Source organism: Microbacterium sp. Leaf288, from assembly GCF_001422925.1.
GTDB lineage: Bacteria > Actinomycetota > Actinomycetes > Actinomycetales > Microbacteriaceae > Microbacterium.
The window spans coordinates 340,746-571,431 of sequence record NZ_LMNI01000012.1 but is presented as its reverse complement, the minus strand read 5'-3'; the positions used below and the strand labels follow the sequence as shown (position 1 = coordinate 571,431).

205 protein-coding genes, 1 pseudogene and 2 riboswitches (2 of these 208 only partly in view) are annotated in these 230,686 nt (G+C 70.1%); of the genes and pseudogenes, 106 read left to right on the top strand and 100 right to left on the bottom strand.

Translation table 11 applies throughout. From position 1 onward, the window contains the following. The 4 genes in view from ASF40_RS16170 to ASF40_RS16155 are tightly spaced (at most 43 nt apart) and all read left to right on the top strand, a layout consistent with a single transcriptional unit that may run on beyond the window. Window positions 1–510, top strand: partial view of a hypothetical protein gene (locus tag ASF40_RS16170; RefSeq protein WP_056370864.1) — the 3' portion only. Its footprint begins 429 nt before the window's first position; only the last 510 of its 939 coding nucleotides appear in the window; its start codon lies off the left edge, out of view; the stop codon is at window positions 508–510. Next, entirely contained in the window at window positions 507–2,249 is a 1,743-nt protein-coding gene (locus ASF40_RS16165; RefSeq protein WP_056370862.1) for a Dyp-type peroxidase, read from the top strand. Before ASF40_RS16170 ends, ASF40_RS16165 begins: the two co-directional genes overlap by 4 nt. Window positions 2,250–2,256: 7 nt before the next feature. Continuing rightward, entirely contained in the window at window positions 2,257–2,664 is a 408-nt protein-coding gene (locus tag ASF40_RS16160) for an ester cyclase (RefSeq protein ID WP_056370860.1), read from the top strand. Between the two features lie 43 nt (window positions 2,665–2,707). Next, on the top strand, window positions 2,708–3,130 hold the full coding sequence (locus tag ASF40_RS16155; protein ID WP_056370859.1) for a DUF1801 domain-containing protein: 423 nt from the start codon (window positions 2,708–2,710) through the stop codon (window positions 3,128–3,130). Here the strand turns inward: ASF40_RS16155 and ASF40_RS16150 are convergent. From ASF40_RS16150 to ASF40_RS16135, 4 genes are all read right to left on the bottom strand, one after another. After that, window positions 3,127–3,516, bottom strand: a complete 390-nt coding sequence (locus tag ASF40_RS16150; protein WP_056370857.1) for an MmcQ/YjbR family DNA-binding protein — start codon at window positions 3,514–3,516, stop codon at window positions 3,127–3,129. The genes ASF40_RS16155 and ASF40_RS16150 overlap by 4 nt on opposite strands. Before the next feature lie 53 nt (window positions 3,517–3,569). Next, window positions 3,570–4,682, bottom strand: a complete 1,113-nt coding sequence (locus ASF40_RS16145; protein WP_056370855.1) for an alcohol dehydrogenase catalytic domain-containing protein — start codon at window positions 4,680–4,682, stop codon at window positions 3,570–3,572. A gap of 82 nt (window positions 4,683–4,764) precedes the next feature. Continuing rightward, window positions 4,765–7,485 (bottom strand): cation-translocating P-type ATPase, encoded by a 2,721-nt coding sequence (locus tag ASF40_RS16140; RefSeq protein WP_056370852.1) that lies wholly within the window; start codon window positions 7,483–7,485, stop codon window positions 4,765–4,767. 63 nt (window positions 7,486–7,548) lie between these two features. Beyond that, window positions 7,549–8,238, bottom strand: coding sequence for a TetR family transcriptional regulator (locus ASF40_RS16135; protein WP_056370850.1), 690 nt, complete (start codon window positions 8,236–8,238; stop codon window positions 7,549–7,551). Window positions 8,239–8,361: 123 nt separating this feature from the next. Here ASF40_RS16135 and ASF40_RS16130 point away from each other — a divergent pair, with 123 nt between their 5' ends. From ASF40_RS16130 to sucD, 3 genes are all read left to right on the top strand, one after another. Next, window positions 8,362–9,954, top strand: coding sequence for an FAD-dependent oxidoreductase (locus tag ASF40_RS16130; protein ID WP_327037410.1), 1,593 nt, complete (start codon window positions 8,362–8,364; stop codon window positions 9,952–9,954). Window positions 9,955–10,042: 88 nt separating this feature from the next. Then, window positions 10,043–11,206, top strand: coding sequence for an ADP-forming succinate--CoA ligase subunit beta (gene sucC / locus ASF40_RS16125; RefSeq protein ID WP_056370848.1), 1,164 nt, complete (start codon window positions 10,043–10,045; stop codon window positions 11,204–11,206). Between the two features lie 33 nt (window positions 11,207–11,239). Next, window positions 11,240–12,142, top strand: a complete 903-nt coding sequence (gene sucD / locus ASF40_RS16120) for a succinate--CoA ligase subunit alpha (RefSeq protein WP_056370846.1) — start codon at window positions 11,240–11,242, stop codon at window positions 12,140–12,142. A 60-nt stretch (window positions 12,143–12,202) separates the two neighbouring features. On the opposite strand, the gene ASF40_RS16115 is transcribed toward sucD, so the two are convergent. Next, window positions 12,203–12,436 (bottom strand): tautomerase family protein, encoded by a 234-nt coding sequence (locus ASF40_RS16115; protein ID WP_056370844.1) that lies wholly within the window; start codon window positions 12,434–12,436, stop codon window positions 12,203–12,205. Window positions 12,437–12,495: 59 nt separating this feature from the next. Here ASF40_RS16115 and ASF40_RS16110 point away from each other — a divergent pair, with 59 nt between their 5' ends. The 4 genes from ASF40_RS16110 to ASF40_RS16095 all read left to right on the top strand — a co-directional run bounded on the left by ASF40_RS16110 (window position 12,496) and on the right by ASF40_RS16095 (window position 15,886). Beyond that, window positions 12,496–12,936, top strand: a complete 441-nt coding sequence (locus ASF40_RS16110) for a nitroreductase family deazaflavin-dependent oxidoreductase (RefSeq protein ID WP_056370842.1) — start codon at window positions 12,496–12,498, stop codon at window positions 12,934–12,936. Window positions 12,937–13,012: 76 nt separating this feature from the next. After that, window positions 13,013–13,540 (top strand): hypothetical protein, encoded by a 528-nt coding sequence (locus ASF40_RS16105; RefSeq protein WP_157549728.1) that lies wholly within the window; start codon window positions 13,013–13,015, stop codon window positions 13,538–13,540. Further along, the gene (locus ASF40_RS16100; RefSeq protein WP_157549726.1) at window positions 13,537–15,105 is read left to right on the top strand and encodes a polysaccharide deacetylase family protein; all 1,569 of its coding nucleotides are present in this window, start codon (window positions 13,537–13,539) and stop codon (window positions 15,103–15,105) included. Before ASF40_RS16105 ends, ASF40_RS16100 begins: the two co-directional genes overlap by 4 nt. A 37-nt stretch (window positions 15,106–15,142) precedes the next feature. Beyond that, window positions 15,143–15,886, top strand: coding sequence for a formylglycine-generating enzyme family protein (locus ASF40_RS16095; RefSeq protein ID WP_056370837.1), 744 nt, complete (start codon window positions 15,143–15,145; stop codon window positions 15,884–15,886). Between the two features lie 236 nt (window positions 15,887–16,122). On the opposite strand, the gene ASF40_RS16090 is transcribed toward ASF40_RS16095, so the two are convergent. After that, a complete protein-coding gene (locus tag ASF40_RS16090; protein ID WP_056370835.1) occupies window positions 16,123–17,607 on the bottom strand; it encodes an NCS2 family permease in 1,485 nt (494 codons plus the stop codon). A gap of 128 nt (window positions 17,608–17,735) precedes the next feature. Here ASF40_RS16090 and ASF40_RS16085 point away from each other — a divergent pair, with 128 nt between their 5' ends. The 17 genes from ASF40_RS16085 (at window position 17,736) to ASF40_RS16000 (ending at window position 39,620) form a co-directional block, all read left to right on the top strand. Continuing rightward, window positions 17,736–19,466 (top strand): cell division protein PerM, encoded by a 1,731-nt coding sequence (locus ASF40_RS16085; protein WP_056370833.1) that lies wholly within the window; start codon window positions 17,736–17,738, stop codon window positions 19,464–19,466. A gap of 9 nt (window positions 19,467–19,475) precedes the next feature. After that, a complete protein-coding gene (gene purN / locus ASF40_RS16080) occupies window positions 19,476–20,078 on the top strand; it encodes a phosphoribosylglycinamide formyltransferase (protein WP_056370832.1) in 603 nt (200 codons plus the stop codon). A gap of 26 nt (window positions 20,079–20,104) precedes the next feature. After that, window positions 20,105–21,709: a bifunctional phosphoribosylaminoimidazolecarboxamide formyltransferase/IMP cyclohydrolase gene (gene purH / locus ASF40_RS16075; protein WP_056370830.1), complete on the top strand. Its 1,605-nt coding sequence runs from the start codon at window positions 20,105–20,107 to the stop codon at window positions 21,707–21,709. Between the two features lie 131 nt (window positions 21,710–21,840). After that, window positions 21,841–23,193 (top strand): RDD family protein, encoded by a 1,353-nt coding sequence (locus ASF40_RS16070; protein WP_056370828.1) that lies wholly within the window; start codon window positions 21,841–21,843, stop codon window positions 23,191–23,193. A gap of 20 nt (window positions 23,194–23,213) precedes the next feature. Continuing rightward, complete coding sequence (locus ASF40_RS16065; protein WP_056370826.1) at window positions 23,214–27,743, top strand: FtsK/SpoIIIE domain-containing protein; 4,530 nt, start codon at window positions 23,214–23,216, stop codon at window positions 27,741–27,743. A gap of 117 nt (window positions 27,744–27,860) precedes the next feature. Beyond that, complete coding sequence (locus tag ASF40_RS16060; protein ID WP_056370824.1) at window positions 27,861–28,148, top strand: WXG100 family type VII secretion target; 288 nt, start codon at window positions 27,861–27,863, stop codon at window positions 28,146–28,148. A 90-nt stretch (window positions 28,149–28,238) separates the two neighbouring features. Further along, on the top strand, window positions 28,239–28,532 hold the full coding sequence (locus ASF40_RS16055) for a hypothetical protein (protein WP_056370822.1): 294 nt from the start codon (window positions 28,239–28,241) through the stop codon (window positions 28,530–28,532). 7 nt (window positions 28,533–28,539) lie between these two features. Further along, a complete protein-coding gene (locus ASF40_RS16050; protein ID WP_056370820.1) occupies window positions 28,540–29,763 on the top strand; it encodes a hypothetical protein in 1,224 nt (407 codons plus the stop codon). 43 nt (window positions 29,764–29,806) lie between these two features. Further along, window positions 29,807–30,424 (top strand): hypothetical protein, encoded by a 618-nt coding sequence (locus ASF40_RS16045; protein ID WP_157549723.1) that lies wholly within the window; start codon window positions 29,807–29,809, stop codon window positions 30,422–30,424. Window position 30,425: 1 nt separating this feature from the next. Next, on the top strand, window positions 30,426–31,043 hold the full coding sequence (locus tag ASF40_RS16040) for a hypothetical protein (protein ID WP_056370817.1): 618 nt from the start codon (window positions 30,426–30,428) through the stop codon (window positions 31,041–31,043). Continuing rightward, window positions 31,040–31,807 (top strand): hypothetical protein, encoded by a 768-nt coding sequence (locus tag ASF40_RS16035; RefSeq protein WP_056370815.1) that lies wholly within the window; start codon window positions 31,040–31,042, stop codon window positions 31,805–31,807. Before ASF40_RS16040 ends, ASF40_RS16035 begins: the two co-directional genes overlap by 4 nt. Window positions 31,808–31,994: 187 nt before the next feature. Beyond that, window positions 31,995–32,777 (top strand): hypothetical protein, encoded by a 783-nt coding sequence (locus ASF40_RS16025; protein ID WP_056370811.1) that lies wholly within the window; start codon window positions 31,995–31,997, stop codon window positions 32,775–32,777. 150 nt (window positions 32,778–32,927) lie between these two features. After that, window positions 32,928–33,215, top strand: a complete 288-nt coding sequence (locus tag ASF40_RS16020) for a WXG100 family type VII secretion target (RefSeq protein ID WP_056370824.1) — start codon at window positions 32,928–32,930, stop codon at window positions 33,213–33,215. A gap of 251 nt (window positions 33,216–33,466) precedes the next feature. Further along, on the top strand, window positions 33,467–35,044 hold the full coding sequence (locus ASF40_RS16015; RefSeq protein WP_056370809.1) for a DNA-3-methyladenine glycosylase 2 family protein: 1,578 nt from the start codon (window positions 33,467–33,469) through the stop codon (window positions 35,042–35,044). Then, window positions 35,041–35,550, top strand: a complete 510-nt coding sequence (locus ASF40_RS16010) for a methylated-DNA--[protein]-cysteine S-methyltransferase (RefSeq protein WP_056370807.1) — start codon at window positions 35,041–35,043, stop codon at window positions 35,548–35,550. The genes ASF40_RS16015 and ASF40_RS16010 overlap by 4 nt, the downstream gene beginning before the upstream one ends. Before the next feature lie 399 nt (window positions 35,551–35,949). Further along, entirely contained in the window at window positions 35,950–37,809 is a 1,860-nt protein-coding gene (locus ASF40_RS16005) for an ABC transporter ATP-binding protein (RefSeq protein WP_056370805.1), read from the top strand. Further along, window positions 37,791–39,620, top strand: a complete 1,830-nt coding sequence (locus tag ASF40_RS16000) for an ABC transporter ATP-binding protein (protein WP_056370803.1) — start codon at window positions 37,791–37,793, stop codon at window positions 39,618–39,620. The genes ASF40_RS16005 and ASF40_RS16000 overlap by 19 nt, the downstream gene beginning before the upstream one ends. A gap of 212 nt (window positions 39,621–39,832) precedes the next feature. Here ASF40_RS16000 and ASF40_RS15995 read toward each other — a convergent pair whose 3' ends face one another. The 6 genes from ASF40_RS15995 to ASF40_RS15970 form a co-directional block, all read right to left on the bottom strand. Next, the gene (locus tag ASF40_RS15995; RefSeq protein WP_056370801.1) at window positions 39,833–40,744 is read right to left on the bottom strand and encodes an N-acetylglucosamine kinase; all 912 of its coding nucleotides are present in this window, start codon (window positions 40,742–40,744) and stop codon (window positions 39,833–39,835) included. A 92-nt stretch (window positions 40,745–40,836) separates the two neighbouring features. Then, window positions 40,837–41,817 carry a glycoside hydrolase family 113 gene (locus ASF40_RS15990; RefSeq protein WP_442922705.1) on the bottom strand — a complete coding sequence of 327 codons (981 nt, stop codon included), beginning with the start codon at window positions 41,815–41,817 and terminating at the stop codon, window positions 40,837–40,839. Next, entirely contained in the window at window positions 41,814–44,294 is a 2,481-nt protein-coding gene (locus ASF40_RS15985) for a glycoside hydrolase family 2 protein (protein WP_056370798.1), read from the bottom strand. Before ASF40_RS15985 ends, ASF40_RS15990 begins: the two co-directional genes overlap by 4 nt. Further along, on the bottom strand, window positions 44,291–45,199 hold the full coding sequence (locus ASF40_RS15980) for a carbohydrate ABC transporter permease (RefSeq protein ID WP_056370796.1): 909 nt from the start codon (window positions 45,197–45,199) through the stop codon (window positions 44,291–44,293). The genes ASF40_RS15985 and ASF40_RS15980 overlap by 4 nt, the downstream gene beginning before the upstream one ends. After that, window positions 45,196–46,188 (bottom strand): carbohydrate ABC transporter permease, encoded by a 993-nt coding sequence (locus tag ASF40_RS15975; protein ID WP_056370794.1) that lies wholly within the window; start codon window positions 46,186–46,188, stop codon window positions 45,196–45,198. Before ASF40_RS15975 ends, ASF40_RS15980 begins: the two co-directional genes overlap by 4 nt. Window positions 46,189–46,208: 20 nt before the next feature. Continuing rightward, window positions 46,209–47,522: an ABC transporter substrate-binding protein gene (locus ASF40_RS15970; protein WP_056370792.1), complete on the bottom strand. Its 1,314-nt coding sequence runs from the start codon at window positions 47,520–47,522 to the stop codon at window positions 46,209–46,211. Window positions 47,523–47,811: 289 nt separating this feature from the next. On the opposite strand from ASF40_RS15970, the gene ASF40_RS15965 reads away from it, so the two are divergent. Together ASF40_RS15965 and ASF40_RS15960 are read left to right on the top strand one after the other, a co-directional pair. Continuing rightward, entirely contained in the window at window positions 47,812–48,837 is a 1,026-nt protein-coding gene (locus ASF40_RS15965) for a LacI family DNA-binding transcriptional regulator (protein ID WP_056370789.1), read from the top strand. Then, on the top strand, window positions 48,834–50,969 hold the full coding sequence (locus ASF40_RS15960) for an alpha-galactosidase (protein WP_056370788.1): 2,136 nt from the start codon (window positions 48,834–48,836) through the stop codon (window positions 50,967–50,969). Before ASF40_RS15965 ends, ASF40_RS15960 begins: the two co-directional genes overlap by 4 nt. A 13-nt stretch (window positions 50,970–50,982) precedes the next feature. Here the strand turns inward: ASF40_RS15960 and ASF40_RS15955 are convergent, their stop codons facing one another. After that, window positions 50,983–51,951, bottom strand: a complete 969-nt coding sequence (locus ASF40_RS15955; protein WP_056370786.1) for an acetylxylan esterase — start codon at window positions 51,949–51,951, stop codon at window positions 50,983–50,985. A gap of 161 nt (window positions 51,952–52,112) precedes the next feature. Further along, window positions 52,113–52,565 (bottom strand): GNAT family N-acetyltransferase, encoded by a 453-nt coding sequence (locus ASF40_RS15950; protein WP_056370784.1) that lies wholly within the window; start codon window positions 52,563–52,565, stop codon window positions 52,113–52,115. Window positions 52,566–52,711: 146 nt separating this feature from the next. On the opposite strand from ASF40_RS15950, the gene ASF40_RS15945 reads away from it, so the two are divergent. Beyond that, window positions 52,712–54,940 carry an NADP-dependent isocitrate dehydrogenase gene (locus ASF40_RS15945; protein WP_056370782.1) on the top strand — a complete coding sequence of 743 codons (2,229 nt, stop codon included), beginning with the start codon at window positions 52,712–52,714 and terminating at the stop codon, window positions 54,938–54,940. Between the two features lie 206 nt (window positions 54,941–55,146). On the opposite strand, the gene ASF40_RS15940 is transcribed toward ASF40_RS15945, so the two are convergent. Further along, window positions 55,147–57,186 (bottom strand): L,D-transpeptidase family protein, encoded by a 2,040-nt coding sequence (locus tag ASF40_RS15940; protein ID WP_056370780.1) that lies wholly within the window; start codon window positions 57,184–57,186, stop codon window positions 55,147–55,149. Between the two features lie 221 nt (window positions 57,187–57,407). Here ASF40_RS15940 and ASF40_RS15935 point away from each other — a divergent pair, with 221 nt between their 5' ends. The 6 genes from ASF40_RS15935 to ASF40_RS15910 all read left to right on the top strand — a co-directional run bounded on the left by ASF40_RS15935 (window position 57,408) and on the right by ASF40_RS15910 (window position 63,676). Continuing rightward, window positions 57,408–58,607 carry an ROK family transcriptional regulator gene (locus ASF40_RS15935; protein ID WP_082497112.1) on the top strand — a complete coding sequence of 400 codons (1,200 nt, stop codon included), beginning with the start codon at window positions 57,408–57,410 and terminating at the stop codon, window positions 58,605–58,607. A 135-nt stretch (window positions 58,608–58,742) separates the two neighbouring features. Beyond that, window positions 58,743–60,014: an extracellular solute-binding protein gene (locus ASF40_RS15930; protein WP_056370778.1), complete on the top strand. Its 1,272-nt coding sequence runs from the start codon at window positions 58,743–58,745 to the stop codon at window positions 60,012–60,014. 88 nt (window positions 60,015–60,102) lie between these two features. Continuing rightward, complete coding sequence (locus ASF40_RS15925) at window positions 60,103–61,068, top strand: carbohydrate ABC transporter permease (protein ID WP_056370776.1); 966 nt, start codon at window positions 60,103–60,105, stop codon at window positions 61,066–61,068. Continuing rightward, window positions 61,065–61,907, top strand: coding sequence for a carbohydrate ABC transporter permease (locus ASF40_RS15920; protein ID WP_056370774.1), 843 nt, complete (start codon window positions 61,065–61,067; stop codon window positions 61,905–61,907). Before ASF40_RS15925 ends, ASF40_RS15920 begins: the two co-directional genes overlap by 4 nt. Window positions 61,908–61,950: 43 nt before the next feature. After that, window positions 61,951–62,904, top strand: a complete 954-nt coding sequence (locus ASF40_RS15915; RefSeq protein ID WP_056370772.1) for an ROK family protein — start codon at window positions 61,951–61,953, stop codon at window positions 62,902–62,904. Further along, complete coding sequence (locus tag ASF40_RS15910; protein ID WP_056370770.1) at window positions 62,897–63,676, top strand: glucosamine-6-phosphate deaminase; 780 nt, start codon at window positions 62,897–62,899, stop codon at window positions 63,674–63,676. Before ASF40_RS15915 ends, ASF40_RS15910 begins: the two co-directional genes overlap by 8 nt. 15 nt (window positions 63,677–63,691) lie before the next feature. Here ASF40_RS15910 and ASF40_RS15905 read toward each other — a convergent pair whose 3' ends face one another. The 5 genes from ASF40_RS15905 to ASF40_RS15885 form a co-directional block, all read right to left on the bottom strand. Then, window positions 63,692–65,083, bottom strand: coding sequence for an FAD-binding oxidoreductase (locus ASF40_RS15905; protein ID WP_056370768.1), 1,392 nt, complete (start codon window positions 65,081–65,083; stop codon window positions 63,692–63,694). Beyond that, window positions 65,080–65,472, bottom strand: coding sequence for a YrdB family protein (locus ASF40_RS15900; protein ID WP_056370766.1), 393 nt, complete (start codon window positions 65,470–65,472; stop codon window positions 65,080–65,082). Before ASF40_RS15900 ends, ASF40_RS15905 begins: the two co-directional genes overlap by 4 nt. A 23-nt stretch (window positions 65,473–65,495) precedes the next feature. Then, a complete protein-coding gene (locus ASF40_RS15895) occupies window positions 65,496–67,370 on the bottom strand; it encodes an RNA polymerase sigma factor (RefSeq protein ID WP_056370764.1) in 1,875 nt (624 codons plus the stop codon). A 313-nt stretch (window positions 67,371–67,683) separates the two neighbouring features. Further along, window positions 67,684–68,820, bottom strand: coding sequence for an N-acetylglucosamine-6-phosphate deacetylase (gene nagA / locus ASF40_RS15890; protein ID WP_056370761.1), 1,137 nt, complete (start codon window positions 68,818–68,820; stop codon window positions 67,684–67,686). A gap of 27 nt (window positions 68,821–68,847) precedes the next feature. Continuing rightward, window positions 68,848–70,377: a beta-N-acetylhexosaminidase gene (locus ASF40_RS15885; RefSeq protein ID WP_056370759.1), complete on the bottom strand. Its 1,530-nt coding sequence runs from the start codon at window positions 70,375–70,377 to the stop codon at window positions 68,848–68,850. Window positions 70,378–70,528: 151 nt separating this feature from the next. Further along, a riboswitch (ZMP/ZTP riboswitch) is annotated at window positions 70,529–70,613 on the top strand. 52 nt (window positions 70,614–70,665) lie between these two features. Here ASF40_RS15885 and glyA point away from each other — a divergent pair. Next, window positions 70,666–71,940, top strand: coding sequence for a serine hydroxymethyltransferase (gene glyA / locus ASF40_RS15880; RefSeq protein ID WP_056370757.1), 1,275 nt, complete (start codon window positions 70,666–70,668; stop codon window positions 71,938–71,940). 134 nt (window positions 71,941–72,074) lie between these two features. After that, a complete protein-coding gene (locus ASF40_RS15875; RefSeq protein ID WP_056370755.1) occupies window positions 72,075–72,956 on the top strand; it encodes a bifunctional methylenetetrahydrofolate dehydrogenase/methenyltetrahydrofolate cyclohydrolase in 882 nt (293 codons plus the stop codon). A gap of 2 nt (window positions 72,957–72,958) precedes the next feature. Here ASF40_RS15875 and ASF40_RS15870 read toward each other — a convergent pair whose 3' ends face one another. From ASF40_RS15870 to ASF40_RS15800, 15 genes are all read right to left on the bottom strand, one after another. After that, window positions 72,959–73,606, bottom strand: a complete 648-nt coding sequence (locus ASF40_RS15870) for an NAD(P)H-dependent oxidoreductase (RefSeq protein WP_056370752.1) — start codon at window positions 73,604–73,606, stop codon at window positions 72,959–72,961. Further along, window positions 73,603–74,085, bottom strand: a complete 483-nt coding sequence (locus tag ASF40_RS15865; RefSeq protein ID WP_056370750.1) for a MarR family winged helix-turn-helix transcriptional regulator — start codon at window positions 74,083–74,085, stop codon at window positions 73,603–73,605. Before ASF40_RS15865 ends, ASF40_RS15870 begins: the two co-directional genes overlap by 4 nt. Before the next feature lie 156 nt (window positions 74,086–74,241). Then, the gene (locus tag ASF40_RS15860) at window positions 74,242–74,976 is read right to left on the bottom strand and encodes an amino acid ABC transporter ATP-binding protein (protein ID WP_056370748.1); all 735 of its coding nucleotides are present in this window, start codon (window positions 74,974–74,976) and stop codon (window positions 74,242–74,244) included. Continuing rightward, window positions 74,973–75,818: an amino acid ABC transporter permease gene (locus tag ASF40_RS15855; protein WP_056370745.1), complete on the bottom strand. Its 846-nt coding sequence runs from the start codon at window positions 75,816–75,818 to the stop codon at window positions 74,973–74,975. Before ASF40_RS15855 ends, ASF40_RS15860 begins: the two co-directional genes overlap by 4 nt. A gap of 22 nt (window positions 75,819–75,840) precedes the next feature. Then, on the bottom strand, window positions 75,841–76,695 hold the full coding sequence (locus ASF40_RS15850) for an ABC transporter substrate-binding protein (RefSeq protein ID WP_056370743.1): 855 nt from the start codon (window positions 76,693–76,695) through the stop codon (window positions 75,841–75,843). A gap of 138 nt (window positions 76,696–76,833) precedes the next feature. Then, a complete protein-coding gene (locus ASF40_RS15845) occupies window positions 76,834–77,889 on the bottom strand; it encodes an RNA polymerase sigma factor (protein ID WP_056370740.1) in 1,056 nt (351 codons plus the stop codon). Beyond that, the gene (locus ASF40_RS15840) at window positions 77,889–78,269 is read right to left on the bottom strand and encodes a YciI family protein (protein ID WP_056370738.1); all 381 of its coding nucleotides are present in this window, start codon (window positions 78,267–78,269) and stop codon (window positions 77,889–77,891) included. The genes ASF40_RS15845 and ASF40_RS15840 overlap by 1 nt, the downstream gene beginning before the upstream one ends. A gap of 77 nt (window positions 78,270–78,346) precedes the next feature. Continuing rightward, entirely contained in the window at window positions 78,347–78,910 is a 564-nt protein-coding gene (locus ASF40_RS15835) for a hypothetical protein (RefSeq protein ID WP_056370736.1), read from the bottom strand. A 55-nt stretch (window positions 78,911–78,965) separates the two neighbouring features. Then, a complete protein-coding gene (locus ASF40_RS15830) occupies window positions 78,966–79,763 on the bottom strand; it encodes a transglutaminase-like domain-containing protein (protein WP_056370734.1) in 798 nt (265 codons plus the stop codon). Between the two features lie 70 nt (window positions 79,764–79,833). Continuing rightward, on the bottom strand, window positions 79,834–80,637 hold the full coding sequence (locus ASF40_RS15825) for an HpcH/HpaI aldolase family protein (protein WP_056370732.1): 804 nt from the start codon (window positions 80,635–80,637) through the stop codon (window positions 79,834–79,836). Beyond that, window positions 80,622–81,407, bottom strand: a complete 786-nt coding sequence (locus ASF40_RS15820) for a 2-keto-4-pentenoate hydratase (RefSeq protein WP_056370730.1) — start codon at window positions 81,405–81,407, stop codon at window positions 80,622–80,624. The genes ASF40_RS15825 and ASF40_RS15820 overlap by 16 nt, the downstream gene beginning before the upstream one ends. A 10-nt stretch (window positions 81,408–81,417) precedes the next feature. Next, a complete protein-coding gene (gene hpaD, locus ASF40_RS15815; RefSeq protein ID WP_056370728.1) occupies window positions 81,418–82,578 on the bottom strand; it encodes a 3,4-dihydroxyphenylacetate 2,3-dioxygenase in 1,161 nt (386 codons plus the stop codon). A gap of 43 nt (window positions 82,579–82,621) precedes the next feature. Then, entirely contained in the window at window positions 82,622–84,154 is a 1,533-nt protein-coding gene (gene hpaE / locus ASF40_RS15810) for a 5-carboxymethyl-2-hydroxymuconate semialdehyde dehydrogenase (RefSeq protein ID WP_056370726.1), read from the bottom strand. A gap of 58 nt (window positions 84,155–84,212) precedes the next feature. Next, on the bottom strand, window positions 84,213–84,902 hold the full coding sequence (locus tag ASF40_RS15805) for a GntR family transcriptional regulator (protein WP_056370724.1): 690 nt from the start codon (window positions 84,900–84,902) through the stop codon (window positions 84,213–84,215). Continuing rightward, complete coding sequence (locus tag ASF40_RS15800) at window positions 84,899–86,449, bottom strand: fumarylacetoacetate hydrolase family protein (RefSeq protein ID WP_082497110.1); 1,551 nt, start codon at window positions 86,447–86,449, stop codon at window positions 84,899–84,901. Before ASF40_RS15800 ends, ASF40_RS15805 begins: the two co-directional genes overlap by 4 nt. 127 nt (window positions 86,450–86,576) lie before the next feature. Here ASF40_RS15800 and ASF40_RS15795 point away from each other — a divergent pair, with 127 nt between their 5' ends. Next, on the top strand, window positions 86,577–87,962 hold the full coding sequence (locus tag ASF40_RS15795; RefSeq protein ID WP_056370722.1) for an MFS transporter: 1,386 nt from the start codon (window positions 86,577–86,579) through the stop codon (window positions 87,960–87,962). A gap of 67 nt (window positions 87,963–88,029) precedes the next feature. Here the strand turns inward: ASF40_RS15795 and ASF40_RS15790 are convergent, their stop codons facing one another. Continuing rightward, the gene (locus tag ASF40_RS15790) at window positions 88,030–88,638 is read right to left on the bottom strand and encodes a TetR/AcrR family transcriptional regulator (protein ID WP_056370720.1); all 609 of its coding nucleotides are present in this window, start codon (window positions 88,636–88,638) and stop codon (window positions 88,030–88,032) included. A gap of 114 nt (window positions 88,639–88,752) precedes the next feature. On the opposite strand from ASF40_RS15790, the gene ASF40_RS15785 reads away from it, so the two are divergent. The 10 genes from ASF40_RS15785 (at window position 88,753) to ASF40_RS15740 (ending at window position 97,790) form a co-directional block, all read left to right on the top strand. Beyond that, window positions 88,753–89,487 carry an enoyl-CoA hydratase/isomerase family protein gene (locus ASF40_RS15785; protein ID WP_157549721.1) on the top strand — a complete coding sequence of 245 codons (735 nt, stop codon included), beginning with the start codon at window positions 88,753–88,755 and terminating at the stop codon, window positions 89,485–89,487. A gap of 71 nt (window positions 89,488–89,558) precedes the next feature. Continuing rightward, window positions 89,559–90,407, top strand: coding sequence for a 3-hydroxyacyl-CoA dehydrogenase family protein (locus ASF40_RS15780; protein ID WP_268776136.1), 849 nt, complete (start codon window positions 89,559–89,561; stop codon window positions 90,405–90,407). Beyond that, window positions 90,404–92,521 (top strand): phenylacetic acid degradation bifunctional protein PaaZ, encoded by a 2,118-nt coding sequence (gene paaZ, locus ASF40_RS15775; protein WP_056370716.1) that lies wholly within the window; start codon window positions 90,404–90,406, stop codon window positions 92,519–92,521. Before ASF40_RS15780 ends, paaZ begins: the two co-directional genes overlap by 4 nt. A gap of 142 nt (window positions 92,522–92,663) precedes the next feature. Then, the gene (paaI, locus tag ASF40_RS15770) at window positions 92,664–93,125 is read left to right on the top strand and encodes a hydroxyphenylacetyl-CoA thioesterase PaaI (protein WP_082497108.1); all 462 of its coding nucleotides are present in this window, start codon (window positions 92,664–92,666) and stop codon (window positions 93,123–93,125) included. Window positions 93,126–93,161: 36 nt separating this feature from the next. Next, entirely contained in the window at window positions 93,162–94,124 is a 963-nt protein-coding gene (gene paaA / locus ASF40_RS15765) for a 1,2-phenylacetyl-CoA epoxidase subunit PaaA (RefSeq protein ID WP_056370715.1), read from the top strand. Beyond that, on the top strand, window positions 94,121–94,426 hold the full coding sequence (gene paaB, locus ASF40_RS15760) for a 1,2-phenylacetyl-CoA epoxidase subunit PaaB (protein WP_056370714.1): 306 nt from the start codon (window positions 94,121–94,123) through the stop codon (window positions 94,424–94,426). The genes paaA and paaB overlap by 4 nt, the downstream gene beginning before the upstream one ends. Window positions 94,427–94,536: 110 nt before the next feature. Further along, on the top strand, window positions 94,537–95,334 hold the full coding sequence (gene paaC / locus ASF40_RS15755; RefSeq protein WP_056370713.1) for a 1,2-phenylacetyl-CoA epoxidase subunit PaaC: 798 nt from the start codon (window positions 94,537–94,539) through the stop codon (window positions 95,332–95,334). After that, complete coding sequence (gene paaD, locus ASF40_RS15750; RefSeq protein ID WP_056370711.1) at window positions 95,328–95,822, top strand: 1,2-phenylacetyl-CoA epoxidase subunit PaaD; 495 nt, start codon at window positions 95,328–95,330, stop codon at window positions 95,820–95,822. Before paaC ends, paaD begins: the two co-directional genes overlap by 7 nt. Beyond that, entirely contained in the window at window positions 95,822–97,018 is a 1,197-nt protein-coding gene (gene paaE / locus ASF40_RS15745; RefSeq protein ID WP_082497106.1) for a 1,2-phenylacetyl-CoA epoxidase subunit PaaE, read from the top strand. Before paaD ends, paaE begins: the two co-directional genes overlap by 1 nt. Window positions 97,019–97,028: 10 nt before the next feature. Then, entirely contained in the window at window positions 97,029–97,790 is a 762-nt protein-coding gene (locus ASF40_RS15740) for an enoyl-CoA hydratase/isomerase family protein (RefSeq protein ID WP_056370710.1), read from the top strand. 34 nt (window positions 97,791–97,824) lie between these two features. Here the strand turns inward: ASF40_RS15740 and ASF40_RS15735 are convergent, their stop codons facing one another. Beyond that, entirely contained in the window at window positions 97,825–99,477 is a 1,653-nt protein-coding gene (locus tag ASF40_RS15735; RefSeq protein WP_056370708.1) for a thiamine pyrophosphate-binding protein, read from the bottom strand. A 151-nt stretch (window positions 99,478–99,628) separates the two neighbouring features. Here ASF40_RS15735 and ASF40_RS15730 point away from each other — a divergent pair, with 151 nt between their 5' ends. Further along, window positions 99,629–99,937: a hypothetical protein gene (locus ASF40_RS15730; protein ID WP_056370706.1), complete on the top strand. Its 309-nt coding sequence runs from the start codon at window positions 99,629–99,631 to the stop codon at window positions 99,935–99,937. Between the two features lie 14 nt (window positions 99,938–99,951). Here ASF40_RS15730 and ASF40_RS15725 read toward each other — a convergent pair whose 3' ends face one another. Beyond that, window positions 99,952–100,665, bottom strand: a complete 714-nt coding sequence (locus ASF40_RS15725; protein WP_056370705.1) for an IclR family transcriptional regulator — start codon at window positions 100,663–100,665, stop codon at window positions 99,952–99,954. A 123-nt stretch (window positions 100,666–100,788) separates the two neighbouring features. Here ASF40_RS15725 and ASF40_RS15720 point away from each other — a divergent pair, with 123 nt between their 5' ends. The 5 genes from ASF40_RS15720 to ASF40_RS15700 all read left to right on the top strand — a co-directional run bounded on the left by ASF40_RS15720 (window position 100,789) and on the right by ASF40_RS15700 (window position 105,826). Beyond that, window positions 100,789–102,708, top strand: coding sequence for an FAD-binding monooxygenase (locus ASF40_RS15720; RefSeq protein WP_056370703.1), 1,920 nt, complete (start codon window positions 100,789–100,791; stop codon window positions 102,706–102,708). Between the two features lie 241 nt (window positions 102,709–102,949). After that, window positions 102,950–104,419 (top strand): NAD-dependent succinate-semialdehyde dehydrogenase, encoded by a 1,470-nt coding sequence (locus ASF40_RS15715; protein ID WP_056371543.1) that lies wholly within the window; start codon window positions 102,950–102,952, stop codon window positions 104,417–104,419. A 149-nt stretch (window positions 104,420–104,568) separates the two neighbouring features. Beyond that, the gene (locus tag ASF40_RS15710; protein ID WP_056370701.1) at window positions 104,569–104,775 is read left to right on the top strand and encodes a dodecin family protein; all 207 of its coding nucleotides are present in this window, start codon (window positions 104,569–104,571) and stop codon (window positions 104,773–104,775) included. A gap of 85 nt (window positions 104,776–104,860) precedes the next feature. Beyond that, on the top strand, window positions 104,861–105,229 hold the full coding sequence (locus ASF40_RS15705) for a hypothetical protein (RefSeq protein ID WP_045300895.1): 369 nt from the start codon (window positions 104,861–104,863) through the stop codon (window positions 105,227–105,229). Window positions 105,230–105,232: 3 nt separating this feature from the next. Continuing rightward, the gene (locus tag ASF40_RS15700) at window positions 105,233–105,826 is read left to right on the top strand and encodes a GNAT family N-acetyltransferase (protein ID WP_056370699.1); all 594 of its coding nucleotides are present in this window, start codon (window positions 105,233–105,235) and stop codon (window positions 105,824–105,826) included. Window positions 105,827–105,874: 48 nt separating this feature from the next. Here the strand turns inward: ASF40_RS15700 and ASF40_RS15695 are convergent, their stop codons facing one another. From ASF40_RS15695 to ASF40_RS15685, 4 genes are all read right to left on the bottom strand, one after another. Further along, complete coding sequence (locus ASF40_RS15695; protein ID WP_056371541.1) at window positions 105,875–106,081, bottom strand: three-helix bundle dimerization domain-containing protein; 207 nt, start codon at window positions 106,079–106,081, stop codon at window positions 105,875–105,877. 68 nt (window positions 106,082–106,149) lie between these two features. Then, window positions 106,150–106,821: a VOC family protein gene (locus tag ASF40_RS15690; protein WP_056370697.1), complete on the bottom strand. Its 672-nt coding sequence runs from the start codon at window positions 106,819–106,821 to the stop codon at window positions 106,150–106,152. Window positions 106,822–106,830: 9 nt separating this feature from the next. Then, window positions 106,831–106,971 carry a hypothetical protein gene (locus ASF40_RS21365; protein WP_200919503.1) on the bottom strand — a complete coding sequence of 47 codons (141 nt, stop codon included), beginning with the start codon at window positions 106,969–106,971 and terminating at the stop codon, window positions 106,831–106,833. A gap of 95 nt (window positions 106,972–107,066) precedes the next feature. Then, window positions 107,067–107,432: a DoxX family protein gene (locus ASF40_RS15685; RefSeq protein ID WP_056370695.1), complete on the bottom strand. Its 366-nt coding sequence runs from the start codon at window positions 107,430–107,432 to the stop codon at window positions 107,067–107,069. A 113-nt stretch (window positions 107,433–107,545) separates the two neighbouring features. Between ASF40_RS15685 and ASF40_RS15680 the strand changes: the two genes are divergently transcribed. Together ASF40_RS15680 and ASF40_RS15675 are read left to right on the top strand one after the other, a co-directional pair. Further along, a complete protein-coding gene (locus ASF40_RS15680; protein ID WP_082497105.1) occupies window positions 107,546–107,977 on the top strand; it encodes a winged helix-turn-helix transcriptional regulator in 432 nt (143 codons plus the stop codon). Between the two features lie 45 nt (window positions 107,978–108,022). Beyond that, window positions 108,023–109,102, top strand: coding sequence for a winged helix DNA-binding domain-containing protein (locus ASF40_RS15675; protein ID WP_056370693.1), 1,080 nt, complete (start codon window positions 108,023–108,025; stop codon window positions 109,100–109,102). A 155-nt stretch (window positions 109,103–109,257) separates the two neighbouring features. Here the strand turns inward: ASF40_RS15675 and ASF40_RS15670 are convergent, their stop codons facing one another. Then, a complete protein-coding gene (locus tag ASF40_RS15670; RefSeq protein WP_056370691.1) occupies window positions 109,258–110,694 on the bottom strand; it encodes an XRE family transcriptional regulator in 1,437 nt (478 codons plus the stop codon). 116 nt (window positions 110,695–110,810) lie between these two features. Here ASF40_RS15670 and ASF40_RS15665 point away from each other — a divergent pair, with 116 nt between their 5' ends. Continuing rightward, entirely contained in the window at window positions 110,811–112,691 is a 1,881-nt protein-coding gene (locus tag ASF40_RS15665) for a phosphoenolpyruvate carboxykinase (GTP) (RefSeq protein WP_056370689.1), read from the top strand. A 238-nt stretch (window positions 112,692–112,929) separates the two neighbouring features. Here the strand turns inward: ASF40_RS15665 and ASF40_RS15660 are convergent, their stop codons facing one another. Then, entirely contained in the window at window positions 112,930–114,930 is a 2,001-nt protein-coding gene (locus tag ASF40_RS15660; protein ID WP_056370685.1) for an ABC transporter ATP-binding protein, read from the bottom strand. A gap of 26 nt (window positions 114,931–114,956) precedes the next feature. Beyond that, window positions 114,957–115,172 carry a transcriptional regulator gene (locus ASF40_RS15655; RefSeq protein WP_045300911.1) on the bottom strand — a complete coding sequence of 72 codons (216 nt, stop codon included), beginning with the start codon at window positions 115,170–115,172 and terminating at the stop codon, window positions 114,957–114,959. Window positions 115,173–115,325: 153 nt separating this feature from the next. Here ASF40_RS15655 and ASF40_RS15650 point away from each other — a divergent pair, with 153 nt between their 5' ends. The 7 genes from ASF40_RS15650 (at window position 115,326) to ASF40_RS15620 (ending at window position 120,458) form a co-directional block, all read left to right on the top strand. After that, window positions 115,326–116,267, top strand: coding sequence for an ABC transporter ATP-binding protein (locus ASF40_RS15650; protein WP_056370683.1), 942 nt, complete (start codon window positions 115,326–115,328; stop codon window positions 116,265–116,267). Continuing rightward, window positions 116,264–117,136 (top strand): ABC transporter permease, encoded by an 873-nt coding sequence (locus tag ASF40_RS15645; protein ID WP_082497104.1) that lies wholly within the window; start codon window positions 116,264–116,266, stop codon window positions 117,134–117,136. The genes ASF40_RS15650 and ASF40_RS15645 overlap by 4 nt, the downstream gene beginning before the upstream one ends. After that, a complete protein-coding gene (locus ASF40_RS15640; protein WP_056370681.1) occupies window positions 117,133–117,960 on the top strand; it encodes an ABC transporter permease in 828 nt (275 codons plus the stop codon). Before ASF40_RS15645 ends, ASF40_RS15640 begins: the two co-directional genes overlap by 4 nt. A 125-nt stretch (window positions 117,961–118,085) precedes the next feature. Then, window positions 118,086–118,760 (top strand): TetR/AcrR family transcriptional regulator, encoded by a 675-nt coding sequence (locus tag ASF40_RS15635; protein WP_056370680.1) that lies wholly within the window; start codon window positions 118,086–118,088, stop codon window positions 118,758–118,760. Continuing rightward, window positions 118,760–119,167 carry a hypothetical protein gene (locus ASF40_RS15630; RefSeq protein ID WP_056370679.1) on the top strand — a complete coding sequence of 136 codons (408 nt, stop codon included), beginning with the start codon at window positions 118,760–118,762 and terminating at the stop codon, window positions 119,165–119,167. The genes ASF40_RS15635 and ASF40_RS15630 overlap by 1 nt, the downstream gene beginning before the upstream one ends. Continuing rightward, window positions 119,164–119,769, top strand: coding sequence for an SRPBCC family protein (locus ASF40_RS15625; RefSeq protein WP_235560258.1), 606 nt, complete (start codon window positions 119,164–119,166; stop codon window positions 119,767–119,769). The genes ASF40_RS15630 and ASF40_RS15625 overlap by 4 nt, the downstream gene beginning before the upstream one ends. Then, entirely contained in the window at window positions 119,766–120,458 is a 693-nt protein-coding gene (locus tag ASF40_RS15620) for a DUF4166 domain-containing protein (protein ID WP_235560257.1), read from the top strand. The genes ASF40_RS15625 and ASF40_RS15620 overlap by 4 nt, the downstream gene beginning before the upstream one ends. Window positions 120,459–120,662: 204 nt before the next feature. Here ASF40_RS15620 and ASF40_RS15615 read toward each other — a convergent pair whose 3' ends face one another. The 7 genes from ASF40_RS15615 to ASF40_RS15585 all read right to left on the bottom strand — a co-directional run bounded on the left by ASF40_RS15615 (window position 120,663) and on the right by ASF40_RS15585 (window position 127,463). Beyond that, the gene (locus tag ASF40_RS15615; RefSeq protein ID WP_056370677.1) at window positions 120,663–122,144 is read right to left on the bottom strand and encodes an MFS transporter; all 1,482 of its coding nucleotides are present in this window, start codon (window positions 122,142–122,144) and stop codon (window positions 120,663–120,665) included. Between the two features lie 228 nt (window positions 122,145–122,372). Next, on the bottom strand, window positions 122,373–122,726 hold the full coding sequence (locus tag ASF40_RS15610) for a hypothetical protein (protein WP_056370675.1): 354 nt from the start codon (window positions 122,724–122,726) through the stop codon (window positions 122,373–122,375). 62 nt (window positions 122,727–122,788) lie between these two features. Next, the gene (gene ribH, locus ASF40_RS15605; protein ID WP_056370670.1) at window positions 122,789–123,265 is read right to left on the bottom strand and encodes a 6,7-dimethyl-8-ribityllumazine synthase; all 477 of its coding nucleotides are present in this window, start codon (window positions 123,263–123,265) and stop codon (window positions 122,789–122,791) included. Next, entirely contained in the window at window positions 123,262–124,536 is a 1,275-nt protein-coding gene (locus ASF40_RS15600; RefSeq protein WP_056370668.1) for a bifunctional 3,4-dihydroxy-2-butanone-4-phosphate synthase/GTP cyclohydrolase II, read from the bottom strand. The genes ribH and ASF40_RS15600 overlap by 4 nt, the downstream gene beginning before the upstream one ends. Further along, a complete protein-coding gene (locus ASF40_RS15595; RefSeq protein WP_056370666.1) occupies window positions 124,533–125,156 on the bottom strand; it encodes a riboflavin synthase in 624 nt (207 codons plus the stop codon). Before ASF40_RS15595 ends, ASF40_RS15600 begins: the two co-directional genes overlap by 4 nt. Beyond that, on the bottom strand, window positions 125,156–126,193 hold the full coding sequence (gene ribD, locus ASF40_RS15590) for a bifunctional diaminohydroxyphosphoribosylaminopyrimidine deaminase/5-amino-6-(5-phosphoribosylamino)uracil reductase RibD (RefSeq protein ID WP_056370664.1): 1,038 nt from the start codon (window positions 126,191–126,193) through the stop codon (window positions 125,156–125,158). The genes ASF40_RS15595 and ribD overlap by 1 nt, the downstream gene beginning before the upstream one ends. Before the next feature lie 68 nt (window positions 126,194–126,261). Beyond that, a riboswitch (FMN riboswitch) is annotated at window positions 126,262–126,434 on the bottom strand. Window positions 126,435–126,503: 69 nt separating this feature from the next. Beyond that, window positions 126,504–127,463 (bottom strand): sugar-binding transcriptional regulator, encoded by a 960-nt coding sequence (locus ASF40_RS15585; protein ID WP_056370662.1) that lies wholly within the window; start codon window positions 127,461–127,463, stop codon window positions 126,504–126,506. An 87-nt stretch (window positions 127,464–127,550) separates the two neighbouring features. Here ASF40_RS15585 and ASF40_RS15580 point away from each other — a divergent pair, with 87 nt between their 5' ends. Continuing rightward, window positions 127,551–129,278, top strand: a complete 1,728-nt coding sequence (locus tag ASF40_RS15580) for a glycerol-3-phosphate dehydrogenase/oxidase (RefSeq protein ID WP_082497103.1) — start codon at window positions 127,551–127,553, stop codon at window positions 129,276–129,278. A 72-nt stretch (window positions 129,279–129,350) separates the two neighbouring features. Beyond that, entirely contained in the window at window positions 129,351–130,889 is a 1,539-nt protein-coding gene (gene glpK, locus ASF40_RS15575) for a glycerol kinase GlpK (RefSeq protein WP_056370658.1), read from the top strand. A gap of 4 nt (window positions 130,890–130,893) precedes the next feature. Here glpK and ASF40_RS15570 read toward each other — a convergent pair whose 3' ends face one another. Continuing rightward, complete coding sequence (locus ASF40_RS15570; protein WP_056370657.1) at window positions 130,894–131,754, bottom strand: Fpg/Nei family DNA glycosylase; 861 nt, start codon at window positions 131,752–131,754, stop codon at window positions 130,894–130,896. Window positions 131,755–131,841: 87 nt separating this feature from the next. Next, window positions 131,842–132,408: a GNAT family N-acetyltransferase gene (locus tag ASF40_RS15565; protein WP_056370656.1), complete on the bottom strand. Its 567-nt coding sequence runs from the start codon at window positions 132,406–132,408 to the stop codon at window positions 131,842–131,844. A 226-nt stretch (window positions 132,409–132,634) separates the two neighbouring features. Between ASF40_RS15565 and ASF40_RS15560 the strand changes: the two genes are divergently transcribed. Continuing rightward, entirely contained in the window at window positions 132,635–133,480 is an 846-nt protein-coding gene (locus ASF40_RS15560) for an endonuclease domain-containing protein (protein ID WP_056371530.1), read from the top strand. A gap of 321 nt (window positions 133,481–133,801) precedes the next feature. Here the strand turns inward: ASF40_RS15560 and trpS are convergent, their stop codons facing one another. The 7 genes from trpS to sdhC all read right to left on the bottom strand — a co-directional run bounded on the left by trpS (window position 133,802) and on the right by sdhC (window position 140,658). Next, window positions 133,802–134,809 (bottom strand): tryptophan--tRNA ligase, encoded by a 1,008-nt coding sequence (trpS, locus tag ASF40_RS15555; RefSeq protein ID WP_082497102.1) that lies wholly within the window; start codon window positions 134,807–134,809, stop codon window positions 133,802–133,804. Window positions 134,810–134,839: 30 nt separating this feature from the next. Then, window positions 134,840–135,706, bottom strand: coding sequence for an exodeoxyribonuclease III (locus ASF40_RS15550; protein WP_200919502.1), 867 nt, complete (start codon window positions 135,704–135,706; stop codon window positions 134,840–134,842). Between the two features lie 41 nt (window positions 135,707–135,747). Then, window positions 135,748–137,064, bottom strand: a complete 1,317-nt coding sequence (locus tag ASF40_RS15545) for a YihY/virulence factor BrkB family protein (RefSeq protein WP_235560256.1) — start codon at window positions 137,062–137,064, stop codon at window positions 135,748–135,750. Between the two features lie 76 nt (window positions 137,065–137,140). Then, the gene (locus ASF40_RS15540; protein WP_056370652.1) at window positions 137,141–137,911 is read right to left on the bottom strand and encodes a succinate dehydrogenase iron-sulfur subunit; all 771 of its coding nucleotides are present in this window, start codon (window positions 137,909–137,911) and stop codon (window positions 137,141–137,143) included. Continuing rightward, the gene (gene sdhA, locus ASF40_RS15535; RefSeq protein WP_056370649.1) at window positions 137,911–139,734 is read right to left on the bottom strand and encodes a succinate dehydrogenase flavoprotein subunit; all 1,824 of its coding nucleotides are present in this window, start codon (window positions 139,732–139,734) and stop codon (window positions 137,911–137,913) included. Before sdhA ends, ASF40_RS15540 begins: the two co-directional genes overlap by 1 nt. Window positions 139,735–139,777: 43 nt before the next feature. After that, the gene (locus ASF40_RS15530; RefSeq protein ID WP_056370644.1) at window positions 139,778–140,227 is read right to left on the bottom strand and encodes a succinate dehydrogenase hydrophobic membrane anchor subunit; all 450 of its coding nucleotides are present in this window, start codon (window positions 140,225–140,227) and stop codon (window positions 139,778–139,780) included. Then, window positions 140,227–140,658: a succinate dehydrogenase, cytochrome b556 subunit gene (gene sdhC, locus ASF40_RS15525; protein ID WP_082497100.1), complete on the bottom strand. Its 432-nt coding sequence runs from the start codon at window positions 140,656–140,658 to the stop codon at window positions 140,227–140,229. Before sdhC ends, ASF40_RS15530 begins: the two co-directional genes overlap by 1 nt. Before the next feature lie 239 nt (window positions 140,659–140,897). Here sdhC and ASF40_RS15520 point away from each other — a divergent pair, with 239 nt between their 5' ends. The 9 genes from ASF40_RS15520 (at window position 140,898) to ASF40_RS15480 (ending at window position 152,012) form a co-directional block, all read left to right on the top strand. Next, window positions 140,898–142,013 carry a mannose-1-phosphate guanylyltransferase gene (locus ASF40_RS15520; RefSeq protein ID WP_056370643.1) on the top strand — a complete coding sequence of 372 codons (1,116 nt, stop codon included), beginning with the start codon at window positions 140,898–140,900 and terminating at the stop codon, window positions 142,011–142,013. A gap of 239 nt (window positions 142,014–142,252) precedes the next feature. Continuing rightward, window positions 142,253–143,398, top strand: coding sequence for a BMP family lipoprotein (locus ASF40_RS15515; RefSeq protein ID WP_056370642.1), 1,146 nt, complete (start codon window positions 142,253–142,255; stop codon window positions 143,396–143,398). A 112-nt stretch (window positions 143,399–143,510) separates the two neighbouring features. Further along, window positions 143,511–145,025 carry an ABC transporter ATP-binding protein gene (locus tag ASF40_RS15510; protein WP_056370641.1) on the top strand — a complete coding sequence of 505 codons (1,515 nt, stop codon included), beginning with the start codon at window positions 143,511–143,513 and terminating at the stop codon, window positions 145,023–145,025. After that, on the top strand, window positions 145,022–146,389 hold the full coding sequence (locus tag ASF40_RS15505) for an ABC transporter permease (RefSeq protein ID WP_056370639.1): 1,368 nt from the start codon (window positions 145,022–145,024) through the stop codon (window positions 146,387–146,389). Before ASF40_RS15510 ends, ASF40_RS15505 begins: the two co-directional genes overlap by 4 nt. Beyond that, window positions 146,386–147,666: an ABC transporter permease gene (locus ASF40_RS15500; RefSeq protein ID WP_056370638.1), complete on the top strand. Its 1,281-nt coding sequence runs from the start codon at window positions 146,386–146,388 to the stop codon at window positions 147,664–147,666. The genes ASF40_RS15505 and ASF40_RS15500 overlap by 4 nt, the downstream gene beginning before the upstream one ends. A 96-nt stretch (window positions 147,667–147,762) precedes the next feature. Continuing rightward, window positions 147,763–148,164 (top strand): cytidine deaminase, encoded by a 402-nt coding sequence (locus ASF40_RS15495; protein WP_056370636.1) that lies wholly within the window; start codon window positions 147,763–147,765, stop codon window positions 148,162–148,164. Beyond that, on the top strand, window positions 148,161–149,462 hold the full coding sequence (locus tag ASF40_RS15490) for a thymidine phosphorylase (protein ID WP_056370634.1): 1,302 nt from the start codon (window positions 148,161–148,163) through the stop codon (window positions 149,460–149,462). Before ASF40_RS15495 ends, ASF40_RS15490 begins: the two co-directional genes overlap by 4 nt. A gap of 94 nt (window positions 149,463–149,556) precedes the next feature. Continuing rightward, the gene (locus ASF40_RS15485; RefSeq protein WP_056370632.1) at window positions 149,557–150,672 is read left to right on the top strand and encodes an adenosine deaminase; all 1,116 of its coding nucleotides are present in this window, start codon (window positions 149,557–149,559) and stop codon (window positions 150,670–150,672) included. Window positions 150,673–151,079: 407 nt separating this feature from the next. Then, a complete protein-coding gene (locus ASF40_RS15480) occupies window positions 151,080–152,012 on the top strand; it encodes a DUF559 domain-containing protein (protein ID WP_157549717.1) in 933 nt (310 codons plus the stop codon). A 167-nt stretch (window positions 152,013–152,179) separates the two neighbouring features. On the opposite strand, the gene ASF40_RS15475 is transcribed toward ASF40_RS15480, so the two are convergent. The 11 genes and pseudogenes from ASF40_RS15475 to ASF40_RS15425 form a co-directional block, all read right to left on the bottom strand. Further along, window positions 152,180–153,136 (bottom strand): SDR family oxidoreductase, encoded by a 957-nt coding sequence (locus ASF40_RS15475; RefSeq protein WP_056370628.1) that lies wholly within the window; start codon window positions 153,134–153,136, stop codon window positions 152,180–152,182. Continuing rightward, on the bottom strand, window positions 153,133–154,137 hold the full coding sequence (locus ASF40_RS15470) for a bile acid:sodium symporter family protein (protein ID WP_082497099.1): 1,005 nt from the start codon (window positions 154,135–154,137) through the stop codon (window positions 153,133–153,135). The genes ASF40_RS15475 and ASF40_RS15470 overlap by 4 nt, the downstream gene beginning before the upstream one ends. After that, window positions 154,134–155,513: a flavin-containing monooxygenase gene (locus tag ASF40_RS15465; protein ID WP_056370625.1), complete on the bottom strand. Its 1,380-nt coding sequence runs from the start codon at window positions 155,511–155,513 to the stop codon at window positions 154,134–154,136. The genes ASF40_RS15470 and ASF40_RS15465 overlap by 4 nt, the downstream gene beginning before the upstream one ends. 113 nt (window positions 155,514–155,626) lie before the next feature. Beyond that, complete coding sequence (locus tag ASF40_RS15460; RefSeq protein WP_056370623.1) at window positions 155,627–156,355, bottom strand: TSUP family transporter; 729 nt, start codon at window positions 156,353–156,355, stop codon at window positions 155,627–155,629. Between the two features lie 3 nt (window positions 156,356–156,358). Then, window positions 156,359–157,165 (bottom strand): alpha/beta hydrolase, encoded by an 807-nt coding sequence (locus ASF40_RS15455; protein WP_056370621.1) that lies wholly within the window; start codon window positions 157,163–157,165, stop codon window positions 156,359–156,361. A 113-nt stretch (window positions 157,166–157,278) separates the two neighbouring features. Then, entirely contained in the window at window positions 157,279–158,430 is a 1,152-nt protein-coding gene (locus ASF40_RS15450) for a mannitol-1-phosphate 5-dehydrogenase (protein WP_056370618.1), read from the bottom strand. Beyond that, window positions 158,430–158,867 (bottom strand): PTS sugar transporter subunit IIA, encoded by a 438-nt coding sequence (locus ASF40_RS15445; RefSeq protein WP_056370616.1) that lies wholly within the window; start codon window positions 158,865–158,867, stop codon window positions 158,430–158,432. The genes ASF40_RS15450 and ASF40_RS15445 overlap by 1 nt, the downstream gene beginning before the upstream one ends. A gap of 151 nt (window positions 158,868–159,018) precedes the next feature. After that, window positions 159,019–160,575 (bottom strand): PTS mannitol transporter subunit IICB, encoded by a 1,557-nt coding sequence (locus ASF40_RS15440; protein WP_056370614.1) that lies wholly within the window; start codon window positions 160,573–160,575, stop codon window positions 159,019–159,021. 45 nt (window positions 160,576–160,620) lie between these two features. Then, window positions 160,621–162,367: pseudogene (locus ASF40_RS15435) on the bottom strand (phosphoenolpyruvate--protein phosphotransferase). Window positions 162,368–162,370: 3 nt separating this feature from the next. After that, on the bottom strand, window positions 162,371–162,649 hold the full coding sequence (locus ASF40_RS15430) for an HPr family phosphocarrier protein (RefSeq protein ID WP_045300983.1): 279 nt from the start codon (window positions 162,647–162,649) through the stop codon (window positions 162,371–162,373). A 42-nt stretch (window positions 162,650–162,691) separates the two neighbouring features. Next, window positions 162,692–163,045 (bottom strand): PTS sugar transporter subunit IIB, encoded by a 354-nt coding sequence (locus ASF40_RS15425; protein WP_056370611.1) that lies wholly within the window; start codon window positions 163,043–163,045, stop codon window positions 162,692–162,694. Window positions 163,046–163,314: 269 nt separating this feature from the next. On the opposite strand from ASF40_RS15425, the gene ASF40_RS15420 reads away from it, so the two are divergent. Continuing rightward, window positions 163,315–165,249, top strand: coding sequence for a BglG family transcription antiterminator (locus ASF40_RS15420; RefSeq protein ID WP_056371526.1), 1,935 nt, complete (start codon window positions 163,315–163,317; stop codon window positions 165,247–165,249). Between the two features lie 250 nt (window positions 165,250–165,499). On the opposite strand, the gene ASF40_RS15415 is transcribed toward ASF40_RS15420, so the two are convergent. Both ASF40_RS15415 and ASF40_RS15410 read right to left on the bottom strand, forming a co-directional pair. Further along, a complete protein-coding gene (locus ASF40_RS15415) occupies window positions 165,500–166,450 on the bottom strand; it encodes a hypothetical protein (protein ID WP_056370609.1) in 951 nt (316 codons plus the stop codon). Between the two features lie 428 nt (window positions 166,451–166,878). Further along, on the bottom strand, window positions 166,879–167,463 hold the full coding sequence (locus ASF40_RS15410) for a GNAT family N-acetyltransferase (RefSeq protein ID WP_056370607.1): 585 nt from the start codon (window positions 167,461–167,463) through the stop codon (window positions 166,879–166,881). 207 nt (window positions 167,464–167,670) lie between these two features. Here ASF40_RS15410 and ASF40_RS15405 point away from each other — a divergent pair, with 207 nt between their 5' ends. The 5 genes from ASF40_RS15405 (at window position 167,671) to ASF40_RS15385 (ending at window position 172,904) form a co-directional block, all read left to right on the top strand. Then, window positions 167,671–169,236: an ABC transporter substrate-binding protein gene (locus tag ASF40_RS15405; RefSeq protein ID WP_056371524.1), complete on the top strand. Its 1,566-nt coding sequence runs from the start codon at window positions 167,671–167,673 to the stop codon at window positions 169,234–169,236. A 104-nt stretch (window positions 169,237–169,340) separates the two neighbouring features. Then, window positions 169,341–170,300, top strand: coding sequence for an ABC transporter permease (locus ASF40_RS15400; protein WP_056370605.1), 960 nt, complete (start codon window positions 169,341–169,343; stop codon window positions 170,298–170,300). Next, a complete protein-coding gene (locus ASF40_RS15395; RefSeq protein ID WP_200919501.1) occupies window positions 170,297–171,172 on the top strand; it encodes an ABC transporter permease in 876 nt (291 codons plus the stop codon). The genes ASF40_RS15400 and ASF40_RS15395 overlap by 4 nt, the downstream gene beginning before the upstream one ends. Further along, window positions 171,169–171,990, top strand: coding sequence for an ABC transporter ATP-binding protein (locus ASF40_RS15390; RefSeq protein ID WP_056370603.1), 822 nt, complete (start codon window positions 171,169–171,171; stop codon window positions 171,988–171,990). The genes ASF40_RS15395 and ASF40_RS15390 overlap by 4 nt, the downstream gene beginning before the upstream one ends. After that, complete coding sequence (locus ASF40_RS15385) at window positions 171,987–172,904, top strand: ATP-binding cassette domain-containing protein (protein ID WP_056370601.1); 918 nt, start codon at window positions 171,987–171,989, stop codon at window positions 172,902–172,904. Before ASF40_RS15390 ends, ASF40_RS15385 begins: the two co-directional genes overlap by 4 nt. Window positions 172,905–173,068: 164 nt before the next feature. On the opposite strand, the gene ASF40_RS15380 is transcribed toward ASF40_RS15385, so the two are convergent. Both ASF40_RS15380 and ASF40_RS15375 read right to left on the bottom strand, forming a co-directional pair. Then, on the bottom strand, window positions 173,069–175,186 hold the full coding sequence (locus ASF40_RS15380) for a phospho-sugar mutase (protein WP_235560276.1): 2,118 nt from the start codon (window positions 175,184–175,186) through the stop codon (window positions 173,069–173,071). Window positions 175,187–175,221: 35 nt separating this feature from the next. Further along, the gene (locus ASF40_RS15375; protein WP_056370599.1) at window positions 175,222–176,055 is read right to left on the bottom strand and encodes a purine-nucleoside phosphorylase; all 834 of its coding nucleotides are present in this window, start codon (window positions 176,053–176,055) and stop codon (window positions 175,222–175,224) included. Between the two features lie 103 nt (window positions 176,056–176,158). Between ASF40_RS15375 and ASF40_RS15370 the strand changes: the two genes are divergently transcribed. Further along, window positions 176,159–177,616, top strand: coding sequence for an NAD(P)H-quinone dehydrogenase (locus ASF40_RS15370; protein WP_056370597.1), 1,458 nt, complete (start codon window positions 176,159–176,161; stop codon window positions 177,614–177,616). Between the two features lie 368 nt (window positions 177,617–177,984). Here the strand turns inward: ASF40_RS15370 and ASF40_RS15365 are convergent, their stop codons facing one another. From ASF40_RS15365 to ASF40_RS15355, 3 genes are all read right to left on the bottom strand, one after another. Beyond that, a complete protein-coding gene (locus ASF40_RS15365; protein WP_056370594.1) occupies window positions 177,985–178,284 on the bottom strand; it encodes a hypothetical protein in 300 nt (99 codons plus the stop codon). A gap of 178 nt (window positions 178,285–178,462) precedes the next feature. Further along, window positions 178,463–180,229, bottom strand: a complete 1,767-nt coding sequence (locus tag ASF40_RS15360; RefSeq protein ID WP_056370592.1) for an acetyl/propionyl/methylcrotonyl-CoA carboxylase subunit alpha — start codon at window positions 180,227–180,229, stop codon at window positions 178,463–178,465. Between the two features lie 129 nt (window positions 180,230–180,358). After that, a complete protein-coding gene (locus ASF40_RS15355; protein WP_056370590.1) occupies window positions 180,359–181,066 on the bottom strand; it encodes a Maf family protein in 708 nt (235 codons plus the stop codon). Between the two features lie 37 nt (window positions 181,067–181,103). Between ASF40_RS15355 and ASF40_RS15350 the strand changes: the two genes are divergently transcribed. Genes ASF40_RS15350 through ASF40_RS15335 form a run of 4 tightly spaced genes read left to right on the top strand, consistent with a single transcriptional unit; the run spans window position 181,104 to window position 185,505 of the window. Continuing rightward, a complete protein-coding gene (locus ASF40_RS15350) occupies window positions 181,104–182,450 on the top strand; it encodes a class I SAM-dependent RNA methyltransferase (protein WP_056370588.1) in 1,347 nt (448 codons plus the stop codon). A gap of 22 nt (window positions 182,451–182,472) precedes the next feature. After that, window positions 182,473–183,150 (top strand): response regulator transcription factor, encoded by a 678-nt coding sequence (locus ASF40_RS15345; RefSeq protein ID WP_056370586.1) that lies wholly within the window; start codon window positions 182,473–182,475, stop codon window positions 183,148–183,150. After that, window positions 183,140–184,390: a sensor histidine kinase gene (locus ASF40_RS15340; RefSeq protein ID WP_200919500.1), complete on the top strand. Its 1,251-nt coding sequence runs from the start codon at window positions 183,140–183,142 to the stop codon at window positions 184,388–184,390. Before ASF40_RS15345 ends, ASF40_RS15340 begins: the two co-directional genes overlap by 11 nt. Beyond that, complete coding sequence (locus ASF40_RS15335; RefSeq protein WP_056370584.1) at window positions 184,387–185,505, top strand: hypothetical protein; 1,119 nt, start codon at window positions 184,387–184,389, stop codon at window positions 185,503–185,505. The genes ASF40_RS15340 and ASF40_RS15335 overlap by 4 nt, the downstream gene beginning before the upstream one ends. Window positions 185,506–185,874: 369 nt before the next feature. On the opposite strand, the gene ASF40_RS15330 is transcribed toward ASF40_RS15335, so the two are convergent. Together ASF40_RS15330 and ASF40_RS15325 are read right to left on the bottom strand one after the other, a co-directional pair. Continuing rightward, entirely contained in the window at window positions 185,875–186,126 is a 252-nt protein-coding gene (locus tag ASF40_RS15330; protein WP_235560255.1) for an acyl-CoA carboxylase subunit epsilon, read from the bottom strand. Beyond that, window positions 186,123–187,730 (bottom strand): acyl-CoA carboxylase subunit beta, encoded by a 1,608-nt coding sequence (locus tag ASF40_RS15325; protein WP_056370581.1) that lies wholly within the window; start codon window positions 187,728–187,730, stop codon window positions 186,123–186,125. The genes ASF40_RS15330 and ASF40_RS15325 overlap by 4 nt, the downstream gene beginning before the upstream one ends. Window positions 187,731–187,826: 96 nt before the next feature. Between ASF40_RS15325 and ASF40_RS15320 the strand changes: the two genes are divergently transcribed. The 6 genes from ASF40_RS15320 (at window position 187,827) to ASF40_RS15295 (ending at window position 193,807) form a co-directional block, all read left to right on the top strand. Next, window positions 187,827–188,636: a biotin--[acetyl-CoA-carboxylase] ligase gene (locus ASF40_RS15320; protein WP_056371514.1), complete on the top strand. Its 810-nt coding sequence runs from the start codon at window positions 187,827–187,829 to the stop codon at window positions 188,634–188,636. Between the two features lie 200 nt (window positions 188,637–188,836). Beyond that, complete coding sequence (locus tag ASF40_RS15315; protein ID WP_056370579.1) at window positions 188,837–189,421, top strand: PH domain-containing protein; 585 nt, start codon at window positions 188,837–188,839, stop codon at window positions 189,419–189,421. A gap of 64 nt (window positions 189,422–189,485) precedes the next feature. Next, window positions 189,486–190,622, top strand: coding sequence for a 5-(carboxyamino)imidazole ribonucleotide synthase (locus tag ASF40_RS15310; RefSeq protein ID WP_056370578.1), 1,137 nt, complete (start codon window positions 189,486–189,488; stop codon window positions 190,620–190,622). A gap of 106 nt (window positions 190,623–190,728) precedes the next feature. Continuing rightward, window positions 190,729–191,196 (top strand): 5-(carboxyamino)imidazole ribonucleotide mutase, encoded by a 468-nt coding sequence (gene purE / locus ASF40_RS15305; RefSeq protein ID WP_056370576.1) that lies wholly within the window; start codon window positions 190,729–190,731, stop codon window positions 191,194–191,196. Then, complete coding sequence (locus tag ASF40_RS15300) at window positions 191,193–192,674, top strand: LCP family protein (protein WP_056370574.1); 1,482 nt, start codon at window positions 191,193–191,195, stop codon at window positions 192,672–192,674. The genes purE and ASF40_RS15300 overlap by 4 nt, the downstream gene beginning before the upstream one ends. A gap of 2 nt (window positions 192,675–192,676) precedes the next feature. Continuing rightward, window positions 192,677–193,807 carry a glycosyltransferase gene (locus ASF40_RS15295; RefSeq protein WP_056371512.1) on the top strand — a complete coding sequence of 377 codons (1,131 nt, stop codon included), beginning with the start codon at window positions 192,677–192,679 and terminating at the stop codon, window positions 193,805–193,807. A 137-nt stretch (window positions 193,808–193,944) separates the two neighbouring features. Here the strand turns inward: ASF40_RS15295 and ASF40_RS15290 are convergent, their stop codons facing one another. The 3 genes from ASF40_RS15290 to rfbA are packed head-to-tail and all read right to left on the bottom strand — an operon-like array spanning window position 193,945 to window position 197,224. Next, on the bottom strand, window positions 193,945–195,354 hold the full coding sequence (locus ASF40_RS15290) for a sugar nucleotide-binding protein (RefSeq protein WP_056370572.1): 1,410 nt from the start codon (window positions 195,352–195,354) through the stop codon (window positions 193,945–193,947). Continuing rightward, on the bottom strand, window positions 195,354–196,355 hold the full coding sequence (rfbB, locus tag ASF40_RS15285; protein ID WP_056370570.1) for a dTDP-glucose 4,6-dehydratase: 1,002 nt from the start codon (window positions 196,353–196,355) through the stop codon (window positions 195,354–195,356). Before rfbB ends, ASF40_RS15290 begins: the two co-directional genes overlap by 1 nt. Then, window positions 196,352–197,224 (bottom strand): glucose-1-phosphate thymidylyltransferase RfbA, encoded by an 873-nt coding sequence (gene rfbA, locus ASF40_RS15280; protein ID WP_056370568.1) that lies wholly within the window; start codon window positions 197,222–197,224, stop codon window positions 196,352–196,354. Before rfbA ends, rfbB begins: the two co-directional genes overlap by 4 nt. Window positions 197,225–197,331: 107 nt before the next feature. On the opposite strand from rfbA, the gene ASF40_RS15275 reads away from it, so the two are divergent. After that, on the top strand, window positions 197,332–198,258 hold the full coding sequence (locus ASF40_RS15275) for a glycosyltransferase family 2 protein (RefSeq protein WP_056371510.1): 927 nt from the start codon (window positions 197,332–197,334) through the stop codon (window positions 198,256–198,258). A 32-nt stretch (window positions 198,259–198,290) separates the two neighbouring features. On the opposite strand, the gene ASF40_RS15270 is transcribed toward ASF40_RS15275, so the two are convergent. Continuing rightward, entirely contained in the window at window positions 198,291–199,028 is a 738-nt protein-coding gene (locus tag ASF40_RS15270; RefSeq protein WP_056370566.1) for an ABC transporter ATP-binding protein, read from the bottom strand. After that, window positions 199,012–199,881 (bottom strand): ABC transporter permease, encoded by an 870-nt coding sequence (locus ASF40_RS15265; protein ID WP_056370564.1) that lies wholly within the window; start codon window positions 199,879–199,881, stop codon window positions 199,012–199,014. Before ASF40_RS15265 ends, ASF40_RS15270 begins: the two co-directional genes overlap by 17 nt. Before the next feature lie 109 nt (window positions 199,882–199,990). Here ASF40_RS15265 and ASF40_RS15260 point away from each other — a divergent pair, with 109 nt between their 5' ends. Next, window positions 199,991–202,132 (top strand): glycosyltransferase, encoded by a 2,142-nt coding sequence (locus ASF40_RS15260; RefSeq protein WP_157549716.1) that lies wholly within the window; start codon window positions 199,991–199,993, stop codon window positions 202,130–202,132. Window positions 202,133–202,272: 140 nt separating this feature from the next. Here the strand turns inward: ASF40_RS15260 and ASF40_RS15255 are convergent, their stop codons facing one another. Then, window positions 202,273–203,565, bottom strand: a complete 1,293-nt coding sequence (locus ASF40_RS15255) for an acyltransferase family protein (protein ID WP_056370560.1) — start codon at window positions 203,563–203,565, stop codon at window positions 202,273–202,275. Between the two features lie 133 nt (window positions 203,566–203,698). Between ASF40_RS15255 and ASF40_RS15250 the strand changes: the two genes are divergently transcribed. After that, window positions 203,699–205,633 carry a hypothetical protein gene (locus tag ASF40_RS15250; protein ID WP_157549714.1) on the top strand — a complete coding sequence of 645 codons (1,935 nt, stop codon included), beginning with the start codon at window positions 203,699–203,701 and terminating at the stop codon, window positions 205,631–205,633. On the opposite strand, the gene ASF40_RS15245 is transcribed toward ASF40_RS15250, so the two are convergent. The 4 genes from ASF40_RS15245 to ASF40_RS15230 are packed head-to-tail and all read right to left on the bottom strand — an operon-like array spanning window position 205,617 to window position 209,663. Continuing rightward, a complete protein-coding gene (locus ASF40_RS15245; RefSeq protein WP_157549712.1) occupies window positions 205,617–206,669 on the bottom strand; it encodes an acyltransferase family protein in 1,053 nt (350 codons plus the stop codon). The two genes, ASF40_RS15250 and ASF40_RS15245, sit on opposite strands and share 17 nt — an antisense overlap. Beyond that, window positions 206,666–207,790 carry a glycosyltransferase family 4 protein gene (locus ASF40_RS15240; protein ID WP_056370553.1) on the bottom strand — a complete coding sequence of 375 codons (1,125 nt, stop codon included), beginning with the start codon at window positions 207,788–207,790 and terminating at the stop codon, window positions 206,666–206,668. Before ASF40_RS15240 ends, ASF40_RS15245 begins: the two co-directional genes overlap by 4 nt. Further along, window positions 207,787–208,206: a GtrA family protein gene (locus ASF40_RS15235; protein WP_056370550.1), complete on the bottom strand. Its 420-nt coding sequence runs from the start codon at window positions 208,204–208,206 to the stop codon at window positions 207,787–207,789. Before ASF40_RS15235 ends, ASF40_RS15240 begins: the two co-directional genes overlap by 4 nt. Beyond that, window positions 208,203–209,663, bottom strand: a complete 1,461-nt coding sequence (locus ASF40_RS15230) for a UbiA family prenyltransferase (RefSeq protein ID WP_162239867.1) — start codon at window positions 209,661–209,663, stop codon at window positions 208,203–208,205. The genes ASF40_RS15235 and ASF40_RS15230 overlap by 4 nt, the downstream gene beginning before the upstream one ends. Before the next feature lie 198 nt (window positions 209,664–209,861). Here ASF40_RS15230 and ASF40_RS15225 point away from each other — a divergent pair, with 198 nt between their 5' ends. From ASF40_RS15225 to ASF40_RS20915, 5 genes are read left to right on the top strand one after another with little or no spacing between them, the layout of a single operon-like run. Continuing rightward, window positions 209,862–212,051: a glycosyltransferase gene (locus ASF40_RS15225; protein WP_082497097.1), complete on the top strand. Its 2,190-nt coding sequence runs from the start codon at window positions 209,862–209,864 to the stop codon at window positions 212,049–212,051. Next, window positions 212,048–213,448, top strand: a complete 1,401-nt coding sequence (locus ASF40_RS15220) for a polysaccharide biosynthesis protein (protein ID WP_056370544.1) — start codon at window positions 212,048–212,050, stop codon at window positions 213,446–213,448. The genes ASF40_RS15225 and ASF40_RS15220 overlap by 4 nt, the downstream gene beginning before the upstream one ends. Further along, the gene (locus tag ASF40_RS15215; protein WP_056370541.1) at window positions 213,445–214,248 is read left to right on the top strand and encodes an NAD-dependent epimerase/dehydratase family protein; all 804 of its coding nucleotides are present in this window, start codon (window positions 213,445–213,447) and stop codon (window positions 214,246–214,248) included. The genes ASF40_RS15220 and ASF40_RS15215 overlap by 4 nt, the downstream gene beginning before the upstream one ends. After that, complete coding sequence (locus tag ASF40_RS15210; protein WP_157549708.1) at window positions 214,197–216,080, top strand: LGFP repeat-containing protein; 1,884 nt, start codon at window positions 214,197–214,199, stop codon at window positions 216,078–216,080. The genes ASF40_RS15215 and ASF40_RS15210 overlap by 52 nt, the downstream gene beginning before the upstream one ends. Continuing rightward, window positions 216,013–216,324 carry an LGFP repeat-containing protein gene (locus ASF40_RS20915; RefSeq protein ID WP_235560254.1) on the top strand — a complete coding sequence of 104 codons (312 nt, stop codon included), beginning with the start codon at window positions 216,013–216,015 and terminating at the stop codon, window positions 216,322–216,324. Before ASF40_RS15210 ends, ASF40_RS20915 begins: the two co-directional genes overlap by 68 nt. Window positions 216,325–216,343: 19 nt before the next feature. On the opposite strand, the gene ASF40_RS15200 is transcribed toward ASF40_RS20915, so the two are convergent. The 7 genes from ASF40_RS15200 to ASF40_RS15170 all read right to left on the bottom strand — a co-directional run bounded on the left by ASF40_RS15200 (window position 216,344) and on the right by ASF40_RS15170 (window position 225,348). Continuing rightward, a complete protein-coding gene (locus ASF40_RS15200; RefSeq protein WP_056370535.1) occupies window positions 216,344–218,554 on the bottom strand; it encodes a glycosyltransferase in 2,211 nt (736 codons plus the stop codon). Next, window positions 218,551–219,486, bottom strand: coding sequence for an NAD-dependent epimerase/dehydratase family protein (locus ASF40_RS15195; RefSeq protein ID WP_056370533.1), 936 nt, complete (start codon window positions 219,484–219,486; stop codon window positions 218,551–218,553). The genes ASF40_RS15200 and ASF40_RS15195 overlap by 4 nt, the downstream gene beginning before the upstream one ends. Continuing rightward, window positions 219,483–220,487, bottom strand: coding sequence for a GDP-mannose 4,6-dehydratase (locus tag ASF40_RS15190; protein WP_056370531.1), 1,005 nt, complete (start codon window positions 220,485–220,487; stop codon window positions 219,483–219,485). Before ASF40_RS15190 ends, ASF40_RS15195 begins: the two co-directional genes overlap by 4 nt. Window positions 220,488–220,561: 74 nt before the next feature. Beyond that, entirely contained in the window at window positions 220,562–221,806 is a 1,245-nt protein-coding gene (locus tag ASF40_RS15185; protein ID WP_056370529.1) for a lipopolysaccharide biosynthesis protein, read from the bottom strand. Then, window positions 221,803–222,930 (bottom strand): glycosyltransferase family 4 protein, encoded by a 1,128-nt coding sequence (locus tag ASF40_RS15180; protein WP_056370528.1) that lies wholly within the window; start codon window positions 222,928–222,930, stop codon window positions 221,803–221,805. Before ASF40_RS15180 ends, ASF40_RS15185 begins: the two co-directional genes overlap by 4 nt. A 4-nt stretch (window positions 222,931–222,934) precedes the next feature. Beyond that, a complete protein-coding gene (locus tag ASF40_RS15175) occupies window positions 222,935–224,134 on the bottom strand; it encodes a glycosyltransferase family 2 protein (protein WP_235560253.1) in 1,200 nt (399 codons plus the stop codon). Continuing rightward, a complete protein-coding gene (locus ASF40_RS15170) occupies window positions 224,131–225,348 on the bottom strand; it encodes a glycosyltransferase family 4 protein (protein WP_056370526.1) in 1,218 nt (405 codons plus the stop codon). Before ASF40_RS15170 ends, ASF40_RS15175 begins: the two co-directional genes overlap by 4 nt. A gap of 18 nt (window positions 225,349–225,366) precedes the next feature. Here ASF40_RS15170 and ASF40_RS21155 point away from each other — a divergent pair, with 18 nt between their 5' ends. The 3 genes from ASF40_RS21155 to ASF40_RS15155 all read left to right on the top strand — a co-directional run bounded on the left by ASF40_RS21155 (window position 225,367) and on the right by ASF40_RS15155 (window position 228,585). Then, window positions 225,367–226,632: a glycosyltransferase family 4 protein gene (locus tag ASF40_RS21155; protein ID WP_162239865.1), complete on the top strand. Its 1,266-nt coding sequence runs from the start codon at window positions 225,367–225,369 to the stop codon at window positions 226,630–226,632. Between the two features lie 68 nt (window positions 226,633–226,700). Next, window positions 226,701–227,582, top strand: a complete 882-nt coding sequence (locus ASF40_RS15160) for a glycosyltransferase family 2 protein (RefSeq protein ID WP_056370521.1) — start codon at window positions 226,701–226,703, stop codon at window positions 227,580–227,582. Window positions 227,583–227,643: 61 nt separating this feature from the next. Further along, window positions 227,644–228,585 carry a UDP-glucuronic acid decarboxylase family protein gene (locus ASF40_RS15155; protein WP_056370519.1) on the top strand — a complete coding sequence of 314 codons (942 nt, stop codon included), beginning with the start codon at window positions 227,644–227,646 and terminating at the stop codon, window positions 228,583–228,585. 70 nt (window positions 228,586–228,655) lie between these two features. On the opposite strand, the gene ASF40_RS15150 is transcribed toward ASF40_RS15155, so the two are convergent. Then, complete coding sequence (locus ASF40_RS15150) at window positions 228,656–229,966, bottom strand: UDP-glucose dehydrogenase family protein (protein ID WP_056370517.1); 1,311 nt, start codon at window positions 229,964–229,966, stop codon at window positions 228,656–228,658. 26 nt (window positions 229,967–229,992) lie between these two features. Next, window positions 229,993–230,686: the 3' portion of a DUF6541 family protein gene (locus ASF40_RS15145; protein ID WP_056370514.1), read on the bottom strand. Its footprint extends 1,232 nt past the window's final position; 694 of the gene's 1,926 nt are visible here — the last part of the coding sequence; its start codon lies beyond the right edge, outside the window; its stop codon occupies window positions 229,993–229,995.

The following is a 230,686-nucleotide window of genomic DNA, read 5'->3' as shown; positions in this document are numbered from 1 at the left end:
GAGGAAGACCTCTTTCCCGACGGCGGCGAGTACGACCCCCGGAACCGGTGGAACACGACCGACGGCATCGTCCACTACGTCATGCCCATCAACTCGATGGGCGATCTGCTCGGCGTCTCGCAGGAGAGCGAGCCGTCGCAGCACGCCGTCGACGGCTACGACGCGCTGCCGTACTCGCGGGCGACCGGTGCCGACGCCCGCATCAACTTCGACGTCTGGGCGATGTCGCGGCAGGGGCTGTCGGTCGCCACGGCTGATCCGCCCGGGCTCTACATGATCGGCTGGGACGACTCGGGCTGGACGAAGCCCGACGGCACGCCGGTCGGCGATTACTGGACGATCGAGCGCGGGGCGCGGGGCGCGGCCCTCCGGGTGACGTACGAAGTGCCGGCAGGGGAGGGGTTCCTGGTGAGCGACATCCGGATCGGCGGGCGACCGATCGAGTTCGGCGCGCAGATCGCCGAGCACATCACGATGTCGGCGCACGTCGTGAGCGGGGCAGCGGCATGAGCGGCGAGGGAGCACAGGCGCTCGCGGGGCTCATGGCGGGCGGCGTCCCGCGGCTTTCGGGCATCGAACTGCCCGCGCCGGAGCCCGGGCCCGTCGCACGCGCGCTCTCGGCGGACGCGCCTGCGGACGGCGAGCCGCAGTTCGATCCGGCGACGATCGCCGACATCCAGGGCAACGTCATCCCCGGCTTCAACAAGGACCACCAGCGGTTCCTGTTCCTGCGGATCGAAGACGTCGAAGGCGCACGCGCCTGGCTCACGTGGCTCGCACCGCGCCTCAGCAGCATGCAGGAGGTGCTCGACTTCCGTCGCGAGTTCCGGCGGGAGCGGCTGCGGACGGGCGCCACCGAGCCCACGACATCCGCCACCTGGGTCGCCTTCGCACTCTCGGGCCCGGCCGTCGCGAAGCTCCTGGGCGACGAGGCGCTGGACGCGATGAGCGACGAGGCGTTCCGGCAGGGGCTCGCCGCGCGCTCGACGTACCTCGGTGACCCGGCCGACCCCACGAGGACCGGCCATCGGGCCCACTGGCGGGTCGGAGGCGATGAATCGGAGGCCGACTTCCTCGTCACGGTCGCCGCCGACTCCGCCGCGGATGCCGAGTCCGAGGCATCCGTGATCCTCGAAGAGGGGGCCCGGAACGGAGTCTCGGTGCTGTTCGCTCAGGCGGGCGAGAACCTTCCGGGCAACCTCGGCGGCCACGAGCACTTCGGCTTCAAGGACGGCGTCTCGCAGCCCGGTGTGCGGGGCGTGACGGCCGACGGCGAACTGCTCGCCCCGCGCTACCTCGATTCGCGTGACCCGCACGCGCGCCTCTTCGGGAAGGCGGGTCAGCCGCTCGTCTGGCCGGGCCAGTTCGTGCTCGGGATGCCTCGGCAGGACCCCGCCGATCCGCTCGTGCCCGCGGCCGACGATGGGTTGTTCCCCGACTGGGCGCGCCTCGGTTCGTACCTCGTCTGCCGGCGCCTCGCGCAGGACGTGCCCGCGTTCTGGGACTTCGCGGCCGCCGCGAGCGCGGAGTACGGCACCGATCCGGTTCATTTCGCCTCGCTGATGGTCGGCCGCTGGCCCAGCGGTGCGCCGGTCTCCCGCGCCCCGGAGAGAGACGACCTCGACCTCGCCGGTGACGAGTTCGCGCACAACCACTTCCAGTTCGACGACGACACGAAGGCGTGGACGCCGGTTCGCCGTCTCGTCGAGGGCGGCTACCGCGGCGACGAGCACCCGAAGGCGAGGGCCGACGTGTTCGGCGACGTGTGCCCGATGGCGGGGCACATCCGCAAGGTGAACCCGCGCGACAGCGGCACCGACTTCGGCGCCCCCGCCGACACGATGCTGCGGCTGATGCTGCGGCGTGGCATTCCGTACGGACCTGTGCTCGCGGGCGTCACCGCTCCGTCACCGGAGCTGGTCGCCGCCGAGCGCGGGCTCGTGTTCGTCGCACACATGGCGTCCATCGAGGACCAGTTCGAGTTCGTCACCCGGCGGTGGGCGAACTCCGCCGTCCAGCCCAACGCCGGCGGGCACGACCCGGTCATCGGCCAGGCCGACGTCCACGGCGATCGCGGCCGCTCGTTCGACGTGCGCACACCGTCGGGCGAGGCGAAGAGGTTCGTCCTCGACCGCGAGTGGGTGATGCCGACCGGCGGCGGCTACTTCTTCGCTCCGGCCATCTCGGCCGTGAGTGGGCACCTCGCCACGGGCGCGGAGGGACCAGGGCCGGTCCGGCCGCCCGGATAATGAGGAGGTGGAGCCGTGGGAGATGCGCGAGTGGTACGCCGACTTCCTCGACGCGTGCAACCGCCACGACCTCGATGCGATCCGGTCGTTCCTCGATCCCTCGGTGCGCCGAGCCCACCTGCCGGCGGGCGCGGACGCCTGGATCGACGACCTGGCGGACCTGTTCGACGCGTTCCCGGACTGGCGGTGGCGGCGCATCCAGCTCGTCGCCGAAGACGACCGCCTCGCCGCCCACGTGCGCGGCAGCGGCACTCAGGTCGGGGCGTTCCGTGGCGTCGCGCCCACCTGCCGGCACGTCAACGTGGCCGAGTTCGCGATGTACCGGGTGGTCAGCGGGCGCATCACCGAGTACTCCGGCTCGGATGCGCGATTCGAAGTGCTGGACCAGCTGAGCGGATCGCCGGCCGGCCGCTGACGGCCTCTGGTCCCGTGTCGGCCTCGGCCGCCATAATGGCGGCGTGAGCGAGATCAAGACCCAGGCGACCGACGCGGATGTGGCGGCGTTTCTCGAGGCGGCGACGCCGCAGCGACGGCGCGACGACGGACTGGCCCTGGCGGAGATCTTTCGCGAGGTGACCGGGGCCGAGCCCGTGATGTGGGGTCCGTCGATGGTCGGCTACGGCAGCTATCGGTACGTGTCTCCGTCCGACCCCAAGCGGCAGGGCCAGTGGCCGAAGACCGCGTTCTCGCCGCGCAAGGCGCAGCTCTCGCTCTACGGGCTGAAGGACCTGCCCGATGGAGCCGAACTGCTGCCGGAGCTCGGAAAGTACACCGAAGGTGCGGGCTGCGTGTACGTCAAGAAGCTCGACGACATCGATCTCGGCGTCCTGCGGCGGCTGATCGCCATCGCGTGGGGGCGCGGCGACGACCCGCTGCCCTAGCCTGCCTGCTCGTCGAACTCGCGTCGCAGGTACTTCGGAGCCTGCACGCGCCACGCCTCGGTGACCAGCTCGGCGAGGTGGTCCTCGTCGATGCCGGCCATGCGGAACGCGATCTTCGGCTCGCCCCACGGCGTGGTCGTGCGCAGGAACACGTCGGGTTCCATCTCGACGAGGGCGAGGGCGTCGATCGGGTCGGCGACTTTGACCCCGACGACCAGCTCGGACGCGATGATGGCCCGCATGTCGTCGGGGATGCTCGGCCAGGGATGGCACTCCCAGGCGTAGAGCTTGTTGCGCACGAACCAGGCGGCGCCGCCCGTCATCGCGCGCTCCTCGCTCCCGGGGAGCACGGCCGCGGTGCCGCGCAGATCGTCGAGGGTGGCCACGCCCCGAGCCTACGGCGCACCTCCGACGCGCCCACGGCCCCTGCGCCGTGCGGTCAGAACGTAATCAGCTGGCGCAGCTCGCCGCCCGCGGCGAGCCGGTCCATGGCCGCGTCGAGGTCGTCGAGGCCGATGCGGGACGAGACGAGCCGCTCGAGCGGGAGGCGTCCCGCCCGCCACAGCTCGACGTAGCGGGGGATGTCGCGGCTCGGCACTGCCGAGCCGAGGTAGCTGCCCACGATGGTCCGCGCTTCGGCGGTCAGCAGCAGCGGAGACACGCTCGCGCGCGCGTCGGGCGCCGGCAGCCCTACCGTCACCGTGGTGCCGCCGGGCGCGGTCAGGGCGAGGGCGGTCTCGAACGCGCGCGCGGCGCCGGCCGCCTCCACGACGACGGGGGCACGGATGCCGCGGTCCACGGCCTCCGCGGGAGTCAGCGCCCCGCTCGCCCCGCACTCCAGCGCGGCGGCGAGCTTCGAGGGCACCGTGTCGACCCCGATGGCCTCGTGCCCGAGGGCGACGGCGACCAGGAGCGCAGCCATGCCGACACCGCCGAGCCCGACCACGACGACCCGGTCGCCTGGTGCGGGGCGACCGGCGTTGACCACCGCACCGCCGCCGGTGAGCACCGCGCAGCCGAGCAGCGCCGCGATCTCCGCCGGCACATCGGCGTCGACCGGCACGACCGACGCGCGGCTCAGCACGGCGTGAGTGGCGAACGCCGAGACGCCGAGGTGGTGATGCACGTCCTGCCGCCCGCCACCGCGAGGGCGATGCAGGCGGATGCCGCCACCGAGCAGCGTGCCCGCGGCATTGGCCGCCGAACCCGGCGTGCACGGCAGGCGCCCGTCGGTGAGGCATCCGTCGCACTCGCCGCAGCGGGGAAGGAACGTCATGACCACGCGATCGCCGACGGCGAGATCGCCGTCATCGTCGCCCAGCCGCTCGACGATGCCGGCGGCCTCGTGGCCCAGCAGCATCGGCACCGGTCGCACGCGGTTGCCGTCGACGACACTGAGGTCGGAGTGGCACACCCCCGCGGCTTCGATCCGCACGAGCAGCTCGCCGGGGCCGGGTGGGTCCAGCTCGAGCTCGCCCACCGTGAACGGGTGCGTCTGTGCGAACGGGGGCTCGGCGCCCGAGACTTCGAGCACTGCTCCGGTGATCCTCATGCGACCTCCTCGTCGTGCGACCGTACCCCGAACGGAGAACGCGCGCCCCCCATGCGGGTGGCGCGCGTTCTCTGCGTCCGTGTCAGGCCTGCGCGGCGCGGCGGCGGAGCCTCGCGCGGCGGACCCACTTCTCGAGCTCGATCAGCACCGGCACGAGAAGGGCCAGGCCGAGCGCGGTGAGCCACTCGTTGCCCGAGAGGCCGATCGTGCCGACGAGGCGCTGCATGAAAGGCAGCTCGACCGCGACGACGGTGAGGGCCAGCGGGATCGACAGCCACTTCACCGCGTCGATGATCGGTGCGGCGAGACCCGACTCGGGGTCGCGGCGCATGACGAGTCCGCCGAAGATCGAGCCGAGCGCGCAGACCACGAACGCCATCGTGACCGGCACGTTGGGCACGGTCGAGCTGAGCAGGTCGGGGTACAGCAGCAGCGGGACGAGCGTCGTGATGAAGATCAGACCGCCGTAGACGAACCAGAGCGTCACCGCCGCCGGGTTGGCGATCGTCTTCTTCGGGTCGCGCGGCGGCTTCAGCATGATGCCGTCCGGCACCGGATCGAGGAGGATCACGATGACCGGGAAGATGGCGATGAAGAAGTTGAGGAACAGCACCATGATCGGCGTGAGCGGTACACCGTTGTTGATGTCGAAGATGCTCGCGACGAGGAACAGCAGCACGAGCGAGAACAGCTGCGACATCTGGAAGCGGACGTAGCTGACGATCTTCTCGTAGATCGATCGGCCGAGCCGGACGGCCGTCACGAGCGTGCCGAAGTTGTCGTCGACGAGGATCATCTTCCCCGCCTGCTTCGTGACGTCGCTGCCGGAGCCCATCGCGACGCCGATGTCGGCCTGCTTGAGCGCGGCGGCGTCGTTCACCGCGTCGCCGGTCATCGCGACGACCGCACCCTCCTCCTGCATGAGGCGGGCCAGACGCAGCTTGTCCTCGGGGGTGACGCGGCCGAACATGTGCAGGCGCGGGAGCGCCGCCTTCAGATCCTCGTCGCTCATCGCCTGGATCTCGGCACCGCTCGCCGCGCCGTCACCCAGCCCGAGCTTCGCGCCGATCGCCGCGGCCGTGATCGCGTGGTCGCCCGTGATCATGCGGACTTCGATGCCCGCCTCGCGCGCGATGCGGACGGCCTCCTTCGAGGAGGGCCGCAGCGGGTCGATGATGCCGACGAGACCGACGAACGTGAGGTCGGAGACGGCCGCCATGGGGTCGTCGGCCACCGGCGCGTCAGGCGCGAATCGGCGGAACGCGAACGCGAGGACGCGCAGGCCCTGCTCGGAGAGCGAGCGATTCGCCTCGAGGATCGCGTCACGGCGGTCGGCGATGGGCACGACGCCCTCCATCGTCGCGACCGAGCTGCAGCGGTCGAGCACGACATCGGGTCCGCCCTTGACGTAGCCGACGAGGGTCTCGACGCCCTCCACAGGGATCTCGTGGAACGTGCCCATGAACTTGTACGCCGAGTCGAACGGCACCTCGGCGATGCGCGGGAACTTCGCCCGCGTCAGCTCCGCGTCGGCGCCGAGCTTCGCGGCGAGCACGACGAGCGCGGCCTCCGTGGGGTCGCCGATCACCGCACCGTCGTCGGACACCGTCGCGTCGCTGCAGAGCGTGAGTCCGAGCGCGAGCTGGTTGAACTGGGGGACCGGCAGGCCCGCGACGTGGCGCACCTCGCCCGACTTCTCGTACCCCGAGCCCGCGACGGTGAACCACTCGCCGCGGTAGTACAGCGACTCGACCGTCATCTCGTTCATCGTGAGCGTGCCGGTCTTGTCGGAGTTGATGGCGCTCGTCGCACCGAGCGTCTCGACGTCCGTCAGGTTCTTGACGACGGCCTTGTGCTCGGCGAGCTGGCGCGAGCCGTACGAGAGCATCGCCTGCACGAACGAGGGCATGCCCGTCGGGATCGCCGAGATCGCCATCGAGATGCCGAGGAGGATCACCGATGTGATCTCCTGGCCGCGCAGCAGCCCGGTGATGATGATGATCGCGACCGCGCCCCACGCGATCCACCCGAGCACGCCCGTGAGCGAGTCCAGCTCGCGCTGCAGCGGGGACTTGGCGGGCTTGACCGCCGAGAGCATCGACGCGATCTGGCCCATCTGCGTCTGCATGCCCGTGTCGGTGATGACCACCGACGCCGTGCCGCGGGTCACCTGGGTGTTCTGGAACACCATGTTCGTGCGGTCGCCCAGGGTCGTCTCGGGGTCGCTGAGGGTGCCGGCGTCCTTCGGGATCGGCGCGCTCTCCCCGGTGAGCGCCGCCTCCTGCGTCTCGAGCGTCGCCGAGCGTACGATGCGCCCATCGGCAGGCACGATGTCGCCGGCCTCGAGGGCTACCACGTCGCCCGGCACGAGGGTCGTGGCATCGACTTGCAGGAGCGACCCGTCGCGGACGACCTTCGCCTGCGGGATCTGCATCTTGGCGAGGGCGTCGACGGATGCCTTCGCCTTCATCTCCTGCCGCGTGCCGAGGACGATGTTCAGCACGACGAGCGCGCCCACGAGGATGCCGACGCTCACCTGGTTGATGAAGAGGCTGATGATCGCGACGGCGACCAGCATGACGTTCATCGGATCCGCGAGCTGCTGCAGAGCGACCTGCCACGTCGACGGCGGCTTCTCGGCGGCGATCGAGTTCGGGCCGTGCGCGGCGAGCCGCTGGGCGGCGTCGGCGGCGGTCAGGCCGCGGTCGCGGTCGCTGCGCAGGGCGGCGACCACGGCATCGGGATCCTGTGTATACCAGAGGGCTTTGCCCGCCGTGTCCGGCGACGTGTCCACGGTGCTCATGGCTCGAACATAGCGCCGCGGCGTCGCACTGCGACACCGAATCCGGTCGGCGCGCCGCCGGAGTCAGTCGTCGAGTCGCTCGCGCAGTCGACGGGCCACTTCCGCGGTCGGCATGGACCGGGGGAACACCGCGACGACCACCTGGTCGCCGGCCGGATCCTTCTCGCCGTCCGGAAGGACGCCGAAACGACGGCGGGCATCGTCGAGCGCCGTGCGCAGCACCGAGACCGGCACCTTCTTCGGGCCGCGGATGAGCCGGCGCAGCACGTGGTTGTGGATCGCCGTGATGAGCGCCGAGAACCCGACGGCGTCCAGCGGGTCGAGGCCCGGCAGCGACGCGCGCAGGTACTCGTCGAAGAGCCGCTCGTACCGGAACACCGTCACGATCTCGCGATCGCGCAGCGCCGGCACGCCGCGCACGACCGCATAGCGTCGCCGTGCGAGTTCGGGATCGGCCGCGAAGTGCGCATAGACGAAGACGGATGCCTCGCACACGGCCGCCCACGGATCGCGATGCGGCTGCGCCAGGAACTCGCGCAGGCGCTCGAGGAGCAGCTCGTGGTCGGTGAAGACGACGTCGTCCTTGCCGCCGAACTGCCGGAAGAAGGTGGAACGCGACACCCCGGCGGCCTGCGCGATCTGCTCCACCGAGGTCTGGTCGAACCCCTGCTCGGCGAAGAGCTCGAGCGCGGCGGCGACCACGGCCGCGCGGGAGGCGGCCTGAGCGGCGGAGGCGGCAGCGGTGTCGGACATCTCGGGGAGAGCCTAGTGCGCGCACCGCCGTGAGCACGGCATGCCGGCGCGCGCCACGCCCGCTGCGGGTCCCGTGGCGTCAACGGGGTCGACACAGCGGATGCGGAGGTCTTCTATAGGGCCATGACGCCGATGACGCCGATCTGGAAGCAGGATGCCGAGAGCGTCGCGGGTACGCCGTTCGAGCCAGGCCGGAGACGCGACGTCGTGGTCGTCGGCGCCGGTCTGACCGGCCTGTCGACCGCGCTGCTGCTGACCCGTCAGGGCATGGACGTCGCCGTGGTGGAGGCGGACGAGGTGGGCGGCCTCGCATCGGGCGCGAACACCGGCAAGCTGACGCTGCTGCAGGGCTCCGTCCTGTCGGCGCTGCGCCGCCACCACCCGGCGAACCTTGTGCGCGCCTACGTCGAGTCCAACATCGACGGCGCGCAGTGGCTCACCAGCATCGCCGATGAGCTCCGTGTGTCGTATTCGCACCGCACTGCCTACTCCTATGCGCAGACGCCCGCGGGGGTCGCGGTCATCGAGGCCGAGCTGAACGCCGCCACCGAGGCGGGACTGCCGGTGCGGCGCGTCGAGCCCGACCTGCTCGCCCAGTCGCCGTTCGACATGGTCGACGCGGTGGCGCTCGATCGTCAGGTCGCGATCGATCCGCAGCGACTGCTCGTGGCCCTCACTCACGCGCTGCTGCGCGAGGGCGGGACGCTGCACACCGGAGTGCGCGTGACCAGGGTGCACGCCGTGCCGCGCGCGGGTGTCGAGACCGAGGCGGGATTCGTCGCCGCGGACCACGTCGTGCTTGCGACCGCGACACCCATCACCGACCGGGGGCTGTATTTCGCCAAAGTGCGGGGACTGCGCTCCTCGGGCGTCGCGTTTGCGACGGAAGGACCCCTCCTCGAGGGGCTTTACCTGGCGGTCGACGGCGAGACGAAGTCGGTGCGATCGATCACCGCGGACGACGGCCCGGCACACGCGGCGCAGCTCGTCGTCGGCGGCAACGGCTTCCCGGTGGGGCGTTCTGCGTCCCCTCTGGCCGCGGTGAACGGGCTCGTGGCGTGGACGCAGCATCACTTCCCCGGCGCGGAGCCGGTGGCGTCGTGGTCGGCGCAGGACTACGAGTCGCACGACCTCATTCCCTTCGTCGGCGCGATGCCGCGCGGGCTCGGGCGCATCCGGTTCGCCACCGGCTATTCGAAGTGGGGTCTCTCGAACGCGCCGGCCGCGGCGCTGCGGCTGACGGCGGAGATCACGCGGGTGCCACGGCGCGAGCGCCCGGACTGGATGAACGTGATCGCCACGCGGTTCACGGTGCCCGCCGACCTCGCTCGCGGCGGCGTGCAGAACCTGCGCATCGGGTGGGAGGCGGCATCGGGATGGATCGGCGCGCAGGCCGTGCCGACTCCCGTCCGCCGGCCGGCCGAGGGGGAGGGCGTGGTCGCCAGCCGAGGCGGTCAGCCCGTGGGAATCTCCACGGTCGAGGGACGCACATGCGCGGTGAGTGCCGTCTGCACCCATCTCGGCGGCGTGCTGCGGTGGAACGACGCCGAACTCACGTGGGATTGCCCGCTGCACGCTTCGCGGTTCACGGCGGACGGATGCCGCATCGAAGGGCCCGCGCTCCGGGACCTGTCCCGTCTGCCGCGCGTGCCGGGCGAGGAACTCGACGACGACCCCGGCGCGTCGCTGCGGTCAGAACCGGACATCGACCGGTAGTAGGCTGGGGGACTGGTCGATATCTCGACGTCGAGACGCTTTTGAGCGTCGTCCCCACCCCCATTCGCCACCTGCGAAGGAAATCACTGTGGATCTGTACGAGTACCAGGCACGAGACCTTTTCGAGAAGTACGAGGTGCCGGTGCTCGCCGGCATCGTCGCGGACACGCCGGAGGAGGTGCGTGCCGCAGCCGAGAAGATCGGCGGTGTCGTCGTCGTCAAGGCCCAGGTCAAGACCGGCGGTCGCGGCAAGGCCGGCGGCGTGAAGGTCGCGAAGACCCCCGATGAGGCCTACGAGGCCGCGAAGGCCATCCTCGGCCTCGACATCAAGGGCCACGTCGTCAAGCGCGTCATGGTCGCGCAGGGTGCGCGCATCGACAAGGAGTACTACTTCTCGGTGCTGCTGGACCGCGCCAACCGCTCCTACCTGTCGCTCGCGTCGGTCGAGGGCGGCATGGAGATCGAGGAGCTCGCCGTCGAGCGCCCCGAGGCGCTCGCGCGCATCGACGTCAACCCGGGCACGGGCATCGACAAGGCGAAGGCCGTCGAGATCGCCGAGGCAGCCGGCTTCTCCGCCGACCTGGTCGACAAGGTGAGCGACGTCTTCGTCAAGCTCTACAGCGTCTACAAGGGTGAGGACGCGACGCTCGTCGAGGTCAACCCGCTCGTGCTCACCGAGGAGGGCGACATCATCGCCCTCGACGGCAAGGTCTCGCTCGACGAGAACGCCGACTTCCGTCACGCCGGGCATGCGCTCCTCGAAGACAAGGACGCCGCCGACCCGCTCGAGGCGAAGGCCAAGGCCAATGACCTCAACTACGTCAAGCTCGACGGCGAGGTCGGCGTGATCGGCAACGGCGCGGGGCTCGTGATGTCGACGCTCGACGTCGTCGCCTACGCCGGCGAGAATCACGGCGGCGTGAAGCCCGCCAACTTCCTCGACATCGGCGGCGGCGCCTCGGCCGAGGTCATGGCCGCGGGCCTGGACGTGATCCTGGGCGACCCGCAGGTGAAGTCCGTGTTCGTCAACGTGTTCGGCGGCATCACCGCGTGCGACGCGGTCGCCAAGGGCATCGTCGGCGCGCTCGCCGAGCTCGGCTCGTCCGCCTCGAAGCCGCTGGTCGTGCGCCTGGACGGCAACAAGGTCGAGGAGGGCCGCGCAATCCTGCGCGACGCCAACCACCCGCTCGTGACCCTGGCCGAGACGATGGACGAGGGCGCCGACAAGGCCGCCGAGCTCGCCAACGCCTGAACCGCAGACATCTGACAGAGGAACCGAACAACAATGTCGATCTTTCTTGACAAGGACTCCAAGGTCATCGTCCAGGGCATCACCGGCGGCGAGGGCACCAAGCACACCGCGCTCATGCTCAAGGCCGGCACCCAGGTCGTCGGCGGCGTGAATGCCCGCAAGGCGGGCACCACGGTGCTGCACACCGACGCCGACGGCAACCCCGTCGAGCTCCCCGTCTTCGCCTCGGTGCAGGAGGCCATCGACGCCACCGGCGCCGACGTCTCGATCGCCTTCGTGCCGCCCGCCTTCACCAAGAGCGCCATGGTCGAGGCCATCGACGCCGAGATCCCCCTCCTCGTCGTGATCACCGAGGGCGTGCCCGTCGGCGACACCGCCGAGGCGTGGGCATACGCGCAGTCGAAGGGGAACAAGACCCGCATCATCGGCCCGAACTGCCCCGGCATCATCACGCCCGGCGAGTCGCTGGTCGGCATCACGCCCGCCAATATCACCGGCAAGGGCCCGATCGGCCTCGTGTCGAAGTCGGGCACCCTGACCTACCAGATGATGTACGAGCTGCGCGAGATCGGGTTCTCGACGGCCATCGGCATCGGCGGCGACCCGATCATCGGCACCACGCACATCGACGCGCTCGCCGCGTTCGAGGCCGACCCCGAGACCAAGGCGATCGTCATGATCGGCGAGATCGGCGGCGACGCCGAAGAGCGCGCCGCCGACTTCATCAAGGCCAACGTGACCAAGCCGGTCGTCGGCTACGTCGCGGGCTTCACCGCTCCCGAGGGCAAGACCATGGGCCACGCCGGCGCCATCGTGTCGGGTTCGGCGGGCACCGCGCAGGCGAAGAAGGAGGCCCTCGAGGCCGCCGGCGTCAAGGTCGGCAAGACGCCGTCCGAGACCGCCGCCCTCATGCGCGAGATCATCGAGAGCCTGTAAGGCGCTTCACCAAGGGACGGATGCTGCAGCCCGGGGCTGCAGCATCCGTCCCTTGTCGTTTCAGTCGGCGGCGGAACCGCCGAATCTTGCCACCTGGCCCGCGCGGTCGGCGTCTTCGCTGGCGAGGACGCCGCCGTTCGCGACGAAGTCGGCGGCGACCTCCTCGAACATGATGCGCACGTCCTGCCGGCGGGCGCCGAGCGCCTCGACGGCGGCATCGGTCACCAGTTCGGCGAAGCGGCGTCGCTGGTCGACGGTGCGTCCGGGAAGGAGTTCGACTCTGAGGTTGGGCATGACTCGACCATAGGGGTCCCGCGACCCGGCGGGTGTCGCCGCGGCTTTACGCTGGTGGAATGCCGCTGACCGGAGAGTACATACCGTCCACGTCCGATTGGGCCCGCAAGCAGGCCGAGGTGTTCGAAGCGTCGAACGGCGAGAAGGCGAACACCCTGCGCGGCGTGCCGATCATCGTGCTGACCACGGTCGGCGCCAAGTCCGGGGCCCTGCGCAAGACCGCGCTCATGCGCGTCGAGCACGACGGGCGCTACGCCGTCGTCGCGTCCAAGGGCGGCGCACCCGACGAGCCCAAGTGGGCCGAGAACATGCGCCGGCAGCCTCACGTCGAGCTGCAGGACGCCGATGCGAAGCAGGACTACATCGCCCGCGAGCTGGCCGGCGACGAGCGCGTCGAATGGTGGGAGCGGGCCGCGGCGGTCTGGCCCGACTACGACGACTATCAGAAGCGCACCGACCGGCAGATCGCGATCTTCGTGCTCGAGCCCCACGAGCACTGATCTCGCGAAACTGAGGCGTTCCTGAGCGGTCCGCCCCGAGACCGCTCCTAGACTCGGCCCCGTCGAGGGGGTGGCCGTGTCCGGGGACGCACGCGTCGGATCCACCGCGCGGAGGTGGGAGATCGCGCTCGCCTGCGCGGCCGCTGCCCTCGTGCTGGCGGCGGTGGCCGTCGCCGCCTTCGTCGCCGTCCCGCCGACGATCGCGAACCTCTCGAGCGAGGTCTCCGATGGGAGCGACCCGACCGACCTCGGTGACGCCTCGGTCGTCGTGCCTGCCGACTGGGTGGTCACGCGCCACTCGGAGGACGCGATCACGGTGCGCACACCCGACGGCGCGCTGCGCGCGAGCCTCGAGTCGGTCGACGAGAGGCCCGGCGACGTCGTCGCCGCCGCGGCGGCGGGCGATCCTCGTTCGGAGCTGCTCGCCTCCGGCCTCACCGCGGTGCACGTCGACCTCGACGACGGCGGGGTCGTCGCGGGGGTGGGCGAACCGGATGCTGCCCCCAGCGTGCGCGTCACCGTGCAGGTCTCGCCGGCCGAGGGCGCTGAACCGGCGGCCTACCGGTCCGCCATCGGCGATCTGCTGGAAGGCATCCGGCGATGAGGGCGCGGTGGATGGTGGCCGCCCTCGCCGCTGCGGTCCTCGCGCTGTCGGCGTGCGCGCCGGCGTCGCAAGAGGGCTGGGAGCCTCCGGCGTGGGCACCCGAGGTCGTGCACGCGACGGATCCGGTTCCCGAGATCTCCGCCGCCGCGGACGGGCCGCTGGGCGCGGGCATCGTCCCTTTGCGCGTGCGCAACGACGCCGTCGGCCTCCAGGCCCGCGTCGCCCTCCTGCCGGCCGGCGCCACCACCGACGCGTTCAACGCCCAGGTGGAGCAGTTCGTCCGCGGCGCGATCGCGGACCGCGTGGTCGCATCGGGGACGGCGTTCGTGCCGGCGCCTTCGGCCGTCGGGTCCGGCCTCGGGGATCGGCGCTGCGCTTCCGGCAGCACGCGGCGCCCGGCCGCGCAGCTCCTCGCCGATCCCGCGTTCGGGCCGGTGGGCGGGTCGGGGACCGCCGTCGTGTGCGGCATCGTCGCCGCCGGCGGGACGATCGTGGGCGAGCGCGTCCGAGTGGTCAGCGCAGACGCCGCCGGCGTGCACTTCGATGCGACGACCACCCTGTACACCGATGTCGCGACCGGTGAGACGGCTGCGGCCGACGGTCTGTGGACCGAGCATGCGGCCGCGGCGCTCGGCGCGCACATCGTCGAGGCGCTCCGGCGTGACGCGGGCGCACTCAGCCACCGCCCGGTCGTCGTGGGCGATGAGACCCAGATCGCGGCGATCCAGGCCGCGCTGGGCTCGACCGTGCCGTCCGACGAAGGCCTCGTGATCACCCTCGCACCGGGCTTCACCGCACCGGACCTGGCCGGGCTGGGCGCGCCTGCGACGACCGAGCCCATCGAGTTCGCCATTCCGGCCGAGGTCGCGGCCGACCTGGTCTCGCCGCTCGGCGCGCGCGTGCTGGCCTCCTCCGGCCAGCCCTACACCGGACCCGTCGCGGCGCCCGCGGGAGCCCGCGCCGTCGACTGCGACCTCGTGCCCTGCGTCGCACTCACCTATGACGACGGTCCGTCGTCGTACACGCCCGGCATCCTCGACGAACTGGCGGCTCGCGACGCCGCGGCGACGTTCTTCGCGATGGGCCAGAACGCGCAGGGCTACGCCGACACGCTCGCCCGCATGACGAGGGAGGGGCACGAAGTCGAGGGTCACACGTGGAACCACCCGCATCTGCCCCAGCTGACGGACGCGCAGGTCACCGCCCAGGTCGTCGACTCCACGCGCGCGCTCGAGGCGGTGTCCGGGCAGGACATCACCGTGTTCCGTCCGCCGTACGGCGAGTTCACACCGCGGGTGCTCGCCGCAGCGGGTATGCCGGCGATCCTCTGGGACATCGACACCCTCGACTGGCAGGGCCCGGCTGACGACGTGCTGATCGCACGCGCCGTCGAACAGCCGCGCGCCGGGTCGATCGTCCTGCTGCACGACGTCCATGCGGTCACGGCGCGCACCGCGGGCGCCGTCCTGGACGGGCTCTTCGACCGGGGGTTCCAGCTCGTCACCGTGCGGCAGCTGTTCGGCGGGGAGCTGCCGACGTCGGGCTCCTGGCGTCGCGCCCCCTGAGCGTGCTGCCCCCACCGGTGCGTGGGATACTTCCGCGGTGACCGACATCGAACTCGCCCGCATCGCCGGCGGAGCGGTCACCCTGCACGACGCCCGGCGCAAGGCACGCTGGAGCGTCGAACTCGAGCCCTACGACATCGGCGTGTATGCCGTCACGCAGGCGCAGCTCGCCGAACTGCTCGGCGAGCCGGCGTCGCACCCGCGCCGCCCCGCGACCGACGTCAGCTGGCTGCGCGCGATCCGGTTCTGCAACGCGGCGTCGGAGTGGGAAGGGCTCGACCCGGCGTACTCGTTCGACGGCGAGGACGTCACCTGGCACGTCGACTCCGACGGCTTCCGCCTTCCCACCGAGGCCGAGTGGGAGCACGCCTGCCGCGCAGGCTCCACGGGACCGCACTACGGCCTCCTCGCCGAGGTCGCGTGGACGAGCGCCGACGGCGTGACCGCTGCGCAGAACGTCGGCGGCAAGCTCCCCAACCTGAACGGCCTGTTCGACACCCTCGGCAACGTGTGGGAGTGGACCTGGGACCTGCTCGACCCGGCCCGCTACGCCGACTACCGCGTGTTCCGGGGCGGCGGGTTCGCCGACGACGCGTGGAGCGTGCGCGCCTCGACCCGCCGGGGCGGCGCCCCGCGCATGCACCACGACGACGTCGGGTTCCGCGTGGCACGCGGCGGATTCGACGGCGCAGATGCCGCACAGGGCTGGTCGGCCCGCGCCGACGCCGAGCGCGCCGCCGACGACGGTCCGACACCTCCCGGCTGGACCCCGCTGCGCTGATCCGCGGTGCCCGGCCCCGGAGTGTCCACCCGGGTTTGGGGCGTCATTCCTCCGTCGGGGCGCACTTCCCGCGCCCCAACGGAGAGAACGCGCCCCGAACCCGGCGACTTCGACCCCGGAGACGCCGAAGGGGATGGATGCCGCGGGCCCCAGCTGGGGCCCGCCCCCGGAGGCTCCGGGCGACGCGCCAGCGGCGTCGGGAGGGGGGAGTGGGGACCATCCCCTTCGAGGTGTGGCTAGCCGAGCAGGGTCTCCAGCGGTCCGCGCGCGAAGTAGAGCACGAAGCCGGCGGCGACGATCCACAGCAGCGGGCTGATCTCGCGGGCCTTGCCCGACAGCGACCGGACGACGACCCAGGAGATGAAGCCCGCGCCGATGCCGTTCGCGATCGAGTACGTGAGCGGCATGACCGTGACGGCGAGGAACACCGGGAGCAGGATCGAGAAGTCCGAGAAGTCGATGAAGCGGATCTGCGACATCATCAGCGCACCGACGATGACCAGGGCCGACGCTGCGACCTCGGTGGGCACGATCGACACGAGCGGGGTGAAGAACATGGCGACGAGGAAGAGGCCACCGGTCACGACGTTCGCGAGGCCCGTGCGAGCGCCCTCGCCGATGCCCGCGCCCGACTCGATGAACACCGTGTTCGAGGAGCTGGACGTGAAACCGCCCGCGACGGCGCCGACACCCTCGACGATGAGCGCCGACTTGATGCGCGGGAAGTCGCCCTTCTCGTTCGCGAGGCCGGCCTCCTTGGACAGACCGGTCATGGTGCCCATGGCGTCGAAGAAGTTGGTGAAGACGAGCGTGAAGACGAGCATCAGCGCCGCGAGCACGCCGATGCGCTCGAACGAGCCGAACGACACCTGGCCGACGAGCGACAGGTCGGGCACGCTCACGAGCGACGAAGGCAGCTCGGGGACCGACAGGCCCCACCCGCCGGGGTTGACGTCGTCGCCGGAGAACTTCGGGCCGATGTTCCAGATCGCCTCGACGATCACCGCGACGACCGTTCCGGTCACGAGGCCGATGAGGATGCCGCCCTTGACCTTGCGGGCGACCAGGATGCCGGTCAGCAGCAGGGTGAAGACGAAGATGAGCGTCGGCACGGTCGCGACCGAGCCGTTCACGCCGAGGCCGACCGGGGGAGAGGACGCGCCCGTCGCCGTGACGAAGCCGGCGTCGACGAAGCCGATGAACGCGATGAAGAGGCCGATGCCGACCGTGATGGCGAGCTTCAGCTGGATCGGCACGGCGTCGAAGATCATGCGCCGCAGGCCCGTCGCCGCGAGGAGCACGATGATCAGACCGTTGATGACGACGAGCCCCATCGCCTCGGGCCACGTCACCTGTCCGACGACCGAGACGGCGAGGAACGAGTTGATGCCGAGGCCCGCCGCGAACGCGAAGGGCAGGCGGGTCACCAGACCGAACAGCACCGTCATCACACCGGCGGTGAGCGCGGTGGTCGCGGCGACCTGCGTGAAACCGAGGGTGTCGCCGGCGACGTCCGTGCCGCTGGACAGGATGATCGGGTTCAGGATGACGATGTACGCCATCGTGACGAACGTGACGACACCGCCGCGGATCTCGGCGGGGATCGTCGATCCGCGCTTGGTGATCTCGAAGAACCTGTCGAAGCCGTTCTTCGGCTCCGGGGTCTCGGCGTTCTCGGTCTCGTCGGGGGCGTTGGGTGCCGTGGACTCGGCTGTGCTCATGTGGGGGGACCTCCGAGGTGAAACGTTAGTCGCTCTCGCCCCAACCTGAGGATTCGCTGGACGGATGCCGGGGCCCCGCGCGCGGGTGCCCCGGCCGGGGCGGTGCACCGAAGTAGGGTCGATGGCGCATGCATCGCCTCATCGTCGCCCTTCTCGCCTCCGTCGACGCCGTCATCGCGGCGGCCGTCGGCCTTGCCGTGACCCTCGCTCCGCTCACGCTGCTGTGGGTGTTCGGATTCGGCGGCGGTGCGGACTGGGGCGTGCTGTGGCCGTCGGCGGTGTCGGTGTGGCAGCTCGGCAACCTCGTGCCGCTCACCATCACGCTGCCGCCGGACTACCTCGCCGCGACGGGGATCGACGCGGGCGCGGCATCGTTCGTCCTCTCGCTCGCCCCGCTGGCCTTCGCCGGGTTCACGGCCATCTTCGCCGCCCGCTCCGGTGCCCGTGCCTCGCACGCCGACGCGTGGCTCACCGGCGTGCTCACCTCGAGCGCCGTGTTCGCGCTCGTGACGACCGGTGCCGCGCTGACCGGTGCCAACGACGTCGCGCGCGCCGAGACGTGGCAGGCCATCCTCGTGCCGACGCTCGTGTTCGCCCTGCCCGCCCTCGTCGCGGCGGTCGTGACGGAGTGGTCCGAGGCGGGGTCCGGCGCGATCGCGCGCCTGCGCGACCGCGTCGAGGCGGTGCCGCACGGCTGGGGAGAGGTGCCCGCGCTCGTCGCGCGTGGGACGGCCGTCGTCGTGGTCGGGCTCGTCGGCGTCGGCGCCGCGGTGGCCGCCGTCGCCCTGTTCGCCCGCGCGGGTCAGATCGTCGCGCTGTTCCAGGCGGGCGACGTCGACCCCATCGGCGCGACCGTCATCACGCTCGCCCAGCTCGCCTACGTGCCGACGCTCGCGGTGTGGGGGATGAGCTTCGTCGCCGGACCCGGCTTCGCCGTCGGCACGGGCACGGCGGTCTCGCCCGCAGGAACCCAGGTCGGCGTCATCCCGGGTCTCCCGGTACTCGGCGCCGTCCCCGAATCGACGACGTCGTGGCTGCTGCTGCTCGCCCTGCTGCCGATCGCCCTGGGCGCGCTCGCCGGGTGGATCGCGCGATCGCGGCTTCTGCACGCCCGCGGATCTTTCCGCGAACGGTCCCCACACCCCCTCCACGCGGCGCTGGCGCGCCGCGCGGAGCCTCCGGGTGCGTGGGCCCAGCTGCAGCCCGCGCCCGCCGCCGGCGCGGCGTCGTCGCGGTTCGATGCCGGAAAGACCGCGGCGCTCAGCGGGCTGCTGTCGGGGGCGCCCTCGGAGGAGCCCGGGGCCGACGCGCATCTCGACGCGCATGTCGATGCGCCGGAGGATCCGATCGGGGCGCGGCTCGTCGTGACCGCGGGCATCGCGCTGCTCTCGGGCGGGGCCGCGGCGCTGCTGGCCTGGGCGGCGTCGGGGTCCCTCGGACCGGGGCGACTGGCCGAGTTCGGACCGGATGCCGGGCCCGTCGCGCTCGCGGTCGGCCTCGAAGTGCTGCTCGGCGCGGCGATCCTGCTGCTGTCGCCGCGTTCGGCGGGGGGTGGGAACTCGGCCGCGCAGGACTCCACGCCCGCCGCGGCCGGGGTCGAGCCGGCGACGGCGGACGACGGGCCGCACCCCGAACCTCCGGAGGCTGCGGCCTTCGCCGCGGTCGCGGCGTTCACGGCCCGGCGTTCGGGCGCGGTGGCCGCCGAGGAGGACGAGGAGCGGCATCCGTCCCCTCCCGCGCGCGGATCGCGGTCGACGCCGCTGCCGGACGCCGGTGGTGGCGTCGCATCGGAAGCGATGACCGAGCCGATCGAGCTCCCGCGGTCGGCACCGCCCGGCGTGAGGGATGGTTCCGATTAGACTAGGCCGGTGCTGACGGTCGCTGTTCTCATCTCGGGCACAGGCTCGAACCTGCGCGCTCTGCTCGACGCGGCGGCCGATCCCGAGTTCCCGGCCCGCATCGTCGTCGTCGGCGCCGACCGCGAGGCCGACGGGTTCGCGCACGCCGAGGAGTACGGCATCCCCACGTTCATGGTGCCGTTCGCGCAGTTCGCGAGCCGCGAGGAGTGGGGCGCCGAGCTCGGCACCCAGCTCGACGTGTGGCAGCCCGACCTCGTCGTCTTGAGCGGTCTCATGCGCCTGCTGCCGGCGGACCTCGTCGACGCGTGGTCGCCGCGGATCATCAACACCCACCCGGCGTACCTGCCGGAGTTCCCGGGTGCGCACGGCGTGCGCGACGCGCTCGCCGCCGACGTCGCGCAGACCGGGGCCAGTGTCATCATCGTCGACAACGGGGTCGACTCGGGGCCGATCCTCGCCCAGGAGCGCGTGCCCGTGCTCCCCGGCGACGACGAGCACGCCCTGCACGAGCGCATCAAGCCCGTCGAACGCCGCCTCCTGATCGACGTGGTGCGCCGCGTCGCGACCGGCGACCTCGACCTCGCGGCGGTGTCCGCGAGCGCCCAGCTCTGACCCCCACCCCCACCGAGGAGACCCGCATGGCCGGACCGAGCCACGACCCCGCCCTGTACCGCCCCCGCGATGTCGTCCCGGTGCGCCGCGCACTCGTATCGGTGAGCGACAAGACCGACCTGCTGGCCCTCGGCGAGGCGCTGGCCGCCGCGGGTGTCGAGATCGTCTCGACGGGCGGTTCCGCCACGCTGCTGCGTGAGGCCGGCTACACCGTGACCGACGTGTCGAGCGTGACCGGGTTCCCCGAGTCCCTCGACGGCCGCGTGAAGACCCTGCACCCCAGCGTGCACGCCGGCCTCCTCGCCGACCTCCGCCTCGAGGACCACGAGCGTCAGCTCAGCGAACTGGGCATCGCGCCCTTCGAGCTCGTCGTGGTGAACCTGTACCCGTTCGTCGAGACCGTGCGCTCCGGCGCGCAGGGCGACGACGTCGTCGAGCAGATCGACATCGGCGGTCCCGCCATGGTGCGCGCGTCGGCGAAGAACTACGCCAACGTGGCGATCGTCGTCTCGCCCTCGTCGTACCCGGCGGTCATCGAGGCGGTCCGCGCGGGCGGCACGACGCTGGTGCAGCGCCGCGAGCTCGCGGCCCGTGCCTTCGCGCACACGGCCGAGTACGATCGCGCGGTCGCGACCTGGTTCACCGAGGGCACGCTCCTCGAGGCGGATCTGCCGGCGCACCTCACGATCAAGGCCGAGCGCCTCGCGACCCTCCGCTACGGCGAGAACTCGCACCAGCGCGCGGCGATCTACACCCGCAACGGCGGCCACGGCATCGCCCAGGCGATCCAGCTCCAGGGCAAGGAGATGTCGTACAACAACTACGTCGACGCCGACGCCGCCCTGCGCGCCGCCTTCGACATGGTCAAGCCCGCCGTCGCGATCATCAAGCACGCGAACCCCTGCGGCATCGCGGTGACGGCGCCCAACGCGCTCGACCCCATCGCGAGCGCGCACCTGCGCGCCCATGAGTGCGACCCCGTGTCGGCGTACGGCGGCGTGATCGCCGCCAACGGCACCGTGACCCTCAAGATGGCCGAGAACCTCAAGGACATCTTCACCGAGGTCATCGTCGCGCCGTCGTTCGAGCCGGCGGCGCTCGAGGTCTTCAAGGCGAAGAAGAACCTGCGTCTGCTGCAGCTGCCCGCCGACTGGCAGCAGGAGCGCCTGGACGTGCGCCTGGTCTCGGGTGGGCTGCTGCTGCAGGACGCCGACCGCTTCCCCGACGACATCGAGTCCGTCGCGAAGGACTGGCAGCTGGTGTCGGGCGAGCGTCCGGCCGACGAGGAGATGACCAACCTCATCTTCGCGTGGAAGGCCTGCCGTGCGGTCAAATCGAACGCCATCGTCCTCGCCAAGAACTCGGCGACGGTCGGCATCGGCATGGGCCAGGTCAACCGCGTCGACTCGTGCCGCCTCGCGGTCGAGCGCGCCGGTGACCGCGCCGCCGGGTCGGTGGCAGCATCCGACGCGTTCTTCCCCTTCGCGGACGGCCCCCAGATCCTGCTCGATGCCGGCATCTCGGCGATCATCCAGCCCGGCGGCTCGGTGCGCGACGAGGAGGTCATCGCCGCGGCGAAGGCCGCGAACGTGACGATGTTCTTCACGAACGAGCGCCACTTCTTCCACTGACGCATCTCACCCGGAGGCGCCGATCTGCCGATCGACCAGGACATGGGGCTGTTTCCCCATGTCCTGGTTCTCGGCGGGAGGGGCACGATCGTCCGGATAGGGTCGATGCGGAGCGTTCGCCAGGAGGACCCGTGATTTGGGAGATCGACGACTCGGCGCGTGCCGTCGAGGGACTCGACGGGCGTGGCCGGCCGATGCCGGAGTACGCCGCGACACTCGGGCTGCGCAGGGCGCCGTTCGGGCGGCGCGTGCTCTCCACGTCGATCGAGCTCGGCATCCTGCTGGTGCTCCAGCTCCCGGTCCTCCTCGTCACCCTTCCTGCGCTCCTGAGCGCGACGGCGTCGCCGGACGCCGCGGCGGCGCTCGCGGACACCGGCCGGCTCGGCCTGGTCATCGCGTGCGGGGCGGCATCGGCGGCGCTGACGACCGCGTTCGTCGTGGTGCAGCTCGTGCTGCACGGGCGCAAGGGCGTCACCGTCGGCAAGGCGGCGACCGGGATCCGATCGGTCAACGTTCGCACGCTCGAGCGCCCGGGCTTCTGGCGGGGCGCGGTCCTGCGCTATCTCGTGCTGTACGGCAGCTTCCTCGTGCCGCTGGTGGGCCCGGTGCTCGTCATCGCGTGTTCGCCGCTGTTCGACCCCGAGCGACGGGGCCGCGGCTGGGCAGACCTCGCCGGCGCGACGTGGTTCGTCGACGCGCGTGACGGGCTCAACCCTTACGACGTCAAGCGCATGCGCATCGCCCGCAAGACCGCCGCCACCGACCTCGCGGACGAGCGCAGCGAGCTGCGCTCCCTCGCCACCTCGGCGACGCCCCCCGGCACGGGCGCCTACATTCCTGTCACCCGCAGCAGCGGGGGAGTCGTGGGTGCGCCGCGTACCGACGCGTACGCGGCGACCGCCGAGGTGAGCGGGACGGATGCCGCGCCCCCCGCGTCCGTTTCGGCGCCCGCGCCTTCGCCTGCCGCCGTGGCGCCGGCCGGCGCCGCGCCGGCGGCCATCGCGCCCACGGCGCCCTACTCCGGCCCGGGGATCCCGTGGACGCCGCCCCGGCTGCTGCCTGACGCGAGCCCCGCGCCCGCGCCGGCTCTCGCAGGCCCGCCGGACGCGCCCGCAACCCCGGCGCGACAGTCGTCGCCGGCCGACCCTGCGACGCCGGGCGTCGTCCTCGAGTTCGACAACGGCGCCCGCATCGCGCTCGCCGGGTCCGGAATCCTGATCGGCCGCGATCCGGCGGCTGGGCCAGGGGACGCCGGTCTCGCGCTCGTTCCCCTGGACGACCCGTCGAAATCCATCTCGAAGACCCACCTGGCGCTCCTGCGCACGGATGGCAGCATCATCGCGATCGACCGTGCGTCGACCAACGGGAGCGCGGTGATCCGCGACGGCGTCGAGCACGCCCTTCCGCCCGGCCAGGGCATCGCGGTCCGCTCCGGAGACACCCTGCTGCTCGGCGAACGGCGCGCCCGCGTCCGCATCGGCTGAGGCAGCACAGCGAGGAACCCATGAGACTCAGACTCACCCTGCAGCGCCGGAACGCCCAGCACATCGACATCGTGGTCACCGCCGACACCACGGCGACCGTGCAGGACGTCGCGAGGCACATCGTCGAGACCGATCCGGCGCGTGAGACCATCGCGTCACCGCGCGACGTGCTGACGCTCAAGGTGGCGCCTCCGACGTCGTCGACGTTCACGATGCTCTCGCCCGAGACGCTCATCAGCGACGCGGCGGTGGGCTCGGGCTTCGTCGCGTCGATCGTCAATCTCGGTGAGGAGTACGTCTCGACGCGGACGAACGGGGGCCCGCCTGCCGCCATCCTCTCGATCGTCGGCGGTCCGCTCGTCGGCCGCGAGTTCCCGCTGCCGCGCGGCCAGTTCACCATCGGCCGCGTCGCGGGCAACGACATCGTCCTCCCGGATCCCCTCATCTCCAAGTCGCACGCACGCGTCGAGGTCGGCGCGTCGGTCGAACTGGTCGACCTGAACTCGGCGAACGGCATCGTCGTCGACGGCGGCCTCGTGCAGCGCCTCCGCGTCATCCCCGGCCAGCGGTTCTCGCTCGGCGACACGGACGTCGTCGTCCGCATGGTGCAGGACTTCGCGCCGGTGGAACAGGATCCCGTCCTCGAGCGGGGCGGATCGCTCCTGTTCAATCGCAGCCCGCGCGTGGAGCCGCGGTACGTGGGCGAGGAGCTGCCCGAGCCGCGGATGCCGAAGGACCCGATCTCGCGGCTGTTCCCGTGGCCGATGCTGGTCGCGCCTCTCATCCTCGGCATGGCGCTGTTCGCGATGAACGGCAACCCTCGCTCGCTCCTGGTCGTGGTGATGTCGCCGCTCATGCTCCTCGGCAACTTCATCTCCCAGCGCACGCAGGTCGGCCAGCGCGCCCGCAAAGAGACCGAGATCTTCGAGCGCACATTCGAGGAGCTCGAAGAGAGCCTCTATCGCGAGCGGCCGCGCGAGCGCGAGATCCGCAACGCCGAGGTGCCGCCGGTGGCCGTCGTCTTCGACGAGGCGATGCGGCTCGGCCCGATGCTCTGGACCCGCCGGCCCGAGCACTGGAACTTCCTGTCGGTGCGCCTGGGCACCGCCGAGGCCCCGTCGCGCACGACGGTGAAGAGAACCGAATCGCCCGAGGCGCTGCAGGAGTTCGTCGACCGCGTCGACCGGCTGCGGGATCGCTACCGCACGATCGACGGCGTACCGGTGCTCGAGTCGCTGCAGAGCGTCGGGGTGATCGGCGTCGCAGGAGGCGAGCGGGAAGCCGCCGACGCCCTGCGGGGCCTCTGCGTCCAGCTGTTCGGCCTCCACTCGCCCAACGAACTGGTCGCGATCGCGCTCACCGAACCACGATGGGCGACGCAGCTCGAGTGGCTCAAGTGGCTTCCGCACACCTCCAGCGAGCGCAGTCCCTTCCGCGAGATGCCGCTGTCGGATTCGGCGTCGACCGGCGCCGCGCTGCTGTCGGGCCTCGAGGAGCTCGTCATGCAGCGCTCCAAGGCCGCCTCGTCACCGCGCCTGCCGCTGGATGACGAGTGGGACCCGATGCGCTACGGCACCGACGTGCGGCGCGCCGCGGAGGAGGCCACGTTCCCCGGCCAGACGGCGGTGCTCGTCATCGTCACCGCCGACGCCCCCGTGGATCGCGCGCGCCTCACGCAGGTGCTCGAGCGCGGCGCCGACGTCGGCGTCTACGGCCTGTTCGTGGCGCCCGTCGTCGAGGCGCTCCCCGCCGTCTGCCGCAGCTTCATCGACGTGTCCCGGGGTCTCGATCACGGCCACGCGGGCACGGTCCGCAGCGGCGTGGACTATCCGGAGACCGCGGTCGAGGGCGTGTCGAACGAGCTGATGACGGTGCTGGCCAAGCGGCTCGCCCCGGTCGTCGACTCGAGCACGGTCGTGGAGGACTCGTCCGACATCCCGAACTCGGTCATGTTCCTTTCGCTCGTCGGCACCGAGCTCGCCGTGGATCCCGGCTCCGCCGTGGAGCGCTGGCGCGAGAACAACACGATCATCGACCGCTCGGGCGCGGTTCTGCCACGCCTGAAGAAGGCCGGCACCCTCCGCGCGATCGTCGGCCAGGGAGCCACGGACGCGATGGCCCTCGATCTGCGGACGCAGGGACCGCACGCCCTCGTCGGCGGCACCACCGGCGCCGGCAAGTCCGAGTTCCTCCAGGCGTGGGTGCTCGGCATGGCCGCCGCCCACAGCCCCGACCGCGTCACGTTCCTGTTCGTCGACTACAAGGGCGGCTCCGCCTTCGCCGACTGCGTCGAGCTTCCGCACACGGTCGGCCTCGTCACCGACCTGAGCCCGCACCTCGTACGACGCGCGCTCACCAGCCTGCGCGCCGAGCTGCACCACCGCGAGCACCTCTTCAACCGCAAGAAGGCCAAGGACCTGCTCGAGCTGGAGAAGCGGCGCGACCCCGACACGCCGCCCGCCCTCGTGCTCGTCATCGACGAGTTCGCGGCGCTCGCGGGGGAGGTGCCCGAGTTCGTGGACGGTGTCGTCGACATCGCGCAGCGCGGCCGCTCCCTGGGGATCCACCTGATCATGGCCACGCAGCGGCCGGCGGGCGTCATCAAAGACAACCTGCGCGCCAACACCAACCTCCGCGTCGCGCTGCGCATGGCCGACGAGTCGGACTCGAAGGACGTCGTCGACGACCCCGTGGCTGCGCGCTTCGACCCGGGCATCCCCGGCCGCGGCATCGCCAAGACCGGCCCGGGCCGGCTCGTCCCGTTCCAGTCCGCCTACGCGGGTGGCTGGAGCACCGACGAGGCGCCCGCCGCCGACGTGGGCGTCGCGCAGCTGCGGTTCGGCTCGGTGCAGCGGTGGGAGCTGCCGGACTCGGGCGAATCCGAATCGCATGATGTCGATCCCGGGCCCAACGACCAGAAGCGCATCGTCGCGACGCTGGTCGCCGCCGCCGAGGCGGCGCGGATCCCGGCGCCGAGGCGCCCGTGGCTCGACGACCTCGAGACCACCGTCGACCTCCGCCGGCTGCGGGCCGGGCGCCCCGGCTTCATCCTGCTCGGCAAGCGCGATGTGCCGGAACGCCAGCTGCAGGAGCCGGTGTACTTCGAGCCCGACCGCGACGGCTCGCTCCTGGTGTACGGCACGAGCGGGTCGGGCAAGTCCACCGTGCTGCGCACCGTCGCGATCGCCGCGGCGATGGGCCGACGTGCCGAGAACATCGCCGTCTACGGCCTGGACTTCGGCGCCGGCGCCCTCAAGAGCCTCGAGGTGCTGCCGCACGTCGGCTCGATCATCCCCGGCGACGACGCCGAGCGGGTGCAGCGGATCATGCGCTCGCTGGGCGGCATCCTCGACGACCGCGGCAAGCGGTTCAGCGCGGCCAATGCCTCGAGCATCGCGGAATACCGCGAGCTCACCGGGCGCGACGAGGCGCGCATCATCGTGCTCCTCGACGGCCTCCCGCAGTTCCGCGCCGAATGGGAGTCGACGACCGCGCGGATGCCGTTCTATCAGGCGTTCATGCGCATCCTCGGCGAGGGCCGCCCGCTGGGCGTGCACGTCGTCGCGACCGCCGACCGTTCCGGGTCGGTGCCCACCGCGATCAGCTCGAACGTGTCGCGCCGCGTCGTGCTGCGCCTCTCGGACGAGAACGCCTACGCGCTGCTGAACGCGCCGAAGGACGTGCTCGACGAGCGCTCCGCGCCGGGCCGGGCCATCGTCGACGGCTTCGAGACCCAGATCGCGGTGCTCGGCGGCACGCCGAACGTTGCCGAGCAGACGAAGCTCCTGGGCCAGTGGGCCGAGGAGCTTCGCGCGAACGGCGCGCGAGAAGTGGACGAGATCGGCTCGCTGCCGACACGGCTCGCCTGGCAGGCGCTGCCGGATCGCATCGGCGAGTTCCCGGTGCTCGGCATCGCCGAAGACACGCTCGCGGCCCGCGAGTTCGATCCGGTGGGCACCTTCGTCGTCGCGGGGCCGCCCTCGGCGGGCAAGACCAACGCGATGAAGGCCCTCGTCACCTCGATGGTGCGCTTCGACCCGACGGTGCGGCTGTTCCACTTCGGCGGCCGGCGCTCGCAGCTGAAGGAGTTCGCTCCCTGGATGCGCAGCGCCACGACGCCCGACGAGGCGAAGGACCTCGCGACCGAACTCGCCGAGCTCGTCGCCGACGAGTCCATCGACGCGCGGCTCATGATCGTGATCGAAGACGTGCCGCAGTTCGCCGACTCACCGGCGGAGCGCCCCCTCAAGGCCCTGTTCCAGGCGGTCAACCGCAGCGAGCACCTGCTCATCGGCGACGCCGACGTCACGCAGGTCACCAGCGGCTTCGGCCTGGTGGGCGACTTCAAGGGCGGCCGCAAGGGCATCATCATCAAGCCCGACGCCTTCGACGGCGACGCGGTGTTCAAGGTGCCGTTCCCGAAGGTCAAGAGGTCGGACTTCCCCGACGGACGCGGCATCTTCGTGCAGGCGGGACGCCAGGTCACGGTGCAGCTGCCGCTGGTCGAGGCATCCGTCCTGCCCGTCCCGCAGACGGCCCCGCAGCACTGACGCGAGGCGGCACCCGGGCATGGGGAATGGTCCCCATCGCGTGGCGTCGGCGCCGTCCGTTAGGTTGCTGAGTGTCCCGCCCGACGGGGGTCGGGAATCTGAGTGAGGGAGTTGACGATGGCCGATTTCGGTGCTTCGTATGCGGAGATGGAGCAGGTGGCGTCGTCGCTGTCGCAGGCTCGTGATGACATCCAGGGTCAGTTGGACACGCTGAAGAGCCAGGTGGACACGCTGCTGGGTGAGGATTTCAAGACGCAGCACGCGTCAGGCAAGTTCGGTGAGGGGTACTCCGAGCTGACGACGGGGCTGAAGGGCGCGGTGGACGGCATCAACGACATGTCGGAGTCGCTGCTGGGCATGATGCGTGCCATTCAGGACCTCGACCAGCAGCTCGCCGGCGGCTGAACCGCATCATCGGGGTCGGGAGCGGTGCAGTCCGCTCCCGACCGGTGATCGGTGAGGGCGGACGAGTCGGATCGGGAATGAGGAGACCCAGTGAGCGTCAAAGTCAGCTATGACGACCTCGGTGCACTGAGCACGCAGCTGAAGAGCATCATCGACGAGTTCGAGCATGCGGGCAACCGCCGCCGCGACCTCGAGGGTGCCGTCGATCGCCCGTACGAGCTGGGTGATCTGAAGGACGCGGCGCACGACTTCGAGGGCCGCTGGGACGATCGCCGGAAGCGCCTGATGGACAGCTGCAAGGGTCTCGCCGAGCATGTCGACGGCGTGATCGAGGGTTTCCAGGACTTCGACGAGGAAGCCGGCAACCGAACCGGCGAGAGATGAGCCGACGATGACGACAGCGCTTCCGTACATGCCCTCGCAGACGCCGAGGGGAGGGAACCTCATCGAGCACCTGCGCGGCGATGCGGGCGACGTCCAGACGCGTGGTCAGCAGATCGTCGACCTCGGTGCCGACATGTCGGCCGCGTGGACGCTCATCAAGCGACTGGTCGACAACGGCGCCGACATGGAAGGCAGCACCGTCGACAAGCTCCGCGAAGTTGCGGGTGAGGTCAGCGGCGATCTGTCGCAGGCGGCCGAGCTGTACGCCGCCGTCGGGCCGCACATCCTCACCTACGGTCAGGAGCTCGAGACGTCGAAGGCCGCGATCGATCCGATCGTCGACGATCTGATCGAGTTGTGGGCCGCCTACTACTCGCTATCGCGCGACGCCGACACGGCTGAGGGCGCCGTTCCGCGAGAGCCCGATGACGATGCCGATGCCGATGAGCAGTCGTCGTATGACACCGCGAACGCCAATGCTGTCGAGAAGCGAGGTCTCGCCGACGCCAAGCGCGGCGAGTGGGACACGCGGGCCGGTGAGTACGACACGGAGTGGGACAGCTGGCACACCGCTTTCCAGACCGCGGCCACGAACATCAAGGAAGGCTTCAGCGGCAAGATCGAGGACTCCTGGAAGGACGACCTGCGAGGTGCGCTGGAGTTCCTCTCGAACGTCCTCGCCGTGGCCGGCATCGTGCTCGCGGTGCTTGCGATCGTCGTGGGCGGGCCCATCATCGCCGCGCTCGCGGCGATCGTCGCCGTCGCGACGCTCGCCGTCGCCCTCACCCGCAAGCTCGCGTTCGACGACGGAAGCTGGGTCGACGTCGCATTCGGCGTCATCGGCGTGGTGCCCTTTATCGGCCCCGCGGCGCGTGGCCTGCGCGGACTGGGCGCTCCCGGGGGCTGGCGCGCACTCGGAACGGCGTTCGGCGACGACGCCGCCCGCCTGTTCGGCGTCGGTGCGACGGGGATCGACGACTGGGCGTCGGGGCTGAACCGCCTGCAGGGAACCGGGTTCGGCGCGAAGGCCGTCGACTTCACGACGGGCCTGCTGACCGGTCAGAACATGGCGCATTGGGCGGACCCCGCGGTGATGACCGGCGGGTGGAACATCGTCGAGGGTACGGCCGGCGTCTGGGCGACGCAGCTCGGGATCGCCGGGTGGATCAAGGACACCGCAGGAGGGGCGTTCCCGGGGTCCTTCGATCCCGACCAGAACCCGTTCTCGTGACGGAGTTGCCGAAGCGGGTCGCGGGTGATGGAAGACTGGCATGGTGACTGACTTGCGCGCGGAGTTGACCGGAGGCGCCGGAGCGACCGTGCCGAGGTATCGCATGCTGCTGCCGCCCGGGTGGCGGTCGTACGACATGGGGGCCGACACCGAGCGCGATCTCGTCGCGGCGGCGAAGGCACGCCTTGCCGAGGCCGGCCGACCCGACCTGGGGGCGGCGCTCGGAGCGCAGGTGAAGGACGCCTTGGCGCAGCTGAAGGGCCAGGACGCGTTCGCTTACGCCCTGCCGGCCGAGAGCTCGCCCACCTGGGTGCTGGGCTCCGCGAGCCTCGTGGGTCTGCGTCGTCGGTCGACGCCGCAATGGACGCTCGACGACATCGTCGAGGATGCCGTACGCAATCGCGGCGGCGTCGCGATCGGCGAAGGTCACCGGATGGTGCGCTGGACCGAGCGGCGCCCGACCCGCGTCGACGGCGTCGACGCGGTGAGCTTCCTCATCCACTACCTGATCCCGATCCCCGGCACGCGGCGCACGCAGGCCGTCCAGTGGACGGCCACCGTGGCCCATGAGTCCGACCTGGCGCCCGATGACCCTGTGCTGCTGGCGTGGCTCGCTCTCTTCGACAACCACATATCCTCCTTCACCTGGAGCGTCAGCTGAGATGCAGTTGAACCTTCGCTTCGACCGGGAGCACTGCATCCCCGTCGACTTCCCCGCGCACTCGGCGACCGATCGTTCTGAGTGGGCACGCGCGACGGCGGCCGACTTCGTCGCGCGCACGGGGCTCGCCCCCGAAGCCGCCGGCCCGATCGCCGCGGCGCTCGACGATGTCGCCCGGATAGCCTCGGACGACAGCCGCAGCCTCGTCATCGTCGGCATCGACGGTCGGGTGATCGCGCCACTGACCGTGTTCGCGGTGGATGGTGCGCTCAGCGAAGCCGATCAGGCGGCGTTCCTCTGGTCGCCCTCGGCGCAGTTGCCGGCGACGACTGAGGTGATCGAGACGGATAATTTCGGGATCGGCATCTCGACGACGCTGCTCGAGCGGCACGGCGACCGGGATTTCGGATTCGAGCGCTGGCTGTTCTTCGGCGAGGACGCGACTGTCGCCGCCATTCTCGGCCCTGTCGCACCCTACGGGCTGGCCTTCGTGGAGGAAGCGGCCAAGGCGGTGTTGCGGCAGTCCACGCTCGAGGGCTTCGTCGCGTCGAGCGACCGCGTGCGCGTCGACGCACTCGACCGCGCCGTGGTGCGCTTCGGAGAGGAGTGGCCGACATGACCGCCAGATCGCTGACAGAGCTCGTCGACGAGGCATCGTCCTGGACGCCGGTGGATTGGTGGCGCCTGGAGCTGCGGTCGTTCTCGCGCACCCCCGCGCAGCGCCCCCTTGCCGTGCTCGCGCCGGCAGAGGCCATGTCGGAGCACCGCGGGGTGACGCTGGGCAGTTTCCTCCAGGGGCTGGCGTATCTCTTCGCCGTCGCCGCTCCGGTGATCGCCGCCGCAGCCATGGTGCGGTGGGTCCTCGGCGACACCGCGTACGACTTCCCTCTGGCCTTCGCAGGCACGATCACGCTGGTCAGCCTGCTGGTGACGGGGTGGAGTGAGCTGCAGCGGCTGCGCCACCCGCGTGCGTCGCGAGCGTCGGCCGTGCGAACGCTGGCGCTCATCCACGTCATCCCCGGGCTCATCACGGCTCTCATCGCGCTCACGGCCGGCGCGCCCTTCCTGCAGGGCGGCGCATGGGTGTGGATCGCCGTGGTCGCCGCCGACATCGTCGTCCACGTCGTCATCCTGATCCGCGGTCCGCTGCCCGCGAGCGGACCGCAGAACGAGCGCGAGAATCTGCAGTGGAGCATCCGAGAGATCCCGCCTGGCACGCTCGCTGAGATCACGGCGCGCCGGGATGCAGCGATCCGGCGTCTCGCGGATCGCGGCCTCATCGAGCCGGGCACGGCGACGCGGGCGCTCACGACCGCGCCGGGAGAGCTGGCACTGACGCTCGCGCCCGAGCTCCAGAAGTCGGACCCTCAGCGCTCGCGTTGATGGTCGCTGTGGCCGGCGGCCCGGCCACGATGTACGCGCGCGCCGCGCGCGGGTGGACCCCGCTGGGATCTCACGCCCGGCGGTGCTGCACCGTGCGCATCGGCGGCGCGCCCTGGGCTCCCTCCGAGCGGCTCGACGTGCGCTCGCTCGTCGCTCCTCCCGCGGACGCGGAAGGGATGTGGGCTGTATGAGCGACACACCGGCCACCGCTTACGCGCGCACCGCGGGGGCGTGGACCCCCTTGGACTGGTGGAAGCTCGAAGCCCGAGCTCTGCACGGCGTTCCCGCTGCACGTCGGGCCCTGGCCTTCTTCGCGCCCTCGGCGGCCTGGAAGGACCTCGCCAAGAACGTCGCCCCCGCGTGGGGCTGCCTGCTCACCCTGTCGCACATCGCCAGCTTCACGCTGCCGGTGGTGGCGCTCCTCTTCCTCCTGTCCTGGCTGGTCGGGCGCAGTGACACGGCCTCGGTGGGCGTGGCCGGCCTGCTGGCGGGCATCGCGGCGGTGATCGCGGGGATCGGCATCGTGACCGAGCTGCGCGAGTCCCTGGGCACCGATCCGAAGATCCACCGGATGCTCGGTGCGCTGCACCTCGTGCCCTCCGCGATCGGAACGGTGGTCGCCGTGCTGGCGATCACGCAGGGAGCGGCCGACGGCGCCCTCGGCATCGTCGGGTTCGTGGCCGACGTCGTGGTGGGTGCGCTCCACTTCGTGCTGTTCCGGGGGCCCGCCGAGAGCGGAAGCGACCGATGGCAGCGCAATCTCGCGGGCCTGGAACGAGCTGTGGAGGGGATGCCGCCCGACGAGCGCGCGCGCATCTACTCCGATCTCCAGACCGCCCTGAACGTGCTGTCGGAGCGCGAGCTCATCACGCCGCTCGAGCTCGCTCGCGCGCGCGAGGTGCGGATCGGACTCCTCGGCATCACCATGGCGCCCCGCGAGGATCTCACACCGAAGGGCGGCTCGCGCTGAGCGAGCGCTCGCTGCCTGCGCCCGACCAGGGGTGACGCGCCCGGGATCCGTCCGCATGGGGAATGGTGCCCATGTGCTCTCGCCGAGCCGCCGATTAGCGTGGAGGCATCGGCCCGACGGGGGTCGGGAATCTGAGTGAGGGAGTTGACGATGGCCGATTTCGGTGCTTCGTATGCGGAGATGGAGCAGGTGGCGTCGTCGCTGTCGCAGGCTCGTGATGACATCCAGGGTCAGTTGGACACGCTGAAGAGCCAGGTGGACACGCTGCTGGGTGAGGATTTCAAGACGCAGCACGCGTCGGGCAAGTTCGGTGAGGGGTACTCCGAGCTGACGACGGGGCTGAAGGGTGCGGTGGACGGCATCAACGACATGTCGGAGTCGCTGCTGGGCATGATGCGTGCCATTCAGGACCTCGACCAGCAGCTCGCCGGCGGCTGAACCGCTCCCGCAACGCGAAGCTCGACCGTCTGACCGGAGCGCCGCTCCGGCGGCCTCCGGTCAGCCGCCCGCAACGCGGAGGACGCCGAGACTGGCCTCCGGAGCATCCTCGAGGTGTTCCAGGGCCTGGACAGCGAGCTGGGAGCGAGGGTGGTGTCCCAGGAAGGGGCGTCCCCCGGCGGCCGCCGACGCCGCACAGCCGTGTCCGATTTCCGCGAGCCGATGTCGGGCGAGCGTGTCAGGCTAGGGGCATGAGCCTGGCCATGACGTTCGACGAGAGGTACCGCGCGATCGATTCGCGCGACGCCCGCTTCGACGGGCAGTTCGTCACCGCGGTGCGCTCGACCGGCATCTACTGCCGCCCGAGCTGCCCCGCGCGCACCCCGAAGCCCTCGAACGTCACGTTCTATCCGACGAGCGCCGCCGCGCACGAGGCCGGCTACCGCGCGTGCAAGCGTTGCCTGCCCGAAGCGGCGCCGGGGTCGCCGCAGTGGAACCTCCGCGGCGACACCGCAGGCCGCGCGATGCGGCTCATCGCCGACGGCGTCGTCGAGCGCGAGGGCGTGCCGGGGCTCGCCCGCCGGCTCGGCTACTCGCCGCGGCACCTGACGCGGCTGCTGACCGCCGAGCTCGGCGCCGGCCCACTGGCACTGAGTCGCGCGCACCGCGCGCAGACGGCCCGCATGCTGCTGGTCGGCACCGATCTCTCGGCCGCCGACGTCGCCTTCTCGAGCGGGTTCGCCAGCGTGCGACAGTTCAACGACACCATCCGCGAGGTGTTCGGGATGCCGCCGCTGGAGCTCCGCGCGCGGCGACGCGTCTCCCGGCACGAGGGGCCGGCCGCTCCGGCACCCGGGGTGACGATCGACCTCGCACTCCCGCACCGTGGCGCGCTCGATGCTCCCGGCCTGTTCTCGTGGATGGCGGCGCGCGCCGTCTCGGGCGCCGAGGTGGCGACGGCGTCGACCTTCGCCCGCACGCTGCGACTTCCCCATGGCCCCGCGTGGTTCGAGTTGCGTCTGGACGACCTCGGGAGGGTGCGGCTGCGCGCCGCGCTCACGAACCTCGCCGACCTCTCGACGCTCGTCACCCGTGCCCGGCGCCTCTTCGACCTCGACGCCGACCCTGACGCCGTCGACGAGTCGCTGGCGCAGCATCCGGAACTCGCTCCTCTCGTCGACGCGCTGCCGGGCATCCGCGTGCCCGGCGCCGCCGATCCGCACGAGATGCTGATCCGGGCGATGGTGGGGCAGCAGATCACCGTCGTCGCTGCGCGCACCGCGCTCACGTCGCTCACCGCTGCGCTGGGGGAGGATGTCGCCGCCTTCGCGGGACTCCCGTCGCCCGGCACCGGCGAGAGCCCTCCGCCCTCCCTTCTGTTCCCGACGATGGCCGCGATCGCGCAGCGCGGCCCCGAGGTGCTTCGAGGGCCCGCCGCCCGAATCCGTGCCATCACGGGCGCGGCCGCGGCACTCGCCGACGGCTCGCTCACGCTCACCGCCGGCGACGACGCGGTCGAGCAGCGCGCGGCGCTCCTCGAGATGCCCGGCATCGGCCCCTGGACCGCGGACTACGTGCGCATGCGTGTGCTCGCCGACCCCGATGTCTTCCTCCCGGGCGACGTCGCGGTGCGCGCCGGCGCCGGCGCGGTCGGGCTTCCCGCCGAGGCTCGCGCACTCGACGCGTGGGCCGCCCGCACCGCGCCCTGGCGCAGCTACCTCACCGCGCACCTCTGGCACGCCGTCCCGCCGAAGCCTGCCGCACCGCGTCGGGTCGCGGCATCCCGCATCCCCGCACCGTCCCTCATGACCACCGGAGGCATCTCATGACCACCGCCACCATCCAGACCCTCGACACCCCCGACGGTGCGTTCACGATCCTCGCCGACGACGACGGGCGCGTGCTCGCCTCGGGCTGGACCGCCGACGCCGACGCGATCCTCGCGCGTCTCGCGGACCGCGTGCGCCCGTCATCCGTCGCGAAGGGCGAGACGGATGCCGCGGCCGCCGTCGCCGCCTACTACGGCGGAGACCTCAGCGCGATCGACGAGGTGCCGGTCTCGCAGCACGGCACCGCGATGCAGCTCGCCGGGTGGGCGGCACTGCGGCGGATCGCCCCGGGCAGCCCGCTCACCTACAGCGAGTTCGCCGTCGAGCTCGGGTCTCCGAGTGCGGTGCGGGCTGCGGCATCCATCTGTGCGCGCAACGCGCCCGCGCTCTTCGTGCCGTGCCATCGGGTGCTGCGCACCGACGGCACGCTCGGCGGGTTCGCGTGGGGGCTGCCCGTCAAGCAGCGCCTGCTCGACCGCGAGGCGGCGGTGCCCGCGCTCATCTGAATCGCCCGCCTCAACCGCTTTCCGGGGGACCGGAAAGCGGTTGTTGCGTTCAGAGAATTCTCAGATATATGCTGGAGGGCTGTCGCGTCGCTACGACCTAGCGGAGTGCGCAGTCCTTTCCGCTGAGCCCAAGGAGGAAGAAATGTATCAGGCCGCCATCGCCGCGAAGACCGCCTTCGTCCTCCGTCTCGCGGGACCGCGCACCGTCTCCCGGCTGCCGCGTCCCCGCGTCCAGGGGTAGTCCGCTTCCTCGCACCCGCCGGCCCGGCCGGATTCGGCATACCGCCGTCCCCCGGAGCGTTCCTCACCGAGGAAGCTCCTCTCTCATGACAGCGCTCCCACACGGCGCTGTCGCCTCGCGACCCGACGACGGGTCACCGCAACACCCCCACAAGGATCATGACCACCACCGCCCTTCCTGAGCGATCAGAACAGCCGCAACGGTCCGAACTGTCCACCTTCAGAGCCCTCGCCCGTCTTCTTCCGTTCGCGAAGCCCGTGCTTCCGCGACTGGTGATGGGTGCCGCCAGCGCGCTCGTCGCCAGCCTGCTCGCGCTGACCATCCCGCTCGTGCTCGAGCAGGTGGTCGGCGGCCCGATCGCCTCCGGCGACATCGCCATGATCGGGTGGGGCGCCGCCGCCATCCTCGCGCTGGGCCTCGCCGAGGCCCTCATGGTCTGGCTCCGTCGCTGGTTCGTGCTCGGCCCCGCGACCATGGTCGAGTACGAGCTGCGCCAGACGTTCTACTCCCGCCTGCAGCGCCTGCCCGTCTCCTTCCACGACCGGTGGCAGTCGGGGCAGCTGCTGAGCCGCATGATGCAGGACATCAGCATGCTGCGTCGCTGGCTCGCCTTCGGCCTCGTGCTGCTCGTCGTCAACGTGATCACGATCGTCGTGGGCACGGCGCTGCTGTTCCGCTGGCACTGGGCGCTCGGCACGATCTTCCTCGTCACGTCCGCTCCGCTGTGGTACGCGGGGTACCGGTTCGAGAAGTCCTACGGCACGCTCGCGCGCCAGTCGCAGGACCAGGCCGGCGACCTCGCCACCTCGGTCGAGGAGAGCGTGCACGGCATCCGCGTGCTCAAGGCCTTCGGCCGCGGCAAGCACGCGCTGCAGAAGTTCACGCGACAGGCCGAGACCCTGCGCGAGACCGAGCTGAGCAAGGCCCGGGCCGTCGGCTGGATCTGGTTCTGGCTCGTGCTGCTGCCCGACATCGCGTTCGCACTGTGCCTCGGCGCCGGCATCTACCTCACGGCCATCGGCCAGCTGCAGGGCGCGGAGCTCATCGCGTTCTTCGCCATGGCCACCGTGCTGCGCTGGCCGATGGAATCGATCGGCTTCCTGTTCTCGTTCCTGCTCGACGCGCGCACCGCGACCGACCGCATCTTCGAGGTGTTCGACGAGCAGAACACGATCGTCGATCCCGAGACGCCGAAGACCATCGCGAAGCCGCGCGGCGAGCTCGCGTTCGAGGGCGTGCACTTCCGGTATCAGGATGCCGCGGAGCGCGAGCGCGACCTGCTCGACGGCGTCGACCTCGTGCTGCGGCCAGGCGAGACGATGGCTCTCGTGGGCCTCACCGGCTCGGGCAAGACGACCCTCACGACGCTGCCCACGCGGCTCTACGACGTGACCGGCGGGCGCGTGACGCTCGACGGCGTCGACGTGCGCGATCTGACACTCGCCGAGCTGCGCCGGCACATCGGCATGGCGTTCGAGGACGCGACCCTCTTCTCCCAGTCGGTGCGTGACAACGTGCTGCTGGGCCGCGAGGATCTCGTGCCCGGCAGCGACGAGGCCGAGCGGGTGATGCGTGAGGCGCTCGACGTGGCACAGGCGTCGTTCGTCGACGACCTGCCGGACGGTGTCGACACGATCATCGGCGAAGAGGGTCTGTCCCTCTCGGGCGGCCAGCGCCAGCGCCTCGCGCTCGCGCGCGCCGTCGCCGCACGGCCCGCCGTGCTCGTACTCGACGACCCGCTGTCGGCGCTCGACGTCGACACCGAGGCCCTCGTCGAGGACGCGCTGCGCGAGGTGCTTCACGAGACGACGGCGCTCGTGGTCGCGCACCGCCCGTCGACGGTCACGCTCGCCGACCGGGTGGCGCTGCTCGAGGCGGGCCGCGTGACCGCGGTCGGCACGCACTCCGAGCTGCTGCGCACCAGCGAGCACTACCGGCACGTGATCTCGAGCCTCGAGGTCGAAGAAGCCCGGCTCAGGGCGAGACAGGAAGACCAGGAATGGGAGGTGACCCTGTGAGCACCACGGTGACCGGAACGAGCGGCGAAGACCGCTCCGACTACACACGCGACGAGAGCAAGGCGATCCGCAAGCGCTCGCTGCGCCTCCTCGGCTCGCTCATCACACCGGTGCGCGCGCAGCTGATCCTCGCGGGCATCGTGCTCGTCGTCTCGACCGCACTGCGCGTCGCGGGGCCGTGGCTCATCGGCATCGGCATCAACAACGCGCTGCCGGCCGCGGTCGAGCGCATGGACTGGGCGCCGACGATCGTCGTGGTCCTCGTGTACCTCGTCACGGCACTCGGCGGCGCCGCCCTCATCGGGTGGTACGTCGTCGTCGCGGCGCGCCTTACGCAGGCGATCATGCTCGACCTCCGCAAGCGCATCTTCCTGCACACGCAGCGGCTGAGTCTGGAGTTCCACGAGTCGTACACGTCGGGCCGCATCATCTCGCGCCAGACGAGCGACCTCGACACCATCCGCGAGCTCCTCGACGGGGGCCTCAACGAGCTGGTCTCGGGCATCCTCTACGGCGCGTTCACCCTGGTCGCGCTGTTCCTCGTGGACTGGCAGTCGGGCCTGATCCTCACGTTCATGGGCATCCCGCTGTTCCTCCTGATGCGCTGGTTCTACACGCGCTCGCAGCTCGTCTACCGCGAGTCGCGTGTCGTCAGCGCGAAGGTGATCGTCAAGTTCGTCGAGACGATGACGGGCATCCGCGCCGTGAAGGCCTTCCGCAAGGAGGGGCGCAACGACGAGGAGTTCGGCGGTCTCGCACTGGACTACCGGGACGTCAACATGCGCTCGATCCGTCTGTTCGGCACGTTCGAGCCGGGACTCATGGCCGTGGCGTCGTTCACGCTCGCGATCGTGGTGGCGTGGGGCGGCATCCGCGTCGTCGACGGCGCGATGGAGATCGGCTTCCTGCTGTCGGCGGTGCTGTACGTCCGCAACTTCTTCTCGCCGCTGCAGGAGGTCGCGTTCTTCCTGAACTCGTACCAGTCCGCGACGGCGGCGCTCGAGAAGGTGTCGGGCGTCCTGGAGGAGGAGCCCACGGTTCCCGACCCCAAGAACCCGGTCGACCTGTGGGCGGCGAAGGGCCACATCCGGTTCGACGACGTGCTGTTCGGGTACTCGCAGGACCGCGTCATCCTTCCGGATTTCTCGCTCGACATCCCGGCCGGTCAGACGATCGCGCTCGTCGGGACGACGGGTGCCGGCAAGTCGACGCTCGCCAAGCTCGTGTCGCGGTTCTACGACCCGACCCGCGGTGCGGTGACGCTCGACGGCGTGGACCTGCGCAACCTGCATCCGAAGGATCTCCGCCGTGCCATCGTCATGGTCACGCAGGAGGCCTACCTGTTCAGCGGCACGGTCGCCGACAACATCGCGCTGGGCAAGCCCGACGCGACGCTCGATGAGATCCAGGCGGCGGCTCGCGCGGTCGGAGCCGACGCCTTCATCCAGGCTCTTCCCGACGGCTACGGCACGGACGTCAACAAGCGCGGCGGCCGCGTGTCGGCGGGTCAGCGCCAGCTGATCTCGTTCGCACGGGCGTTCCTCGCGAACCCGGCGGTGCTGATCCTCGACGAGGCGACCGCATCGCTCGACATCCCGTCGGAGCGCCAGATCCAGGACGCCCTGCAGACGCTGCTGGCCGACCGCACCGCGATCATCATCGCGCACCGTCTGTCGACTGTCGCGATCGCCGACCGCGTGCTGGTCATGGAGCACGGCGAGATCATCGAGGACGACACCCCCGAGGAGCTCATCGGCGGCACCGGCAAGTTCGCGCAGCTCCACGCGGCCTGGCGGGAGTCGCTCGTCTGACCTGCTCCGTCTGAGAACCCGGATGCCCCGGCCCCCTGTCCACACTCAGGGCCGGGGCATCCGTCGTTCTCGGCTTGTCGCAGCGCCGCATCGGCTTCAACAGGTCAACCGGGCTTCTACAGGATCGATCGAGTCGAAAAGTCCTGCAGAAGCCCGGTTGACCTGTGCAAAGGCGGGTGAGAGCGCCCGGCTGCTCAGCGGCGCGAGACGGATCAGGCGTGGGCGACCGAGACCGCGTGGGCGAGTGGATGCTGCGGCGCGAGGCCGGCGAGGGCCGCGGCGCCGTCGATGCCGTGGCCGAGGGGCTCGACGAGCGTGACGTCGAACTCGCTCGCAGCGATGTGGGACGCGAACGCCTCGCGCAGCTGCGGGGAGCGGAAGACGCCGCCGATGGCGCACGCGGCGAAGTGCTCGCCGGGCTCGTCGGAGCGCACGCGGCGCAGCGCCGTCTCGACGCTGTGCGCGAGCTCGCCGCCGGCGCGCACGGTGATGTTCTGCGACACCGCGTCGCCCTCCGTCGCGAGGCGCGCGACGTGGGCCGCGAACGACGCGACGACGCTCACCCGCTCGGGATCGGACTGCAGGTGGATGTACGCCTGGCTGAGGTCGGGCCACCGCTCCTCCGCGACGGCGCGCAGCGCGGTCGTCGGCCCGCGGCCGTCGTACTCGCGCATGACGGCGTCGAGCGCCTCGCGGCCGATCCAGTAGCCGCTGCCCGCGTCGCCCATGAGGTATCCCCACCCGTCGACCCGGGCCACCCGCGAGGCGCCCACCGCGAGCGTCACCACCCCGGTGCCCGCGGCGACGACCGCGCCGCGCGTATCGCCGAGCGCCCCGAGGAACGACGTCGTCGAGTCGTGAGCGAGGATCACCTCGTGCACGGCGGCGTCGTCGATCCTGGCGAGGAAGGCGGCAGCATCCGATTCCCGCGTGGTCAGGCCCGACACCCCCGCACTGACGACGGAGACCTCGGCGCCCGTGCGCTCGATCGCGGCGCGCGCGACGGCGGCGAGCTGGGGGAGGAGCGGCTCGCCGGTGCGGATGCCCGGGAAGACGATGTCGTGCTCGCGCACGCGCACCTTGATGCCGGTCTGGCCGGCATCGATCGCCAGTACTGTGCTCATGCGGCTGTCCGCCCCTTCCCGCACCGTGACGCCACGATGAGATGTTCCCCCCGCCGGCGCTTCGGCAGAAGCCCCCCGCGCGTCGACCGCGGTCATGCCCGCACCGCGTCCGTGCCGCGCGAGCGCGCACGGTATGCCTCGCGCAGGAATGCGCCCGCCGGCTTGCCGTAGGGACAGTAGTCGTCGTTCGCGGGCGCCTCGCCTGGGGAGTAGAGCCGTGCCGGCCAGTCCCACAGCATGAAGCCGCGCACCCATGGCCGGGCGTCGCATGCCTCGAACATCGCCTCGTAGTACCTCAGCTGCTCCGCACCAGAGGGTGCGCCGGGCAGCGACCAGTCGTTCGGACGTGCCGGCGACCCTTCACGCGACGGGCAGCCGGCTTCCATGAAGAAGAACGGCTTGCCCGTCGCGCCGACGGCCGCCTCGATGCGATCGAGCTCGGCCTCCCACCCGTCGATGGGGTAGTAGCCGCTCGAGCTCACGACGTCGACCGCGTCCCACCAGCCGAGGCGATCCTCCTGGTACTTGTCGCAGTTGTACGTCACGATGCCGGAGTACTCGGCCCGCACGGCGGCGATGAGCTCGCGCCACTCGGCCTCGCGGGCGTCGGCGCGCACCATCTCGCAGCCGACGCAGAGCATCTCGCAGCCCTCCGCCTCCGCGAGGCGCGCGGCATGCACGATGAACTCGCGGTACGACGCGAACCACTCGCCCCACGTCGGCTCGCCCGGGACGTCCTGGTCGAAGAACCCGATGTGCGCGCGCCACGTGCCGTCGGCGACGTTGACGACGGGCTTGAGACACACCTTCAGCCCGAGCGCCTTCGCCTCGCGGATCGCCCACACGATCTCGTCGTCGGTCACCGTCGGCTCCTCGCGGAACCGCACCTCGGTCGACTGCGCGGTGTCCTGCAGGGCCGCGTACGCCAGCGCGGTCCAGTTCACTGCGTGGTCGGCCATCAGCCGCAGCGACTGGGATGCCTCGGCCGTCCCCCATGTTCCGCGCATGCCCGTCCATCCCCAGGTCATTCCGGCCACGTACGGCCCGAGCGCCTGGGTGGTCTCGGCGGTCACGAGGCGACCAGCTCGTTGGCGGTGCGCAGCACGCGCGGATCGGAGAGGGCGGATGCGGCGAGCCCGTCGCCGTCGTGGCGCACGATCAGCGTCGCGCTCTCGCCCGGCAGCAGGGTGACGAGCGCATCGGATGCCACGGCATCGGCGTCGACCTTGTCGACGAGGAGCGTGAGGTCGCGCACCAGCGTGGAAGCGGTGAGCGTGACCCGCGTGCCGTCGGCGACCGGCTCGGCGTGCACCTCGACCTCGGCCGCGCCGAGTGCCGAGTCCCGAGGCTCGGCGAAGAACCAGAAGCCCCGCACGTCGTCGACGCCCGCCACGACGAGCTCGGAGGCCAGGTCGGCGGCCACGGCGACGTCGGCGGGCAGCGACACGGTCACCGTCTCGCGCGGGCTCAGCGAGACCGGGGTCTCGAACCGGGCGAGCTCGTCGCCCGCGAACCCCACGCGTCGCGCCACGAATCCGCCGGACCACGGCTCGGCCGTGTCGTTGACGAGCACCGCGGCGAGCCCGCCGTCGCGGGGCTGGATCGTCGCCAGCCGCGGGGCGAACGCGTTCTTCAGCCCGTAGTACAGCGGCTTCGGACGCTCGTCGCCGTCGATCGCGGCCCACGACGTGACCGGCCAGCAGTCGTTGAGCTGCCAGACGATCGCGCCCTGGGTGTGCGGTGCCCACGACCGGAAGTGCTCGAGAGCGGTGCGCACGGCGAGCGCCTGGTTGAGCTGCATCGCCCAGTGCCAGTCCTCCATGGCCTCCGGCATCCGGAAGTGGGGGATCAGCCCGTTCGAGAGCTTGGTGTTCCCCTCCATCGCCTTCTGGTGCACGATCATGCCGGGCGATTCGGGGGTCAGCGGCGCGTCCGACACGGAGCGCACGAGCGTCGACCACGCCGGCGGCCCCTGCCAGCCGAACTCGGCGACGAACCGCGGCGTGTGCTCTCGGTAGGTGTGCCAGTCGCGACGGTTCCACTGCTCCCACAGGTGCATCGAGCCGTGCTGCTCGTCGTTGGGGTGCGGGCCGGTCTGCGTCTGGCCGTCCCAGCCCATGCCGGGGCTGAACGGGCTCCCCGGCGCGTACGGAACGTGCGGTGCGAGCTCGGCGACGAGCGCGGGGAACAGCTCGTAGTAGTAGTGCGCGCCCCAGGTCTTGCCGTCGAGGCGCAGCTTCCAGCCCCAGTCCTCGTAGCCCCACAGGTTCTCGTTGTTGCCGGTGAGCAGCACGAGCGACGCATGGTGGCCGAGGCGCACGATGTTCTCGCGCGCCTCCGCCTCGACCTCCGAGCGCAGCGGATCCTCCTCGGCGTACGCCGCGCACGCGAACAGGAAGTCCTGCCAGACCAGCAGCCCCAGCTCGTCGGCCAGCTCGTAGAAGTCGTCGGACTCGTAGAGCCCGCCGCCCCAGACGCGGATGAGGTTGAGGTTCGCGTCGAGCGCCTGCTCGAAGCGGCGCCGCACGCGGTCGCGCGTGACGCGCACGGTGAGTGCGTCGTCGGGGATCCAGTTGACGCCCTTCACGAACACCGGCTGGTCGTTGACGACGAGTGTGAACGGCGTGCCGGCCTCGTCGGGCGTCATGTCCCAGCGCACGTCCCGGAATCCGACCTTGCGCGCCGTGCGATCGAGAACCATGCCGTCGGCGGCTGCGACGAGCTCGACCTCGACGTCGTACAGAGGCTGCGCGCCGTACCCGACCGGCCACCAGCGCTCCACCTCGGCGAGCGAGAGCGTCACGGTCGTGGTCGTGTCATCACCGGCCAGGCTGCCGGATGTCTCCACGCCGCCGACGCGCACCGTCACGACGACAGGGTCGTGGCGCGAGCGCTCGAGCTCGACGTCCACCGTGATCGTGCCGCCGTCGCCGTCCGGCGCAGCGACGACGCGCGTCTGCGCGAGACGCGCGACCGACCAGGACTCGAGCCCGACCGGCTTCACGATGCCGCTCGTGTAGGTCGCGATGCCCCAATCCCAGCCGAAGCTGCACGCGGACTTGCGGATCGCGTCATACGGGAGCGGGTACGGCCGCTGGCGCACGCCGAGTGCGACGCTCTGCTCGTTCGCGTACTTCACCGGCGAGCGGAAGCGCACCACGAGCTCGTTGTCGCCCTCGACGAGCGCGTCGCGCACGTCGAACCGGTACGAGCGGTGCTGGTTCGCCGTCGAGCCGACCGCGCGCCCGTTGAGCAGGATCGTCGTCACGGTGTCCAGGCCCTCGAAGACGAGATCGGTGCGGTCCGCGGCATCCTTCGTCCAAGGGAATGTCGTCGCGTACGTCCAGTCGACGAGTCCGATCCAGGCCAGCGCCGACTCGTTGTCGTCGAGGAACGGGTCGGGGATGAGACCCGCGGCCAGGAGGTCGGTGTGCACGCACCCGGGCACGACGGCGGCGACGGCATCCGTGAGTCCCCCGGGAGCAGGTCCGGCGGACGCCCGCAGCGTCCAGCCGGCGTCGATCGGGCGGAAGGAGAGGGAAGAGGTCACTTGACGGCTCCTGCGGTGAGGCCCTTGTAGATCCAGCGCTGAAGCAGCAGGAAGGCGATGAACGTGGGGATGATCACGAGGATCGTACCCGCGGCGATCACCTCCCATTGCGCGCCGTACGGGCCCTTGAATCGGAACAGGGAGGTCGAGATGAATCCCTGCGAGGGCAGATAGAGGAAGGGGAGGTAGAACTCGTTGTAGATCGCGATGCCCTTGATGATCACGACGGTCGCGATGGCCGGCCGCAGCAGCGGCAGGATGATGCGCCAGTAGATCGTCCATCGGTTCGCGCCGTCGATCATCGCCGCCTCGTCGAGCGAGACCGGGATCGACTGCATGAACTGGATGAACAGGTAGATCGCGATGATGTCGGTGCCCATGAACAGGATGATCAGGGCCGCCATCGAGTCGTACAGGCCGAAGGCGCTGATCAGCTGGAAGGTCGCGACCTGCGTCGTGACGCCGGGGATCAGCGTCGCGAGGAGGAAGAGCGCGAGCACCAGTCGCTTGCCGCGGAAGTTGAAGCGGTCGAGCGCATAGGCGGCCATCGTGCCGATGAAGATCGTGCCCACCAGCGACACCACCAGGACGATCGTGGTGTTCACGAAGCCTTCGAGCATCTTCCCGCTGACGAACGCCGTCACGAAGTTGTCGAAGTTGAGCCAGTTCGACGGCGGCGTGAACGGCCCCGTCTGCGCGTACTCGGGGGCGGTCTTGAGTCCGGCGAACAGCAGGACCGACAGCGGCAGGATCGTGACGACGGCCGCGACGATGAGACTCGTGTACTTCGCTGTCGTGGCGCTCCCCGAGCGCACGCGCTCGAGGGGCGAGCGTCCGCGGATCTTCGGCTCGGGCGGGCTGGTCCGCAGCGGCATCGTGCGGAGCGGTTCTTCGGTGGTGGTCATGTGAGATCGACCTTCTCGTCGGGGAAGACTCTGCGCTGGATCCATGTCACGACCAGCACGACGATCAGCAGGACGACGGCCATCGCCGAGGCGAGACCCACCGACCGGTAGCTGAACGCGGTCTGCAGCGTGTTGATGACGAATGTGGAGGAGCCGTTCGCCCCGCCGGTCATCACGAAGGGCACCTCGAACACACTGAGGCTGCCGGCGATCGCGAGGATCACGGTGAGGCCCACGACGCGGCGGATGCCGGGGAAGATGATCGCCCAGAACTGCGCCCAGCGGTTGGCGCCGTCGATGTCGGCGGCTTCGTACAGCTCGTGGGGGATCGACTGGATCGCGCCGAGGAACAGCACGAATCCCATGCCGGTGTAGCGCCACACGGACGTGGCGGCGAGCGACCAGTTGACGACGTCGGGGTCGCCCAGCCACTGCGGCGGCTCGGTGACGCCGAACCAGCTCAGCACGGTGTCGAGCGTGCCGCCGGGCTGGAACAGGTAGAGGAAGACGAAGCCGACGGCGACGCCGTTGATCAGGTAGGGGAAGAACAGCACGCCGCGGAAGAAGCCGGAGAATCGGGTCGAGAAGCTCAGGATCGTCGCGAAGTACAGCGCGATGGCGATCTGGAAGAACGACGCGGCGAAGTAGTAGAGGCTGACGAAGAACACCGAGAAGATGCGCGGATCGGTGAAGACCTGCACGTAGTTCTCGAACCCGACGAGGTTCTTCTGCTGGTCGATGCCGTCCCAGTCGGTGACGCTGTAGTAGAAGAGGTTGATCGCCGGCCAGTAGGTGAACAGCAGCAGCAGGCCCACGGCCGCGGCGAGGAACAGCCACGGCGTGAGGTGCTGCATGACGCTCCGGCCTGCGGAGCCGCCCCGCCGGCCGCCGGCGCCGCGGGAGATCCCGCGGAGCCGGCGGCCGCGCATGGGCGCCGAGAGGGCAGCAGGGGCATCCGCCGGTGCCGCGCCAGGAGTTGCGATGGCCATGTCTCTGCCGCCCCCTTCCGTCAGCCCTTGAGGCTCTCGACGGCGGCGCCCCACTTGTCGTTGAGCTCGGCGAAGTAGCTCTCCTTGTCGCCGTCGGCGGCGCCGCGGGCGATGTCGACGAGCTTCTGGCGGTAGATCGGGCCGTAGAGGTCGATCTGGGCCTCATTCGCGGTCTCGGTGAGGAGCGCCTCCTTGCCGGCCGGGGCCGGGTTGATCTCCATGAGCTCGACGCCGGCGGCCTCGAAGTCGGTCAGCGACTCGGGGAGCGGGTCGTCCTTCAGCGTCGACACCATGCCCTGCACGTCGGTGTAGTCGGACTCGCCCACGATCCACTGGATGAACGCCCAGGACGCGGCCTTCGCCTTGGAGTGCTTGCTCACGCCGAGGTTGTAGTCGCCGCCGATCACGGCGTACTGCTGGCCGTCGACGTTCGCCGGGAACGCGAAGAACCCGATGTCGTCGGCCGAGGCGCCGTTGTCTTCGGCGGCGGCCTTCATCTGCGACACGGCCCATGAGCCGAGGGTCATCGCCGCGACCTCGCCGGTGCCGATGAGCACCTTCGACTGCTCCCAGTCGGTGGTGAGCGGGTCGTCCTCGGTGAGGCCGGCCGCCACGCTCTCGTAGAGCAGGGAGTCGATCGCGTAGACGTCGGTGCCCTCGGTCCACGGTGCCGGGTCCTCGGCGAGCGTGATCGGGGCATCGGCGTCGTCGGTGACGCCGCCGAGGTTGCCGAAGCTCTGGGTCAGCGGCCACCCGCCCTTGTAGTTGGTGTACAGCGGGATCGCATCGGTGTTGTCCTTGACCTTCTGGAGGGCCTCGAGCCACTCCTCCTCGCTGGTCGGGAGCTCGGTGACGCCGGCCGCCTCGAAGACCTTCTTGTTGTAGACGACGCCGTTGGCGTTGCCGCCCCACGCGATGCCGTACTGGGTGCCGTCGTAGCTGGCGGCGGGGAGGAATCGGTAGGTGTCCTCGAAGTCCGCCGTCTTGCCGAGCGGCTCGAGGAACTGCTCGAACTGGTCGGGCTGGATGGTCGGGATGCCGAGGACGTCGCCGTAGTTCGTGGTCGACATGCGCGTCTGCATCTCGGTCGCGTAGTCGGTGACGGCCTCGATGGTCACGTTCACCTCGGGGTACTTCTTCTCGAACTCCTCGACGTAGCGGTCGTACGTGCCGTCCTGCACGAGGTCGGTGCGCCAGGTGAGGACCTTGATGTCGCCCTTGATCTCGCCGTCGATCGTGTTGTCGGCATCGCCCGCGCCGCCGCCCGCGCAGCCGCTGATCGCGACCGCGGCGGTGGCCAGCAGCACGATGCCCGCCAGTGCCTTCTTCGCCATGTGATTTCTCCTTGTCAGGTTCGCCCTTGAACTGCCGGTGCGCGTCGTCGCACCGTTGCGTGGTTCGTCGCGCCGTCAGAGTAGAGCGATTCGAAGCGTTTCCGCAAGCGTTCGATGTCATCGCTGTCTTGTCCTGTCCGATCGTCGAGGTTCGAAGAAACAAGCCCACTGAACTGGGATTATTTCGTAATCCCTTCGCCACGCGGCATCCCGATGTCTGAGCAATGTCCTACGTGGACATTTCCGGACGCCAGGTGCTAGCGTGAACCCCGCCGGCAAGGAGGCCCCGATGACCGTTCAGCAGCGCGCGACGCTCGAAGACGTCGCGCGACTCGCGGGAGTGAGCTCGAAGACGGTCTCGCGCGTCTTCACGCACCGCGACCTCGTCGCGCCGGAGACGGTGGAGCGCGTGCTCGGCGCCGCGAAGCGGCTGCGTTTCCGCCCCAACCCGCTGGCGCGCAATCTGCGCCGCGGCGGCCCGACGAACACGATCGGGTTCATCATGGGCGAGCTGAACAACCCGTTCTACTACAAGCTCGCCGCCGGCATCGAACGCGAGCTGTCGGCGCACGGCTTCTCGCTGGTCGTCGCGACCACCGACGACACCGCCGAGGGAGAGGAGCGCGTCGCCGACGCCCTCCTCGGTCAGCGCCTCGGCGCGCTGCTGCTCATTCCCGTCGCCGACGACCAGTCGTACCTCGAGGGCGAGCGCCATCTCGGCACGCCCGTGATCGCGATCGACCGGCCGGCACGCAACCTCGTCGCGGATTCGATCGTGCTCGAGAACCACCGCGGGGTGTTCGACGCCACGACGCGACTGCTCGAGCGCGGCCACCGGCGCATCGGCTACATCTGCAACCCGGCGTCCGTCTACACGCAGGCCGAGCGCCTGCGCGGCTATCGCGACGCCCTGGCGGCATACGGCATCCGCGACTCCTCGGCGTGGGAGCGCCTCGAAGACGACCTGTCGCGACCCGCCGACAGCCTCATCGCCGATCTGCTCCACCGCGACGACGCGCCCACCGCCATCATCACCGGCAACAACCGCGTCACGATCGGCGCACTGCGCGTGCTGCGCGACCTCCACGACGACGGCCGCACGGCCCTCGTCGGCTTCGACGACTTCGACACCGCCGACGTGCTCGGGGTGACCGTGATCAGTTACGACCCGCTGGCGCTCGGCAGGGCCGCTGCGACGCTCGCGATCGAGCGCATGCAGGATCCCGCCGGCTTCACCCGCCAGCTCGAGATGCCGACCTGGATCGTCGAGCGCGGCACCGGCGAACGCACCCCCGCAGAGAGGACCCCCGCATGACCCCCGGCTTCATCCGTCTCGAGAGCGAGGGCGTCGGCGTGCTCGTCGACGCCCGTGGTCCGGGTCTTCCGCACGTGCTGCACTGGGGTGCGCCCGTCGGCGGGATCACCGATGCCGATGCCGATGCCCTCGCGAAGGCGCTGAGCCGCCAGACCGCTCCGGGCACGCTCGACGCCGCGTGGCAGGTCTCGCTGTCCCCGCAGGAGGGCGACGGCTGGACGGGGCGCCCCGGGATGCAGCTGCGCCGCGACGGCGTCGTGCACCACGCGCGGTGGGACGTGACAGGCATCGAGGCCGACGACCGGTCGTTCACCGTCGAGGCGCGGGACGCGGCATCCGGCCTGCGTCTGGCGATCACGGTGGGCATCGAGGCCGGCGGCGTCGTGTGGGTGCAGCACGCGCTCGCGCACGAGGGAGCGACGGGTGCCGCGCCGGTCGACGTCGACTGGCTCGAGGCGACGCTGCCGGTGCCGTCGACGACCGACACGCTGCTGACCTTCGACGGCCGCTGGGCGCGCGAGAAGCGCCCGGTCGTGACGTCGATGCCCGCCGGGGCGACGGTGCGGCAGACGCGGCGCGGCCGCCCGGGGCACGACAACCCGGTCGCGACGATCGCGGGGATCGGCGCTCCGCGCTGGCAGACCGGCGCGCTGTGGGGTGTGCACCTCGCCTGGTCGAGCGACCTCACGACGCGGATAGACCGCGTCACCGACGCGGTGACGCTCATCGGCGCGGGGGAGCTGCTGCGTCCCGGCGAGATCCGGCTCGCGCCGGGCCAGGAGTACCGGGCGCCTCGCACGGCCTTCGTGCGCACGGCCGAGGGCCTCGACGGTTTCGCGCACCGCGTGCATACCTGGCTGCGCGCGCGGCCGCAGCATCCGTCATCCGCCCGCCCCCTTGTGCTCAACACGTGGGAGGCCGTCTACTTCGACCACGAACCCACCCGGCTCGCCGCGCTCGCCGAACGCGCAGCCGCGGTCGGCGTCGAGCGGTTCGTGCTCGACGACGGGTGGTTCCAGGGGCGGCGCGACGACACCACGAGTCTCGGCGACTGGGTCGTCGACCGGGCGGTGTGGCCCGACGGTCTCGGTCCACTCGCGGCGCGCGTGCACGAGCTGGGCATGCAGTTCGGGCTGTGGTTCGAGCCCGAGATGATCAGCCTCGACTCCGACGTGGCGCGCGCCCACCCGGACTGGCTCCTGCACCACGCAGGGCACCTCGAGCACGATCCGGCGGTGTCGTGGCGCGGGCAGTACGTCATGGATCTCGCGAATCCGGCCGCCTACGCCCATGTGCTCGGACAGATCGACGCGCTCGTGGGCGAGCTCGGCATCGACTTCATCAAGTGGGACCACAACCGAGACCTCGTCGAGAGCATGCACAACGGGCGCCCCGGCGGGCACGCCCAGACGACGGCAGTCTACGAGCTCATCGCGCAGCTGAAGTCGCGGCATCCGTCGCTCGAGATCGAGTCCTGCTCGAGCGGGGGTGCACGCACCGACCTCGGGATCCTCGAGGTGACCGACCGGGTGTGGGCGAGCGACTCGAACGACCCGGTGGAACGCCAGGACATCCAGCGCTGGACCGGCCTGCTGCTGCCGCCCGAACTCGTCGGCGCGCACGTCGGACCGACGACGTCGCACTCGTCGGGGCGCACCACCGCACTGTCGTACCGCATGGCGACGAGCCTCATGGGCTCGGCCGGGTTCGAGTGGGACATCCTGTCGTGCGACGACGACGAGACCGCCGCCATCACGCGGTTCGCGGCGCTCTACAAGGAGCTGCGGCCGATCGTCCACGGCGGACGGATGCTGCACCCCGAGCTGCGCGATCCCGCCTGGCGTGCGACGGGCTTCGTCACGGACGACGCGGCGGTCGTCGTCGTGGCGACGGTGGCGAGCCTCGAGGATGCTCGCGCCGAGCGCCTCCGCGTTCCCGGGCTCGACCGAGACCGTCGCTACCGGGTGCGCGTGCGCCGCGAGATCGGCGCTGCCGAGTACGGCTGGATCGCTCCGGAGTGGTTCACCGCCGGCGAGATCGAGCTGCCGGGGTCGCTGCTCGCCGAGGTCGGCCTGCAGCTGCCGACGCTGTGGCCGCTGCAGGCGTTCGTGCTCCATCTCGAGGCCCTCTGACCAGGGCCGCGGTTCAGATCAGGTCGGTGAGGAAGCGAGCCTGTTTCGGGAATTGGAACGCCTGACCGCCCTCGTGGCCGTTGTGCGTGTATACCTCGATCTGCTTCGCCGGGTGGGTGTGACGGTTGTACGCCGCATACACGGTCGACGGCGGGCAGATGGTGTCCATCAGGGCGACGGAGTACAGGGCCGCAGCATCCGCTCTCTTCGCCATGTTCACGCCGTCGAAGTACGACAGCGTCTCGAACACGCGCTCGTCGCGACCGCGATGCACGGCGAGGTACCGCACGACCTCCTGGTAGGGGTCGTCGCCGGTGAGGCCGACGGCGCGCTCGAAGTGGCAGAGGAACGGCACGTCGGGCATGACGGCGACGAGGCCGTCCGACAATCCCGCCGCGGCGATGGCGATGCCGCCGCCCTGGCTCGCGCCGCACACGGCGATGCGGCCGGCGTCGACCTGCGGGAGCGTGCGCAGGGCGTCGACGGCGCGCACCGCATCCGTGAAGACCCGGCGGTAGTAGTAGGTCTCGGGATCCTCGATGCCGCGGGTCATGAAACCCGATGACGAGGGACCGGTGCCGTGCGGGTCGAGGGTGTCGCCGCCCGAGCCCCACATCGAGCCCTGGCCGCGGGTGTCCATGAAGAGGTGGGCGTAGCCGGCGGCGGCCCAGCCGAGGCGCTCGCCGGCGAGTCCGCGGCCGCCGCCGTAGCCCTGGTACTCGACCACCGCCGGGAGGGGGCCTGCGGCACCGGCCGGGAGGGTCAGCCACGCCTTGACCGGGTCGCCGCCGAAGCCGGGGAACGTCACGTCGAAGATGTCGACCAGCGTGTACGGCGTCTCGAGGCGCACGACGTCGGGGGAGGCATCCCACTGCCGCGACTGCGCGAGCGTTTCGGCCCAGAAGGCGTCGAAGTCGGCGGGTTCGCGGACGTCGGGGGCGTAGTCCGCGAGCTCAGCGGGGGACAGATCGAATCTCGGCACGCGCTCACCCTAGCGCGTCGCGCGGAAGCGTTTCGACGGTCTGGACCGAGAAGGCGACGGGGTCTCGATGGGGGAGGGGTATTCGAGGCCCCGCCGCCGGTCTCTGTGCGCCCGGCGGGCGCTGTGTGGGGAAGTCTTCGGGTCGATCGTGCGGCTCTGCGTCAGAGACGGATCTCTGCGATCACTTCACCGTACTCGGTCTCGCCGACCGGTGTGAAGCCCACGCGCTCGAAGAATGCCTGCGGACCGCCTTCGCCGGCCTCGTAGATGACGTTCACGTGGTCCATCCCGCGGTTGCGCGCCTCTTCGAGAAGCCCCGCGACGGCGAAGCGGCCGACGCCGCGGCCCTGGTCGTCGGCGTCGACGTTGATGCGCCACAGCACCGAGCGGAAGTGCTCCTGCGGGTCGTCGAGGTCGAAGTTGCCGCTGACGAACGCGACGACCTCTTCGCCGTCGACCACCACGCGCTGCCAGGTCGTCTGCGGGTTCACGACCGTCGCCGCGATGCCGTAGCTCACCGGCGAGAGGTATTCCTCCTGGCCGGGCTTGAGCGACATATTGTTGACCGCCACGATGGTCGCGGCGGACAGTTCGACGAGTCGCAGATCACCCATGGACGACAGGCTAGCCCTCATGGCGGCATCCGGCATCGTCCGGACGTCGGATTAACACGGTGTTCATACGCCGAAGTATCTTGACGTCGAGATATCTCGGCCGCTTGCGATAGGCTGAACGCCGACCCGCAAGAAGGACGTGACTGGTGACCGACTCGACCATCATCTACACCTACACCGACGAGGCACCGGCCCTCGCGACCGCATCGTTCCTGCCGATCGTGCAGGCCGTGACCCGCCAGGCGGGAGTGGACGTCGAGACGCGCGACATCTCGCTCGCGGGCCGCATCCTCGCGGCGTTCCCGCAGAACCTGACGCCCGAGCAGCAGGTCGGCGACGCGCTCGCCGAGCTCGGCGGCCTCGCGACGCTCCCCGAGGCCAACATCATCAAGCTGCCGAACATCTCAGCCTCGATCCCGCAGCTGAAGGCCGCGATCGCCGAGCTGCAGTCGCAGGGCTACGACGTCCCGGACTACCCGGACGAGGCGCAGTCGCTCGAAGACAAGGACGTGCGCGCCCGCTACGACCGCATCAAGGGCTCGGCCGTGAACCCCGTCCTCCGCGAGGGCAACAGCGACCGCCGTGCGCCGCTGTCGGTGAAGAACTACGCGCGCAAGCACCCGCACCGCAACAAGGCCTTCGGCGAGGGCTCGAAGACCCGCGTCGCGACTCTCGGCCACGACGACTTCAAGTCGAACGAGAAGACCACGGTCATCCCCGCCGACGACGTGCTCTCGGTCCGCTTCGTCGCGGCCGACGGCACGACCACCGAGCTCAAGACGGGCATCAAGGTGCTTCCCGGCGAGATCGTCGACGGCACGTTCCTGTCGGCGGCCGCGCTCGACGCGTTCCTCGCCGAGACGCTCGAGACCGCCAAGGCGGAGGGCGTCCTCTACTCGGTGCACCTCAAGGCCACGATGATGAAGGTCAGCGACCCGATCATCTTCGGTCACGTCGTGAAGGCGTACTACGCCGACGTCTTCGACCGTTTCGGCGACAAGATCGCCGAGGCCGGCCTCACCCCGAACGACGGCCTGGGCGCGATCCTCGCGGGCCTCAAGAACGTCGAAGGCGGCGACGAGATCGCGGCGGCGTTCGCCGCGGCGACGGACACCCCGCGCCTGTCGTACGTGAACTCCGACAAGGGCATCACGAACCTCCACGTGCCGTCCGACGTCATCGTCGACGCGTCGATGCCCGCCCTCGTCCGCAACGGCGGCAAGCTGTGGGGCGCCGACGGCGGCGAGGCCGACACGCTGGCCGTCATCCCCGACTCGTCGTACGCGGGCGTCTACCAGACCGTGATCGACGACGTCATCGCGCACGGCCCGCTCGACCCGGCCACCATCGGCACCGTCCCGAACGTGGGTCTCATGGCGCAGGCCGCCGAGGAGTACGGCAGCCACGACAAGACGTTCGAGCTCGCCGCCGCCGGAACCGTCCAGGTCGTGAACCAGGCCGGTGACGTGCTGCTCGCCCACGAGGTCGCCCCGGGCGACATCTGGCGCGCGACGCAGACGAAGGATGTCGCGATCCGCGACTGGGTGAAGCTCGCGGTCACGCGCGCCCGCGCCACCGGTTCCCCCGCCGTGTTCTGGCTCGACGAGAACCGCTCGCACGACGCGGCGCTCATCGCCAAGGTCAAGACGTACCTCCAGGACCACGACACCGACGGTCTCACGATCGAGATCCTCGCGCCCGCCGCGGCGACCCAGTACTCGCTGGACCGTCTGCGCAAGGGTGAAGACACCATCTCGGTCACCGGCAACGTGCTGCGCGACTACCTCACCGACCTGTTCCCGATCCTCGAGGTCGGCACCAGCGCCAAGATGCTGTCGATCGTCCCGCTCCTCGCGGGCGGCGGCCTGTTCGAGACCGGCGCGGGCGGCTCGGCCCCCAAGCACGTGCAGCAGCTCCTCGCCGAGGACTACCTGCGCTGGGACTCGCTCGGCGAGTTCTTCGCGCTCGCCGCGTCGCTCGAGCACCTCGCCGACTTCACCGGCAACGCCAAGGCGCGTGTCCTCGCCGACACGCTGGACGCGGCGACCGGCACCTTCCTCGAGAACGACAAGTCGCCCGGCCGCGCCCTCGGAACGATCGACAACCGCGGCAGCCACTTCTACCTCGCCCTCTACTGGACGCAGGAGCTCGCCAAGCAGCAGGCCGACGCCGACCTCGCGGCCGCCTTCGCCCCGGTGGCCGAGGCGCTCGCCGCGAACGAGCAGAAGATCGTCGACGAGCTCCTCGCGGTGCAGGGCTCGGCCGTCGAGATCGGCGGCTACTACCGCCCCGACGCCGAGCTGGTCACCGGTGTCATGCGCCCGTCGCAGACCTTCAACGAGGTCATCGACGCCCTGCTCGATCAGCGGAGCTGATCGAGCAGGAAGCCCGGTCGTCGAGCGTCCGACGCGTCAGCGGCGGGCCTGTCGAAACGTGAACGCCTGACGTACGAGAGAGGGCGGATGCTGCCGCATCCGCCCTCCCGTCGTCTCCGGGGCTGTTGATCCCGAGGTCGCGCAGTGCTGCCGCTGGAGCACGCCGACCCGCGCGGCGGCGGGTCAGCGTGGAGGCGTGACCGCGGTCAGGCGTGGACCCAGACCTCGGTGCCGCGCGCGGTCCAGTCGTAGACGAACTTGGCATCGTCGTTCCACATGTTCACGCAGCCGTGGCTCTGCGGAAAGCCCAGACGGCTTCGGAAGTTCGACGCGCCGTGGAACGCGATGTCCGGTGCGAACCAGGTGATCCACGGCACGTCCTTCGTGCAGTAGCTGTTCACCGCGGCCGGGTTGTAGCACAGCGCGCCCATGTCCTGGACGCGCGTGAAGGCGTTCACGGTGAAGTGGCCGGTGGGCGTCGGCGTGCCGGAGAGCCCCGACGAGATCGTGTACGAGGCGACCACGTTGCCGTTCTCGAAGAGGGTCGCGGTCTGGCTCGACAGGTCGACCTCGACGGTGCGGGCCAACGTGGAGACGACGGGCGCGACCTCGGTCACGGGCGTCTCGAACACCGCGTTGCCGGCGGCCAGCTGCGTGGCGAAGTCGGAGGCGAAGTTCGTGGTGTCGCCGACCTCGCGTCCCGAGATCCCGGGCGCCTCCTCGCGGAGGACCTTGCCGGCCGAGTTGGTGATGACGGCGCCGTTCTCGGCCGGCCGATTGACCGCCGCCGGAAGAGCGTCCACCGCGGCCTGGATCGCGGCCGTGTCGGCGGTGATGTCGTACGCGGCGTTCTCGGGGTCGGGTGCGACGGTCAGCCAGGCTGCCAGCGTCGCGCGGTCGATCGGCACCGTACGCTCTTCACCCACATAGAAGCCGGCCGTGTCGAGCATGCCGTTCAGCTGCGCGACGGTCGCGTCGGCGGTCTCGGTAGAGATGTCGGCGGGAACCTCGGACGGGACCGGGTCGAGCTGCACGCGCGTCTCGCCGGCCTCGAAGGCCGCCTGGATGGCGCCCTGGACGGCGGCCACGTCGATCCCCGCACCGGCGACGGCCGGCGTGGAGACATACGACGCGGTGGCTGCGTCGAACGCCAGCGTCGCGTCGGTCGGGTCGGTGTAGAGCTGCGGCGCGACCTCGCGGAGGGCTGCAGTGGCGGACGCCGGGTCGAGCTCGATCTCGGCATCGGTCGCGGCGAACCACGCGGTGGGGTTCCACATCGGGTGCTGCGCGAACGCGGCGTCGGCGAGGGCCTTCGCGTCTACCGCGGCGCCCAGTTCGGCGCCGGTGACCTCGGCGTCCTCGCCCGCGCCGGTGAGCACGACCGTGGTCTCGGCCAGACGCTGCTCGATGGCGTCGGCTGCCGCGCCAGGCGTCAGCCACCCGACCGGCACCCCGGCGACCGTGGTGCCGGGAGCGATGAGCACCAGCGACGAGACGACGAGACCGACCACGGCGACACCCGCGGCTGCACCGACCCAGATCGCGGTGCGCTTCTTCTTCGGCTGGGGCTCGGCCGGCGCCCACGCGAAGGTGGGGGAGCCGTCGGCCGGAGCGGTCCCGGTGGCCGTGGCGACGGCGGTCGCGGGCTCGGCGGAGAGGTCCGCGGCGGGTGCGAGCGCGGTCGTCGCGACGGCGACCGTCTCGGCATCGGCATCGGCATCGGCATCGGTGTCGGCGATGACGGATGACTCGGGCTCTGCCTCGTCGATGGGCTCGGCGGCCTCGTCGATGGGCTCTGCCTCGTCGATGGGCTCGGCGGCCTCGTCGATGGGCTCTGCCTCGTCGACGGGCTCCGCGGCCTCGTCGATTGGCTCTGCCTCGTCGACGGGCTCCGCGGCCTCGTCGATGGGCTCTGCCTCGTCCGTGGGAGCGCCGCCCTCAGCGGCTGCGGGCTCAGAGGCCTCGTCGACCTCGGCTTCGGGCGACTCTTCTGCGTCGTCGACAGCCTCGGCTTCAGCTTCGGGTGTCTCGTCCGCCTCGCCAGCGGGGGAGTCCTCCGCGTCCGCGGGCACGACGGAATCGGCCGTCTCGGCATCCGCCGGGGCCTCAGCATCCGTCCCGTTCACGGCATTCGATTCCGTGGTCTCCGCCGACTCGGACTGCTCGTCCTCGACGGCCTGCTCGGCCTGGACGGCGTCATCCCCGGACGCCTTCCTGCCCTGCGACTCGGTCGCCAGATTAGTCACGCCACACCCCCGACTGTGATCAACGCTTCCCCCCCCATGGTAGGCGACGCGCCTGGGTGCCGAGGTCACGGGCTGGTCACGCACGAACCGCCGGTCACGGCAGGAAACCCGCGCGCACCTCGGTAACGATCAGAACGTGGCGGATCACGGTTTTGTAAAGCATCCGCCCAAATTGGGTCGGAGACTTGCGAAATGTTAGTTCGTAAGGTCTACTAACAAACATGCCCAACACGGAAGCGCGACGCGGCCCTTCCATTATCGACGCGCCGCAGAGCCCCACCACGAATGCCCGCGCATTCGCCCCCGGACGCACGCTCCGCCAGGGTGCGAAGGTCCTTCCCGAGCACGCGCGCGGCCACAACCGCTCGCTCGTGCTCCAGACCCTGTTCCACCAGGGCGCGATGAGCCGCGCCGACCTGTCGCGTGAGACGGGGCTCACCCGGGTCACGATCTCCGACCTCGTGGCCGAGCTCATCGCCGACGGGTTCGTCGCCGAGATGGGGGTGCGCGAGGCCTCGGGTCCTGGCAAGCCCGCGATCCTCGTCGACCTCGACCACGCCGGTCACCGCATCATCGGGCTCGACCTGTCGGGCAGCGACACCTTCATCGGCGCCGTCCTGACCCTCGACGGCGGCATCGTCGCGCGTCGCGAGGTCGCGGTCCCCGCGGCCGATGCTCTCGTCGACACGGTCGTCGAACTCGCCCGCGCGCTCGTCGCCGAGTCGCACGCGCCGGTGCTGGGCGTGGGCGTCGGCACCCCCGGTGTCGTCGACGATCGGGGAGTCATCCTCACGGCACCCAACTTCGGCTGGGCCGGTTTCGACCTGGAGGGCGCGCTGCGCAACGCCCTCGGGGTTCCGGTCCTGGTCGCCAACGACGCCAACGCAGCCGTGCTCGCCGAGTACACGTTCGGCGGCGCTCCCGACGACGTGCTGCTCGTCAAGGTCGGGCGAGGCGTCGGCTCCGGGCTGCTGCTGGCGGGCCAGCCCATGCGCGGCAGCCGCTTCGCCGCGGGCGAGATCGGCCACGTCACCGTCGGCACCGACGGCGGCCCGCAATGCGCATGCGGCAAGGTCGGATGCCTCGAAGCCTGGCTCTCGGTGCCGTCGCTGACCTCGCGACTGAACGCGGCGGCCGATCCCGCCGCCCACGAGGGCATCCTCCGCGACGCGGGGGAGCGGCTCGGCATCGCCCTGGCCCCGGTGGTCGGCGCGCTCGATGTGTCGGAGATCGTCCTCTCCGGCCCCCCTGAACTCCTCGGCGGCTCCCTTGCGGAGCAGACCGTCGAGACACTCCGCGCGCGCACGCTTGCGCCGTCCGTCGACGAAGGCGTGCGGGTGCGGATGACGGAGCAAGGCCAGGACATCGTCCTGCGCGGCGCGGCCGTCATGGTCCTGTCCGGACAACTCGGGGTGTCCTGACACAGCGCGATTCCCCGGGGGATCCCCCGGATCCCGAAACAACACGGAGCGCTCCCCGCGGAGCATCCGATCCACGGAAGGGCCACCCGGCCCAGCCGAAACACCAAGAGAACACCGAAAACGAAGGAAGACACCATGAAGAAGACGCTTGGAGCTGTGGCGCTCATCGGCGCCTCGGCACTGGTGCTCGCCGGCTGCGCCGGCGGCAGCGACAACGGCGGCTCGTCGGCCGACGAGGGCGCCGAGATCCGTGTGTGGCTGGTCGGCACCGACACGCCGCAGGACGCTCGCGACTACCTGAAGAAGACCTTCGAGGACGAGAACCCCGGGTCGACGCTGGTCATCGAGGAGCAGCAGTGGACCGGCCTCGTCGACAAGCTCACCACGAGCCTGTCGTCGAACGACAGCCCCGACATCGTCGAGATGGGCAACACGCAGGCTCCGGCGTTCACCTCAAGCGGGGCCCTCCTGAGCCTCGCCGACATCGAGGGCGACCTCGGCGGCGACGACCTCCTCCCCGGCTTCGTCGAGGCGGGCAGCTGGGACGGCACCCTGTACGCCGCGCCGTACTACTCGGGCGCCCGCGTCGTCTTCTACAACACGGCGATGTACGAGCAGGCGGGCGTCGCGGTGCCCACCACGCTCGACGAGTACGTGTCGAACGGCGTCACCCTCGCGGGCGCGCTGCCGGGCGTCTCGGGCGTCTACTTCCCGGGCAAGGACTGGTACAACGCGCTGCCCTTCATCTGGGAGAACGGCGGCGAGATCGCCGTGCAGGACGGCGACGAGTGGGACGCGCAGCTGTCGAGCGACGAGTCGCTCGCCGGTCTCGCGCAGGTCCAGGAGCTCATGACGAAGGCCTCGCTCGCACCGAAGGACGGCGACGAGACCGAGGGCTGGGTGCCCTTCCGCACCGAGCAGTCGGCCACGTACTCGGCTCCGAGCTGGGCCTACTGGTCGATCGTCGCCGACGAGGACAAGCAGCCGACCGCCGTCGCCGACATCACCGGCTACTACGCCCTCCCGGGCATGGAGGGCGGCGCGGCTCAGGTGTTCGCGGGCGGCTCGAACGTCGGCATCGCCGCGAAGTCGAAGAACCCCGACCTCGCCAAGAGCGCGCTCGAGATCATGCTGAGCGACGAGTACCAGACGATCCTCGCCGAGAACGGCCTCGTTCCGGCGCTCGTCTCGCTCGGTGACAAGGTCGCCGCGGCCACGCCGGAGCTCGCGACCGTCATCGCCGAGGCCGCTGCCAACGCCAAGCTGACGCCGGCTTCGCCGAACTGGGCCGACGTCGAGGCGCAGGGCATCATGCAGGACCTGTTCGTCAACATCGCGAACGGCGGCGACATCAAGGAGCTCGCCACCGCTGCCGACGAGCAGATCGAATCGATCCTGAACGGCTGACATCACTGAACGGGGTGCCTCGTGCCGCGAGGCACCCCGTTCCATGCCCGCAGAGGGCTCGACACAATCTTTTGAGAGGAGGTTCGCCATGACCACCGTCCCCGCACAGGCCCCCGCGCCCCCGGCCCCGCCGTCCGCGTCACGGCAGGACCCCGAACGTCCGAAGCGGCGCCGCTTTCCCTGGGCACCCCTCGCGCTCCTGACGCCGGCGCTGATCATGCTCGCGGTCTTCATCGGCTGGCCGCTGGTGCAGCTCGTGATCATGTCGTTCCAGAAGTTCGGCCGCGCGCAGATCTTCGGCGCCCCGCCCGAGTTCATCGGGATCGACAACTACGTCGCCGTGCTGACCGACCCCGAGTTCTGGGCCGTGCTCGGCCGCAGCGTGGCGCTCTGCGTCGTGAGCGTCGTCGCCACGATGCTCCTCGGCGTGGCCATCGCCGTCATGATGACCAAGCTCGGCGCCGTCATGCGCACCGCGGTCTCGGTGTCGCTCCTGCTCGCGTGGGCCATGCCCGCGCTGACCGCCACCATCGTGTGGGGCTGGATCTTCGACACGCAGTACGGCCTGGTCAACTACGTCCTCACGCAGATCACCGGCCAGAACTGGGTCGGTCACAGCTGGCTCATCGACCCCACGAGCTTCTATGCCGTGGCGGCGATCATCATCACGTGGGGTGCGATCCCGTTCGTCGCCTTCAGCACCTACGCCGCGCTGTCCCAGGTGCCCGACGAGGTGCTCGAGGCGGCTTCGCTGGACGGGGCGGGAGGCTTCGCGCGGTTCCGCCTCATCGTCTTCCCCTACCTGCGCTCGATCCTCCTCGTGCTGCTGGTCCTCCAGATCATCTGGGATCTGCGCGTCTTCGCGCAGATCTATGCGCTGCAGTCGATCGGCGGCGTCCGCGCCGAGACGAACACGATCGGCGTCTACATCTACAGCGTGTCCATGGCGTCGGGCGACCTCGGCGCCGGCGGCGCCATCTCCGTGGTCCTCGTCGTGATCCTCCTCGCGATCTCCGGGTACTGGATCCGTACGATGCTGAAGGAAGAGTCATGACCGCCCGTCCTCGCCGCGTCGTCTCGCGTGTGTTCCTGAACGTCGCGGCCCTCGTCGTGATCGTCTCGTCGCTGTTCCCCGTCTACTGGATGGTGAACACCTCGCTGCTTCCGGCGTCGGCCGTGCGCTCGACGACCCCGCACTGGTGGCCCGACGAGTTCACGCTCAGCAACTACCAGGAGGCCCTCACCGACGACAGCCTGCTCAACGCGCTGTTCAACTCGGTCGCGGTGACGGGGCTCACTCTCGTCGTCACCCTCGTCTTCGCGTTCCTGGGCGCGGTCGCCGTCTCGCGGTTCCGCTTCCGCTCCCGCACCTCGTTCATCGTCGCGATCCTCGTGATCCAGATGATCCCCGCAGAAGCGATGATCGTCTCCGTGTTCCGCATGCTCGACGGCTGGTACCTGCTCAACACGATCATCGGCCTGAGCTTCGTCTACATCGCCACGGTGCTGCCGTTCACGATCTGGACGCTGCGAGGCTTCGTCAACGGCGTGCCTGCCGATCTCGAGGAAGCAGCGATGATCGACGGATGCAGCCGCGCGGGCGCCTTCTGGCGCATCACGTTCCCGCTGCTGGCTCCCGGCCTCATCGCGACCGGCGTGTTCGCCTTCATCCAGGCCTGGAACGAGTTCGTCTTCGCCCTCGTCATCATGACGCGGCCTGAGTCGCTCACGCTGCCCATCTGGCTGCGCGCCTTCGTGCAGGCGACGAAGGCGACGGACTGGGCGCTGGTCATGGCCGCGTCGACGATCATGGCGGTTCCGGTGATCGTGTTCTTCCTCTTCGTGCAGCACCGCATGACGAGCGGTCTGGTGGCAGGGGCGGTCAAGGGCTGATGCGCGCGAACGACAACGCCGCCTCCCACGGGGAGGTCGGCCGATGAGGGTCGGGCTGGACGTCGGCGGGACCAAGACCGACGCCGTCGCGGTGGACGCCGACGGCGCGATCGCGGGTCGCCTCCGCATCCCCACGGGATGGGGACCGGATGCTGTGGCCCAGACAGTCCTCGACGCCGTGCGCGCGCTCGGCTCCGAGGCCGGCGTCGACCTCTCGGCGGTGCGGTCGGTCGGGGTCGGCATCCCGGGTCAGATCGAGCCGGGCACCGGCCGCGTGGTGCACGCGGTGAACCTCGGCGTCGACGAGCTCGACCTCGCCGCGGCCGTCGGGCCCCAGCTGGGAGTGCCGGTGCAGGTCGAGAACGACGTCAAGGCCGCCGCGCTCGGAGCGCATGCGCTCCACACGCGGGGTGGCGCACCGGCGCCCGGTTCGATGGCGTACCTCAACCTCGGCACCGGCATCGCCGCGGGAATCGTCTCGGACGGCATCCTCTGGCGGGGCGCCCGCGGCACTGCGGGCGAGGTCGGTCACATCTCGGTCGATCCGAACGGACCACCGTGCCGCTGCGGTCAGCGCGGCTGCATCGAGGCCTTCGCGGGCGGCGGTGCGATCGCCGAGCGCTGGGCCCAGCGCTCCGCGCTGCCGGTGCGCGACGTCTTCGACGCGGCCGATGCGGGCGACCCGTCGGCGCGGCAGCTGCGCGCCGGGCTCGCCCGCGGCGTGGCCGCCGCGATCCGGGTACTGGTGCTGACGGCGGACGTCGATATCGTGGTCCTCGGAGGAGGTGTGACGGCGTTGGGAGACCGACTGATGACGGATGTCGCAGCCGAGCTCGCAGCCAGCGCCGAGGCATCCCCGTTCATGCGCTCGCTGCACCTCGCCGACCGGGTCGAGCTGCTGCCGCCGGGTTCGCCGGCCGCTGCGCTCGGCGCCGCGCTGGTGGGTGCGGAGGGCGATGCCGCACACGACACCCAGGAGGCCCTGACCCATGGCTGAGATCGTCATCGTCCGCGACAAGGCGGCGGCAGGAGCACTCGTCGCCGACCACATCGCGCAGCTCATCCGCTCGAACCCCGAGACGGTCCTGGGTCTTGCGACCGGGTCCACGCCGCTGCCCGTGTACGAGGCGCTGCGTTCGCGGCTGGAGGGCGTCGACCTGTCGCGCGTGCGCGGCTTCGCGCTCGACGAGTACGTGGGCATCGACCCCGCGCATCCCGAGAGCTATCGCTCGGTGATCACACGCGAGGTCGTCGAGCCGCTGGGCCTCAACCCCGGGCTCATCCGCACGCCCGACGGCACGCCGGAGGGCATCGAGCACCACGGCGAGGAGTACGACGAGGCCATCCGCGACGCGGGAGGCATCGACCTGCAGATCCTCGGCATCGGCACCGACGGCCACATCGGCTTCAACGAACCCGGCTCGTCGTTCTCGTCGATCACCCGTGTGAAGACGCTCACCGAGCAGACGCGTCGCGACAACGCCCGCTTCTTCGACTCGATCGACGACGTCCCCATGCACTGCATCACGCAGGGCCTCGGCACCATCCTGCGTGCGCGGCACCTGGTGCTGCTGGCGTTCGGCGAGGGCAAGGCGGCCGCGGTCGCCGGCGCCGTCGAGGGCCCGCTGTCGGCGTCCCTGCCGGGCTCGGCGATCCAGCTCCACCCCCACGCGACGATCGTCGTCGACGAGGCCGCCGCATCGCAGCTGACCCGCTCCGACTACTACCGCTACGCCTACGACAACAAGCCCGACTGGCAGGGCATCTGAGGCTCCCTCGTCGGCTCAGCGCGCGAAGACCTTGCCGGGGTTGAGGATGCCCTGGGGGTCGAAGACGCGGGTGATCTGACGCTGCAGCTCCCACTGGTCTTCGCCGAGCTCGTCGGCGAGCCAGCGGCGCTTGAGCACTCCCACGCCGTGTTCGCCGGTGAGCGTGCCGCCGAGGCGCAGGGCCGCGCGGAAGAGGTCGTCGGCGGCCGCCCAGATGTGATCCGGCGCCTCGACGACGCCGAATTCGTCGGGCTCGGCATCGAAGATGAAGTTGGGATGCAGATTGCCGTCGCCGGCGTGGGCGACGGTCGGGATCACGACGCCGTGCTCGCGCTCGACGCGGGCGATCTCGTCGAACATGGCGGGCAGGGCGCTGCGGGGCACCGACACGTCCTCGATGAGGGCTGTGCCGAGCGACTCCATGGCCGGGTGCATCGACCGGCGGATCGCCAGCAGCCGCTCTCCCTCTTCGCGGTCGTGCGAGACCACGGCCGTGCCTCCGGCGTCACGGAGCACGTCGGCGATGGCGTCGGCTTCGGCGATCGCGGCTGGACCGTCGGTCTGGATGGTGAGCTGCGCCGCTCCCGGAGTCGGTGCCTCGAGTGCCAGGAGAGCATGCACGGCGGCGAGGGACGCGGCATCCATCAGCTCCATGATCGCCGGCTGCGCACCGGAGGCGGTGACGGCGGAGGATGCCTCGGCCGCCGCCCGTACGTCGGGGAACGTGGCGGCGATCGTGCAGACCTCGCCGGGCACCAGCCGTCGCAGCTTCAGGGTCGCGCCGACGACGACGCCGAGTGTCCCCTCGGACCCGATGACCAGCGACGTCAGGTCGAGGCCCGTGACGCCTTTGACGGTGCGGTGGCCGAGGTGGAGCAGTCGACCGTCCGCGAGGACGAGGTCGACGCCGAGCACCGCGTCGCGCACGACTCCGTACTTCGCGCAGAGGAGTCCGCCCGCTCCGGTCGCGATGTTGCCGCCGACCGTCGAGATCGCCCGGCTCGCGGGATCGGGCGCCCACCACAGGCCGTACGGGGCGAGCGCGGCATTGAGGTCGGCGTTGAGGATGCCCGGCTCGACGACCGCGAGGAGGTCGTCGGGGCGCACCTCGAGGATGCGGTCCATGCCGCGCACCGACAGCGAGATCTCCCCGTCTCCGGCGTTGGCACCGCCGGCGAGGCCGGTGCCGGCCCCGCGGGTGACAACGGGCGTGCCGGTGCTTGCGGCGATGCGGAGCGTCTGCTGCACATCATCGACGCGTCGGGCATGCACGACGGCGAGGGGGCGACCGGATGCCGCGTGCCCGGACTTGTCGGCGCGCGCGGCGGCGAGCGAGGCCGGGGAGGTGTCGACGCGATCGCCGAGTGCCGCGCGCAGCTGGTCGAGCGCGTCGGCGCCCGAGATCACGACAGGTGCCGCCGGCCGGCGATGAGGCCGGCGGTCACGGCGACCACGCCGAACGCGAGGCCGATCCATGCGTTGCCCATCGACCACCAGGCGGCGGTCGCGGACACGTAGACGAGGAGCTCGACGATTGCGCGGACGAAGGGGTGCACCGCGAACACGGCGCGCGGCGACACGAAGAAGGCCCAGAGGAGGATCGCGATCGCGGGTGCCCCGACGCCGGCGACGATGTTCCACGGGAACGGCCACATCGTGAAGCCCCACAGTGCGAGGGTGCCGAACGCGAAGATCTCGCACACGAACGCGATGATGTCGACCGCCGAGAGGGGTGTGCGCGTTCCTGGTGCCGGTTCGGCAGGGCGCGCGGGAGTGACGTTCGGCGTGTCGGACATGGCTTCCAGTCTACGGCGGTGGGTCAGTTGCCGCCGTCGGCAGGCACCGTCTCGAGGGGCAGGGTGTCAGCCGCCTCAGGAGCGTCCGCGGGCGCCTCTGCGGCGGTCGCGGACGCCGTGCGGTCGACGACGCCGCGGCCGAGGCCGTTCGGAATGCTCACGCTGCGCTTGGCCGCTCCGGCGCCGGTGGTGCCGCCGTTGCCGTTCCCGGTGCCGTTGGTGGGAGCGCCGTTCCCGGTCGAACCGCCGTTTCCGGTGGTGCCGCCGTTGCCGTTGCCCGTGCCGTTCGTCGGCGTGCCGTTGCCCGAGTTGCCGGTGTTCCCGATGCCGTTCCCGTTGTTGCCCGACTCGCCGTTGCTGTTGCTGTTGCCGTTGCCGTTCGCGTTCCCGTTGTTGCCGGTGTTCGCGGTGCCGTTGTTGCCCTGCGCGTTGCCGTTGCTGCCCGAGGCGCCGCCGTTGCTGCCCGGGGCGCCGCCGTTGCTGCTCGAGGCACTGCCGTTGTTGCCTTGCGCGTTGCCGTTCTCGCCCTGCGCGTTGCCGTTGCCGGTCTGGCCCGTGGCCTTGCCGCCGCCCGAAGACGTGGCGCCGCCGCCCTGTGCCTCGTCGTTCCCGGCAGCGGCGTCGCTCACCACGGGCACGTCTGCCGGCCCGGGGCCCGGATCGGCCGGAAGCTGGAGCGCGGTGTCGCCGGTCTCCTCCGGCAGGATCGCCGGGGCGTTCACGTTCTCGGCCGAGACCTCGTTCGTCGGCGTGGGCGTCGGCGCCGGTTCGGGGCCGGCGGTCGCCGGCAGCATCACGGCCGCGGCGACCACGCCGCTGACGACGACGAGGCCGGCGGCGGCGAGCCCGGACGCCGCACCGATGCCCGCGACCGCCGACGTGCCGAAGACCGCTGCCGACGAAGCGACGGCGGTCGCCGCCCCTGCTGCGCCGACCGCCCCCGCCGATCCCACGCCGGCCGACGTCGCCGCCGCACCGGCACCCGCACTCGCGGTCGCACCCGCACCGACGACTCCGCCCGGCGCGATGGTCACCGTGCTGTGCACGACGCTCGACGGCATCGAAGCCAGCGTCACGAGCGAAGCGCCGCCGCCCTGAACCGTCGCGAGGTAGCCCGCCGTGCCCACGGCGCCCAACGCGATGGGCAGCAGCACGAGCGCCAGCCGGCTCGAGACCTCTTTGGCTTCGCTCGCGACGATCGAGCAGCGCACGCAGCGGCCGAGATGCTGCTCGAGCTTCGCGTGGTCGCGGCGGCCGAGGTTGAGACGGGAGTAAGCGCCGAGGCGCTCGATGGTCCACTGACAGTCCGAGCCGTCGGCCACCGACCGCAGGTGCGCCTGGATCCAGGCCTCGCGCAGTCCTTCCCGCGCACGGAACGTCAGCTGGGCGACCGCCGTCGGCTTCATGCCCAGGAGAGGCGCGATCTCGGCGGGCTTCATGCGCTCGATCTCGGAGTACCAGAGCACCTCCTGCCACCGCGTCGGCAGGCTGCGGAAGGCCCGATGTGTGAGGCCCCGGTCGAGCGCGGCCTCGCTCTCGTGCTCGGCGCCCGAGGGGTCCTCGACGCCGTCGAGCTCCTCGTACGCGGTCTCGCGGCGCGCGCGCCCCCACGCCGCAGCGGTGTTGCGGATGCTGGTGAACAGGTACGCGCGGAACGATCCGGTCGGCCCACCGCCCTGGACGATCGAGTGGTAGATGCGGGTGTACGCCTCCTGCACGAGGTCATCGGCATCGAGGCTCGAGGTCATGTTGCGCGCGACGGTGACGCCTGCGCGGTAGTGGCGTCGCCAGAGCTCCGCGAACGCGTCGGTGTCGCCCGATCTCGTCCGCAGGACGAGATCGGCGTCGGCGTCAGCGACGACCTCCGTCTCGTGCTCCTGCACTTCCTCGTGGTCCATGGGTCCCCCAGTTCCGCGGCGCACATCGACGACGTCGATCCCGGGTGCAGGCCGCGGCTCGTTCCATTGTCGTCGCCGCCTCCGGATTTGACCAGGGCTGCGACTCGAGGGCGCAGCATCCGTTCGAGCGATTTTCCAGAACTCGCGTAATAGATCGGGGGTCTCGCCGTCTCTTTGGTCAGAGTGGCAGGCCGCCTTGTGTGGGGCACGACGGCGGCCGCCCCCGCGGGAATCCCGCGGACAAGGCGGGGCTCGGAGGGATCTCGGGGGAGGGACCTTCGGCCCCGCCTTTCACGTGCGCGCGAGCGCGCGCTCAGGCGGCGTGCCCGCCGACCCAGACGCGACGCACCGTGAGGGCGTCGTCGAGCAGCACGGCATCCGCGGGCGCGCCGATGTCGAGCGTGCCGAGGTCGCCGCGGTGGATCGCGTGCGCGGGCTGCCGGCTCAGGGCGTGGGAGGCGACCTCGAGGGGCACGCCGGCGCCCACCACGTGGCGCAGCGCGGCGTCCTGCGTGAGCGTCGAGCCGGCGATCGCGCCGCCGGTTTCGAGCCTCGCGACGCCGTCGGTGACGCGCACCGCGAGGCCGCCCAGCTCGTACCGGCCGTCCTGCGAGCCCGCCGCGGCCATCGCGTCGGTGATGAGTGCGATGCGGTCGCCGGCCACGGCGAACAGCGTCGCGATGAGCTCGAGGTCGACGTGCACGCCGTCGGCGATGATCTCGAGCGTGACGCGCTCGTCGCGCAGGCCCGCGACGACCGGGCCGGGGGCGCGGTGATGGATTCCGGGCATCGCATTGAACGCGTGGGTGAGCAGCGTCGCGCCGGCGTCGAAGGCTCGCCGCGTCGTGTCGGCGTCGGCGTTCGTGTGGCCCACCGCGACCGCGACGCCGGCGTCGACGAAGCGCCGGATCGCATCGAAGGCGCCTGGGCGTTCGGGGGCGAGTGTGACCTGGCGGATCGTGCCGCGTCCCGCCTCGAGCAGGCGGTCGACGGATGCCGCGTCCGGCGCCCGCAGGAGCGATTCGGTGTGCGCGCCCTTGTGGCCGGGGTCGAGGAACGGACCCTCGAGGTGCGAGCCGAGGACGGTCGGATCGGCGTCGCAGAGGTCGGCGACCATCGCCACGCGCGCGGCGAGGTCGTCGATCGGCGCGGTGATGAGCGAGAGCACCGCGCGCGTCGTGCCGTGGGCGCGGTGGATGGCCCGCGCGGTGGCCACGGCCTCCGGCCCGTCGTCGAAGCTCGCGCCGGCGCCGCCGTGCCCATGGATGTCGATGAAGCCGGGGACGAGGCATCCGTCGCCGCCGTCCACGACCTGGTCGGCGGCCGGGAGATCGCCGCCGACGCCGGCCGACGCGACGCGGCCGCCCTCGAACAGCGCCCACCCGTCGGTGCGGTCGCTGTCGACGGATACGGAGCCCAGCAGGCGGACGGAGTGGACGAGGGTGCTCATGCGGTGCTCCGGATCACTCGGCGGTGGTCACTCGGTGACCCACGGGATCTCTTCGGACGGGTGGAAGCCGATGCCCATGCTGGTCCACAGCGGGCCGAGGGCGCCGACCCGCTCGCGGAACGACGCCCAGGTGCGCAGGTCGCTCGCTCCGGTCGCGGGCGACCAGGCCGCCTCCGCGGCGGCGGCCGCGCGGGGGAACGCCATCGTGTCGATGTCGGCGGACGTGCGGATCGTCTCGGTCCACAGCGGCGCCTCGACGCCGAGGATGCCGGAGTCGTCGACGCCGGGGACGACGTCCGACGGCTCCCACGAGTACGCGCGCTCGACGCTCGTCGGGCCGTTCGCCCACGTGAGGCCCAGCTCGGGTCCGGTCGGGTACTTCATGTCGAGGTAGATCGCGTCCGCGGGGGACAGGATGAGCTGCGCGCCGTTGTCGACGAACGCGGTCGCCTTCTCGGCGGCGCCTTCCTGCGGCGTGAGGAAGCCCCAGTACTGGCCGACCGTGGTGTCGGCGATGCCGGCCGCGGCACCGGCCTCGTGCCACGCCACGGGCGTCTTGCCGAGGTCGGCGATGATCTCGCTCGCGCGCGCCACGAACTCGGCGAAGTCCTCGTCGGTCGTCGAGAGCGACTCGTCGCCGCCGAAGTGCAGGTACGGCCCCGGCGTCATCGCCGCGAGCTCGCCGAACACGTCGGCCACGAAGTCGTACGTCGCCTCGTCGTGGATCTTCAGCGACGAGAACCCGACGGCCATGCCGTCGTACGGTGCGCCGACACGCGGCTCGTCGCCGCCGTAGTCGCGGATGATCTCGCGCATGTGGTCGCTGACGCTCGGGTCTTCGGCGAGTTCGGGATAGGCGAGTCCGACCGCATGGGTGTGGCCGGGCATGTCGATCTCGGGGACCACGATCATGTGACGCGATGCCGCGTACTCGACGATCCCGCGGTAGTCGTCCTTCGTGTAGAAGCCGCCCGGGTCGCCGCCGACAGAGGTGCCCGACGCCTTCTCGGTCAGCTCGGGCCGCGAGTCGAGCTGGATGCGCCAGCCCTGGTCGTCGGTGAGGTGCAGGTGGAGCGCGTTGAACTTGAGCGACGCCGCGTGGTCGATGTACGCCTTGACCGTCTCGACGGGATGGAAGTGCCGGGCGACATCGAGCATGACACCGCGATAGGCGAAGCGCGGGGCGTCCTCGATGGTGACGGCGGGCACGGTCCATTCGTCGCCGTCGCGGGCGATGAGCTGACCCAGCGTCTGCACGCCGTAGAAGAGTCCGGCCGCGTCGGCGCCGGTGACGGAGACGGATGCCTCGTCCACCGCGATCCGGTAGGACTCGGCCGCGTTTCCGGCCCCTGAGCCCGTCGAAGGGTCGATCCGCAGCTCGATGCCTGCGCCGTCGCCGCTCGCGAGGGTCAGTCCGGTGCGGGCCTCGACGATCGCGGACAGGGCGGCCGCAGCATCCGCTTCTGCGTTCACCGCCGTGGCGGAGGTGAGCCGGAATGGCGCGCCGGTGCCGGCCTCGATCGAGACGGGGGCGGGGACGACGGCGGGAAGCGACACGGTGTCTCCATTCTGTGCGACCGGGGTGCAGCCGGCCAGCAGGGCAGCGGCGAGGACGGCTGCCGCGGCGGCCCGTCCTCGTCGACGATTCATGTAAAGAGTCCTAACAAAAGGGATTCGACTCAGCCTAGCGCGTCGTGTTCGGTTATGCTCGGTGTGTCGCGACTGGCGTTGAGGTGGGACACCACCGGGGAGCGACCGACTACGGCATTCGACCGCACGCCTGGGCCGATGTGAATCCCGGCACCCCGTGCCGCGCACCCCGAAAGCCGCAGTCAAGGAGATCGCATGACCGATCAGTTCTTCAACGCCCCTCTCGCCGAGGTCGACCCCGAGATCGCCCAGGTGCTCGATCGCGAGCTCGACCGCCAGCGCGGTTACCTCGAGATGATCGCCTCCGAGAACTTCGTGCCCGTCTCGGTGCTGCAGTCGCAGGGCTCGGTGCTGACCAACAAGTACGCCGAGGGCTACCCGGGCCGCCGCTACTACGGCGGCTGCGAAGAGGTCGACGTCGCCGAGGAGCTCGCGATCCACCGCGCGAAGTCGCTGTTCGGCGCCGGGTTCGCGAACGTGCAGCCGCACTCGGGCGCCACCGCCAACGCCGCCGTTCTCCACGCGATCGCCCGTCCCGGCGACACGCTGCTCGGTCTCTCGCTCGACCAGGGCGGCCACCTCACGCACGGCATGAAGATCAACTTCTCGGGCCGGCTGTACAACATCGTCGCGTACGGCGTCGACCCCGAGACCTCGACCATCGACATGGACGAGGTGCGCCGCCTCGCCGTCGAGCACAAGCCCAAGGTCATCATCGCCGGTTGGTCGGCCTACCCGCGTCAGCTCGACTTCGCCGCCTTCCGCTCGATCGCCGACGAGGTCGGGGCGACGCTGTGGGTCGACATGGCCCACTTCGCCGGTCTCGTCGCGGCGGGACTGCACCCCAACCCGGTCCCGCACGCGCACGTCGTGTCGTCGACCGTGCACAAGACGATCGGCGGCCCCCGCTCGGGCTTCATCCTCACCAACGACGCCGACATCGCGAAGAAGATCAACACGGCGGTCTTCCCGGGCCAGCAGGGCGGCCCGCTCATGCACGTGATCGCGGCGAAGGCGACGGCGTTCAAGCTCGCGGCCACCCCCGAGTTCAAGGAGCGCCAGGAGCGCGTGCTGCGGGGCGCCCACATCATCGCCGAGCGACTGTCGCAGCAGGACGTCAAGGATGCCGGCATCGCGGTCCGCTCGGGCGGCACCGACGTGCACCTCGTGCTCGTCGATCTCCGGAACGCTCAGATCGACGGCAAGCAGGCGGAGGACCTCCTGCACGAGATCCACATCACGGTGAACCGCAACGCGGTCCCCAACGACCCCCGCCCGCCGATGGTCACGTCGGGTCTGCGCATCGGCACGCCTGCGCTCGCGACCCGCGGCTTCGGCGACGCCGAGTTCACCGAGGTCGCCGACGTCATCGCGCTCGCGCTGCAGCCCGGCGCCGACCTCGAGGAGCTGCGCCTGCGCGTCTCGGCACTGACGGCCGCCTTCCCGCTGTACCCCGACTTCCGCCACTGAGCGGAAGGGCCGCGGCACCGCTGCGGCACCGTCTGCTACCACTGTCGACACGGATGCCGCGGCCCGACGCCGGGTCGCGGCATCCGTCCCGCCCGCCCCGGCGTGAGGGCGCACGACCCACGAGGAGACCCAGGATGACCGCACAGAAGCTCGACGGGCGCGCGGCCGCGGCCCAGATCAAGGACGAGCTGCGCGAGCGCGTGGCGGCACTCAGGGACCGCGGCGTCACGCCCGGCATCGCGACGGTGCTCGTCGGCGCCGACCCGGCCTCGCAGCTCTACGTCGGGATGAAGCACCGCGAGTCCGAGGCGATCGGCATGAACTCGATCCAGCGCGAGCTGCCCGCTGACGCCACCCAGGCCGAGGTCGAGGCGCTCATCGACGAGCTCAACGCCGACCCGGAATGCCACGGCTATATCGTGCAGCTGCCGCTGCCGAAGCACCTCGACACCGACGCGATCCTCGAGCGCATCGACCCCGCGAAGGACGCCGACGGCCTGCACCCGACCAACCTCGGACGCCTGGTGCTCAACGTCAACTCCCCGATCACCACGCCGCTGCCGTGCACGCCGCGCGGCGTCATCGAGCTGCTGCTGCGCAACGACTACGACCTCAAGGGCAAGGACGTGGTCGTCGTCGGCCGCGGCGTGACCATCGGCCGCTCGATCGGTCTGCTGCTCACACGCCGCGAGATCAACGCCACCGTGACCCTGACGCACACCGGCACGGCCGACCTGTCGCACCACCTGCGCCAGGCCGACGTGATCGTGGCCGCTGCGGGCGTGAAGCACATCGTCCGCGCTGAGGACGTCAAGCCCGGCGCCGCCGTGCTCGACGTCGGCGTCACGCGCGAGGACGACCCCGAGACCGGGAAGTCCCGCGTCTACGGCGACGTCGCCCCGGACGTCGCCGAGGTCGCCGGCTACCTCTCGCCCAACCCCGGAGGGGTCGGTCCGATGACCGTGGCGCTGCTCATGACGAACGTCGTCGAAGCGGCGGAGCGCTCGCTCGCCTGACGTCAGGCCACGACGAGCTCGGATCGTTCGCGCGGACGCACGGACTCGGCATCCGTCGCTCCGAACGACGCCATCCCGCGGACCCAGCGCTCGCGGTCGGCCTCGGTGCTGTGCCGCACCTGCGCCAGCCGCGTGACGCCGCGGACCTTGATGCCGCAGTACTCCAGCGTGGCGCTGCGGAGCGACCGGATCGGGGCATTGCGGTAGACCCACGCGTTCCAGAACGCGGGGGAGTCCATCGTCATCACGATGCGCGCGCTGCGCCCGGTGAGCAGCTTGTCCCACAGCCGCCCGGTCGGACGATAGCGGTAGGCGAATCCGCGCACGAACACGCGGTCGATCCACGTCTTGAGCGCCCCCGGAAGCGACCCCCACCACTGCGGGAAGAAGAACACCAGGTGGTCGGCCCAGTCGACGTCGGCGACGTAGGCGGCGACTTCGGGGGTGAGCGGCACGTCGGCATCGGTGCGCGGCAGGCGCACGTCGTCGCGGACGGACGGATGCTGGGGCACCGTGTCGTTCGCGAGATCCACGACGCGCACTTCGGCGCCGCCGGCGCGGGCGGTGTCGGCGTACGACTGGGCGAGGGAGTGGTTGAGACTGCCGGCGAAGGGCGTGCCGACGATCACGAGGATCCGGGGAGCGTTCATGCGAGCCTCTCCTGAGGGTGGTGGACGGCACCCGGGCCGGGCGCCGGCTGTTGCTGGATGAAAGCGGTGAGGGCGACGAGCTGGGCGTTCATGCGCGACGCGTCGATGGGGTCGCCGGCGAGCGAGGGGTGGGTCAGCATTGCGGCGAACTCGCGCTCGAGCACCTCGCCGGCGTCGCGCACGAGGGCGGTGCCCTTGTCGGTGAGCGAGAGCAGGATGCTGCGGCCCGCGCCGGGCTGGGATGCGGCGGTGATCCACCCGTCCTCGACGAGCGCGGGCACGCGCTTGCTCACGGCAGCCTTGGTGACGCCGAGGCAGCGGGCGAGCGTCGTCATGTCGACGGGCTCGTGATCGTAGAGCACCGCCAGGAACTGGAAATGGTTGAACGTCACACCCCACCCCGCCTGCAGGGCGGAGTCGGCGAACGCGTCGAGCTCGGCGATGAGCTCGTGGAGGGTGAAGGTCAGGCGCTCGGACACATCTGAAGTAAACCAGTTGACTCACTGTAAGTCAACAAGTTGACTCACCCCGCCGCGTTCACATCGCGTGATCTCGCCGAGTCCATGCGTTATACGCGCACATAACGGGTGCGCTCGGTGAGATCACGCGATATGGACAGCGCCGCCTTGCCTCACTCAGGCGGTGAAGCGGGCGAGGAACTCCCGGGTGCGTGGTTCGCGAGGAGCCGCCAGCACCTCGGAAGGAGGCCCCTGCTCGACGATCGTGCCCGCGTCGAGGAACACCACGCGGTGGGCGACATCCCGCGCGAAGGCCATCTCGTGCGTCGCCATCAGGATCGTGGCGCCGTCGGCGGCGAGCTGCCGCACGAGCTCGAGCACCTCGCCCACGAGTTCGGGGTCGAGCGCCGACGTGATCTCGTCGAGGAACAGCACCTCGGGGTCGGTCGCGATGGCCCGCACGATCGCGGCACGCTGCTGCTGGCCGCCTGAGAGGCGGTCGGGGTGCTCGCGCGCCAGGTCGGCGAGCCCGATGCGGCCGAGCAGTTCGAGCGCACGAGCCTCGGCCTCACGCCGGGGAGTGCGGTGCACGACGCGCGAGGCCAGCGTGACGTTGTCGAGCACCGTGAGGTGCGGGAACAGGTTGTAGCTCTGGAACACGGCACCGAACCGCGAGCGGACGCGGTTCGCGTCGACGCGAGGGTCGGAGATGTCCTCGTCGTCGAGGAAGATCTGCCCGTCGTCGATGGGTTCGAGGAGGTTCAGGCATCGCAGCAGCGTCGACTTGCCGGATCCGCTCGCGCCGATGAGCGCGACCACTTCGTGGGTCGCCAGCTCGAGGCCGACGCCGCGGAGCACCTCGCGCTCCCCGAAGGACTTGTGGATGCCGGTCGCCCGCAGCAGAGCGGTCACAGGATCGCCCCCGCCTGCTCGCGTTCGCGCAGTCGTGCGGTGTACCAGTCGGTGAGCCGGATGGTGGGGATCGCGAGCAGGATGAACAGCACCCCGGCCACGACGTACGGCGTGAAGTTGTAGGTGAGCGAGGCGACGGATCTCGCCGCGGCGATGGCGTCGACCGCGCCGAGGATGGAGATCAGCCCGACGTCCTTCTGCATGGAGATGAAGTCGTTCATGAGGGGCGGCGTGATCTTGCGGAAGGCCTGGGGCAGCACGACGCGGCGCAGCGACTGCACGTACCCGAGGCCGAGCGCCCGCGCGGCGAGGCGCTGCGACGGGTGGACGGCTTCGATGCCGGCACGGATCACCTCGGCGACGTACGCGGAGTACGTGAGCGTCACCGCGATCACGCCGAGCAGCACGACCGGCATCCGCGTGTTCGTGATGGTCGGCAGACCGAAGCCGATGAGGTAGAGCACGATGATGAACGGCAGGCCGCGGAAGAGGTCGGTGTAGCCGGCCGCGAGCACGCGCGCCGGGAAGAAGACCGGCCCGCGGAGGGTGCGCAGCACGGCGATCACGAGTGCCACGACGGCGACGGTCACGACGGAGTAGGCGAGGACCTGCAGGTTGATCAGGAAGCCGTCCCACACCTTCGGCAGCGCCTGGATCGCGACGTCGAGGTTGAAGAACGACTGCTGGACCTTCGACCAGCCCTCGGTGTTGATGACCGTCACCCAGACGATCGCCGCGAACGCGAGCGACGACGCGATCGCGATCAGGACGGACCGCCGCGAGCGACGGTGCCGGTAGGCGCGGCGGTCGAGCTCGAGCGCGCTGGGCTGGTGCGGGGTCACCGGACGAACGTAGCGGACGCGGTCACTGCAGCTGAGGCACGCCCTCGCTGAGGACGGCGAGCCACTCCTCCTCGAGGGCGTCGAGCGTTCCGTTCTCACGCAGGGTGTCGACGGCCGCGGTGACGTCCGCGGTCAGCGGGGAGTCCTTCGCCAGCAGCAGGCCCCACTGGTCGGGCACCCCCGCGGCCGGGAGCTCGCCGACGGTGAAGGAGTCGTCGATGTAGAAGTTCACCGCGGTGTACGCGGTCGGGGTGTCGAGCACGAGGGCATCGATCTGGCCGGCCTTGAGCGCGGCGACCGCGTCTTCGTTGGAGCTGTAGAGCTGCGGCGTGGCGGTGGGAGCGATGGCCTGTTCGATCGTCGTGGCGCTCGTGGACCCCGACATCGCGCCGAGCACCAGATCCGTGAGGCCCGCGATATCGGTGACGCCCTCGGCGGCACCGCCCTTGAGCGCCACCACCGACTGGCTGGCCTCGTAGTAGGGCGACGAGAAGTCCACGGCCTGCTTGCGCTCGTCGGTGATCGTGTACTGCTGGATGTTGAAGTCGAAGCTCTTGGGTCCGGGCGCGATCGCCGACTCGAAGCTGGTCCGCACCCACTCGACGTCGTCGGCGGCGAAGCCGAGCTCCTCGGCGACGGCGTACGCGACCGCTGCCTCGAACCCTTCACCCGACGCCGGGTCGTCATCGATCACGTATGGCTCGTACGCCGTCTCGCCCGTCGCGATGGTGAGCTTGCCGGGGGTGAGGTAGCCCGCGTCGGCGGCGGCCGACTCGCTGCTGGCCGGCGCGGAACCCGAGGCGCAGCCGGTCAGGGCGAGGGCCGCGACGGCGATGCCGGCGGCGGCGATGCGGACGAGACGGATGCTGCGCGACATGGGTGCCTCCAGGAGTCGGGTGTCCGCGCGTGCGTGCTGTCGCTGCGCGGATCCCTCCATCTTGGCGAGGGGCCGGGCCGAACGGCCCGCGCGGGTCGGTTTGTTACACGTCTGATGCCGCGGCCCCGGCATCGGTCATCACGACGCGGACGCGAGCCGCGCTTCGGCCGCCGCCAGCGCGGCTCGCGCGCCGTCGGTGGGTGCGAGCACGACGAGTCCGCGGTACAGCTTCACGAGCGCCTCGACATCGAGGGCGCCGGTGCGGGCGCGGTCGCAGTGCACGGCCTGGATCGCGGCCTCGAGCTGGAATCGCCCCAGCGGTCGCCCGAGCGACGAGGCGCGGCGCAGCAGAGCGGCGCCCTCCCCGATGAGCGCGCGATCCCACTCGGCCGGGTCCTGCTCGTCGAGCGGCGGCCACGGCACGTCGGCGCGGGCGGGTGCGCGCGCTTGCGCGTAGGTCAGCAGCGCGGCGAGGCCCCACGCCTCCGGCTCGTCGTCGAGGAGGGTCGCGGTGAGCACAGCGAGCCAGCGCGCCTCGTCGGCGAGCGACTCGCGCGGCTCCTCGCCCTGGTCGAGCCAGCCGATGGCGTACGCGGCGTAGATCGCCTCGAGCACGGCCGGCAGCCGGGACGGCATGTCGGCGAGGGCGGGCACGCGGAACGGGATGCCGGCATCCCGGATCCGCCGCTTCGCGCGCACGAGCCGCTGGGCCATCGCGGAGGGCTCGACCGCGAACGCGCGGGCGATCTCGGCCGCATCGAATCCGAGCACCGTCTGCAGCATGAGCGGGGTGCGGACGGCAGGGTCGATGGCCGGGTGCGCGCACGCGAACAGCAGTTCGAGTCGACGGTCGGGGATCGCCTCGGCGCGCTCGAGAGCGCTGAGTGCGTCGACCTCGCGCTCGTCGGCGCGCACCGCGGCGATCCCCTCGTCGAGCGGTACACCGGTGCGGTGCGCCGCTGACGAGAGGGCGTCGCGCAGTCGGTTGCGGGCCACGGTGACCAGCCACCCTTCGGGATTGGCGGGGATGCCGGCATCCGGCCACGTGCGCAGCGCGCGCTCGAACGCGTCGGCGAGGGCGTCCTCGGCGAGCGCGACGTCGCGCGTGGACGCTGCGACCACGGACAGGATGCGGCCGTACGACTCCCGCGCGGTGCGTGCCGCGACCGTGCGGGAGTCGGAAGCGGACGGCATCAGCTCGCGAACGGGGTCCAGGAGCCGTTCTCGAAGCGGGTGGCGCTGGGCCGCACCTCGACGGTGCCCCAGCTGATCGACGGCGCCTTGCCGGCCCAGTCGATCGCGGCATCGAGGTCGGCGACCTCGATGACGAACGTGCCGCCGAGCTGTTCCTTGGTGTCGGCGAACGGGCCGTCCTGCACCCGCAGCGTGCCGTCGGGCGCGGTCACCGTCGTGGTCACGGCGGAGGGCTGGAGCACCTCGGCCGAGACCAGCACGCCCGCGTCGTCGAGCGCCTTGGCGTACTCGTCGAACTCGCGCATGCCCTCGGCCCAGGCGTCGTCGCCCATGTCTTCGGGAGTCATCTCGGGGTAGTGGAGGAGGAGTGCGTACCGCATGGCGTCGTCCTTTCTTTCAGGGGTATCGACACCCTGATGACGATCGGCGCCCGCCCCGATCGACAGGTCGGGCGCAATCAGCCCTTGCCGAGTTCGTCGAGCATGCGTCGCTGCTCGTCGGTGAGCCCGTCGTTCAGTTCGCGCCGGGCGGCGGATGCCTCGGGGGAGGGGATCGGCGGGGCCGCAGCATCCGTTCCCGCAGCCTTCGAACCGGTCGCCTTGTCGTAGAGCGTGCCGGCGTGGGTCTCGACCTTGTCGTCGATGGCGCCGTAGATCGCCCACCCGATGAGGAGGATCACCGGCGGGATGACCCAGCCCCAGAACGCGCCGAAGATGCCGCCGCCGATGGAGACCCCCGTGAAGACCACGGTGACGATCCAGACCAGGAACGCGACGGCGAAGGCGAGCAGGAACTCGACGAGCTTCTCGCCGGCCTTGGTGCGCTGATTCGCGGACTTCGCCGCCATCGAGCGGAACCACTTCTCGACCAGCGGCTTGATCCAGATGACGAGCGCGGTCAGCACGATGCCCGCCCAGAGCGCGGCCCAGCCGACGCGCGCGGGAGTGAGCCACCCGACGATCAGCAGGACGACGATGTTGAACACCAGCAGCGAGAGGAACCGCACGACCCACTTCTTCATGACATCACTGTGCCACGTCGGGTCGGGCCTGTGGAACGACCCCGCGGGCGAGGGCTCAGGCGATCGAGACCAGCCGGGTGACGTCGTCGTCCGGCAGTTCGTCGGCCGTCGCGGCGACCGTCAGCTGGACCAGGCCGGCACGCCCCGACAACACGTTGAGAAACGCCGTATCGGCGGCATCGCGACCCGTCGCGATGCGCACGAGGCTCGAGCGCGGCGCGAGCGTCGTCGCGTCGATCGCCCGCCATGCGCCGTCGATCCACGCCTCGGCGACGGCGTGGAAGTCCATGGGGCTCAGCCCTGGTGCGTACACGGCGACCATGCGCGCCGGGACGCCGAGCCCCCTCAGCAGCGCGACGCACAGGTGCGCGTAGTCGCGGCACACGCCCCGCCGGGCGAGCAGCGTGCGCGCGGCGCCGTCGGTGGGCAGCGAGGATCCGGGGATGTACGACAGACGTGTGCCGACCCACGACGAGACGGCGGCGAGGAGCTCGGTGGCACCCTCGATGCCGCGGAATTCGGCGGTCGCGGTGGGTGCCAGCGTGTCGGACTCGGCGTACCGGCTCGGCCGCAGATGGACGAACCGCTCGACATCGTCGTCGCCGCCCGCGGGGTCGCCGTCGTGAAGGGAGGCGCTGTACTCGATCGCGAACGACCCGACCGGCGCCATGACCCGGTGCAGGCGCGTGCCGTGGGCATCGCGAAGCTCGTCGATCTCGACGGGCCTGCCGTCCACGTGCGCCGCGAGGTGTTCGGAGTCGGGGGAGTAGTGCGCTGAGGCCGTGATCGCGAAGACCAGCTCGGCCGGTTCGGTGACGTTCAGGGCGATGCGGCTGGAGACGTCTCGCTTCATCGCCCCAGCGTGACACGTGCGGACCACCTTCCGGGCCGCCTTGACACGCTGCGCCTGCAGCGGTCGTCGCTCAGTACGAGGCGCGCTCGCCGGAGGCATCGGTGGGGATGAACCGGGCGGCGAGGGCTTCCGAGCCGCGCGCCAGGAGCGCGACGTCGGCGCCGACGAGGACGAACGACGCGCCGGCTTCGAGGTAGGCGTCGGCGGTGGCCGGGTCGAAGGCGTTGACGCCGACCGGCTTGCCGGCCGCGCGGACGGCGTCGAACGTGCGGTGGGCGGCGGCGACGACGTCGGGGTGGGTCTGCTGACCGAGCACGCCCATCGAGGCGGCGAGGTCACTGGGACCCACGAAGACGCCGTCGACGCCGTCGACGGCGGCGATCTCGGCGGCCGCCTCGACACCTGCCGTCGTCTCGATCTGGACGAACAGCGAGACGTGCGCGTCGGCGTCCTGGAGGTACCCGTCGACACGGTTCCAGCGGGCCGACCGCGCAAGCGCCGAGCCCACACCACGCGTGCCCTGCGGGGGATAGCGCACGGCGGCGACGGCGGCCTCGGCATCCGTCTTCGCCGAGACCATCGGCACGAGCAGGTTCTGGGCTCCGAGATCGAGCACCTGCTTGATCGTCACGGCATCGCCGATCGGCACGCGCACCACGGGCGTGATCGGGTAGGCAGCGACGGCCTGCAGCTGGGCGAGCACGGACTCGAGGCCGTTGGGGGAGTGCTCCATGTCGATGAGCACCCAGTCCAGGCCCGAGCCCGCGCAGATCTCGGCCACGAGCGGCGAGCCCGTGCACACCCACATGCCCGCGAGCGGGCGGTCGGCGTTCGCGAGGACGACGCTCAAAGTCGGGCTCAGACGAAGCGGCATTCGATCACTCCCATGGGTCCGTAGTCGCACCTGACCGTATCGCCCCGCGACACCCACATGGGGCGGGTGAAGGAGCCCGCGAGGATGATCTCGCCCGCCTCGAGGCGCGCGCCGTGCTGGTGGAACTTGTTCGCCAGCCACGCGACGCCCGTCGCGGGGTGGCCCAGCACGCCCGCGGCGACGCCGGTCTCCTCGATCTCGCCGTTGCGGCTCAGCACGCCGGGAACCCACCGCAGGTCGATCTCGTCGGGGCGCTTGTGCACGTCGCCGAGCACCATCGCGCCGTACGCGGCGTTGTCGGAGATCGTGTCGACGATGGTGCGGCCCTCGAGCTCGATGTGGGAGTTCAGCACCTCCAGCGCGGGCACGGCGTAGTCGATCGCCGCGAGGGCGTCGTCGAGGGTGCAGCCGGGGCCCTCGAGCGGGGTTCTCAGCACGAACGCGAGCTCGACCTCGATGCGCACGTTCGAGAACTTCTCGACGGGGATCTCGGCACCGGAGCGGTACACGGTGTCGTCGAACATCACCCCGTAGTCGGGCTCGGTGATGCCTGTCGCCTGCTGCATCGCCTTCGACGTGAGCCCGATCTTGCGGCCCACCAGCGTGCGCCCGGCGGCGATGTTCTGGTCGCGCCACACGCCCTGGATCGCGTACGAGTCCTCGACCGTGGCGTCGGGGTACCGCGCCGTGATGCGCGGGATCACGCCGTGCGTGCGATCGGCCTCGGCCAGCTCGGCCGCGATGGCGGCGATGTCGTCGGGGTGCAGCATCCGTCTCCCCTTACAGCTGGTGACCGAGCTTGTACTCGCCCTGTTTGTACTCGGGCATCGAGTCCTCGTCGGGACGGGTGTACGAGAAGCCGTCGGCGCCGATGGTCACGGCCATCTCGGACGAGTCCGTGCGCGCCACCACGGGCTGCGGGTTGCCGTCGAGGTCGAGCACGAGCGAGGCCTCGGTGTACCAGGACGGCACGACGGGGTTGCCCCACCAGTCGCGGCGCTGGTTGTCGTGGACGTCCCAGGTGACGACGGGGTTGTCGGGGTCGCCGGTGTAGTAGTCCTGCGTGTAGATCTCGACGCGGTGTCCGTCGGGGTCGCGAAGGTAGAGGTAGAACGCGTTCGAGACGCCGTGGCGGCCGGGGCCGCGCTCGATCGCGTCGGAGCGGCGGAGCGCTCCGAGCTTGTCGCAGATGGCGAGGATGTTGTGCTTCTCGTGCGTGGCGAACGCGACGTGGTGCATGCGGGGGCCGTCGCCGCCGGTCATGGCGGTGTCGTGCACGGTGGGCTTGCGGCGCATCCAGGCGGCGTAGACGGTGCCCTCCTCGTCCTGGATGTCCTCGGTGACGCGGAAGCCGAGCGACTGCATGAAGTTCACCGCGCGGGGCACGTCGGGGGTGACCTGGTTGAAGTGGTCCAGGCGCACCAGCTCGCCGGGGGTGTGCAGGTCGTAGCGCCACGACAGGCGCTCGACGTGCTCGGTGGCGTGGAAGAACTCGTACGGGAACCCGAGCGGGTCGGTCACGCGCACCGAGTCGCCGATGCCCTTGGTGAAGCCGTCGGGGCGGCGCTCGATGCGGCAGCCGAGCTCCTCGTAGAAGGCGACGGCCTTGTCGAGATCCTCCGCCGACCGGACGCGGTACGAGAACGCGGCGACCGCGGCGACCGGCCCCTGGCGCAGCACGAGGTTGTGGTGGATGAACTCCTCCGTGGACCGGAGGTAGATCGTGTTCTCGTCCTCCTCGGTCACGTACAGGCCGAGCACGTCGACGTAGAACTCGCGCGACGCGAGCAGGTCGGTGACGACGAGCTCCATGTATGCGCAGCGCAGGATGTCCGGCGCCGGCACGGAGGGGGTGGGGATCGGGTTGTCGGAGAGGATCGGCGCCTCCTGGCTCACGTAGAAGCCGGAGGAGGTGCGGGTCATCTGGTCACGGTGGGTCATGTCGCGTCCTTGCGTGGGATATCGGAGATGGATGCTGCGGCCCTCAGTGGCCGGCGGCATCCGCCTTTCCGAAGGTGGGGTTGTGGGCGGGGCCGAGCGTGATGTGCACGGCCTGCTGGTCGGTGTAGAAGTCGATGGAGCGGTAGCCGCCCTCGTGGCCGAGACCCGAGGCCTTGACGCCGCCGAACGGGGTGCGCAGGTCCCGCACGTTGTTCGAGTTCAGCCAGACCATCCCGGCCTCGATCGCCTGCGAGAAGTTGTGCGCGCGCTTGAGGTCGTTGGTCCACACGTACGCGGCGAGCCCGTAGCGCACGCCGTTGGCGAGCTCGAGCGCCTCCTCGTCGGTGTCGAACGGGGTGATCGCGACGACCGGGCCGAAGATCTCCTCCTGGAAGATCCGGGCGCCCGGTGCCACGTCGGCGAACACGGTCGGGCGCACGAAGTTGCCCGTCTCGAACCCCTCGGGGCGGTCGCCGCCGGCGACGAGTCGCGCCTCCGACTTGCCGATCTCGATGTAAGAGACGACCTTGTCGTAGTGCTCGGGGTGCACGAGCGCCCCGACCTCGGTCTTCGGGTCGTGCGGGTAGCCGACGACGACGCGGTCGGCCTGCGCGGCGTAGCGCCTCACGAACTCGTCGTAGACCGGGCGCTCCACGAGGATGCGCGAGCCCGCGGTGCAGCGCTCGCCGTTGAGCGAGAAGACACCGAAGATCGTGGCGTCGATCGCGGCGTCGAGGTCGGCGTCGGCGAACACGACCGCGGGGGACTTGCCGCCGAGCTCCATCGACAGGCCCTTGAGGAACGGCGCGGCGTTTCCGAAGATGAGCTGCCCGGTGCGGCTCTCGCCGGTGAACGAGATGAGCGGAACATCGGGATGCTTCACCAGCGCGTCGCCGGCATCCTCGCCGAGTCCGTTGACGAGGTTGAACACGCCCTTCGGGAGGCCTGCCTCCTCGAAGATGCCGGCCCACAGCGACGCCGACAGCGGCGTGAACTCGGCGGGCTTGAGCACCACCGTGTTGCCGGTGGCGAGCGCGGGGCCGAGCTTCCACGACTCGAGCATGAACGGCGTGTTCCACGGGGTGATGAGCCCCGCGACGCCGATCGGCTTGCGGTTGACGTAGTTCATCTGCCGGCCCGGCACCTTGTAGGCGTCGTCGGCCTGGGCGACGATCAGGTCGGCGAAGAAGCGGAAGTTCTCGGCCGCGCGGCGGGCCTGGCCGAGCGCCTGGGTGATCGGCAGCCCGGAGTCGAAGCTCTCCAGCTCGGCCAGCCGTGCGTCGCGGGACTCCACGATGTCGGCGATGCGGTGCAGGACGCGCGAGCGCTCGCGCGGCAGCATCCGGGGCCACGGTCCCTCGGTGAACGCGCGTCGCGCGGCGGCGACGGCCCTGTCGATGTCGGCCTTCTTGCCGGCCGCGGCCTGCACGTAGGTCTCGTTCGTCACCGGGTCGAGCACGTCGAACGTGTCGCCGTCCTGCGAGTCGACGAACTCGCCGTCGATGTAGTGCTGGATGCGGCTCGGCAGGCCCTCGGGCACATGCCGCGTCGCGAGGACGGTCTGCGTGTCGGTCATTGCTGCTCCTTCGTCGGAGGTGGTGGAGACGGATGCCGGGGCTCCCGGCATCCGTGAGTCAGAACGCGGGAAGGCCCAGGGCCTCGTCGGGGTGCTCGTGGATCATGTACGCGTCGAGGGTCGCCGAGCGGTGGCGCCGGGCGGCCTTCTCGATCTCACCGAGCGGGGCGCCGGTCTCGATGAGGACGAGGATGTTCTCGTGCTCGCGCACCGATTCCTGCGCGCGGCCGGGCACGAAGCTGAACGTCGAGTCGCGCAGGTGGCCGAGACGCGCCCACTCGGCGTGCACGAGGTCGAGCATGCGCGGGTTCGCGCACTTCTCGAACAGCGCCGCGTGGAACTCCTGGTTCAGCGCGGTGAACGCCCGCGGGTCGAAGTGCTCGAGCGTCTCGATCATGAGCTCGTTGATGCGGCGCGCGTTGCGGACGTCGTCAGCGGTGAGCCGGCGCGCGGCCAGCGCGGTGGCGGCGCCCTCGAGGATCGACAGCGCCTGCATGCTGTAGCGGTACTGCGAGTCGTCGACCATCGACACCCGCGCCCCGACGTTGCGCTCGAACGTGACGAGCCCCTCGGCCTCGAGCTGACGGATCGCCTCGCGCACCGGCACGACGCTCATGTCGAGATCGCCGGCGATGCTGCCCAGCACCAGGCGGTAGCCCGGCGTGAACTCCTGGTTCGCGATGCGCTCCTTGATCCAGCGATACGCCTGCTGCGACTTGCTGAGCGTGTCGGCGTCGGTCGGGCTCATGCGCGGCCTTCCTCTCGGGCGTCGTACTTCGCGCGCCATTCGGCGTTCATCGGGAAGAGCCCGTCGACGGGATGCCCCTCCGCGACGCGGTGGGCGATCCAGGCGTCCTCGTCCTCCTGGGCGAGCGCGGCGTCGACGACCTCCTCGGCGATCCCCGGCGGGATCACGATGACCCCGTCGGCGTCGCCGACGATGATGTCGCCGGGCTGGACCGTGGTGCCACCGCACGCGATCGTCACATCGGCGTCCCACGGCACGTGCTTGCGGCCCAGCACCGCGGGGTGCGCGCCGGACGAGTACACCGGGATGCCGACGGCGGCGACGGCCGCAGCATCCCGCACTCCGCCGTCGGTGACGATGCCGGCGGCGCCGCGGGCGTGCGCACGGATCGCGAGGATGTCGCCGAGCGTGCCCGAGCCCGCCTCGCCGCGCGCCTCGATCACGACGACCTCGCCGTCGCCGACGGCGTCGAACACGCGCTTCTGCGCGTTGTAGCCGCCGCCGTGGGACGCGAAGAGATCCTCGCGGTTGGGTACGAAGCGCAGCGTGCGGGCGATGCCGACGAGTTTGGCCTCGGGATGCAGGGGGCGCACGCCGTCGACGTGCACGTTGTTCAGCCCTCGCTTGCGCAGCTGCGCCGAGAGCCCGGCCACCGGAACGGCCTCGAGCTTGGCGCGCAGCTCGGGGGAGAGGGGCGGGGTCGCGGCGTCGATCGCGGGCAGCCCGGCGGCCTCGCGCGAGCCCCAGGCTTCCGTGCGCTGCAGGTCGTCGGCCGCGGGCAGCGAGCCGAGCTCGGCGTCGAAGGCCGCCGAGCCCTGCGACACCGTCGTCACGAGTCGTCCCGACGACGGGCCGCCCGGAACGTCGACCTCGACCTCGACGACATCGCCGGGCTCCGCGACCGACGAGCCGGCGGGCGTGCCGGTGAGGATCACGTCGCCGGTCTCGAGCGTGAAGTGCTGCGACAGGTCGGCCACGAGCTGCGCGAGCGGGAAGATCATGCCCGCGGCCGTGTCGTCCTGCGCGATCTCGCCGTTGAGCCACGTGCGCACGCGCAGCGCCTCGGGGTCGATGGCGCGCGCATCGATGAGCGCCGGACCGACGGGCGTGTAGCCGTCGCCGCCCTTGGAGCGCACGTTCGAGCCCTTGTCGTTCTGGCGCAGGTCGTAGAGGCCGAAGTCGTTGGCGGCCGTCACCCACGCGACGTGGTCCCACGCGTCGGCGAGTCCGACGCGGCGGGCCGGGGTGCCGATCACGAGCGCGATCTCGCCCTCGAACGCGAGCAGCTCGGTGCCTTCCGGACGCTCGATGGTGTCGCCCGACGCCGCGACCGAGCTCGACGGCTTGAAGAAGTACGACGGATGCTGCGGCCGCCGCCCGCGCTGATCCGCACGCGACGCGTAGCTGAGGTGGATGGCGATGATCTTGCCCGGGCGGCCCGGAAGCGCCGCGAAACGGCGGTCTGCGGTTGGGTCCACGTGTCCGGAGGCTCCGCGCGACGCGCCGGCGGCGTGTGGAGAAGGCGTGGGGACCGTGATCTCGTCCATGAGCTCCCTTACTCGAAGCGACCTGTTGCGTCGTATTCGAAATCGTATATGATCGTGCAGCATCCGGCAACCATCCCCCAACGGTTCGCCGGCGACGATGTCGTCAGCCCCCGACACAGGAGTCACCATGAGCAGCACCTCAGGACCCACAGCAGGGTTCACCCCCACCGGAACCATCGCGTCCACCACGGACCGACGACGCGTCGTGTTCGCGACGGTCGTCGGCACCACCGTCGAGTGGTACGACTTCTTCATCTACGCGACCGCGGTCGGCCTGGTCTTCGGCCAGCTGTTCTTCGCACCGCTCGGCGCCAACAGTGCGATCGTCGCCTTCGCGACCGTCGGTGTGAGCTTCCTCTTCCGGCCGCTCGGTGCCTTCCTGGCCGGGCACTTCGGCGACAAGTACGGCCGCAAGGTCGTGCTGATGTGGACCCTGATCCTCATGGGCGCGGCCACCGCGCTCATCGGCGTGCTGCCGACCTACGAGGCGATCGGCGTCGCCGCGCCGATCCTCCTCGTGCTCCTGCGCATCGTCCAGGGCATCTCCGCCGGCGGCGAGTGGGGCGGCGCGGTGCTGATGGCCGTCGAGCACGCGCCGAAGCAGCGCCGCGGCGCGTTCGGAGCCTCGCCGCAGATCGGCGTGCCGCTCGGCCTGCTGCTCGCCTCGGGCGTCATGGCTCTCATGGCGATGATCGCTCCCGGAGACGCGTTCCTCGTGTGGGGCTGGCGTGTGCCGTTCCTGCTCAGCGTCGTGCTGATCCTCGTCGGCTACTACGTGCGCCGCCGCGTCGAGGAGAGCCCGGTCTTCGCCGAGCTCGCCGAGCGCAAGGAGAAGGCGCGCATGCCGATCATCACGCTCTTCCGCAAGCACCTGCTCCTCGTGTTCATCGCCGCGCTGGTATTCGCCGGCAACAACGCCGTCGGCTACATGACCACGGGCGGATACATCCAGGGCTACTCGACCAACCCCGAGGGTCCGCTCGCCCTCGAGCGCGGGCCCGTGCTGTGGGCCGTCGCGGGTTCGGCGGTCACGTGGCTGCTGTCGACGCTGGCCGCCGGCTTCCTGTCCGACCGCATCGGCCGCCGCACGACGTACATCATCGGGTGGATCCTGCAGCTCGCCGGGGTGTTCCTGCTCTTCCCGCTCGTCAACACCGGGAACATCTGGCTGCTCTTCCTGGGTCTCGCGATCCTCACGATCGGCCTCGGCTTCACGTACGGACCCCAGGCCGCGCTCTACTCCGAGCTGTTCCCGGCATCCATCCGCTTCTCGGGCGTCTCGATCTCGTACGCGATCGGTGCGATCCTGGGCGGCGCCTTCGCCCCGACCATCGCGACGGCCCTCGTGCAGGCGACCGGCTCCACGGTCTCCGTCACGTGGTACCTCGCCGCAATGACCGTCGTGGGCCTCATCGCCACGCTGCTTCTGCGCGACCGCTCCGGCATCCCGCTCGGCCCGGACCACGAGGCCGAGCAGTCGGTCAGCCCGATCTACGGCCTCTCCAAGGCCTGACCTTTCGGGAGCGGATGCCGCGTCCCTGAGCCCCTGTGCGGGCTCGGGTGCGCGGCATCCGTGCGTTTCAGCGGGTGCGCATGCCGTCCAGTGCGACCGCGACGACGTCGTGGGCGAGGCGCTCGCGGTCGACGGCGCCGCCCGGCCGGTACCACTCGACGATCGAGTTGACCATGCCGAAGACGAGGCGCGTGGTCACGGCGCCGTCGACGTCGGCGCGCACCTGACCCGCGCGCTGCGCCTCGGTCACGAGCGCGGTCACACGGTGGTCGAACGCGCGGCGCCGCTCGAGAGCCGCGCGCTCGACGTCGCTGTTTCCGCGCACGCGCAGGAGGAGTGTCACATACGGGAGCCTGTCGACGAGCACGAGCACCGCACCCCGCAGCACCGCGCCGAGCCGCTCCGCCGGGTCGCCGACGGAGGCCTCGGGCTCCTCGAGCACTCCCTCGAGTCCGTCGAGCGCTTCGCCGAGCGCGAGCGCGAGCAGCTGCTCCTTCGAGTCGAAGTGGTGGTACAGCGCCGACTTCGTGAGGCCCAGGCGTGAGGCGAGATGGGCGACCGACGTGGCGTCGTACCCCTGCTCGTTGAAGAGGGCGACGGCGACGGCGAGCACCTGATCGCGGTCGTAGCCGGGACGGCCGCGTCGCGCGGGAGAGGTGTCGGTGCTCGCGGACATGCGCCCAGTCTCGCACCCGTCGGCGTCGGCGCCGCGCGACACGGTGACATTACTGAACGATCGATCAGATATTATGGGCGCGAGACCGCGACGAAGCGGATCGAGAGGATGCCGATGCCTGAGCCGCTCAAGATCGAGCGCCGCGAGGACCGCGTCGTCGCGACGCTGTCACGGCCGGACGTGCGCAACGCCATCGACCAGGACACCATCGACCGGCTGCATGAGCTGTGCGGCGAGCTCGAGCGCGAGCCGCGGACGCTCATCCTCACGGGCTCCGATGGTGTGTTCGCCTCGGGCGCCGACATCGCCCAGCTGCGGCAGCGCCGCGCCGCCGACGCGCGCCGGGGGATCAACACGAGGGCGTTCACGCGGATCCGCCACCTGCCGATGCCCGTCATCGCGGCGATCGACGGCTACGCCCTCGGCGGGGGCGCCGAGCTCGCGTACGCGGCCGACATCCGCATCGGCTCGCCGACCCTCAAGATCGGCAATCCCGAGACCGGCCTCGGCATCATCGCGGCCGCCGGTGCGACCTGGCGCCTGCCCGAGATCGTCGGCGAGGCGCGGGCTGCGGAGCTGCTCCTGACCGGACGGATCCTGGATGCCGACACCGCCGTCGAGTGGGGACTGGTGTCGTCGCTGTTCGAGCCGGGCGACCTCCTTCCCGCCGCCCACGCGATCGCCGACCGGATCGCGCGCAACGATCCGCTCGCGACGCGCCACACGAAGACGGCGCTCCTCGCCCCGCGCGCCGCACACCCGGAGATCGAGCTGGAGCTGCAGGCGCAGCTCTTCGAGAGCCCCGAGAAGGACCGCCGCATGACCGCGTTCCTCGAGAGGAAGCGCTGATGAGCGCGGCCGTCGACAGCACCCGGTCGTTGAGCGAGCGAAGCGAGACGAAACGCCCTGAGTCTTCGGGGGTGCCTGAGCGGGTCGGGGTCATCGGCGGCGGGCGCATGGGTGCGGGCATCGCGCACGCGTTCGTGCTCGCCGGCGCCGACGTGGTCGTGGTCGAGCGCGACGCGGACGCGGCGGTCGCAGCATCCGCTCGCCTTCTCGAGAGCGTGCGCCGCAGCGTCGAGCGCGGCACCACCGATCGAGGGGTCGACGCGCTCGCCGCGGCCATCGAGACGGCGACGGATGCTGCGGCTCTGGCCGGCTGCGGTCTCGTGGTGGAGGCGGTCCCGGAGGATCGGGAGCTCAAGCTCGACGCCCTCGGGCGTGCGGAACGCGTGCTCGCGCCGGAGGCGGCCCTGGCCACCAACACGTCGTCGATCTCGATCGACGACCTCGCATCCGTTCTGGATCGGCCCGAGCGCTTCCTGGGGCTGCACTTCTTCAACCCCGTGCCGGCGTCGCAGCTCGTGGAGGTCGTCACCGGCACCGCGACCGATGCCACGCTCGTCGACGCGGCGAAAGGCTGGATCGCGGCGCTGGGCAAGACGCCGGTCGTCGTGCGTGACAGCCCGGGCTTCGCATCGAGTCGACTCGGCGTCGCGCTCGGGCTCGAGGCGATCCGCATGCTCGAGGAGGGGGTCGCCTCGGCCGCCGACATCGATGCGGCGATGGAGCTCGGGTACCGGCATCCGGTCGGTCCCCTCCGGACGACCGACCTCGTCGGCCTCGACGTGCGCCTCGGCATCGCCGAGGAGCTGCACCGCGAACTCGGGGAGCGCTTCGCGCCCCCGGAACTGCTCAGGCGCCTCGTCGCCGACGGACATCTCGGCCGCAAGACCGGCCGCGGCTTCTACGAATGGAGTGACCAGTGACCGACATCCTCCCCAGCTACCTGCGCGACGCGTGGTGGACGCCCGCCTCGGCGACCGGTGCGACGGATGTGCGCGACGCGTCGACGGGTGAGGTCGTGACGCGCGTCAGCACCGACGGGATCGACCTCGCCGGCGCGATCGTCCATGCACGGACCATCGGCCAGGCGAGCCTCGGCGCGCTGACGTTCCACCAGCGTGCGCTGCTGCTGAAGGAGTTCGGCATCGCGCTGACCGCGCGCAAGGAGGAGCTCTACGAGCTGTCCAAGCGCGCGGGCGCGACCACGCGCGACTCGCTGAGCGACGTGGACGGCGGCATCGGAGTGCTCTTCACCTACTCGTCGAAGGGGCGGCGCGAGCTGCCCAACGCCCAGGTGTACCTCGACGGCCCGGTCGAGTCGCTGTCGAAGGACGGCTCGTTCCTCGGGCGCCACGTGTACACGCGGCTGCCCGGCGTTGCCGTGCAGATCAACGCCTTCAACTTCCCGATGTGGGGCGCGCTCGAGAAGTTCGCCCCCGCGTTCCTCGCGGGCGTGCCGACGATCGTGAAGCCCGCCACGCCGACGGCGTACGTGGCCGAGGCATGGCTGCGGATCCTCGTCGAGACCGGGAAGCTGCCGGCCGGCTCCCTCCAGCTGGTGAGCGGCGCCGTGCCGGGGCTGTTCGACCACCTGGGGCTCGGCGACCTCGTCGGGTTCACCGGGAGCGCGTCGACGGCGTCCCGGCTTCGCGAGCAGGCGGCCCCGGGCGTCAGGTTCACGAGCGAGACCGACTCGATCAACGCGTCGGTGCTCGGCCCCGACGCCGTCCCGGGCACGCCCGAGTTCGATGCGTACGTCAAGCAGCTCATGGTCGAGCTCACGACGAAGGCGGGGCAGAAGTGCACCGCGATCCGCCGCGCCATCGTGCCGACGGACGCCGTCGAGCCGCTCGTCGGCGCCCTGCGCGACAAGATCGCCGAACGCGTCGTCGTGGGTGATCCCCACGCTGAAGGCGTCACGATGGGCCCGCTCGTCTCGCTCGCGCAGCGCGACGAGGTGCTGCGCGCCGTGGGTGAGCTCGAAGCCGCGGGCGGCCGCATCCTGCTCGGGACGACGGATGCCCCGGACGTGACGCTCGCCGACGGCTCGACCGGTCCCGCCCCCGACGGAGCCTTCCTCACGCCCATCGTGATCGGGTTCGACGGCGCGGCCGACGCGCTGCCCGACGCGGTGCACGACGTCGAGGCCTTCGGCCCCGTGGCGAGCGTGCTCGCCTACCGCACGGTCGATGAAGCGGCCGACCTCGTCGGCCGCGGCGGCGGGTCGCTCGTGACGAGCGTCGCGACCGCCGACCCCGCCGTCGCCGCGACCCTGCTGGCCCGTACCGCCGCCTACAACGGACGCCTGCTGTTCCTCGACCGCGACGACGCCCGCACGTCGACGGGCCACGGCGCGCCCGTGCCGCACCTCGTGCATGGCGGGCCCGGCCGCGCCGGCGGCGGCGAGGAGCTCGGCGGCATCCGCGCGGTGCTGCATCACATGCAGCGCACGGCGTTGCAGGGCTCGCCCGCGATGCTGACGGCGCTGACCGGTGTGTGGCATCAGGGTGCAGCATCCCGATCGGATCGTCACCCGTTCCGCAAGTCGCTCGCCGAACTCGCGGTCGGCGACCAGATCGCCTCGCCCCTGCGCGCGGTGACGCTCGACGACATCGAGACGTTCGCGAACTTCACCGGCGACCTGTTCTACGCCCACATGGACGAAGAGGCGGCCGCCGCGAACCCGTTCTTCCCGGGCCGCGTCGCCCACGGCTACCTGCTCGTCTCGTGGGCGGCGGGGCTCTTCGTCGATCCCGAGCCCGGCCCCGTGCTCGCCAACTACGGCCTCGAGAACCTGCGGTTCATGACCCCGGTGTCGCCCGGCGACGAGATCCGAGTGGTGCTCACGGCCAAGCAGATCACCCCGCGCGAGACCGACGAGTACGGCGAGGTGCGGTGGGACGCCGTCATCCTCAACCAGCGCGACGAGATCGTCGCGACCTACGACGTCCTCACGCTGGTCGCGAAGACGGCGGCGGAATCGGATGCTGCCGCCGAGGCATCCGTCGCCCCGGTCTCTGCGGAGGTCACGGCATGATGCCCGCGTCAGCTCCGCGCGGTCGAAATCGGCGTCCGCGGTCGGAGCGTTCGGCCGCGGATGCCGGTTTCGGCAGCGCATGCGGAGGCACGGATGCGGATGGGGCAGCGGATGCCGCTTTCGGCAGCGTGGAGCCGGGCGCATGACCGACCCCGCCGCGCACTTCGTGGGCCAGCGTCGCATGCTGCAGCGCGACCGCGCGTCGGCCGCGCTCGGCATGGTCGTCGAGCGCGACGAGCCCGGTGAGGCGGTCGTGTCGATGCCGGTGCGGGATGACATGACGAACGGGTTCGCCATCACGCACGGCGGCATGGTGTTCGCGCTCGCCGACACGGCGTTCGCGATGGCCTGCAACGAGAGCGGCGACGTGACGGTGGCCGCCGGCGCCGACATCTCGTTCCTCAAGGCCACGCACGCCGGCCAGACGCTCACCGCGCACGCGCGGCGGCGCATCCTCTCCGGGCGCAACGGCCTCTACGACGTCACGGTGACCGACGACACCGGCGACGTGGTCGCCGAGTTCCGCGGTCGGTCCGTCACCACGCGCCGCACCCACCCCGACGATGCGGTCGGCGGCGGTGCCGAAGCATCCGTCACCGGGTAGACTTTACTGAACGAACGGTCTGTAAATAAGGAGTCGATGATGACGACCGAGGTGCTGATCGACGAGGTCGCCGAGCAGGCGGCGTTCGACGCGATCATCGAGGCCGACTCGCGCATCGAGCCGCGGGACTGGATGCCGGCGGCCTATCGCAAGACGCTGATCCGGCAGATCTCGCAGCACGCGCATTCCGAGATCATCGGGATGCAGCCTGAGGGCAACTGGATCTCTCGCGCGCCGAGCCTCAAGCGCAAGGCGATCCTGATGGCGAAGGTGCAGGACGAGGCCGGTCACGGCCTGTACCTGTACTCCGCCGCCCAGACCCTGGGCATCACGCGCGACGAGATGACCGAGCAGCTCATCGAGGGGCGGGCGCGGTATTCGTCGATCTTCAACTACCCGACGCCGACGTGGGCCGACATGGGCGCGATCGGCTGGCTCGTCGACGGCGCCGCGATCTGCAACCAGGTGCCGCTGTGCCGCGCCTCGTACGGCCCGTACGGCCGGGCGATGGTGCGCATCTGCAAGGAGGAGTCGTTCCACCAGCGGCAGGGCTTCGAGATCCTGCTGACCCTCATGCAGGGGACGCCCGCGCAGCGGGAGATGGCTCAGGATGCCGTGAACCGCTGGTACTGGCCGTCGCTCATGATGTTCGGGCCGCCTGACGACGAGTCGCCGAACTCGGCGCAGTCGATGGCCTGGAAGATCAAGCGCTTCTCGAACGACGACCTGCGGCAGCGGTTCATCGGGATGCTGGTGCCCCAGGCCGAGGTGCTGGGTGTGACCCTTCCCGATCCCGAGCTGCGGTGGGACGAGCAGGCTCAGCGGTGGCACACGAGCGAGATCGACTGGACGGAGTTCCACGAGGTGCTCGCCGGCCGTGGCCCGATGAACGTCGAGCGCATCCGCAACCGCCGCAACGCCCACGAGGAGGGCGCGTGGGTGCGCGAGGCGGCCGCCGAGTACGCCCGCAAGCAGAACGTGAAGGCGGTGGCGGCATGACCACTCCCGGCGCATCCGAGCGCGAGACCTGGCCGCTGTACGAGGTGTTCGTTCGCGCGAACCGCGGACTCTCCCATGTGCACGCGGGCTCGCTGCACGCTCCCGACGCCGAGTTCGCGCTGCGCAACGCGCGCGACCTCTACACGCGCCGGGGCGAGGGCACCTCCGTGTGGGTCGTCCCTGCCGACGCGATCACGACGAGCGACCCCGACTCGAAGGGCGCGTTCTTCGAGAGCCCCGCGGGCAAGAACTACCGCCACGCCACGTACTACACGGCGTCGGAGGGGGTGCCTCACCTGTGAGCACCATCGGCCACACGGGTTTGGGGCGCGATTCGTCCGTTGGGGCGGATAACGTCCGCCCCGACGGAGAGAACGCGCCCCAAACCGGGGAAGAAGCCACGCACGGTGACGTGACCGTCGAGCAGCTCGAGCTGTCGGCCGAACTGGCCGGGGGCGAAGGTCGCGCGGCGACGGCGGACGTCGCCGAGTACGCGCTGTGGCTCGGCGACGACGCACTGGTGCTGTCGCAGCAGCTCGGCGCGTGGATCGCCCGCGCCCCCGAGCTCGAGGAGGACGTCGCGCTGGCGAACATCGCACTCGACCTGCTCGGGCACGCGCGCTCCTTCCTCCGCTACGCCGGGACGTACGACGACCGCACCGAGGACGACCTCGCGTACTGGCGCGACGAGCCGGACTTCCGCAGCGCCTGGCTCTTCGAGCAGCCCAACGGAGACTTCGCGCAGACGATCGCGCGTCAGCTGGCAGCATCCGTGTACCTGTTCGAGCTGTACACGGCGCTGCAGACATCGTCCGACGACACTCTCGCTGCGATCTCTGCGAAGGCGGTCAAGGAGGTCGAGTACCACCGCGACCACGCCGTGCAGTGGACGCTGCGCCTCGCGGGCGGCACCGCGGAGTCGCGGCGGCGCATGATCCGCGCGATCGGGGACGTGTGGCCGTACGCGGGCGAGCTGTTCCGCGACGAGCCGCTGATCGAGCGTCTCGACGGCGTCGCCGTGCGGCCATCGACGTTGCAGCCGGCGTTCGACGCCGTGATCTCCGCGGTGTTCGCCGAGGCCGGGCTCGACGTTCCGACCACTCCGATGTCGTCGGCCGGCGGGCGCCACGGGTCGCACTTCCCGACGATGGGCTACCTGCTCGCTGAGATGCAGGTGCTGGCCCGGCAGCACCCGGGGTCGACATGGTGACCGGCGCGGTCACGGCCGAGCGGGCGTGGGAGGTGGCGGCGTCCGTTCTCGATCCCGAGGTTCCCGTCCTCACGATCGAGGATCTCGGCGTGCTGCGCGACGTCGTGGTCGACGCCGGGCGCGTGACGGTCACGATCACGCCGACCTACTCGGGGTGCCCCGCGATGGACGCGATCCGCGACGACGTCGTGCTCGCCCTCACCTCGGCGGGCTTCGACGACATCGACGTGCGACTGGTGCTCGCCCCCGCATGGACCACCGACTGGATGACGGATGCCGGCAAGCACAAGCTCGTCGAGTACGGCATCGCGCCGCCCACCGGACGCGCTGCGGTGAGCGGAGCGATCCGGCTGCAGCTGTCGGTGCGGTGCCCGCGCTGCGGGTCGCTGGATACGCGGGAGATCGCCCGTTTCGGGTCGACGTCGTGCAAGGCGCTGTACGAGTGCCGCGCGTGCCTCGAGCCCTTCGACCATTTCAAGGTCCACTGATGCGGTCCGACTCGACCTCGGCGAGCGAGAACGAGCGCATCGCCGAGACGCTGCTCACCACCGCGGTCGGCGGCCCGCGCGGCGCCAAGCATCGCGCACGGTTCCACACGCTGCGGGTCGCGGCGGTGCGGCCGCTCACGGATGCCTCGGTGGAGGTGACTTTCGCGATCCCCGAGGAGTCGCGGGACGCGTTCGACTACCTCGCGGGTCAGCATGTCGCGCTGCGGAAGGTCCTCGACGGCCACGAGGTGCGCCGTTCGTACTCGCTGTGCCGCGCGGAGGATGCGGGTGGCGGCGGTGATGGGCCGCGCACCATCAGCGTCGCGATCAAGCGCGATTCGGGGGGCCGGTTCTCGACCTGGGCGCAGACCGAGCTGAAGGTCGGCGACGAGATCGACGTGATGAGCCCGCAGGGCACGTTCACCTCGAAGCTCGGCGACCTCGACGACGCGCACGTCGTGGGGATCGCCGCGGGGTCGGGCATCACGCCGCTCATGGCGCTCGCCGCGACGGTGCTCGCGCGGTCGCGCTCGTCACGGTTCACGCTCGTCTACACGAACCGTTCGAGCCTCGACGTGATGTTCCTCGACGAGCTCTCGGACCTCAAGGACCGCTATCCGACCAGGCTCGCGCTGCACCACGTGCTCTCTCGCGAGCAGCGCACCGCCCCGCTGCTGTCGGGCCGCATCGACGAGCCGAGGCTGCGGCGGATCCTCGGCGACCTCGTGCTGCCCGACACGGTCGACGAGTGGTTCCTGTGCGGACCGTTCGAACTCGTGCAGCTGTGCCGCGACACCCTCGCGGACATCGGCGTCGACCCTGCGCACGTGCGTTACGAGCTGTTCACGACGGGCGAGGGGGAGCGCGCCGAGCCGTCGGCGGGGCGCCCGGTCGTCGTCGCGGAGAACGAGGCGGTGCGCCGCATCGAGTTCACCCTCGACGGGCAGTCGCAGGCCGTCGACAGTCCTGTCGCCGCGCACGAGTCGATCCTCAACGCGGCGCTGCGCGTGCGCCCCGACGTGCCGTTCGCATGCGCCGGCGGTGTGTGCGGCACGTGCCGTGCGCGCCTGCTCCAGGGTTCGGTCACGATGACCGAGAACTACGCGCTCGAGCCCGACGAGCTCGAGCGCGGGTACGTGCTCACCTGCCAGTCGCACCCCACGACCGATACCGTCGTCGTCGACTACGACGTCTAGGAGGAACGCCATGATCGAACTGACCATCACGGGCGACGTCGCCGAAGTCGTCCTCAACGCGCCCGCGAAGCTCAATGCGCTCTCACTGCGGGAGCTGGGGGAGATGGATGCCGCGTACCGCAGCGCGGAGGAGTCCGGGGTGCGTGCGCTCGTGCTGCGCGCCGAGGGCCGGGCGTTCTGCGCCGGCCGCGACATCGCGGGCGTGGACCCGGTGACCGACGACGTGCCCGAGTACCTCGCGGGCGTGGAGACGCTCATGCGGCGGATCGCCGCGTTCCCGGCGCCCACCTTCGCGGCCGTCCACGGCGCGTGCCTGGGCGTGGGGCTCGGCCTCGCGATCGCGACCGACGTCGTCTACGTCGCCGACGACGCGAAGATCGGCTCCCCGTTCGCGAGCCTGGGCGCGATGCTCGACTCGGGCGGCCACGCCCTGCTGTACGAACGGCTCGGCGCTCACCGGGCGCTCGACCTCATCTACACCGGCGCGATGATGTCGGGTGCCGAGGCTGTGGCGGCCGGCCTGTTCAGCCGCGCGATGCCGGTCGAGGAGGTCTTCGACTTCACGCTGCAGCGCGCAGCGCTCGCCGCGGCCGGACCGACTGCTGCCTTCGTCGCCTCGAAGCGGCTGATCGCTCGTCTGCGCGGCGAGCGCCTGTGGGACGCTCTGGCCGAAGAGGCCCGCGGACAGGAGGCGCTGCGCAGCACCGCCGACTACCGCGAGGGCTTCGCCGCCTTCCAGCAGAAGCGCAAGCCCGACTTCACGGGGGAGTAGGGCGCCCTGGGATGCGCGACGAGTCGGCCGGGGGCTACGAGTTCACACGGATGATCTCGCGCTGATAAGGCGCGATCACCGATCCCGAGATGCGGCAGTCGAGCACGAGGAAGCGACGGGATGCTGCGGGCTCGGCCGTCCACTCCGCGAGCCGGTCGAGGTCGGCCAGGGTGCGGACGACGACGCCCTCGGCGCCGACGCCCGCCGCGAGGGCGGCGAAGTCGACCTCGGGGATGAGCATCGGCTCCTTCGCGAGACCCTTCAGGCCGTAGAGGTTGATCTCGGCTCCGTAGGCCGCGTCGTTCCACACCACCGCGACGCCGCGGCCGCCGGCGACGCGGACGGCTGTCTCGAGGTCGGCGAGGGCCATCAGCCCGCCGCCGTCGCCCGTCGTCAGCACGACGGTCGCCGAGGGCTTCGCGAGCGCAGCGCCCGGCACCGACGGCCACCCGAGGCCGATCGACTGGAACGCCGTGCCGACCATCGTCATGCGGTCGGGCGACGCGACGGGCCAGTACATGTTCGCCCAGCCGATGAAGTGGCCGCCGTCCGAGACGACGACCCTGTCCTCCGGCAGCAGCCCGCCGATGCGCGCGGCGAGGGTCCGCGGGTCGAGTCGACCATCCGGGGCGACGCCGTCTCCCGCCTCATATGCGCGCAGCGGCATGAGGTCGACGGACTCGCGCCAGCCGCTCGCCGTGCCGCCGCGTGCCTGCAGGCCGTCGGCGACGGCACGGGCCACGACCGCGGCGTCGCCGCGCACGTAGCCGCCCACGTGCGGGTGGGTCGCGGCGGGCGCGACGTCGACCTGGAACACGCGGGTGCCGGGTGCGAACAGGTCGCCGAAGCGCATCGTGAACTGGTTGAGGGACGCCCCGAACACGACGGCCACATCGGCCTCGCGGACGAGTTCCATGGCGCCCTCGGCTCCGAAGCCGCCGGTGACGCCGAGGTCGAACTCGGCGCGCGGGAAGACTCCGCGCCCGAGCGCGGTCGAGGCCGTGACGGCTCCGACCGCGTCGGCGACGTCGCCGAGGGCCTCGCCGGCGCCCGAGATCCACGCTCCTCGACCCGCGAGCAGGAACGGTCTCTCGGCGGAGGCGAGCGCCGCGACGAGTCCCTCGACCGCACCTTCGGCGAAGGGCCCCGCGGGCACGAGGGGAGCGGGAAGACGCGGCTGCGGAGCCTCGGGAAGCGGGCCGGCGTCACGTGCTGCGACGTCGTAGGGGATCGCGAGCACCGTCGGCACCCGGTAGGTGAGCGCGTGCTCGATGGCGATGATGGTGGTGGCCGCAGCATCCGCCCGCCCGACGGTATAGGTACGCGCGCCGACGGCCGATGCGAGGGCGATCTGGTCGACGTCCCACGGGCGCGGGCCCGACGTCGGCTCGTCGCCGACGACGAGCACCAGCGGCACGTGCGCCTGCACCGCCTCGGCGAGGGCGGTGAGCGTGTTCGTGAAGCCGGCGCCGTACGTCGCGGTCGCGGCGGCGAGCCGCCCGGAGGCGCGGTGGTACGCATCGGCGGCCACGACGCCGCCGGCCTCGTGGCGCACGGCGGTGAAGTGCACGTCGGTGGAGCGCTCGAGCGCGTCGAGGAAGTACGCGTTGCCGTTGCCCATCACGCCGAAGACGTGATCGATGTGGTGGGCGAGCGTGAGGGCGACGTGCGCCGAGACGGTGCTCATGGCAGGAGACATGGCGATGCCTTTCGAGACGGAACGGATCGAGAGCCGTATGTGTCTCGCGCGTGCGCGCTGCGTGCCCATTTTTCGAGCACCGGCGGGCGACGGTGCCACCGGACGTGACGAGTATAGGTCTTCGGGCAGGATGGGAGTCATGAAGACGACTCAGCTCCGCCGGTACACGCTCGTCGACGGGGAGTACGACGCCTTCGTCGCGTGGTGGAACGAGTGGATGCCTCGGGTGCGGCCCGCCGCCGGCTTCACGATCGAGTTCGCCTACGGCCTTCCCGAGACGAACGAGTTCGTGTGGGCCGTGAGCGCCCCCGGCGACGAGGACGCGTTCGTCGCCCTCGAGAAGGAGTACCTGGCGTCGGAGGCTCGGGCGGAGGCGTTCGCCGGAGTGCCGCAGCGCGTCGCGGAGTACAACATCCGCCTCGTGACCGAGTACCCCACCGGGGCCTGACGAACACCCCGGGGCTAGCCGCCCAGCGCGTCGCGGATCGCGCTCGCCGATCGGGTGAGGCGCGCCGCGATCTCCTCATCGGAGTGCGCGCTCGCGACGAACACGACCGCGATCGCCGCGGGCCCGCGCCCGCGTACGACGAGCGGCACGGCGACCGCCCGCAGGCTGGGGATGACCTCGTCGTGGCTCGTCGCGAAGCCGCGGGTGGCGGCATCCGTCACCTCCGCCGCGAGCTCCGCTGACACGCCGGCCGGCCACGACGACGTCGGCAGCAACGACAGGATCGCCTTGCCCGGGGCACCGCGCGTGATCGGATGCCGCGTGCCCGGCCGCTGCGCGACAGGGTTCACGGCGTGGCGCGGCTCGACGCTCGAGAGCGTGACGCACTCCTCGTGGTCGAGCACCGCGAGGAAGCAGGTCGCGCCGAGGTCGCCCGCGACAGCGGTGAGCTCGGGGAGCGCCTCGGCCTGCAGGTCGTGCGCGACGCCGGCGGCAAGGGCGGCGAGACGGGCTCCCAGCTCGATGCGGCCGGCGGCGTCACGCTCGACGAGCCCGTGGTCCTCGAGTGTGCGAAGGAGCCGGTAGGCCACCGAACGGTGCACCTCGAGCCGCGCAGCGATCTCGTCGATGGAGAGCGGACCACGTGCGTCGGCGAGCACTTCGAGGATCCGGATGCCGCGGCTCAGCGTCTGCGAAGCGGGCGCTGTCGTGCCGTCGAGCCTTGTCATGCGGCATCCCTTCGTATACGATCTGTTCAATAGTAGAACGGCGTGTTCGAATATAGAACACGCCCGCGCTCGCAGCAAGCCCAGGCCACGAGCCCTCGACACCGTAGTCCGAGGAGGACACCGATGCAGTTCCACCACCACGGCTACGTCTCGGCCGACCCGCGCGTGCAGGACGCCGCCGGCACCGGCATCGACCGCCCGGCCGAGCTGCCCGACGAGATGGACATCCTCATCGTGGGCTCGGGCCCTGCGGGCATGCTCCTCGCCGCCCAGATGTCGCAGTTCCCCGGCGTCACGACCCGCATGATCGAGCGCCGCGAGGGGCGCCTCGTGCTGGGGCAGGCCGACGGGATCCAGCCGCGGAGCGTCGAGACGTTCCAGGCGTTCGGCTTCGCCGAGCGCATCGTCGCCGAGGCCTACAACATCGCGTGGATGAACTTCTGGGGTCCCGACCCCCAGAACCCCGACAAGATCGTCCGCACGGCCCGCACGGAGGACTACGCGTTCAAGATCAGCGAGTTCCCGCACCTCATCGTGAACCAGGCGCGCGTGCTCGACTACTTCGCCGAGGCCGCTGCCCACGGGCCGGGGCGCATCCTGCCCGACTACGGGATCGAGTTCGTCGGCCTCACGGTGCACGACGGCGGCGAGTTCCCGGTCGAGGTGCGCGTGCGGCACGTCGCGGGCGAGCGCGCCGGCGAGGAGCGCACCGTGCGCGCGAGGTACGTCGTCGGGTGCGACGGCGCGCGCAGCGGGGTGCGCGAGGCGATCGGCCGCACGCACGTCGGCGCGTTCTCGGCCCACGCCTGGGGCGTCATGGACGTGCTCGTCAACACCGACTTCCCTGACTGGCGCACCAAGTGCGCGATCAACTCCGAGGCCGGCAACATCCTCCTCATCCCGCGTGAAGGCGGCTACCTCTGCCGCGTCTACGTCGACCTCGGGGAGGTCGCGAAGGACGACGACCACCGCGTGCGCCAGACGCCGATCGAGGCCGTCATCGCCAAGGCGAACGACATCCTCCACCCGTACTCGCTCGACGTGAAGCAGGTCGCGTGGCACAGCGTGTACGAGGTCGGCCACCGCGTCACCGACAAGTTCGACGACGTCGACGTCGACCAGGGGCACGACCCCCGAGTCTTCCTCACCGGCGACGCGTGCCACACGCACAGCGCCAAGGCCGGCCAGGGCATGAACGTCTCGATGCAGGACGGCTTCAACCTCGGCTGGAAGCTCGGTCACGTCCTCACGGGGCTCAGTCCCGCTTCCCTCCTCTCGACGTACTCCGCCGAGCGGCAGCCGGTCGCCCAGCAGCTCATCGACTTCGACCGCGAGTGGTCGGCCCTCATGGCCCGCAAGCCCGAGGAGATCTCCGACCCGCAGGAGCTCGCCACCTTCTACCTCGGCACCGCCGAGTTCCCGTCGGGATTCATGACGCAGTACGGCGCGTCGATGATCGTGACGGATGCTGCGCACCAGGCGCTCGCCGAGGGGTTCCCGCTGGGCAAGCGGTTCAAGTCCGCGGAGGTCGTGCGCGTCTGCGACGGCAACCCGGTCCACCTCGGCCACCACGCGAAGGCCGACGGCCGCTGGCGGATCTACGCCTTCGCCGACGCGCCCGCGGCGGGGGAGGCATCCGTCCTCTCCGACTGGGCCGCGTTCATCGCCTCGGCCGAGTCCCCGGTGCAGCGCTTCACACCGGAAGGCGCCGACATCGACGCCGTGTTCGACGTCAAGGTGATCTACCAGCAGCCGCACGAGGACGTCGACATCGCCCGGGTGCCCGAGCTGTTCCTGCCGAAGACCGGACCCCTCGGACTCACCGACTGGGAGAAGGTCTACGCGGCCGCTCCGAGCGCCTGGACGAGCACCGACATCTTCGAGGAGCGCGGCCTGTCGCGCGACGGCGTGGTCGTCGTCGTGCGCCCCGACCAGTACGTCGCGGCGGTGCTCCCGCTCGCCGCGACCGACGAGCTCTCGGCGTTCCTCGCCGGCGCATTCGTCGACCAGCACGCCCCGGCGCTCGCGCGCGTCCTCGATTGAGGAGCAGAGCCGAGATGAGGGATCGCGGCCCGAGCCCGGTCCTCATCTCGGCCCTCGACCTCGAATGAGGACGCAGGCGCGAGGCGCAACCGCTGTGCAGGCGGGTGAATCATGACAGCGAACTGTACAAGATGTACATCGGCCGGCGAGGTCGGCCGCGGGCAGAATAGCCCCAGACCAACGACCGAAGAGGGTGCCGCGGCATCCGTCCACCGACAAGGGAGTCCCCGTGACCACGACGATCACCGAAACCCGTGAGTCCGAGCTGCTGGCGTCCGTCCCCGACGGGCTGTTCATCGGCGGGCAGTGGCGTGAGGCATCCGGCGGCAAGACCCTGAAGGTCTACGATCCCTCGAACGGCGAGGTCGTCAAGGAGATCGCGAACGCGTCGCCCGAGGACGGCAAGGCGGCCCTCGATGCGGCCGTCGACGCGTTCCCGGCGTGGGCGGCGACGCCGGCGCGGCAGCGCGCGGAGATCCTGCGGCGTGCGTTCGATCTGCTGCAGGAGCGCAAGGAGGACTTCGCGCTGCTGATGACGATCGAGATGGGCAAGCCCTTGGCCGAGGCGCGCGGCGAGGTCGCGTACGGCGGCGAGTTCCTGCGCTGGTTCAGTGAGGAGACCTCCCGCGTGCAGGGCCGCTACGGCGCGAACCCCGAGGGCACCGGCCGGATGATCGTGTCGCAGCACCCGGTGGGTCCCTGCTTCCTCATCACGCCGTGGAACTTCCCGCTCGCGATGGCGACACGCAAGATCGCCCCGGCGCTGGCCGCAGGCTGCACCGTGGTCATCAAGCCGGCCGAGCTGACGCCGCTCACCACGCTCGCGTTCGCGCGGCTGCTGGAGGATGCCGGCGTGCCGGCCGGTGTCGTCAACGTGTTCACTACCTCGACGTCGGGCGCCGTGTCGGAGCCGATCATCCGCGACCCGCGGCTGCGGAAGCTCTCGTTCACCGGGTCGACGCAGGTCGGCCAGCGTCTGCTCGAGCAGGCCGCGCAGGGCGTGCTGCGCACCTCGATGGAGCTCGGCGGCAACGCCCCATTCGTGGTGTTCGACGACGCCGACCTCGACAAGGCGGTCGACGGCGCGATCGCGGCGAAGTTCCGCAACATCGGTCAGGCGTGCACCGCGGCCAACCGGTTCATCGTTCACCGCTCCGTTGCCGACGAGTTCGCCCGCCGGGTCACCGAGCGCGTCAACGGCTTCACCATCGGCCGCGGCACCGAGGAGGGCGTGAACATCGGTCCGCTCATCGACGACCGTGCCGTCGCGAAGGCGTCGCAGCTGGTGCAGGATGCCGTGTCCCGTGGCGCGAAGGTCACCACCGGCGGCAACGAGGTCGACGGACCGGGCACGTTCTACGAGCCCACCGTCGTCACCGACGTGCAGCCGGGGTCGGAGATCCTCCGCGAGGAGATCTTCGGGCCGGTGCTCGCGATCATCCCGTTCGACGACGAGGACGACGCGGTGCGCCTGGCCAACGACACCGAGTACGGACTCGTCTCGTACGTGTTCACCGAGAGCCTCGCGCGCGGCCAGCGCATGATCGAGCGCCTCGAGACCGGCATGATGGGCCTCAACATGGGCGTCGTCTCCAACGCGGCAGCGCCGTTCGGCGGCTGGAAGATGTCGGGCCTGGGCCGCGAGGGCGGCGCCGAGGGCATCCACGAGTACCTCCAGACCAAGTACACGCTGACGCCGAACCCGTTCTGACCCACGCCTGAATCGATGACATGAGGAGAGTGGATGCCCCGGGAGGGGGCATCCGCTCTCCTCGTTGTCCCGGTCGAGGTGCACCCCTTCCATCCGGGCGCGACCGGGATCACTATGGTCGTGTCGGCATCGAGCGATGTGGGGTTGAGATGAGCGTTTACCGAGTGATCGACGTCATCGGCACGAGTGCCTCGTCCTGGGAGGAGGCCGCCCGAGAAGCCATCAACACCGCCGCAGGATCGCTGCACGATCTGCGCATCGCGGAAGTGACGAAGCAGGACGTCGTCGTCGGCGACGACGGCGCGCTGCTGTTCCGTTCGCGGATCCAGCTGTCGTTCAAGTACGCGCCGGAGTGACCCGTCGCGACGCCCTCTGGTGGCGTCCCGCAGGGCTCTCTATGTTGGGTGTCAGCGTGTGCGGACCGAAGCGGAGGAGTCGTTGATGGAGTCACCGGTCGAGAGTCTGACGAAGTCCGCGCCATCATGGGGCGCGAAGATGGCGTTCGGCGAGACCATCGATGTCGGCGGGCGACAGGTGACCCCGGCGGCCCTGGTCGTCTTCGGGTTCGGCGGCGGCGGCGGTTCCGGCAAGTGGCCCGCGCGCGGCGGGCTGCCCGAGGGTGAGGGCGAAGGAAGCGGCGGGGGTGGCGGCGGTTACGTGCTGCCCATCGGCGCGTATGTGAACGGTCCGAACGGGCCGAAGTTCCAGCCGAACCCGGTGGCCATGATCGTGGTGAGCGTCCCGCTCGTGTCCGCCGCCGGCTGGGCGCTGGCGCGGATCATCACCGCGGTGAGGTCGGGTCGGAGGTAGGACGTGGTCCTTGCGACGTCGCACGTGATCAAGCCGCTCACTCCCGAGACGTTTCCCGCTTGGCTGGCGCTCGCGCAGAAGCACAACGGGGTCTGGGGCGGGTGCTACTGCTCGTACTTCCACGGCGACACCGAGCACACCGTCAAGAGCGAGTACGACCGCGCGACGTTCAAACAGCGGCTCGTGGATGAGGGCGTCGCGCACGCTGCGCTCGTCTTCGACGGCGACGACGCGATCGCGTGGTGCGAGTTCGGCAGTCCGGCCGAGCTGCCGGGCATCTACCACCGCAAGGAGTACGACGCGGGCGAGACGAACCCGGCGCCGTGGCGTATCACCTGCTTCTTCGTCGACCGCGACCACCGGCGTTCGGGGGTCGCGCGGGAGGCATTGGACGGTGCGCTGGAACTGATCGCGCAGGCGGGCGGCGGCGAGGTGATCTCGTTCCCCAACGAGCTCCCGCCCGGCAAGAAGACGTCGTCGTCGTTCCTCCACAACGGCACGCGGGCCATGTTCGAGAAGTCCGGGTTCACGTTCGAGCGCCACATCGGCAAGAACAAGACCGTGGTGCGCAAGACGGTCCCGCCGGCCGGCGCCTGACGCCGGTTCGCGCGGGCGGAGTCGGCGAGAGGACGCCGCGCGGGCGGACTACTGGATCGGATGCTCGAGCCGGGCGCGTGCTTCGCGCTCGACCAGCACGGGGACGAAGTCGCGCACCTTCGCGCGCGCGAAGTGCGAGTGCGCGTCGGCGACGGCGCGCTCGATCTCGGAACGATCTCTCGAGGGGAACCGCCCTTCCAGCCGGTCCACGACGTCGGAGAGGGCCTGACCCTCATCCGCGAGCTCACGGGTCATGTGCTCAGGGTGCACTTCGCCCTCCGCTCTCGTCAAGCAGGCGAGGACCGAGGTGTCGGCGACGCGGATCACTCGTAGGTGTCGGTCCACGACGCGATGTCCACGCCGTGGTTGTCGGGCGAGGCGAGCGACCACCAGGCCGGAGCGTGCGAGTCGTCGGCGAGTCGCCCGCCGGCCGCGAGTGCGGCGTCGACGCGGGCCTGGGCCTGGTCGGCCGGCACGAAGACGTCGAAGTGCGTCCGGCCCCTCGACGGCGAGTCCCCGGCGATCGGGTTGAAGGCGAGCTGCGGTCCGCAGCGCATCGGATCCGCGGCATCCGTGTCGCCCACGTCCTCATAGCCGAGCGCCGCCGTGAAGAAGGGGCGCACGTCGGCCCCGGAATGCTGAGCGACGTAGATGCCGATCGACTGTGCGCGCGAGGGGTCGGGGATCAGGCGCTGCTCGGCGGCGGCCACCGACACGGCGGCGGCGAAGTCCACGGCTGCGGCGGGGATGCCCTCCGGGCCGGCGCACGGGACGCGCACGACGACTCCCTCGGGACGCACGTCGATGTCCGGCCGGAGGCCGAATCGCTCGGCGGCCGCGACGATCGGGGCGACGAGCCCGGCGGCATGGGACAGGGAGGTCGCAGTGAAGACGGCCTGCGGCCCCGTGCCGGTGACCCGCCAATCGGAGAGGCCCGGCGCCCGATGGAACCCTGCCGCCGAGATCGCATCCGATCCGTTCGCCGATTCATCCATCGAGGTCTCCTACACCGGTTCGGTCGTGCGGATCAGGCCGCAGTTCACGCACGACCAGGCGACCAGGAAGCGCTCATCGTCGAGGATCTCGAAGCTCAGCGCGTCGCCGCACGTGGGGCAGAGCCGCGGATCCGCGTCGTTCACCCTCATCCCGTCAGCTTAGGGAACCCGATCGCACGCCGGGAGTCCCGAGGAGAGCGGATGCCTGTCGCGGGGTGTGCCACTCTCCTCCGTCGCCCGTGCGGTCAGAGCACGACCAGGAAGCCCACCACTGCGCTCACCGCGGACAGCACGGCGAGCACGATCGACGGGGTCGCGTTCTCCTTGCGGCGCACGTGCACGGCGACCGCACCGACCATGACGACGGTCAAGGCGGCAGCGGCGATCGGGGTGAGGATCGGCGCGATGCCCGTCAGGAGCGGCAGGATCAGGCCGATCCCGCCGACGACCTCGGCGGCGCCGATGAGCTTCACGGTCGGGTCGGCGAAGTCGTCGGCCCAGCCCATGCCGCTCGCGACGAGAGCGGACTTGGGACGGGCGACCTTCATGGCGCCGGCCGCGACGAAGGCGAGGGCGAGCAGGCCGTTGAGGATCCAGAGGGCGATGGTCATGCGAGTACTCCAGGGAGAGATCGTGGGGTCTGTTACTGTTTGTAAGCAACCTCATGATGCGTCACCTGGACGACGCGTACAAAAGGCACACGGATGTAAGTAGGTGACACGCGATGGCGACCACCCTCACGGTCGGGCTCCCCGGCGAGCCCACGCCGACCGGCTACGAGCGCTCGTGCGAGCAGGCCGCACCCGGCTCCGACCACGGGCGTGCCATCCGCGACGTGCTCGACCGCATCGGCGACAAGTGGTCGCTGCTGGTCATCGGCACACTGCGGCGCGAGCGCCTGCGCTTCTCCGAGCTGCAGCGACACATCCCCGGCATCTCGCAGCGCATGCTGACGCTCACGCTGCGTCAGCTCGAGCGCGACGGGCTGATCACGCGCACCGTCCACGCCGAGGTGCCGCCGCGGGTCGAGTACGAGCTGACGCCGCTCGGCGGCACGCTCATCCAGCTCGCGATGGCGCTCGCCGACTGGGCCATCGAGAACCATCCGCGCATCGAGGACTCCCGCGCCGCCTACGACGCCGCGCACCAGCGCTGACGATCGCGGACACCGGGCGTCCGCGGCCTGGGCCATGATGGGCGGGTGGATGCCTCGACCATTCGGTCCGAGCGGCTCCGGTCGCACCGCCTGAGCGCCCCCGCGGCGACGGTCGCCGACGCCGCGCGGCACATGCTCGCGACGCAGAGCCAGGAGTTCTGGGGCGGGCGCTGGGCGCTTGCGACGCGCGTGCGCGGCCGAACGACGGTGCGCGACGTGGACGCCGCCTACGGCCGCGGCGAGATCGTGCGCACCTGGACCATGCGCGGGACGATCCACACGATCCCCACCGCCGACATGGAGTGGGTGCTGTCGCTGACCGCAGAGCGCCAGCGCCGCCAGGCGGCGGCCGTGCACCGCAACGAGGGGATCGACGCCGACGAGGCCGACCGCGCCGAGCGCCTGGCCCGGGCAGCGCTCGGCGGGGGCAACCGCCTCACGCGCAAGGAGCTGTTCGAGGTGTGGGAGCAGGGAGGGGTGTCGACGTTCCGGCAACGGGGCTACCACCTGCTCGTCGCCCTGTCGCTGCGCGCCGTGCTGTGCCAGGGCCCGGTCGTGCCACGGGAGAAGGGGCCGACTCGCGAGCAGTTCTTCGTGCTCGCCGACGAGTGGATCACGGATGCCGTGACCCCGGCCGATCGGATGGCCGAGTTCTTCGTCCGCTACATCGCCTCGCACGGTCCCGCCGGCGCGCGGGACTTCGCGTGGTGGAGCGGGCTCCCGCTCGGGATCTCGCGCGCGGCGGCGGAGGCGGCATCCGATCGTCTGCGTCTCGTCGCCGACGAACCCGAGCCGCAGTACGTGGTCGCCGGCGCCGCACCGCGGCGCAGCGCCGCGACCCCCGAGGTGGTGGCACTGCCGCCGTTCGAGGAGTACTACCTGTCGTACGCCGACCGCACCGTGCCCTGCGCGCCGGAGTTCCTGAGTGCGATCGGCCCGAGCATGAACGGCATCGTGCGTCCTATCCTCGTCGCGCGCGGCGAGGCGGTCGGCGTGTGGACGCACTCGCTGGCCGTGGGCCGCCACGCGGAATCCCCGGTGCCCGAGCTGTTCACCCCGGGGGCTGCGACCGACGAGGAGATCGCCGCCGCGCTCGACCGCTACCGCGACTTCATCACGGCATAGCCCCATAGCCCCGGGTCTGGCCGCCGAAGCCCGCGCACACCTGCCGAAACACGGGTTCGTCACCGAACACGCCGGGGCGCAGCATCCGTTCCCGGCGTGTCGGCGTTACCGACCCGTGTTTCGGCAGCAGACGCCCCGCGCCGAGTGGCACGGGCTCAGGCGTGGCGGTCGAGGAAGTCGTACACCTCGTTGTCGTCGACGCCGGGGAAGGCGCCGCGGGGGAGCGGCGAGAACATCTGCATGTGCACGCGCGCGCTCGGCCAGGCCTTGCCCGCCCAGCGATCCGAGACGCCGGAGGCGACGCGGCGGCAGCACGACTCGTCGGGGCACGTCGAGGTCGCGCGCTTCTGCGTCTCGCGTCCGCGGAACCACCGCGCGTCGTCGAAGGGCACGCCCACCGTGATCGAGAACTCGCCCTCCGCGGTGGTGCCGGTCTGCGTCGAGCACCAGTAGGTGCCGGCGGGGGTGTCGGTGTACTGGTAGTGCTCGGTGGTGCGGTTCTGCTCCGAGAAGGCGGCGCGCGCCGAGAACTTTCGGCACGCGATCTGGCCGTCCACGGCGCCGGTGACGTCCATGGGGAGCGGCAGGTCGTCGTTCTCGTAGACACGCGAGATCGCCCCCGACCCGTCGACGCGCAGGAAGTGCAGCTTGATCCCCAAGTGGTGCGTCGCGAGGTTGGTCAGGCGCATGCCCGCCGCCTCGTGCGTCACGCCGAACGCGTCGCGGAAGTCCTCGACGGCGAGGTTGCGATCCTTCTTCGCCTGCTGCAGGAACGACACCGACGCGGTCTCGGGCATCAGGCAGCACGCGGCGTAGTAGTTGATCTCGAGCCGCTGCTGCAGGAAGTCGGCGTAGTCGGTGGGCCGCTTGTGGCCGAGCAGCCGGTGCGCCATCGCCTGCAGCGCCATCGACCGGAGGCCATGGCCGCCGGGGATGGACGCCGGCGGCAGGTAGATGCGCCCGTGCTCGAGGTCGGTGACCGAGCGCGTCGAGTGGGGCAGGTCGTTCACGTAGATCAGCTCGAAGCCGAGCTTCTCGGCCATGATGCTGACGGTGCGGTGGGTGAGGGCGCCCGACACGTGCCCCGCCGACTTCAGCTGCTTCTCGGCGAGCTTCTCGATGTCGGGGAGGTAGTTGTCGCGCTCGCGCATCATGAGGCGCAGTTCGGTGTTGGCGCGGCGCGCCTCCTCAGGCGTCGCGATGGCCTCGCGCTCACGACGCTGCAGCTCGCGGTGCAGGCCCAGGATCGACTCGATCGTGTCGTCGGACATGCCCTTGGTCACCTTGATCGGCGTGACGCCGAGCTGGCGGAAGACCGACCCCGACTGCGCGCGCTCGAGCTCGATCTCGAGCGCCGCGCGGCGATTGGGCGGCTCGGCTGAGAGGAGGTCGCCGACGTCGACACCCGTCGTCGAGGCGATCGCCTGCAGCAGCGACAGCTTCGGCTCGCGCTTGCCGTTCTCGATGAGGCTGAGCTGGCTGCCGGCGACCCCGACCAGCGCGCCCAGCTCATCGAGCGTGTACCCGTGGGCGAGACGCTGATGACGGATGCGGTGGCCCAGGGTCGACAGTTCGAGTGACGTGGGGGGCATTCCTTGATGCTAGCGAAAGAATTGCAACTCTTGACACCAGATTTCGTGGGAAGACCCGCCTGTTACGTCCGAAAGTAGAGGAAGAGCACGAATCTGCATCAACGAGGAGCGACACCATGGCCCTTGCCGACATCTTCCCCCGAACCGAAGGCTCCACCACCGCCCGTCCCACCCTCACCCGGACGTATGGCGAGCTGCCCACCGTTCAGGGCGAAGGCATGGCCGGGCTGCGCGCGTGGGTCGACGAGATCGCCGCGCTCACGCAGCCGGCGCGCATCCACTGGGTCGACGGCTCGCGTGCCGAGAACGACATGCTCCTTCGCGAGATGGTCGACGAGGGCAAGCTCATCAAGCTCAACCCCGAGTGGCGCCCGGGCTCGTACCTCGCCCGCTCCCACCCGAGCGACGTGGCGCGCACCGAGGCGCGCACGTTCATCGCGTCGGAGCGCGAGGAGGACGCCGGCCCCACCAACAACTGGGCCGCGCCCGACGAGATCCGCGCCACCATCACCCCGCTGTTCGAGGGCTCGATGAAGGGCCGCACGATGTACGTCGTGCCCTTCTCGATGGGCCCGGTCGGCGGCCCCCTGTCGCACGTGGGCGTGCAGGTCACCGACAGTGCCTACGCCGTCACGTCGATCGGCATCATGACGCGCGTCGGCACCGACGTGCTGCGCGAGATCGCGGGCGGCGCGCACTGGGTCAAGACCGTGCACTCGGTCGGCGCCCCGCTGCAGCCGGGCCAGCAGGACGTCGCGTGGCCGTGCAACGACGAGAAGTACATCGTCCACTTCCCCGACACCCTCGAGGTCTGGTCGTACGGCTCGGGCTACGGCGGCAACGCGATCCTCGCCAAGAAGTGCTTCGCGCTGCGCATCGCCTCGGTGATCGGCCGCGACGAGGGGTGGCTCGCCGAGCACATGCTCCTCATCCGCGTCATCGACCCGGCAGGTCGCGCCTACCACATCGCCGCCGCGTTCCCGTCGGCGTGCGGCAAGACCAACCTCGCCATGCTCCGCCCGACGATCCCGGGCTGGCGCGTCGAGACCCTCGGCGACGACATCGCGTGGCTGCGTCCCGGTGAGGACGGGCGCCTCTGGGCCATCAACCCCGAGGCCGGCTTCTTCGGCGTCGCACCCGGAACCGGCCAGTCCACCAACGTCACGGCGGTCGAGACGCTGTGGGGCAACACGATCTTCACGAACGTGGCGCTGCGCCCCGACGGCGACGTGTGGTGGGAGGGTCTCACCGACGAGCCGCCGGCACAGCTCACCGACTGGGAGGGCAACCCCTGGACGCCCGCATCCGGTCGTCCCGCCGCCCACCCGAACTCGCGCTTCACCGTCGCCGCGGCCCAGTGCCCGCAGATCGCCGACGACTGGGACGCCCCGCAGGGCGTGCCGCTCGACGCGATCCTGTTCGGCGGCCGCCGCGCCACCAACGTGCCGCTCGTCGTCGAGGCGACGGACTGGACGCACGGCGTCTTCATGGGCTCCAACATCTCGTCGGAGAAGACGGCGGCCCAGGAGGGCACCGTCGGAGAGCTGCGCCGCGACCCGTTCGCGATGCTCCCGTTCTGCGGCTACAACATGGCCGACTACTTCGGGCACTGGCTCAAGGTCGGCCAGCAGCTGCGCTTCGACCGCGCACCGCGCGTGTTCCAGGTGAACTGGTTCCGCAAGGGCACCGACGGACGCTTCCTGTGGCCGGGCTTCGGTGACAACTCGCGCGTCATCGACTGGATCATCCGCCGCATCGAGGGTGAGGTCGGCGCCGTCGAGAGCCCGATCGGCCGCCTGCCTCGCACCGAGGACCTCGACGTCGACGGCATCGACGTGCCGCAGGCCGACCTCGACGAGCTGTTCGCGGTCGACCCGCAGCTGTGGCTGCACGAGGCCGACCTGACCGAGGAGTTCTACCGCACCTTCGAGGGCCGCGTCCCCGCTCCGCTGTGGGCCGAGCTCGCGGCGCTCCGGTACCGCCTGCAGCGCGCCTGACCCGGTTCCGACGCCTCGGCCCCGCCTGTGCGAGGGGTCGAGGCTTCGGTCTCGGTTGCGGCCGGCGACAGTCGCACACAGACCGGCGCCCGGACCTCTTCTTGGCAGAGGGGCCGGGCGCCTATTCCTTCTCCGACTCGGGCTGTTCCGCAGTCGCTTCCGGCGGGTGCGCGGCCCCGCCGAGCGCACAACGCGACTGCGGAACAGTGGGGATTCGGTCGGGCGGGGGCGAGGAGGATCAGACCAGCAGCTGGTGCTTGGCGAGGTCGCGGTAGAGCGGCGTGGTCTGCACGAGCTCGGAGTGCGTCCCCTGGCCGACGACGCGGCCGTGCTCCATGACGACGATGTGGTCGCTGTCGACGACGGTCGACAGGCGGTGCGCGATCACGACGAGCGTGCGGCCGGCCGCGACGGCGTCGATCGCCTCGCGCATGCGCTGCTCGTTGAGCCCGTCGAGCGACGACGTCGACTCGTCGAGCAGCAGGATCGGGGGAGCGGCCAGCAGCGCCCGCGCGATCGCGAGGCGCTGGCGCTCGCCGCCCGACAGCATCACGCCCGACTCGCCCACGGGCGCGTCGACGCCCAGCGGGTTGCGGTCGAGCACCTCGCCGAGGTTCACGGCGCGCAGCACGGCCTCGCACTCGGAATCGGATGCCTCGGGCGAGGCGAGTCGAAGGTTGTCGCCGATCGTCCCGGCCAGCGTCGGGGCGTCCTGCTCCACGTAGCCGAGCTGCGCGCGCAGGTCATCGCGCTCGAGGGTGCGCACGTCGGTGCCGTCGAGGAGGATCGCCCCGCCGGTCGGGTCGTAGAAGCGCTCGATCAGCGCGAGGGTCGTGCTCTTGCCGGCACCGGACGGTCCGACGAGGGCGACGCGCGCCCCGCGCGGGACCGAGAACGACACGCCCCGCAGCACATCGGCATCGGCGGAGACGGATGCCGCGGCATCCGCCAGTCCTTCGGGGCCGGTGTCGCCCGCCCCGTCGCCGAGCACGATGGTCGAGGTGTCGACGTGGGCGCTCTCGAGCACCGCCAGCGCCTCGGACTCGGCCTTGCGGCGCGCCTCGACGACGTTCGCGGGGTAGTGGAAGCGCACGTCTCGGAACTCGATCGCGGCGGGCTCACCCGGCGCTGCGGCCGGTGCAGAGGCGCTGCCGGCCACGCGTGCGGCGATCGCCGCGTCGTCCTGTGACTCGGTCGGGAGGTCGAGCACCTCCTGGATGCGGCCGAGGGCACCGAGAGCCTGGCTCACCGACGTGATCGCGCCGAAGAACGACCCGAGCGGGGCGATCAGCATGAAGAGGAACATGATGAAGGTCACGAGGCTCGCGATCGACAGGGCGCCGGTCGCGACGCGGAAGCCGCCGAGGCCGATGACCACCAGCAGCGACACCTGCAGCGCGATATTGGCGATCGGCACCACGAGCGCCGACACCTTCGCGATGCGGACACCGACGTCGTAGGCATCGGTCGCCTGCGAGGTGACGGCGTCGATCTCGCGCTGCGTCGCGCCCGACGCGCGCACCGTGCGGATCGAGCCGACGGCTCGTTCGACCCCGGACGCGAGCGCGCCCACCTTCTCCTGCTGCTCCGTCGAGGCTGTGCGGATGCGACCGCTCAGCAGCACCACGCCGAGCACCGAGACGCCGATCACGAGCACGATGATCGCGAGCAGCACCGGATCGATGATCGCCATAGCGATGAGCGCACCGGCGAACAGCAGCCCGTTGCCGATGGAGTCGGCCAGGCCCTGTGTGAGCGCGGCGTAGAGCAGCGTGGTGTCGCTGCCGACGCGCGAGACGATGTCGCCTGTGCGGCGTGCATCGAACTCGCTGATGGGCAGGTGCAGGATGCGGGCGATGAGGCGGCGTCGACTCGAGTACACGACGGCGGTGCCCGTGCGCTGCAGCAGGTAGTGCTGCCAGCCCGAGATGAGCGACGCGAGCAGCACGAAGCCGACGAGCGCCCAGACGAGCATGCCGAGGTCGAGGTTCTCCTGCACGCGCGTGATGACCTGGCCGACCAGCAGCGGCTGGATCAGCGACGCCCCGGCGCTCAGGATGCTCAGCACCACCACGACGGCGAGCGTGCGCTTGTGCTCGAAGAGATAGGGGAGCAGCTGCGAGAACGTCGCGCGCGGCCCCTCTTCGACCTTGCCGCGGCGGGAGCGCCCGCGCCGGGCGCGGGGGGAGTCGGCAGGTGCGGGGGCGGGAGGGGCTTCGTCGAGATCGGCGGAGGGCATGGGTGTACCTCGTTCGTGAAGGGGGCTTACCTTCGACCGTACTTCTTGTGGACGGCCTGTCGGCTCACGCCGAGGGCGCCCGCGATCGCCTGCCATGAGAAGCCCAGGTTGCGCGCCTTGCGCACCTGCACCTCCTCGGCGCGCGCGAGCTCGCGGCGCACCTCGGCGAGACGGTGCAGCTCCGCGATCGGCTCGCGACCGCCTGCCGCCCCGATCAGGGTGGTCAGTTCGTCGCCGCTCATCGGGCAGCCTCTCGTTCGGCAGACACGGATGCTGCGGGCCGCGGCATCCGCGTCAACCGTAGTTGACAGTCGAGGAGGTGTCAACTCTTGTTGACGATCGGGCTGCCCGCGCGGCCACTGGGCCGTGTCGGAGCGGGGCGTTAGGGTAGTCCGGTGCCCGCCCCCGTGATCACCGCTGAGAACCTCGTCAAGGCCTACAAGGTCAAAGGCAAGCCCGACTTCCTCGCCGTCGACGGTCTGTCGTTCGAGGTGGCGCCGGGCGAGTCGTTCGGACTCCTGGGCCCGAACGGTGCAGGCAAGTCCACGACGATGAAGATGGTGGGCGCGGTGTCGACGCGCACCAGCGGAGAACTGTCGATCCTCGGGCTCGACCCCGACCGCTACGGCCCCGAGATCCGGTCGCGTCTGGGCGTCGTGCCCCAGCAGGACAACCTCGACGGCGAGCTCAACGCTCGCGAGAACCTCTACATCTACGGCCGCTACTTCGGCCTGCCTGGCAAGGTGTGCCACCAGAAGGCCGACGAGCTGCTCGCGTTCGCCCAGCTCGAAGACAAGGCCAAGAGCAAGGTCGAGCAGCTGTCGGGTGGCATGAAGCGGCGGCTCACGATCGCGCGCGGCCTCATCAACGACCCGCGCATCCTGCTGCTCGACGAGCCGACCACGGGTCTCGACCCGCAGGCGCGCCACGTGCTGTGGGACCGCCTGTTCCGCCTGAAGGAGCGCGGCACCACGCTCGTGCTGACGACGCACTACATGGACGAGGCCGAGCAGCTCTGCGACCGGCTGATCGTCGTCGACAAGGGGCGCATCATGGCCGAGGGCACTCCGGCCTCGCTCATCCGGGAGCACTCCAGCCGCGAGGTGCTCGAGGTGCGCTTCGGCTCCGACCGCAACGAGCAGGTCGCGCCGCAGCTCGAGGGCATCGGCGACCGCGTCGAGGTGCTGCCCGACCGCATCCTCGTCTACGCGAACGACGGCGAGGCCGCCCTCGAGACCGTGACGCACCGGGGGCTCACCCCGATCACGTCGCTCGTGCGCCGCTCGAGCCTCGAGGACGTCTTCCTCCGGCTCACCGGAAGGTCGCTGATCGAATGAGCCTTCCCTCCGAAGACGCCACGACCCGCGTGCAGCCCTCGCTCGACGAGCTGCGCGACGAGGCGATGCAGTGGGGCCGCAAGCCCCGCGCGTTCGGCACCTGGTACGTCACCGAGCACATGGTGCGCGCGATGCGCGCGTACGGCTGGACCATCATCGTCGGCGCGCTCGGCCAGCCGATCCTCTACCTGCTGGGGCTCGCCGTCGGCCTCGCCGCGCTCATCGACGCCCCGATCACGCAGAACGGCGTCGAGGTCTCGTACCTCGTGTTCGTCGCACCGGCCCTGCTGATGACCGCCGCGATCTCCGTCGCGTCGGAGGAGTTCTCGTACCCCGTCATGGCCGGCTTCAAGTGGCGCCGCTACTTCTTCGGCTTCAGCGCGACCGGGCTCTCGCCAGGGCAGATCGCGGGCGGCGTCATCTCCGGCGCCTCGGCCCGCATCATCGTCGTGGTGATCGCGTACTACCTGTTCCTGTGGCTGTTCCAGGCGGTGCCGAACCCCGAGACCGGCTGGCTCACCATTCCGATCGGCCTGCTCGCGGGCCTCGCGTTCGGCATCCCGTACATGGCGTACGCCGCGTCGATCACCGACGACAAGGGTCAGGTCGCGCTCGTCCAGCGTTTCATCTTCATGCCGATGTTCCTGTTCTCGGGCACCTTCTACCCGCTGGCCACGCTGCCGCTCTGGCTGCAGTGGATCGGGTGGGTGTCGCCGCTGTGGCACGCGACCGAGCTCGGCCGCCTCGCCACCTACGGCCTGCCCATGGACCCGTTCGTGATCGTCGTGCACGTCGGCTACCTTCTCCTGCTGTCGATCGGCGGCTACGTGATCGGCCGCCGCATGTTCCAGAGGAGGCTCGGCGCATGAGCACCGCGGTCGGAACCGAGCCCGCCGCCGTCCGCGCGGGCGGCGTGCGCGCCCTGTGGGCGGGCAATCCGCAGTCCGTCGTGCAGCGCGGCCTCATCGCCGCGCGCTCGTCCAGCTGGGCCGTCGTCCTTTCGGGCTTCTTCGAGCCCGTGTTCTACCTCGCCTCGATGGGCATCGGCCTCGGCTCGCTCATCGGCGACGTGCAGACCTCCAGTGGCGTGGAGGTGCCCTACGCGGCCTTCATCGCGCCCGCACTGCTCGCCGTGTCGGCGATGAACGGCGCGATCTACGACTCGACGTGGAACGTCTTCTTCAAGCTCAACTACGGCAAGCTCTACGAGGGCATGCTCGCGACATCGCTCGGGCCGCTCGACGTCGCGCTGGGCGAGATCCTCTACGCGCTGCTGCGGGGCCTGCTGTACGCGACCGGCTTCATGATCATCATGCAGATCCTCGGGCTCAACCTCGCGTGGACCGCGATCCTGGCGCTGCCGGCGGTGCTGCTCATCGCCTTCGGGTTCGCGAGTCTCGGCATGGCTGTCACGAGCTACATGAAGACGTTCCAGCAGATGGACTGGATCAACTTCGTGCTGCTGCCGATGTTCCTGTTCTCGGCGACGCTGTACCCGATCACGATCTACCCCGAGTGGATCCAGCACATCATCATGGCGTTCCCGCTGTGGCACGGCGTCGAGCTCGTCCGCGGACTCACCACCGGCATCCTCACCCCCGAGATGTGGTGGCATGTCCTCTATTACGTCGTCATGATCGCCATCGGTCTGGTGTTCACGACGAAGCGTCTCCGCGCGCTGTTCCTCGACTGATTCCCGGTTGACGCGGATGCTGCAGCCCTCGCAGGCTGCAGCATCCGCGTCGTCGCGTGCCTGCGTATGCGCTTCGCGCTTGCTGTCCCTTGAACATGTTCAGAAACGGCGGTATCTTTCTGAACATGTCCAGTTCTGTTGGCCCAGCAACCAAGAGCGAGCGCACGAGAGCGCTCATCCGCGACGTCGCCCTGCGCTCGTTCCGGGAACGTGGGTACGACCAGACCACGATCCGGCTCATCGCGTCCGAGGCCGGCGTTTCGGTGGGCACGACGAACTACCACTTCGCGTCGAAGAACGACCTCGTTCAGGAGCTCTACCTCGACGTGCAGCGACAGCACCGCGCGGCGGCGCTCCCGCTCCTCGAGACGAGCAACGATCTCGTGGAGCGGCTCGGCATCGTCTTCCGCACAGGGCTCGCGCAGCTCGAGCCCTACCACCGCTTCGCCCCGGAGTTCCTTTCGGCCGCGGTCTCGCCACGCTCGTCGATCAACCCGCTGTCGAGCGACTCCTCGCAATCACGAGAGATCGTGGTCGGGCTCTTCCGCGAGGCGATCGCCGGTGCCGCCGACAAGCTCCCCGCGGAGTTCGACGAGGATCTGCCGTCGGCGCTGATGCTCGGCCACCTGCTGCTCGCCCTGTTCTGGGTCTATGACACGTCGGACGGTCGGGAGCGCACGAGTCGGCTGCTCGACCGCGGCCTGCGGCTCCTCAAGCTCTCGCTTCCCCTGGTGCGGCTGCGCGTGCTCCGCAAGCCGCTGCGCGAACTGCTCGACCTCATCGCCGAGGTGCAGGCGTGATGACCCACGGCGAAGCCGCGGCGACCGCATCCGGGGGATCCTCGGCCCCGGCGGCGGTGGGACTCTGGAGTGAGCGGTGGTTCCGCGTTCTCACGCTGCTCAACGTGTTCATCGTGATCGCGTCGGCGTGCGTCTGGGCTGCGTCGCTGAGTGATGCGCTGCCCATGGCGGCGTCGTGGCTGATGTTCGCGCTGCCTGTCGTTCCCGCCACCGTCGCGATGCCGGCCGTTTCGGTGGTCATCGTCGGGTCGGCGGCGGCCCTGTCCGCGCTGAACATGTTCGGCGAAAGGCAGAAGGGCCGGCGCTTCCTCCGCGCCATGACGGTGTGGGGCACCATCGCCCTGGGCGCGCCGGTGGCGTTCGCGGCGGTGTGGATCTTCGTCGCGGCGATCGGCTCGCTGCGGTGACCGGGCGTGCGATCTACGTCAGCATCCGCATCGCTGCGCCGATGGAGCGGGTGTGGCAGCTCACCCAGGACCCGGCGTTGCACGCGCGCTGGGACGTGCGTTTCAGCCGCATCACTCCGGCCGCACCCCTGGCCGGCGGCGGTACGCGCTTCATCTACGAACGACGCCTGCCCGGAATGACGATCACGGGCGCCGGCATGACGATCGGCGAACGCGAGCGTCCTGATGGAACGCGCACGTCCGCGCTCCGTTTCGACAGCGACAGCCGGCTCTCGCCGCTCGGCGCCGGTCGAGGGTACTGGCGGTATCGCCCGGACGGTGATGACATCGTCTTCACGACCGGGTACGACTACAGCCCGGGTTGGGGTCGCGCGCTGGATCTCATCGTTCGGCCGCTGATCGGCTGGGCGACCGCCTGGAGCTTCGATCGGCTGCGGATCTGGGCCGAGACCGGCACCCCGCCCGAGCGGTGGCCGGTGCGATCCGTGCTGCACTTGTGGCGCGCACCGCGTCCTCGCGCCGCTCGCTGCCGGCGCCGCCCTGCGAACCGCCGGGTCATGGAGGACGCCCCGACGACCCTGCACGCTCTGGTGCACCCGTGAGCACTGAGACCGCGATCGCGACGTCGCTCTTCGCGCGCGCCATGGGCGACGACTTCTCCCGCCTCCACCCGATGCTGCAACGGCGTTTCGGCGTCGGCCTCGCGTCCGGTTATGCGTGTGTCGGCAGCGGCACGATGATCTCGATTCGGCGAGGTCCCTGGTGGACGATCCCGTTCCTTCAGATCGGGCGCTTCCGCAACATCCTCATCCCCGAGACGGGGCAGGGCATCGCGTTCACGATCGAGAACTATCCCTACCGCGACCCGTTCGGACGCGAGACGGTCACCTTCGTGCGTCACTTCCGGATGCCGCGCGCCGTGCGCCGCTTCGACGCCACGATGATCCTCGGCGACGACGGCCGTGTCGTCGACTATCTCGGCAGTCATCAGCACCTCGCGGTCGACCTCCAGCTGACAGCGGAGCCCGACGGCAGCCTCCTGTTGCGATCCGACCGGCAGCGCTTCTACGAGGGCCCGTTCGGCTTCCGGTTCCCCATGCTCTTCAGCGGCCGTGCCGAGCTCCGCGAGAGCTACGACGACCGCGCGCAGGTCTTCCGCGTCGGCCTCGAGGTGCGCAACCGGCTCTTCGGCTTCCTGTTCGGCTACGAGGGCGAGTTCCGCTGCGATTTTCCTGAGGCCACCGATGCGCCCTCGCACACGAAGCCCGTCCGGCACGAGCGACGCACCTGAGTGGAGCCGACGGATGCCGCGCCCGCTGTACTTCGCGCGTTCGCGTCGTAGCGGAACGGGGTGTCGCGGGGACACAACTCAGGCAGGCCGCGGCGCCCGATGCGGGCAGGGGCGGCAGCGCGGGCTTCTGCCTGAGGTGTGGGCCGAGACGGGGATGCCTCGACCCGGCCGGGTCGAGGCATCCGTCGTCCTGAACAACCGGGGCTAGAGCGAGCCGGTGGCGCCGACGCCCAGGTCGGCGTCGTAGTCGACGTCCTTGGTCTCGGGCGAGAGGAGGAGCGCGATGAAGGTCAGCACGCCCATCGCCGAGAGGTACAGGCCGACGAGCCACGGGCTGCCGTCGGCTGCGGCCCACAGCGCCACCGCCACGATCGGGGCGAGCGCGGCGCCGAGGATCGACGACACGTTGTACGAGATGGCCGAGCCCGAGTAGCGGACATTCGTCGGGAAGAGCTCCGGCAGGACCGCGCCCATCGGGCCGAACGTCGAGCCCATCAGCATGAATCCGAAGATGAGGAACGCCTGGGTCAGGGCTCCGGTGAACTTCGGGTCGAGCTGGGGCGACAGGAACAGGTTGAACGTGAGGCCGAAAACGATGATGAGGCCCGTCACCCACAACAGCAGGCGCCGGCGGCCGATCGTGTCGGCGATCGGGCCCGACAGCAGCGTGAAGATGCCGAAGAACACGACGCCGATGATCTGCATCAGCACGAAGTCGGTGTAGCCGAAGCCGAGACCCGGATAGAACTGCGCGGCGAAGGCCGCCGGGTCGAACGCGGTGCCCGCGGCCTCGGCCGCCTTCTGCGCGGCCGCGGACGCGACCTCGAGGTCGGCAGCCTTCGTGCCGTACGAGAGCGTGAAGTTCGTCATCAGGTAGAACAGCACGTAGGTCGCCAGCATGATGAACGTGCCGAGGATCAGGTGCCACCAGTGGTGACGCAGGACCGTGCCGAGCGGGAACTTGCGGATCGCCCCCTTCTTCTCGGCCTTGACGAACGTGTCGGACTCGACGAGGCGCAGGCGCACCCACAGGCCGATGATCACCATGACGGCGGAGAACAGGAACGGAACGCGCCAGCCCCACGCGAGGAAGTCGGCCGAGCGCTGACCCGCGCCGTCGGGGTGGGGGAGCAGGAAGTTGATCGCGAGGAACACGGAGTTCGCGATGATGAAGCCGAGCGGTGCGCCGAGCTGCGGGAACGTGCCGTACCAGGCGCGCTTGCCCTTCGGGGCGTTCTCGGTCGCCACGAGCGCGGCGCCCGACCACTCGCCGCCGAGCGCGAAGCCCTGGAACAGGCGCAGGATCAGCAGCAGGATCGCAGCCCACACGCCGATGTCGTTGAACGTCGGAAGGCACCCGATGAGGAACGTCGCGATACCCATCGTGAGCAGTGACGCGACGAGCGTCGCCTTGCGGCCGAAGCGGTCGCCGAAGTGCCCGAACACGATCGCGCCGAGGGGGCGTGCGATCATCGCGGCGCCGAAGACGCTGAACGACAGCAGCAGCGACGTGGTGTCGTTGCCGGTCGGGAAGAAGAGGATCGGGAAGACGAGGACGGCGGCGGTCGCGTAGACGTAGAAGTCGTAGAACTCGATCGTGGTGCCGACGAGGCTCGCCAGGATCACGCGGGAGCGGGGGTTTGCGGGTGCCGCGGAGGTCGCGGCGGTCGTGCTGGGGGAGGACATATTCACCTGGGGCATGCGCGGAGCGAGGCATCCGGATGGGATGCGGCGGTGGGCGGACGCCGGGCGCAGGGTGACGCGTCAGGCGGCACTGCACTGGATCACCGTGGGTGCGGGCGTTGTCGCCCGGCACAACAGACCAGCCTACTCCCGGGATCGGGTCCCGGTCGCAGAGACGGAGAACGGATGCTGCGGCCCAGGGCCGCAGCATCGGTCTCGCGTGTCAGAGGGTCAGCGCCAGAGCACCGCGATCGCGGCGTTGGCGAAGGTGAGCACACCGATCGACCAGAAGACGGCGCCGGGCACCGAGCCGGTCTTGCGCTGCCGGCCGGCGCCGATGCCCAGGAGTGCGCCGATGATGACGAGGATGACCAGCTTCACGCCGATCTTGGCGTAGTTGAGGTCGTACTCGATGCCCCACGGGGCGGCGAGGATGAGGCCGGCGAGACCGGCGATCGCGAGGCCCCAGTTCATGAGGCGCGTGATCTGGTGCTTTCCGTTCACCGCTTCGACGACCCAGGCGCCGAAGAGGATGGCGAAGCCCACGAGGTGGACGAGCACGACGACGTGGCGGAGGATTTCCATGCCATCAGCCTAGCTGAAGGTTGCCGTCGTGACCCGTCCGATTCGTCCCGCATCCGCGCCGTTCAGGCGCGCAGGTCGCGCAGCACCACGGCGGTGCGGATGGCCGCGTCGGCTGCCTCGAATCCCTTGTCTTCGACGGAGCCCTCGAGGCCGGCGCGGGCGATGCCCTGGGCCTCGTCGTCGAGTGTCAGCACGCCGAAGCCGACCGGCTTGCCGGTGTCGAGCGCGACGCGGGTCAGGCCGTCGGTCGCCGCGTTCGAGACGAACTCGAAGTGCGGCGTGCCACCGCGGATGATGACACCGAGCGCCACGACCGCGTCGGCCCCGGCCTCCAGAGCAGCCTTCGCCACGACGGGGAGCTCGAACGAGCCGGGCACGCGGACGAGCCGGTGCGAGGCGCCCGCGGCATCGGCGGCGCGTGCGGCGCCGGCGATGAGACCCTCGGTGATCGTCTCGTGCCACGTGCCCGCGACGACGACCACGTCGAGTCCGCTGCCGTCGACGGGTGCCGTGGCCTCGGGTGCGCCCTTGCCGCTCATCGTTCTGCTCCTTCGTGCATGTGTGCGATGGCGTCCGCGAGGTCCGCCTCGTTGATGATGTGACCCATGCGATCGCGCTTGGTCTCCAGGTACTGGTGATTGTTCGGGCCGACGCCGACCAGGAGCGGCACCTGCTCGACGATGTCGAGGCCGAGCTCGCGCAGCTGCTTCACCTTGTCGGTGTTGTTGGTCAGCAGCCGCACCCTCTCGATACCCAGGTCGGTGAGGATGCCCGCGGCCGCCGCGTAGTCGCGGGCGTCGGCGGGGAGGCCCAGCGCGAGGTTGGCGTCGACGGTGTCGAGGCCGCGCTCCTGCAGCGAGTAGGCGCGCAGCTTGTTGATGAGGCCGATGCCGCGACCCTCATGGCCGCGCATGTAGATGACCACGCCGCCGTCCTGCTCGATGGCGTCGAGGGCGGCCTCCAGCTGCGGGCCGCACTCGCACTTGAGCGAGCCGAACGCCTCGCCCGTCAGGCACTCCGAGTGCACGCGCACGAGCGGTGCGTCAGAGAGCTCGCCCGAGACGACCGCGATGTGGTCGGTGCCGGTGACGCGGTCCTTGTACGCGAGGAAGCGGAACTCTCCGTGCCCGGTGGGCACGTGCGCCTCCGCGCGCAGGCTCACCCGGCGCTTGTGCGCGTTGCGGATCGCAGGATCGCACGGGACGTTCTCGTCGAGGTGGGCGGCGAGCTGCTCGATCGTGATGACCGGGATGCCGTACTCGGCGCCCAGCTCCTGGAGCCCGGGCAGGCGCATCATGCTGCCGTCCTCGGCGACGACCTCGCCGATGACGCCGACCGGCGCGAGGTCGGCGAGCTTCATGAGCTCGACGGCGGCCTCGGTGTGGCCGGCCCGCTCGCGCACGCCGCCGTCGACGGCGCGCAGCGGCAGGATGTGGCCGGGGCGGATGACGCTGGTGGGCGTCGACTCGGGGTTCGCGAGCACGTTGAGCGTGTGGGCGCGGTCCGCGGCGCTGATGCCGGTCGAGACGCGGTCGGCGGCGTCCACGCTCACCGTGTACGCGGTGCCGCGGGCGTCCTCGTTGTTCTCGACCATCGGCGGCAGGTCGAGGCGGTCGGCCCAGTCGGCGGGCATCGGCGCGCACAGGAAGCCGCTCGTCCAGCGGACCGTCCACGCGACCCACTCGGGCGTGGCGAGCTGGGCCGACAGGATGACGTCGCCCTCGTTCTCGCGGTTCTCATCGTCCGCGACGATGACCGGCCGGCCGGCGCGCAGCGCCTCCAGAGCCTCGGGGATCGTGGCAAGGCTCATTTCGAGCCTCCTTCCGTGGAAAAGGCCAGCAGCCGCTGTACGTGGCGCGCCAGGATGTCGGTCTCGAGGTTGACGCGGTCGCCCGGCACACGGGCGCCGAGGGTGGTCGCGGCGAGGGTCTCGGGGATGAGCGAGACCTCGAACCAGCCGTCGCCGGGGGCGGCGGCGCTGGCACCGCTCACGGTGAGCGAGACGCCGTCGACGGCGATCGAGCCCTTGTCGACGACGAGTGGGGCGAGCTCTGCGGGGATCGAGATGCGCAGCACCTGCCACTGTTCGCCGGGTCGCACTTCGAGCACCTCGCCGGTGCCGTCGATGTGGCCCTGCACGATGTGTCCGCCGAGGCGGCCGTGCGCGGCCGTCGCACGCTCGAGGTTGACGACGCGGCCGGCGGAGACCCCCTCGAGGGTCGACATGTCGAGCGTCTGCTTCATCACGTCGGCGGTGAACCAGTCGGAGCCCTGGTCGACGACCGTGAGGCACACGCCGCTGACCGAGATGGAGTCGCCGTGCGCGGCATCCGACACGGCCTTCGGCCCGCGCACCGTCACGCGCACGCCGTCGCCCGACGGTTCGACCGCGGTGACCTCGCCGACCTCCTCGATGATTCCGGTGAACATCACTCGTCTCCTTCCGAAGCGGGGTGGGCGACGAACAGCAGATCGTCGCCGAGTGGGGTGACGGATGCCACGGCCAGGCGTCGCGCCTCGGCGATGGTGGACACCCCGATGTCCTGCACAGCGAGCCGGTCGCCGCCGAGCAGCACCGGAGCGACGTAGACGAGCAGTTCGTCGGCGAGCCGCTCGCGCAGGAACGACGCCGCGACGGCAGGACCGCCCTCGACGAACACGCGCTGCACCCCGCGGTGGCGCAGGTCTTCGAGCAGGGCGTGCAGCCCACCCGTGGCACCGTCGCCGGGGTACTGCAGGAACGGGTGCGGATGCTGCCGCACGGCCGCCGTCTCGGGCACGGCGCGCGCGCCCACGACGACCGGGATCGGCTGGTGGGGCAGCAGCGAGCCGTCCTCGGCGCGGGCGGTGAGCGCCGGGTCGTCGGCGAGCACCGTGCCGGTGCCGGCGACGATCGCGTCGGCTTCGGCGCGGCGGCGGTGGACGTCGGCGCGGGCCTGCGGTCCGGTGATCCACTGGCTGGTGCCGTCCGAGGCCGCGGCGCGGCCGTCGAGGCTCTGGGCCCACTTCACGGTGACGTGCGGCCGGCGCAGGCGCTGGACCGTCAGCCACGAGTCGAGGAGCGCGGTCGCCTCGTCGGCGAGCAGGCCGGCCTCGACCTCGACGCCGGCTGCGCGCAGCCGCGTGGCCCCGCCGGAGGAGTGGTCGCCGGGATCGGCGATCGCGTAGACGACTCGTGTGACGCCCGCGGCGATGAGGGCCTCGGAGCACGGTCCGGTGCGACCGGTGTGGTTGCAGGGTTCGAGGGTCACGATCGCGGTCGCGCCGCGCGCGGCACCGGGCGCGAGCCTCGACAGCGCGTCCACCTCGGCATGCGGGGTGCCCGCGCCGCGGTGCCAGCCCTCGGCGAGCACATCGCCGTTCGGCGACAGCAGGAGCGCGCCGACCTGTGGGTTCACGCCACGCGGACCGCGTCGGGCGATCGTCAGCGCCCGACGCATCGCGTCGTGTTCCGCTGTGCTCGCCATCCGGCCCCTCGTCTCGTCGTTCTCGACGCCCCGGGGCATGGGAAGCGGAGGCGCGCACGGCGACGCCTCTGTGCTGCCTCCCATCCGGACTAGCGACCTGCTTCCCTCAGGAAACCTGTCGCATCACCGTCGGTTCCGGAATTCCACCGGATCGGCCGCGGCGGCATCCGAAACGGATGCTGAAGCCTTGGCTCGCGGACTGTCACCGCCGGTTCGGATTCTCACCGACCCCGGAGCACGTTGATGCTCTCGAGTGTAGTCAACGCGGCATCCGTCCATTCATTCCATGTCGTCGAATGAAGTCAGCTCTTCACTCCAGGAGTGCCCGCGCGGTGGCCTCGTCGACGATGAGGTCCGTCGCGATGCGCGCGGCGAGGGCACCTCGGAGGCTTGCGAGCTTCGACACCCCTGACACGATGCAGAGGCGCCGTGGGATGCCACGCAAGAGATCGAGGCTCGGGCCGGTGGCACGGTCGTTGAGGGCGATGGCGTCGCTCGACCCGTCCGCGCGGTAGAAGACCGTGGCCACGTCGCCGACGACGCCTTCGTCGGCGAGCTGATCGAGTTCAGCCGGCTCGAGGTAGCCGCCGCTGTAGACGTGGCTCGGCACGCGAGATCCCGCGGAGCCGGTGCTGAACACCACGAGGTCCATCGCGGGGAGCATGTCGAGGATGCGCCGCGTGCTGCGCTCGCGCCACATGGCGTCCTTCGTGGCGGGGTCGTCGAAGAAGGCCGGCACGGGGAACTGCTGCGCGCTCCCGTCGTAGGCGGCGGCGAACCGGCTGAGGATCTCGCTCGCGTAGAGGAGACCCGTCGAGTGGGTGTTGCCGGAGCCGTTCAGCTGCACGAATGTCGCGCCGTGCACCGTCTTGGGGACGAGGTGGCGGCTCACCGCCGCGGTCGTCGACCCCCAGGCGACGCCCACGATCATGTCGTCCTGCACGAGGTCCAGGAGCGCGTGCGCGGCGGCGATCGCGACGCGCTGCAGCCGGTCGACCTCGGTGGTGTCGTCGGGCACGGGAACGACTTGGGCGAGGATGCCGAAGCGCTCGGCCAGTCGCTCCTCGAGTCGCTGCGGCGCGGCGAAGGGCGACCGGATGCGGATGTCGACGATGCCCGTCGCCCGCGCGTGCGTGAGCAGCCGTGACACCGTCGAACGCGACGTGCCGAGCTCCTGGGCGATCGCATCCATGGTGCGATCCTGCACGTAGTAGAGGTGCGCGGCCGTGAGCGCGCGCTGCATCGTGCGGGCGTCGCCGATCTGGTCCATCCGCCTATCGTGCACGTATGTGCATATCTCCTGCAAGGACGTCCAGCGATGTCATGATGGGACGACAGCACGACGATGGGGGATGCGATGGCGGCGCGGGCAGCGGAACGAGGATGGGCGGCTCTTGCCGAGCGGCCTTACGCGGACGTGCTGATCATCGGCGGCGGCATCAACGGTCTCGCCACGTTCCGCGATCTCGCGATGCAGGGCGTGGACGTCGCACTCGTCGAGCGCGACGACTTCATCAGCGGCGCGTCGGCGGCGTCGTCGCACATGATCCACGGCGGCATCCGCTACCTCGAGAACGGCGAATTCCGGCTCGTGCACGAGGCCGTGACCGAGCGCAACGCGCTGCTGCGCACCGCACCGCACTACGTCAGGCCGCTGCAGACCACCATCCCGATCTTCTCGACGTTCTCGGGAGTGCTGTCGGCGCCGCTGAAGTTCCTGCGCCACGGCGGCGGGAAGCACCGTGAGCGCGGGGCCGCGCTCATCAAGATCGGGCTCGTCATCTACGACGCCTTCTCCCGCGGGGGCGGCGTGTTCGGCAAGGGGACCGTCCCACGCCACACCTTCCACGGACGCAAGCGCTCGCTCGCGCAGCTGCCCGAGCTGAACCCCGACGTGAAGTACACCGCGACCTACTGGGACGCATCCCTCCACGACCCCGAGCGCCTCGCCATCGACGTGCTGCGTGACGGCCGCGCGGCGGGCGGCGATCGGGCACGAGCCGCCAACTACACCGCGGCCGTCGGGGTCGACGACGGGAGGGTCGTGCTGCGCGACGCTCTGACCGGCGAGGAGACCCGATTCTCGGCATCCGTCGTCGTGAACGCCAGCGGTCCGTGGACGGATCTCACCAATCTCGCCCTCGGCGACCCGACCCGGTACATGGGCGGGACGAAGGGCTCGCACGTCGTGCTCGACCACCCCGGGCTGCTTGCCGCGACCGGCGGGCGGGAGCTGTTCTTCGAGAACGAGGACGGGCGCATCGTCCTCATCTACCCGCTCAAGGGCCGCGTTCTGGTCGGCACCACCGACCTCGAGCACGACATGGCCGACCCGATCGTGTGCACCGAGGCGGAGGTCGACTACTTCATCGAGCTCATCGGCCAGGTGCTGCCGACGATCCCGGTCGAGCGCTCGCAGATCGTCTACCGGTTCGCGGGCGTGCGGCCGCTCCCCGGCCACGACGATGTCTCGCCGGGGTTCGTCTCGCGCGACTACCGCGTCGAGTCCGCACCGCTGATCGGTGGGGATGCCACGGTCCTGAGCCTCATCGGCGGAAAGTGGACCACCTTCCGCGCGTCGGCCGAGCATCTCGCCGACCGCGCCCTCGAGCTGCTGGCCCGCCCGCGCCGCGGCTCGACCCGCGGAGTGCCGATCGGCGGTGGCCGCGGATACCCGATGACCGAGCGCGCCCGCCGGCAGTGGATCGCGGCTCACGCCGCCGACGTGCCTGCCGGCCGCGTCGCGGTGCTGCTCGACCGCTACGGCACCGTCGCCGAAGCCGTCGTGGACGCGATCGCCGCGGATGCCGACGACGCCCTGCTCGAGCACCTGCCGGACTACAGCTCGGGTGAGCTGCGCCACCTTGCCGCGACGGAGGACGTCACGCATCTCGACGACCTGCTGCTGCGGCGCACCAGCATCGCGTTCATCGGCGAGGCGACGGCGGAGGCGGTCGCGGAGGCGGCCGACGCGGTCGCGCCCGTGCTCGACTGGGACACCGCACGCACCGCGCTCGAAGTGGGACGTGCCCTGGACCGGATCCACGCCGCGGACCCGTCCTGGATCCCCGCCGGCGCGCGATAGCCTGACCGCACGCGCGCTCGCCGCGCGGCCGACCCGCGCGGGCGATGTCGCCCGCCGAGCAAGGAGACGACGTTGCCCGAGCACGTGCTGTCCATCGACCAGGGCACGACGTCGACGCGTGCCATCGTGTTCGACGCCGCCGGTTCCATGGTCGCCGCATCGCAGCGTGAGCACGAGCAGATCTTCCCCCGGGCCGGTCGCGTGGAGCACGATCCGGTCGAGATCTGGACCAGCACCGAGTGGGTCATCGCGTCGTGTCTCTCGCGCGCCGGCCTCGCAGCATCCGACGTCGCTGCAATCGGCGTGACGAACCAGCGCGAGACGGTGATCGTGTGGGAGAAGCGCACCGGGCGTCCGGTGCACAACGCGCTCGTGTGGCAGGACACCCGCACCCAGCCCCGGATCGACGAGCTCGCGGCCGAGGGCGGCGCGGATCGGTTCGCCGAGGCTACCGGGCTGCCGCTCGCCACGTACTTCTCGGCGTCGAAGGTCGCGTGGATCCTCGACAACGTGGACGGGGCGCGAGCGGCCGCCGAAGCGGGAGAGCTGCTGTTCGGCACGCCCGACACCTGGGTCGTGTGGAACCTCACGGGCGGCGCGCGCGGCGGCATCCACGTCACAGACGTCACCAACGCGTCGCGCACGCTGCTCATGGACCTGCGCACGCTCGACTGGTCGGACGACCTGCTCGCCGTGTGGGGCATCCCGCGCGCGATGATGCCTGAGATCCGCTCCTCATCCGAGGTGGTCGGACACTCCTCGCTGCCCTCGGTGCTCGACGGGGTGCCGATCGCCGGGATCCTCGGCGACCAGCAGGCGGCGACCTTCGGGCAGGCGGCCTTCGAGGCGGGGGAGTCGAAGAACACCTACGGCACCGGCAACTTCCTGCTCGTGAACACCGGTACCGAGATCGTGCGATCCGGTAGCGGCCTCATCACCACGGTCGGCTACCGGATCGGCGACGAGCCCGCCCGCTACGCGCTCGAGGGATCCATCGCGGTGACCGGCTCGCTCGTGCAGTGGCTCCGCGACAATCTGGGCATCATCCAGCGTTCCGAGGACGTCGAGACCCTCGCCGCGAGCGTCGACGACAACGGCGGCGCCTACTTCGTGCCGGCGTTCTCCGGGCTCTTCGCGCCGTACTGGCGCCCTGACGCGCGCGGCGCGCTCGTCGGGCTCACACGCTATGTCAACAAGGCGCACATCGCCCGCGCGGCCCTCGAGTCGACGGCATTCCAGACGCGTGACGTGATCGAGGCCGTCGTCGCCGATACCGGCCGCACGCTCGACGAGCTGCGCGTCGACGGTGGCATGACCCGCGACGACCTCCTCATGCAATTCCAGGCCGACATCCTCGGCATCCCGGTCGTCCGTCCCGAAGTCGTCGAGACCACCGCGCTCGGCGCCGCGTACGCCGCGGGTCTCGCGACCGGCGTGTGGAGCGACCTCGATGAGCTCCGATCGCACTGGCGGGAGGACGTCCGCTTCGAGCCGCGGATGCCCGAGGACGAGCGCGAGCGCCGCTATCGCCAGTGGCGCAAGGCCGTGTCGAAGTCCCTCGACTGGGTCGACGACGACGCCCGCGTGCTCATGGGCACGACCGGCGACTGACGCCTCATTTCAGCAGGCGCGAGAGGCGGCGGTCGGCGAGGATCTTGCCGCCGGTCTGGCAGGTGGGGCAGTACTCGAGCGAGTTGTCGGCGAAGAAGACGCTGCGCACCTCGTCGCCGCAGACAGGGCATTTCTCGCCGCGACGCCCGTGGACCTGCATGCCCCGGCGTTTCGCGTCCTTGAGCTCGGCCGGTGGCTTTCCGGATGCCTCCGCGACAGCATCCGTCAGCGTCTCGGTCATCGCGTCGAACAGGCGCGTGATGTCGTCGTCGGACAGGGAGGAGGCCAGTGCGTACGGCGACATCTTCGCCGCGTGCAGGATCTCATCGGAGTAGGCGTTGCCCACGCCCGCGATGATCATCTGGTCGCGCAGCACCCCCTTGATCTGGGTGCGACGGCCGGCGAGGAGCTCGGCGAAGGTGTCGCGGGTGAAGGAGGCGTCCAGAGGGTCGGGGCCGAGCCGTGCGACGCCGGGGACGTCCGACGGGTCGCGCACGACATAGACCGCGAGGGACTTCTTCGTGCCCGCCTCGGTGAGATCGAACCCGGCGCCGTCCGAGAGCGCGACGCGCAGGGCGATCGGGGTCTTGCCCGGGCGGATGATCGTCTTCGGCAGCTCGTCGTACCAGCGCAGCCACCCGGCCTTGGCGAGGTGGAACACGAGGTGCGGGCCGGTCGTGGCGAGATCGATGAACTTGCCGTGGCGCGAGGCGCCCGTGATCTCCTGCCCATGGAGCGCATCGATCGGCGGGTCGTACGTCTTCAGCGCCGCGATGTTCGCGACGCTCGCCCGCGCGATCTGCACGCCGGTGAGCCGCTCGCGGAGGAAGTCGACGAGTCCCTGCACCTCGGGCATCTCGGGCATGCGCTCATCCTGCCATGCCGTGGCGACACGCGGGCCGGCCGTCAGCGGTCGGGACGACGCGGCCACGCGACTCGGTCGGGCCGGTCGTCAGGCGTGGAGGACGGGCCAGGGCTGAGGCATCCGTTCGTCCGTCTTCAGGAGTCCCGCGATCCAGCCGTCGTCGCGATGCTTCGCGCTCACGAGCGCCTGGCGCAGGGTGCCCTCGAAGCGGAAGCCCAGCGCGCGGGCGACGCGCGCCGACGGCTCGTTGCCCACCACGGCGCGCCACTCGATGCGGGTGAGGCCTGCGCCGTCGGACGAGAAGGCCCAGTCGATCACCGCGTTCGCCGCTTCGCGGAGGCGGCCGCCGCCGCGCTGATCCGGGGCGATCCAGTACCCGATCTCCCCGTTGCCCTGCCCGTCGAGGCGGTAGAACCCGATGGTTCCGACGAGGGTTGCACCGTCGCGGATCACCCAGGTGCGGTGCAGCTCGCCCGCCCACTGCTCTGCGACCGCGTCGATGAACTTCTCGGCATCCTCCCGCGCGTACGGCGAGGGCACCCGCGTGTACCGCTGGATGTCGGGGTCCTGGCACGCCGCGTAGATCGCGTCCACATCGTCGACACGTGGCGCAGACAGCTCGAGGCGCGCGGTGCGCAGGGTCACGGGCTCCATCCGGACAGCCTAAGTGCCGGACAAGCCCCTCCGTTCGCAACTCAGGACGGGCGTGATCTCTGCGCGCGGGGTCAGCGCGATTCCGGGTGATGGACGTCGGCCGTTGAGCGATGATCCTGAATTGTGAACATGCCGGCTCCTCCACAAGTCGCGGGGAACGATGGCCATCCCCAGATTCAACGCGCCCGACGACCGCCGGTGCGCGACGGCGCGAGGGTCGGTGATCATGTGGACGACTCACCGGACCCGTCGCGATCTGATGGCCGATGGCATGACCGCGCGTGACATCACGGCGGCCGTCCGCGCGGGCGCGCTGATCCGTGCCCGACGTGACCGCTATCTTCCGCCGGAGACGCCGGATGCTGTGGTCCGGGCGGTCCGCGTCGGCGGACGTCTGACCTGCCTGTCCCTCCTCCAGCATCTCGAAGTCTTCGTGGAGACGAATGCGCGTCTGCACGTGCACCTCGACACACGAATGAGCCGTATGCGTTCGCCGCACGACCGCCGAAGGAAGCTGGACCTGAAGAACCTTCACGGCACGCGCTTGCACTGGCTCGCCATGCCGAATGACCCCGGTGCCGCAACGTGCACCGACCTTGTTGTCGCTTTGGCGCACGCGGTGCTCTGCCAGCCGCCACGCGCGGCGATCGCGTCGATCGACAGCGCGCTCAACAAGAAGCTGATCCGCTCCGAGCAGCTGTCATCAATCTTCGAGATCCTGCCCGCGAAGTATGCGGTGCTGGCATCGCTCGTCGACGGCCGGGCACAGTCAGGTCCTGAGACCCTCGTGCGACTGATGCTCGCCGGCCTCGGTTGCTCAACACGCTTGCAGGTGGAGTTCGAGAATGTCGGGTTCGTCGATCTCGTCGCAGACGGCTGGCTCGTCATCGAGTGCGACAGCAAGGAGTTCCACTCGGACTGGGATCAGCAGGTCAAGGACTACCAGCGTGACCTCGAGCTGGCGCGGCAGGGCTACGCCGTCCTCAGACTCACGGCGAGTGACATCCTCTTTCGCCCGGATGACGTGCTGGCCGCATTGCGGGGTTTGCTCACGCAGCGCACCAAGCGCTGACCGCCCCATCGAGGTCTCAAGCGGCTGTCGCGGTTCGCAACTCAGGACCGATGCGCGGAGCGAGAACACGAAGCGCCTGAACGCCGTATCCATCCTGAGTTGCGAACCGGGGAGGGCCTCGGGTGGCAAGGCTTGTGAACTCGCTCGCCCGGGCGCGGGGCCCATCCCTGATGCTCGCAACTCAGGATGGTCACGACCTGGGGGGTCTCCGCGTCGCCGGGCGACGGAATCATCCTGAGTTGCGAACGCAGCGAACCGGACCGAAGACGCTCAGGCAGCCCGGGGGATGCTGCAGCCCGGGGCCGCAGCATCCGTCCAGGGTCAGCGGGAGCGGCGGAGCAGGCCGACCTTGTCGTAGACGTCGGCGAGGGTGCGCTCGGCGACCTCGGACGCCTTGTCGGCGTTGACGGCGAGGACGCGGTCGAGCTCGGAGGGGTCGTCGAGCATCTGCAGCGCGCGCTCGCGCACCGGGCCGAACTCGTTGACGACGACCTCGGCGAGGCCCTTCTTGAAGTCGCCGTAGCCGCGGCCCGCGTACTCGTCCTCGATCGACGGGATCTGGCGGCCGGTCAGGGCCGCGTAGATCACGAGCAGGTTCGAGACGCCGGGCTTGGCCTCACGGTCGTAGCGCACCGAGCCCTCGGAGTCGGTGACGGCGCGCATGATCTTCTTCGCCGAGACCGCCGGGTCGTCGAGCAGCCACAGCACGCCGGCATCGGACTCCGCGGACTTCGACATCTTCGCGGTGGGGTTCTGCAGGTCGTAGATGCGGGCCGTCTCCTGCTGAATGACCGGCATCGGCACCCTGAACGTCTCGCCGAAGCGGCTGTTGAAGCGCTCCGCCAGGTCGCGGGTCAGCTCGACGTGCTGCTTCTGGTCGTCGCCGACGGGCACGATGTCGGTCTGGTACAGCAGGATGTCGGCGGCCATCAGCACGGGATACGTGAAGAGCCCGACCGACGTGGCGTCCGAGCCGTAGCGCGAGGACTTGTCCTTGAACTGCGTCATGCGCCCGGCCTCGCCGAAGCCCGTGATCGTCGACAGGATCCACGCCAGCTCGGGGTGCGCGGGCACGTGCGACTGCACGTACAGCGTCGACTTCGACGGCTCGATGCCGGCGGCGATGTACTGGGCGGCGGTGCGGCGCGTCTTCTCACGCAGGTGTTCGGGGTCCTGCGCGACGGTGATCGCGTGCAGGTCGACCACCGAGAAGAACGCGTCGTACGACTCCTGCAGGTCGCGCCACTGCATGAGAGCCCCGATGTAGTTGCCGATCTGAAGCGAGTCGGCGGAGGGCTGCATGCCGGAGTACAGGCGCGATCTACTCATCCGAAAAGTCTATAGAGCGGATGCTGCGCCTCAGTGCCCGATCGAGTATTCGGCGACGACGGGGGAGTGGTCGCTCCAGCGCGTGTCCCACGAGGGCGCGCGCACCACGCGGTAGTCGGCGACCCGGGCGCCGAGCTCGGGCGTCGCGAGGTGGTAGTCGATGCGCCACCCGGTGTCGTTGTCGAACGCGCGCCCGCGCATCGACCACCACGTGTACGGGCCGTCGACGTCGCCGTGGAAGCGGCGGCCGATGTCGACCCAGCCGAGACCGGGGCCCGTCGAGCCGTCCGCGCCGGTGACCTCCGCGCCCTCCTCGCCGAAGAACCGGTCGAAGTAGGCGCGCTCGCGGGGGAGGAACCCGGCCTTCTTGACGTTGCCCTTCCAATTGCGGATGTCGAACTCGCGGTGGCCGACGTTGAGGTCGCCCATGACGAGCGCGAGCGGGGAAGCGGCCTCGAGCTGCGGCATACGGGCCTCCATCGCGTCGAGGAAGGCCCACTTGGCGTCCTGCTTGGGGGTGTCGGCCTCGCCGGTGTGCACGTAGGCGCTCACGACGATCAGGCGCTCGCCGTCGATGTCGAAGTCGGCCTCGATCCAGCGGCCGGCACTGTCGAGCACCTCGGCCGCGTCCTCGGCGGCGGGGCCGAGCACGCGGCGCACCTCCACCGACGGGATGCGGCTGGCCACGGCCACACCGGCACGGCCCTTCGCGAGAGCCTCGTCGTTGACGATCTCCCACCCCGGCAGCGCAGCGCGCAGCTCGTCTTCGGTCGCGCGGACCTCCTGGAGGGCCATCACGTCGATGTCGGCGGCGTCGAGCCACTCGAGCATGCCTTTGCGCGTCGCCGCGCGGATTCCGTTGACGTTGACAGAGGCGATGCGAACACGGCGAGACACGACGGCAAGACTATCCGGGGCCACCGACACCGCTGGACGCATCAGTCGTTGTGCGGGACGCGCGGCGACCGCCCGCGCTTGGACGGCTTGCTCGGCGTCGCGGCGGCCGACGGAACGGGGGTCGACGCCCGCCCCGGCGCGGCCCCGTTCCGAACCGGCGCCGCCGGCGTCGCCGCCTCCACCTGGCTCAGCTCGTCCTCGGCCTCCCGCACGGCGCGGTCGGCGACCCACGCGCGGTACCAGGGCGCCTGGTCGCGCGCGTCCTGCGCGGTGCGCAGCCGCACCCGTGCGGCCACGAGCAGAGCCGCGTGCTCGGCCGCGACGCGCTCGGCATCGGTCTGCGGCAGCATCACGACATCGCGGTCCTTCGCCGCGACGGCGATCCACGCCGCCGCGACGAGCATGACGATCCCGAGCAGCCGGAACCACAGCAGCATCCCGATGAAGATCGCGAACGTCGCCAGCAGCGGGTTGGAGGGCGTGTAGCTCAGCAGCAGACCGGCACCGAGCTGGAGCACCGAGATGCCGAGTCCGCCGAGCAGGGCGCCTGGCCAGATGCGGCGCCACGGCAGCTTCGTGCCGGTCAGGAATCGGAACAGACCGACGAGCGCCGTGGAGGTCACCGCGAAACCGATGAGGAGCGAGCCGATGCTGACGCTGATGTCGGTGAGGGCGCTCGTGTCCTTCAACCCGAACAGGGAGAAGATCCATTCGACGGCGTAGGTGCCCACGGTGCTGAGCGCAAAGCCGAAGATCAGCGCCGCGCCGAAGATGAGCGCCGCGAGGAAGTCTCTGGCCTTGAGCAGGAAATAGCTTCGTCGATCCGGCGGGATGGCGAACAGCTCGCGCACCGCGCGACGGGAGTAGGTGACCCAGTCGATCGCCGTCCAGATGAGGGCGCCGAGCGCGATGACGCCCGTCCAGCCGAGGACGCCGGAGTTCGAGGATGCGATCTCCTGCACCGCTTCGGGGGTGGCGAGTCCGCCTGAATCGGAGATCAGGCCCGGGATGTAGCTGTTGATCAGGTCGATGAGGGCGTTGACGGCATCCGGGCTCCCACCCAGCCAGATGCCGACGATCGCGAACACGACGTAGATCGCGGCGAAGCACGCGAACAGCGCGACGTAGCTGACGCCGGCCGCGAGCAGGAACCCGTTCTCGATGAGGAAGTGGCGCCACACCCGGACGGGGAACCACGCCATCGTCGCCTGCGTCAGCCGCGTCGCGCGACTGATCGGCGCGTCGAAGCGCTGCCGGAGGCTGTGCTCCGTCGCCTCCCAGCGCTCCCGGAGCGACTCCTCCTCGCGCTGCGCGGCGTCCGCTGCCGCACGGGCATCGGGCGGGGGAGTGTGCGTCACGGTGTTCAGATTAGCGACAGACGGATGCCGCATCGCTGAGCGATGCGGCATCCGTCTGCCTGAAAGAGAACCGGGGTTACGGGCGTCCGCGCAGGACCGCCTGCTTGACCTCGGCGATCGCCTTGGTGACCTCGATGCCGCGCGGGCACGCCTCGGTGCAGTTGAAGGTCGTGCGGCAGCGCCACACGCCCTCTTTGTCGTTGAGGATGTCGAGGCGCACGTCGCCGGCGTCGTCGCGCGAGTCGAAGATGAAGCGGTGCGCGTTGACGATGGCCGCAGGGCCGAAGTACTGGCCGTCGGTCCAGAAGACGGGGCACGACGACGTGCACGCGGCGCACAGGATGCACTTCGTGGTGTCGTCGAAGACCTCGCGGTCGACGATCGACTGGATGCGCTCCTTGCCCTTCTCGGGCGTCGAGTTCGCGATGAGGAACGGCTGGACCTCGCGGTACGACGCGAAGAACGGCTCCATGTCGACGACGAGGTCCTTCTCGAGCGGCAGGCCCTTGATGGCCTCGACATAGATCGGCTGCGAGATGTCGAGGTCCTTGATGAGCGTCTTGCACGCGAGCCGGTTGCGGCCGTTGATGCGCATCGCGTCGGAGCCGCAGATGCCGTGGGCGCACGAGCGGCGGAAGGTCAGCGAGCCGTCGACCTCCCACTTGATCTTGTGCAGGGCGTCGAGCACGCGGTCGGTCGAGTAGAGCTCGACGTCGTAGTCGACCCAGCGCGGCTCCTCGTCGACCTCGGGGTCGAAGCGCCGGATGATGAACGTGACGAGGAACGACTGGATGCCGGTGTCGTTGGTGACCTCGGTAGCGGAATCCGCGTCGGCGACGAGCGTCATCAGTACTTCCTCTCCATCGGCGGGTAGTTCAACTCGCCCTTTTCGTTCTTCGTGAAGACGACGGGCTTCCAGCCCAGGCGGATGTGGTCCTCGGCGTTCGACGAGTGCGGGTCGCCCGACAGGTACGCCATGGTGTGCTGCATGTAGTTCTCGTCGTCGCGCTTCGGGAAGTCGTCGCGCATGTGGCCGCCGCGGCTTTCTTTGCGGTTCTTCGCGGTCACGACGACCACCTCGGCGATGTCGAGGAGGAAGCCGAGCTCGACGGCCTCGAGCAGGTCGGTGTTGAACCGCTTGCCCTTGTCGTCGACGTGCACGTTCTTGAAGCGTTCCCGCAGCTCTTCGATGGTGAGGAGCACCTCGCCGAGCGACTCGTCGGTGCGGAACACCTGGGCCTTGCGGTCCATCTCGTCCTGCAGCGTCTTGCGGAGCACCGCGATGCGCTCGGTGCCCGGGTTGTTGCGCAGGCCCTCGATGAGGTCGCGCACCTCGGCGGCGGGGTCTTCGGGCAGCGGCACGAAGTCGGCGGTCTTGACGTACTCGACGGCGTTGCGGCCGGCGCGCTTGCCGAAGACGTTGATGTCGAGCAGCGAGTTGGTGCCGAGGCGGTTCGACCCGTGCACCGACACGCACGCGCACTCGCCGGCTGCGTACAGGCCCGGGACGACGGTGGTGTTGTCGCTGAGCACCTGCGCGTCGTTGTTGGTGGGGATGCCGCCCATCGCGTAGTGCGCGGTCGGCATGACGGGCACCGGCTCGACCACCGGGTCGACGCCGAGATACGTGCGTGCGAACTCGGTGATGTCGGGGAGCTTCGTCTCGAGCACCTCGGCGCCCAGGTGCGTGCAGTCCAGGAGCACGTAGTCGCGGTGGGGTCCGGCGCCGCGGCCCTCTGCGACCTCCTGCACCATGCACCGGCTGACGATGTCGCGCGGGGCGAGGTCCTTGATGGTCGGGGCGTAGCGCTCCATGAACCGCTCGCCGCTCACGTTGCGCAGGATCGCGCCTTCACCGCGGGCACCTTCGGTGAGAAGGATGCCGAGCCCGGCGAGACCGGTCGGGTGGAACTGGAAGAACTCCATGTCCTCCAGCGGCAGGCCCTTGCGCCAGATGATGCCGACGCCGTCACCGGTGAGGGTGTGCGCGTTCGAGGTCGTCTTGAAGATCTTGCCGAATCCGCCCGTCGCGAAGATGACGGCCTTCGACTGGAAGACGTGCAGGTCGCCCGTGGCGAGCTCGTAGGCGACGACGCCCGCGATCTGCTTGTCGGTGCCCTCGCCGACCGTGATGAGGTCGAGCACGTAGAACTCGTTGAAGAAGTTGATGCCGAGCTTGACGCAGTTCTGGAACAGCGTCTGCAGGATCATGTGGCCGGTGCGGTCGGCGGCGTAGCAGGCACGGCGCACCGGGGTCTTGCCGTGGTCGGCGGTGTGCCCGCCGAAGCGGCGCTGGTCGATCTTGCCCTCGGGGGTGCGGTTGAACGGCAGGCCCATGTTCTCGAGGTCGATGACCGCGTCGATCGCCTCTTTCGCGAGGATCTCGGCCGCGTCCTGGTCGACGAGGTAGTCGCCGCCCTTGACGGTGTCGAAGGTGTGCCACTCCCACGAGTCCTCTTCGACGTTCGCCAGGGCCGCCGCCATGCCGCCCTGCGCCGCGCCGGTGTGCGAGCGGGTGGGGTACAGCTTCGAGATGACGGCCGTCCTCGCCCCGGGGCCCGCCTCGATGGCGGCGCGCATGCCGGCGCCGCCGGCGCCCACGATGACGATGTCGAACTGGTGGTAGTGGACGCCGTCCTTGACGTAGCTGTCGGTGGTCTCAGTGCTCACGCTGTGTGCTTTCGATGGTCGATGCTCGGGGGTCGCCCGAACGCTAGCCGCAGATGCTGATGATGGTGTCGGACGCGGTCTCGGCGTCGAAGCCGATGCACGGGTCGAACGTGAAGACGACGAGCGTGCCGAGCACGATGAGGAACGCCGCCGCGAGGCCGAGCGCCCAGACCAGCACGCGGCGGGTGCCGGCGTGGGTCACGTAGTCGTTGACGATCGTGCGCATGCCGTTCGCGCCGTGGATCAGCGCGAGCCACAGCATGAGGACGTCCCACCACTGCCAGAACGGCGTGGCGTACTTGCCGGCGACGAACGCGAAGTCGATGCCGTGGATGCCTTCGCCGACCATCAGGTTCACGAAGAGGTGGCCGAAGATCAGGACCACGAGCAGCACGCCCGAGGCGCGCATGTAGACCCAGCCCCACTTCTCGAGGTTGGCACCCCGGCGGCGGACGGCGGCGCGCGGAGCGCGCGGATCGGCGATGGCGGTCATCAGTGGCCCCCTCCCGGTGCGAAGGCGAGCATGAGGTGACGCGGGACGAAGCCCAGCATCGTCACGGCCCACAGGCCCAGCACGCCCCACCACAGCTGGCGCTGGTGGCGGGTGGCCCACGACCACATGTCGACCAGGATGATGCGCAGGCCGTTGTACGCGTGGTACGCGATGGCGCCGACCAGGGCGACCTCGCCCAGGGCCATCACCGGGTTCTTGTACGTGCCGATCACCGCGTCGTACGCCTCGGGCGACACCCGGATGAGCGCCGTGTCGAGGATGTGGACGAGCAGGAAGAAGAAGATGGCGACGCCGGTGATGCGGTGCAGCACCCACGACCACATGCCTTCGTTCCCGCGGTACAGGGTGCCGCGAGGAACTCGGGAGGTGGTCTCGGATACCGACGGTGTGACGCGTGCTGGTGCAGACACGTCCGTCCTCCTTGGATCGAAACACGATGGGGCTGGCCTCGGACTGCGAGGACGGCCCCCGAAGAGGGCCCGGAACCGTGGGCTTCGGGCCGTCGGCGTCACGCGGGCGCTGCGACCATCCTATTCCCGCATTTCGCGGACCGGCGACGAAGGCGACCCTTACGGCCCCTCCATCCGGAGGGATCTTCGCGAGTGACAAGAACCGCGGTTGTTTCGCCGATCCGGCTACCCTGGGTGCCATGCCCGGACCCATCGACGACTTCTACGCCGTGATCCCCGCCGGCGGCATCGGCAGCCGGCTGTGGCCGCTGTCGCGCGCCGACGCGCCGAAGTTCCTCCACGATCTCACCGGCTCGGGGCACACGCTCCTCGGCGACACGTGGAACCGGCTGGAGCCGCTCGCCGGACCAGACCGCATCGCCGTCGTGACCGGGCGCGCACACCGTGCGGCGGTGGAGAAGGAGCTGCCCGACATCCCCGACAAGAACGTCTTCCTGGAGTCGGAACCCCGCGATTCCACGGCCGCGATCGGCTTGGCCGCCGCGATCCTCTCGCGTCGCGAGCCCGACGTGATCATCGGCTCGTTCGCCGCCGACCACGTCATCCGCGTGCCGCAGCTGTTCGAGTGGGCGGTGAACCAGGCGGTCTCCACCGCGCGCGAGGGCTACATCTGCACGATCGGCATCCAGCCGTCCGAGCCGTCCGTCGGGTTCGGGTACATCAAGAAGGGCGACGCGCTGAAGGTCGAGGGGGCGCCCGAGGCCGCGCTGGTCGAGAGCTTCGTCGAGAAGCCCGACCTCGAGACGGCGAAGGAGTACTTCGCCGACCGCAACTACCTGTGGAACGCCGGCATGTTCATCTCGCGCGCCGACGTGCTGCTCGGCGAGATCGCCGAGAACGAGCCTCACCTCTACGCGGGCCTCATGGACCTCGCCGAGGCCTGGGACGACCGCGACGAGCGCGGACCGGTGGTCGACCGGGTCTGGCCGACGCTCAAGAAGATCGCGATCGACTACACCGTCGCCGAGCCCGCGGCCGCGAAGGGGCGCCTCGCCGTCATCCCCGGGCACTTCGACTGGGACGACGTGGGCGACTTCGCGAGTCTCGCCAAGCTCAACTCCCACGGCCGCAAGAACGACCTCGCCATCCTCGGCGAGAACGCCCGCATCCTCTCCGATGCGGCCAGCGGCATCGTCGTCAGCCAGACCCGACGGGTCATCAGCCTCATCGGTGTCCGCGACATCGTCGTGGTCGACACCGAGGACGCGCTCCTGGTCACCACGAGCGAGCACGCCCAGCGCGTGAAGGGCGTCGTCGACGCGCTCAAGCTCAGCGGGCGCGGCGAAGTTCTGTGAAAACGGATGCTGCGGCCCGCGGCTGGGCCCACGCGCCCGGAGGCTCCGCGGATCGCGCCAGCGATGCGTGGAGTGGGCGTGGGGACCGTTTTCCCTGATCCTCTGCTCATCTGAGCGGGATATTGCGTCTTTGTAACCTTTCGCGAACGACGCCTCACGATGCATGCAACCGCGCCGTCACAGTGGGTAACTTTGTGCAGTCCCCGTGAAGGACGCGGGGGAACGTAGTGGAGGCTGAGTTGACCATCTCACGCACCAAGAAGCTCGTCGGCGTCACCGTCGCCGCGGGCATGCTGATCGCCCTCGCCGGCTGCGGCTCCGCCCCTGAGGAGACGGAATCCACGGGAGACGCCGGAAACGTCGTCGAGGGCTTCACCCCCTGCCTCGTGTCGGACGACGGCGGCTTCAACGACAAGTCGTTCAACCAGTCCGCGAAGGAAGGCATGGACCGCGCCGCCGAGGAACTCGGCGTCGAGCCCATCGAGGTCGAGTCCAGCTCGGCGAACGACTACGCCCCGAACCTCGAGAACCTCATCGCCGAGGGCTGCACGTTCATCATCGCGGTCGGCTTCAAGCTGTCGGCCGACACGGTCGCCTCCGCGCTCGCGAACCCCGACGTGAACTACGCCATCATCGACGACCGGGCCGACAACAGCGGCGCGACGGGCGACGACGGCAAGGAGACCGGCGACGGCGAGACCGACGCGCCGAACATCAAGCCGCTCCTGTTCGACACCGTCCAGGCCGCGTACCTCGGCGGCTACGCCGCGGCCGCGTGGTCGGCGGAAGCCGGCGTCAACAAGGTCGGCACCTTCGGCGGCATCCCGATCCCGCCCGTCACCATCTTCATGGACGGCTTCATCGACGGCGTCGAGAAGTACAACGAAGACAAGGGCGCCGCGGTCGAGACCTACGGCTGGGACGTCGACGCCCAGGAGGGCTCGATGACCGGTGGCTTCGCCGCCAACGACACCGCCAAGCAGACCGCGCAGGGCATCCTCGACCAGGGCGTCGACGTGATCCTCCCGGTCGGCGGCCCGATCTACCAGAGCGCGCGCGACGCCATCACCGACGCCGGCAGCGGCACGGTCATGCTGGGTGTCGACTCCGACCTCGCCAAGGCCGACCCCTCGGTCGCCGACATGGTGCTGGTCTCGATCATGAAGCGCATCGACGAGGCCGTCTACCAGGCGACCATGGAGGCGTCGTCGGGCGACTTCGACCCGGCCACCTACATCGGCACGCTCGAGAACGAGGGCGTGGGCCTGTCGGGCTTCGGCTCGTTCGAGTCGCAGCTGCCGGAGGGCCTGCTCGATGAGCTCGCCGCCCTCCAGGAGCAGATCATCTCGGGCGACCTCGAGGTGACCTCGCCCAGCTCGCCGTAAGGCAGCAGGAACAGCGGAACGCGGCCGGGTGGACGACTCCACCCGGCCGCGTTCTTCCCCGCCGCCACCACATGGATGGCGCCGCGGCCGACAGCATATATAGGGTGCACATATGAAGCTCGAGCTCCGTGGGATCACGAAGCGTTTCGGGTCCCTCGTCGCGAACGACCACATCGATCTCGTGGTCCAGCCGGGTGAGATCCATGCCCTTCTCGGCGAGAACGGCGCCGGCAAATCCACACTCATGAACGTGCTCTACGGCCTGTACCAGGCCGATGAGGGCGAGATCCTGCTGGACGACGTCGTCCAGCACTTCCGCGGTCCCGGCGACGCGATGAACTCGGGCATCGGCATGGTGCACCAGCACTTCATGCTCATCCCGGTCTTCACCGTCGCCGAGAACGTGATGCTCGGGCACGAGAGCACGAAGGCGCTCGGCGCCCTCGATCTCGCCAAGGCCCGCCAGCACGTGCGCTCGGTCGCCGACCGCTTCGGGTTCGAGGTCGATCCCGACGCCGTCGTCGGCGATCTCCCCGTGGGCGTGCAGCAGCGGGTCGAGATCATCAAGGCCCTGTCGCGCGACGCGAAGGTGCTCGTGTTCGACGAGCCGACCGCGGTGCTGACCCCGCAGGAGACCGACGAGCTCATGACGATCATGAAGCAGCTGCGTGATGAGGGCACCTCGATCGTCTTCATCACCCACAAGCTGCGCGAGGTGCGCGCCGTCGCCGACCGCATCACCGTCATCCGGCTCGGCAAGGTCGTGGGCGAGGCCTCGCCGACCGCCTCCAACGCGGAACTCGCCTCCCTCATGGTCGGCCGCGCGGTCGAGCTCACCGTCCACAAGGGCCCGCCCCAGCGCGGCGAGGGCGGACTCGAGGTGCGCGACCTCCGTGTCGTCACCGCGAACGGCACCGTCGTCGTGGACGACGTGAGCTTCGACGTCCGGCCGGGCGAGATCCTCGCGGTCGCGGGCGTCCAGGGCAACGGCCAGACCGAGCTCATCGAGGCCATGGTGGGCCTCGGGGAGCGCGTGAGCGGCTCGATCGAGCTCGGCGGTGTCGAGCTCGTGGGCAAGAGCGTTCGCGGCATCCTCGACGAGGGGGTCGGGTTCGTGCCCGAGGATCGCACCGAGGACGGCCTGGTGGGCACGTTCACCGTGGCCGAGAACCTCATCCTCGACCGGTCCGGCGACAAGGCGTTCGTGTCGGGCGGCACGATCCGCCGCGGGGTGCTCGACGACTTCGCCAAGGCGCGCATCACCGAGTACGACATCCGCACGCAGGGCCCGGACGTCCCCGCCGGGACGCTGTCCGGCGGAAACCAGCAGAAGGTCGTGATCGCCCGCGAGATGAGCCGCGAGCTGAAGCTGCTCGTCGCGGCGCAGCCCACGCGCGGCGTCGACGTCGGCTCGATCGAGTTCATCCACAAACGCATCGTCGAGACGCGGGATGCCGGCATCCCCGTCGTCGTCGTCTCCACCGAGCTCGACGAGGTCGCGGCCCTCGCCGACCGCATCGTGGTGATGTACCGCGGAGCGATCGTCGGCATCGTGCCCGGCGACACCCCCCGAGACGTTCTCGGCCTCATGATGGCCGGCGAGAAGCCCGAGGAGGCCGTCGCGTGAACGACCAGAACCCCGCTGCGAGCGGCGACCCGCTCAAGGGGCTGCCTGCAGATCAGCTCCCGTCCGTGTCGGGCCCCCTCACGGGTTCGCCGGACCTCCCTGCCCCCACCCCTGACGCGCCCGGTGCCGTCGACGGCGAGGTGCCACCGCCCCCGCGGCAGAACGTCTTCATCAAGGAGCTGCTGCGCAGCAACTGGGTGACCACCGTGCTCGCGATCGTCGTGGCGATGGTCGTGGGCGGCATCCTGATGGCGATCACGAACGAGGACGTCCAGGCGGCGTCCGGCTACTTCTTCGCGCGACCCGGCGACACGCTCGGCGCCGTCTGGAATGCGGTGTACGGCGGCTACGAGGCGCTCTTCCGCGGGGCGATCTACAACCCCCGGGCGAATGACTTCGCGACGCAGATCCGGCCGCTCACCAACACGCTCGGCTTCGCCGCCCCGCTGATCGCCGCAGGCCTCGGTGTGGCGCTGGCGTTCCGCGTGGGCCTGTTCAACATCGGTGGCCGTGGCCAGATCCTCATCGCGTGTGCGACCGCGGCGCTGTTCACCTTCAACCTGAACCTGCCGATGTTCCTCCAGCTGCCCCTCACTCTGGCGGCGGGTATCGCCGGCGGTGCGATCTGGGGTGGCATCGTCGGTGTGCTGAAGGCGCGCACCGGCGCCCACGAGGTGATCCTCACCATCATGCTCAACTACGTCGCGTTCTACCTCGTGACGTGGATGGTGCGCACCCCCGGCATCCTGCAGCGCCCGGCGGGCGACCAGCCGATCTCGTCGGCGACGCCGGCGAACGCGCAGTTCCCCGACCTGCTCGGGCCCCGGTTCCCCCTGCTCGACTGGGGCTTCGTGATCGTCATCGCGGCCACCGTTTTCGTGTGGTGGCTGGTCGAGCGGTCGAGCCTCGGCTTCCGGCTCCGCGCCGTCGGCGAGAACCCGCACGCCGCGCGGGCCTCCGGCATCTCCGTGCAGCGGATGTACATCTACGCGATGCTCTTCGCCGGTGGCCTCGCGGGTCTGGCCGGCATGAACCAGATCCAGGGCTCGGTGACCACGGGCTTCGACGGCTACATCGACGCGGGCATCGGCTTCGACGCCATCACCGTCGCCCTCCTCGGCCGCAGCCGGGCCTGGGGCGTGTTCGCCGCCGGCATCCTGTTCGGCGCGCTGAAGGCCGGTTCGTTCACGATGCAGGCCTCGCAGGGCATCCCCGTCGACATCGTGCTCGTGGTGCAGTCGCTCATCGTCCTGTTCATCGCGGCGCCGCCGCTCATCCGCACGATCTTCTTCCTGCCGAAGACCGATGCCGAGAAGGCCGCCAAGGCGAGAGCCAAGGCTGCGAAGAAGGCGGTGTCCGCATGACCGCGCTCGCTCCTGCTCCCGACGGGACGATCCAGCTGGCCACCGTGAAGGTGCGCCACCTGAAGCTGCCGGTGACCCTCGCGATCGCGACGGCCCTGCTGGCGCTCCTCTTCCTGTTCGTCCCGCGCAACGGCATCAGCACCTTCCGGCTGAGCGACCCGAGCTCGTCGATCGGCCTGCCGAACGTGAGCTTCCCGACCGCCGTGACCTGCTGGGTCCTGATCGGCATCCTCGTGCTCCTGACGCTCTGGGCGTTCTGGGACTCGGCGAACTACCGCCGCACCGGCCTCTGGCTGCCGATCGTGTTCAGCCTCCTCGCCGTGTTCGCGTTCCTCGTGTGGGCCTCCGCCGGTGGGCTCGTGCCCGTCACGGGCCTCCTGTTCGGCGCGCTGTCGCTGTCTGTCCCGCTGATCTTCGGTGCGCTCGGAGGCGTCATCGGCGAGCGGGTCGGCGTCGTCAACGTCGCGATCGAGGGTCAGTTCCTGTTCGGCGCGTTCAGCGCCGCACTTCTGGCGAGCATCACCCACAACCCGTTCGTCGGGCTCGTGGGCGCGATGGTGGGCGGCGTGCTCGTAGCGTTCGTGCTGGCGGCGTTCTCGATCAAGTACCTCGTCGACCAGGTGATCGTCGGCGTCGTGCTCAACGTCCTCGTGACGGGCCTGACCGGCTTCCTCTACGGCGCGCTGCTCGTGCCGAACGAGGCCGACCTCAACCGCCCGGTGCGCTTCACGCGGTGGGAGATCCCGCTGCTCAGCGACATCCCGATCATCGGACCCGTGCTGTTCAACCAGACGTTCATCGTCTACCTCATGTACATCACTGTCGCGCTCGTCGCCTGGGGCCTCTACCGCACCCGCTGGGGCCTGCGGCTCCGCGCGGTCGGCGAGCACCCGCAGGCGGCCGACACGGTGGGCATCAAGGTGAACACCAGCAGGTTCTGGAACGTCTCTCTCGCCGGCGCGATCGCCGGCATCGGCGGTGCGTATTTCACCCTCGTCTCGGTGGGCCAGTTCACCAAGGAGATGACGGCGGGCCTCGGCTTCATCGCCCTCGCCGCGGTCATCTTCGGCCGCTGGGACCCGATCCGCGCGACCCTCGCGGCGCTGCTGTTCGGGTTCGCGACCAACCTGCAGAACCTCCTGACCGTGCTGCGGACGCCGATCCCCAGCGAGTTCATGCTGATGCTTCCGTACCTCGTGACGATCATCGCCGTCGCCGGCTTCGCGGGTCAGATCCGCGGTCCCGCCGCCGCCGGCAAGCCATACATCAAGGGATGACGCGGTGCCTGCCGTGCGTGTGAAGGGCGACGGATGCCGGGCCGCGGCATCCGTCGACCCTCCTGATACCCCACCCGACGCGAACGGAGCGCGCTCATGACCGATATCGACTGGGATGAGCTGCGCGCCGCGGCGACGGACGCGATGCGGCGCGCCTACGCCCCCTACTCGCGCTACAAGGTCGGCGCCGCCGCCCTCGTGACCGACGGGCGCATCGTCACCGGCTGCAACGTCGAGAACGCGTCGTACGGCGTCACCCTCTGCGCCGAGTGCGGTCTCGTCAGCGAGCTGGCGAACTCGGGCGGCGGAAGCCTCGTCGCGTTCGTCTGCGTCAACGGCCATGGCGACACGATCATGCCGTGCGGCCGCTGCCGCCAGCTGCTGTTCGAATTCGCGATCCCCGGCATGCTGCTCGAGACGGTGTCGGGAATCCGCACGATCGACGAGGTGCTGCCCGACGCGTTCGGACCCCGCGACCTCGAGGAGGCGACCCGATGAGCGATCCGACGGGCGTCGAGCCGTTCGACGCGGTCGACGTGATACGCACCAAACGCGATGGCGGTGCGGTGCCGGAGCAGGCGCTGCGCTGGATGGTCGACGCCTACACCCGCGGGTACGTCGCCGACTCGCAGATGGCCGCGTTCGCGATGGCCGTTCTCCTCAACGGCATGACGCGCGACGAGATCCGCGTCATGACCGACGCGATGATCGCCTCGGGGGAGCGGATGAGCTTCTCGGGGCTCGGCAAGCCCACGGTCGACAAGCACTCGACGGGCGGCGTCGGCGACAAGATCACGCTGCCGCTGGCTCCGCTCGTCGCGAGCTTCGGCGTCGCGGTGCCGCAGCTGTCGGGCCGCGGACTCGGCCACACCGGCGGCACGCTCGACAAGCTCGAGTCGATCCCGGGCTGGCGTGCGGCACTCTCGAACGACGAGATGTTCGCACAGCTCCGCGACGTCGGCGCTGTGATCTGCGCCGCAGGCTCCGGTCTCGCACCGGCCGACAAGAAGCTCTACGCGCTGCGCGACGTCACCGGCACGGTCGAAGCCATCCCGCTCATCGCGTCGAGCATCATGTCGAAGAAGATCGCGGAGGGCACCGACGCGCTCGTGCTCGACGTGAAGTTCGGCTCCGGCGCCTTCATGCAGGGCGTCGACCGCGCCCGCGAGCTCGCCCGCACGATGGTCGCCCTCGGCACCGACTCGGGCGTCTCGACGACCGCGCTCCTCACCGACATGAACACCCCGCTCGGCCTCGCCATCGGCAACGCCAACGAGGTGCGCGAGTCGGTCGAGGTGCTCGCCGGCGGCGGCCCCGCCGACGTCGTCGAGCTGACGGTGGCGCTCGCCCGCGAGATGCTCGCGCTCGCCGGCCAGCCGGACGCCGATGTCGAGGCGGCGCTGCAGGACGGCCGCGCGATGGATGCCTGGCGCGCGATGATCATCGCGCAGGACGGCGATCCGGATGCTGCGCTGCCCGCCCCGAACGAGACGCACACCGTCACCGCGACCGAAGGCGGCTACGTCACCGGCATGGAGGCGCTCCCGTTCGGCATCGCCGCGTGGCGCCTGGGAGCCGGACGCGCACGCGCGCAGGACCCGGTGCTGCACGCGGCGGGCATCGATCTTCACGTGAAGCCCGGCGATCAGGTGACCGCCGGCCAGCCGCTGTTCACCCTTCTCGGCGAGGATGCCTCCCGGTTCGACCGCGCCCTCGAAGCCCTCGACGGGGCGTGGGAGATCGGCCCCGACGCACCCGAGCGCACTCCTCTCGTCCTGGAACGCATCACCGCCTAGGCTGAGTCAGTCCCGCGCCGGGCCCGACGCGGCCGCCCGGACCGCAGCATCCGTCCGCACCCCCTGACTCGCGATCGCACCGAGGAGAATCTCAATGCCCATCGACCAGCACGGCGACGCCATCCTCGACGGAGTGTCGCTCCGGAGCCTCCCCAAGGTCTCGCTGCACGATCACCTCGACGGCGGCGTGCGCCCCGCGACGATCATCGAACTGGCCGACGCGATCGGGTTCGACGTCCCCGAGTCCGACCCGGACGACCTCGCGGACTGGTTCGCCGACAAGAGCGACTCGGGCTCTCTCGTCGAGTACCTCAAGACCTTCGACCTGACGATCGGCGTCATGCAGACGCGTGAAGGCCTCACGCGCGTCGCCCGCGAGTTCGTCGAGGACCTCGCCGCCGACGGCGTCATCTACGGCGAGGTGCGCTGGGCACCCGAGCAGCACCTCGGCCGCGGGCTGTCGCTCGACGAGGTCGTCGCGGCGGTGCAGGAGGGCATCGAGGAGGGCGAGGACGCGGCCGAGAGCCGCGGCCACGACATCCGTGTCGGCCAGCTGATCTCGGCCATGCGCCACAGTGACCGCTCGCTCGAGATCGCGCGGCTGGCCGTGGACTGGCGCAACCGGGGCGCGGTCGGGTTCGACATCGCGGGTCCCGAGGACGGGTTCCCGCCGTCGCGCCTGCGCGAGGCGTTCGACTACCTGGCGTCGGAGTTCTTCCCGGCCACCGTGCACGCGGGCGAGGCTGCCGGCCTGGACTCGATCCGTTCGGCGCTGATCGACGGCCGCGCGCTGCGCCTCGGCCACGGCGTGCGCCTCGCCGAAGACCTCGAAGTCGTCTCGCGTGCCGGCGAAGAGGTGCTCGTCCAGTTCGGCGACCTGGCGCGCTGGGTGCGCGACCGCGAGATCCCGCTCGAGCTGTCGCCGTCGTCGAACCTGCAGACAGGTGCCATCGAGCGCTGGGGCACGACGCTGGAGGACCACCCCTTCGACCTGCTCTACCAGCTCGGCTTCGCGGTCACCGTGAACGTCGACAACCGCACCATGAGCCGCACGTCGCTCACGCGCGAGCTCGCGCTCCTCGCCGAGACCTTCGAGTACGGCCTCGACGACCTCGAGGCCTTCCAGCTCAACGCCGCCGCCGGCGCCTTCCTCCCGGTGGAGGAGCGCGAGGAGCTCATCGACCTCATCGCCGACGGCTTCGACGCGTAGTCGCTGACCGGTTCCGGAGCGGAGGCGCTGCCCGCGGCATCCGCTCGGCCCGCGGCATCCGCTCGGCCCGCGGCATCCGCTCGGCCCGCGGCATCCGCTCGGCCCGCGGCATCCGCTCCCTCCTTCCCGCTCGACGCGTGCCAGATGCTGTGCGGCCGCGGCGGTCGATTCGCTGCGAAGTCCGGACTTCGCAGGTTGCGGCCCCCTGGCTTCTGCGTTGTCCGGACGGCGCGGATCAGATTGCACACGGCCCGTTGTGCGAGGTCCGGACTTCGCCGGTTCCGGATGCCGCGTTCCCGCGTTGTCCGGACGGCACAGAATCCTCCACAGCGGGCCCGTCGCTCGGGTTGTGCACAGGACTCGCCATCTGACGAGAATCAGCAACCGGCCCTGCGTGAAATGGGGTGGTGACGAGGAAGCGCCTTTCGATCGGAAGCCAGCCGTTCACGGTTGCCAGAGCCCTCGAGGACGGAATCGGCCGTGGAACCCTCGACGGCCCGCGGTTCGAGCGACCGTTCCACGGGGTGCGCCAGCTCAAGGAGCAGGAGGCGAAGTGCGACGCCGCGATGCGGCCCCGCAACGGCATCGAGCTGCGCGCGTACAAGAAGCGCTGTGCTCAGCTCGCCGTCCGCATGGGGGCCGACGACTTCTTCAGTCACAGCTCTGCGCTCGTGCTGTGGGGCGCGCCGGCTCCGCGCGACTGGGACCAGGCCATCCATGTCTCCGGAATACGACCGCGCAACCCCATCCGCACACGCGGGGTGGTGTCGCATCGCCTGGCTCGCCGGGAGGCAGCGTTTGCGGTTCGGGGCGGCCTCCGGGTCGAGACTCCAGCGCGAGCGTGGGTGCAGGCATCGGCTCAACTCTCCGACATCGACCTCATCGTTGCGGCAGACTTCCTCGTGGCGCGGCGGCGACGACTCGTCACCGTGGAGGAGCTCCGGGGCGAGGCTGCACGAATGCGCCGTCCGCGCCTTGAGCGCTTGATCGACCGCGTCCGGGACGGCGCGGAGTCGGCCAAGGAGACGGAACTGCGGATCCGACTGGTCGACGGCGGCCTCCCAGAACCAGACCTCGCCCACGAGCTCTTCACGTCATCCGGGACCTTCGTCGCGCGGCTCGATCAGGTGTATCTGCGATACCGGGTCGCCGTGGAGTACGACGGCCGCCAGCACGCCGAGGACGTAGGCCAATTCGCTCGCGATGCCGATCGGTGGCGTGCGATCGGCGACGAGGGGTGGCATCTCGTTCGAATCCTGAACCACCACCTCGAACCCGACCCGATGGTGGCGGTGGATATCGTGCGGCGCGCTCTCATCCGTGCCGGTTGGCGTCCCTGACCGACGGGCCACCGAGTCCGGACTTCGCAGGTTCGGGACGCTGGTTTGCTGCGCTTTCTGGACCGCAGGGTGTCCGTTGTCTCCGGGCGACGGGGTGAAGTCCGGACTTCGCAGGTGCGCGACGCCCCCGCGCCGCGAAGTCCGGACTTCGCCGCGAGAGGGGGCGGTCAGCGGCGCGCCACGCCGGGGTGTGACGCCAGGTACGCCTCGAAGGCCTCGGCCGAGGTCTTCGCGGGAGTGAAGCCGAAGTCGTCCTTCAGCTTCGCGTTCGCGAGCACCGGGCGGTAGCGGAGGAAGCGCACCTGTTCCGGGCCGTGGACGGTGAGGCGCAGCATCCGTCCCATCCGCAGGCCGAAGCCCAGCACCGCGGCAGGCACCGTCACGACGGGCTTGCCGAGGCGCCGGGCGATCTCGGGCACGGTCACGCGGCCGTCGCCGGCGACGTTGTAGATGCCGGGCGGGCCGTCGGTGGCGGCGCGTGCCATCGCGGCGGCGACGTCGTCGACCCACACGAAGACGAAGGGCGACTCCGAGCCGCGCACCTTCAGGAGGGCGGGCCCGTCCCAGAGCGCCGTGATCTGGTTCTGCACCGTCGGGCCCAGGATCGTGCCGATGCGGAACACGACCTGCTCGAGCTCGGGGTGCGCCTCGCGGTATCCGGCGAGCAGCCGCTCGACGAGGCGCTTGTGCTTCGAGTACGGGAACTCGTCGTTGCCGCGTACGGGGTCGCTCTCGCGCAGCCACTCGGGGTTGTCGGGGTGGTAGCCGTAGGCGGCGCCCGACGACGAGACCACGATCCGCTTCACGCCGGCTTCGACGCACGCCTCGAGCACGTGCCGCGATCCGTCCACATCCACCCGGTACTCGAGATCGTGGTCGCGGCCGGGGTTGACGATGGCGGCGAGGTGCACGACGACGTCGATCCGGTGGCGGCGCAGCAGCGGCACGAGGCCGTCGGGACGGGTGACGTCGCACTCGTCGTAGACGACGCCGTCGACGGGATGCTGCGGCGGCCGCAGATCGCCGGCCACGACCAGCTCGACATCGGGGCGGCAGGCGAGGGCAGCGGCCACGTGGGATCCGAGGAAACCGGCGCCGCCGGTGACGAGGACGCGGATGCTCATGCGGCGGGCTCCGCGGGATCGGCTGACCCCGTCGTCGCGGACCCGGTCGCGGCGTCCGTCGCCCGCACCGCGTGGCGCGACGCGTCGCCCTTGGCCGACCCCGTGCGCTTCTTCGTGTGCCGGGCCCAGAGGGCGGCGACGATGAGCCCCGCGATGATGTCCCAGATGCCCCACCAGCCGGCGACGATCGCCATGCCGCCGAGGCCGCCGAAGAAGGCGAACACCAGCCCGAGGCCGAGGCCCGCGTTGCGGATGCCGACCTCGAACGTCATCGCCTTGCGCTCGCGGGTGCCGAGGCCGCCGACGACAGCGGTGCTGTACCCGATCGCCAGTGCGACGGCGTCGTGGATCGTGACGACGAGGATGATGACGCCGAGGAATGCGACGAAGTAGGCCCAGTTGCCCGCGAGCGCGGCGACGATGAAGCCGACGAGCGCGAGCAGCGAGAACCACTTGACGAACGGCTGCACGCGCTTCGCGAACGCGGGGAAGCGGTGGCGGATGAACAGACCCAAGGCGAACGGCAGACCGATGATGAGAAGGATGTCGCCGAGCATCGCCCACGCGTCGAGCGACACGGCCTCGAGCAGCGTGCGTGCCGTCGGATGCAGCGAACCCCAGAACGCGATCGACAGCGGCAGCACGAAGATGTAGATGATGTTCGAGACGGCGGTCATCGACACCGAGAGGGCCACATTGCCGCCGGAGCGATGCGTGAGCACCTGCGAGATGTTGCCCGGAGGGCAGCAGGCGACGAGGATCATGCCGAGCGCCATGGACGGCGTCACCGGCAGGACCAGGGTCAGCGCGAAGGTCACCGCGGGCAGCACGATGAGCTGCGCGAGGATCGCGATGACGAAGGGCTTCGGCTTGCGCGCCACGACCTTGAAGTCGTCCAGCGTCGTGTCCAGCGCGATGCCGAACATGATCAGCCCGAGCACGACGTTGAGGATCACGAGCGTGCCCGGATTGAAGTTGAGCACGACGTCGTCGGGGTTCACGCCGTCACCTCCCGGCGGGCGGCACCGCGCGCCCGTCGCGGGCCGCGGGAGGCGGCATCCGTCTTCAGCGCCTGCGTGGCGGTGCGGACAGCGCCGCGGTACGCGTCCTTGTTGACGTAATACGACATGCGCTCGAGGCCGAGGTAGTTGTAGCCGCCGGTGAGATCCGGCCACGGCTCGCCCGTCACGCGCGCCCGGAACGCCGCGGCGCGATCGGGGTGGCGCTCGAGCGCCGCGAGGTAGGCGGCGATGAGCTCGGCCTGCTCGTACCGGCCCTGCCAGCCGATTCCGGATGCCTCGATCATGCCCATCACGTAGAGCCCGTTGAAGGACGGGGTGAAGGTGTTGAGGAAGAGGCGCGGGGCCATGCCCGACCAGTCCAGTGCGGCGCGGTCGACGAACGGGTAGTCGAGCTTGTAGCCGGTGGCGAGCAGCACCGTGTCGTACTCGGCCGACGAGCCGTCGCGGAAGTGCACCGTGCGCCCGTCGAAACGGTCGATGTCGGGCACGATCCGCAGGTCGCCCTGCCCCAGGTGGTTGAGGATGAGCGTGTTGACGATGGGGTGCGACTCGTAGATCTTGTAGTCGGGCTTGGGGAACCCGAACCGCACGGGGTCGCCGGTGAAGGCGCGGAGCACCCGAGTGTCGACGAACTGTTTGATGCGCGCCGGGAGCGGCTTGCCCTGGTTGAGGGTGTCGGAGGGCTTGCCGAACAGGTAGCGCGGGACGAAGTAGTAGCCGCGGCGCACGCTCATGTCCACGGAGGCCGCGTGGTGCACGGCGTCGACCGCGATGTCGCAGCCGGAATTGCCGGCGCCGATGATGAGCACCCGCTTGCCGGTGAGCTGGGTCGCGGACTTGTAGGCGCTGGTGTGAAGGAGCTCACCTGTGAACTCGCCGCGGAACGCGGGGACGTTCGGCTCGGCCAGCGTGCCGTTCGCGAGGATCACCCCGTCGTAGCGCTGCTCGACCGGGCCGTCGCCGCCGGTCCCTGAGGCTGTCGAGGGGCCTTCGGCACGCAGCATCCAACCGCCGTCGTCCGTGGGCGTGAGCGAGGTGACCTTCGTGTCGAAGCGGAATCGGGCGGTCAGCCCGAAGTGATCGGCGAAGTCGCGGAAGTACGTGATGAGCTCGCGGTGGCTCGGGTAGTCGGCCTTCGTGCGCATCGGGAACTCGGCGAACTCGGTCGTGGTGCGCGACGAGATGAGGTGCGCCGACTCGTACATCGTGGAGCGCGGGTTCTCGATGTCCCACAGGCCCCCGACCCCGCGCGACGCCTCGAAGCCGTCGAACTCGATCCCGGCCTTCTGCAGCGCCCGAGCGGCGGAGAGGCCCGATGGCCCGGCGCCGATGATGGCATAGCGGTGCGCGCTCATGCGTCCTTCATTCCGTCTCCACACGTCGTCGTGTCGTCGGCGCGACGGTGCCGACCCCAGTTTCGAGAGCAACCCTAAGCGTTAGTCGGAATTAACCGAAATCCCGCGTCGCCTCACACGAAGACTGCCAGGACGCCCCGCACCAGCACCACTGTCGCACCGGCCCACGCGATGGCGAGCATCGCCGCCCGGGCGATCCGCGGCGACACGTTGCGCGAGAGGATCGTGCCGATCGCGATGCCGGCGATCGTCGCGACCACGAGGGTGCCGACGTCTTCGACCGGCGAGGTCGGAAGCCCGCGCAGCGCCACGGACGCGATGCCGAACGCCAGGAAGATCACCTGCACGCTGGCCGCGAAACGGCGCTGCGGCCACTTGTCGCCGACCGCGTACGCGGCCAGTGCGGGGCCGGACAGACCGCTCGCGGCGTTCATGAAGCCGGCGGCCGACCCCGCGACGATCGCGCCGGTGCGACCTGACAGCGATGCCGAGAGTGCGGGGATGTGACTCGCCACGAGCGCGAAGTACGCCATCGCCGCGATCAGCAGCAAAAGCGCGGCCTCGGGCAGCAGGTGCACCAGCAGCACGCCGAACGGCGAGGCGATGAGGCCCGGCCAGATGAGCCACCAGGTGCGCCGCCACTCGACGTGCTTCCAGACGAACGGTACCGCGGTGCACGCAGCCACGAGGGCGAGCAGCACGGCGATCGTGACCCCTTCGACCGGTCCGTAGAGCAGAACGATCGGCCCCACGAGCACGAGCACGAACCCGAGTCCGGTGATGCGCTGGATCACCGCCGCGACGAAGGCCGCGATCGCCGCGAGCACCAGGGTGAGAGCCACAGCTCAGCTCTGCGCGAGCGCGAAGGCTCCGACGAGCTCGGTGAGCTGGTCGCGCATGTCCTCGTCGGAGATCGTCGGGGTGTTGTCGCCGGCCTGCAGGCCGTAGTCGCCGAACGAGGAGTGGCTCGCGCCCTCGATCTCGTGCATCTCGGCGTCTTCGGGCAGCAGGTGGCGCGCGTCCGCGATCTTCTCCGGCGTCGAGAGCCCGTCCTCGCTGCCGGAGACGCTGATCACCGGCAGACCCGACTCCGACAGGTCGTTCGAGCAGTAGGAGCCGAACAGGGCCAGGCCGTCGGCATCCGTCGCGAGCTGGCACGCCCGCACGCCGCCGAGCGAGTGCCCGCCCACCAGCCAGGTGTCGACATCGGGCGCGAGACCGGTGAACGTCGAGAGCGGCCTGACATCGAAGAACGCGAGGTTGAGCCACGGCTTGGTGATGACGACGGTGACGCCGTCCTCGGCCACGAGGCCCGAGACCTTGTACGCGTACGCCCACGGGTCGACCTTCGCCCCCGGGATGTACACCAGTCCCACGTCGGCGGACTCGCCGGTGGGGGAGAGCACGATGCCCGCGTCGGTGTCGGTGATCTCGATGCCGGGGTCGGCCTTGACCTCCGCGAGCGGATCCGCCTCGGCGCCCATGACGCCCACCTGGCTCCAGATGAGGATGCCGACCACGGCGAGCACGATGAGCGCCCCGATCGAGCCGAGGATCCACCACAGGACCCGCAACCCGCGCCGGCGGGGCTTGGCCGTGGCCTCGGGAGTGGTTTCGGGCGAAGTCTCGGGATCAGGGCCGGGCTGAGTCACCGACTCAGCGTACGCGGTCGCCGCCGATCATCGCGGGTTCGGGGTGCACGACGCGCGTTCGGGGCGCGCGCGTCGCGCCCCGAACGATCGCGGCGCGCCCCGAACCCCGAAAGTCACCCGAGCTCCGCCTGCCGGGCTGCCACGATCGCCTCGACCTTCGGGAAGAGTGGATGCTGCGGCTCGAGGCCCGTGACCGACTCGGTGAAGGACGCGGCATCCTGTTCCCGCAGCATCCGCTGCAGGTCCACCGACTGGGCGTCCTCGGGGTCGTCGAATGCGAGCGCCGCACCCATCGCCGCGACCAGGGCGTCGACGCCGAGCCCGCGCTCGGCGGCCTCCGCCGCCGGCCCCACGAACCTCTCGTGGCGCGAGAGCTTGCGCAGCGGCTGACGGCCGACGCGCCACACCGTGTCGGGGAGCGCCCTGTTGCGGAACCGGCCGAGGATCGTCGCGCGGTAGTCCGCCAGCGAGGCCGCGTCGAGCCCGTGCTTCGCTTCCAGCAGCGCCGATGTCTCTTCGAGCGCAGCCTCGACCCGCGACGCGATCGCCGGGTCGGCCAGTGCTCCGGCGATCCCCTCGACCCCGGACTGCGCGCCGAAGTAGGCCGTGGCCGCGTGCCCGGTGTTCACCGTGAACAGCTTTCGCTCGATGTACGGCGCGAGGTCGTCGACGAAGTGCGCGCCGGGGATGTCAGGCGGGTCGTCGCCGAACGGCGGTCGCTCGATCGCCCACTCGAAGAACGGCTCGACGGTGACGTCGACGCCCGCGCCCTCCGGCTGGGCCGGCACGATGCGGTCGACGGCGGTGTTGGCGAACACGGCCCGCGACGAGAGCGCGTCCCATGCGTCGCCGGCGAGGGCCTTGATCTGGTCTCGCAGCAGGTCGGTGGCGTTGATCGCGTTCTCGCACGCCATGATCTGCAGCGGGGGGCTCGACGGGTCCCGCAGCGCGAGCCCGGCGACGATGTGCGGCGCGACGAACTTCAGGATCGTCGGCCCCACGGCCGTCGTGACGACGTTGGCTCCGGCGATCTCATCGATCACCTTGTCGGGGTGCTCCGCGCTGTTGATGGCCGTGAACCCCGTCACCACCGTGTCGCGACCGCCCTCGCCCACCTCGTGCACCGTGTAGCGGGACACGAGGTTGATCGCGTCGACCAGCGGGGCGGCGACGTCCGAGAAGACGAGGTCGTACCCGCCCTCGTGCAGGAGCAGCCCGACGAACCCTCGCCCGATGTTGCCGGCCCCGAAGTGGACGGCCTTCATCACACGCCCGCCGCCGACACCAGGCCGAACAGCTCCTCCGGCGTCTGGGCGGTCTTGAGGCGTTCGACCTCGTCCTCGTCCGAGAACAGGATCGCGATCTGCGACAGGATCTCGAGGTGCTCGTCGCCCTTGCCCGCGATGCCGACCACGAACGTCACCGGGTTGCCGTCCCAGTCCACGCCGCCGTCGTAGCGCACGACCGACAGCGCCGATTCGAGGATCTCGCCCTTGGTCTCATTGGTGCCGTGGGGGATCGCGAGCTCGTTGCCCATGTACGTCGACACGGTCTGCTCGCGCTGGAGCATCGCGTCGTAGTAGGCGCCGGTGACCGCGCCCGCCGACTGGAGGATGTCGGCCGCCTCCCGCATCGCCTCGTCGCGTGTCGCGCTCCCGGAGTGGATGCGCACCTGCCCGATGCTCAGGACCTCGCGTGCCATGTTCTCGCCTTTCTCGTCGTTCGTCTGCAGATGTCGTCGGAGGAGATACGGATGCCGCGACCCGCCGCCAGTATGGAGCAGCGGGGCGCGGCCGTGCCGAGGGCGGTGGGGCCGGGGGCTTCTCGCCCGCCCGGCCCCACCGCGGTCTCAGCTACGCACCATCCTCGTGCTGGGCGCGGACGAGGTCCACGACCTCGTCGTAGCGCGGCGAGTTCATGAAGTTGTCGACCGACACGTGCACCGAGTTCGGCGTCTTCTGCCGCGCCCGGTCGGTGAGCTGGTTCTGCGTGATCACGAGATCCGCCGACGCGTCCAGGGCCGCGATCGCCTTGTTGGTGACCGTGACGTCCTCGATGCCCGCCTTCTTGATCTTGTTGCGCAGGACGCTCGCGCCCATGGCCGACGAGCCCATGCCCGCGTCGCACGCGAACACGATGTTCTTGATCTCGCGCTCGGTCATGGTGGCCGGCTCGATGCCGCCGTCGGCGCTGGTCGCAGCGCCGCTGCGCAGGCCGTCCAGTGCTGCCGACGACTTGCCCTTGGCCGCCGCGGTCTGCGTGATCGCCGCGCCGAACGCGTCGTCGGTCGCCGCCATCGCCTCGAGGTCGCGCTTGCGCGAGGCGCGCAGGATGACCCACGAGATGAGGAACGTCACGGTGGCGGCCAGCACCACCGAGAGCAGGACCGCGACGTACGAGTTGTTCGCGACTTGGGCGACCACCGCGAAGATGCTGCCTGGTGCCGCGGGTGCTCTCAGGGCGCCCCCGAGGAGCATGTTCGTCGTGACGCCGGTCATGCCGCCCGCGATCAGCGCGAGGATCAGCATCGGCTTCATGAGCGCGTACGGGAAGTACACCTCGTGGATGCCGCCGAAGAACTGGATCACTGCGGCGCCCGGGGCGGAGGCGCGCGCGGCGCCGATGCCGAAGAACGTGAACGCGAGCAGAAGACCCACACCGGGGCCCGGGTTGGCCTCGAGGAGGAACAGGATCGACGAACCGGTGTCGGCGGACTCCTGGATGCCGAGCGGCGTCAGCACGCCGTGGTTGATGGCGTTGTTGAGGAAGAACACCTTCGCCGGCTCGATGATGATGCTCGTCAGGGGAAGCAGGTTGTAGCCGACCAGCCAGTCCACGGCCGCGCTGAGCGCCTGCATGATGCCGTTGACGACCCACGCGATCGGGTAGAAGCCGATGATCGCGAGGACGAAGCCCCAGATGCCCGCCGAGAACATGTTCACGAGCATCTCGAAGCCCGCCTTGATCTTGCCCTCCCACAGGCTGTCCAGCCATCTCATGGAGTAGGCGCAGATCGGGGCCATGATCATCGCGCCGATGAACATGTGCACCTGGCCGAGCTGGTTGTCGGCCGGCAGGTCGGCGTTGATCTGCGCGATCAGGTAGTCCGACCCCGCGATCGCGCCGAACGTGCCGATCGAGGCCACCACTCCGCCGCGCACACCGTAGATGATGCTGCCGCCCGTGTACGCGATCAGGATCGGCAGCAGATAGTGGATGAAGGGCCCCACCAGCGTCGCGAGCGCCGGCACCGGGGTCCACCCGACCGCGATGAAGAACGCGGTGAAGATGCCCCACGCGATGAGCGCGGGGATGTTCGGCATGATCATGCCGGACAGGAACGTGCCGAAGCGCTGGACTCCGACTCGCGCCTTGCTGGTGCCCGTGGCGGGCACTGACGCCGTTGTCATTTTGCTGTCTCCCTTGTGTATGGGTGTCCCGGCCGCCGGGGCGACCTATCGGGCGGCCGCCTGCTGGGCGGCGGACCGGGCGGATGCCGCGTCGTTCGCGGCGAGGGCGGCCGTGGCGATGTCGCGTGCCTCGGCGATGGTGTGCTGGAGAAGGGTGGCGCGCACGTCGGCGAGGGCTGTGGGTGCCATGGACAGGCTCGTGGCGCCGAGGCCCACGAGCACGACGGCGAGCAGGGGATCTGCCGCCGCCTCACCGCAGATGCCCACCGGCTTGCCGTTCGCGCGGCCGGCGTCGCCGACTTCGCGGATCAGGCGCAGCACCGCAGGGTGCCACGGATCCTGGAACGACGCGACCGATCCGAGGAGCCGGTCTGCGGCGAGCGTGTACTGCGTGAGGTCGTTGGTGCCGATGGAGGCGAAGTCCGCGTCCACCAGGATGCGGGACCGATCCGAGGAGCCGGTCTGCGGCGAGCGTGTACTGCGTGAGGTCGTTGGTGCCGATGGAGGCGAAGTCCGCGTCCACCAGGATGCGGTCGGCGAGGAGCGCCGACGAGGGCACCTCCACCATGACGCCGGCGGTCTTGATGCCGTAGTCGCGCGCGAGGTCTGTGAAGTAGGTCGTCTCCTCGACCGTGGCGACCATAGGGGCCATGACCCACAGGTCGGCGTCGGTGGCGGCATCCGCTTCGGCGAGGGCGGTGAGCTGTTCGCGCAGGATGTCCTCGCTGGCGCGGAGCGCACGGATGCCTCGGAGCCCGAGCGCCGGATTCTCCTCGTGTGCGTCGTTCAGGAACGCGAGCGGCTTGTCGGCACCGGCGTCGAGCACGCGCACGACGACCTTCTTGCCGGGGAACGCCGCGAGGAGCTTCGTGTACGCCTCGCGCTGCTGCTCGACCGTGGGCGCCTGGTTGGAGCTCAGGAACAGGAACTCGGTGCGGAACAGGCCCACGCCCTCGGCGCCCAGCGCGACGGCGTCGACGGCGCCGTCGGGGTTGCCGAGGTTCGCCAGCAGCGGCACCGCGGTGCCGTCGGCGAGCGCGCCGTCGGTGATCGGGGCGGATGCCGCGGACGCGCGTGCGTCCGCGCGGTTCTGCGCCCGTTCGAGCTCGTCGGCGGTGGGGTCGGTCGTCACGACGCCGGCGGCGGCATCCACGATCACCGTCTCGCCCTCGCGCAGACCGGTCGCCGACGTCGCGCCCACGATCGCGACGATGGACTTCTCGCGCGCGAGGATCGCGGTGTGCGAGGTCGGACCGCCCTCGGTCGTCACGAGCGCGAGCACCTTGTCGAGGTCAAGGAGCGCCGTGTCGGCCGGCGCGAGATCCTTCGCGACGAGGACGAACGGATGCCCCGGATCCGGCACCCCCGGAGCCGGTACGCCGCGGAGGCGGGCGATCACCCGCTGTGCGACGTCGTCGAGGTCGGCGGCGCGCTCGCCGAGGTAGCCGCCCATCGCCGTGAGCTGATCGCGGAACGACGCGAACGCGTCGTACACCGCGAACTCGCCGGTCTTGCCCTGCGCCAGCCGCGTGCCGATCTCGTCAGCGAGGGTCGGGTCCTCGGCCATCATGGCCTGCGCCTCGAGCACCTCCTGCGCGGCTCCGCCGGCCTGCGCCCCACGGGCCTCGAGCTCGCGCGCGACGGCGGCGACGGCATCCGTCACCCGCGCCTTCTCCTCGTCGGCGCTGATCGTGCTCGGCGCGTCCGACGGCGCCGGCGCCGGCTCCGCCATGCGCGCGACGGGCCCCTGGGCGACGCCCAGTCCGATTCCCACACCCCGCAGTTCAGTCATGGTTCAGGCCTCCGCGTCGTGGTCGGTGGTGAGCAGTTCCGCGAGCGTGTCGAGGGTCGACTCCGCCCCGTCGCCGTCTGCCGTGAGGGTCACGTAGTCGCCCTGCTCGATCCCGAGCGCGATCACGCCGAGGATGCTCGCCGCGTTGACGGGGCTCCCCGCGTCTTTGGCGATCGTGATCGGGATGCCGGCATCCTTCGCCGCCTGCGCGAACAGCTTCGCCGGACGCGCGTGCAGACCGTGCGCCGATCCGATCCGGACGGTGCGTGAGATGGGTGGCATGTCGTGACCTCTCTGTCTGTTCCTGGTTCGTCGCGGTGTTGTTCAGTCCTGCAGTGGCGGCGCCGCATCCGCGGCCGGGAGCGGCCCCCCGGGGCTCCCGATCGCGGCGCGGACCAGCGCGAGTGTCCGCGTGCCGTCCCGGTCTCCGAAGATGTCGGACGGCAGCAGCACCACCGTCGTGCCTCGCGCGGCGGCATCCCGTTCGATGCGCTCGAGCGCATGGACCAGGTGCGGACCCACGAGGACGACGTCGGCGGCATCGAGATCGATCGGAAGCGACTGCTCGGTGCCGGCGAAGGCGGAATAGTCGAGTCCCTCTGCGTGGGCCGCGTGACGCACACGCTGAGCGACGAAGGTGCTCGAGGCACCCGCTCCGCAGACCACCAGGATCCTCATCGATCCGCCTCCTCTTCTGGCCATTCTTGTGAGAACGCTGGGAGCGGCACAACCACTCCTTCTTCCGCAGGGGCGGAAACGCCGTGTGGCGGCACCCGGTCGGCGTCCCTGTTCTCGCTCGGGGTTTGGGGCGCGCCACGAACGTTCGGGGCGTGCGCCGTGCGCCCCGAACGCTTCCCATGCGCCCCAGAACCGGGTGGCACCGGATGCTGCAGCCCCGGGCCGCGGCAGACCGCCTCGGCATCGACTGCGCGTGGTTGACTGGGCGTGTGACCCGAGCCCGGCAAGATCGTGTGCTCGGACTGCTCCTGCGCGACGGCGATTGGGTCACGGCATCCGCTCTCGCTGACGCGCTGGGCGTGACTCCCCGGAGCATCCGCTCCTACGTCACCGCCGCGAACGCGCGGGTGGCGCCGGGCGTCGCGGTCGAATCCGGGCCGCAGGGCTACCGCGCCGGATCCGATGCCGCGGCGGCGCTCCGGGCGGGCGGCGACACGGGCACTCCGCGCGACCGGCTGCACACGCTGGTGCGGGCGCTCCTCGACGCTCCCGACGGCATCGACGTGTTCGAGACGGGCGATGCGCTGCACGTCTCGCCGGCCACCCTCGACGCCGACCTCGCCCGCGTCCGCGGACTGCTCGGCGGAACCGAGCTCACCCTCGAGCGCTCCGCGTCCCGCGCCCGGTTGCGCGGCACCGAGGGCGCGCAGCGACGCCTGCTGAGCAAGCTCGCCCACGACGAGATGGACGCCGGAAGCTTCGACCTCGCCGCCCTCCGCCGCACGCTCGGCGAGGGATCGGTCGGGGCACAGGCCTTCGGCCCGTTCAAGACCGAGCTCGTCGCGCGGCTCGGCGAACTGGGTTGGTTCGTCAACGAGTTCGGCATCGCCGACGTCGTCATGCACATCGCGATCGCCGCCGACCGCACGTCGCGCGACCGCCCGCTCGACGCGGCCGGCGGCACCTCGCGGGAGCGGCCGACCCAGAGCCAGGTCGCCGAGATCATCGCGGAGCTGTCCGAGCGGCACCTCGGCGTGCGGCTCGGCAGCGCCGATCTGCAGCACCTCGCGACGCTGGTGCTCACACGCGTCGTCGCGCCCGACGGGCACGAGGACGCCGCATCCGTCACCGTGCCGTCCTCCCTCGATCCCGAGATCGAGGCGGTGGTGCGCGAGGTCGTGACGGCGGCCGCGGACGAGTTCCTCGTCGACATCGCGCACGACGACTTCGTGGCGCGGCTCGCGCTGCACGTGCAGAACCTGCTGCACCGTGCGCGCGAGCAGGCGTGGTCGCGCAATCCGCTGACACGGTCGCTGAAGTCGACGTACCCGATGATCTTCGAGGTCGCGGTGTTCATCGCGAGCAGGCTGCAGCAGCGGCTCGGCATTCCGCTCCCCGACGACGAGATCGCCTACATCGCGATGCATGTCGGGGGCCGGCTCGAACGCAGCCGCCGCGCGGACCAGCTCCTCACCGCGACGATCGTGTGCCCCGGCTACTACGACCTGCACGAGCTGCTGCGCTCGAGCGTCGACCGCTCGCTCGGGCAGGCGATCGAGGTCGTGGGCGTCGAGACCCGCGTCGATCCCGACTGGGCCTCGATCGACACCGCCCTCGTTCTGACGACGATCGACCCGCCCACGACGAACGACCGGATCGTGCGCATCCAGCCGTTCCTCACCGACGCCGACGTCGAACGCGTGCAGGCCGCAGCCGGGAGGATCCGCCGCTCGCGCCGCCTCGCGCGGCTGCGTGCGGAGCTGGAGCGCTACTTCGAGCCGTCCGCGTTCCTCCGCGGCCTCGATGAGGCCGCCGGCGAAGAGGGCGTGATCCGAGGGCTGGGTGCCCTGCTCCAGGCCCGCGGGGTCATCGATGCCGAGTACGTCGAGCGCACCATCGAGCGCGAGCGTCTCTCATCGACCGCGTTCACCGACGCGCTGGCGGTGCCGCACGCGCTCGAGATGACGGCATCCCGTACCGCCATCGCCATCGGCATCGCCGACCCGTCCATCCCGTGGGGCGACGGGCGCGTGCAGGTCGTGGCGCTGGTGGCGTTCTCCGAGACCGACCGTGAGGCCTTCCAGACGGTGTTCGAGCAGTTCGTCGAGGTGTTCAGCGAGCGCGACAGCGTGCAGCGCCTCGTCCGCCGGGGCACCGACTTCAACGCCTTCCTCGACGAGCTCGTCGCCGTCATCGACGGCTGAGCCGCAGCATCCGTCTCCGGCGCCCGTCGACGGTGAGGGGTTGGGGCGCAGAGCGAACGTTCGGCGCGGGGCGTGCGCCCCGATGGCCCCGAATACGCCCCAAACCTGGAAGGGGGACGGATGCTGCGGCCATGGGTTGCCGGCAGTCCGAACTCTCGGCCTTTGCGGTCTGGGGCGCGTGGCGGTCGTTTGGGGCGCGCGCTGTGCGCCCCGAACGACCGCGGCGCGCCCCAAGCCCGAGGGGACTGACTCAGCGAGGCGGCCGGATGCTGAAGTCTTCGAGCCTGGCGCGGAGGTCGGCGGCCGTCGCGAGGTGGGGCCATCCCCACCTCGCATAACTGCGCTGTGTGGTTCCGCGGATCCAGTCCTCGCGCTGCTTCTCCTCATCGAACACCTGCGACGATGTGCGGCCGTCGAGAATCTTGCCGTCGACGTACTTGATCGCGCCGTCGAACTCGCCGAACGCGTTCGCGTCCTCCAGACCGAAGTCGACGTAATACGGGTGCATGCCCCGCCCGGGCACCGCAACCTGAAGCCGGATGGCGCGAAAGCCGATCTCGCGGAGCCGGATCCGGCTGATGCTCTCGCCGGGCAGCTGTGCGCGACCGTCGGCGAATTCGAGGACGCGACGCGCACGGGTGAGTCCGTGAGCTGATCGGCCGGCGATCGTGAGCGACTCCTGACGGAACCGTTCAGCGCCCTCGAAGTCGTACTCGTCTGGACCGGTGACGAACTGCTGTCGGAGTGCGGCGTCTGCCACGGTGACGGCCTGCTCGAACGTGGCCGTGCGCGCGACGTCCGATACGGTGCGAACAAGCGAGGTCACCCGCAGCCCGTCGATCTCAATGACCTCGCCCTCTGCGAGCTCGCCGCGGTGGCGGATCACCCCACCGGCCGCTCCCGGCCGCGCCCGCGGCGTGATCACGTGCACTCTGTGTCGATCCGCGCGGTAGAGCGGCAGCCCATGCGAGGCCGCGGCGGTCTCGTGCGAGACCACCGGCGGTGTGGGACAGCTCAGCGCGAGAGCCTGTGCGCGGGCGACGACGCGGGCCTCGGGCTTTGCGGCGTTCCACGTCGTCGACTCCACATAGACACCGAGTCGCAGCCGAGTGAGTGCACCGGTGGCGACCGCCGCCGTCAGCTGGCGCGGGGTGATCGCGTCGAGGAGTTCATCTCGCCTGAGCAGGGTGAGGGGGGTCACATCGCCGAGTCTCGACGAATCAACCGTCTGGGGGATGCCTGCCCTCCAGTCTGTGGACAACACCACCCTGTGGAGGAAGAGTCGCGCGGGCCGCAGCATCCGCTCTTCCCGTAGTTACTGGGATTGGGGCGTGCGACGGTCTTTCGGGGCGCACGGGGTGCGACCCAAACGTTCGCAATGCGCCCCAAACCCCAGGGCATGAGCGAGGGATGCCGCGACCCACTGCCATTGGCGGAAGTCAGGGCGTCCCGCGCCACCTTGCGTTTGGGGCGGAGGGCAACCGTTCGGGGCGCGCGCCGCACGCCCCGAGCGCTCAGCACACGCCCCAACCCCGAAGTGCCTCGCGAGCGATGCGCCCAAACCCGGCGCGAACGGGTACGCGAGCCTCGCCGATGCACTCGGGAGGCGACGGATGCTGCGCCCCGGCGTCAGCCGCGGGCGAGGCGCTCGGTGAGGTCGAGGCGCACCGCGGGCCACTCGGCCGGGAGGATCGAGAACACCACGGTGTCGCGGAGGGTGCCGTCGGGGCCGAGGCGGTGGTTGCGGAGCACGCCGTCCTGCTTGGCGCCGAGGCGCGCGATGGCGGCACGGGACTGGCGGTTGTGCCAGTGCGTGCGGAACTCCACCGCGATGGCGTCGCACTGATCGAACGCGTGGGCGAGCAACAGCAGCTTCGAGGCGGTGTTCACGGCCGTGCGCTGCGCCTCGAGTCCGATCCACGTGTGCCCGATCTCGACGTGCCGGTTGGCCTGGTCGATGTTGCAGAACGTGGTCGTGCCGATCACCCGCCCGGTGTCCAGTCGGCGCACCGCCCACGGATTCATGTGGCCCTCGTCGCGCCACGCCAGCCGCTGCGCGATGTCGGCGGCGATGCCCTCCGGGCGCGGCACCGATGTGTACCAGGTGTGCTCCAGACCCGCGGCCGCGGCGGCCAGGTCGGCCTCATGCTCGGGGGAGAGGGGTTCCAGGCGCACGTGCGCGTTCTCGAGGGTGACCGGCGAGGTGAGGAGCATGCTTCGAGCGTAGGCCGCGGGTACGTCGAACCCTGCCGGATGGGCAACGTGCGAAGCATCCATATCGCGTTGACGTCCACATGCGCGCCCGCACGTCGTCATACTTCGCAATTGTTCGCCCCGCCCGGCCCTCGCCTCCGAAGCCCCGCCTAGGCTCGAACGGTGCGTCCATTCCGGCGCATGCACAGCGAAGAGGACTCGAAACAGATGAAGACGAAGAGGCGAGTGATCGCCCCCATCGCACTGGCACTGGCGGCGACCATCGGTCTGGCCGCCTGCGCGCAGGGCGATGCCGCACCCGAGACGTCCGGTGCCGAGGCCGCCGGCCAGCTCACCTACGCGATCGCGAGCGACCCGTCGTCGCTCAACCCGATCAACGTCAGCGACCGCTGGGGCCTGACCGTCACCAACATCGTCTACTCGCCGCTCGCGCGCGTCGAGGGCGACGGCACCGTCGTCAACGAGCTGGCCGAGTCTATCGAGCCCGCCGATGACGGCCTCTCGGTCACCGTCACGCTCAAGGACGGCCTGACCTGGTCCGACGGCGAGCCCCTCACGGCCGACGACGTCGTCTTCACCTACACGAACAAGGCCGTCCGCGAGAACGGCAACGCCGACCTGCTGTACGTGGGCGACCAGCCGATCACCGCCGAGGCGACCGACGAGCGCACCGTGGTCTTCCACCTGCCGAGCGTGAGCGCCGCGGCCCTCAGCAACATCGCGACCGAGACGTACATCATCCCCGAGCACGTGTACGGCGACGTCACCGACTTCTCGGTGACCGAGCTCGACCCGCTCGCGGTCGGTTCGGGCCCGTACACGCTCACCGAGTACGAGCGCGGCCAGTACCTCACGTTCGAGGCGAACGAGAACTACTACGGCGAGGCGCCGAAGATCCCCGAGCTGACGCTGCGCATCGTCTCGGACCCGAACACGACCAAGACGGCGCTGCAGACAGGCGAGGTCGACGCATCGTTCGCCACGCCCGACGCGATCGCCGAGCTCGAGGGCGCGGGCCTGAACGTCTACCCGTACGCCGAGGGCCGCGTGGCCTACCTGGGCCTCAACGCCGCGAAGCTCACCGACCCGAAGGTGCGCCAGGCGATCTTCTTCGCCCTGAGCCGTGACGACATCAACACTGCCGCGTTCCTCAGTGACGACTACTACGAGAACGCCTACACCATCCTTCCGCCGAGCAACGCGTTCGCGACCGAGGACGTCGAGAAGTACGAGCAGGACGCGGATGCCTCGGCAGCCCTCCTCGAGGAGGCCGGCGTCTCCGACCTCTCGTTCACGCTCGCGTACGCCGGGGCCGACCCCGCGCAGAAGACCGAGGCGACCCTCATCCAGCAGCAGCTGAAGGATGCCGGCATCACGGTGGAGCTCGCGGGCATCGAGCCCGCCGCGGTCTTCGAGGAGATCCAGAAGGGCGCCGACTCGCAGTACGACGCGTTCCTCGGCGGCTACATCATGGGCCAGGACCCCGATGCGTACAGCCTGCTGTACCGCACGGGCGCTTCGGCGAACTACTTCTCGTACTCGAACCCGGCCACGGACGCGCTGTTCGACCAGGGCGCCGTCGAGCTCGACCCCGAGGCCCGCAAGGCGATCTACGCCGACCTGCAGGCGCAGATCGCCGAGGATGCGGTGGTCTTCCCGCTCGCCGACAACCTCAAGATCCTCGCCGTGAACCCGCGGATCGGCGGCGTCGAGGACGCCAAGCTGGTCCCGATCTACACGTTCGAGAACTTCGGGCTCCTCACCGAGCAGTAAGAGGCCGTCACGGGCGCTCGCAACCGGGTGCCCGTGACGTCGTCGTGTGTCCGGCGGGCGCTGCGTCGCAGCATCCCGCCGGACACAGCCGTGAAAGGAGAACGATGGCGGTCTACATCCTCCGCCGCCTGCTGCAGGTCGTGCCGATGCTGCTGCTCGTGACTTTCGTCGTCTTCGCGCTGCTGCACGCGGCGCCGTACGACGTGGTCGACACCATCACGACGCCGCAGATGTCGGAAGAGACCAAGGCCGCCATGCGCGAGCGGTACGGGCTCGACCAGCCCATCGTGGTGCAGTACGGCCTGTGGCTCGCCAACGTGCTGCAGGGCGACTTCGGCTACTCGCTCGCGAGCCGGCACTCGATCGCCGAGGAGCTGGCCGCGCGCATCCCCAACACGATCATGCTCGTGGCTCCCGCGTACCTCGCGGCGCTGCTGCTCGCGGTGGTGCTCGGGCTCATCGCGGGCTCGCGCCGCGGCACCGTCGTGGACAAGGCCATCGACTCTCTCGCCGGCATCGGCATCGCGACGCCGTCGTTCTGGTTCGCGCTGCTCGTGATCTACGTCTTCGGCTACCAGCTGCGATGGTTCCCGATCATCGGCATGCACTCCGTCGGCAAACAGGGCGACCCCGTCGACTTCCTGATGCACTTCGTCATGCCGTTCCTGGTGCTCGTTGTCGCGTTCTTCCCCGAGCTCGCGCGGTACGTGCGCTCGGCGACGATCAGTCAGTTCTCGCAGGACTACGTGCTCGTGCAGCGCGGGTTCGGCGCCTCGCGGCGGCAGGTGCTGACCCGCCACGTCGGCCGCAACGTGATGCTCCCGATCATTACGCAGCTCGGTCTCGCCCTGCCGATCCTCGTCACGGGGGCCATCGTGACCGAGTCGATCTTCGGCTGGCCGGGGATCGGCCCCTACTTCCTCACGGCGACCCGCAGTCTCGACTACCCGGTCGTCCTCGCGGTGCTGCTGCTGTCGGCGGTGCTCGTGATCGTCGGCAACCTCATCGCCGACGTGCTGTACGTCGTGGTCGACCCGCGCATCCGGATCGGAGCGGGCTCATGACCACGACCACCACCCCCAACGTCGCGGCGGTCGTCGACGCGACCACGCTCGTGCATCGCACGCGCTCCTTCCGCTCGGTCTCGGCACTGCTCGCGATCGCGTTCCTGGCCGTCGTGGGCCTGATCGCGCTCCTCGCGCCGCTGCTGCCCCTCGACCCGTCGACCACCGACCTCGCGATCCGCTGGCAGCCGCCGAGCGCCGCGCACTGGTTCGGCACCGACGAGCTGGGCCGCGACTACTTCTCGCGGGTCGTCTACGGCGCCCGGATCTCGCTGACCGTCGGCATCCTCGCGATGGCCGCCGCGACCGCCATCGGCGTCATGGTCGGGCTCATCGCCGGGTACGCCGGCGGGCGCGTCGACGACGCCCTCATGCGGTTCGTCGACTTCCTCTCGTCCATCCCGTGGATGGTGCTCGTCATCGTCGCCAGCGTCTTCCTCAAGCCGGGTCTCTGGACGATCATCTTCGTGATCGGCGTCTTCTCGTGGATGGCGACGGCCCGCCTCGTGCGGGCCGAGACCCTCACGCTGCGTGAGCGGGCGTTCGTCCGCTACGCGCGCTATATCGGCGTGCGCCGCGAGCTCGTGATGTGGCGGCACGTCGTGCCCGACGCGGCGCCGACGATCATCGTCGCCGCCACGGCGAGCATCTCCACGGCGATCCTCACTGAGTCGGCGCTCAGCTTCCTCGGGCTGGGGATCCAGCCGCCGATGGCATCGTGGGGGAGCCTGCTCGAGAGCGCGCAGGGAAGCCTTCAGACCGCGCCGTACCTCGCGCTCATCCCGGGTGTGCTGATCCTGCTCACCGTGCTGTCGTTCAACGTGCTGGGTGACGCGCTGCGTCAGTCGGTCAGCGAAGGAGGAGCGTCATGACGTCGACGAGCGACGCGCTGCTCAGCGTCGACGGGCTCGACGTCGACCTGCCCGGGCGCACCGGCGGTCGCGTGACAGTGCTCGACGACGTCTCGTTCGACCTCCCGCGCGGGCGCGTGGTGGGCATCGTCGGCGAGTCGGGCTCGGGCAAGACGATGCTGCTGCGGGCGCTCATGGGGATCCTCCCCGAAGGTGCGAACCGCGAGTGGCGCCGCGTGCTCCTCGACGGAGAGGACGTCACGTCCTCGCGCCGGCGCCTGCCCGCGGCCATGGTCTTCCAGGATCCGATGACCTCGTTCAACCCGCTCGTGCGGATCGGCGCGCACCTCACCGAGGTGGCGCAGCGGTTCCAGAAGGTGGGCAGGCGCCAGGCGACCGCGCTCGCGCGCGAGGCGCTCGCCGCCGTGCGCATCCCCGAGCCCGATCGCGTGCTGTCGCGGTACCCGCACGAGCTCTCGGGCGGCATGCGCCAGCGGGCGATGATCGCGATGGCTCTGCTCGCGCAGCCCGAGCTGCTCCTCGCCGACGAGCCGACGACGGCGCTCGACGCCACGATCCAGGCGCAGATCCTCGCGCTCCTGCGCACCCTCCAGGCCGAGCGGTCGCTCACGGTGCTCATCGTGACGCACGACCTCGGCGTGGTCGCCGCGGTCTGCGACGACGTGCTCGTGATGAAGGACGGCCGCATCGTCGAATCGGGCCAGGTGGATCGCGTGTTCCGCGAGCCGCAGCATCCGTACACGAAGGAGCTGTTGGATGCTGCGCCCGACGCCCCCGCAGAACGCGGGGCGGCGGCCGACCAGGGAGGCGACGCGTGAACCCGCAGACCCCGACCCGCACCGCCGACCTCGTCGACGTGCGCGGGCTCGTCAAGACGTTCCCGCAGCGCAACGCGTGGGGCAGGACGATCGGCACGACACGCGCCGTCGACGGGATCGACCTGACCATCCGCCGCGGTGAGACGCTGGCGCTCGTGGGGGAGTCCGGCAGCGGCAAGTCCACGCTCGGGCGCTGCATCCTGCAGATGGACGAGCCCACGAGCGGCACCGTCACGTACGAGGGCGTCGACCTCACGGCGCTTCCCCGCGCGAAGCGCGCGCCGTACCACCGCTCGATGCAGGTGATCTTCCAGGACCCGTTCTCGTCGCTCAACCCGCACCGGACCGCACTCCAGAACGTGATGGAGCCGCTGACCGTGCTCGCCCCCGACTCCGATCCGCGGTCCCGCGCCATCGAGGCGCTCGCCGCCGTGGGGATCGACGGGGATGCCGTGAACCGCCGCCCGCGCGCGTTCTCGGGCGGTCAGCGCCAGCGCATCGTGATCGCGCGCGCGATCGCCGTGCGGCCCGGCTTCGTCGTCTGCGACGAGCCGCTGTCGGCGCTGGACATGTCGATCCAGGCGCAGGTGACCGACCTCCTGCTGCGGCTGCAGCGCGAGCTCGAGCTCACCTACCTGTTCATCTCGCACGACCTGTCGGTCGTGCGGGAGATCGCGACGCGCACCGCCGTCATGAACCGCGGGCGCATCGTCGAGCTCGGCCCCACTGCGGAGGTCTTCGCGTCACCGCAGCACCCGTACACACGGCACCTGCTCGACGCAGCGCTGTCGACCGACCCGGCGCAGGCGCGCCGCCGCCTCGAGCGCATCTCCACGCGCCCCGAGCCCGTCGGCCTCGAGCCCGACGGCACCGCGCTCGCCGAGGTCACGCCCGGCCACTTCGTGCTCCGGTGACCGAGGAGGGGACGGATGCTGCGGCCCGCAGCATCCGTCTTCTCCCGTCGTCGTTGCTGCCCGATGTCACCCCGGGGTTCGGGGCGCAGATTCTCCGTCGGGGCGCAGAACGTGCGCCCCGACGGAGGAAATGCGCCCCAAACGCGAGGAGACGGGGACCTAGGTCAGCCGCCGTACTCGGCGAGCAGAGCGCGGGCGCCGTCGGCGAGGGCCGCGATGCGTGCGGCGGCGTCCTCGCGGGACTCGCCCCGCACGTCGAGGTACAGCTTGAGCTTGGGCTCGGTGCCGCTCGGGCGCACGATGACGCGCGAGCCGTCGGCGAGCCACAGGCGCAGCACGTCGCCGGGCGGCAGATCGTCGACGCCGTCGAGCAGGTCCTCGATGCGGTCGACCGCGACGTCGCCGACGGACGACGGATGCCGCTCCCGCAGCGCCGCCATGATCCGGGCGATCTGCGACACGTCCTCGACGCGGATCGAGACCTGATCGCTCGCGAAAGCACCGAACTGCTCGTCGAACTCGGTCAGCAGATCGGCCAGCGTCGCGCCGCGTCCGCGGGCCTCGGCCACCATGCCCAGCATCGCGACGGCCGCCGAGACACCGTCCTTGTCGCGCACCGTCCCGGGGTTCACGAGGTAGCCGAGCGCCTCCTCGAAGCCGAAGACGATGCCCGGCGCGCGCGAGATCCACTTGAAGCCGGTGAGCGTCGCGTGGAAGTCGAGACCGTAGTGCTGAGCCACCGCCTCGAGGCCGGGCGACGACACCAGCGAACACGCGAGCGAGGCACCGGTGCCGTCGGCTGAGGCAGGGGCGGCTCCGTCGGCGGTCGCGAGCCGGCCGGCGCGCCAGCCCAGCAGCAGGCCGATCTCGTTGCCCGTCAGACGGCGCCAGCCGCCCTCGGCCGACTCGTCCGGCAGGGCGACGGCCAGGCGGTCGGCGTCGGGGTCGTTCGCGATGACGAGCTCGGCGCCTGCCTCGCGCGCGGCCTCGAACGCGAGGTCCATCGCGCCGGGCTCCTCGGGATTCGGGAACGCGACGGTCGGGAAGGCGCCGTCGGGCTCGAGCTGGGCCGCGACCGGCACCGGGGCGGGGTAGCCCGCGGTCTCGAGGATGCGCGAGAGCGTCTCCCACCCGACCCCGTGCATCGCCGTGTACACCCACGTGAGACCCTCGGCGCCCGCCGGGGCGGGCGCGACCGCAGCGGTCGCGGCGACGTACTCGTCGACGACGCTCTCGGTGGCCAGCTCGAACCCGAGCGACCGCGGAACCGTGCTGATGTCGCCGGCCTCCGCCACGCGCGCGATGTGCGCGGCGATCTCGGCGTCGGCAGGCGCCACGATCTGCGAGCCGTCGTCGTCGCCGCCCAGGTACACCTTGTAGCCGTTGTCGTCGGGCGGGTTGTGGCTCGCCGTGACCATGACGCCGGCCGCCGCACCGAAGTGGCGCACGGCGAACGCGAGCACCGGCGTCGGCAGCAGCCGCGGCATGAGGATCGCGCGGAGCCCCGCGCCGGCGAAGATCTCGGCCGAGTCGCGTGCGAACACGTCGGAGTTGCGGCGCCCGTCGTAGCCGATCACGACGATCGGGGCGTCGTCGAGGATTCCGGGCACCTCGGGCCCCTCCGCCTCCAGCGCGTCGGCCGAGGGGGTCTCGGTCAGCTCGGGCGCGGACGGCCCCGCGAGTTGGTCCGGAACGGATGCTGCGGCGCCTGCGTCGTGCGAATCGCCCCCGCCCTCCTCGGCGTCGGGCTCCTCGCCGTCGACGCCCGCTTCTGCGTCGTGATCCTCGCCGCGGGCGTCGCCGGCGGCCTGAGCATCCGTCTCCACCGGCTCCTCGACATCCGAGCCGCCATCCTCGGCGGAGGCCGCGTCGTCCGCCGGCTCATCGCCCGCAGGTGCGACCGCGACACCGTCGTCCGGTGCGCCGTCGTGGGCGGCGGTCGCAGGATCCGCGTCGTCCTCATGCGAGCCGGCCTCGACGCCGACCGGAGGGAGTCCCGCCTGCTCACGCACGTAGGCCGCGAGACCGGCGGCGGCCTGTGCGACGAGCACGCGGTTCATGCGGTTGCTGCCGGCGCCCAGGGCGCCGCGCAGTCCTGCGGTCCCGAAGGCGAGGCGCGCCGAGAAGCGGTCCTCGAGGTCTTCGACCGCGGCGGGGTTGCCCGACTCTGCGGCCTCGATCAGCGCGCGCAGCTCGGCGCGCGTCTCGCCGTCGGGGTCCTGTGCGAGCCACGCGTGTGCGCGCGCGAGGACGTCGGCCGCAGCATCCGCCCCCGTCGACACCTCGTCGGGAGCCGGCTCCTGCACCGCACCCCCGTTCACAGCGCCCCGATCACGCGCGCCAGCAGCGACGAGATGACGGGCTCGGCGTTGCGGCCGGCCTCGAGCACCTCCTGGTGGCTGAGCGGGTGCTTCTGGATGCCCGCGGCCATGTTCGTGATGAGCGAGAAGCCGAGGATCTCCATGCCGGCCTGACGCGCGGCGATCGCCTCGAGCGCGGTGGACATGCCGACGATGTGCCCGCCGAACGACTTGACCATCTGCACTTCGGCCGGCGTCTCGTACTGCGGTCCACGGAACTGCGTGTAGACGCCCTCGTCGAGGCTCGCGTCGATGGAGCGTGCGAGGTCGCGCAGTCGCAGCGAGTACAGGTCGGTGAGGTCGATGAAGGTCGCGCCCTCGAGCGGGGTGTCGCCGGTCAGGTTGATGTGGTCGCTGATCAGCACCGGGCGCCCCGGGTGCCAGGTGTGCTTGATGCCGCCGGCACCGTTCGTGAGCACCATCGTGCGCGCACCGGCTGCGGCGGCGGTGCGCACACTGTGCACCACCCGGCGGACGCCGTGCCCCTCGTAGTAGTGGGTGCGGGCGCCGATCACGAGCACGCGGCGTCCCTTCGGCGTGACGACGCTGCGGAGGGTTCCGACGTGGCCGGTGAGGGCCGGGGCGCTGAAGCCGGTCACCTCGGTGGCGGGGAACGTCGAGGTCGTCTCTCCGAGGAGCTCCGCGGCCTTGCCCCAGCCGCTGCCGAGCGTGAGCGCGATGTCGTGACGCTCGACGCCGGTGATGCGGGCGATGTCCTCTGCGGCGGCGGCGGCCACCGCGAACGGGTCGGCCGTGGGGTCGTCGAGAGGGTTGCCGGTGGTGTCTGACATGGGACCACTTTAGGAACGGACGGCGACGAGGGCCAGCGAAGCCGTATCCGGGCCGCACCCGGGAGTGTCGCGGTGTCGCCTGCGAGGCACGCGGCAGGGGAGAATGGAATTCATGTCGATCAGCTTCGAGACCACCCAGACCGTCGCCATCCTCGGCGGCGGACCCGGAGGCTACGAAGCGGCGCTGGCCGCCGCCCAGCTCGGAGCCGAGGTGACGGTGGTCGAGCGCGCCGGCATCGGCGGCTCGGCGGTCATCACCGACGTCGTCCCGTCGAAGTCGCTCATCGCGACCGCCGACGCGGCTGTCGCGATCGCGGGCGCCGGCGACCTGGGCGTGCAGCTGTTCGCCAAGGGCAAGGACGGCAAGCCGCTCAAGCCCGAGATCGCCATCAACCTCACCGCCGTCAACAAGCGCCTCCTCACGCTCGCCCGCCAGCAGTCCGACGACATGCGCGCGTCGCTCGCCGAGGCGGGAGTCCGCATCATCTCGGGCCACGGCCGCCTCGAGGGCGGCAACGCCGTCGTGGTGTCGACCGGCCCCGGCGGCACCGACTTCGACCGCATCGAGGCCGACACCCTCGTCGTCTCGGTGGGTGCGTCGCCCCGCGAGCTCGCCAGCGCGAAGCCCGACGGCGAGCGCATCCTCACGTGGACGCAGCTCTACAACATGACCGCGCTCCCCGAGCACCTCATCGTGGTCGGCTCCGGCGTCACGGGCGCCGAGTTCGCCGGCGCGTACATGAACCTCGGCGCGAAGGTCACCCTGGTGTCGAGCCGCGACCAGGTGCTCCCCGGCGAAGACAAGGATGCCGCCGCCGTCCTCGAGCGCGTGTTCAAGCGCGGCGGCATGAAGCTGCTGTCGAAGTCGCGCGCCGACAAGGTCGAGAACACCGGCGACGGCGTCGTCGTGACCCTCTCGGACGGCCGCACCGTCGAGGGCAGCCACTGCCTCATGGCGGTCGGCTCGATCCCGAACACGAAGGGCATCGGCCTCGAGCAGGCCGGCGTCCAGATGACCGAGTCCGGCCACATCCAGGTCAACCGCGTCGCGCGCACCTCGGTGCCGAACATCTACGCCGCCGGCGACTGCACCACGTTCGTGCCGCTCGCCTCCGTCGCCTCGATGCAGGGTCGCACCGCCGTCTTCCACGCACTCGGCGACGTCGTGATCCCGCTCGAGCGCCGCCGCATCACGTCGAACATCTTCACCGCCCCCGAGATCGCCACCGTCGGCTGGCAGGAGAACGACATCGAGGACGGCCACATCAACGGCGTCGTCCACAAGCTGCCCCTGGCGGCCAACCCGCGCGCCAAGATGATGGGCATCAAGGACGGCTTCGTCAAGATCATCGCCCGCGAGGGCAGCGGCACCGTCATCGGCGGCGTCATCGTCGGCCCCCGCGCCTCCGAGCTGATCTACCCGATCGCGATCGCCGTCGAGCGCCGCCTGACGGTCGACCAGGTCTCCCGCGTCTTCGCGGTCTACCCGTCGCTGTCGGGCAGCATCACGGATGCCGCGCGCGCGATGCACGTCGTCGACCACAACGTCTACGGCGGCTGACGCCCCCGTTCGGATCGTGTGCTCGCACCGAGCGCACACGATGTTCGCGCGCATGTCGTGTGCGCTCGGCGAGATCACATGATGTGAACGGGATGCCGCGGGCCCGCAGCATCCATCATCCGGCGTGAGCGGCGCGTGGAGGGGCCGTGGGGACCGCGATCCCGGGGTCATCCGCGGCCGGTGTTGCCGCGCCAGAGGTCCGCGGCGGCCGCGTCGAGGCATCCCTCACTCGCTCTTCCTTCCGTTCGACAGGTCAACCGGGACTCTGCACGGCCCGCGAGGCGCTTCCTCTCCTGCGGAAGCCCGGTTGACCTGTGGAGGGCGGGGGCGACGGATGCCTCGGCGCCAGCGTGCCGGACGAACCCGGGTCAGCCGAGGCCGGTGTTGCCGCGCCAGAGGTCCGCCGCGCGGTTCGCCGCGGCGTCGACCAGCGCCCGCAGCTCCGGGCGGTCGGGCATCGCGAAGGAGACGTAGGCGCCGCGTCCGCCCGCGACCGGGCGGCCATAGGCCTTCACCGCGACCGAGAGGTCAGGCAGCAGGCGGACGGTCAGCGTCTGCAGCTCGAACTCCTCGCCGCGGCGGAAGTCACGCCAACGCAGCGGCGGCGGGATCACGACGTTGATCGCGAGCGCCGACACCTCCGGAGCATCGCCGTCTGGAGCATTCATCCCGCCATCCTGACACCCTCGCCGCCGCCGCGGGCCGAGGCATCCGTTCGCCCGTTCCGTGATGCCGAAACACGGGTCGATCACGGCGACACGCCGGTGATGGATGCTGCGGCCCGGAGTGTCGCGCGACGGACCCGTGTTTCGGCGCGCCCGACGACGCGAGACCACGGAACCGGGATCAGGAGATGGTGAGGAGCTGGTGCCCGGCCGACACCGTCGTGCCGGGGTCGGCGTTGATCGTGCCGATGACGCCGTCCTTGTGGGCCTGGATGGGCTGCTCCATCTTCATCGCCTCGAGGACGATGACGAGGTCGCCCTTGACGACCTGCTGGCCCTCCTCGACGGCGACCTTCACGACCGTGGCCTGCATCGGCGACTTCACCGCGTCGCCCGAGGCGCCCGCGACGACCGAGGGGGCGTGCGAGCGGCGCGACGGCGGCACGGCCGCGGGGCGTCCGGCGACCCCGACGGGCGCGACGACGCGGTCGGGCAGGCTCACCTCGAGGCGCCGGCCGGCGACCTCGACGACGACCGTGTGCCGCGCCTCGGCGGGAGTGGGCTCGCTGAGCTCGCCGTCCCACGGGGCGATGTCGTTGACGAACTCGGTCTCGATCCACCGCGTGTAGACGCCGAAGCGGCCGTCCTCCGCGGTGAACGCGGGGTCGCGCACGACGGCGCGGTGGAACGGCAGCACGGTCGGCAGGCCCGAGACCTCGAACTCGTCGAGCGCGCGGCGCGAGCGCTCCAGCGCCTCGGCGCGGTCGCGGCCGGTGACGATGATCTTCGCGAGCAGAGAGTCGAACGCACCCGACACGCTGTCGCCGGCGGTGACGCCGGAGTCGAGACGGATGCCGGGGCCGCCGAACGTCTTGAACACATGGATCGGTCCGGGCTGGGGGAGGAAGCCGCGGCCGGGGTCCTCGCCGTTGATGCGGAACTCGATCGAGTGGCCCTCGGGCTTCGGGTCGTCGTAGCCGAGCTCCTCGCCCTCGGCGAGGCGGAACTGCTCGCGCACGAGGTCGATGCCGGTGACCTCTTCCGAGACCGGGTGCTCGACCTGCAGGCGCGTGTTCACCTCGAGGAACGAGATCGTGCCGTCGGCGCCGATCAGGAACTCGCAGGTGCCCGCGCCGACGTAGCCGACCTCCTTGAGGATGGCTTTCGACGATTCGTACAGAGTCTTGTTCTGCTCGTCGCTGAGGAACGGCGCGGGAGCCTCCTCGACGAGTTTCTGGTGCCGGCGCTGCAGTGAGCAGTCGCGCGTGGAGACGACGACGACGTTGCCGGCCGAATCCGCGAGGCACTGCGTCTCGACGTGACGGGGCTTGTCGAGGTACTTCTCGACGAAGCACTCGCCGCGACCGAAGGCGGTGATCGCCTCGCGGGTCGCCGACTCGAACAGCTCGGGCACCTCATCGATCGTGCGGGCGACCTTGAGGCCGCGTCCGCCGCCGCCGTATGCGGCCTTGATCGCGATGGGCAGACCCACCTCTTCAGCGAAGGCGACGACCTCGTCGGCACCGGCCACGGGGCCGGGGGTGCCCGGGGCGAGCGGCGCGCCCACCTTCTCGGCGACCGCGCGGGCGGTCACCTTGTCGCCGAGGGCCTCGATCGCCTCGGGCGACGGCCCGATCCAGACCAGGCCCGCCGCGATGACGGCACGGGCGAAGTCGGCGTTCTCGGCGAGGAAGCCGTAGCCGGGGTGCACCGCGTCGGCGCCGGAGCGCCGCGCGACGGAGAGGATCTTCTCGATCGACAGGTACGTCTCGGCGCTGGTCGCGCCCTCGAGGGCGTACGCCTCGTCGGCGAGGCGCGAGTGCATGGCGTCGCGGTCCTGATCGGCGTAGACGGCGACCGACGCCTTCCCGGCGTCGCGTGCGGCGCGGATGACGCGGACGGCGATCTCGCCGCGGTTGGCAACGAGAACCTTGGCGATCTGAGGCATGAGTGCCAGCCTACCGACGGCATCCCGAGGGCTTTTGAGCGGTTCGTACAAGAACCGACGAGAAACGTGGGATTCCTACTACAACGGTTACGCCCTCACTGCGCCCCGTACCCCACAAAGGGAACGCCCTCACTGCGCCCCGTCTTCCACGAACGACTTCTCGTCGATCTCGGTGGGACCGAGCGACGGATCCGACGTGTTCCAGAGCGATGTCCACTCCACGCCCACCTCGTGCACGAGCTGCCGCAACGTCGACACGGACATGCCGACGACCGTCGAGGGATCGCCCTCGACCCGCTCGATGAACGCGCCGCCGAGGCTGTCGACCGTGAACGCGCCCGCCACGTGCAAGGGCTCGCCGGTCGAGACGTACGCGTCGATCTCGGCATCCGTCACGTCAGCGACGAAGGAGACGGATGCCGCAGCCGTCGCGTGCACCTCGCGCGGGGGTTGGCCCGGCTCGATGCGCACCACGGCGTGGCCCGAGTGCAGCACGCCGGTGCGCCCACGCATCGCGCGCCAGCGGGCGGCTGCGTTCTCGGGCGTGTAGGGCTTGCCGAGCACCTCGCCGTCGAGCTCGAACATCGAGTCGCCGCCGATCACGATGCCGTCGAACCCCGGGATGTCGTCGCGCAGCCGCGCCGCGACCTCCGCCGCCTTGCGCCGCGCGAGCAGCAGGACGTGCTCGTCGGGCGCGAGCGTGCGGGCCTCGGCCGCCTCGACCGCGGCGATGACGGCCTCCTCGTCCACGTCGGGGGCGATGGTGAGCGGACGGATGCCGAACTGCCCGAGCAGCATGAGCCGGGCGGGCGAGGTCGAGGCGAGGCAGACGCGCATCCCCTCACAGTACGGGGCGGGGACGTAGGCTCGTCGGGTGAGTGAAACCGGCGGCATCCTCGATCTCGACATCACGGGCGTCGCCCACGGCGGCGTCTTCGTCGCCCGGCACGAAGGCCGCGTCGTGTTCGTGCCCGACACGATCCCGGGGGAGCGCGTGCGCGTGCGGCTCACCGACACCGGGAAGAAGTCGTTCTGGCGCGGCGAGACGCTCGAGGTGCTCGAGGCATCGCCGCACCGGCAGCTGCACGTCTGGCGCCAAGCCGATGTCGACATCCCACCGGAGCAGCGGCCCGGCGGTGCCGACTTCGGCCACATCGCGCTCGAGCACCAGCGTGCGCTCAAGCTCGAGGTGCTGCTCGACGCGCTGCACCGGTTCGGCGGCATCACCGACCCGGTCGCCACGATGAGCGGCGTCGCGCCGGTTCCCGCCCTCGACGGTGCCGAAGCCGACGGCGAGTCGGTCGACGGCACCGGGTGGCGCACCCGGGTGAGCCTGCACGTGGACGCGGACGGCAACGTCGGCCAGTACGCCGCGCGCAGCCACCGTGTGGTCCCGCTCGAGGACCTGCCCCTCGCCACGCCGGCCGTGGAGCGCGCTGCGCTCGCGCTCGCCGCCAGCGAGCCCGGTCGCATCGATCTCATCCAGCCGGCGGACGGTCGCGTCCTCACGCTTCCACGGCCGGTACGGACATCGGATGCTGCGGCCCGCCGCGGACGCGGCGCTCGGGCCGCGACCCCCCGGCATCGCAAGGCGCCCGCTCCCGAGGTCGTCCTCGAGAGCGTCGGCGGCCGCGGCTTCCGCGTCGATGCCGGCGGCTTCTGGCAGGTCCACCGTCTGGCGGCGCACACCCTCACCACCACCGTCGCCGCAGCGCTCGGCGCGCTCCCCGGCGATGCCGCCGCCGTCGACCCCGACGCCTGGCACCTGGACCTGTACGGCGGCGTCGGCCTCTTCGCCGCGACGCTCGGCGACCTCGGCGGATCCTCGACCCGCGTGACGAGCGTCGAGTCCGACGCGCGCGCGACCGAGCATGCGGGGGACAACCTCGCCGAGTGGGTCGGGGCTCGCGCCGAGACCGGGCGCGTCGACCGGTGGCTCGCGCGGCTCGCGGCCGAGGCATCCGTCCCCGAACGCGAGCGGCTGTCGCGTGGGGTCGTCCTGCTCGACCCGCCCCGCTCGGGAGCCGGCCGCGAGGTCGTCGACCACCTGACCTCGCTCGCGCCCGCGACCGTCGTCTACGTCGCGTGCGACCCCGTCGCGCTCGCCCGCGACATCGCGACCTTCCGTGCTGGCGGGTACGAGGTCGCAAGTGTCGATGGCCTGGACCTTTTTCCGAATTCGCATCACGTCGAAGCCGTGGCGGTTCTCACCCGCGCGTGACACTCGTCGCTAGGCTGGCGGAATGACGCGGGTGGCCTTCATCGACGATCACGAGTCGGTCCGGCTCGGCCTCGAGGCGGCGTGCGCCCGCGCCGAGACGATGACCGTCGCCTTCTCGGGCAGCACTGTCACCGAGTACGTCGACTGGCGTGCATTCTCGCGGCAGGCGCCCGCCGACGTGGTGGTGCTCGATCTGACGCTCGGCGACGGCACCACCGTCACCGAGAACGTGCGACGCCTCGTGCTCGACGGATCGAGCGTCATCATCCACAGTGTCGCCGACCGGCCCGCGGCCGTGCGAGAGGCGCTCTCCGCCGGTGCCGCCGGCGTCGTCAGCAAGTCCTCGCCCATCGGCGACGTGATCGCGGCGGTGCACACGGTCGCGCGCGGCGAGCCGCTCAACAACGTCGAGTGGGCCAGTGCCGTCGAAGGTGACCGTGCCTTCGCCGATGCGCAGCTGTCGGCGCGCGAGCGCGACGTGCTCCGTCTGTACGCCGCCGGGCTGCCGCTCAAGGTGGTCGCCGATCGCCTCGGGGTCGCGTACTCGACGGCGAAGGAGAACATCACGCGCATCCGCGTCAAGTACGTCGAGGTCGGCAGGCCCGCACCGACGAAGATCGATCTGCTGCATCGCGCCGTCGAAGACGGCATCCTGGTCGAGCCCGCGGCGGACCCGGGAGACGTCACGCGTGGCCGCTGACGCACAGACCGGCGTGCTCGACACGGCGTGGGGGCAGATCGCGCACTCGCCGCAGACGACCGCCGGGATCGGGTCGTTCACCCGGTCCCGCGTCGAGCGCATCATCTCGCTCGTCGCCGGCGGCTTCGGCTCGCTGATCCTCGGACTCCAGTCGTTCCTGAGCGCTCTAGGGCCCGCCCCGGAACGCCCGGGGTGGCACGTCCCGCTCATGGTCGTGGTGTTCGGCGCGCTCGGCGTGATGGTGCTCGCGTGCGTGGTCGGCCGGGGTGTGCGCCCGGCGGCGGGCGTCTTCGCGATCATCTACGTCCTCGTGCTGCTCGCGTGGCCGATCGCCACGGCGGGCGTCGAACCTCCGACGCCGGACGAGCCGTGGATCTGGTACCTGCTCAACCTCGCGACGCTGGCGGCCGTGCTCGCCTTTCCCTTCCCGCTCCAGATCGCGTTCACGATCGCCCTGCCGCTGCTGTTCGGTGTCGTCCGGATGATCCAGGTCGGCTTCGAACCCGTCTACTGGCCGGTCGTGATCCTCGACGTGAGCTTCGCGCTCATCCTCGGCGGCATCATCCTCACCCTGGGGTGGCTGTTCCGATCGGTGGCGGTGAACGTCGACAAGACCCGGGCGCAGGCCGTCTCCTCGTACGCGAAGGCGGCTGCCGCCGACGCCGCGGAGCAGGAGCGCGTGGCGGTGGCGGCGCTCATGCATGACAGCGTGCTGGCTGCGCTGATCGCCGCGGAGCGGGCGACGACACCCCGGGAGCGCACGCTCGCGGCGACCATGGCGCGCGAGGCGCTCACCCGGCTGGCCAACACCGAGCAGGACGAGCACGAGGGGCCCGACGAGCCCTGGGCGCCGGCCGTGCTGTCCGAGGAGATCGCTCAGGCCGCCGACGAGCTGGGCGTCGACGTCGATGTGCAGAACGAGATCGACCCGGATGCCCCGTCCATCCCCGGGCGCGTGGCCCGAGCCCTCACCCTGGCCGCGACGCAGGCCATCGCCAACGCGGTCCAGCACGCGGGTGGCGCCGGGCTGGGCGTCGTGCTTCATGCCGCGTACGGGACGGTGCGCGTCGAAGTCCACGATGCGGGAGAGGGATTCGACCTGGATGCCGTCCCCGATGACCGCCTGGGCATCCGCGCGTCGATCGTCGCGCGAGTGGCCGCGGTGGGCGGGCGCGCCGAACTGGAGTCAGGACCCCACGGCACCGTCGTGCGGCTCATCTGGCGGGAGCCGTCGGCATGATCAGCGTCAAGAACGTCCTCACGGTGCTCGGCGTGGCCTTCACCGCCTACTTCGCCGCGAGAGGTCTGCTGTGGACCGGGCGGCCGATCCCGCAGCCGCTCATCATCGTCATCTCCGTCGGGATCTACCTCGCGGTGACCTGGCTGTGCATCTTCTGGCAGCCGTCATCGCAACGCTCGAGTCCGTCCCCTCGCGCGGCCCGCTCGGCCGACGGCGAGTCGCTCGAGAGTCTCGAGGCGCAGGCGGCGCCGCACCCCGCCGGGGAAGGCATCCGGGGCCCGCTGCCGTTGCCGGTGACAGCCCAGGTCCTCGCCCTCGCCTGCGCGGTGATCGTGCCGAACGCCATCCCCATCGCGGTCGGCGAGACCGCCCGCACGGTCTCCTTCGCGACGTGGTACCTCGGGGGGATCGGCGCTCTCATGACCATCGTCATGGTGCGCCGTCGTCCCTGGACGGCGTGGGCGGGGATCATCCTCCTCACGATCGCGTCGTTCCTCTGGATGGGCCCGCTCAATGCACTCGCCCTCGGGCTCGTCGGCTCGATCGTCTGGGTGACGTGCGCCCAGCTGCTGGTGTTCTCCATGGACCGTGCCGCGCGCGACACCTCGCGGCTCACGCGGCTCCAGCGCGCCGCGACGGGATGGCAGACCTCGCAGGTGGTCCGCCAGCGCGAGCGGCGCGTGCAGGTGCAGCGCGCGCTCGCCGTCGCCGGCCCCGTGCTCACACGTACGGTCGCTCATGCGGGCGTGCTCACCGAGGCTGATCGCCTCGAGGCGCGCATCGCCGAGGGGCGGCTGCGCGACGAGATGCGCGGCCCGCGGCTGCTCGACGACGAGGTGCGCGCGGAGCTCGAGCGGGCACGCCGCCGCGGCGCCAACGTCACCGTGCTCGACGAGGGCGGACTCGACGACGTCGATGACGAGACGCTGGGCATCATCCGCGCGCAGCTGGCCGAGACCCTGCGATCGGCGAGCTCGGACCGTCTCTACATCCGCACGTCGCCCGACGAGCGCATCGCGGTCACCGTGGTCGGCCGCTCGCCCTCCGTGGGCGGACCCAGCGACGAGGACTCCGTCGACCTGTGGCGCGAGATCCCGCACCCGGGCAGAGCCTGACCCTCACCTCTCGACGGAGGGGGATGCTGCCACCCGGCGCGCCCGCGGACGTCTGATCCGCGCCGGTTCCGATGGCAGACTCGCTCCCCGCCGGAAAGGGGGAGGGGATTCCTGGCGGAGAGCGGGAAATGAAGGAGGCGAGGGGCGGCGAAGCCGCCCGCCCCTCGCCTGCGCGGAAGGTTACCCGAAAACCATCCGCATGGCCGGATCCGGGGCATCCGCTAAGCGGTGTCGGATCGACCGAACGCAGAAGCGTTCCAGCGAGTCAAGTATCTCGGGGTTGCAAGGGGTGTGTCTGTAGGTATTTCGGGGGACAAGCCCGCCGAGCGATGGACGGGGTCCATAAACCTCCGCTGACAGCGTTCACTGTCAGACGCTCCCGAACCGGCCCCAGCCGAGGTCCCGATCGAGTGGCTGCCGCAGCGCACGCTGCGAGAGCTCCCAGCCGGTGCGGCTCGTGCGGTCGTCCGCGACGGCTTCGGCTGCTTCACCGGTGTACGCCTCGCTCACGACGGCGATGAGCGCGGCGAGTTCCACCTCGGTGGGCGCGCCACGGAGGACCTCGATGGTCGGGCCCTGGGGCGCAGCATCCACGTCCATGCCCTCGTCTGCTGGGCTCACAGCGGGATGTTCCCGTGCTTCTTGGGCGGCAGGCTCGCGCGCTTGCCGCGGAGGGCGCGGAGGGCCTTGGCGATCGAGACGCGGGTCGCGGCCGGCTCGATGATGCCGTCGAGCTCGCCGCGCTCGGCGGCGAGGAACGGCGAGGCCACGTTGTAGGTGTACTCGTTCGCGAGGCGCGTGCGGACGGCGGCGACGTCTTCGCCGTTCTCCTCCGCCTTCTTGATCTCGCCGCGATAGAGGATGTTGACGGCACCCTGGCCGCCCATGACGGCGATCTCGGCCGTCGGCCACGCGAGGTTCACATCGGCGCCGAGCTGCTTCGAGCCCATCACGATGTAGGCGCCGCCGTAGGCCTTGCGCAGGATCACGGTCACCAGCGGCACGGTCGCCTCGGCGTAGGCGTAGAGGAGCTTGGCGCCGCGGCGGATGACGCCCGTCCACTCCTGGTCGGTGCCGGGGAGGTAGCCGGGCACGTCGACGAGCGTGACGATCGGGATCGAGAAGGCGTCGCAGAACCGCACGAAGCGACTCGCCTTCTCGCCCGCCTCGATGTTGAGCGTTCCGGCCATCTGCGAGGGCTGGTTGGCGATGATGCCCACGGAGCGGCCCTCGACGCGGCCGAAGCCGATGACGATGTTCGGCGCGAACAGCGGCTGCACCTCGAGGAAGTCCTCGGCGTCGACGATGCCGCGGATCACCTGGTGGATGTCGTACGGCTGGTTCGGCGAGTCGGGGATGACCGCGTTCAGCGCGCGGTCAGCATCCGTCGTCTCGAATTCGAAGCCCGTCTCGTAGACCGGCAGCTCCGCCATGTTGTTGTCGGGGAGGAATCCGAGCATCGACCGCACGTAGTCGATCGCGTCGTCCTCGTCTTCGGCGAGGTAGTGCGCGACACCCGAGCGGGTGTTGTGCGTGTGCGCGCCGCCGAGCTCCTCCATGCCGACGTCCTCGCCGGTCACGGTCTTGATGACGTCGGGGCCGGTGACGAACATCTGGCTGGTCTTGTCGACCATCACGACGAAGTCGGTGAGAGCGGGGGAGTAGACCGCGCCACCCGCGGCCGGGCCCATGATGATCGAGATCTGGGGGATGACGCCCGATGCGCGGGTGTTGAGGCGGAAGATCTCGCCGTACTTGCCGAGGGCGACCACGCCCTCCTGGATGCGCGCGCCGCCGGAGTCGAGGATGCCGACGATGGGGATGCCGCTGCGCAGGGCGAACTCCATGACCTTGATGATCTTCTCGCCGGCGACCTCGCCGAGAGAGCCGCCGAACGTCGAGAAGTCCTGCGAGTACACCGCGACGGTGCGGCCGTGGATCGTGCCGACGCCGGTGACGACCGAGTCGCCGTACGGACGCGAGCGGTCCATGCCGAAGGCGGTCGTGCGGTGACGCACGTACTCGTCGAGCTCGACGAAGCTGCCGGTGTCGAGGAGCATCTCGATGCGCTCCCGCGCGGTGCCCTTGCCCTTCGCGTGCTGCTTCTCCTTCGCGACCTCCTCGGGATCGAGGACGGCCTCCTGGAAGCGTGCGCGGAGGTCGGCGATCTTGCCGGCGGTCGTCGACAGGTCGGGCTGATCTGGCGCTTGAGTCACGGATTCCACCCTATCGGCGGGCCCGGTCGATCTGTTGGAGGGTTCGCACAAGGGGTTGCGGCATCCGCTGTCCATCCCCGGAGCGAGGGGCGTAGCGTGAACGACATGACGTTCTCGTCCGAGGGGTTCCCGCTCACCGCCGCCGTGAGTCCGCGCGTCCAGGTCGTAGAGACCACGGACTCGACCAATGCCGACGTCATCCGGCACGTCATCGACGCGCCGCATGAATGGCCGCACCTGTCGCTGCTGCTCACGAACGATCAGCGAGCCGGTCGCGGGCGCCTCGACCGCACGTGGGTCACTCCGCCCGGATCGGCGCTCGCGGTCTCGGTCGCGGTCGACGCCTCGGCCCTTCCGGTCGCCGCCCGCGGGTGGATCCCGCTCATCGCGGGCGCGGCGATGACCCGCGCGATCGCCGCGCAGCTGGTCGGGTCGGTGCACAGCGCCACGCTCAAGTGGCCGAACGACGTGCTTCTCGACGGATCGAAGATCTGCGGCATCCTCGCGGAGGTCGTGCCGGGGCATGCCGACGTCGTCGTGATCGGCTCCGGAGTGAATACGCGGATGGCGGCAGTCGACCTCCCCGTCGCGACGGCGACCTCCTTCGCCGCCGCAGGGTTGGAGTGCGACGACGACCGCCTGCTCGCCGACTACCTCGGCGCGCTCGACGAGCAGCTGAAGGCGCTCGGCGCAGCCGGCGGTGACGCTGCCGCATCGGGCGTGCTCGGGGAGGTGGAGTCGCTCTGCAGCACGCTCGGAAGCGACGTCGCGGTGTCGCTGCCGAACGGTGAGACGCTGTGGGGCCGTGCACAGCGGATCGATCCCGACGGGCGCCTGGTGGTGGTCCAGGATGCCGAGTTCGAGAGCGTCGTCTCCGCCGGCGACGTCGTGCACGTGCGGAGCCGCTCCGCGTAGTCCGGTCGTTGAGCGAGCGCGCGAGTCGAAAAGCCGCGGGCGTTCGCTCTTCTCGGTCGTTGAGCGAGCTTGCGAGTCGAAACGCAGCGGGCGATCTCTCCTCTCGGTCGTTGAGCGAGCGTGCGAGTCGAAACGCCGGCACATGGCGCAAAACGGCGGGTGATCAGCGCACTGTCGGCCGCTACCCGCACAATGGGGACATGACGCAGCCGACGAGCTACGGTGGCAGGCCGCTGACGCCTGCCCCCGGTGCGCCCACCCCGGAGCTGCTCGTCGCCCGCTTCCGCGCACACGCCCGGCGGCTCGCCTGGTCGGCGCTGGTGCTGATCGTCGTCGCCGGCGCCGTCGGCTACTTCTACGGCAACCTGCCGGCACCTTTCGAGAATTGGATGCTGCTGGCCGGAGCCGCGCTCGTGGTGTTGCTGCTCGTCGTGCTGCCGTATCTGTCGTGGCTCGGCCACGTGTACACGGTCACCACGCGGCGCGTGATGGAGCGCCGCGGCATCTTCGCCGTGAAGCGCCGGGAGCTCGCGCACGTCCGCGGTTACACCCTCAAGGTGCACCGCGGCCTGCTGCAGCGCATGTGGGGCGCCGGCACGATCACGCTGACGAACGGTGTCGACGAGCCGCTCCGGCTCGCGAACATCCCGAGCGCCGAGCTGGTGCACGAGGCGCTCGTCGACCAGGTCGAGGTGAACCAGATCCTCGCGCACCGCGACGCCCAGCCGCTTCCTCCCGGGCCGCAGCCCACCGTTCCCCCCAGGCCCCCGCTGCCGCAGGTGTGACCCCGGCTCGTTCGTCATCCCACGGGTGCGGGATGATGGACGGAGGCTGACGAGAGGGAATGGCATGGCGCTGCGAGTCGGAGTCGTCGGGGGTGGGCAGCTGGCCCGCATGATGATCGCGCCGGCGGTCGAGCTCGGAGTCGAGATCCGGGTGCTCGCCGAAGACGAGGGGATGTCGGCATCGCTCGCCGCGACCGCTGTCGGCGACTACCGCGATGCCGCCACCGTGCTCGCCTTCGCCCGCGAGGTCGATGTCGTCACCTTCGACCACGAGCACGTGCCGCAGGATGTGCTGGCGACCCTCGTCGGCGAGGGGATCTCCGTGCATCCCGGCCCCGATGCGCTGAAGTTCGCGCAGGACAAGCTCGTCATGCGCGCACGTCTGCAGGAGCTCGGGATGCCGCAGCCCGACTGGGCGGCGGTCACGAACGCCGACGAGCTGCAGGCCTTCATCGACGACCACGGCGGCCGCGCCGTCGTGAAGACCCCACGCGGTGGCTACGACGGCAAGGGCGTGCGGGTCGTGTCGGCGGGCACCGAGGCCGACGACTGGTTCGCGACGCTCGCCGAGGACACCCACGGCGGTGCCCTCCTCGTGGAGGAGCTCGTCGACTTCACGCGCGAACTCGCGCAGCAGGTCGCCCGTCGCCCGTCGGGCGCGGTCCGCGCCTACCCGGTGGTCGAGACCGTGCAGCGCGACGGCGTGTGCGCCGAGGTGATCGCGCCGGCCCCTCACTCCAGCGACCGCCTGCAGCAGGTGGCCGCGGGCATCGGCGTCTCGATCGCCGAGGGCCTGGGCGTGACCGGGATGCTGGCGGTCGAACTCTTCGAGACGACCGACGAGCGGCTCCTCGTGAACGAGCTCGCCATGCGCCCGCACAACAGCGGCCACTGGAGCCAGGACGGCGCCGTCACGAGCCAGTTCGAACAGCACCTCCGCGCCGTGCTCGATCTGCCCCTCGGCGACACCGACCCCGTCGCCGGATGGGCCGTGATGGTCAACATCCTCGGCGGCCCGGCGGAGGAGTCCCTCGACGCGCGGTTCGCCGCGGCGATGGACGAGCACCCCCAGGCGAAGGTCCACACCTACGGCAAGGCGCCGCGCCCCGGCCGCAAGGTCGGGCACGTCAACGTCGTGGGCGACGAGCTCGATGACGTGGCGTACCAGGCTCGGGCCGCAGCATCCTTCTTCCTGGACTGACATCCTCGGAAGCGCGCCGTTGCGGGGAGTTTCCAGCCACGCCCCCTAGCCTTGACGAGTGACTGCGCCCCTTCATTCCTCCGAGGCGCCGCTCGTCGGCGTCGTCATGGGCTCCGACTCCGACTGGCGGGTCATGAGCGACGCCTCTCAGGCGCTCACCGACTTCGGCATCCCGCACGAGGTCGAGGTCGTCTCGGCGCATCGCACGGTCGACAAGCTCGTCCGCTACGGGCGTGAGGCGCGGGCGCGCGGACTGCGCGTCATCATCGCCGGCGCCGGAGGCGCTGCACACCTCCCCGGCATGCTGGCATCCCTCACCGCCCTCCCGGTGGTCGGCGTTCCCGTGCAGCTGGCGACCCTGGACGGCATGGACTCGCTCCTGAGCATCGTGCAGATGCCCGCCGGCATCCCGGTCGCCACCGTCTCCATCAACGGCGCCAAGAACGCCGGACTCCTCGCCGCCCGCATCCTCGGCAGCGCCGACGCAGAGGTCGCGGACCGCGTCGAGGCCTACGCCCGCGATCTCGAAGCGCAGGTCGAGCAGAAGAACCGGCGGCTCAAGGAGTCGCTGTGAGCGTCATGAGCGCACCTCGCACCACTGCCCGCCCGGTTCGTCCGGGTGTGGTCGAGGAGCGCCCGATGAGGAATCCGGATGCCTCGTCCCGCGCCGTGATGACCCGCCGAGGGTGGTGGCTGGTCGGGCTCAACTTCCTCACCCCGGGTTCTGCGCAGGTGCTCGCGGGCAACCGCAAGCTGGGCCGTTTCGGGATCGCCGCGACCCTCGTGATGTGGACGCTGCTCGTCGTCGCGCTGCTGTTCTCGCTGCTCGCGCCGACCGCCGGGCTGAGCATCGTGACGAGCGCGTGGCTTCCCGACTGGCTCGGGCTGCTGCGCCCGTTGCCGTTGCTGATCGCGCAGGGATTGCTGCTCGCGTACGCGGTGCTGTGGGTCGTGCTGACGATCGACACGCTGCGCCTGGTGCGCCTGGTCAAGACGGGGGGCGTCGCACGGTTCGCCATCGCGCTGGTGGCCGTCGGACTTCTCGTGGTCGCGAGCGGAACCGCGGTGTACGCGTCGAACGCGGTCGGCACCGTGCGTTCGACGATCAGCAACATCTTCGGGGCGAGCGGGCCGACCGTGCCCCCGTCAGACGGCTACTACAACATCCTGCTGCTCGGCGCCGACAGCGGCGAGGGCCGCGACTCGATGAGGTTCGACAGCATCTCGGTGGTCTCGGTGAACGCCGCGACCGGTGCGACCACGATCACCGGCATCCCCCGTGACATGCCCAACTTCCCGTTCGCCGAGGGCCCGATGCAGGACGAGTACCCCAACGGCTTCGAAGGGCACGGCGACCCCACCTGCGGCTGGGGGAGCGGGATCAACCAGCTGACGAATGCCGTCGAGCAGTGTCGCGAGGATCGCGGGACCGGGCTGTACCCGGATGCTGCTGCCCAGGGCTCGACGCCGGCCATCGAGGCCACGAAGGACGCGGCTTCCGGGATCCTCGGCATCGAGATCCCCTACTACGTCTTCGTCGACATGCACGGGTTCGCGTCGCTGGTCGATGCGCTCGGCGGGGTCGACATCAACGTCGTGGAGCGGCTGCCCAAGGGCGGCCCGCCCGAGGGCGTCGATCCGCACAACGTCGACGCATGGGCGACCGGCTGGATCGAGGCCGGCCAGCAGCACATGGACGGCGACACCGCCCAGTGGTACGCCCGCTCGCGCTACACGACCAGCGACTTCGATCGCATGAGGCGCCAGCGTGAGCTCCAGGAGGCGATCCTCGCCCAGTTCACGCCGCAGGTCGTGCTCACGCGCTTCCAGGATGTCGCGAACGCCGGCGCCGACATCGTGGAGACGGACCTTCCGCAGTCCCTGATCCCCGCGCTCGTCGACCTTGCGGTCAAGGCGAAGGAGGAGCCCGTGCAGACGCTCGAGCTGACGCCTGCCGAAGGCATCGACGAGTTCAGCCCCGACTGGGCGTACATCGCGGAGCTCGTGCAGACGACGCTTCACCCGCCGACTCCGACTCCGTCGGGGGAGTGATCGTGGTCGCAACTCTCCGCGTTGTGCTGGATCAGCTCGTTGCGCCCTCCGAGCCGGAGTTGGCAGAGGCGTCGCGCGAGCTTGCGCGGGCGCTGGTGCTGGGGGCGCCGTCGGGGTGCGAGGTAGAGGCGATCGCGCCGGCCGGCGGGGTCGAAGGCGCACTGGACTCGGTGCCGGGTCTGGCGGGTGTGCGCCGTACGGCCCTCCCGCGACGTGAGCTCGCGGCTGCGCTGCAGTTGGGCGTGGGTACCGGCATCGGCGGTGGGATGATCCACTCGCCGACGCTGTTCGCGCCGCTGGTGCGCCACGATCGGGTGCACGACCACGATCAGGCCGTCGTCACGGTCTGGGACCTTCGGCCGTGGGAGTCGCCCTCGGAGCTGCCCCGGGCGGTGGTGGCGTGGCACAAGGCGATGCTGAAGCGCGCGGTGAAGCACGCGGACGCGGTGGTGGTGCCGGCGCATTCGATGGCGGTGCGGCTGTTGGAGATCGCGCCCGGCCTGCGGGACCGGGTGCGGGTGATCGCGGGGGCTTCGCCGCTCGGGTTCTCGGTGCCGGTGGATGAAGTGGGTCGTCGCCGCGCGCTGGGTCTGCCCGAGGGGTACGTGCTGCTCGCGGGCGGACCGCTGGGGTCGGAGGGTCTGGATGCCGGGCTCGCGGCGGTGGCAGCATCCGGTGTCGATCTGCCGGTGGTCGTGATCGACGTCGAGGAGGGGCACGAGCCCGCGGTAGAGGACCTCGCCTCTGCGGCGGGGCTCCCCGAGCGGGCGCTGCATGTGCGGGGCGCTCTGGACGCCCCCGACCGGGCGGCGGTGTTCGGCGCGGCGGTCGCGTTCGTGGCGCCTTCGCGCCGAGCCGCGTTCCCATGGCGCGTGGTCGATGCCCTGACACTCGGTGTGCCCGTGATCGCTGCCTCGTCTGCGGTTCACGACGAGGTGGTGTTCGACGGGGGAGAGCTGGTAGCGGGAACGGATGCTGCGAGCCTCGCGGACGGGCTGGGCGCGGCGTTGGCGACGGGGCTCGGATCGACCGCCGCCGCCGAGCGTCTCGGCGTGCTCGCGGGGGATCGCGGTCGCGCGTTCTCGTGGCGCGAGGCCGCCGACAAGGTGTGGATGCTGCACGCCGAGCTGTGACCGCTGCTCGACCCGACGGGGCGGACGAGCCGATCAGTCGGTGACCGGCAGGACGAACACGTGGCCACACTGACGGCAGGTCCAGGGACCGTCGTCGCCCCTGATCACCTGATCGTGATCACAGCGCATCATGCCGCCTACGTCGCGAGGTACCGGCGCAGAGACGCTTCGGCATCGGACGCGACGTACCCCACCGCCTCCAGCTTCGCTAGGTCGAGGAGGCTATTGCGCGGTCGCGTCGCCACCGGGCCGGTCGCGGACGCGAAATACTCCTCCGTCGACACGCCGGTAACTCGGTCGGGGTCGTGACCAGTGGCAGTGAAGACCGCGCGCGCGATACCCGCCCACGTCGTCGGATCCCCTGAGCCCGTGAGGTTGTATGTTCCGAAAGGCGCACGGGCGTCGAGAAGATGCCGGATCCCGCGCGCGATGTCGTGGGTGAACGTCAAGCGCCCCATCTGATCGTCGACGACCTTGGGGTCGATTCCTCGCTCTGCCAGTGAGGCCATCGTGCGCACAAAGTTCTTGCCGTCGCCGATCACCCACGACGTGCGCAGGATGTAGTGGCGTGGAGCCGTCGCAGCGGCGGTGTCGCCTGCCGCCTTCGACTGTCCGTAGACGCCAAGGGGCGCGAACGGGTCGTCCTCACGGTATGCCCGGTTCAGGGAGCCGTCGAAGACGTAGTCGCTCGACACGTGCACGAACGTGATCCCGTTGGCTGTCGCGACCCTGGCGAGTGCCGCCACGCCGCTGGCGTTCGCTGCCCAAGCCTGCGAGCGGCCTTCAGGGGTTTCTGCAAGGTCGACCGCCGTGTAAGCGCCCGCGTTGATGATCGTGTCGTAGTCGCGCCAGCGTCGGGCGGATGCGAGATCGTCCGAAGTGAGGTCGATGTCCTGACGGGTCGCGTACTCGATGTGCGGCGCGTCCCCGAGTGCACCGCGCAGAGCGCGACCCAGCTGGCCGTTGGCTCCGACAACGAGCGTCTTGCGGGGCGGCATCGGAGTGACGGCATCCAGACGTGGGTGGGCGACGTCTTTCGCCGAGATCTCGACCTCGTCGAGCGGGATCCGCCACTCGATGGCTGACGTCTCGTCGGCGAGATTGAGGAATGTGTAAGTGGCGTCCGGCGACCAGTGGTCGTTGACCAGGTATGCATAGGCAGTGTCGGGTTCCAGGGTCTGGTAGGCGTTGCCCACCCCGCGGGGTACGAAGATCGCACGCGACGGGTCGACCTCGGTCGTGAATACGGCACCGAACGTCGGGCCCTCACGCAGGTCAACCCACGCCCCGAAGATGCGACCGCTCGCGACCGAGACGAACTTATCCCAGGGCTCAGCGTGGATTCCGCGGGTGGTGCCGACCGCGTCGTTGAAGGCGATGTTGTTCTGCACGGGACCGAAATCCGGCAGACCCGCCGCGGTCATCTTCTCCCGCTGCCAGTTCTCCTTGAACCAGCCCCGGTTGTCCCCATGGACGGGCAGTTCCCAGACCACGAGACCGGGGATCGGAGTCGGGGACGAGGCGAGCGATTTCCCGAACTCTGTCATCACTGGCCCCTCGACGCGTAGAACGCTTCGGTGGCGTCCTTGGCGGGCGCCCACCAGGCGTCGTTAGTCCGGTACCAGTCGATGGTCGCGGCAAGTCCGGACTCGAAGTCCCCGTAGGCGGGGGTCCAGCCCAATTGGGTGCGCAGCCTGGTCGAGTCGATCGCATAGCGCAGGTCATGGCCGGCGCGGTCGACGACGTGGTCATAGGCGTCGCGAGGCTGCCCCATCGTCGTGAGGATCAGCTCGACGACGTCCTTGTTGTTGCGTTCGCCGTCCGCGCCGATGAGGTACGTCTCTCCGAGCTCGCCCTTCTCGAGGATCGTCAGCACCGCCGACGAGTGGTCGTCCGCGTGGATCCAGTCCCTGACGTTCTCGCCCTTGCCGTACAGCTTGGGACGGATGCCGCGCAGTACGTTCGTGATCTGACGCGGGATGAACTTCTCGACGTGCTGGTACGGACCGTAGTTGTTCGAGCAGTTCGAGATCGTCGCGCGCACCCCGAACGAGCGCACCCACGCCCGCACCAGCAGGTCGCTCCCAGCCTTTGTCGACGAATACGGTGAGGACGGATTGTACGGTGTGGATTCGGTGAACCGCTCCGGATCGTCCAGCTCGAGATCGCCGTACACCTCGTCGGTAGAGATGTGGTGCAGGCGGCGGTCGTGCTTTCGCGCCGCCTCCAGCAGGGTGAACGTCCCGACGATGTTCGTGTGGAGGAAGGGCCGGGGGTCGTCCAGGGAGTTGTCGTTGTGTGACTCGGCGGCGTAGTGCACCACGGCATCGGCATCGGCGAAGAGTTCGTCGACCAGCGCGGCGTTGGCGATGTCGCCGTGCACGAACCGGAAGCGGTTCGCGGGCAGGCCATCCAAGGAGGCGAGGTTTCCGGCGTAGGTGAGCTTGTCGAGGACCGTCACGTGATCGTCGCTGTTCTCCAGGACGTGGTGGACGAAGTTCGAACCGATGAAGCCGGCGCCGCCGGTCACCAGCAGACGCCGGGTCATCGCGGCCCGCTCCGCAGCACCTCGAGCAGGTACGTGCCGTACCCCGACTTGACGAGTTTCTCGGCCCGTTCCCGCAGATCGTCGTCCGTGAGGAAACCCTGGCGCCACGCCACCTCTTCCGGAACGCCGATCGAGAGGCCGGTGCGTCGCTGCATGGTCCGCACGTAGTCGGCGGCGTCAGCCATCTGGTCAAATGTGCCGGTGTCCAGCCACGCAGTGCCTCGGGGTAGAATCTCCACCTGCAGCCTCCGCTCCCGCAGGTAGGTGTTGTTGACGTCGGTGATCTCGAGCTCGCCCCGCGCGCTCGGCGAGAGGTTACCTGCGATCTCCACGACGTCGTTGTCGTAGAAGTAGAGGCCCGGCACCGCATAATTGCTCTTCGGCTCTGCCGGCTTCTCCTCGAGCGAGATTGCGCGACCGAATGAGTCGAACTCGACGACACCGTACGCCGAGGGCTCCGCGACCCAGTACGCGAAGATGAGCCCGCCATCGATCTCGGTGTAACGCTCCAGCTGGGAACCGAGCCCGGGACCGTACAGCAGATTGTCGCCGAGAGCGAGGCCGACGCGGTCACCGCCGATGAAATCCGCGCCGATCGTGAACGCCTGCGCGAGGCCGTCTGGTGACGGTTGTACTGCGAAGGAGATGTCCACGCCGAACTGATTTCCATCACCGAGCAGCCGCTGGAACGCGGACTGGTCGTGTGGTGTGGTGATGACCAGGATCTCCCGGATTCCGGCGAGCATCAGCGTCGACAGAGGGTAGTAGATCATCGGTTTGTCGAACACCGGAACGAGCTGCTTCGAAACACCCAATGTCACGGGGTGCAGGCGAGTGCCCGAGCCTCCCGCGAGGAGAATCCCTTTCACACCACTCCCTCTCTGTGCCGTCGACTCAGACGCTATCAGCGTGCGTGTTCCTCGCCGCGCAGATTGCGACGGCACGGGCGGACGCGGCGCACCGGTACGCTTATCCGATGTCACACCGCGTATCCGTCGTCGTACGCACAAAGGATCGTCCGGGCTTCCTCCGCCGGGCGCTGGAGGACATCGCGTCGCAGTCGTTCGGCGATATCGAGGTCGTGGTCGTCAACGACGGCGGCGTCCGCGAGGAGGTGGACGACGTGGTGTGGTCGTCGTCTCTCGCCGACCGTGTCTCCGTGGTCGACACCGTCGCGCCGGGAGGGCGCTGCGCAGCGGCGAATCTCGGAGTGCTTTCGACCGGTGCGGAGTACATCGTGCTCCACGACGACGACGATCTGTGGCACCCTCACTTTCTCGCCAAGACCGTTGCGCTCCTCGACGCGAGTCCGCAGGATGCGGGGGTCATGGTGGCCACTGAGATCGTGGAGGAAGAACAGCGCGACGGCGAGTGGGTCGAGACGTCCCGCGTGCCGTACTGGGCGGGACTGACCCATGTGAACTTCACAAGCCTGCTGGAGATCAACCGGGCGGTGCCGATCTCGTTCCTGTACCGACGCGCCGTTCACCAGGAACTCGGGGGCTACGACGAATCGCTTGAGACGGTCGAGGACTGGGAGTTCTATCTGCGCCTGACCGCTCGGCATCCCGTCGCCTTCCTCGGCGGAACCCCGCTCGCCTACTGGATGCACCGCCCCGCCGCCGAGGGAGCGGACGGTAACAGCATGTTCGAGCTCGAGGGCGCCCATGCCCGCGACGACCTCGCGGTCCGTGACCGGGAACTGACCCGCTGGGTGCGGGAGAACGGGTCAGGGCTTCCTCTCTACATCGGCCTGATCGAGAAGAATCTGGACGCGGAGATGGAACGCAGGCATGAGGAACTGCTCGCCGCGATCTCCCGCCGCGGTGAGGATCTCGCGCGCGAGATCTACGCCCGCCATCCGATCTGGCGACGACTGCGCCGGCTGCGGCGGCGGAGGTAGCCGCCCGCTCCGGCGGCTGCGCGCGACCTGCCTCAGCCGCGCATCACCGCGACGGCTTGCTTGCTGTCGCCGTCGAACGCGACCTGCCCGCCGCGCAACAGAATCCCGCGGCTGCACAGGTTCGACACCATATCGAGGTCGTGCGAGACCACGACCAGCGTCTTGCCCTGGTCGTGCATATCGCGAATGCGCGCCAGGCACTTCTGCTGGAACGGCTCGTCACCGACCGAGAGGATCTCATCGATCAGCAGGATGTCGAGCTCGGTGTGGATGGCGACGGCGAAGGCCAGACGCAGGAACATGCCGGAGGAGTAGTGCTTCACCTCCGTGTCGATGAACTTCTCGATCTCGCTGAAGGCGACGATCTCGTCGAAGCGGTCTTCCGTCTCCTTCTTCGACATCCCCAGGATGGCCGCGTTGAGGTACACGTTCTCGCGTCCGGACAGGTCCGGATGGAAGCCGGCGCCGACCTCGATGAGACCGGCGACGCGCCCGCGAGTGCGCACCTGCCCGCGATCGGGAAGAAGCACGCCCGAAATGAGCTTCAGCATCGTGGACTTGCCCGAGCCGTTGAAGCCGAGCAACGCGACCGAGTCGCCCTGTTCGATGGCGAAGGACACGCCGTCCAGCGCGTGGAAGTCAGTGGTCAGCGGCTTGCGTCGAACGGCGGCGAGGAACGTCTCCTTGATGGAGTGCGTGTGACGCAGCTTGAAGTCCTTGTGGACGTCTTCGACCAGGATCGCCGGCGTTTCACTAAAGCTCTTGTGCAAAGCGCCCCTCCAACTTGCGGAAGACAACCTGACCGATCACGAGCGCGGCGACCGCGACGATCAGCGCGTACAACGAATACAAGGCGAGGTCGGGCATCGGGCGGCCGCCTTCGGGGTCCAGAGCGAGCCAGAAGCCGAAGTGGAAGAGCTCAACTGCGGGGGTCAGCGGATTCAGCCTGTAGATGTCGAACCAGAATGCGGAGACCTGCTGCTGCACCATCGACCACTGGTACATGACGGGCGACGCCCACATCGCACACATGATGATGATCTCGACGAAGCTCTGCGCGTCGCGGAACGCGACGTTGATCGCGCCGAACAGCAGGCCGAGGCCGGTGGACAGGATCGCGATGATCAGGAAGCCGAGGACGATCGCGCCGACCGCGGCAAAGGAGAACTGCCAGCCGAACACGATCGCTATGACCCAGACGACGAGGACCTGGGGGAGGACGTTGACCGTCGCCACCAGCATGCTGGCCACGGGGAAAAGCTCTCGCGGAAGATAGATCTTCTTGATGAGCGGGGCGTTGTCGACGATGCTCTTGGTGCCGTTCTGGAACGCCTCGCTGAAGAACGTCACGGCGGTGAAGCCGGCGAGGAGATAGACCGGGTAGAACTCGATCGACGAGTTGAGGCCCAGGAAGATTCCGAGCGCCACGAAGAAGACGGCGAACTGGACGAGCGGCTTGACATACGACCAGAGCCAGCCGAGCACCGAGCCGCGATAGCGGATCTGCACCTCTTTGCGCACCAGGAGGGCGAGCAGGTGTCGTCGGCGCAGCACATCGATGAGGCCGAGGCCGGCGCCGGGGGACCGCAAGGCCGAGGCGGCGGGGGAGGGTTCTTGTGTCATAAGTTCTGGCGCTGGTCGGGCACGCAACCACAACATCCTAATCTGCCGTGACTGACAGATCGTCCAGGAGCGCGATGGATATCATGGGCGTACTGCCGGAAAGGACGACGTGCCCCGTTCTACAATCGACGTCATCGTTCCCGGGTGGCGTCACGGTCGCGAGCTGGCTCCGACAGTGCGTTCCGTCCTCGTCGCGGGCGAGGCCACCCGCGCCCGTTTCGACGTGCGTGTGACCGTCGCAGCGACCCCTGCGGTGGCGGCGCGGGCTCCCGAGCACGTGCGGGCGAACGCGACAATGCGCGCGCTCGAGGGAGAAGACCCCGCGGCACTGGTTTCCCGCGTCATCGCCGAGTCGTCGGCGGACTACATCGCGATCGTCGAAGCCGGAGATCTCGTCGACGAGCGATTCCTGGGTCATGCCGCCGAGAGCGACGGCGGCGCGGTCCTCCGGCCGGGCGCGGCGGTGACCTTCGGTCGTCGCACCGGAACGTGGACGCAGCCCACGTGGGAGCCCGCGCGGCCGGATGAGGTGCGGACCAGGCGGGCGTTGGCCCACGTCGACGTCTGGGCCCCCACGCTGCTGGCTCGTCGCGAGACGCTCAGCGGCGTCGCGCCCGACCAAGGGGGCAGCCTCGCCCTGACCGCGAGCCTGGTTCAGGCCGCCATCCCACAACGGTCAGTTCCTCACACCGCGACCTTCATCCGTCGCTGGGGCGACCAGGATGCCAGGGTCCGATCAGGCCCGGTGCTCGGTGCCCTGCCGACGCTCGCGGACTCTGCGGTCGCTGAAGGTGCCGAGCTGCCTCGGCCCCCGAGGGCAGCCCGGCTCTTCCCCCGCGCTCGCCGCGTGGGAGGACGTCTCGGTCGGCCCTGGCTGGACATGGCGGATGCTCTTCGCCGGCGCCGCGCGAGCGCTGGGCGGTTCGGGCACGCACTCGTCGATGCCTGGCGAGCCGCCAATCGGATCGAGCCCCTCGTGCCGTTCCCGAGACCGGACGTCGCCCGGTGGGCCGAGGACTGGGACGAGCCCCCTCCGAGCGCCATGCGCGAGATCGAGGCGTACTGGTGGCTGCGGTCGCAGCTTCCGGATCGCCTCGACTACCTCTTCTTCGCGCCGTGGCTGCGCACCGGTGGCGGTGATCGCGTCGTGGTCGACTACATCGACGCGATCCTTCGCCGAGACCCTGACGCGTCGATCGCGCTGATCACCACCGAGCCCGTCCGCTCGACGCGGCTTGCGGAGCTGACGGGCAAGGCGAGCGTCGTCGAGTGCGTGTCGGTCCTCGATCGTGGCGTGCACCGCGACGCGCTCGTCGGATGGATAGTTCCGCAACTCATCGGACAGCTGCGCCCGCACACCGTGCACGCGTTCAACTCCACCGTCGCCTTCGACGTGGTGGAGCGCTTCGGTGCTGCCTTGGCGGAGCACTCTTGGCTCTTCCTCTCGACCTTCGCGATCGACCGCAGCAGCGACGGGGAGCGACTGTCCGTCCTGTTCCTGAGATCGCCGCACTTCCTCGACCACGTCTCGGGGGTGCTCGTCGATACGCGGCAGTACATCGACCGCGTCGTGGACGAACTCGGATTCGACCGGTCGAGATTCGTCGTCCAGCGCAACATCGTCGACGTCCCGCGTCGGCGTCGGACCTCCCCGGCGGGGATCGGTGTAGGCAGGCCCCTGCGCGTGTTCTGGGCCGGCCGGTTCGACCTTCCGAAGCGGCTCGACATCCTCGCCCGCGTCGCGGAGGCTGCCCGTTCGCGGGGACTGGCGGTGGAGTTGCACTTCTACGGTCTCGAGGTGATGGGTGACGCGGCCCTGGCCGACACCCTGGACCGGCTCGAGCGCGCAGGTGCGGTGCGCCACCCGCCGTTCGCCTCGTTCTGTGATCTGCCGTTGGACGAGTTCGACGCCTACGTGCTCACCAGTGAGTGGGAGGGGCTGCCGCTGAGCCTGCTCGAAGCCATGGGCGCCGGCATCCCGGTGGTCGCTCCCCTGGTGGGTGGAGTCGGCGAGGTGCTCGACGCCACGACCGGCTTTCCGGTGCCCGCGTTCGACGACGTGTCGTCGTATCTCGATGCGTTCCTGATGATCACCGCGAACGAGCGCGATGCGCTGGAACGCGCCGAGGCCGCCCGTGCGCGCATCGAATCGTCGTTCTCCGTCGCCGCGTTCGATGCGCGACTGGATTCGGTCGATGGGTACTTCCGCGGGGCCGCGGCAGTGGCGGACGCCGCAGCGCCCGCTTCGTGACGCGGCCGCAGCACTCCCGGCGAGTGCGCCAGGCGTGATGGCACGGACGGCGGGACCGGCGGACGATTGCGCGGGTCCGGCCTGAAGAGCGGATCAAGCGACGCCGTCACCGGGAGGCGGCCACGACGATGCGGTCCGGTCTAGTCGCGCGTGGCGCTGGCGCGCATCTCCGTCTGGGTTCCCTCCGCCGTCTCGGGTTCCGGCTCCTTCGCGGAATCGCTGGATGAGGCGACCGGATCGTCGGTGACGGCGTCCTCGTGCTCGGCCCGTCCGGGGCCCGAGGACGTGGCGCTCTTGCGCTGGGGTGTGAGCCACTTGCGGATGAATCGCCGGGCCGGCGTCTCGACCATCGTGTTGAGGCCGATCGCCATCGCGGTCAGGAAGATCACCCCGATGATCCACAGGAAGGTGTTCTTCTTGCCGAATCCGTTCGACAGGAGGCCGAGCGTCAGGTCGGCGCCGACCGACATGTGGATCAGATAGAACGCGTAGGACGCCTCGCCGAGCACGATCATGGGGCGCGTCGCGAGCCACCGGGTGGTGGCGAGATCGGGTGTCCAGGCGAGCCCGAGGATCAGCGCCGCGGAGGGAATGGCGTACGCGATGTTGAACCCGGGGACGCCGTAGTACGAAGTGCGCAGCCAGATGACGAAGATCGTCCACACGAGCCACAGCGCGAGCAGCGCCAGGCCCCAACGTGCGTGGCGTCGGTTCGACTTCGAGCGGAGGTAGACCGCGCCGATCGCCATGCCGAGCACGAAGTCGCACAGCCGCAGCGGCGGGAAGACCGTGGCCGTGCCATCGCTCGTCCAGCCGATGGGCTCGGCCAGCACTGACTCGAGGACGACCGCGGCGAGGGCAATCCCGGCGAAGGCCCATGCCCGTCGCTCCGATGTGAGCAGCGGTCGCGCGAGGAAGATGATGAGCGGGAACAGTGCGTAGAAGAAGAACTCGACGGAGACAGACCACGCGGGGCCGTTCCAGTCCCAGGCGATCGGAAGGCGGAACCACGCCTGCACGCCGAAGAGGTGGCCGAGCCACGACTCATCGATGGGGGCGCCATAGGTGACGATCTTCCGCGGGGTGACCCACAGCAGGACGAGCAGGTACAGCGGATAGACGCGGGCGAATCGCGCGACGTAGAAGTTCCAGATCTTGGCGCCCGTCGGTCGGGCGAGGGATCCGGCGTAGGTGTAGGTGAGGATGAAGCCCGACAGCACGAAGAAAACCGTGACGCCGAGGTTGCCCTGCTCGAAGAAGGACTGGACGATTCGCGGGGTGTCGCCGCCGGGGATGTTGTGGGATAGGAGCACGCCGAACGCCGCCCACCAGCGGATCCCGGTGAGGGCGCCGATCCGGCGCTCGCCCATGGGTGTCACCTCGACGGACGGGAAGGCGATGCCACCGCCCTGCGGTCGGCGTGATTCGGTCATCTGGGCTGCTCCTCAGGGTGGCCGACCGGGGGAGAAGGGGATCGGCGGCCGTGGAGATTCTTTCACGGCCGCGCCCACATCCCGAATGGAGGGGCCGTCCGCGACGTAGGCGCGGTTCGACTATTCTCACCGTGTGCTGAATATGGGTGCTGGGATCGTCGGGCTCGCCGTGCAATTGGCGGTGTTCATCGTCGTCTACCTCCTCATCGCACCCAGCCGTGGTCGATCCCTGGCGCTGCTCTTCGCGGCGGTCGCGGGGGTCTACGGCTATGGACTCGTCCTCGCCGGCCTCGCGGCGATCGGCCTGCCATGGCAGATCACCAACCTGGTGTGCGCGGTGGTGCTCGTGATCATCGCGTCGACGCCGCGCGTGCGCAGGCAGCTCGTCCGGAGTTCAGGCGGCCTGGGGCGCTGGACGTCGGCCGCGTGGCCGAGCGCCGCGATCATCGCTGCACTGGTGGCGATCCAGGTCTTGGCAGTGGTCATCACGCCCGAACTGTCGATCGACGGGCAGCTGTATCACGGACCGATCCTCGCGCAGCTTCTGCAGACGGGGACGCTCTGGGGATGGCACTCCCCAAACCAGTACATGTTCTACACCGACCTGACCATGATGGGCGGGGTGAACCTCGCCGCGTTCACCGGGGCGACGGTGTTCGACAACGGCATCCAGCTGCCCCATCTGGTCATCCTGCTGCTCGCCCTCAACGTCATGCTTGCCCGGCGATTCTCCCGCCCGTGGGTGCGCGTCGCCTTCGGCGCTCTCATCGTCTCGGCGCCCGTGATCTGGCTTCAGCCCCGCATCCTCTATGTGGACGTCGCCTACGGCGCAGCCGTCGCCGCACTGATGATCGTCATCCTGGTGGTCAAGCGCGTCGGCGCACCCGAGATGATCCTGGCCGGGACGATCGCCGCGGCCATCCTGGCCACCAAACCCGCAGGCATCCTGACGAGCGCGCTGCTCCTGGTGGTCTGGCTCGCGACCGCGTTCCTGCGTCGACGCGGAGCCGGTGGCTGGTGGGCGGCGCTGTGGCCGGTGATCGTCGGCGCGGCCACGCCGATGGTGCTCGGGCTCGCGTTCTACGCCAGAAACCTCGTGTCCTTCGGTAATCCGGTGTACCCCGTCAAGGCCTCGTTCGGGCCCCTGCACTTCAACGGCGTCGTCGACTTCTCGATCTTCGTCTCCGGTGACCGCGGCTCGGGGCTGGTAGACCCCGGCCGCCTGATCACGTACCTGGGTTCGATCGCGACCGGAATGCTCCACGGTGTCGCGAAGCCCGACTACGACCCACGGGCGGGCGGTTTCGGCTACGTGCCCCTCGCGGTCATCCTCCTCACCGCGGCGGTACTGGTCGCGCAGCTCGTCCTCTTCCTCCTCCGGCGCCGCGATGACCGTGCCGCGTGGCCCTGGCGCCTGCAGCTGGGAGCTGTCGGCCTGGTCGCCGCGACGTTGATGATCCAGCCGTCGGCATACGACGCGCGCTATGTGGTCGGTCCGACGGTCGTCCTCCTCGGGGCCGTCGTGCTGTCATCGTTCCTGGCGGTTCGGGTCGTCGACGTCGTCGCCGCGGTGTGCGCGCTGGTCATCGCGAGCGTGCAGATCGCGTGGACCGAGGCCAACGCGTACCCCGGCCTGCATGTGGCCAAGGACTTGCGCACCCTCGGTGAATCGGCGCAGCCGTCCACTCCCGGCAATCCCTGGGGAGCGGGCTCGGGCAGCTCCTGGCTGCCCCAGGACGGGTGCTCCACCATCGCCATCGAGACTCTCGGCGGCGTCAAGGAGTGGGGCAACGCGGAGCAGACGATGCTTTCGGCACTCCCGTACAGCCTGTATGGAGATCGCCTCTGCAACCTCGTGGTTCCGATGGAGCTGGCAGCGCTCGAGGCGGGCACCGCGACGGTCGACCCGGTGCGGTCAGCCGACTTCCTGGTCCTGTATGCAGGCACCGAGGACCAGTGGCGGGAGCGCTATCCCGAGCAGGCGGCGTGCTGGGAGCAGCTGCAGACGGTTCCGAGCTCCGGAATGTTCCCGACAGCCTCGAGCGTGTTCGTCAACGCGTGCCGCTGACCGTCGGCCGCGGCGCCGCCGTGCGGCGGCGGGAGAGCGCTCGCGCTTTCACCCACCGGTAGGCGAACACGATCGCGACAGTCACGATCACGACGTACACGACGTTGATGACGTAGATGATCAACCCGTTCCAGCCCGCGAAGTACGAGGGGATCGGCGTATAGCCGTAGGTGTTCGCGACGAGTCCGTGCACGCCGAAGATCACCAGGCTGTTCGTGCCGATGTAGGCCAGCAGACGGCTTGATTCCACATCCTGCGCGATGCGCAGGTAGAGGATGAAGCTCGCGACGGCCGAGGGGAAGTACCAGAGCGTGCCGATCGCCGCGACGTTGCCGGGGAAGTTGTACGCGATGACGAGCGTCAACGCGAACAGGGCCGTCGCGACCGGCAGACCGACGCGGCGGACATCGAGCCAGCGTCGGACGAGGAACCCCGCGCCCATGAAACCGATCGCCACCGGAAGCACGTTGATCGCGAGCGGCGGGCGGCCGGGCAGCCAGTACTGGATCGGGATCGCGGATGCCATCACGAGGAGCATGACCGGAACGTACACGACCATCGGCTTGATCTTCTGGACAAGTGGGAACAGGGCCGAGGCGATGAAGAAGATCGGCAGGAACCAAAGCGCAAAGTTGAACGTCGGGACCGTGTTCAGCCATTCGCTCGAGAGCAGGAACGCCTTCGCGGTCTGTCGAAGATCGAACGGAACGACCGGCTGGTCGAACGCGTATCGGACGACGATGTGGCCGTACAGCAGCGAGATGGCGAAGAGCACAGCGTAGGGGATAAGGATCTGACGGGCCTTCTTGACCACGAGTCGCCAGTACGGCGTTCCGGGAGCGTCGCGCCACATGTAGCCGCTGACGACGAAGAAGAGCGCCACGTTGAACGAGTAGAGGTACACCGCCCACGCGCCGCCGACGCCCGAGAGATCCACGTGCCCCATTGCCACGACGACGATGCCGATCCCTCGGAGCACGTCCACGCTGCGATCGCGAACCCGGGCGGGCCGGGGCTGGGCATCGGGGGTCGTCACGATCTCTTCGCCTCGGACGACAGCGAGTCGAAGATCGCCATGTATGCGTTCTCGGGGACCGGCGGCAGATACACCGACTCGAGCACCGCGCGCGAGCGAGGCCTGTCGTAATCGGACGACAAGGCCGCCTCGATGGCTTCGGCCAGGCCCTCGGCGTCGCCCACGGGTGCGATCTCGCCGTAGCCGGTGTTCCTCGGGATGGTCCGCACGCCGGGCAGTTCCGATGCGACCACGGGAGTGCCCGCCGATATCGCCTCCACTTGAACGATGCCGAACGCCTCGAAGGAGTTCGTCGATGGCAGCACGAAGAGGTCCAGCGACGCGTAGAAATCTGCGATGTCGGTCTCTTCCAGGAATCCGAGGGAACGCACTCTGCCCGCGTCGATCAACTGCTGCAAGCGGGCCCGGTCGTATCCGACATCGTCGCTCAGCCCGTCCAGCGGCCCGGCCAGAGTCAGCATCACGTCCTCCGGGAGGCGATCGAGCGCCTCTATGAGGACGTCGATTCCCTTCTCGGAGGTCGGGCGTCCGAGGAACCCGATCTGCCGGCGATCGGCAACCGCGTACCTCGGTGACCCGCCCGCGCGATCGAGGCTGGTCGCGGGGATGCCGCGGGACCCGACGGACCGGAAGAGCTTGCTGAGGCGCGAGTTCTCGGCGTAGTCCATGCTCGATGTCGCGGTGGCTGACGACTTGCGGATGAGCGCGCCGTGCGAGATGTCCAGTGCCTTGGCCGCCAGCGTGCCGAGGGGGCCGATCATCGGGGCGTCGCAATGATACGTGACGACGAGGGGGCGGTGCCGCAGGGTCCACGCGAAGAAGGCCGATTCCGGGAGTGGGAGATGGAAGTGGGCGATGCCCGGCAGGGAGCGCACGCGCCACGCGGCCGCGAGGAATCCGAGCGAGAAGTTCCCCCGGCCCAATGAGAAGGACCGGCGGTACGCGTGCACGGTGACGCCGTCGATCTCGCTCACCGTCGAGGCACCGGCTTTCGCGACGCAATGCACGTGCACGTCGTAGCCCTGGGCGGCCGCGAATTCGGCGAGGGTGGCCGCCATGTTGGTCAGCCCGCTGACGTGGGGCTTGTAGTACTGCAGGAACACATCGATTCGGCGTGTCATGACGGTGTGCTCTCGTCCTCGGTCTCGGCGGGTGCTCGGAATACCCAGTTGCGGCTGGCGAAGAAGGAGGTCAGCGTCAGCAGGGCGGTGATGCCGACCTGGCTGGGGAAGGCGGGAAGACCCCACAGGGTCACGGTGAGGAACAGCAGGAAGGAGTTGACGGCGGAGACGGCCGCGTTGAGGACGAAGAACTTGAACAGTTCGCCGTGCCAGGCGCCGCTCGAGCGCCACACGAAGACGCGCTGGGCGATGAAGCCGTTGATGACGCCGAGGACGGCAGAGGTCCAATACACCGCCTGCACGCCGATCGTTTGGCCCCACAGGGTGTCGAGCACCCAGAACACGGCCAGGGTGAAGGCGACGTTGTACCCGCCGACGAGCAGGAACCGCAGTCCTTGGCGGGCGCGCTCGCTCACGGTGTCTGCCCGCCAGCGATCAACTGCTCCACGACCGGGACGGAGGCTGCCACGAAGGCGAGCAGGATCACCGCGCCGGCGGCGAGGCTGGCACGGTCGCGGAGCGCGAAGACGAGCGGGTCGTCGTGCATCTGACCGCGGCCGGCCTTCAGCCACAGGTTCGCGACCCAGTAGAACGCGGTCGGTATCACCAGCCAGAGCGCCGTGGGGGACGGGTAGATGTCGGACACCGCTTCACTCTGGATGTAGACCGCGGCCAGGAGGACCGCGGCGATGCCGGTAGCGCTGCCGAGTGCCAGAATCGCGTGCACGTCTTCGCCCGAATAGCCGCGGCCGGGGATCTCGCCGGTGCGCTCGCGCGACTCGTGCGCTTCGGCGTACCGCTTCACCAGGGCAAGGGAGAGGAAGAGGAAGAGCGTGACCGCGGTGAACCAGAACGACAGCTCGATGCCGGTCACGACGGCGCCCGCGACGATGCGCACCATGTAGAGGAGTGCGAGCACGACCACATCGATCACGGCGATGCGCTTCAACCAGAAGCTGTACGAGGTGGTCGCCACGGCGTACACGAGCAGGACGGCGAGGAAGGGCAGGCCGAGCAGCGCGCCGAGGGCGATGGCGGCGACGGTCAGCACACCGCTGGCGAAGACGGCGGTGAGCGGGGAGACCCACCCGGCAGCGATCGGACGCCGGTACTTGGTGTGATGCGCGCGATCGGCGGCCAGGTCGAGGGTGTCGTTCAGGAGGTAGACGCCGAACGCCATCAGCGTGAAGGCGATGAACGCGCCGATCGCGGCGAGCAGCATCCCAGGGTTGGTGAACTCGTGGGCCGCGACGAGGGGCAGGAAGATGAGGACGTTCTTGAGGCTCTGGTGCACGCGGAGAGCGCGCGCCCAGGTGCGCAGCGGGTTGGGAGAGGCGTCCCGCAGCACCTCGTCGAAGTCGACGTCCCGCGCCCACCCGGGCTCGCCCTCCGGACGCAGGGTCGCGAGGTATCTGCCCTCCGAACGCGCCCACACATCGAGGTCGGCGCGCGAGTTCCCGATGTAGTCGAACCCGCGTTCGCCGAAACGTTCGACCAGCACGCGCGTTTTCGCCGGCCCGATGAGATTGGTCGTGCCGTCGCTCGCCATCACACCGCTCAGGCCCGGGATGCGCGAGGCGACCTGGTCGGCGAGCATGCGGTCCGCTCCGGTGACGAGGAATACCCTGCCTCCGTCCGCCATCCGCCGGTGGACGAAGTTCACCACAGAAGCGTTCAGCGGCGCCTGACGCAGATCGACGCCGTCGACCGCGAGGACCTGCTTCATCGCGGCTTTGCCGCTGCGGCCGAGGGTCGCCGAGGCATTGAGCAGCCGGACGGGATGCCGAAGCCCGGCCGCGACCGCCTCGTGAAGCGTGTCGGTGCGCAGGAGCGACCCATCGAGGTCGACGATCAACGGCCGCTGGTCTTCCAAGTCGCTCCCATCAGTGCGCGTGCAAATTGCCCCGATCAAGAGTAGTCGCGGGGGAGCGCTCGGATTGCTCGCAGCTGCCGGCACCAACTCCCGATGTCTCGGTTTGCCCGCGCCGGTCCCCTGTGATCGGGCATACCGCGGGGTGCGTATCCTCGTCTCAACTGCTCAACCTGGCAATTGTCGGAGAGGACGTGCCGAATGGAGCCAGCAAGCTCCCCTCCAACGGTTTCGATCGTGGTGTGCGCCAGCGAGGAGGGGCGCTCGCTGCGTCCTTGTCTGACCGCATGGCTGGCGGCGGTCGCTGCATTCGAGAGGATGGGCGGCCGGGCTCACATCGTTGTCTCGGTGTTCGGCGATGTCGCCCGCACACTCGAGGAGGCCACTCGACTCACCGACGCCGGCGTCGAGCTCGTGGTGGCGCACGGGAAGACGATCGGTGAGGCGCTCAACCGCGGAGTCGAACTGGCGCGCCACGATATCGTCGTCGTCGCGGACGGAGCCGATCTCGTCCCCTCCACGTCGCTCGTCGACATGGTCGAAGAACTGCAGTCCACCACCGAGAACGTGATCCTGCACCCTGCGGCGGTGCTTCGATTCGGACGATTCAATGACGAGTGGCGTCCGACGGACATGCGCACGCGAGCGGTCTCCGCGGGAGACATCCTGTGCCACGACCCCTGGCCGCTCGTCGCCGTCGCGCGTCGCACCGTATTTCAGCAGGTGAACTATCGCGAACTCTCGACCGAGCGTGGTCTCGGCCCCACCGCATGGACCTGGAACATCGACACCGTCGCACGCGGATTCGTTCACGGTGCCGTCGATTCGGTCGTCCAGCTGCGCCGAGTCCCGTTTCTCGCGAACGGGCGTGCCGACCCGGTCCTGGTGCTCCCACCGGTCGATGTCGAAGCGCTGGGCGCGGCACTGCCACACGCTCGGCCGGAAGAAGAGCCCCCGCGACATCACCCGAGCATGCCGGAGCGAGTGATCAGGCGCGCGGCGCGAACGCTCAGACGTGCGCGTGACTCGGTCGAGCGGCGGCTGTCCCACGCCAGCAACGACAGCGCAACCGGTTCTGGACTGGATCCGGTGCTGCGAGAACTCGCCTGGATCGACCCCGCAGTGTCGTGGACCCTCGAGAGCAGGCCCCATCTGCCCGTATGGGAGGCGGCTGACGACGGGTACGGTGCGATCCTCAGCGACGTTGTCACATCCTTGACGGGAGTGTCGGCCATCGTCGCAGTTCCCTGGCTGGGCACCGGCGGTGGCGATGCCGCTGCCGCGGCCTACGCCCGCGCCATCAGCGAGTTGCCGGAGTTCCATGGTCGCACGGCGCTTCTCACCACCGCGGACCCCGCCAAGACCCACCACGAACGCGTCCCAGCCGGGGTGCGCCTGATCCAGATGCCGCGCGCATTCGAGGATCTGGCGCCGGACTGGAGGCAGCGCCTCATCGCACAGTTGATGGTCCTGGTCCAGCCGACCACCGTTCTGTCCGTCAACTGCCACCACCTCACCGACGCCATGCATCTCTTCGGGCCGCACATCCTGGGTTCCGCCGACATCAGGCTGACGCTGTTCGGCTTCGACACGCGCGGAGACGGACTGCCGTCCAGTCCGATCGCGGACCAGGGATTGCGTACGAGTCTGGACGGGCTGCGGAGAGTCCTGACCGACAACACCGTGACAGCGCGGCTCGCCGCAGACACGCTCGGCCTCGATGCTCCTGCGATCAAGGTTCTTTCGCTCCCGGTGGGCGGCGACGTTGTACCCGCGCTCGACACGACCTCTGCCGCGTATTCGCAAGAGCTCGCCTCGGAAGACATCCGGCTGATCTGGCCTCACAGGCTGGACCCCGACAAGCGGCCGGATGTGCTCCCTCGGATCGCCCGCGAGCTTCGCGCGCGGGGCGTGGGGGCCCAGATCGACGTGTGGGGCGAAGCTGTGATGTCGGACGCCCAGGAAACGATCGCCGCCCTCGAACGCGCGGGGATCCACTACCGGGGACCGTACCGCGGCGGCCTCACGGCCATCGACACGTCTCGATACCATGGGCTGTTGCTGACTTCCGGCAGCGAGGGGATGCCTCTCGTCGTGGTGGAATCCCTTGTCCGGGGATTGCCGGTCATCGCGACATCTGTGGGCGGCGTTCCTGATCTCATCGAGGACGGCCGGACCGGGTTCCTCATCTCCGGGCCGGAGGACATCGAGGGGTTTGCGGACGCGATCGAGTCGCTGCGAAGCGTGAGGACGCGCCGCGCCCTGATCGAAGCCGGCCGTCACGCCGCGCGATCGCGTCACTCCTGGGAGGCATTCCGGGCGGAGGTGGCCGAGGAGTTCAGCTCCCAACGGAAAGGGGCAGCAACCGCGCTCGATAGACTTGACGGATGACTGGGCACGGGAGCGACTCGCTCGAGGGCAAGCGCGTCCTCATCGCAGGCCATGGCACCGCAGGCCGCACTCTCGCGGAGGACGCGGTTGCAGCAGGGGAAGTCGTCGTCGGCTATCTCGACGACAGCTCGACGGGGCCAGAGGTGCTCGGGCGGCTCGCGGACGTCGCCGAGGTCTGTCGCGCGCGCGGCGTCGACATCGTCTACTTCGCGATTCCGTCGGCACCGGCCGAGATCGTCCGCGAGTTCGTCGGAAGAGTTCCACGGCCGGACGTCGAGCTGGCGGTCGTCCCGCGCACGTACCGGATCGTGTCGCGCGATCGGGTTTCCATCTCCGACCTGACCGACGTCGATGTACTGGACTTCGTCGGGCGTGCGCCGGTGAAGCACGACATGGTGCTGGCTCGAGAGATGATCGCGGGCAAGCGGGTCCTGGTGACCGGCGCAGCAGGTTCCATCGGATCGAGGCTGGTCAACCAGCTCCTCAGCCTGGACCCCGCGCTCGTGGTGGGCGTCGACCGCTCCGAGCCGTCGGTGTTCCATCTGGGGCAGTCGCTGCGGGACGCCGACGCACTGGAACTCGAGATCGCCGACGTGCAGTCGCAGGCCCGGATCGCGCAGATCATGGAGCGCACCCGGCCCGACCTCGTCTTCCATGTCGCCGCCTACAAGCACGTTCCCCTCATGGAATCCAACCCCATCGAGGCGTTCAACAACAACGTCGGCGGCACGCTCAACGTCTTCGAGCGAGCAGCGGACGCCGGTGTCGGCCGTGTCGTGTACGTCTCGACCGACAAGGCCGTCCGGCCGACCAACGTGATGGGTGCGACCAAGCGCGTCGGCGAGCTGCTCCTGAGCGACGTCGGCGCGGTCGCGGAATCGACTCGCTTCTCTGGCGTGCGCTTCGGCAACGTCCTGGAGAGCGAGGGCAGCGTCATGCAGACGTTCCGCCGCCAACTCCTGCGTCGCCAAAACCTGACGGTGACACACCCTGAGATCACGCGATACTTCATGACCATCGACGAAGCGGCGCAGCTGGTCATCCAGACGGCGACCACCGGCCGTCAGGGTGACCTCTTCGTCCTCGACATGGGCGAGCCGATCCGCGTGTACGACCTCGCGCGCAGCCTGGTGGCTGCGGTCGACCCGACGCTCGACATCGACATCATCGGCCTCCGTCCGGGCGAGAAGATGTTCGAGGAGCTGTCATACCGTGCCAGCTCCGTCGATGCGACCACCCACCCGAAGATCTTCGTGCTGACGGAGGAGTCCGACCATCGCTCCGGCGACACGCTGGGCTGGGCGCGCGAGATGCTCGAGCGCACGCGCTCGTACGCGATCGAGGACTCGGAACTGCGAGGGGCGCTGCGCGACTTCGGCTTCGCGGCACTGCAGTGAACGCGGTGCAGGTCCTCGTGCTGGGCGGCGGAGGGCCCATAGGCGCCGCCCTCGCGCGCCGTGCGACGGCGGCCGGGTGTCGGGTCGTCGTGACGACCCGCCACGAGCTGGATGTCTCGGACGCCGCCGCGGTGACGACGAGGCTGTCTCGGCTGAAGCCCGACGCCGTGATCAACCTGGTCAATCCTCGCCTGGAGGCCGGCGACGTCGATACCGCTGCGGGTGTAGCCGGTTCACTCACACGCTGGGCTGCGGAGTCCGGCGTCGCGCGGATGGTCTTCGCATCGAGCGGGGCCGTGTACGGCGACACCGGCGCCGTTCCCTTCACGGAATCCGACGGCCTCCGTGGCGATTCGCCGTACGCACGGGTCAAGATCCGCAGCGAGCAGGCGATTGCCGCAGAGGCCGCGCGCGCCGGCATCGCCGCCCTCTCGATGCGGATCTTCAACGTCTTCGGCGAGGGTTGCCATCAGTCGCTCATCAACAAGCTGTTGGAACGCCACAGACCCGTGCTGGCGTTGTCGGCGAACTATGTGCGTGACTACGTCCATGTCGACGAGGTCGCCGACGCCCTGCTCGCGGCCTGCGCGGCACCCGATGTCACGGGTGTCGTCAATGTGGCGACGGGCGAGGCGACGGACAACCTGATGCTCGCCGATGCCGCCGGGCCGGGAGCGTTCGAGGCGCTCGACGAATCCATCGTCTCGTACAGCGTCGGCGATCCGTCGCAGCTGACGTCGTCCCTGGAGTGGAAGCCCACGCGCTCTGCCATCGCAGAGCTGCGCACCCGGCTCGCCTGAAACCGCTATCCGTCAGGTTGCAGCGCGATCCGCTCACGCTGTGCCACGCTGGTGTGGTGGGAACGCACGGGCGAGGTTTGCGACGCGGCACAGCGACTCTGGTGCTCGTGATCGTGGTGAGTGTGCTCCAGGCAGTGGCGACTTTCGGGGCCCCCGCGCCCGCCGCCCAGGCCGCCGACGCCGGCGCCTTCGATCCCGGGCGCATCATCGACGATTCGATCTTCTTCAACGGAGATGCGATGACCGCCCGCCAGGTGCAGGACTTCCTCGAGACCAAGGTGTCGTCGTGTCAGGCCGGCTACACGTGCCTCAAGGACCTGAGGCTCGACACGACCAACAAGCCCGCCGATCAGATGTGCGGGGGTTACACCGGCCGGGCTTACCAGTCGGCGGCAGACGTCATTGAGGCCGTCGGCAAGTCTTGCGGCATCAGCCAGAAGGTGCTTCTCGTGACCCTGCAGAAGGAGCAGGGCCTCGTCACTCACACCTGGCCCAGCGAGTGGCGGTACATGGCCGCCATGGGTCAGGGCTGCCCGGACACGGCAGCCTGCAACGAGGCGTATTACGGCTTCTTCAACCAGGTGTACGGTGCGGCGCATCAGATGAAGCGCTATGCGAACCCGCCGGGCACGTCGAACTTCTTCACTTGGTATGCACCGGGCCGCACGTGGAATGTGCTGTTCCACCCGAACAGCGCCTGTGGCTCATCGCCTGTGTACATCCAGAACCAGGCGACGGCCGACCTGTACTACTACACCCCCTACCAGCCCAACAGCGCGGCTCTCGCCGCCGGCTATGGCACCGGGGACGCGTGTTCGAGCTACGGCAACCGGAACTTCTTCAACTACTTCACCGCCTGGTTCGGTTCGACCAAGGGCTACGACGTCAGCGCGGAGTTCGCGGACTACTTCGCCGCGAACCGCTCGTGGCTCGGATACACGACGGGGCCGGCGTCGTGCGCCTCGACGGGCTGTTCGCAGGCGTTCCAGGGCGGCATGGTGTTCCGCAGCGCCGGGGGAGTGCACGGCGTCCGCAATGATTACCTCGCCTCGTGGGGCAACTACGGGCGGGAGTTCGGGGTCGTCGGGTACCCGACGTCCGAGGTGTCCTGCGGCGACATGGGCAATTCCTGCCGACAGGAGTTCCAGGGCGGATGGCTCGTGCAGAACTCCTCGATCGGGGTGAGGTACGTCTCTTCGGCATTCCTCGCCGTCTGGTTCAACTGGGGTCGTGAGTACGGTGCTATGGGCCTGCCGATTTCGGACGCGGGCTGCACCAGTGACGGCGTCTGCCTTCAGGCATTCCAGGGCGCGTGGATCGTTCAGCACGCGTCGGTCGGCGCCCGAGTCGTTCCTAACTCCGTCTTCACGACCTGGTCGAACTGGGGTCGCCAAGGCGGAACCCTGGCCCTGCCAATCGCAGATCCGTCGGTGCCCGGAGGCGCCGACTTCATCCAGGCGTTCCAGGGTGGTGTGATCACTGTCTCGGGCGGCGTGGGCCGGGTGTCGTCGACGGTGGATCCGTGGTTCGACACGGTGATCAGGAGTCCGTGGGCTCGGGTTCCCGAAGGGGGCGCCGTCGGCGGATCCGGCTTCGGGCAACTACACGCAGCAGTTCCAGGGTGGTGTGATCACTGTCTCGGGCGGCGTGGGCCGGGTGTCGTCGACGGTGGATCCGTGGTTCGACACGGTGATCAGGAGTCCGTGGCTGGGTGCGTCGCAGGGTTCGCAGTCGTGCACGCTGGGTGGCGGTGGCTGCTATCAGGTGTTCCAGGGTGGCTGGATGGTGAAGAGCGATGCGGGTTCGTTCGCGGTTCCGAACGCAGTGCGTGACACGTGGCTGAACTGGGGCCGGAATGTGGGTGTGCTCGGGTTCCCGAAGGGGGCGCCGTCGGCGGATCCGGCTTCGGGCAACTACACGCAGCAGTTCCAGGGTGGTGTGATCACTGTCTCGGGCGGCGTGGGCCGGGGGTTCCCGAAGGGGGCGCCGTCGGCGGATCCGGCTTCGGGCAACTACACGCAGCAGTTCCAGGGTGGTGTGATCACTGTCTCGGGCGGCGTGGGCCGTTACCCGTGATCAAGACACCGCACCACATTCAGACGGTGCCGAACTCCTCGCGGACGAGCGCTTCGAACGCGTCCACGCTGTGATTCGCGCGCGCGAAGTCGTAGCCGCCGCGGATGAGCGTCCTGCGGAGCTCGCGTGATTCCACGAGTGCCGCGATCGCGTCGACGAAGCCGGTGATGTCGTCCGGCCCCGTGGTGAGCAGACCCGTCTCGCGATCTTTCACGATGTCGCCGACGCCGCCCACGGCGCTCGCGACGACCGGCAGTCCGAGGTGCATCGCCTGCACGATCGACAGCGGCAGGCCCTCAGATTCGGATGTCAGCAGCATGCAGTGATACCGGTCGACGGGCAGCGCGGGAAGGCCGCCCTTGTACGGACCGTGCACCACGACCCCGAGTCTGCGAAGCTGCGGACGAAGGTCAGGGTCGCCGGCGTGCAGCACTGCGGATCCGTGGACATTGATCCGTACCGGAAGACCCCGACGCCGGACCTCTTCCGCGATCTCGACCAGACTGTCGACGCGCTTCTCGCGGTCCATCCGGTGGGGCCAGACGACTTCGAACGGGCGCTCCGCCGAGAACTGCTCGTCGACGTACGCGGATCCCTGGGCGATCGACTCGAACTCCGGGATCGATCGCATCGCCGGCTGACGGTGAACCTTGACCACCGTGTCGTCGATGCCCATCGTGTCGGCCACCAGTGAGGCCGTGGCGTGGTTGTCGGTGATGACACCGGCAAGTCGGCTCGTGAAGGCGCGTCCTGCGTCGTCGGTGATGGGGTTGGTCGGGTAGCTCCCGCGGCCGATGCGATCGAAAGCGAAGAACGTCAGATAGACGCGGCGGTCCGTGCCCAGCTGCGGAGCGTACGTGTTCAGGGCTCGCGAGAAGTCGAAGCAGTTGACGGAGATGATCGTGGCCGGCTTCAGCAGGACGATCGCCTGTGCGATGAGCTGCCGTTGCCGGTCGTGCGGCAGGTTTCGGTAGGACTCGGGGAGTTGGTGATGCTGCATCCCGGGCGGTATCAGATCCGTGTCGGTTCGGCTTGCGTCCGCGGTGGTGATCAGTGCTGTCTGACCTGCCAGATCCGGGCGCGCGACGAACGCCTTCGCGTAGTTCTGCACGACGAGGTCGGCGCCGCCGATGCCGACCCACGGTGCGAGCATGAGGAGGCCGCACCGTCCGCGCAGATCGTCCCAGAGAGCTTCCAGGATCTCGGCGTAGGCGTCGGAGAGGGGGCGCCAGACGTGCACATGGTCGCGTTCGAGGTGGTAGAGCGTCCAGCTCAGGGCGGGCTCGATCTCGGCGACCCTCCGGATACGGGCCGTCGTCGCCGCGTCGAGCGCGGTGGTGCTCCACATCGGTCTGCCGATCGCCGACCGCAGCATCCGGTACACCCGACGGCGGACGGTGAAGGGGACCGGGCGCGCGATGGGCTTCAACACGTGATAGGCCTGTGCGACCCCGCGGCCAGCGCGCTGAGCCAGCGTCGCGGGGGTGATCGGCGCGTCGACTCGGGGGAAGTTGGCGCGCAGCGTGTCGAGATCGAACGGAGGAAGCAGGGCGCTGGCGTTGGCGTTGTTGACGCCGCCCGCGCGGCGCGTGCGGTAGAAGTGGAACGACCCGGGCACGGTCACGTGGGGGATTCCGGCGGAGGCCGTGACCACGTTCCAGAAGTAGTCCTCGGGACCGTACCCCGAGCCCGGGGGCAGCTCCGGGTAGGGGAACTCCAGGAGCAGTTCGCGTGGGCTGACGGAGCACGACGGCCAGAGGTTGCTCGTGAGCAGGTCGTGGTAGGTCAGCGACGGATCGTCCGTGCTTCGGATGGGCCACAGCCCGCTGCGTTCCCCGAAGCTCACGACGTGCTCGGGGTGCACGACGGCCCTTGGACCTCGCTCGTCGAGGATCCGCACGGCTCCCAGCAGCATGTCGGCCGTGAAGAGGTCGTCGCCGTCGCACAGAGCGATGTACGTCCCCCGCGCCGCGCGTACGCCGGCATTGCGGGACGCGCCCGGCTCTCCGAGGGCGACCGTGAGCACGCGGGACTCGAACTCCGACTCGTACGTCCACCGAGCTGTCTCGGCGAGCACGGCGGGCGTGGGGTTGTCGGCGACGATCAACAGCTCGACTTGGTAGCCGGAGTCGACGACAGCCTCGATCGCGTCGTGGATGGCGCGCATGGTGGGGCGCAGCAGGTGGTCCTCGGCGTGGGTCGTGATCACGACCGTGAGGTCGACGGTCACGGGCGGACTCCCTCGCCTGCGCTTTCGACAGCATCCGCGATCGTGCGATCGAACGGGATCTGCGGTGCCCACTTGGTGTCAGTGCGCAGCCGTGACGCGTTCCCGATGATGACGAGCGGGTCCGTCGCGCGCACGCGCGCCGGATCTACCTCGATCTGCGGCATCGGGAGACCGGAGGCCGTGCACAGCTCGGCGAGGACCTCCTCGCCCGAGCGAGCGGTGCCCGTGGCCACGTTGTAGAGATCGTGGGGGACTGTCGCGGCGAAGGCGAGTTCGAGGTAGGCGCGCGCGACATCTCGCACGTCCGTGTAATCGCGCCGGGTGCGCAGATTGCCGACGCGAAGTGGCTCTCCGGGCCTGAGCCTGCGGAGCTGGGCGAGCAGGTCGGGGACGATGAAACCGGGGCCTTGACCGGGCCCGACATGGTTGAACGGCCTCGCTGTGACCGTCTGGAGTCCTCGCCGCCGGTAATAGGAAAGCTGATTCTCGACCAGCACCTTGCTCACCACGTATGGCGAGGTGAACGCCACCGCGTCGCTTTCGCAGCGCGCCGGCTCGTCGCCGGTCTGCGCGTACACGGCGCCTGTGCTCACGCCCACGATGCGACCGTCGTGGCCTGCGGCGAGGAGTGCTTCGCACATGTTGGTCACCATCGCACTGTTGGCGGTGATGTAGTCCTGGGGGCGATCAAAGGAGGGCCCGACGGCGGCCAGCCCGGCAAGGTGAACGACGGCGGCGTCGGACGGAAGCCCTGCCGGCCAGAGTTCCCGCAGGTCGGCGGACACGTATCCCGCCAGAAGTTCGCTCAGTGCGGCATCCGCGGTGCGACCGCGGGAGATCCCGAAGATCTCGACACCGGCCTCCGCCGCCGCGCGCGCCAGATGGCGACCGACGAATCCGTCGACGCCGGTGACGATCAGCCGACCCGTCATGCGAAAGTGCGCTGCAACTCCGCCAGCCGGAGATCGTGCGCCACCATGCGGCTTACGAGCCCTGGGAAGTCCACCTCGCGCTTCCACCCGAGCACAGACTCGGCCTTCGACGGGTCGCCCAGAAGGATATCTACCTCGGCCGGACGCATGAATGCAGGGTTCTGCACGACGTACGGACGCCAGTCGTCGATGCCGATCTCAGTGAAAGCGAGCGTCAGGAACTCTTCGATCGAATGGGTCTCGCCGGTGGCGAGCACGAAGTCGTCGGCGACATCGTGCTGCAGCATCCGCCACATGCCCTCGACGAAGTCGCCGGCGTAGCCCCAGTCGCGCTTGGGCCAGAGGTCGCCGAGCTCGATGTTGGGCTGCAGGCCGAGCTTGATGCGCGCGACCGCGTGCGTGATCTTCCGCGTCACGAACTCGACACCGCGCCGCTCGCCCTCGTGGTTGAAGAGGATGCCGCACGACACGAACATGCCGTAGCTCTCGCGATAGTTCTTCGCGATCCAGTGGCCGTAGAGCTTCGCCACGCCATACGGACTGCGGGGGTGGAAGAGCGAGTCCTCGTTGTAGCCGGCGCCAGGACGGTTGTAATCGAGGCCGCCGAACATCTCGGATGTCGATGCCTGGTACACCTTCGTGGTCTCCGAGCGACCCGTCACACGGACCGCTTCGAGGACGTTCAGCACGCCCTTCGCGGTGACATCTGCCGTCAGCGTGGGGTTCTTGAACGAGTAGCCGACATGGCTGACGGCCGCCAGATTATACAGCTCGTGCGGATTCGACGTCTCGACCGCGCGGATGAGGGAGGTCGGGTCGGTGAGGTCGCCCTCGATCAACGTCACGTCGGGGAACTCGGCGACCACAGCCTCGCGTCGCGGGTTGTTCTGACCGCGGATGAGGCCGAAGACCTCGTAGCCCTTCTCGAGGAGCTGCTCGGCGAGGTGGCCGCCGTCCTGGCCCGTGATACCGGTGATGAGTGCGCGGCGCGCGTTAGCCATGGTTCCTCCAGCTTGACAACCAGAACATCTTAGCCCGCGTGCTCTGCGCGCCACGGACCACCTCTCGTCGGTGTTCAGCCTGCGATCGGCTCGGCGTGATCGAGCTCGTGCAGCGAACGGACGCACCGAGGCCAGAGCAGCAGCGTCGCCGCGGCCTCTGTGGCCATGTAGCCGATCGCGGCGCCCAGGGGGCCGACCACGAGGGCGAGCGCGATCATCACCGGCACGCCGATGACGGTCGCGATCAGGGTCGCGCGGACCACTGCGGCCGCCTCGCCCGCGGGATAGAGCACATGGCGGGTGACGGATGTCCGCAGGGAGAAGAACGCAAAGGTGATGCCGAGAGCCACGAGCACGGGAGTCGAGGCCGCCGCGTCTGCGCCGAAGAGCACCGTACTCGCCCAGGCCCCGAGAACGCCCAGGAACGCTCCGCCGACGACGCCCATCCCGCCGTGGGCGAGCATCGCCAGGCGCATGCGGCGCCCGCGGGCCGGGCCGTGGGCTTCTGTGATCCAGGCTTGCAGCGCATTGGCGAGCGTCATAGGGACGAACTGGCCGAGCTTGAGCATCTTGTCGGCGGAGGCGAATCCTGCCGCTTCCGCCGGAGACGCCGTCAGAGCGACGAGCGGCGTCGGCACGCTGGAGTAGGCGACCAGGCCGACGTCGTTCAATGCGACTGGGGCGCCGATGCGGAAGAGCTCACGAAGGTCGCGCCGGCTCGGCCACGGCGCGGGGTAGTGCCGCAGCACCCCCCAGGTGAACAGTGACGTCCCGACGATCGTGACCAGGATGCCGGCGAGTGGGTAGAGCTCGACAGGGGCGCCCTGCGCGATGGCGACCGCGCAGAGCGCGGTCGCCACGAGCCGGGGGATGGAGTCGTAGAAGACGATCGCGGTCGGGCGTCCCACTCCCGCCGAGAACCACGTGAACGACAGTGCGATGAGTGCCCCCTGCAGGCCCATCAGCACGGCGAGCCACTCGCTGCCCGGTGCGGCTACCACCCAGCAGATGATCGCCATGATGGGCAGAGCAAGGACGGCGACGAGAAGTCGCACAACTACCGAACCGCGGTAGAGAGCGCCGCGCCGCTCGTCGTCGTGGGCGATGGAGACGAGAGCGGGGCCCAGTGCCACCCATCCGTACCCGATCGCGATCGACGCGACGGTACCCACTGACTCGCCTGCGATGGCGCTCGCCCAGCCCGCCTGGCCTGCGGTCCGCGCGACGACGGGCAGGACAAGAAGTGGGGAGATGGCGGCGATCGCCGGCACGAGAAAGAACAGCATGAGCCGCCGCCCGAGCGGCACGATCTCGGTCACGCGCGCCCTCGAGCTCTCGTTGCTACGGCCCGGATGACCTGTGCGGTCAGTCCCGCGGAGCGTTCCCAGGTGTACTCGGCTGCCCGCTGGACGCCGGCTATACGGCGCATCTCGAGATCGTCGCTCAATGCCGCTTCGACCGCGGCGGCGAGTTCGGAAGGCGACGTGGCATCCGCGTACAGCGCGACATCACCTCCGACTTCGCGCAGCACGGGCACATCGTTGGCGAGCACCACGCACCCTCGGCGCATCGCGTCGATCACGGGAAGGCCGAACCCCTCCGCAAGTGACGGACAGACGTAAAGATCCGCGACGGAGAACAGCGCCTCGAGCTGCGCCGACGTGACCCATCCGGGGAGGACGACGTCCGCGGCGAGTTCGAGCTCATCGACCAGAGGAGCGAGGGGATCCTTGCCGTGGCTGCCCGGGATGACGACGAGCGGCCTGTCACCGTCGATGTGTGCGACTGCGCGCAGAATGCCTTCGAAGTTCTTGTGGGGAAGCCGGTTCCCTGTGCTGAGGACCAGTGGGCGCCCTGGCCGGATGCCGAGCGGGGTGAGCTCGGCCCACGGGTCTTCGGGCACCTTCGGCGCGTTGGTGCCATGCGGGATCACCGTGATCTCGCCCCGATCGACACCGATGTGCGAGGCGACGGCCCCTTCGGCTGCGTGTGAGCCGGTGATCACCGCATCTGAGGTCAGCGCCGCGCGTGCCATCAGCCACGAGGTGATCCGTGCCACCGCACCGCCGATCCCTCTACCGTCCGCCGTGTGGTACGTCACGTCGTGGGTCGTCGTCACCCGTGCCACCCGCGACCGGGTGATCGGCGCGAAGTTCGCCGGACTCCAGATCACGTCGGCGTCGGTCCGCTTCGCACGGCGGTTCGTGGCCAGCACCTCGCCCGCCGCCCACGAGACTCGATCCGTTCCGACCCAGCGGACGACGCGCACCTCGCCCGGGAAGAAGCTGCGGATGCGTTCCGCGCCGGCACGGTTCGCGAGTGCGGTCAGCTTCGCATCAGGGAGGGCCTCCGGCATCCGCTTGACGATCTCGCGAGCGTACGTCTCGGTCCCGCCCCGCTTGCCGGTGTAGAACAGCATGTCCACCAACACGTGCAGTGGCATCTGGTCAGCTCTCGATGAGCGCGTCCGCACGCGTCTCGCGGCGTGGCGTGGTCAGTACGCCGGAGAAGAAGCTCATCATCACGGTCTGGAACCCGAGCATGATCCCGAGCGCGCTGGGGATGGCGATGCGGACGACGGCCGCGGCGTCCTGCTCGCCGAAATCGAGGCTTCCCCACCGGACGACCTGGACGATCCCGATCACTACGCCGAAAAGGAAGAGCGAAAGACCGATCAGCAGGCCCCGCTCAGCGCTCCACTTGGCGACGATCGCCCGATAGCGGGGGCTTGCGGGTAGGAAGCCTTCCTGGGTCGCATACAGCTTCGTGAGCCAGAAGAAGAGGAGCGATTGGTAACCGATCACGCACAGCGCGCTCGCGTACACCATGGTCGTCACGTCGAACCCGACGCCGGCCACCTCGACGCTGCCGAACGCGAGCACCGCCACGGCGAGCGCGCCGAGGAAGAATGCGACCAGCCCGGGGTAGACGAACAGCCAACGCGGGGCGAACAGCAGGAGGAAGCGCAGGTGGCGCCAGCCGTCGTGCCAGCTGCGAAGGTGCGGCGGGCGGGAGCGGCCGTCCTTCTTGAGAGTGGTCGGGACTTCCTCAATCCGATAGCGGGCGAGGGACGACTTCACGACCATCTCGGACGCGAACTCCATGCCCGTCGTCTGGAGGTCGAGCGCGCGGATGCGGTCTCGGTTGAAGCCGCGCAGACCGCAGTGGAAGTCGCCGATGTTCGGGCGGAAGAACAACTGGCCGATGCCCGAGAGCACGGGGTTACCCAGATACTTGTGGAGCGGAGGCATTGCCCCTGGAGCGATGCCCCCCTTGAACCGGTTGCCCATCACCAGATCGGCGCCGCCCCGCAAGCGCTCGACGAACGCCTCAAGGTTCACGAAGTCGTAGCTGTCGTCGGCGTCGCCCATGATGATGTAGCGGCCGCGGGCCTGCTCGATGCCGTTGATGAGGGCCGCACCGTAGCCGCGCTGCGGGGCATGCGAGACTCGGGCGCCGAGGCGCTCCGCGATCTCCTGAGATCCGTCGGTCGAGCCGTTGTCGGAGATCAGCACTTCACCGGAGACGCCGGAGCGCGCCAGAAAGCCCTGCGCCTTCTCGATGCACACGGCGAGCGTTTCGGCCTCGTTGAGGCAGGGCATGAGGATCGTCAGTTCGACGGATCCCGCCTGGTCGGGCTGGTTCACTTTGGTCCTTCTTCGGAGTCGGCGGGGCGTTTGTCCGCCCCCGTCGGCGTGTGCGGAGCGATTTCGAGCTCCGCCAGAATGCCCTCGACCGCGCGCTCGACGGTGCGGGTCTGGACGGCCGTTTCGTACCAGGATCGCGCACTGCGCCGCAGTTGCGAGCCCGATCGAACCGCTTGCACGATGGCGTCGCCGAGATCGGATGCGGATGCTGAGGCGGCGACGACGCCGTTCACACCTGGCTCCACGAGCTCGGTCGCTGCGTTGCCCGGGTCGTCCACGAGTACGACAGGCGTGCCATGAGCAGATGCTTCGACGACGACCAGGCCATAGCCCTCGCGTCGCGAGGGATTCACGAGCACCGCCGCGTTGGACATGAGGTCGTCGAGCTCGACCTGTGAGACGAACCCGGGGCGCTGGGTCCACGGGTCACCGTCGACGGCTGCCACCGCGGCCTCGACGTCGGGGGTGCTCGGCCCTGAACCGAGCACGACAAGACCGAGATCCGGCAGGGTGCGGCGCGCGTGCGCGACGGCGGCGGGGATCGCTTCAACCCGCTTGTCGGGGATGTGCCGCCCAGCGTAGACGGCGTACGGGGGAGAAGCCGGCTCGGCGACGAGCGCGTGCGGCGATTCGCCGTCGATCAGTCCGGGACTGACCAGGATGCTGCGGCGGAAGCCTTCGCGGCGGAGCTGCTTCGCAGTGAGTTGGGAGTGGCACGTCGCCACTGGTGTCATCACCACGGCGAGTCGCTGGAGTCCCCACGCGATTGTGCCTACCGCACCGCCGGCGTACTCCGTCCACTGGCGGCGGCCCCAGACCTCCAGGTAGTCCACGACCACGCGTGTGCGCGAGCCGAGCAGCGCAGCTCTGGCCGCGAAGACGTTGAGGACGGGCAGTCCGCTGACGATGATGGCGTCGTAGGACCGCCGTCGGCGCACCAATGTGCGGAACAGCCCCCCGGCATAGCGAAGAGCCGCCGCCGTGCGGCGCACACCCGCCTCGTCGTAGAGGCGGAGCCGGCCGACCACGGGCACGACGTGGAACTCGGACTCCTGTGGCGCCCGCCCATCCGGCCATTGCTGAGCGGTGAGGTAGTCCACGGTGAGCCCGCGGCGTGAGATGTGCTCAGCGTACGAACGGTAGAGTCGCTCACCGCCACCTGTGGTGTGGGGGAAGAGGCAGTCGTACGCGATCGCGATTCGATCCGTGGGCATCGAGATTCAGCTTCCCCCGTGACGAGGGACGGGAGGAGCGGGGACGACGACGAGTGCGGTCACGAGCATCGGTACCGCGACGGATGCCGCATCCCTGGTCATGATCCTCCTCACCGGCCCAGACAACAGTGTGCAATCGTAGTCGATGGTGCCTGTACGGATTCCGGCGCCGGTGCCCGATCGGGCGGAGCGAAGCCGTGCACGCCCGCAACTACCATTGCCACCGTGACTGTGGTGATAAATGGGCGCTTCCTCCTCAACTCGTTCGGAGGGGCGCGGCGATTCGCCATCGAACTCACCGAGCGTCTGTCGCGGCTCCGCGGCGACATCCTGCTGGTGACTCCTCCGCTGCCCGAAGGCACAGTCATCCCCGAGGTGCCGCATCAGGTCGTGGGTCGATTCGGGGGACCGCTGTGGGAGCAGATCGAGCTCCCGTTGTGGCTCCGCGCCAACGGGAGGCCTCTCCTGCTGAATCCGGCGACGATCGCGCCCTTCTTCTATACGCGACAGATCTCGGTCGTCCACGACATCGCACCCGCGATGCGCCCACAAGACTTCACCGCACTCTTCCGGGTGCAGTGGCACCTGGCAGTGCGGCTGGGGATGCTGCGGCGCGGACAGCGTCTCGTGACGATCAGCAGGGCTTCGCAAGGTGAGATCGCCGCGCAATTCGACGTCGATCCCGACAGGATCGACGTCGTTTATGCGGGCGCGGACAGCCTGGTCGCGAGTGAGTCGTCGCCGGCGAAGACGCCTACCAGCACATTCCTGGTTTTCGGGCGTCACGGGGCCGCGAAGAACATCAGAACGGTCATCGATGCGGCCGGCGAGCTTCCCGACTCCTCGGGGATCAGCGTGCGCCTGATCGGCCAGCTCGATCCGGCACTGCGGCCATACGCCGAACAGAAGAACGTGCCAGGCGCGCGACTCGACTGGCAGGGCCCGGTCACCGATGCTGAACTGGCACATGACTACCGCGAGGCCGTCGGTTTCATCTGGCCTTCCCTTCATGAGGGGTTCGGCATTCCGCCAGTGGAGGCGCAGAGTCTCGGGGTGCCGGTCATCGCCTCCGACATCCCGATCAACCGCGAGGTGCTGGACGAGGCAGCGATCTACTTTCCCGCAGAGGAGCCCGCGGCGCTCGCCGCTGCGATGGTGGAACTCGCAGAGGACCCCGCCCTGCGTGCGACGATGCGCGCACGTGGAATCGAGAATGCGGCGCGCTTCACGTGGGAGAACACGGCTCTGGGATGGGACCAACTCATTCGTCGCGATCACGGCTGAGCCCGCGCCGAGGCCGACCGGAGGCCCCGTGGTCTCGACCCGGGCGCGGAGCAGGGAGAATAGCCTGCGTGAATCTGGGTTTCGTCGTCACCACCCTCGGTCGAATCGAGCCGTTGCGCGCACTCCTGACGTCTCTGGACGGCGAACTCGCCGCAGGAGACCAGGTCGTCCTCGTCGCGCAGGGTCGATACGCCGAAGTCGTCGCGCTGGGTGAGGAGTTCGCCGCACGCGGCCTGCCGGTGATCGTGGTGGAGTCTGGTCGCGGTGCGTCACTGGGCCGCAACACAGGCGTGGCCGCGCTGCCGGCCGGTGACTTCGTGGTCAATTTCCCCAATGACACCACTGTGTTCCCCGCCGGGACGGTGGAGAGCATCCGCGCCGCCGTGGACGACGCAGACTTCCTGGCAGGCGGGTTCGCGTCGTGGGACGAGCGCGGGCCGAAGACAACGCTTCCCGCCGCGGGGACCATCCTCGACCGCTGGAACGTGTGGACGGTCATCGAGATGGGCATCCTCCTGCGCCGCTCGGTCATCGACGAGGTCGGCGGATTCGACGAGAACATCGGACCGGGTGCGTCCTCCCCGTGGCAGGTCGCCGAGGGGACAGACTTGCTTCTACGTGTGATTGCGCGGCGCCCGGACGCAGCGACGCGGTTTGTCTGGCTCTCACCCGAGGTCCATGTCGACGGGATTTCCACCGCCTTCGGACTGACCACGCAGGAGCGGCGTCGCAAGATGCGCGCGTACGGCCGTGGAACGGGACGTGCCATGAGCACGCATCGGTACCCATGGTGGTGGCGGGTGGCATTCACTGGAGCGGGCCTGCTGTACGGGGTCCGCAACGCGGCCCCCATCACCTTGGCCGACGGTTGGCCGATGTTCGTCGGCCGGTTCGAGGGGATGATCGGGCGCACGTTCGGCCAGCGGCAGATGGTCTCAGCGACGCGGTGACGTGCTGCTGCCCATCGGCGGACAGGCGGGGTCGGCTCCAGCAACCAGGTAGGCTTGCTCGGTGTCAAAACGGATCCTCATCACCGGCGGTGCCGGCTTCATCGGTTCGCACCTGTCGGAGAAGCTCCTCGCCGAGGGCAACGAGGTCATCTGCGTCGATAACTTCTTCACCGGGTCGAAGTCGAACATCGAGCACCTCTTCGGGCACCCGCGTTTCGAGGTCCTCCGCCACGACGTGACCTTCCCGCTGTACGTCGAGGTCGACCAGATCTACAACCTGGCGTGCCCGGCATCCCCGGTGCACTACCAGCACGACCCTGTCCAGACCACGAAGACCAGCGTCGTCGGCGCGATCAACATGCTCGGTCTCGCCAAGCGGCTACGAATCCCGATCCTGCAGGCGTCGACCTCGGAAGTCTACGGGGATCCAGCGGTGCACCCGCAGACCGAAGAGTACTGGGGCAACGTCAACCCCATCGGCCCGCGGTCGTGCTACGACGAGGGAAAGCGAGCAGCAGAGACGCTGTTCTTCGACTACCGGCGCCAGCATGATCTCTCGATCAAGGTCATCCGCATCTTCAATACCTACGGTCCGCGGATGCACCCGAACGACGGGCGCGTCGTGTCCAACTTCATCGTGCAGGCGCTGCGAGGTGAGCCGATCACGATCTATGGCGACGGATCGCAGACCCGCTCCTTCTGCTACGTCGACGATCTGGTCGATGGCATGGTGCGGCTGATGGCCACCCCGCACGACGTTACCGGGCCTATCAACGTCGGCAACCCTGGCGAGTTCACGATGCTCGAGCTCGCGCAGGCTGTTCTCGGGATCACCGGGAGCTCGTCGACTATCGAACACCGCCCGCTTCCGCAAGACGACCCCAAGCAGCGTCAGCCCGACATCTCGCGCGCACGCAGCGAGCTGGGCTGGGAGCCGACGGTCGCCCTCGCCGCGGGCCTCCAGAGCACCGTTGACTACTTCCGCCGCGTCCTCGCGGTATGAATGAACCGGGGCGGGTCGACGCCCGCCCCGGTTCTGTCCGGCGCTGAACCGCGCCACAGAATCCCAGGTTCTACGGACGCCCCATGCCGTAGTAGGTCCAGCCGGCCGCGCGCCACGCTGCTGCGTCCAAGCAGTTGCGGCCGTCTATGACCACGGTGCTGTCCACCAGCAGTCCAGCACGCTCGGGATCGAGCGCGCGCCGATACTCATCCCACTCGGTCACCACGATCACCGCGTGGGCGGCCGTCAGGGCGGAGTCCAGATCCCGCGTATACGACAGCTGCGGGTGCGCCCTCCTGGCGTTGTCGATCGCTGCGGGATCGGTGACCACAACGTCGGCGCCGAGTCCCTTCAGTCGCACTGCCACATCCAGCGCGGGAGAGTCGCGGATATCGTCGCTGTGAGGCTTGAACGCCGCGCCGAGCACGGCGACCTTCTTTCCAACGGCTGATCCTCCGAGCGCATTGGTTACCAACTCGACAGCGCGCTCGCGCCGGCGAAGATTGATGGCGTCGACTTCGCGGAGAAACGCGACGGACTCGCCCTTGCCCAGCTCTTCGGCGCGAGCGGAGAAGGCACGGATGTCCTTCGGCAGGCACCCGCCACCGAATCCGATCCCGGCACCGAGGAAGCGGCGTCCGATGCGGGCGTCATGGCCGATCGCGTCGGCGAGCTGGGTGACGTCCGCACCCGTGGCCTCCGCGATCTCCGCCATTGCATTGATGAACGAGATCTTGGTGGCCAGGAATGCGTTGGCCGAGACTTTCACCAGTTCTGCGGTGGCGTAGTCGGTGACGATGAAGGGAGTGCCCTTGTCGATTGACGGGTGATACACCGCTCGGAGAATCTGGGCGGCGCGTTCGCCCTCGGGGCCCCCGGGCACGCCAGCCACCAGTCGGTCAGGGTCGATCGTGTCCTGCACCGCCCAGCCTTCGCGCAGGAACTCCGGGTTCCAGACCAGCGTGGCCCCTGAGGACGCAACCTGCGGCGCGAGGCTCTCGGCCGTGCCGACGGGAACCGTGGACTTGCCCGCGACGATATCGCCCGGCCGCAGGTGAGGCACCAGCGCCTCGATCGCGGCGTTGACGAATCCGAGATCCGCGGCGTAGGCGCCCTGCTGCTGGGGGGTCCCGACGCCGATGAAGTGCACCGACGACCCGGCAGCCGCGCCGATGTCGGTGGTGAACCGCAGTCTTCCGCTTGCGAGCCCGGCTGTCAGGATGTCCTGGAGCCCTGGCTCGAAAAAGGGCGCCCGTCCCTCCGACAGCGAAGCGATCTTACGCTCGTCGACATCGATGCCGACCACATCATGCCCGATCGATGCCATCGCCGCCGCGTGCACGGCGCCGAGGTATCCGCAGCCGATGACTGACAGGCGCATGGGTCTCCTCGGTGATTCTGCTGCCATCAGCATCCTTCGATGCGGTACAGGCGCGCTGCGGGGCCTTCGGAGTCCACGAGCACGAGGAATTCTGAGGCGACCAGGTCGTTGAGCCCGGCCCGGTCGGTACCGGAGTCGGGGTTGTTGAAGACGTTCTGGCTGCCGAAGTCGAGCACGTAGTCGACTCCGAGCCGGTCGATCGCCTCGCACACACGTGGATCTTCGGCGATGTCGGCGAGGTGCTCGTCGACGAACGCCTCGTCGTCGTCACGCGTGCCGAAGATGTGCCGCTCCAGCACATGGCGCCCGGTGAGGGCGTAGGCCAGCGAAGTACCGGTCCAGGGATTGCCCAGGATCAAGGCGTCGGCCGGAGTGTTCGCGGCGAGGCGACTGAGCAGCTGCATCTCATCGCTGGTGAGCAGCGCGGACGAGGCATCGAGGGTGTATGCCGCCCGCGCGTCCTGAGCGGTGCGGGTCACGTTGGGTCCGGCGCCGACCGCGAAGAGAGCGACTGCGGCGACGACCGCGATGATGCCGGCGACCAGCTTCGGCGCCGACCATCGGTGCAGGAGGCTTCGCACCCCATCGACCAGAGCCACTGCGCCGAACGTAGCGACCGGAATGGCCGCCGTCGGCAGGAGAGCCGCCAGCCGGAACGAGTCGTTGTACCAGGGGTTCGTGAGCATCTCGCGAACGAAGTTGCCCGAGCCGACACCGGAA

Coding starts and splice junctions, on each gene's coding strand:
- ASF40_RS16165 (WP_056370862.1), top strand. CDS start 507: ATGAGCGGCGAGGGAGCACAGGCGCTCGCGGGGCTCATGGCGGGCGGC.
- ASF40_RS16145 (WP_056370855.1), bottom strand. CDS start 4,682: ATGAGGATCACCGGAGCAGTGCTCGAAGTCTCGGGCGCCGAGCCCCCG.
- ASF40_RS16140 (WP_056370852.1), bottom strand. CDS start 7,485: ATGAGCACCGTGGACACGTCGCCGGACACGGCGGGCAAAGCCCTCTGG.
- ASF40_RS16135 (WP_056370850.1), bottom strand. CDS start 8,238: ATGTCCGACACCGCTGCCGCCTCCGCCGCTCAGGCCGCCTCCCGCGCG.
- ASF40_RS16130 (WP_327037410.1), top strand. CDS start 8,362: ATGACGCCGATGACGCCGATCTGGAAGCAGGATGCCGAGAGCGTCGCG.
- sucD (WP_056370846.1), top strand. CDS start 11,240: ATGTCGATCTTTCTTGACAAGGACTCCAAGGTCATCGTCCAGGGCATC.
- ASF40_RS16115 (WP_056370844.1), bottom strand. CDS start 12,436: ATGCCCAACCTCAGAGTCGAACTCCTTCCCGGACGCACCGTCGACCAG.
- ASF40_RS16110 (WP_056370842.1), top strand. CDS start 12,496: ATGCCGCTGACCGGAGAGTACATACCGTCCACGTCCGATTGGGCCCGC.
- ASF40_RS16100 (WP_157549726.1), top strand. CDS start 13,537: ATGAGGGCGCGGTGGATGGTGGCCGCCCTCGCCGCTGCGGTCCTCGCG.
- ASF40_RS16090 (WP_056370835.1), bottom strand. CDS start 17,607: ATGAGCACAGCCGAGTCCACGGCACCCAACGCCCCCGACGAGACCGAG.
- ASF40_RS16085 (WP_056370833.1), top strand. CDS start 17,736: ATGCATCGCCTCATCGTCGCCCTTCTCGCCTCCGTCGACGCCGTCATC.
- purH (WP_056370830.1), top strand. CDS start 20,105: ATGGCCGGACCGAGCCACGACCCCGCCCTGTACCGCCCCCGCGATGTC.
- ASF40_RS16065 (WP_056370826.1), top strand. CDS start 23,214: ATGAGACTCAGACTCACCCTGCAGCGCCGGAACGCCCAGCACATCGAC.
- ASF40_RS16060 (WP_056370824.1), top strand. CDS start 27,861: ATGGCCGATTTCGGTGCTTCGTATGCGGAGATGGAGCAGGTGGCGTCG.
- ASF40_RS16050 (WP_056370820.1), top strand. CDS start 28,540: ATGACGACAGCGCTTCCGTACATGCCCTCGCAGACGCCGAGGGGAGGG.
- ASF40_RS16040 (WP_056370817.1), top strand. CDS start 30,426: ATGCAGTTGAACCTTCGCTTCGACCGGGAGCACTGCATCCCCGTCGAC.
- ASF40_RS16035 (WP_056370815.1), top strand. CDS start 31,040: ATGACCGCCAGATCGCTGACAGAGCTCGTCGACGAGGCATCGTCCTGG.
- ASF40_RS16025 (WP_056370811.1), top strand. CDS start 31,995: ATGAGCGACACACCGGCCACCGCTTACGCGCGCACCGCGGGGGCGTGG.
- ASF40_RS16020 (WP_056370824.1), top strand. CDS start 32,928: ATGGCCGATTTCGGTGCTTCGTATGCGGAGATGGAGCAGGTGGCGTCG.
- ASF40_RS16015 (WP_056370809.1), top strand. CDS start 33,467: ATGAGCCTGGCCATGACGTTCGACGAGAGGTACCGCGCGATCGATTCG.
- ASF40_RS16010 (WP_056370807.1), top strand. CDS start 35,041: ATGACCACCGCCACCATCCAGACCCTCGACACCCCCGACGGTGCGTTC.
- ASF40_RS16005 (WP_056370805.1), top strand. CDS start 35,950: ATGACCACCACCGCCCTTCCTGAGCGATCAGAACAGCCGCAACGGTCC.
- ASF40_RS16000 (WP_056370803.1), top strand. CDS start 37,791: ATGGGAGGTGACCCTGTGAGCACCACGGTGACCGGAACGAGCGGCGAA.
- ASF40_RS15995 (WP_056370801.1), bottom strand. CDS start 40,744: ATGAGCACAGTACTGGCGATCGATGCCGGCCAGACCGGCATCAAGGTG.
- ASF40_RS15980 (WP_056370796.1), bottom strand. CDS start 45,199: ATGACCACCACCGAAGAACCGCTCCGCACGATGCCGCTGCGGACCAGC.
- ASF40_RS15975 (WP_056370794.1), bottom strand. CDS start 46,188: ATGGCCATCGCAACTCCTGGCGCGGCACCGGCGGATGCCCCTGCTGCC.
- ASF40_RS15970 (WP_056370792.1), bottom strand. CDS start 47,522: ATGGCGAAGAAGGCACTGGCGGGCATCGTGCTGCTGGCCACCGCCGCG.
- ASF40_RS15965 (WP_056370789.1), top strand. CDS start 47,812: ATGACCGTTCAGCAGCGCGCGACGCTCGAAGACGTCGCGCGACTCGCG.
- ASF40_RS15960 (WP_056370788.1), top strand. CDS start 48,834: ATGACCCCCGGCTTCATCCGTCTCGAGAGCGAGGGCGTCGGCGTGCTC.
- ASF40_RS15950 (WP_056370784.1), bottom strand. CDS start 52,565: ATGGGTGATCTGCGACTCGTCGAACTGTCCGCCGCGACCATCGTGGCG.
- ASF40_RS15935 (WP_082497112.1), top strand. CDS start 57,408: ATGCCCAACACGGAAGCGCGACGCGGCCCTTCCATTATCGACGCGCCG.
- ASF40_RS15930 (WP_056370778.1), top strand. CDS start 58,743: ATGAAGAAGACGCTTGGAGCTGTGGCGCTCATCGGCGCCTCGGCACTG.
- ASF40_RS15925 (WP_056370776.1), top strand. CDS start 60,103: ATGACCACCGTCCCCGCACAGGCCCCCGCGCCCCCGGCCCCGCCGTCC.
- ASF40_RS15920 (WP_056370774.1), top strand. CDS start 61,065: ATGACCGCCCGTCCTCGCCGCGTCGTCTCGCGTGTGTTCCTGAACGTC.
- ASF40_RS15915 (WP_056370772.1), top strand. CDS start 61,951: ATGAGGGTCGGGCTGGACGTCGGCGGGACCAAGACCGACGCCGTCGCG.
- ASF40_RS15910 (WP_056370770.1), top strand. CDS start 62,897: ATGGCTGAGATCGTCATCGTCCGCGACAAGGCGGCGGCAGGAGCACTC.
- ASF40_RS15900 (WP_056370766.1), bottom strand. CDS start 65,472: ATGTCCGACACGCCGAACGTCACTCCCGCGCGCCCTGCCGAACCGGCA.
- ASF40_RS15895 (WP_056370764.1), bottom strand. CDS start 67,370: ATGGACCACGAGGAAGTGCAGGAGCACGAGACGGAGGTCGTCGCTGAC.
- nagA (WP_056370761.1), bottom strand. CDS start 68,820: ATGAGCACCCTCGTCCACTCCGTCCGCCTGCTGGGCTCCGTATCCGTC.
- glyA (WP_056370757.1), top strand. CDS start 70,666: ATGACCGATCAGTTCTTCAACGCCCCTCTCGCCGAGGTCGACCCCGAG.
- ASF40_RS15875 (WP_056370755.1), top strand. CDS start 72,075: ATGACCGCACAGAAGCTCGACGGGCGCGCGGCCGCGGCCCAGATCAAG.
- ASF40_RS15870 (WP_056370752.1), bottom strand. CDS start 73,606: ATGAACGCTCCCCGGATCCTCGTGATCGTCGGCACGCCCTTCGCCGGC.
- ASF40_RS15850 (WP_056370743.1), bottom strand. CDS start 76,695: ATGTCGCGCAGCATCCGTCTCGTCCGCATCGCCGCCGCCGGCATCGCC.
- ASF40_RS15845 (WP_056370740.1), bottom strand. CDS start 77,889: ATGCCGTCCGCTTCCGACTCCCGCACGGTCGCGGCACGCACCGCGCGG.
- ASF40_RS15840 (WP_056370738.1), bottom strand. CDS start 78,269: ATGCGGTACGCACTCCTCCTCCACTACCCCGAGATGACTCCCGAAGAC.
- ASF40_RS15835 (WP_056370736.1), bottom strand. CDS start 78,910: ATGAAGAAGTGGGTCGTGCGGTTCCTCTCGCTGCTGGTGTTCAACATC.
- ASF40_RS15830 (WP_056370734.1), bottom strand. CDS start 79,763: ATGAAGCGAGACGTCTCCAGCCGCATCGCCCTGAACGTCACCGAACCG.
- ASF40_RS15825 (WP_056370732.1), bottom strand. CDS start 80,637: ATGCCGCTTCGTCTGAGCCCGACTTTGAGCGTCGTCCTCGCGAACGCC.
- ASF40_RS15820 (WP_056370730.1), bottom strand. CDS start 81,407: ATGCTGCACCCCGACGACATCGCCGCCATCGCGGCCGAGCTGGCCGAG.
- hpaD (WP_056370728.1), bottom strand. CDS start 82,578: ATGACCCACCGTGACCAGATGACCCGCACCTCCTCCGGCTTCTACGTG.
- hpaE (WP_056370726.1), bottom strand. CDS start 84,154: ATGACCGACACGCAGACCGTCCTCGCGACGCGGCATGTGCCCGAGGGC.
- ASF40_RS15805 (WP_056370724.1), bottom strand. CDS start 84,902: ATGAGCCCGACCGACGCCGACACGCTCAGCAAGTCGCAGCAGGCGTAT.
- ASF40_RS15800 (WP_082497110.1), bottom strand. CDS start 86,449: ATGGACGAGATCACGGTCCCCACGCCTTCTCCACACGCCGCCGGCGCG.
- ASF40_RS15795 (WP_056370722.1), top strand. CDS start 86,577: ATGAGCAGCACCTCAGGACCCACAGCAGGGTTCACCCCCACCGGAACC.
- ASF40_RS15790 (WP_056370720.1), bottom strand. CDS start 88,638: ATGTCCGCGAGCACCGACACCTCTCCCGCGCGACGCGGCCGTCCCGGC.
- ASF40_RS15785 (WP_157549721.1), top strand. CDS start 88,753: ATGCCTGAGCCGCTCAAGATCGAGCGCCGCGAGGACCGCGTCGTCGCG.
- paaI (WP_082497108.1), top strand. CDS start 92,664: ATGACCGACCCCGCCGCGCACTTCGTGGGCCAGCGTCGCATGCTGCAG.
- paaA (WP_056370715.1), top strand. CDS start 93,162: ATGATGACGACCGAGGTGCTGATCGACGAGGTCGCCGAGCAGGCGGCG.
- paaB (WP_056370714.1), top strand. CDS start 94,121: ATGACCACTCCCGGCGCATCCGAGCGCGAGACCTGGCCGCTGTACGAG.
- paaD (WP_056370711.1), top strand. CDS start 95,328: ATGGTGACCGGCGCGGTCACGGCCGAGCGGGCGTGGGAGGTGGCGGCG.
- paaE (WP_082497106.1), top strand. CDS start 95,822: ATGCGGTCCGACTCGACCTCGGCGAGCGAGAACGAGCGCATCGCCGAG.
- ASF40_RS15740 (WP_056370710.1), top strand. CDS start 97,029: ATGATCGAACTGACCATCACGGGCGACGTCGCCGAAGTCGTCCTCAAC.
- ASF40_RS15735 (WP_056370708.1), bottom strand. CDS start 99,477: ATGAGCACCGTCTCGGCGCACGTCGCCCTCACGCTCGCCCACCACATC.
- ASF40_RS15730 (WP_056370706.1), top strand. CDS start 99,629: ATGAAGACGACTCAGCTCCGCCGGTACACGCTCGTCGACGGGGAGTAC.
- ASF40_RS15725 (WP_056370705.1), bottom strand. CDS start 100,665: ATGACAAGGCTCGACGGCACGACAGCGCCCGCTTCGCAGACGCTGAGC.
- ASF40_RS15720 (WP_056370703.1), top strand. CDS start 100,789: ATGCAGTTCCACCACCACGGCTACGTCTCGGCCGACCCGCGCGTGCAG.
- ASF40_RS15710 (WP_056370701.1), top strand. CDS start 104,569: ATGAGCGTTTACCGAGTGATCGACGTCATCGGCACGAGTGCCTCGTCC.
- ASF40_RS15705 (WP_045300895.1), top strand. CDS start 104,861: ATGGAGTCACCGGTCGAGAGTCTGACGAAGTCCGCGCCATCATGGGGC.
- ASF40_RS15695 (WP_056371541.1), bottom strand. CDS start 106,081: ATGACCCGTGAGCTCGCGGATGAGGGTCAGGCCCTCTCCGACGTCGTG.
- ASF40_RS15690 (WP_056370697.1), bottom strand. CDS start 106,821: ATGGATGAATCGGCGAACGGATCGGATGCGATCTCGGCGGCAGGGTTC.
- ASF40_RS21365 (WP_200919503.1), bottom strand. CDS start 106,971: ATGAGGGTGAACGACGCGGATCCGCGGCTCTGCCCCACGTGCGGCGAC.
- ASF40_RS15685 (WP_056370695.1), bottom strand. CDS start 107,432: ATGACCATCGCCCTCTGGATCCTCAACGGCCTGCTCGCCCTCGCCTTC.
- ASF40_RS15680 (WP_082497105.1), top strand. CDS start 107,546: ATGGCGACCACCCTCACGGTCGGGCTCCCCGGCGAGCCCACGCCGACC.
- ASF40_RS15670 (WP_056370691.1), bottom strand. CDS start 110,694: ATGCCCCCCACGTCACTCGAACTGTCGACCCTGGGCCACCGCATCCGT.
- ASF40_RS15665 (WP_056370689.1), top strand. CDS start 110,811: ATGGCCCTTGCCGACATCTTCCCCCGAACCGAAGGCTCCACCACCGCC.
- ASF40_RS15660 (WP_056370685.1), bottom strand. CDS start 114,930: ATGCCCTCCGCCGATCTCGACGAAGCCCCTCCCGCCCCCGCACCTGCC.
- ASF40_RS15655 (WP_045300911.1), bottom strand. CDS start 115,172: ATGAGCGGCGACGAACTGACCACCCTGATCGGGGCGGCAGGCGGTCGC.
- ASF40_RS15645 (WP_082497104.1), top strand. CDS start 116,264: ATGAGCCTTCCCTCCGAAGACGCCACGACCCGCGTGCAGCCCTCGCTC.
- ASF40_RS15640 (WP_056370681.1), top strand. CDS start 117,133: ATGAGCACCGCGGTCGGAACCGAGCCCGCCGCCGTCCGCGCGGGCGGC.
- ASF40_RS15635 (WP_056370680.1), top strand. CDS start 118,086: ATGTCCAGTTCTGTTGGCCCAGCAACCAAGAGCGAGCGCACGAGAGCG.
- ASF40_RS15630 (WP_056370679.1), top strand. CDS start 118,760: ATGACCCACGGCGAAGCCGCGGCGACCGCATCCGGGGGATCCTCGGCC.
- ASF40_RS15615 (WP_056370677.1), bottom strand. CDS start 122,144: ATGTCCTCCCCCAGCACGACCGCCGCGACCTCCGCGGCACCCGCAAAC.
- ASF40_RS15610 (WP_056370675.1), bottom strand. CDS start 122,726: ATGGAAATCCTCCGCCACGTCGTCGTGCTCGTCCACCTCGTGGGCTTC.
- ribH (WP_056370670.1), bottom strand. CDS start 123,265: ATGAGCGGCAAGGGCGCACCCGAGGCCACGGCACCCGTCGACGGCAGC.
- ASF40_RS15600 (WP_056370668.1), bottom strand. CDS start 124,536: ATGAGCCTTGCCACGATCCCCGAGGCTCTGGAGGCGCTGCGCGCCGGC.
- ASF40_RS15595 (WP_056370666.1), bottom strand. CDS start 125,156: ATGTTCACCGGAATCATCGAGGAGGTCGGCGAGGTCACCGCGGTCGAA.
- ribD (WP_056370664.1), bottom strand. CDS start 126,193: ATGGCGAGCACAGCGGAACACGACGCGATGCGTCGGGCGCTGACGATC.
- ASF40_RS15585 (WP_056370662.1), bottom strand. CDS start 127,463: ATGGACCAGATCGGCGACGCCCGCACGATGCAGCGCGCGCTCACGGCC.
- ASF40_RS15580 (WP_082497103.1), top strand. CDS start 127,551: ATGGCGGCGCGGGCAGCGGAACGAGGATGGGCGGCTCTTGCCGAGCGG.
- ASF40_RS15570 (WP_056370657.1), bottom strand. CDS start 131,754: ATGCCCGAGATGCCCGAGGTGCAGGGACTCGTCGACTTCCTCCGCGAG.
- ASF40_RS15565 (WP_056370656.1), bottom strand. CDS start 132,408: ATGGAGCCCGTGACCCTGCGCACCGCGCGCCTCGAGCTGTCTGCGCCA.
- ASF40_RS15560 (WP_056371530.1), top strand. CDS start 132,635: ATGTGGACGACTCACCGGACCCGTCGCGATCTGATGGCCGATGGCATG.
- trpS (WP_082497102.1), bottom strand. CDS start 134,809: ATGAGTAGATCGCGCCTGTACTCCGGCATGCAGCCCTCCGCCGACTCG.
- ASF40_RS15540 (WP_056370652.1), bottom strand. CDS start 137,911: ATGACGCTCGTCGCCGACGCGGATTCCGCTACCGAGGTCACCAACGAC.
- ASF40_RS15530 (WP_056370644.1), bottom strand. CDS start 140,227: ATGACCGCCATCGCCGATCCGCGCGCTCCGCGCGCCGCCGTCCGCCGC.
- ASF40_RS15520 (WP_056370643.1), top strand. CDS start 140,898: ATGCCCGGACCCATCGACGACTTCTACGCCGTGATCCCCGCCGGCGGC.
- ASF40_RS15510 (WP_056370641.1), top strand. CDS start 143,511: ATGAAGCTCGAGCTCCGTGGGATCACGAAGCGTTTCGGGTCCCTCGTC.
- ASF40_RS15500 (WP_056370638.1), top strand. CDS start 146,386: ATGACCGCGCTCGCTCCTGCTCCCGACGGGACGATCCAGCTGGCCACC.
- ASF40_RS15495 (WP_056370636.1), top strand. CDS start 147,763: ATGACCGATATCGACTGGGATGAGCTGCGCGCCGCGGCGACGGACGCG.
- ASF40_RS15490 (WP_056370634.1), top strand. CDS start 148,161: ATGAGCGATCCGACGGGCGTCGAGCCGTTCGACGCGGTCGACGTGATA.
- ASF40_RS15485 (WP_056370632.1), top strand. CDS start 149,557: ATGCCCATCGACCAGCACGGCGACGCCATCCTCGACGGAGTGTCGCTC.
- ASF40_RS15475 (WP_056370628.1), bottom strand. CDS start 153,136: ATGAGCATCCGCGTCCTCGTCACCGGCGGCGCCGGTTTCCTCGGATCC.
- ASF40_RS15465 (WP_056370625.1), bottom strand. CDS start 155,513: ATGAGCGCGCACCGCTATGCCATCATCGGCGCCGGGCCATCGGGCCTC.
- ASF40_RS15450 (WP_056370618.1), bottom strand. CDS start 158,430: ATGAAGGCCGTCCACTTCGGGGCCGGCAACATCGGGCGAGGGTTCGTC.
- ASF40_RS15445 (WP_056370616.1), bottom strand. CDS start 158,867: ATGGCACGCGAGGTCCTGAGCATCGGGCAGGTGCGCATCCACTCCGGG.
- ASF40_RS15440 (WP_056370614.1), bottom strand. CDS start 160,575: ATGACAACGGCGTCAGTGCCCGCCACGGGCACCAGCAAGGCGCGAGTC.
- ASF40_RS15430 (WP_045300983.1), bottom strand. CDS start 162,649: ATGCCACCCATCTCACGCACCGTCCGGATCGGATCGGCGCACGGTCTG.
- ASF40_RS15425 (WP_056370611.1), bottom strand. CDS start 163,045: ATGAGGATCCTGGTGGTCTGCGGAGCGGGTGCCTCGAGCACCTTCGTC.
- ASF40_RS15410 (WP_056370607.1), bottom strand. CDS start 167,463: ATGCTCCTCACCTCGCCGGTCACCCTCGAGAACGCGCACGTGCGCCTG.
- ASF40_RS15405 (WP_056371524.1), top strand. CDS start 167,671: ATGAAGACGAAGAGGCGAGTGATCGCCCCCATCGCACTGGCACTGGCG.
- ASF40_RS15400 (WP_056370605.1), top strand. CDS start 169,341: ATGGCGGTCTACATCCTCCGCCGCCTGCTGCAGGTCGTGCCGATGCTG.
- ASF40_RS15395 (WP_200919501.1), top strand. CDS start 170,297: ATGACCACGACCACCACCCCCAACGTCGCGGCGGTCGTCGACGCGACC.
- ASF40_RS15390 (WP_056370603.1), top strand. CDS start 171,169: ATGACGTCGACGAGCGACGCGCTGCTCAGCGTCGACGGGCTCGACGTC.
- ASF40_RS15375 (WP_056370599.1), bottom strand. CDS start 176,055: ATGTCAGACACCACCGGCAACCCTCTCGACGACCCCACGGCCGACCCG.
- ASF40_RS15370 (WP_056370597.1), top strand. CDS start 176,159: ATGGAATTCATGTCGATCAGCTTCGAGACCACCCAGACCGTCGCCATC.
- ASF40_RS15365 (WP_056370594.1), bottom strand. CDS start 178,284: ATGAATGCTCCAGACGGCGATGCTCCGGAGGTGTCGGCGCTCGCGATC.
- ASF40_RS15360 (WP_056370592.1), bottom strand. CDS start 180,229: ATGCCTCAGATCGCCAAGGTTCTCGTTGCCAACCGCGGCGAGATCGCC.
- ASF40_RS15355 (WP_056370590.1), bottom strand. CDS start 181,066: ATGCGCGTCTGCCTCGCCTCGACCTCGCCCGCCCGGCTCATGCTGCTC.
- ASF40_RS15345 (WP_056370586.1), top strand. CDS start 182,473: ATGACGCGGGTGGCCTTCATCGACGATCACGAGTCGGTCCGGCTCGGC.
- ASF40_RS15335 (WP_056370584.1), top strand. CDS start 184,387: ATGATCAGCGTCAAGAACGTCCTCACGGTGCTCGGCGTGGCCTTCACC.
- ASF40_RS15320 (WP_056371514.1), top strand. CDS start 187,827: ATGACGTTCTCGTCCGAGGGGTTCCCGCTCACCGCCGCCGTGAGTCCG.
- ASF40_RS15315 (WP_056370579.1), top strand. CDS start 188,837: ATGACGCAGCCGACGAGCTACGGTGGCAGGCCGCTGACGCCTGCCCCC.
- ASF40_RS15310 (WP_056370578.1), top strand. CDS start 189,486: ATGGCGCTGCGAGTCGGAGTCGTCGGGGGTGGGCAGCTGGCCCGCATG.
- purE (WP_056370576.1), top strand. CDS start 190,729: ATGGGCTCCGACTCCGACTGGCGGGTCATGAGCGACGCCTCTCAGGCG.
- ASF40_RS15290 (WP_056370572.1), bottom strand. CDS start 195,354: ATGACAGAGTTCGGGAAATCGCTCGCCTCGTCCCCGACTCCGATCCCC.
- rfbB (WP_056370570.1), bottom strand. CDS start 196,355: ATGACCCGGCGTCTGCTGGTGACCGGCGGCGCCGGCTTCATCGGTTCG.
- ASF40_RS15275 (WP_056371510.1), top strand. CDS start 197,332: ATGTCACACCGCGTATCCGTCGTCGTACGCACAAAGGATCGTCCGGGC.
- ASF40_RS15265 (WP_056370564.1), bottom strand. CDS start 199,881: ATGACACAAGAACCCTCCCCCGCCGCCTCGGCCTTGCGGTCCCCCGGC.
- ASF40_RS15255 (WP_056370560.1), bottom strand. CDS start 203,565: ATGACCGAATCACGCCGACCGCAGGGCGGTGGCATCGCCTTCCCGTCC.
- ASF40_RS15240 (WP_056370553.1), bottom strand. CDS start 207,790: ATGACACGCCGAATCGATGTGTTCCTGCAGTACTACAAGCCCCACGTC.
- ASF40_RS15225 (WP_082497097.1), top strand. CDS start 209,862: ATGGAGCCAGCAAGCTCCCCTCCAACGGTTTCGATCGTGGTGTGCGCC.
- ASF40_RS15220 (WP_056370544.1), top strand. CDS start 212,048: ATGACTGGGCACGGGAGCGACTCGCTCGAGGGCAAGCGCGTCCTCATC.
- ASF40_RS15195 (WP_056370533.1), bottom strand. CDS start 219,486: ATGACGGGTCGGCTGATCGTCACCGGCGTCGACGGATTCGTCGGTCGC.
- ASF40_RS15190 (WP_056370531.1), bottom strand. CDS start 220,487: ATGGCTAACGCGCGCCGCGCACTCATCACCGGTATCACGGGCCAGGAC.
- ASF40_RS15180 (WP_056370528.1), bottom strand. CDS start 222,930: ATGCCACTGCACGTGTTGGTGGACATGCTGTTCTACACCGGCAAGCGG.
- ASF40_RS15170 (WP_056370526.1), bottom strand. CDS start 225,348: ATGCCCACGGATCGAATCGCGATCGCGTACGACTGCCTCTTCCCCCAC.
- ASF40_RS15150 (WP_056370517.1), bottom strand. CDS start 229,966: ATGCGCCTGTCAGTCATCGGCTGCGGATACCTCGGCGCCGTGCACGCG.